This is a genomic window from Rhodococcus sp. DK176, from assembly GCF_038447315.2.
In the GTDB taxonomy this organism is placed as follows: Bacteria; Actinomycetota; Actinomycetes; order Mycobacteriales; family Mycobacteriaceae; genus Rhodococcus_F; species Rhodococcus_F jostii_A.
In genome coordinates this window covers 5,544,414-5,775,099 of sequence record NZ_CP118321.2, presented here as the reverse complement: position 1 = coordinate 5,775,099, position 230,686 = coordinate 5,544,414, and the positions used below count along the sequence as shown (strand labels likewise).

Below are 230,686 nucleotides of genomic sequence, written 5' to 3'. Positions count from 1 at the left end.
TCGTCGCCCAGATGCCCTTCGCGGACCTTTACGCCGAACTCTGGGGTTCGGAACACGTTTGGTACTACGCAGAAGAGGTGTTCGTCAAGGACGGCGGGGCCAGCGGCCGCGGTCCCTGGCACCAGGACACCTCGGTGATGCCGCTGGCCGGAGAACATTGGGGCAACGCCTGGATCAGCTTCCAAAGCCTTCCCAAGAAAAACTCCCTGGAGATCATTCGCGCCAGTCACCACGGAGTCAGGTACGACGGCGCCAGCTTCTCGAACGCCGACGACCCGACCGACCCAGCATTCGGCGACGGCACGCTGCCCCGCCTGCCGCACATCGACCGCGACCTCGCCCAGGATCCCAATTCTTGGGATGTCATGTCGTGGGCGGTCGAGCCCGGCGACATCGTCGCATTGCATCCCTCGTCCCTGCACGGTGGTGCGGGGGTAGATCAGGAGACCCCGACGCGACACACCCTGGTGCTCCGATTCTTCGGTGACGACGCGACTTTCCGTGTTCTGCCCGAATCGAACCCGCGCTACGCCCGCAACGGGTTCTTGTTCACGGAGGAGATGGCCAAGCTCAATGACGGTGACCCGTTCCGCTCGCCGATCTTCCGCCAGCTCCGATGACCCACCCACGAGCACACGACAACGAGAAGGCCATGAAGCGCAAAACCATCAACCTCGACACCACCCGGGCCACCTACGAGCGACTGCATTTTTCACAAGCGACCCAGGCCGAGAACCTCATCTGGGTGTCCGGGCAAGTGGGTATCGACCGTGCCACTGGAGAGATTCCCGAAGATCCGCAGGCTCAGGCGCGACTGGCATTCGAAGGAGTCAAACAGGTCCTCGAAGAAGCGGGTTCGTCTCTGGAAAACATCGTTGAGTTGATGACCTTCCACACCGATCTGCAAGGTGATGGCCCGGGCTTCGGCGCAGTGAAGGATCAGTACATCGGCGAGCCGTACCCGTCGTGGACCGGAGTCGGCGTCACTCAGCTCGCGCGGCCGGAGTTCGTCGTCGAGATTCGCGTCGTCGCGGTCGCGGGGGACTGAACCGCCGACCGCCTCAGCCGACAAGCGCAACTATGTCATCGCAATTCGTGCTGTAGCCGCTCCCGGCAGCAGCACGAATTGGCCGAAATGCAAGGAACCCATGAAAACTCTCACATCGCCCATGCAGTACTACCCGAGCACGGGCTGGGTCGACCGTCCCACGCATCTCGAGGCGCCCCTTCAGGGCGAGCACTACTGTGACATCGCCGTAGTCGGCGGCGGCGTGGGCGGCATGCTCACGGCGCTGCGCCTGGCCGAGAACGGCCGCGACGTCACCCTGCTCGAATCCGACCTCTGTGGTTGGGGCGCGAGCGCACGCAATGCGGGCTACCTATCGAGCACCGTGGGAAGCGACCCGCACATCCTCGCGAAATACTACGCGGGTCGATTCCATGGCTTGGTCCGCTTCGCCGACTCGGCGGTTCACTTCACCGAAGACCTGATAGACCACCATTCGATCGACTGCGACTACGAGCAAACCGGCATTCTCGCTTCTGCCGTGACACCGTCCCAGCTCGAGGCGGTGAAAGCCGGCGCCCAGATACTCATCGACGCTGGCATCGACTCGGAGATCGTCGACGGCCGTGACATGGGCGTTCCGGATGCCTTCCTGGGCGGCATCTACACACGCATCGGTGGGATCATGAACCCGGGCAAATTCGCTCTCGGTCTCCGCGATGCCGTCCTGGCCTCGGCTATCACAACATTCGAGCAGAGTCGGGTCCTCGACGTCAAAGACACGGGTGGCTCGGTCACACTCGACACGTCCAGTGGGCGTGTCCACGCCAACCAGGTGGTGCTGACGAACAACGCTCACGCGAAAGAACTGTCGATCACACCCCGATGGCTCTCCACCCCCGTGCAGGTAACCGCCATCGAGACCGAGCAGGTGGCACCAAACCTTCTCGATGCGGCCGGCTGGACGAGCCGCACCCCGATGGTGACCAGGCACATCGTGATGGAAAGCTACCGAACGACACCGCGCGGCACGATTGTCATCACCACCCGCAAACTCCAGATGCCGCGTGGAAAGATCACCGATCGCCAGCCCGACCAGGCGATCGTCGCCGATCTGATCCGGGCATTCCGCACACGCTTTCCCGCATTGCACGATGTTCAGCCAGCGAAGGCGTGGGCCGGATGGATCGGCATGACGCCGTCGGTCTTGCCGGTGGCCGGATATGCGTCTCCTCGCGTCATCTACAACAGCGCGTGCAACGGCCACGGTCTGGCTCAAGCACCATATCTCGGAAGTCTCGTCGCCGATTACATCTGCGGCAAAGGCATGCACGATCACCTGAAGGCCGTGTGGCGGGCAAAGCCGAAGTTCGCGCCCGGACTCGTCAATCCGCAGACACTCAAGCTGGCATGGCTCGCGGACCGGCTCACCGACCGTCGCGGCTGAGCCCTCTCATCCAGAACCGAGCCCGCTCGACACCGGCCGAGCAATCCGGTTCGCCCAGGCTCGCGGGCCCAGTTCAGATACCGGTGACAGCGCGGGCTGGACCCGAAGATCGTCGAACCGCAGACCCGCGGGCTTCTGGTCCCGGGTGGTGGTCGGCGTACCCACGCCCGCACTGCGGGGCAAGGTCAGCCCTGCAGTGACGACGTCGAGGTGTGGGTACGTTCCGCCACAAAAGACCGGGGCCGGATCGCCGTAGACGTCTGCGCGCTCGCCCGGCGGCGAGAATCTCTGCGACGACGGACGTCTCAATGCCGCTGCGGTCATTGTGAGCCAGACATCGTCACTCCTCCGAGAGGCCTTCGAGGCCCAACCTGCTCGACCCCATTACCGCGGCCGCATCACCCACCGGCATCGCACTGCGCAGCGCGCGCGATCGTGCGCGCTGACCGACGCACGCCGCTGATCAGGGCCCATCCCTGTCGACACCGCGAGCGAGGTCCCGGTGTGAACCGATCACCGCATCACCCAGGCCACGCGTGCGTGGACCACCGACCGACCTTGCAGCCGACTAGCGCCGCGCGCCCGGGACCGGGGCAATCAAGGCGACGGCGGCGTCGACAAGTTCCCGAACCCGGTCCGGGGTGAACCTCTCTGGTTCGAGGGGGAACAGCAACGCCCAGCCGTCGGCCATGGCGCTCAGTTGGTCGGCGAGCAGGTCCGCGGAAATGTCGTCGCGAACGGTGCCCCTCACCTGCCCGGCCGCGAGGATCGAGGTGTACACCTCACGGAACCGCCCGTAGCGCCGCTTATAGACCGCGGCGAGGGCCGGGTCGTGCCGCGCATGGGCGAGTAGTTCGGACATCACGGGCCAGAACTCGGGGTCACTGGTGGTCAGCCGCAGCCAGCGTTCGAAGAGCGCCTCGATAGCGGTTTCCGCTTGAACACCCTCGAGCATCGCGTCGTAGCGGTCGAACCGGCTCTCGACCAACGCGAGGACCAGTTCCTCCTTGTTGGCGAAGTAGTACGTAACTGCCCCGGTTGTGTATCCCGCCCGTTGGGCCACCTTGCGCAACGACGCGTTGGCGTAGCCCTCCTGCGCGATCGCCGACGTCGCTGCCTTCAGCAACTCCGCACGCTTCGCCTCGGGGTCGCCCGGCGGGCGACCCCGACGCACCGCCACCTCGGCCTCGCCGCCACTCGTTTGTCGGGTCTGCTTCTTCAGCACTCTCTGATTGTGTCACAGATTTTACAGAACGACCGTTGTGCAAAGTGTCGCTGCTCGTTACAGTGACCTGTGCCACCTCCGGCAGAAGCCACCCAGACAAGGAAGGACCAATGATGGATGAGTCAGTGCGCCAGGCATTCCGGAACGACGGAGCCGTCCTCATCGAGGACTGCCTCGACGAAACGCAGTTGGCGCAGTGCCATGAAGCGTTCATGTGGGCCGTCGACAATCCCGGCCCACACGTCTTCCGTCCCCTGGACGGGACCGAACTGCGGACCCACATCGACAATGCCAACCCCCTCGCGAAGGAGCGACTCGACGAGCTGGTGTCGTCGCTGCCGTTCGGGAATCTGTTCGCCGACCTGTGGGGCTCGGAACACGTCTGGTACTTCGCCGAGGAGATCTTCCTCAAACAGGGCGGGACGAGTGGACGCGGGCCGTGGCATCAGGACACCGCCAACCTGCCGTGGGCCGGCCGACACTGGGGCAACGCGTGGATCTCCTTTCAGTCTCTCCCCAAGCAGAATTCGCTCGAGATCGTCCGCGGCTCCCACCGCGGCATCCAGTACGACGGGGCCAGCTTCTTGAATCCCGACGATCCGACCGAACCGCTCTACGGTGACGGCACCTACCCTCGTCTGCCGGACATCGAAGCCGAACGCGCGGTCGACCCCGACGCCTATGACGTGATCTCCTGGGCCATCGACCCCGGTGATGTCCTTGTCCTGCATCCTCGCTCACTGCATGGCGGCGCCCCCGTCGATGCAGCCACCCCGGACCGCCACACTCTGGTGCTGCGCTTCTTCGGCGACGACGCCACCTTCCGCCCGCTCCCGGACGCGAACCCGAACTACGCCCGCAACGGAGTCCTCTTCGCCGACGAGATGGCGAAACTGAACGAGGGTGAGCCCTTCCGCTCCCCCATCTTCCGTCAGCTCCTCTGACCCGGCCTGCAAGAAGGCAGACCCGCTCACGAAACGCCAACTGATCAACCCGCCCACACCGAGGCGACATACGACCGACTGCACTTCTCCCAGGCCATCCGGGTCCGCGACCAGATATGGATGTCAGGGCAGTGGGGCTCGACCCCCACACCCGAGAACCCGCCGACGGCATGAAGGCCAGGCCCGAAACGCGTTCGAAGGCGTCAAGACCGTTCTCGAAGCGGCGGGAGCAAGCCGGACGACATCGTCGAGCTGACGACGTTCCACACCGACCTCCCGGATCGCAATCTCTCGTGGACCGCGGTCGGAGTCACCCAGCTGGCACACACTGTTGGTCGAGGTCCGCGTCCTCGCGGCCGCAGGAGCAGCGACGCCTGACCACATCCTCGCCGCGGCCGCACCGCTTACACAACGAGTGAGGATTCGCACCGCCGACGGGTTCGAGGCATCGCGTACCTCACCACATGAGTTGTTCCGCATATTGAACGCGCCTGAGGTTTCCGCCTCCACGGACGGGCGCTGCCTGCCCGTCGATCAGGTCGAAGACCACGAGCGTCCGGCTCGGTGATCGGTTCACCACTGTCGCCGACACGAAAGCACGGGCTGCTCGTCGCCTCGTGTCGGCGCCAGACGTCCCGTGCACTCCTCTGAAAGGTCTCTTCGATGCCCAACCTGCTCGACCCCATTGCCCGTCACGCGGCCGTATCACCCACCGGCATCGCACTGCGCACCGCGACCGCACCCTGGACATATGCGGGCCTGCGCGACGCGAGCCTGCGGTACGCGGGGGCCCTGTGTCACGCCGGTGTCGGTGCCGGCGATCGGATCCTCCTTGCTGCGCCGTCCGTTCCCGAGTTCGTCCTGGCCTACATGGGAATTCAGGCGCTCGGCGCAGTCGCAGTCACGGTCAACACAATGTGCACTACCGAGGAGATCGAGTACTACCTCACGGATTCGGGTGCGCGCCTGGCCATCGGTTGGCACGGTCTCGGCCCAGCGGTCGCTAAGGCCGCCGCGGAAGTCGGAGTTCCGTTCTGGCACCTTAAATCGGGTGCCCCCACCGATGCCGCCCCCATCGATGGCGTCGTCGCCCGCGCGAGCGACGACACGGCTGCGATCCTCTACACCTCCGGAACCACCGGAAGGCCGAAGGGCGCCCAGCTCACCGTGGGGAACCTGCTGTCCGCGGGTGAAATCGCCGCCACCATCTGCCGGAGCACCGCGGCCGATCGCACCGGTACCGGTTTGCCGCTGTTCCACGTGTTCGGTCAGGCATCGGTGATGATGGCCAGCTTCACCGGCGGCGGCTCGCTGTCCCTGCTCAGCCCGTTCACCCCGGACAGCATGCTCGACATGCTTCGGCGTGACGACCTCACGATCCTGGTCGGGGTGCCGACGATGTGGAACGCGATGTTGCACGTCGCCGGCGACGCTGAGGCAGACTTCTCACACCTGCGGGTCGCGGTGTCCGGTGGCGCGTCACTGCCCGGCGAGATCGCCCGGGTCTTCGAATCCCGTTTCGATTGCAGCATCCTCGAGGGATACGGCCTGACCGAGACCACCGCGCTCGGCGCGTTCAACGATGTGGACCGCGGCGGCAAGATTGGTTCCGTTGGCGCCGCGGTGCCACGCCTCGAAGTCGAGGTCCGCGATTCCGGTGGACATCCCTGCCCGGACGGGGTCGTCGGCGAGGTGTTCATCAGGGGCGCCACGGTGATGAAGGGCTACTGGAACCGTCCTGACGCCACCGCCGCGGTCCTCGACCCTGGCGGCTGGTTCCGCACCGGCGACCTCGGTGAGTTCGACGCCGACCACGACCTGCGGATCGTGGACCGGCTCAAGGACCTGATCATCCGGGGCGGTTACAACGTCTACCCCGGCGAGGTCGAGGAGGTCCTCTACCAGCACCCCGACATCGTCGAGGCTGCGATCATCGGAGTGCCCGACGACCACTACGGCGAGGAGGTCGCCGCAGTGGTCGTCCGTCACCCCGACTCGGACCTCACCGAAGAACAGGTCACCTCCTGGTGCCGGAACAGTCTGTCCGCGTACAAGATTCCTCGAATCGTCCGTTTCGTGGACCAGCTCCCGAAAGGTTCGACCGGAAAGATCCTCAAGCGCGACATCGACCGCACCGACCTGCAGAAGACGTCCGCGTAACCCGTCACGGCGGGTTTGCCCGGGCGGAGGTTACCGATGGCGCCGAAGGATACCTCTCCCCGTGGAGGCGTAGCCCTCACCGCTCAGCACGTTTCACCGAACGTGGCGTGGCCTCGAACTCGTCACCGATGACACCGGCCGGCGCTGGCCTGGGCATGCCCGGACGGGCGATGAACAACGGGCAACCGCGCAGGCCGGAAGGGCAGACACTCCGGCAGGGTTGAGGCGACAGGACCAGCTATGTTCACGACCTGATTGCCGAAACACCCTGCCATGCAGATTATTCCGTTCTCGTCCCTTGGCACACTTGTGGTGCAAGTGGTGGAGTGCCACCACAGTCCTTTCATTCATACAACTGACACCCGTGGGGGTTTCTCGTGATCAAAACGTTCGACGTTGCAGTAATCGGTGCCGGTTTTGCCGGTGTGACCGCGGCCCGCGATCTCAGCCTCGCGGGCCACTCCGTGGTACTACTCGAGGCGCGCGACAGGATCGGTGGCCGAACCTTCCTCGGTGACGCATTCGGCCGGTCGGTGGAGTTCGGCGGCACGTATGTGCACTGGACTCAGGCGCATGTGTGGCACGAGCTCAAGCGCTACGGTCTCGGCCTGGCCACACCCCTGGAGCTGGAGAAGATCTACTGGCTCGCCGGCGGAGTCGTGCACTCGGGAACCCCGGCCGAGTACGCCGGCATAGCCCGTCCGCTGACTGCCCGGTGCCTGGCGGATTCGCGGGAGTGGTTTCCGCAGCCGAGCAATATTTCCGCCGCGGAAACCGGTGTGATCGAGAAGCAGACGCTGGCGGACCGGATCGACTCGTTGAACCTACCCACCCACGACCGAGACGTTCTCGGGGGCGCGATGGCGTCGCTGGTCCACTCCGAGAGCGAGCAAGGCATTGCGCAGTTCCTGTTGTGGGCCTCGATCAATTGCGGCCACTGGGACACGTTCAAGGAAACGGCCGGCCATTGGCCGATCGTCGGCGGGACCAAACGGCTGCTCGACGCGATCAACGGTGAGTCGACGGCCGAGCTGCGCCTGTCCACACCGGTAACGGCGATCGAAGACGACGGGCGCGGGACCGTGCTGACCACCCGTGCGGGCGAGACCCTACGCGCGCGGTACGTCGTCGCCGCGGTTCCGCTCAACACACTCGGCGATGTGACTATCACCCCTGCCCTCGCAGAGCCGGTCCGCACGATGGTCGAAGAGAAGCACCCGATGAAGACCGTGAAGATCTGGGCTCGGGTCCGGGGTGAGATCGAAGCCTTCGCCGCGATGGCCCCCGCCGGAAAGCATCCGATCAACACCGCCAGGGTGGAATACCGCCACGACGGTGACACGCTGGTTGTGTGCTTCTGCTCCGACGCCTCGGCGATCGACGGCAAGAATCGCGAAGCGGTGCAACGCGCGCTCCGGCTGTTCGTTCCCGACATCGAGGTGGTCGATACCGCCTGCCACGACTGGGTGACCGACGAGTTCTCGCAGGGCGCGTGGGTTCATCACCGCCCGGGAAACCTCACGCAGTCGGTGCCGCGGATGCGGGAGCCGCACGGCCGCATCCACTTCGCCGGCGGTGACATCGCCGAGATCGGTATCGGTGGCATCGACGGCGCCATCGAGACCGGTACCACGGCGGCTCGCGAGATCGCCCGAGCACTGACCGACGGACGCCGCTGATCAGGGCCCATCCCTGTCGACACCGGGAACGGGACCCGGCCTTCAGCCGGTGTCGACCGATCACCGCACCACCCAAGGCCCCGCGTGCGTGGACTACACGCCTGGCCAGCGGCCGACCTGCGCCGCCCGCCAGAACCCGGGCATCACCGGCAGAGTCGACGAGCGCCTTGACCCGGCTTGGGGGTGAAACCTCCAGTCAGTGGAATAGCAGCGGCGCAGCCACCGCCCTGACACTGGAATCGCTCGGCGAGCTGATCTGCGGGAATCTCGTCCCGGAGGGGTGCCCCGCTGCATCGTCAACGCGCACCCGGGAGGCCCGTCCATCGGCCCGACCCACGGCTGCGAGTTGCCCCTAAACATTGACAGAACAACTGTTGTGCAAATACGTGCCCGGGGCTACAGTGATCCACGTCACCTCAACCTGGATGCTTCGCTCGAGTCGATCGGGATACGACGCATTCCCAGCTTCGAGGCGCGCATATGCCACTCCCCCTTCTCCTCGCCCGCAAGGACGAAATGCTGTCGCATGAAAGGCAGAACAATGGATTTGTTGGATACCGCGGACAACACTGTCCGAATGAGGAAGTCGGCGGACATCCCTGCCCGGCTCGACCGCCTCCCGGTCATGGCGCCGCACATCGTCTGGATTTCGATCCTGGCCGTCAATCTGGCGCTGGAGTACTACGACAACGCACTGTTCGCCTACACGATGCCGGCAATCGCGGACAGCACCGGCCTGAGCCTGGGACAGCTCGGAACGGTCAGCAGCGCCTTCTTCGTCGGGATGGTGGCGGGCGCACTGGCCGGCGGGTGGCTGTCCGATCGGTTCGGTCGGCGGCAGGTCCTCGTGTGGTCGACGCTCCTCTATTCACTGGGGGCGCTCGCCACCGCATTCGCACCGAACTTCGAGGCGATGATCCTCGCCCGCTTCGTCACCGGCGTCGGTGTGCAGGCAGCGACGTCGGTCCTTCTGGTGTACGTCGCCGAAATGTTCCCGAGCAAGACACGCGGCCGGTTCGTATCGATTCTGACCATGGGATTCGTGGTCGTCGCCCCGCTCGTCGCGCTGCTCGCTCTGGTCACGATCCCGGGCGGCGGGCCCGACACGTGGCGGCACCTGTTCATCATCGGCAGTGTCGGATTGCTGATCGCACCCCTGGTCCGACTGGTCCTGCCGGAATCGGTCCGCTGGCACATCTCCCGCGGCCAGTTCGACAAGGCTGAACAGATCGTCGAAAAGCTCGAGGCCCGCGCGCTGCGCCGCGGACCGCTCAGTGACCCGCCGGTGATCACCGGCACCGACACCGAGCAGCAGTCGCTCCGCCAGGTCCTCGGGAACCGGCGGGTGCTGCGCGTCATCACCGTCGTATCCCTGGGCTATTTCGGTGCCACCCTGGGCTACTACCTGTTCGGCAACTGGGCTCTGTACGCAATCGTCAACGGCCTCGGCTACTCCGAAACCCACGCATACGAGGTCCAGCTGATCTGGAACGTCGTCTATTGCGTCACCCCCCTCATTGCCCTCGTGGTCATGGACAAGGTGGAACGCAAGACCCTCATCCTCATCACGTCCCTCGTCAGTGCGGTTCCGTTCGTGTTGCTGGGCGTCTCGACCAGCAGCCCGGTCGTGATGGCGGCGGGCGGCGCCGTCGCCATCACGACTGGGCTCGTGCTCACCGTGTTCTACGCCTACATCCCGGAAGCGATCCCCACCGGCGCCCGCGGCCTGGGCAGCGGGATCATCATCGGCGTCGGACGGTTCGGCGGCGCCGTCTCGGGCGTTCTGGGCGCGGCACTCTACGGCGGGTGGGGCCTCGGCGGTGTGATGATCACCGCCGCGGCCTGCTACATCGCGTTCTCCCTCATCATCGTCATGTTCGGACCTCGGACCACCAACCGTTCACTCGAAGGTGTTGCCGCCGAGGAGCTCAGCACGAACACGTAGCGCCGCAGGACCGCGGTGGAGCACAGCCAGTGTCTCCGCCGCGACGGCGTTTCGACATCGCCGCAACTTCCTGATCATGCCACCGCCGGGAGTTCAAACACCACTGATATACCCTCTCCGGCAACGACATCGGTGGCATGTGAGGGGCCGGCAACGTTATCGCGGCCACCAAGCCCTCCCATGGCCGCCGATTACGCCGGCAAGCGGGACACCGTTTCGGTCTGTCAGAACCCCGAATGCTGTTCAGGCGCCGAGGACCGGGCCGAGGCATCCTCTTACACGACAACCTTCGTTCGGGCGCGGGTCTGCCATGACAAGCCGGCGTCGCGCCCAACGCCCCAATGGTGTGTTGCACCGGGCGGTAGGTGTACGCGGCACCGAATCAACGCTAGTACGGACGTCAGAGTCCGAGGAGTCGGTGTAGGACGCTCGCACTCGGACGACTGCGGTGGCCACACCTCTCACGCGCGCAAACCGGTTTCTCCCGGACCCGTGGGTGTGCCCGGTCGCGTTGAGGAAAGGGGCCGCCCCACATGCCCACCGGCAGAGGCCCGTATGCGCGGACGCCACAGTTCTTCGAGTCGCTCTGCGAAGCGACTCGGTGTCATCCCGAATTCGACGAGAATGTCGGCAGCGCGTGGACCGCCGAACGGTGCCCACCGTCGTGCGAATTCCAAAATTTCCCGGTCGTGCGGGTTCATCTGATCGTGCTCCATTTGTCTGGGATGCGTGCGCTCATCGGGACCGGGATCCCGCTACTCACGGAAAAGGTGGGGCCGCCCCGATTGATGAGGCGTCACGGCTTCGAGCATGAACACTCCTTGAAGGGTTCTCAGCGCATGCTGGGTGATTGAATTGATTTACGGGCAGCACAGTTTGTACTCATGGTTGAGTGCTCGCCACCTCGAGGAGCGATTTCTCCTCCTCGGTCAGAGCCCGGCTCTGAGAGAGATCCGTGTTCCACGCGACGATCACGCTCACCGCCTCCAGCACCACGGTTCCGGTGGGAGTGGTGACCTGCTCATGAAGCCGAATGCTGGACGTTCCAACGTGGTCGACCACGAACGAGCAGAGCAACTTTCGGTCATCGAGGACGGCAGGCGAGCGAAAGTCCAACTCGAGTCGGGCGACGACGTAGGACCAGTCGTTCGGCAGTTCCCCCAAGCTGTCGAGCCAGCGACCACGGCCCTGGTCGGCGATCGTGACGAGCGCCATGTGCGAGACATGTCGGTACGCATCGATGTCCGTCCATCGGAGCTCGACCTCCACCACACCTTGCGCCATATATCTCATCTGTCGTTCTCCTCGTCTGAACCGTGGGCCACCTGGGTCGATCGGCGAGCCGTGACGGACGCGATGACCGCCGCAGGCATCGACAACTCCTCCAGAGTGTTGATTGCTACGCACTCGCCCGTTCGCTCGTGGTGAATCCTGTGTCGTTTCCGCCGAACTCACAGACGGATCACTGTAAACACAAGCCAACGTTTAACACAACAGCTGTGATGCAAATTGCATTGGGCGGTGCGCTAGAGCATCGGATAACGGCCGGTCTGACGATTTCCAGTGGTTAGCATTCGCGCCCAGGCCACGCAGGTCGCCGAGAGCGCCAACCTGGTCGGCAGGTTTCTGTGACTGCGCCTCGACCGGCCCGGTCTGTTCAGTAGCGGAAAGACCCAAGGCTATTCCCGCTGCAACCCTCTCGTATGCCTCACGACGACCGTTCCATCAGTCCGGAATCCGGCGGGCGCGGATTGTGCTGTCTTGCGGATCATTCTTCTTGTCACAGCTGCCTCCTCGTCGAACGATTTGTTCACTACTGTCGGCCAAGGCTTGCCAGGACCGTCTTGGCCGCGCGCTCGCCCGAGGTGGCGGCGTCGGCAAGCGTCGGCAGATCGCCTTGGTAGTCACCGGCGAAATAGACCGTGTCGAGCGGATTATGCAGCGTCGGAAGCGAGTTCCGGCGCCCGGGTGCCCAGAAGGGCACGACACGGCGGTGGCGGCGGATGATGCTGGTGCCCAGTTTTCCTGCGAGCTCAGGGAACACCGTGAGCAAGTCCTCGGAAAAGCGCGCGACGATCTCTTCGTCGGACAGGTCGAACAGTTTGTCGGCCTGTGCGCCTCCGGCGAAACAGGCGACGGCGCCGCCTGGTTTGCGGTCATCACCGCGGCGCTGTGCTGCGGCATGGTTGAACATCGCCTGGAACGACAGCTGCGGGGTCGACACTGCGATGAAGTCGTCCCAGCGCTGCTCTCCGGTTTCTTCGGTGAAGAATCCGACGATCACGTACCGGCCGTAGGTGATGTCGTTCAACGCGTTCCAGTGCTGCTGCGGCAGATCCGGAAGGATCCGCTTGGCGATGTCGGCGGGGGCGGTCACGACCGCGCGCTGGGCGTGCAGGCGTGCCGGACGGTCACCGTCGAGGTAGTCGACGACCACGCCGCCACCGTCGCGCCGTACCGATTGCACCGGCGAGTTCAGCCGAACCCGGCTACCGAGATCCTCGGTCAACACGTCGGTCAAGGTTTGATTGCCGCCGACCGGCAGGGAGAAGTTCGGAACCTTGGCCGGGTCGGACAGTGCCAGGCCCACCGAGGTGACGAACTGAGTGGCGGCGGTTTCCTCGACCTCGCATCCCATCCACTGGGCCGACCACGCGCGCACGATCGCGGTGGCCAGTTCCGATCGCACTCCCTCGAGCAGGTAGGACGCGAGCTTGGTGTCGAGCTTGGCGCGAACCCGTCGCGCGGTCCGGCTCTTCGACTGCAGGAACGGGGTGACAGCGAGGATGCGCGCACCGACGATGGCCATGCCGATCCGGTCCATGACTGTCATCCGCGACCCGAACATCAGCTCCACGGGGTTGGAGGTGTCGACCAATCCGCCGTTCAAATACAGCCCGACACCCTTGCCCGCGAGCGAACCCATCTCGATGTTGTGCCGCTCGAGTGCATCGAAGAGCGGGCCGGTGCCCTCGGTGAATTGCGTGCCGACGTTGATCCAGTAGTCGCCCTGGCGAACGCTGTCGACGCGTCCACCTGTGCGATCGGTGGATTCGAGCACCACAACGTCGGCGTCGGGTAGCAGCGTTGTCGCTGCCATCAACCCCGACATTCCGGCGCCGATGACGACCACCTCGGTGGTCTCCTCAGCTGGTACGTAGGTTTCCTGTGCCTCGGGCATTGTCATTGCTGTTCCTCATTTTCGTTCAGGGATCATGGAAACGGGCGAATCGCTGCGTCAGAAGCCGGCCTCGTCGAGGTCCATCACAGTCAGATCCGTGGCCGAGACCACTGCCAGTTCGGCGGTGACACGAGGCAGCACAGAGTTGGCGAAGAACGAGGCCACTGCAACCTTGCCGATGTAAAAGGCGCTGTCGCTTCCGGCATCGAGTGCGGTGAGCGCGGTTTCGGCGGCGACGATGAGGCGCCATGCCACCAGCAGGTCGCCCATGAGAAGCAGGAACCGGACGGCGTTCAGGCCGATGTAGTACAGCTCCCGCGGCTCTTTCACAGCGTTCAGCAGATGGGTGGTGAGCCTGCCGACAACCTCCTGAACATCCTCGAGTGCGTAGGAGAGCAATATCTTCTCGTTCTTCAGCCGCCCCCCGCCGGTATCGGACTGGGCGGTGACGCGGACTTGCCCGAGCAGGTGTGTCAGGGCCACGCCGTTGTCGCGGGCGATCTTGCGGAAGAAGAAGTCCTGGGCCTGGATCGCGGTGGTGCCCTCGTAGAGTGAGTCAATTTTGGCGTCGCGGATGTACTGCTCGACGGGATAATCCTGCAGGAAGCCGGAACCACCGAAGGTTTGCAGGGATTCGGTGAGGTACTGGTAGGCGCGTTCGGAGCCGACGCCTTTGACGATGGGCAACAGCAGGTCGTTGACGCGGGCGGCGACATCGGCGTCGGCGCCGGAGATGTGCCGGGCGACGACGGGATCCTGGTGACCGGCGGTGTAGAGGTAGATCGATCGCAGCCCTTCGGCGTATGCCTTTTGCATCATCAGCGAACGGCGCACATCGGCGTGGTGGATGATGCTCACCTTCGGTGCCGTCTTGTCCGAGGCCCGGGCCGCATCGTTGCCCTGGACTCTGGTCTTCGCGTAGTCGAGCGCGTTGAGATAGCCGGTGGACAGTGTCGCGATGGCCTTGGTGCCGACCATCATCCGGGCCTCTTCGATGATCTTGAACATCTGGGCGATGCCGCTGTGGACGTCACCGACCAGGTACCCGACGGCGGGGATGCCGTGCCCACCGAAGGTCAGTTCGCAGGTGGCCGAGGCCTTCAGTCCCATTTTGTGCTCGACGTTGGTGACGAAGACGCCGTTGCGTTCGCCGGGTTCACAGGTGTCGTGGTCGAAGTGGAATTTGGGGACGATGAACAGGCTCAGCCCCTTGGTGCCGGAGACGGCACCGCGAGGGCGGGCCAGCACCAGATGCATGATGTTCTCGAAAAGGTCGTCGGAGTCGGCGGAGGTGATGAAGCGCTTGACGCCTTCGAGATGCCAAGAGCCGTCGGCCTGTTCGATCGCCGTGGTGCGGCCTGCCCCGACATCGGAACCGGCGTCCGGCTCGGTCAGGACCATGGTCGCGCCCCAGTTGCGCTCGACCGCCTGCGCCGCCCATCGTCGCTGCTGTTCGGTGCCGATGTCGACGAGGACGTTCGCCATCAACGGTCCGCTCAGATACATGTAGGCGGCCGGTTGCGCACCGAGAACCTGTTCGCTGATCGCCCAGTTCAGCATCGACGGTGCGGGCACCCCGCCGACCACCTCGCTCTTGGCGATCCGCCACCACTGAGCGTCCTGCCACGCCCGCACCGCTCGCTTGAACGGCTCCGGGATTCGCACCGAGTGCGATTCGGTGTCGAAGACCGGCGGGTTGCGATCGGTGTCGGCATACGGCTCCGCTACCGGACCCCCGGCCAGCCGCGCTGCTTCGGCCAGCATCGTCCGCACGGTGTCGCCGTCCAGGTCGCCGAACGCCCCGGAATCGAGCACGGCGTCCAGGCCGTAGACCTCGAACAGGTTGAACTCGAGATCGCGGACGTTGCTCTTGTAATGGCCCATCGGACCCTCACCTCTCGATCGGGCCCGCCGCGGTCGGGCGGGCGGAATGGTTCCGATGTAGTCCCGTGCACGGCGATATCGCCGTGCGGCATGGGCCGCAGGGGTTTGCTTTGTGCCACGCAGTCATCGGTGACGTATCGGACGGCCGTCGGCATCGGGAGCCCGACGGCTTGCGGGTGACGCCTTGTGGAAAATCTGCACGCGAACAGTTATGCGTGATAAATTAACTATCATGACAGTAAATCAAGTTGGGCGTCCCAGCAAGGCCACAGAACGGATTCCCGAAATACTCGAAGCCACGTTCGCTGTCGTCGTGCGCGAGGGCCTGGCCGGTGTCACCTTTTCGAAGGTCGCCGAAGTGGCAGGGCTGCAGCGCACGCTGGTGTTGCACTACTTCGGGTCTCGCGACGAGTTGATCGGCGCCTTCATCGACCACGTCGTCGGTGCGATGGGCACCGCGATCGTGCATCGCCATGACGATCTGCCGCTGCCCCAGCGGGTGGCGGCGGCCTACGCTCCCGGCGCGTACCGCACCCGCGACGACATGGTGGTATGGGCCGAACTGGTGGCGTTGAGCGCTCGTGACCAGGCGGTGCGCGAGCGGCTGCACAAGCTGTGGACCGGGCGATGGCTGCCCGATCTGGAGGCAGTCCTGGCCGACCGCCATCCTGCCGTGTCCGCCGAGGATGTCTCGGCCACGGCCTACGCGCTGGCGTGCCTGTTCGAAGCGCACTGGGCGCTGGACATCCAGGGTGTCGTCGACGAGCGCAGACAGCAGCACATCGAACGCGCGGCCGAAATCATCCTCGGCAGTCTCGAGGTGCGCAGCGGATCCGACCCCGATCCTACGGGGTGATCAGAAGTCGCGAACACACCCGAATCATCGCTGTGACAGCGGGGTTCGGTATCGCTGTGTAGATGGAGAAACGTATGCGGCCTGTCGACTGCCTTCTCGACCGTCCTGACCGAGCTGGATAAGTGGTGCGTCGTGTGGCGCTACAGTGCGACAGTGGACTCACGATGGCCGCCACCGAGCCGACGCATCGCCGAACTGATGCGCGACATCGCCGAGCGCCTGCTGGCCTCGACGAGCGCGGCAGTCGACGCGGTGCTGGCCGCTGCCCACCAGGGCGCCGAGTACCGCGCGCTGGTGGAGGACCCGCAGCTCGCGGCGGCCGACCGGCAGATGAGCAAGGCTTACTTCAGGCACTGGATGTCGGCCACCCTGCAGAACCCTGGGGCGCGAGTCGAGCCATGCGTCGACCCGGAAGTCCTGCAGTTCGCCCGCGACCTGGTGCGACGCGGCCTGGACATGCACGACCTCGGTTCGTGGCGGGGTGCCCAGCACGTCGGGTGGGACCTGTGGGTCGACGCCTGCTTCGCGGCGACCGCCGACGTCGAGGAGCTCCGCGACCTGATGAAGGTGTCCGAGCGGTCGATGGTGACCTTCATCGACGATTCGATCGCAGCGCTCGACGACTACGTCGAACAGGAACGCGCGGACCTCGCGCGGGGCGCCAACGCCGAGCGGCACTCCACCGTCCAGCTCTTGCTCGAAGGTGCCCCGATCGGCCGGGCGCTGGCCGAATCGCGTCTCGGGTACGCGCTGACGGGCAGCCACGTCGCCGCGATCATCTGGAGCGACTCCGCAGACGAGGCCACGGGTCTCGACGCGGCCGCCGAGGCGACGATGAGGATATGCGCGGCCCCGCGCCGGTTCACCCTGAACGCGAGCACAACCGCGCTGTGGGTGTGGGTCCCGGCGGACACGGTCCCGCCTGCCGAGACGGCGGAGGACACCCTGGCGGCCTACCCGGGGATCCATGTCGCGTTCGGACGTTGCGGCCGGGATCTCGACGGATTTCGCCGTAGCCACCTGGACGCCGCCGCCGCGCAGCGATTACTGACGCGGATAGGCTCGGCGCGCCCCGTCGTCCGGTACCAGGACGTGGCGTTGGTGTCGGTGCTCACGGCCGACATGGCGCAAGCCGATCAGTTCGTCACCGACACCCTGGGCGACCTCGCGACCGCCGACCCGGTGCTGCGGCAGACGGTGCTGACCTACGTCCGGGAACGGTTCAACGGCTCCGCCGCCGCGGAGCGAATGTTCACCCACCGCAACACGATCGAGCGACGACTTGCCCGCGCCGATCAGCTGCTGCCCGTGCCGCTCACCGACAACGCCGCCAGCGTGGTCGCCGCGCTCATGCTCGTGCAGTTGCGCGACTGACGGGCGGTGCCCGCCGCGGCTTTGTGAGCGCCGCTGTCGGGCACTCGCCGACCCGGGTCGGCGGCAGGCGCCGCTGCCCGAGTTCGCTCGATCGGACGAGACCGCTCACCCGATGGTGATGATTTTCGTCTGGGCTGCGAAGCCGAGGTCACCTAGTCCGGCATCGACAGCCGCGGTCAGATTCTCGATCGTGGCGGCGAACACCCGGGGGTTCAGCCCGGTTTCCTTTCATGACGTCGATGGCCCCGTCCAAGCCTTGGGCGTAGGTGGCGATGGTTGCTTGATCTGTGGTGAAATCGCCGCTGGCAATGGCGGTTACGACCCTCGCCGTCTCACTCTGGACGGACGCGAAGGCGGCAGGCGTCAAGGCGTCGAGGAGGGCCTGATCAACTCCCTGCCCGAGCATGTAGGTCGATGCCTCCACATAGGCGCTGACCGCCGGGACCAGGAACATACCGACAAGTCCTACGTTCAGAACGCTTGCGATTTTGACGTCTCGGGACACCCAGACGGACACCGGGGTCAGCAAGGTCAGGCTCTCGCCGTGCTCGGCCCAGGCCGTTTCGGATCCGGAATAGAGGATCGCCGCCCCCTCGGTGCCGATCTCTTCGGGATACCCGAGGATCGACCCGTCCAAGTACTCGGCGCCGCGTTCGCCGGCCCAGAGCCCGAAGGATTCGACTTCCGAGGGAGCGCCGGTGCCCACATTGACGAGCGTGGTGCCGGTCAAATCCGGCACGGGTTCGAGGGCCGCGAGGGCGGCGTCGTAGGTGGCGAAGCACGCCAGGACAAGCGGTGCGGCAGCGATGGCGTCGCCGATTTCCCGCATGGGCGCAATCGCGTTGTCGGCCAGTGCGGCTGCCCGGTGGTGCGTGCGGTTCCAGACGGCGACGGTCTTGCCACCGCCGGCGAGCGCCCGCGCGAGCGCCGACCCCATCAGGCCACAGCCGAGCACTGTGACGTCATGCGAGGTGGTCTTGTCCATCTCTTCTCCCTCTCGTCGATGGCGGATGCTCTTCTCCCCCGCTTCGATGGGGGATGCCTCGACAGCACGTTGTCCGCCGCAGGCATCCCCCGTCCCCCGACTACATCGGCAGATCAGGCGAGTCGACGCCGACGACCCGATCTCCGCAGAACACCCGCACCGATTCCGCCGGACCGTGCCCGCCGATGCCGGACGCGCCCCAGAAACTTTGGGCGGAGTCGTCGCCGAGATCGGCGAGCTTCGCGCCGTTGACCCGCACCTCGCCGGACGTGACCCGGGCACCGATCGTTATCGCGCGGTCGGTGTCACCGCCGAACACATAGGCGTCCAGGCCCGACGGGTGCGCGTTGGCGGCGCGCAGCGCGTCCTCGTCGGAATCCACGCCGTGCACGGAGACGACCGGCCCGAACAGCTCGGCCGTCGTGCGGTCCGGGTCGGACCCGGTGGCTACCGTCGGCGACAGGAAGAAGCCCGCCAGGCCCGGCAGCTCCCCGGGCTGATCGATCTCGGCGCCGAGCCCGCGTAGGCTCTCGATCCGCTCGATCAGGTTCCGGAAGTGCGGCTCGTTGGAGATCGGGCCGATGTCGGATTCTTCGTCGAGCGAGTGCCCGATCCGTAGCCGCGCGAGGCGCTCACCGAGGGCCTCGCGCAGCGGCTGCACCAGCCGGTGCGGTGCCAGGACCTTGCCCGGCCCCTCGCACCACTGGCCGTTGAGGGTCGTCATGCCGGCGAGGATCCCGTCGGCGGTCACGTCGAGGTCGGCGTCATTGAGCACGAGCACGGGGTTGTTGCCGCCGAGCTCGAGCTGCAGAACCTTGAAGTCCTCGGCCGCGGCGCGGGCGATGGCCCGACCGGCGCCCGGGCCGCCGGTGAAGGACACCACCTTGACCCGGCGGTCGCCCGTGAGCGTGGCGCCGATGCCGCCCGTGCCGTGGACGAGCTGCAAGGCGCCCTCGGGCAGGCCGGCGTCGACGAAGCACTCGACGATCACCTGCGCGCTGGCGGGAGCGTGCTCGGACGGCTTGAGCAGCACCGGGCACCCCGACGCCACCGCGCTGGCCATCTTCGCCGCCGGGATGAAGCTCGGGCCGTTCCACGGCGTCAGGATCGCCGCGGGCCCCCAGGGCACCCGGTGCAGCCGGACGTCTCGCCCGCCCGCGGCGAGCGCGGTGACACGAGCGATCCCGCGGGCCTCGGCGGCGGCCCCGCGGATTCGGGCCGGGAGAAACGCGGCGAGTTTGCGGGTGGCGGTGATCGTCGTGCCGCTGGTGATCGCGTCGGTGCGTGCGATGTCCTCGAGCCGCTCCTCGACGTTGGCCGCGGCCCGTTCGAGCACCTCGGCCCGCTCGAGCCGGAACTCGTCATCGGCCCAGTTGAGCGCTTCGTAGGCACGCTGGGCGTGCTGCAGCGCGCGCTCCAGGTCGGCGGACGATGTGGTCACCATGCGGTGGACCGGCTCGCCCGTGTTCGGGTCGACGTTCCATCCGTCGAGCGTCTGGCAGGACACCCACTCACCGGCGATGTAGCTCACCGGCTGCGCGAGTGACGTTGTCGGCGTCGTGGTCTTCATCGGGCCTCCGCGGTGGGGTTGTCGGAACAGATCGGCATGGCGACGACGATGCGGGTCACCTCGCCGGACTTCATCGCCTCGAAGCCCTCGTTGATCTGGCCGAAGTCGATGACCTCGGTGACCATCTCGTCGAGCAGCAACCGGCCGTGCTGGTACAGCCGGGCGAACTGGGCGATGTCCTCGCGCGCTTGCCCCGACCCCATGTACGAGCCGATCAGGCGCTTCTCGCTGAAGAAGAAGTCGGACGCGGGCAGGGTCAGCTCAGTGCCCTCGGCAGCGATGCCGACGAGGCAGGCCGTGCCGGTGGGGCGCACCACGTCAAGGGCCGCTGCCGCGGTGCGGGCGGATCCGACGGCCTCGAAGGCGTAGTCGACGCCGTCGCCCAGCAGCGCGACCACCGCGGCGGCAAGGTCGTCGGTGGCGCCGCTCAGGGTGTGGGTCGCACCGTAGCCGCGGGCGGCACGCAGCCGCTGCTCGTCGAGGTCGATCGCGACGATCGCGGACGCGCCCGCGAGCCGCGCACCCTGGATGATGGCCGAGCCGACGCCACCGCAACCGATCACGGCCACCGTGGAGCCCGGCCGCACCCGCGCCCCGCGGAACACCGCGCCGACACCGGTGACGACGCAGCACGACAGCAGGCAGCCGACCCGGGTGGACACGCCGTCGGGCAGCCTCACGGCCGCGTTCGCGCGCAGCAGCATGTGCTCGGAGAACGCGCCCAGGTCGCCGAGCCGGGCGACCGGTGTCCCGTCGGGCAGGGAGTACGCGGGCCTCGGACGGCGCCGGATCTCGTCGAGCCGCTGGCACTGGGTCGAACGGGCCGCGTTGCAGTTCGCGCACTCGCCGCACGCCGGGGTCAGCGCGCCGGTGACATGATCGCCCGGACGCAGGTCCGTGATGGCCGAGCCGACGGATTCGACGATGCCCGCCACCTCGTGCCCGACTACCACCGGCAGCTCGGTGGCGACGGTGCCGGTGATGTAGTGCAGGTCGCTGTGACACAGCCCGACGTGGGTGACGGCGATCCGCACCTCGTGCGGCTCGGGATCGTCGACGTTGATGTCGGTCAGGTGCAGGGGTCCGCCCACCTTCGTGAGCACGGCCGCGCGGGTGGTGATCATCGGTTCTCTCCGGTCGAGGTGGCGGGCTTCTTGGCGCTCCAGAAACCCTCGATCCCCGCGGTGAACGCGCCGCTGTTCCACGATGCGTCGGCCGCGGCGTCCTCCAGCACGAAGGCACGCTCGATCTCCTCGGACGAGGGCCGCAGCAGCGCCAGGTGCAGGGCGGTGTTGTTGCCGCCCTCCGGCGTCCAGGTGCGGACGAGGTCGATCGCGCGGTCCAGCAGGTCGTCCGGCTCGACGATCTGATCGAGCAGACCGATCCGCAGCGCTTCCTCGGCGCCGATGCGCTCGGAGCCCAGTACCATCCGCATCGCGTGATTGCCCACGATCCGGGTGAGGAGCACGCTCGACGCGTTGGAGATCGTGAGGCCGCGGGCGTTCTCCGGCTGGAAGTACTCGGTCCGCGGGGTGCCGAGGCGCGCGTCGCAGCACAGCGTGATCTCCGAGGCGCCGCCCACCGCGATCCCGTTGATCGCCGCGACCACGGGCACCTTGGTCTCGATCACCGCGCGGGTGACGTCGTGGAAGGTCTCGAAGGTCTCGCGCATCTCGGCGAACGTGGTCGGCGGCGCGCCGAGGTCCTCGCCCGCGCTGAACGCGCGGCCCGTGCCCGTGATCACGATTCCCCGTGCGCGCTCGCCGGTGCCGTATTCGCGGATGAGCGCGGCGAGGCGCAGGCGCATCTCGACGGTCAGCGCGTTGAGCTTCGCCGGGCGCCGCAGCGTGATCACGGCGGTATCGCGGATCATCTCGACGAGCACGTGTTCGGCCGCCAGGTCCGACGGCGATGCGTCCGGCGATGCGGAGGCGCCCGAGGTGGTCCGGTCGCGCAGGTCGAAGGTGGTGCCGGGAGCTTCGGCCGCCCTGGCCTCGAGCGCGGGCTTCGACACCCGCTCCGACGGGGTTCGGGGGAAGGCTGCGACGAATTCGACATAGCGCGGCACTTTGAACCGCGCGAGCCGCTCCGCGACCCGGGCGATGATCGCCTCGGCCGTCGCCCGGTCGCCGGTGCCGCCCGCCGCGAGTTGGACGAAGGCCTTGACCTCCTCGCCGAGCACCTCGTCGGGCTCGGCCACGACCGCGGCCGCGACGACGCGGTCGTCGGTTTCGAGCGCTGCCTCCACCTCGGCGCTTGCCACGTTCTCGCCGCCGCGCCGCACCATGTCCTTGATGCGGCCGACCAGGCGGATCTCGCCCCGCTCGTCGGCGACGGCGAGGTCGCCGGTGTGCAACCATCCGTCCCGGAGTGTCCGCGAGGTCTCCTCGGGCCGGTTCCAGTAGCCGAGCATCATCGGCGCGCCGGACACGGTCAGCTCGCCCGGGGTACCCGCGGGGACCTCGGCGCCGTCGGTGTCCACGATCCTGACGCGCTTGGTCGGCATGGGCCGTCCGATGCTGCCGCTGCCGACGGCCGCGACGTCGTCGAGTGGGCTGATCAGGTCGATCCCGCTCTCGGTCATGCCGAAGAGCTCTCGCCAAGGCGCGCCCCAGCGGTCCTCGAGCTGGGCGTGCAGCGCTGCGGGGATCGCCGAGCAGAACACCGCGCGCAGATGGTTGTCCCGGTCGTCGGCGGCGGGCGGCTGCTTGAACAGCAGCGTGGGCATCGATCCGAGGACGTAGCAGAAGGTCACCCGGTGGCGCCGCACGTCGGCCATGAACCCCGACGCGGAGAACCGCGGCAGCACCACCAGCGGCGCGCCCGCGGTCAGGGCGAGCACCGTGTTCCACTGCGGATCCATGTACGAGAAGGGCTGTGCCGTGAGCAGCACGTCGTCGCCGGCGAGGCCGGCCGCCCCGGCGCAGCCCCACGCGATGCGGGTCCAGTAGTCGTGGGTCAGCATGCACGCCTTCGGGAATCCGGTGGTGCCCGAGGTGTATTGCAGGTTGGCCAGCGTGTCCGGGGTGATCGCGACATCGGGGGCGGTGGCCGGGAAACTCGCCTCGGCCGCGTCGGCCACGTCGAGGATGCGGATGCCCGCGAGCGCGGCGTCTCGGGAGACCACCTCACGTACCAGCGGGAGGTGCTCGGCGTCGGTGACGATGACCCGCGCGCCGGAGTCGCGCAGCACGAACGCCAGATCGGCCGCGCGGTAGGCCGAGTTGACGGGCACGACGACAGCGCCGGCCTTGAGCACCGCGAACCAGGTGAGCGGCCACTGCGCGACGTTGGGCAGCATGATCGCGACGCGGTCGCCCGGTGCCACGCCGTCGGCCTCGATCAGGCGGTGTGCCAGCCGAGACGACGATACGTCGGCCTGCGCGTAGGTCCACGAAGCGTCGCCGAAGCGCAGCAGCTCGGCGCCGGGGGTGCGAGCGGCGCCGTCTGACAGCAGGCCGGTGACCGTGCGCACCCGGGGCGTCGCCCCCATCTGGTCGTGGGTGACGGCGGGGCGCCGCGGTGTTTCGTCCCTGGTCGTTGTCGCGGTTGTCGTGTCAGTGGACATACTCGATCTCCTGCCGTTTTCTCGATTCATCGACGATCCAGGCCATGGCCGGGTCGTCGCGTTCCATCCACTCGGGGTGCCACTGCACACCGAGGATCGGCGCGCCGGGCACCTCCACCGCCTCCGCGACCCCGTCGGGCGTGCGGCCCGTGACGACAAGGCCCGTGCCGCACCGATCGACGGCCTGGTGGTGCCACGAGTTGGTGACGACGCTGTCGCCGAAGATCCGCGCGGCCGTGGAGCCGGGTTCGAAGCTCACGCGGTGCTCGGCGTCGCCGTCGGTGGGCGCGGCCAATGGCGACAAGTGCGGCACCGGGCCGGGCGGCAGGTCCGCGATGAGCGTTCCACCCAGTGCGACGTTGAGCAGCTGCATTCCCCGGCACACCCCGAGCACGGGCAGGCCGCGGTCGATGGCGGCGCGGGCCAGGGTGAACTCGTATTCGTCGCGTTCGGGGTCGTGCGCGTGGGGATCGAGCCGTGGGTCGACGTCGCGGACAACGGAGGTGTCGCCGCCCCACCGGGCCGGGTGCACGTCCTGCCCGCCGGTGATCACCACGCCGGACAACCACTCGCAGGCGTCGAGCGGATCGGCGTCGTAGGGCAGGTGCACGGGCACGCCGCCCGCTTTCGCGACGCGGGTGGCGAAGGCGGCCACGAACGCGTCGACGCACGCCGTGGCGTAGCGGTCGTCCGTTCCGGCGATCAGACTCAGCTGGACGCGGCGGCCGGTGATCCCGACCAGTGGCTTGCCCGTCATGGGAACTCGAAGTAGCGACGGGACTCCCACGCGGAGAGTTCGGTGTGCGGGTCGCCGCCCTTGGTGTGGAATTCCATCCATTCCCACCGGCGCGAGGCCACCCAGAAGTCGACGAACTCGTCACCCAGGTACTCGCGGAGCACCTCGTCGCCGTCCAGCGCCGCGATGGCCTTGGTGATCGAGTCCGGGACCCGCTCGACCCCGGTGTCGTCGGGCAGGCACCACGCCATGTCGTCGACCTGCGGCGGGGCCTGCATCCTCCGTTCGATGCCTGCCACAACCCCGGCCAGCACACCGGCCAGGGCGTAGTACGGGTTGACGTCCGAGCCCGGCAGCCGGTATTCGAGCCGCGAGTACTTGGGGTGCCCGACGATGGCCCGCACCGCCGCGGTCTTGTTGTTGACGCCCCAGGAGATGGTCGTCGGTGGGCCGCTGATGTCGACGAGGCGCCGGTACGAGGTGATCTGTGGCAGCGACAGCAGGGTGTTTCCCGCCATCGTTGCCAGCAGCCCACCGACGGCCTGCAGCATCACCTCGGACGGCCCGTCGGGTGCGAAGAACTGGTTCTCACCGTCCCGGTGCAGCGAGAGGTTGATATGCGCGCCCTGCCCGAAGCCTGCGGTCGGCTTGGCCATGAACGTCACCGTCCGGTCCTGCTCGAACGCGACTTCCCGCATCACCTGCTTGGTGCGCACCCAGGAATCGCCGAGCGCCACCGGATCGGTGGGTGCGAGATTCAGCTCGGTCTGGCCTGCGGCCGCCTCGTCGGTCCACGCCTCCCAGGTGATGCCGAGCTCGTCGAGCCGGTCGGTGACGGCCTCCATGTAGTCGACCCAGTCCTTCGACCTCGCCAGGTGGTATGTGGCACCGGTGTCCCCGCCGAGCGGGGTGAGATCGCGGTAACCGCAGGCCCGCGCCTGCTGGACGGACTCCTCGAACAGCGTCGTTTCGATCTCCACCGCGACCGTGGCGGTGTAGCCGAGCGTCCGCAGGCGCTCGACCAGCCTGCGCACCATATTCCGCGGACAGATCGGTACCGGCCGCCCGTCCCGGAGCCAGTAGTCACCGATGACGGCGCCGAGGCCGGGCTTCCACTCCACCAGCGTGTCCATGTCGGGGATCATCGAGATGTCGTAGAGGTTGCCGCGCCAGTCCGGAAAGGCGTCGCCGAACACGAACTCGTCGCCCAGGTCGATCGCGAACAGGATGTCGGCGAAGGCGAAGCCCGCCTCCTTGCCGGACGCGAACTTCGCCGGCGTGATGGTCTTTCCCAGGAAGCTCCCGTCGTGACCGGTGGCCTCCAGGCGTATCGCCTTCGTCGGTACTTTCCACGCGGAGCTGATGGACTCCGACCGGGTGAGCTCAGACATCGAAACGAACCTTCCACGAGGCGGCCGTCATGACCGACACCTGCGAGAGCGTCCCTTGGACCCGCAGGCCGGAGTCCAGGGAGGTGAGGAGATAGTCGGCGCCCGTGAACACCCCTGCGAGCGCGTCGGGCGTGCCGACCATGCGGTAGGTCGTCGGGCCCGAGCCGAACCGGGCCTCCTGGGGGCCGTCCGGCCCCTGTGCGACCGCGACGAGGACGTCGGGGATGCCGCGGATGCCGCGGGTCACCTCCCAGAAGCGTTCGGCGGCCTCCTGCCACGAGGGCAGTGGGTGCTGTAGGGCGCGCAGTACCCCCTCCGCCAGTTCCCCATCACCGTCGGGGTCCTTGGTGAGCGCGAAACGGGCTTCGAGGTCGACGACCAGCGTCGCGTCGGCCGGCGCGAAGACGCCGCCGGTCACGATGACGGCGCCGTCGCACAGCGTGACGACGGCGGCCTGCGGGGTGTTGTGCGAGCGGACGGCGACCGTGCCGATGCCGCGATCGAACACCTCGGGCAGATGGCCGAGCCGGACCGCGTCGCGCAGGGTCCGGCCGAGCAGCCGGACGATGGGAGTGGCGTCGTCGTCGATCTCGATCCGGGCCGGCGCGCGCTGCGCCGCCGGGCCCGGCGCGATCGTCGGGGTTTCGGTCATTGTCATACCTTTCTTCGGTGGCGGGTGCGGTGCTGTCGGGGCTGCGGGCGCGGCCGTCATTCGAGGGCGGAGTAGGTCTGCGGCCGACGCCGGCGCAGGAGCGGCGCCCATGCGAGGCCGCAGGCGAACGCCCCGGCGATGATTGCGAGGAAGACGTAAGCCCCGGTGCGCGACCCGATCAGGAGCTCGAAGTTGCCGATGACGAGCACGAGGATCGCCCCGAGTGCGGCGAGCGACAGGACGGGGGCGACGGTGCCCGCCCACGCCGTAGCCGTGCCGGCCTTGCGGAAGTGCACGACGATCGCCGCGGAGGTCAGGGCCAGCAGCACGATCAGCCCGAGGGTTCCGGCGCCGCCGAACCAGGCGTAGATCTCGACGACGGGGTCGAGCCCGGCGATCGCCGTGGCCGCGAGCAGCGTGCCGATCACCCCGGAGGTCAGCAGCGAGGCCACGTGCGGCGACCGGTGCGTGGGGTGTGCCGAGCCGAGCGAGACCGGCAGAGCACCCTGGCGGCCGAGGGCGAACAGGTAGCGGGCCACCACGTTGTGGGCGGTGAGCACGCAGGCGAAGAAGCTGGTGACGAGCAGAACCTGCATGACATCGTGGGCGGCCTGCGACAGGTAGCGGGTGGCGAGCCCGGGTGCGAGTCCTTCGGGGTCGTCGGCAGCGAGGTCGACGGCACGCGCGACACCGAGACCGTTGATCATGGCCCAGGACGAGAAGGCGTAGATCAGCGCGATCAGGACGACCGCGATGTAGGTGGCCTTCGGGATCGTGCGGTCGGGGTCCTTGGCCTCGGACCGGAAGACGGCGGTGGTCTCGAAACCGACGAAGCCGAAGACGGCGAACATGATCCCGGTGCCTGCGGCGCCGGTGGTGAACGCGTCCCAGGTCAGCGGCTGCGCCGACAGGCCGTTGTCGCCGCCGCGCAGCACGATGGCGAGGTCGACGAGTGCGACGATCGCGACCTCCGCGATGAGCAACGCTCCGAGCACCCGCGCGCTGACCTCGACGTTGCGGTAGCCCAGGTACCCGATGGCCGCGAGCCCGGCGGCCGCGAGGCACCACCACGGCACCGACACGCCGGAGAAGGTCACGAGCACATTGCGCGCGGCAGCCCCGAGGTAGGCCGAGACGGCGACGATGAGCAGCGCATAGGTGACCAGGGCGAGCGCTGCGGCGCCCAGCCCGGCACCGGTGCCGAGGCCGCGCTGGACGTAGGAGTAGAAGGCGCCCGCGTTGCGTACTTCGGGAGTCATCGCCGAGTACCCGACGGTGAACAGCACGAGCACGATTCCGACGAGCACGAAGTCGACCGGTGTTCCGATGCCGTTCCCCGAGCCGAGCATCAACGGGATGAGCCCGGCGAACACCGTCAGGGGCGCGGCCATCGCCACCACCATGAAGACGATCTGCGGGACGCCGAGTGTCCGGTCCAGGCCGACCGGGACCTCCTGGGCTCGGTCTTCGCGCTGACTCATGGCAATCACTCCATTCTGTGCCGCTCTCCGCGACCTGAATCACCGGCATCTACCGACCGGCTGGTATGCAATCCAGGCAGCGAAAGACAGCCACCTGCGAATTCTGTGAAACGGAAACGAATGATCGTTGGGCGCGGTGACGGACGCCGACGCCTGGATCGGTCAGCGGGGTCGGTGTGTACGCCCGCGAGGGGCCCTGGTTGCCGACGGGCGAGATCCGCGCCCTCGCGCCGGGGAGCCGGGTCACACCGAGATCGTCGGCCTGCGCGAAGGCGCGTCGACCTCGCCCGGATTCCTCGGGATCGACCTTGCGGCGGCGCGCACACGTCCCGACCATCGCGAGGCCTCGACGGACGATGATCGGATAGTCGACTTCACGGCAATCCCGCCCGGCGACTGCGAACCGTGACAACCCCGCAGTTCAGCGCCTCCTGGGCGGCGCGCTCTCCCGCGCGGACCGCACCGTCGAGGTAGCCCTGGTTGATCGTCGCGGTCTCGGTGCCTGCCCAGTGGATCCGCCCGACCGGCCGGCGATCCGCATCGGTGCACTCGATCAGTGAGCCCGGAGGGCGCGAACCGACGCAGCCGCTGATCCACCGCTCATGCGTCCAATCCTTCTCGAGGTATGCGGTAGGGCTTGCCGCCTGCGCCCCGAACAGCACGGTCAGATCGTCGAGGAAGGCGGAGCGCCGCGCCGCGGGGTCGTCGAGGATCGCGTCCGTGCCGAGGAAGGTCAGCAGGATCCCGACGCCGGCGTCCGGCGGTGAGTTGTCGACGACGTATTTGGCCACCGGCAGGTCCGAGACCGCTTGGCCGCTCAGTCCCTCCTCCCGCCAGAACGGGCGGTCGTAGACGGCGAAGAGTTTGCTCTCCGCGCCGCTGTTCCAGCGACGTTGCAGCATCACACGGCGGGTGGGCAGGTCGGGCGTGACGCGGATCCGGGCGGCGTCCGCCGGGGACATCGCCACGATCACCCGGTTCGCGCGGACATCGACCCGCGCCGACCGGACCAGGACTCCGTCGGCGTCGTGCGCGATCTCGGCGACGGGTGAGTCGAGCACCACGGCGCCCCCGAGATCCTCGGCCAGGCGCTCCGCGATCCGGACCGTGCCACCGACTACCCGCGACTCCTGCGCCCCGTCGGTGATGTTGAGGGCGTGGTCGATTCCGCCGGAGCCCCGGATCCGCGCCAGCTGCACCAGCAGCGACGTGGCGTGCGGGTCCTCGGCGTTGGTCACCGAGAACCCGACCGTGAACATCGCCTTGGCCTCCGCGGTCGCCGCGTTCGCGTCGAGCCAGTGTCCGAAGGTCGTGGCGTCCCAGGAGGCGGCGCGGCGGGCGGTCCACGGGGCCTCGACCGGTACGGTTCTCGCCATCCGCTCCAGCCGCAGCTGCAACTGGGCGAAGTCGGCGAGCGCGAGCGGACTCAGCGGCGGGATGAGGCCCTCATACCGCTTCGAGCGGCCTCGCCGGTGGTAGATCGACTTGCCGTCGATGTGGGTCTTGAAAGTTTCCAGTCCCAGCTCGTCCAGCAGCGAGAGGACACGGTCCTGGCCCGGTCCGACCCATTGGCCACCGCCTTCGGTGATCACGCCGTCGGCGACGTCGAGGTTCATCGTGCGGCCGCCGACCCGGTCACCGGCCTCGATCACCACGACCGGCCGCCCGGCCTGTGCCAGCCGCCGCGCCGCGGTCAACCCGGAGACCCCGGCACCGATGACGACGACATCCGTGGTGCTCAGCTCGGACATACTGATGCCCTTTCGAGGTGTCCGACGACGTGGTCGGCGACGAGCAGCGCGAGCGCGTCGGGCAGGTGGTGCCCCATTCCAGGAATCACCACGTGCCGCGCATGCGGAATCGCGGCCGCGGTGGCGGCGCCCCCGGACGGCGCGACGATGGGGTCGCGATCGCCGTTGATCACCAGGGTGGGAGCCGTGATGCGGGCGATCTCCGCCGTTCGGTCGCCCGCGGCCTGGATGGCCTGGACCTGCCGGGCGGTCCCTGCCGCACCATCGCCGGCCGTGCGGTCCCACGTCTGCACGGCGTGGGCCGCTTCTTCGACCTCGTCGATCGGGAACCCGGTGCCCGCGAGATGTGCTGTCATGCGAAGGTGCGCACGCACGGCCTGCACCCGGTTCCGCGGCGGCGGAGCGGCGAGCAGCGCGATGGTCGACGCGGCCGCCTGCCCGACCTTCGGATCGCCCGTGGTGGAGTACAACGAGGTCAGCGACCTGGTGAGTGCGGGGTAGCGCGCCGCGACGGTCTGCGCGATCATCCCGCCCATCGAGCGTCCGATGAGGTGCGCCGGTCCCCGACCGAGGTGCTCGATGAGTTGCGCGGCATCGGCCGCCATGTCGGCCAGCGTGTACGCGTCCGGACGGGGCCGGGCGAGCAGTTGCCGTAGCGTGCTCGGCGGCGGGGTGATCGCGTAGGTCGAGCGGCCGCAGTCCCGGTTGTCCATCCGGATCACCTGGAAAGCGGTCGCGACGAGCGCGGAGACGAACCGCTCGGACCACATCGTCAAGTCCTCGCCGAGGCCGGCGAGGAGCAGGACCGGCGGGTCGTCGGGGTCGCCGTCGATTCGGTAGCAGACACGCGTGCCGCCCGCAAGGGTGACGAGGCGGTCCTGGGCGTCGTCACGCACGGATCGTCTCCCTTCCGGTCGAGCGTGCACTGTCGTCGGTGGTGGAGCTGAACCGCAGCGCGTCGTCGAGCAGGGGGCCGCGGAGCAGCTTGGCGTCCTGCGGGTACGACATCGACATCTGCCACATGCCGGTGCCCTGCTTCGGGGTGCTCTCTCGGGCCCGTTGCGCATAGCCCGCGCTGAGGTCCATGACCGGGCGCGTCTCCATGCCGGGATCGGCCTCGACGACGACGCGGTCGTAGCCGAAGGCGTCCATGTGCTTGACCAGGTTGCAGAAGTAGCGGCACAGGATGCCGACCTTCAGCGTCCACGACGAGGTCGTGTAGCCGATGGCGATGGCCAGGTTGGGGATCCCCGAGAGCAGGGTGCCGCGGTAGACGACGGAGTCGGCGAGGTTCACCGGCACGCCGTCGACCGCCAGGTCGATGCCGCCGAGCAGGCGCACGTTGAGGCCGGTCGCGGTGATGATCACGTCGGCGTCGAGGTGCTCGCCCGATTCGAGCTGGATCCCCGACTCGGTGAAACGCGAGATCCGGTCGGTGACGATCGAGGCGCCGCCGTCGCGCAGTGCGGCGAAGAAGTCGCCGTCGGGCGACAGACACAGGCGCTGATCCCATGGGTCGTAGGGCGGGTTGAAGTGGGTGTCCACGTCATAGTCCGCGGGCAGCAACTTCTTGTTGATGCGCCGGATCAGCGCGCGACCCAGGCGGGGGAATGTGCGTAGCGACTTGACCACGCCCCGATCGATCCAGATGTTGTTGAACCGGGTGATCGCGTAGCCGCGTCGTTCGCCGAAGAGCCGGTTGAACAGGAGCGCGAGGGAATCGACCTTCGGCCAGGGCATCACGTAGGTGGGGGTGCGCTGGAGCATGGTCACATGGGCGGCGGCGCGCGCACCGGTCAGCATCGACGGGATCAGCGTCACCGCGGTCGCGCCGCTGCCGATCACGATGACCTTCTTGCCCGCGTAGTCGTAGCCCTCGGGCCAGTGCTGCGGGTGGATGATGTCGCCGGCGAAGTCCTCGCGACCCTCGAAGTGCGGGGTGTAGCCCTCGTCGTAGCGGTAGTACCCGGTGCCCGCGAAGATCCAGTTGGCGGTGATGGTCTTGTCGCCGTCGGCGGTGTGCACGTCGATCGTCCAGCGCGCGTCGGCGCTCGACCATTCCGCGCGCTGCACGCTGTGCCCGAGGCGGATGAGCCCGCCCAGGTTGTTCTCCTCGACCGTCTCACACAGGTAGTTCAGGATCTTGGGGCCTTCCGCGATGGCGGCGCGGTCCTTCCAGGGCTTGAACTCGTAGCCGAAGGTATGCAGGTCGGAATCGGATCGGATGCCGGGGTACTTGAACAGATCCCAGGTGCCGCCGATATTGTCGCGCCCTTCGAGCACGACGACGCGTTTGCCGGGAAACGCCTCGACGATGTAGCGCGCGGCGCCGATGCCGGAGATGCCGGCACCGATGATGACGATGTCGAATTCTTCGGGTCGTTGCTTCGATGCGTTCATCGTGGGGCCTCTCGGTGGTGGTCACGTCGGTGTGTGATTCCACGGTGACCGCCACGGCGGCCCGCGCTCTACGCCGCGGTGCCCCGTCCTTCACCGTGACATGGTGCACAGTGCACTGTCCGCGCCTGTGAGATGCCGATCACACGGCGTCGTGGTGCAGTGTGTTGCGGCTGGCGCTACACGTGGTTGCACGTCGGCGTAGCGGGCGTCCTCATGGGCGCGCCACTGTGGAAGCCGACACACGAGATCACGGTCACTCCCAAGGAGGCGCTGCCATGCGCGACATTCTTTTCGCCGCGGCGGACATCTGGATGATCGCCGTCGGACTCATCTGCGGCGTTAAATTCATTCGGGGCCATCACAACTATTTGATCGGTCTCGAATGGATCATCATGGGCATATCGGGGACGAATTTCCTGATCTACGGGGTGACCCAGGCCGGCACCGATTCCCCGATGTACCACATCGCCTTCTTCCTGGACGCGTTCTCGCGCTCGATCGGGTTCACGCTGATCCTTGTCCTCGGGTTGCTGGTCGTCACGCACAGGTACAAGCCCACGCTCGGCGTCGAGGTGGGCGCGTTCGCCCTGGCCGCGGTCCTCGGGTTCTTCCTGTCCGAGTTCGCCGAGGAGATCGGCACGCCGGGCAAGGTGTTCTTCGTGATCACTGCGCTCGCGACCTCCGGCTTCCTGTGCTACTTCGCGTGGCGCCTCTGGGAGCTCGGCGAGCTCGCCCACGCCGGGTGGGTAGTCGGCGCCACCGCGCTGAACGTGGTGGTCGCCTCGATCTACGACTTCTGGCGAATTCCCGGCGACGACGCCAACCACACCCTCTTCTACACCCTCGCGCTGTTCACCTGGGGCCTGGCGATGCTCGTCATCTACCGGGCGTATACGGCCTTCGCTGCCCACAACAAGCGGGTCGACGCACACCTCGATCCGACCGCCGCCTCCCCCGTCCGAGGAGCTGACATCGCATGAGTTCCACCGCGAACACGACCTACACCACCTTCACCGGGTGGGTCGGTCCTCCCACCGACATCCGACCACCGCTGACGGAGAACTTCACCTGCTCCGTCGCGGTCATCGGCGGCGGGCTTGCCGGCATGGCGACCGCATTGCGCCTCGCAGAGCGCGGCGTTGACGCCGTACTGCTGGAGTCGGACTTCTGCGGGCACGGTGCGGGCTCACGCAATGCCGGCCAACTCGCGAGCGCGCCCGGAGGTGACATTCAGCTGCTGAATCTGCTCTACCGCAGGCGCATGCCGGCGATCATCCGCCTCACCGAGAACGCCGCCGGCCACGTCGAGAGCATGATCGAGAAGCTCGGCATCGATTGCGACTACGAAGCCGTCGGCAACGTCTTCGCGGCCGTCTCGCGCGGGCAGCTAGGACGCACACGCCGCATCGCGAAGATCCTCCGCCGTGCCGGGGCCCACGTCGAGGAGGGCACGGCACGCGAACTGGGCATCCCGCCCGGCTTCCTCTGCGGCATGCGCGAAATCAAGGGCGGAATCATGAACCCCGGCAAGCTCCTGCGCGGCCTTCGCAGCGCGGTGCTCGCCTCGACCGTGCAGGTCTTCGAACAATCAAAGGTCGTCGACATCGTTCGCGGCAACGACGGCGTCACTGTCGAGACGCCCCGCGGCGTGATCCTGGCGCAGAAAGTGGTGCTGGCCACGAACGCCTATGCGGGCGAGTGGGACATCACGCCGAAACGCCTGTCGTCACCGATGTGGGTGACCGAGGTCGAAACCGAGCCGATCTCCCCGCAGCGTCTCGCCGCGCTCGGTTGGACCAGCCGATCCGGGCTCATCACCCAGCACAACATCATGGAGAACTACCGACTCACCGCACGCAACACCATCGTGTTCGGCGTCCGCCAAATCGAACGTGGCGCAGGCTATCCGCTGCCCGAACGCCATCCCGACCCGGCGGTGGTCGCCGACCTCGCGAAGGCGTTCGCACGACGCTTCCCGCCGCTGGCGGACGTCGCGATCGACCGCGCCTGGGGCGGCTGGATCGGGATCACCTCGACCTGGCTACCGGTGGCCGGCACGGTCGGCGACGACGTCTACTACTCCCTGGCCTGCAACGGCCACGGACTCGCCCAGGCCACCTACGTCGGGACCCTCATCGCCGATCGGATCGCCACCGGCATCACCCCGGACGATCTGCGCACCGTCTGGGTCGACGAACCGAAATTCGGCCACGCGGTCCCGATAATCATGGGGAGGCTCGGACTGCGCTTGGCATGGACCGCAGACAGGTTCAACGACATGATCAACGGCAGCAAGCGACACGCATGCAAGGGATTTGCCACTGCCTCACGTGGCTTTACCGCCCCCGTCTAGAGCGTTCCCCTCTTCGACGAAACCCTCGAACACCTATTGCCTGGTAGTGGTCGGCATCGCCCGAAACCGTTCACTTGGAGTGCGGGAACGTGGCCGCAGCAAGCGGAATCCGGTGTGATTGGAGGCCCTTCTTACGTGTGATTACCAGTCAGTCAGTTCATGGAGTTACCCAGGCCGCATCAAGACTCGCCATAGATGAACACCCCTCCATCCACCCATCACCCAATTCATCCATCCGCCCATCTCGACCCGACGAGATACGGCCCGTGCCCGTTAGACGACTTCCTGGACGGACCTCGATGGCCGGTTCGCGACGGTGTTCGCTGCGGTTCCACTGGACGACTACGGATTCGGTTCCGACTGCCGCCAATCGCGTCCGACGAATCGGACCCCGCCCGCTTCGCGTTGCTGCAACGCAACGTCCTCGACCGGCGCCACTGGAGCAGCCGTGAGGAACTACGGTTGGCGATCGTCGAGTGGATCGAGAAGACCTACCACCGGCGGCGCCGGCAACGCGGTCTCGGTCGACTGACACCCGTCGAATATGAGACGCTCCATCACACCGCACACGCGGCCTGAAACTGCACACCCGTGTGTCAACCAGGGCGGGGGCAGTCCCTTCCCATGGATCGGGTACCTTGAGTGCCTCGAGGAGGGTGATGTTGTCGGCGGTCAGGGTCGGTCCATCGATGGGCGCGGGAAGGCCGGCGGCTGTGCTGGCGACGACGAGCCGTCCGCGGGCGTAGCTCAGTGCGGACGGATCCGTGCCGGCGCCGATATACTTCTCGTCGGCCCACCTCCGCATCCGCGACCGAAGACGACCAGCCGCGGTCCCCCTCACCGAGATTGGCATCGGCAGTGGTCGAAGCACTCCGCGAGTCACTCGCCAGCGGCGCCTTCCGGCCGGGGCAGCGCATCGCAGAAAAGCCTCTCGCCACCCGGCTCGGTGGCTCCCGCGGGCCGATCAGGGACGCCTTGAACATTGTCGCCGAGGACGGCCTGATCGAACTCGAGCCGCACCGTGGCGCGTATGTGCCCCTCCCGACTCGGCGCGACGAGGCCCAGGATCCCGACGAGGTGACGCGGCTCTGGCGCCGCAAATCGACAACGCCGTGACCTACATGGTCGAACAACTCGGCCATCTCGACGTCAATGCATCTCGCCGAACTCCGGAATCGAGTCACTGGAAGTAGGACGCATAGTCGCTGAAAGAAACCTGGCCGGTGGGGCTCGAGTGTATTGCGTCGGCGACCGGCGACGGGATGGGAGCCCAGTGGGCAGGCATCGCCGCCGCCAGGGAAGGATTCAATATGTAGAGCAGGGCAAAGTTCACTATCCAGAGCGGCGGCGCCATCGACATGCCCACCTCCGAACTCACACCCCCCTTGGTGTTCGTCACCAGTTGAGCTGCGCCCGAAATCTGTTGCGCTGCGAAGCCGTAGACCGCTTGCACCGTGTACGCCGACCGGTAGAGCGCTATCAAGGTTCCTGTCGCATCGTTGTTCCTCAACCAGGTGCCCACGAAACCGCCGGGCGCGATCAACGAGTTCACCTGCCTTGTCGGGGCGTCCGCGTTGGCCGGACTCTCCAGCAGTCCGCTGGTGTTCACGTAGAGCCCGTAGCTGGCCAGAACCGACGGTGTGGGGTGGCCATCGACGTCGGAATACAGGGGACGGCCGTTCGTGTTGGTGAGGATCTGGGCGCATGCATCGATCACCTCGGCGGCTTCGCGGCTGCCGCCGACTCCGCCGCCGCTGAGGAGGTCTCGATACTGCTGTTCGGATAACGCGTCAGCCCTGGTGAGCCCCACCTGGCCGGCAATCTCGTCCGCCGCTTGCTGACCGAGTGGCTGGTTGAGCTGCCCAGGGTTGGTCACCTGCGTCGGAGCCAGACTCTCGTAGCCGGGTGCCCCAGCGAAGGGGATCGCGAACCCGGTGTCGACGGTGTCGGCCGCTGCTGGGTCTGCGCCGGCTGTCTGGGTCGCTGTCAGGGAGAGAATGCACACTCCCACCAATGCCAGTACCGAGATGGTCCTGCGAGGGGAGGTTGCTCCGCGTCGATGGCCCGGACCCGCTAACCCTGTGCCGCGCATACGTCAACCTCCCGGAACACCATCGGGCGAGCCCACACCAGCTTGCGTTCCAGTCAAGCGCCGCGATCGATGCCGTGTCAATCCCTCCCGACTACGAGTCCTTCACCTCGGTCTCGATGACCCCGAGTGCCGCCATCAAGGGCGGCGATCACGTCAGAAATCCTGTCCCTGACGAGCTATCGATGAACCTCGACCACGTCGTTGTTTCGCATCCCCCGATCGAACCATTGCAATCGGCTGCAACGTTTATTGCGCACGTCATATCTCCCTACATTCATGACCCGGGTTACACGAGGCACGAACCGTTCCGACGCCGCGGCGCGATCGGAGGGGGCCTACGTAGCCGGCGACAACGAAGAAACCAAGGGAGTGCAATGGCGCTGAACAAGAACTCGCTACTGAGCGCGTATCGGAAGATGTCCGAGATCCGAGCGTTCGAAGACCGCCTACACGAAGAGAACGCCACCGGCGACATCCCCGGCTTCATTCACCTGTACTCCGGTCAGGAAGCCATTGCCGTCGGCGTGTGCGAGAACCTGCAGGACACCGACTACATCGGATCCACGCACCGCGGCCACGGGCACTGCATCGCCAAGGGGTGCGACCTCCACGGGATGATGGCGGAGATCTTCGGCAAGGACGACGGCCTCTGCCACGGCAAGGGCGGTTCCATGCACATCGCCGACCTGTCCGTGGGCATGCTGGGCGCGAACGCCATCGTCGGCGGGGCACCCTCCCTGGCCATCGGCGCGGCGCTCAGCGCGAAGACACTGCGAAACGGCGGCGTCGCGGCGTCGTTCACCGGCGACGGCGGTTCCAACCAGGGCACCGTCTTCGAGGCCATGAACATGGCTGTCGTGCTCGACCTTCCCATCATCTTCGTCACCGAGAACAACGGATTCGGTGAGGCCACCGGACGGGACTACGCCGTCGGCGCGCCCAGCATCGCCTCCCGCGCGGCATCCTTCGGCATGCCCGCCGTCACCGTCGACGGGACCGATTTCTTCGCCGTGTACGAGGCGACCCGGGAGGCCGTCGAGCGTGCCCGGATGGGAGGCGGACCCACGTCGATCGAGGCGATCGCGTACCGCTGGCACGGACACTTCGAAGGTGACGCGCAGCTGTACCGCACCGCGGATCAGGTCGCGGAACTGCGCAAGACGAAAGACCCGCTGCTGAACTTCCGCAATCACCCGGACAGCAGGAAGGTGTCCGCGAAGGAACTCGACGCGATCGATTCCGACGCACGAGCCCGCGTGGACGACGCCGTCGCGAAGGCCCGGAAAGCCGAGTATCCGCCGTTGGCAAACCTTCTGACCGACGTCTACGTGTCGTACTGAGAGTGAGAACAGAAATGACAACGTCGAAGACGACGTACCGCGAAGCAATCAAGGCCGCGCTCGCCCAGGAGATGGAACGCGATGCGACGGTGGTGCAGATCGGTGAGGATCTGCGCGGTGGTCAGGCGGGGACCAACCCGGAACTCGAGTCCGGGAAGCTCGAGGCGTTCGGTGGTGTGCTAGGTGTGACCAAGGGTTTGTGGACCGAATTCGGTTCCGACCGGGTCATCGACACCCCGATCACCGAGTCCGCGATCATCGGCATGGCGGCAGGCGCCGCGTTGACCGGGCTGCGCCCGGTCGCCGAACTGATGTTCATGGACTTCTTCGGCGTCTGCTACGACGCCCTCTACAACCAGGCCGCGAAGTTCCGCTACATGTTCGGTGGGAAGGCCCGCACGCCACTCGTGGTGCGCGGCATGATCGGCGCCGGATTCTCGGCGGCGGCGCAGCATTCGCAGTCTCCGTACAACGTGTTCGCCGCGGTCCCCGGCCTCAAGGTGGTCGCCCCGTCCAACGCGTACGACGCCAAAGGCCTTCTCATCCAATCCATTCGCGATGACGACCCGGTGGTGTTCTGCGAGCACAAGACGCTGTATGACCTCAAGGGCGAAGTGCCCGACGAGCCGTACACCATCCCGTTCGGCGTAGCCAACTACACCCGGGAGGGCACGGACGTCACCATCATCGCGCTCTCGGCCATGGTGAATGCCGCCAACACGGCCGCCGACAAACTTGCCACGGACGGCATCTCCGTCGAAGTGGTCGACCCGCGGACCGTCTCACCCCTCGACGAGGAGGGCATCCTCGAATCCGTCGCGTCCACCGGGCGGGTGGTGATCGTCGACGAGTCCGCGGCACGATGCGGATTCGGCCACGACGTCACAGCGCTGATCGCCACCAAGGCGTTCGGTTCGCTGAAGGCACCGATCGAACTGGTCACCCCACCGCATACCCCGGTGCCGTTCTCCCCCGTGCTCGAACAGGCATGGCTTCCCAACGCGGCGCGCATCGAGGCCGCAGTACGCAAGGTGGTGACGGCCTGACCATGAGTGACATCAAACTGATCGAAGTTCCCAAATGGGGCCTGTCCATGGACGAGGGCACCGTCACCGAGTGGTTGATCGACGAAGGAACTCCCTTCTCGAAGGGTGATCTGATCTGCGAGATCGAGACCAGCAAGATCACCAACGAGTTGGAGGCGCCGTTCGACGGAGCGCTGCGGCGCATCGTCGCCAAGCCCGGTGCCACGTTGCCGGTGGGTGCGGTCCTGGCCGTGTCGGCCGACGCGGCCGTCTCCGATGCCGAGATCGAGGAATTCCTGACCGACATCGGGGCGGATCACGTCTCCACATCCGAGCCCGAGCGGTCACCGGGTGGACAACCCACCCCCGCGGAACCGCGCGTGACACCCACCCCGTCAGCGCCGGCGGCACAGGAGTCGGTGAGGACTCCCGGCACCACCACCGTCCCGGATTCGCTACGGGGACAGACGAATGGTGACGTGTTCGCGACACCGCACTCCCGCCGATTGGCGTGCGAGTTGTCGATCGACCTGGGCCGTGTGACCGGGACCAGCCGCGAGGGCCGGATCTCCGTCGCGGACGTCCACGAGGCGATTCGCTCGGCGGGTGGAACCGTCGCGGAAGCCCCGTCTCCGACCCGATCGGGTGTGCCCGGACGCTCGTCGGAGGACGACGGCGGTGTCGACGCGACACCGGTGGCGCGTCGACTGGCGAAATCCCTCGGCATCAATCTGCACGATTGCCGGGCCACCGGTTCGCGGGGACGCGTCTGCGAGGCGGACGTCCGGGAAGCCGAACGGACATTCCGGCTGCTTCCCGATCCGGCGGCGGCGTCCGCCGGCGCAGCGGACGCCCCGCAGCACACGGCACCCCAGTTCGAGACGATCCCGTTCAATTCGATGCGCAAGGCGATCGGTCAGCGTCTGCAGGAATCGAAGCGCAACGCTCCGCACTTCCGCCTCACCGTGGACCTCGAAATCGACAATCTCCTCGCACTGCGCACGGAGATCAACGCGACCGTGCCCTCGGTCAAGCTGTCGGTCAACGACTTCGTCGTCAAGGCGTGCGCGGCGGCGCTACGCAAGGTCCCCGACGTCAACGTCCAATTCGACGAAGCGGCCCAGTCGGTGCTGAGATTCTCCGCCGCCGACATCTCGGTGGCCGTCGCCTTACCGTCGGGACTGATCACGCCCATCGTTCGCGGAGCCGAGAGCAAGAGCCTCGCCGAGATCTCCCACGAGGTCCACACATTGGTGACGAAAGCCAAGACCGGCAAGCTGACCCCCGAGGAGTTCCAGGGCGGCACGTTCACCATCTCGAACCTCGGCATGTTCGGTGTGCGCGAATTCGACGCGATCATCAACCCACCGCAGGGCGCGATCCTCGCCGTCGGTGCGGGGCAGCAACGGCCGGTCGTCGTGGACGGCCGGGTGGAAGCCCGCACCGTGCTGACCGTGACACTCTCGTGCGACCACCGGGTGATCGACGGCGCCCTCGGCGCGACGTTCCTGCAGGAACTGCGGCGCTTCGTCGAGTCACCCGCGTTGATGCTGGTCTAGGGAGTATTGATGACTGACAAATACGACGTCCTGGTGATCGGAAGCGGCCCCGGTGGCTACGTCGCCGCCATCCGTGCCGCGCAGCACGGACTCCGCACCGCGGTGATCGAACGGGACCGGCTGGGCGGTATCTGCCTCAACTGGGGGTGCATTCCCACCAAGGCGCTGCTGCACGGCGCCGATGTCGCCCACACACTGGCCAATCTGCGTCCCCTCGGATTCTCCACCAGCGGTGTGGAGTTCGACATGGCACAACTGGTCGAATTCAGCCGTGGGGTGTCGGGCCGATTGTCCGACGGCATCGGATATCTGATGAAGAAGAACGGTATCGACGTGATCACCGGAACCGCACGCCTGACCGGAAAGGGCGTGGTGGGGGTTCGGGAGGGCGGCCCGGACCCGGCGTCGCCCCTCGCGGAGTACCGGGCCGACCACATCATCCTGGCCACGGGTGCGCGCCCGCGGTCGGTGCCCGGGGTGACACCGGACGGCGACCGGGTCTGGACCTACTTCGACGCACTGGTTCCCCCGAAACTTCCGAAGTCGTTGCTGGTCATCGGCTCCGGCGCCATCGGCGTCGAGTTCGCCAGCCTTTACCACGATCTGGGCAGCGAGGTCACGCTCGTCGAGCTGGCACCGCAGATCATGCCCGTCGAGGACGCCGCGGTGGCCGGTCACGTGCGCCGGCAGTTCGAGAAGCGCGGGATCGCCATCCACACCGGCGCCTCGGTATCCGAGCTCGCGGTCGGCGCGGACTCCGTAACCGTGACAGTGAGATCGGCGGACGGGACCCTCGGACAGCACGTCGTGGACCGGGTCCTGGTCGCCGCCGGCATCCAGGGCAACGTCGAGAATCTCGGAGTCGAGGACGTCGGCGTCGACGTCGACCACGGCTTCGTCACCACCGACCAGTGGTGCCGCACCACCGCATTCGGGATCTACGCCATCGGCGACGTCGCCGGCGCCCCGTGCCTCGCCCACAAGGCCAGCCACGAAGGCGTGCTGTGTGTCGACAAGCTGGCGGGCACCCCGCACGTGACCCCGCTGGACAAGGACTATGTGCCCGGATGCACGTACGCCCGGCCTCAGGTTGCCAGCCTCGGCCTCACCGAGGACCAGGCGCGGGCGACCGGTCGTTCCCTGCAGATCGGGCAGTTCGATCTGCAGGCCTCCGGCAAGGCACTCGCCATCGGTGAAGCCGACGGGTTCGTCAAGACCATCTTCGACGCCGACAGCGGCGAGTTGCTGGGCGCCCACATGGTCGGTCCCGACGTCACCGAGCAGATCCAGGGTTTCGGCATCGCCCGATCTCTGGAGGCCACCGGTGACGATCTGGCGGAAGTGATATTCGCGCACCCGACGCTGTCCGAGGCCATGCACGAATCGGTCCTGTCGGCGCTGGGTCGCCCGATCAACATGTAGCAACCCCCGCCGAACCGTGGTCGCCCTCCGGCACCGCGGTCCGGCGGAACCACCCCCAGGAATCGACACGTGACTGCCACACCAGGAACATCGTCCGCCGCCGCGCAGGCGCCGCGCGGCCGTAAGCTGCTTCGACTGGAGATCCGGAATGCGGAGACTCCGATCGGACGCAAACCGAACTGGATCAAGACGAGACCGAAGATGGGCCCGGAATACTCCGAGCTCGAGAGCCTCGTCAAGCGCGAGGGTTTGCACACCGTCTGCGAAGAAGCCGGCTGCCCCAACATCTACGAATGCTGGGAAGACCGCGAGGCGACCTTCCTCATCGGCGGGCAGCAATGCACCCGCCGCTGCGACTTCTGCCAGATCGACACCGGCAAACCCGACGACCTCGACCGCGACGAACCCCGCCGCGTCGCCGAATCCGTCCAGGCGATGGGACTGCGCTACTCCACCATCACCGGCGTCGCCCGCGACGACCTCCCCGACGGCGGCGCCTGGCTCTACGCCGAAACCGTCCGCCTGATCCACCAGCTCAATCCCGGCACCGGCGTCGAACTGCTCATCCCCGACTTCAACGCCAAGCCCGATCAGCTCGCCGAGGTGTTCTCCACCCGCCCCGAGGTGCTCGCCCACAACGTCGAAACCGTCCCTCGCATCTTCAAGCGGATCCGGCCCGCGTTCCGCTACCAGCGCAGCCTCGAAGTGATCACCGCCGCCCGCGAAGACAACCTCGTCACCAAGTCCAACCTCATCCTCGGGATGGGCGAGACCCCCGACGAGGTCACCCAGGCGTTGCACGACCTGCACGACGCCGGCTGCGACATCATCACCATCACCCAGTACCTGCGCCCCTCCCCCCGCCACCACCCCGTCGAGCGGTGGGTCAAGCCCGAAGAGTTCGTCGAGCACTCCAAGACCGCCGAGGAAATCGGATTCGCCGGCGTCATGGCCGGACCCCTCGTCCGCTCCTCCTACCGCGCCGGCCGCCTCTACGCGCAGGCGATGGCCCACCACGGCCGCGCGCTCGCGGACTCCCTCACTCATCTCGCAGCCGTCCGAACCGACAGGAGTGTCAGCCCGTGATCAACGATTCCGTCATCGAAGACGCACAGGTCATCGAATTCGCCCGTCGCTGGCTGCCGTACGGCGGTGGCACCACCGGTGATCTCCTCGTCGAATTCGGCATGACGCCCGCGTGCTACGTGGCCCGGCTCCGCAAGATCCTCGCCGGACCGGCCGGTGCGTGCCTCGACCCGCAACTGCGCGCCGACCTGGGCAGGTTCGTCGCCGTGCGATCGGCGAGGAATTAGACACCGGGAAGGTTGGTCACCCGACGACGTGCACGTCGACACCGTCCGCGAACCGATACGGATGGGTGGACAGAACAGGGCCGAGGCTCTTCCGGAGACGGGAGATCTCGGCGCGGACGGCCACCACGTGGTCGCGGTCACCGAACAGCACCGCACTCATTGACGCGGCATCGATTCCAGCGGAACCCGTTTCGGCCAGCACTCGCAGGATCTGCGCGTGGCGGGGTGAGAGCGCTCGCGTCCAGCTCGTGTCGCCTCGCACCGTTGCTCGCGGGTTGTCACCGAGATCGAGTTCCACTGCGATGGTCGTCGGTCTGCCTCCGCGTCGCACCAGCCAGCCGTCACCGAGCGGTTCCGGCATGCACGCCCCCAACCCGGGCACGAGCAGGGGCGTGCCGGGACGCGGGGACGCCAACCGGTCGGGAAGGGCCAACCCGCGTGCGTCGGCGACCCAGCCGTGCCGGTCCACCACGACGGCAGGCCCGGCGATCGCCCCGAGCATCGGTGCGGCATGACCGCGGAGCTTCTCGAGAGTGATCGTGTGCTCCTGCCACAGTGTGGCCTCGGCCAACCGGACCGCAGTCTGTACCAGTGCCACGGTCGTCGGATGAACCGACATCGCCGAGCCACTGATGTCGACGACGCCGAGCACCTCACCGCTACGTGGATCGTGCACCGGAGACCCCGTGCACGACCACCCGCAGTGCGACCGCGCGTAGTGCTCTGCCGAGAACAGCTGCACGGGAGCATCTTCCACCAGCGCTGTTCCGATGGAGTTCGTGCCCACTGCCCCCTCGGACCACCGGGCGCCCTCCATGAACCCCAGTGCGTCGGCGGCCTTTCGCACGCCGCGTGTCCCTTCGCGCCACAGCACAACCCCGTCGGCGTCCGCGATCACCACGATGAAATTCGCGTCTTCGGCTACCTGGGTCAACGTGTTGCGAAGCTCGGGGAGGACCGACCGCAGGGCAGTGCGCGTCCGCCGGGCTTCGACCTCGGCGTAGTCGGCCAGCACCACGTCCTCGCACCGGTCGGGGCTCACGCCGTCCGCTTGCAGCCGGGACCACGACCGGCCGACGACGTCGCGCGGTTGCGCGGGCGGTTGCCGTCCCGAGAGCACGGCATCGTGCACTTGACTCAATAACCGCGCGTGCCGGGGTAGATCCACCCCCGAGCCGACAGCAGGAAGGCGGTGCCGAACCGAACCGGGAGTACTCACCCGGCCGAGCCTACCGGGGATGTGAGTGCTCGACCAGCGTCAGGTTCCGACCATTTCCGTTGGAGGCGAACGCAATCGACGGTCTACTCGACCACACTGCAACCGAGTGCAACCCTTGCACACCCGCCGTCGAGGATGCTTGGCTCACCCGTGAGGACCATCACACTCGACAGGAGTCAAGGATGAGCATCAAGGGCAAAGTCGCTCTGGTCACCGGCGCGGGGCAGGGCATCGGACGCGCGATCGCATTGCGACTGGCGTCGGACGGCGCCGACATCTCGCTCGTCGACGTCAACGGCGACCGGGCCGATGCGGTGGCCGACGAGGTCCGGGCGGTAGGCGCGAACGCGATCTCTCTGGTCGCCGACGTGACGGACCGCGATCAGGTGCAGTCTGCTGTCGACCGGACCGAGCGCGAACTGGGCGGCTTCGACATCATCGTCAACAACGCGGGAATCGCCCAGGTCAACCCGATCGCCGACGTGACACCGGAGGAGGTCTCACGCATCCTCGCCGTGAACGTCGAAGGCGTGCTGTGGGGTATCCAGGTCGGGGCAGCCAAGTTCCGGGAGCGGGGACACGGCGGGAAGATCATCAACGCCTCGTCGATCGCCGGCCACGAGGGATTCCCGATGCTCGGCGTGTACTCGGCGACCAAGTTCGCGGTCCGCGGACTCACCCAGGCCGCGGCGAAGGAGTATGCGTCGGACGGCATCACCGTCAACGCCTACTGCCCCGGCGTCGTCGGCACCGACATGTGGGTCACCATCGACGAACGCTTCGCGGCCCTCACCGGTGCACCGAAGGGTGCCACGTTCGAGAAGTTCGTCGGCGGCATCGCCCTCGGTCGCGCGCAGACGCCCGAGGACGTCGCCGCGTACGTGTCGTATCTCGCCGGACCGGATTCCGACTACATGACCGGGCAATCGGGACTGATCGACGGCGGCCTGGTGTACCGATAGGCACCACCCGCAGCGGGGTTTCACGCCCGGATCCACGGGTAGACGGACGTAGGGTGATGCGACAGCGCGTCCGGGGACGAAAGGGGCAGCCGTGGACGTCGACGACCTGGTCGAGCGCACCGCTCGGTTGCGGTTCGATCTGCAAGCACTCGAAAACCGCATCAAGGAATTGACCGACGCGTTCGACCTCCTCGACAGCACGACCGAGGGTGCGTCGCGGGAACAGGTGATCGACAGCCTCAGCGACGCCCGGCTCGACCTGAGCACCGCGGACAGACATCTCGAGACCGCGGTGCGTAACGCCGAGAAACTGTCGACCGACTGAACCCCGCGTCGGACGATGACGGACTCGTCAGGTCGCCGATCCCCTCGCACCCCAGACGACCCGATCCCACCAACTGCTGAGCGGACTGGGGTCCGGCCACCGGATGGGCTCGTCCTCACGCAGTTCCGTTACTCGACGTTGCGCACGCTGATTCGATGATCCGCCTTCTTCTCGACGCACAGCACTGCACCTCCCGAATTCCTGCGCGCCCGTCACGGCGGCGGGCGCGGCCCACTGTGCAAACCGAAATTTAGCACCGCCGGGCCAGAACGACCACCGTTTCGCGACCGTTAACCACCGGGTAGCGAAGAATCTGATTCCCGCGTGCAGAAGGCGCACCACCACCCACTCTGGCACTCGCGGTAGTCAAGTGCTAAATTTCTCGTGCACAGTGATGAGCGTCTACCGAGGTGGTAGGCCTATCGACTGATCATGGGAGGTGTATTGCTGTGCTGCGTCTCGATCCCGTCACCGACATCCACTCAATGACCCGATCTTTGCTGGATGCCGTTCCAGAGCCCTCGCCGTTCGCGATCCACGCACCGATCCGCGTCAGCACGCAACCGAGGACCTGAAGACCATGACCGCCACGACCCAATCCCGCCCCGATCCCGGCAGTTCGCCCGCACGATTCTCCCGGCTCACCAGACCACAGCACCTGCAGGGCGAACACTGGAGCGACATCTCGGTCATGCTGGGAGCACTATCGATAGTGATGTTCTGGATGTTCGGATTCGGCATCGTTCTCGGCGTCTGCGCCATCGCTGCCGGCATCGCCGCCAACCGGCACCCTGCCGTCGAAGGAAGCGAGCCCAAGTCTCTGGAAGCACTGCTGGGCATTCTCACCGGCGCGTTCGGAATCGCCGCCGGCACAGTCTTTCTCACCGCGGCGCTCCCACACCTCTGACATACGCCACAATCCGGCCCGACACCCGGTGAGTATCCACTCGCGGGTGCCGGGCCAGATGACGGTTTGATCGGCCTAGGCCGATCAAACCGTGATCAGTCGAGGTCGAACCGGTCGAGGTTCATCACCTTGTTCCAGGCAGAAACGAAGTCCTGCACGAACTTCTGCTGCGCGTCGTCGGCGGCATACACCTCGGCGAGAGCGCGCAATTGCGAGTTCGAACCGAACACGAGATCGACGGCGGTGGCGGTCCACTTGGCGGCACCCGTCACACGGTCGGTGCCCTCGTAGACGTTCTCGGCCGAGGACGCACCCTTCCACTCCGTACCCATGTCGAGGAGGTTGACGAAGAAGTCGTTGGTCAACGCCTCGGGCCGGTCGGTGAAGACGCCGTGCTTCGTCTGGCCGAAGTTGGCGTTCAGTGCACGCAGGCCGCCGACGAGAACCGTCATTTCCGGAGCGGTCAGGTTCAACATGTAGGCCCGGTCGACCAGAAGTGCCTCGGCAGGCAACTTCTCCCCCGCCCGGAGGTAGTTGCGGAACCCGTCGGCCTTCGGCTCGAGTACGGCGAACGACTCCACATCGGTCTGCTCCTGTGTGGCGTCGGTACGACCCGGCGTGAAGGGGACCGTGATGTCGTGACCGGCGTTCTTCGCCGCCTTCTCGACAGCCGCAGCACCCGCCAGAACGATCACGTCCGCGAGTGAGACCTTCACTCCGCCGGACTGCGACGAGTTGAAGTCCTGCTGAATCTGTTCGAGGGTCTGCAGGATCGTGGACAGCTCGGCGGGGCTGTTGATCTCCCAATCCTTCTGCGGCGCAAGCCGGATCCGCGCCCCGTTGGCGCCGCCGCGCATGTCGGTGCTGCGGTGGGTGGCTGCCGACGCCCAGGCGGTGGACACCAGCTGCGGGATGGACAGGCCCGAGTCGAGGATCTTGCCCTTGAGCGCGGCGATCTCGCTGTCACCGATCAGCTGGTGATCGACCGCAGGGACCGGGTCCTGCCACAGCTGCGCCTCGGGAACCCACGGGCCGAGGTAGCGCGTGACGGGTCCCATGTCGCGGTGCAGCAGCTTGTACCAGGCCTTGGCGAACTCCTCGGCGAATTCCTCCGGGTGGTCGAGCCAACGCCGGGTGATCTTCTCGTAGGCCGGGTCGATGCGCAGCGAGAGGTCCGTGGTCAGCATCGTGGGAGCACGCCCCGCCGACGAATCGAACGGGTCGGGAATCGTGCCCGCGCCTGCGCCGTCCTTCGCGGTCCACTGCCAGGCACCGGCGGGACTCTTGGTCAGCTCCCACTCGTAGCCGTACAGGACCTCCAGGAAGCTGTTGTCCCACTTCGTCGGTGTGGGGGTCCACACGACCTCGAGACCACTGGTGATCGCATCCTTGCCCACGCCGGTGCCGTAGGCACTCTTCCAGCCGAGGCCCTGCTGCTCGATCGGGGCGCCCTCCGGTTCCGGACCGACCAGGTCGGCGTCGCCTGCGCCGTGCGTCTTGCCGAAGGTGTGGCCGCCTGCGATCAGCGCAGCGGTCTCCACGTCGTTCATCGCCATGCGGCTGAACGTCTCCCGGATGTCGCGGGCGGCTGCCAGCGGATCCGGCTGGCCATTGGGCCCCTCCGGGTTCACGTAGATGAGGCCCATCTGCACGGCCCCGAGCGGACCCGAGAGTTCCCGATCGCCGCTGTAGCGCTCGTCGCCCAGCCAGGTGTCCTCGGGACCCCAGTACATTTCCTCGGGCTCCCAGATGTCCTCGCGGCCGAATCCGAACCCGAAGGTCTTGAACCCCATCGACTCCAGGGCGCAGTTCCCGGCGAAGACGAGGAGGTCCGCCCACGAGATCTGCTTGCCGTACTTCTGCTTCACCGGCCAGAGCAGCCGGCGGGCCTTGTCGAGGTTCGCGTTGTCGGGCCAGCTGTTGAGGGGGGCGAACCGCTGAGCGCCCTGACCGCCGCCGCCGCGACCGTCCGCGATGCGGTAGGTGCCCGCGGCGTGCCAGCTCATCCGGATGAAGAGGCCGCCGTAGTGGCCGTAGTCGGCGGGCCACCAGTCCTGCGAGGTCGTCATCAGATCGATGACGTCGCGTTTGAGTGCCTCGACGTCGAGCTTGGCGAACTCCTCGGCGTAGTCGAAGTCCTCACCCATCGGGTTCGACTTGGATGTGTGGGCGTGCAACACCGACAGCTCCGGCTGGTTCGGCCACCAGTCGCGGTTGTTCCTCGGGCGGTTCGCCGCCGGAGTGGGAGACGGGATTACGGGGTTTTCACTTTCACTGGTGCTCTGAGTGTTTCCCTCATGAGCGACCGGGCAGCTATCGGACACAACATTCCTTCCGGGAGAGACCAAACTGGGCTGTGGTCATGGGTTCGATCGAGAAGTCTGTGAAGTCGAGCAGTCGGGGCACAGACCCCAATAGATGACCTCGGCCTCCTCGACGAGGAAACCGTTGTCGTCGGACGCGGTCAGGCACGGCGCCTCGCCGACGGCACAGTCGACGTCCGCAATGGCCCCACACGACCGGCAGATGACGTGGTGGTGATTGTCTCCGACCCGCGACTCGTAACGAGCAACGGAGCCGGGCGGCTGAATCCGCCGCACCAATCCCACAGCGGTCACTGCGTGCAGCACGTCGTACACGGCCTGCCGGGACACCCCTTCCAGAACGGTGCGCACCGCTCCGAAAATCGTCTCCGTATCGGCATGTGGACGCGCGTGCACGGCCTCCAACACCGCGACCCGCGGGCGGGTCACGCGAAGCTCAGCCCTGCGCAGCAGCGCTGCGTAATCCGGCATCGACGGCACCCACCCACTATGACTTACTTTTCTGGACTCAGCCAAGACTTTGCGGAAACTATTTGCCGTGACTTCGACTCACGCACACCTGGCCCGTTGGCTGACCGCGGCTCCGACAAACTTCAGGGAAGCTCGAAGGTGACGACGACCGAGGGCACCGAATCCGGCGAAGACAGTCCGATCGTGCCGCCCGACGGCACGAGGGAGAGTCCGCCACCTCCGCCGCCCGGCGGCTCGTTCGCCTCGCCGGTGCCACCGATCCGTCCCCCGGCGGCGCCTCCGCCGCCCGGCGGCTCGTTCGCCTCGCCGGTGCCACCGATCCGTCCCCCGGCGGCGCCTCCGCCGCCGCCGTACCCATCCGGCCCCACCTCCGCCCCCGGCGCCGATCCCGTCGCCGACGGCCCCGGGAGCGTCGCACCGGAACTTCCTGCGCTGCCGCCGTATCCGGGACCACCGGCAAGGCTGGCCGGGCTCGACCCGTCGGATCCGAACACGGGCTGTCCGCCGCCGTGCCCGTTCTCGCCGACCCGGACGTACACCGTCGATCCCGGAACGAGCCAGGCGTCACCACGGGCTACCGCTCCCCGGCCGCCGGGAGCGACCGTGCGGCAACAGCTGTCACCGCCTCGGCCGCCGACCGCCTCGATGTGCACCTTCCAGACGCCGTCCGGAATCCTCAGCGGTACACCGTGGACACCTCCGGAAGGAGACACTTCGCCGGTGTTGTCGGTGTACGCGCAGGTGACCGCCTTCTGGGACTGGACGCACTGCGACGGCAACTCCGCCACTGCCACTCCCGAACCCGGGAAGACCGCCAGCCCGCCCGCGGTGGAACCCACCGCCGCGGCCATACCGAGAAGCCGTACCTTCGACACCGACCCCCTACGCTCACCCTCCCCGGTCGCGCACCGGCCCGGTGAACGGGTCCCACGCTTCGACTGTAACCGCGCCAACGATGCCGGGATGAAAAGCCCTCCGTCGGAACCTAATCCGGGCGGGCGTCGCCCGGGGAGACGATGCCGTGATCGAAGGCGTACACGATGGCGGCCGCGCGGTCGCGGAGATCGAGCTTGAGGAAGATGTGCCCGACGTGACTCTTCACGGTCACGCCCGAGATACCCAGCTCACGCCCGATCTCACTGTTGCTGTGCCCACGCCCGATGAGGGCGAGCACATCGAGTTCTCGCGCGGTCAGCTCGGTGAGGTGGTTCCGGCCCCCGTCGGACGACGGCGCGACGGTGCGGTACGTGGCGAGAACGCGTCCGGTCACTGCGGGGTCGAGGCAGGCGCCGCCCTCGGCGACGGTGCGGACGGCGCGAATCAGGTCCTCGGCAGGCGAATCCTCGAGGATGAAACCCGCCGCACCCGCGCGGAGCGACCCGGACAGCAGTTCGTCATCGTCGAACGTGGTGAGCACCAGCACCGGCGGTGGCTGCGCTCCCGACCGGAGATCGCGGGTCGCGCGGATGCCGTCGACCTTCTTCATCCGAAGGTCCATGAGCACGACGTCCGGAGTGTGCTCCGCCACCGCGCCCGGCACCTCCGCGCCGTCGGCGCATTCGCCGACGATCACGAAGCCGTCCTTGCGCCGCAGGATCCGGCGCAGCCCCGACCGCACGAGTTCCTGGTCGTCGACCAGCAGCACCCTGATCTCCGGGCCCGTCACGACAGTCCCGGGAGGTGGCGGAGGATCGCCGGCCGGCAGGAATCTCGGGGCAATGGGACCGCGGCGTGCACCGACCATCCTCTGCCGTCCGGGCCGGCGCGGAGTGTGCCACCGAGCAGCGCGGCGCGCTCGCGCATGCCCCGCAGACCGGAGCCGAGCGAGCCGTTCGGTGGGGTCACCTGACCTCGGGTCGGGTTGCGGATTTCCAGGGTGATGCGTTCCGGCTCGATCGTGAGTCGCACGTCGGCACTGGCGCCGGGTGCATGTTTGGCGACGTTGGCCAGCGACTCCTGCGTGATGCGGAAGATCCCGAGACCGACCGTGCCGGTCACGGCGGAGAGGTCGCCCTGCATGTCGAAGGCCACCGGTAGACCCGCACGGCGGAAGTCGTCGATCAGATCGGGAAGGTCGGCGACGCCCGGCTCGGGACGGGTGCCCGACGGACCTGCGTCGAGCAACCCGACGGTGCGCCGAATGTCGGCCATCGCCTGCCGCCCGAGTCGCTCGGCGTCAGAGAGCGCGTCCACCGCGTCGTCGACGTCGCGGTCCTGCTCGAGCGCGCGACGGGCCGCGGTCAGATGCAGCAACGTGATGCTCAGCGAGTGGGCGATGACGTCGTGAACCTCGCGGGCGATTCGCTGGCGCTCACGTGTGGCGGCCTGCTCGGATTGAATCGCCTTCGAGGCCCGCTCCTGGTGAAGGAGGCGCAACTGTGTGAGCATCAGGTAACCGAAGGCCCAGCCCAGCACGACTCCCGCGAGAGCGTAAGGCGCACCGTCGAGTCGGCCCGTCAGTGCAAACGCAGACAGGACTGCCATCGCGGCAGCCAAGGTGGCGAGGCTGACGGCCAGTGATGCCGTTGCCGCGACCTCGGCGGTCAGGATCACCAGGATGAGCGGAGCGAAGTCGAAGGCCGTGTCGGGCTGCTGCAGAAGCAACAGTGCGGCCGCCGCGACGACGACGACGGCCAGGAACGGACGCGGAAGCACCACCCCCGGCCTGATCATGTCTCCCGCAACGGGGGTCACCGCGGCGACCAGACCACACAGCAGAACCCACCCCGGCGGCACGAAGCCGTCGCGTTGCGCGACAGCCGCACCGGCGATGACCACGACGGCGATGTGCGCGAACACCGGCACAGCGAGCGGGTAGTCGTACTCACTCTCCGCCACGCGTCGACGAAAAAATGCCGTCACCTGCACACGACCAGCGTAGGCGAAGACCCACCCGCACCGCGTCCTCTCCGGAGCGGAGACCCCCTCCGCCCACGGTAGGAGACGAGAACGCGACCGTGGCACGGCGAAACCGCTACCGCGGATCCGTAGCGTTGCCGCCATCAACGAAACTACGGAGGTGGCCGAGATGTCGTGGAACGATTTCCGTGCACGCCGGGCGGTACTGGAAGTGATCCTGGCGCGGGCGCACGCCGACCCCGCACAGGCGTTGCGGTTCGACGAAGTGCCCGGCGCGATCGAGCTTTTCGGCTCCGCCGACAACATCCTGCTCGCACTTCAGCACCGGTGGAGCAATCACCTCGCGGCCCGCCTCGACCAGGCGGTCGAGGACGGCACCCCCCTGAATGCGACGTGGAAAGCGCTGGCCGCCGAGCAACCGGCATTGCGCGCGCTCCTCGACACCGCGGCCGCCTCCTCCCTGCCGTTGCGCGGGTCCCAGCGCGCGGAGCAGCGGATGATCGAGGCCCACCACACCGGACGACTGTCCGGCCACGGGATCGAGCAGCGACCGATCGGCGCGCGAACGCCGACGATGACCCCCGTGTGAAGAACGGACGGACGGCTAGGGGTGCGCGAATGCCGCCTCGAACGCGTCGAGCGCGTCGTCCGGATCGTTCTTCGCCCACCCTTCGAGTCCCACGACGCCGGTGTAGCCGATGTCGCGGAGGGCCGCGGCGACAGCCGGGTAGTGGATTTCGCCGGTTCCGGGTTCGCAGCGTCCGGGGACGTCGGCGACCTGGATCTCCCCGATGTAGGGCAGCGCCTTTCGGATGAGTTCGATGAGGTTTCCCTCACCGATCTGGGCGTGATAGAGATCGAGATTCATGCGTAGGTGCGGGCTGTCGACCGCCCGGACGAGTGCGAGGGTGTCGGCCGCGGTCGCGAACGGGGTACCGGGATGATCGACGGCGAGGTTGAGGTTCTCGAGCGTGAACACCCGTCCCGCCTGTTCGCCGAGTTCGGCGACCTTCCGCAGAGTGTCGGCGGCGGTGAGCCACATTGCGGGCGTGACCGTTTCGACCGGCCGGACGGGCAGTCCCCGGTGGTCGAGTCCGGTTCCGTGCAGGTTCAACCGCGGGCAGTCGAGCCGTTTCGCGACGTCGAGGGACTGCTGCGCCGTGGTGAGCAGCGCCTCGATGCCGTCGGGTTCGGTGAGGTTGCCCTCCAGATAGCCCGTCATCGAGGAGAATTCGGCGCCGACGGCGGCGAGAGCGTCGATGTCCTTGGTGGACCAGTCCCAGATCTCGACCTGGAGTCCGCGTTCGGCGATGCGGTGCACGCGGTCCAGGAACGGCAGGTCGAGGTAGAGCATTTCGGCGCTGGCGGCGAGCGTGTACGTGGCCATCGGTGTCACCCGTCCAGGTCGACGGCGGAGCCGGTCTCGACGCTGCGGATGGCGGCGAGTGCGATCGACAGCGCGGTGCGGGCGTCCTGGCCTGTGACGACGGCCGGTGTGTGAGTGCGGATCGCGTCGACGAAGGCGGTCAGTTCCCCCAGGTACGCGGAGTGCAGGAGGTCGGTGTCGCGGCGCGCGGTGTCGGCGTGCATCCCGTCGGGCCCGTAGTACGTCATGTCGGTGCTGAGCCCGCTGCCTGCGGTGATCATGCCGCCGGAGCCGAACACCTCGGCGCGCACGTCGTATCCGTACAGCGCACTGAAGCTCGCCTCCGCCGTGGCGATGGCGCCGTTGTCGAACTGGACCGTCACCACTGCGGTGTCGAGGTGGCCCGCGCCCTTGGCGTCCGGTCGCACCAGGGCGTCGGCCACGGCATGCGCCCGCACCGGGCGGGCATCCGGATTGAGGAAGCAGAGGGTGTCGAAGTCGTGAATGAGCGTTTCGAGGAAGATCGTCCATTGCGGAACGCGTGCCGGATCGGCGGTGTACGGCCCGGGATCGCGGGTCAGCGAACGCAGCAACTGCGGGGCCCCGACTTTCTGCGCGTCGATCGCGGCGCGGGCGGCGGCGAATCCGGGAGCGAATCGGCGATTGAAGCCGACCTGCAGGACGATGCCCGCATCGGCGGCCGCCGCTATGGCTCGGTCGGCGTCGGCGAGGGTCACCGCCATCGGCTTCTCGACGAACACGTGCTTGCCGGCGGCCGCGGCCGCGACGACCAGGTCCGTATGACTCCGCGCGGGGGCGGTGATCAGCACCGCATCGACCTCGTCGCTGGTGAGTACGTCGTCGACGGTCGTGGTGGCGAGTGACGCTCCCAACGTGGTGGCGAGACGCTGCGCGGACTCGCCGACCGGGTCGCTGACTGCGACGAGCGACGCCCCGGGGACCAGGCGGGCCACGATCTCCGCGTGATTCGAGCCGATGCGTCCGGCACCGATCAACGCGATGCGTACCGGGTGGGAAGCGGGCGCCGTCGAGTGGACGGTTGCGGCTTCGGTGAGTGACATGGGTGCGCTCCAGTGCAGTGAAAGGGTGGAGGTCGAGGCGAACTAGTACGTTCTAGTTCTAGACCGTAGAACTCGTGCGATCATTGGTCAAGAGCAGCCTCGAGCGCAGCAGCGCGGGGCCCGGAAGACAGGAGCCGTGCACGTGGTCGAACCGGTGGCGGGATCGACCGGCGGCGCCCGCCCGACGATGGGCGACGTAGCGCGAGCAGCAGGAGTCTCCACAGCGCTCGTCTCGATCGTGATGCGCGGCGTTCCCGGGGCCAGCGAGGCCACCCGCAGGCGCGTGCTCGACATCGCCGACGAGATGGGCTACGTCCCCGACCGTCGCGCACAGAAACTGCGCCAGGCCAGTTCCCGGTTGCTCGGAGTCGTGTTCGAACTGCAGCAGCCGTTCCACGGCGATCTCGTCGAACAGATCTACGCGGCGGCCACCCGCCGGGGCTATGACGTGATGCTCAGCGCGGTCGCCCCGAGTCGCGCCGAGAAGGTCGCCGTCCAGGCGCTCATGCGGGAGCGCTGCGAGGCCGCGATCCTCCTCGGCACCCGGTTCGACACCGATGAGCTCGGCGCGCTGGCCGACCGCGTGCCCGCCCTCGTCGTGGCGCGCGCGAGCGGCTTGCCCGGAGTCGGTGCCGTGCGAGGCGACGACGTCGCCGGCATCACCCTGGCCGTCGACCACCTCACCGAACTCGGGCACCGGAACATCGCGCACATCGACGGCGCCGACGCTCCCGGCGGTGCGGACCGGCGGGCCGGATTCCTGGCCGCGATGGACCGGCACGGACTGTCGGCTTCGGCAACGGTCGTGACGGGCGGTACGACGGAAACCGAAGGCGCAGAAGGCATGAACGCACTTCTGGAGATGCCCACTCCCCCGACAGCCGTCGTCGCCTTCAACGACCGGTGCGCCACCGGCGTGCTCGACCTATTGGTCCGCCGTGGCCGGGACGTGCCCGCGGACATCTCCGTCGTGGGCTACGACGACTCCCGCCTGGCGAGGATTCCGCACGTGCAGATGACGACGATCTCCCAGGACGCGACGCACATGGCCGAGGCCGCCGTCGACGGAGCGCTGGCTCAGATCGCCGGCGACGAGGCCGTCGACCTCGTGCTCGCGCCGCACCTCGTCCGCCGCGCGACCACCGGCCCTGTCGCACACCGCGACTAGATTCGCTGTCCGCTACCAGTCCGACGACCAGACACCGAGTTCGTTGCCACTCGGATCGGTGAAGTGGAAGCGGCGCCCGCCGGGAAAGTCGTACGGGCCGTTGACGACGGTGCCACCCGCCGCCCGCACCGCATCCACCGACGCGTCGAGATCCACCGAGTACAGCAGCACCAGCGGTCCGCCCGCCGGCTTCCGTTCCGGCACCTGCAGCAGGCCGCCGACTTCCTCACCGTCCGCACCGACGATGCCCGCGTACTGCGGGCCGTAGGAGTTGAACTCCCAGCCGAATGCCGAGCGGTAGAACGCTTCCGCGTCCGCGAGGTCCGTGACCGACAACTCCACGTAGTTCAGTCGATGATGATCTGCGCCAGAAGGTGACATGCCGGAACTCTAGCCGGAATCGGCTCCTCGATCAGGAGTTCGTTCGGCGAGAAGCATGTTCACGAAACCGCGGGTGCTCGCCGTCTGGGGTCGGCCGGCGACCTGAACGAGGGAGATGGTGCGTTCGACCGTCGGCTGCAGGGGTATGTGGACGAGTCCGGCGAACGAGATCATGGGAAGCACGAGTTCGGGTACCGCGGTGACGCCGAGCCCGGCCGCCGCCAATCCCGCTACCGCGCCGATGTTCTGCGCCTGCATGACGGGTCCGAGTTCGATGCGTGCGTCCTCGACGGCCCGGCGGACGGGCGCCGCGATGCTGCTCTCGGGTCCGAACGCGATGAACGGCTGCCCGGCGAGATCCGACCACCGCAGTACCGGCCGATCGGCGAACGGATGTGTCGGCGCGACAGCGCAATAGAAGGAGTCGCTCGTCAGGACGTCCTGTTGCAGTCCGGGCAGAATGCCCGACGTGGTGACCAGGGCGAGGTCGACCGTGCCCGAGTACACGGCGTCGAGAACCTCCTGACGTAGTCCGTCCCGGATCTGGAGGCGCACGTCGGGGTGCTGCTCGCGGAAGCTCACCACATAGGGGGGAAGGAACGTGGCCGCGAGCGAGGGCAGGCATGCCACGGTCACGATTCCGCGATCACCGGTGACGAAGCGTTCGATCTGCGTGAGTCCGTCGTCGAAATCGTGGAGCATCCGCCGGGCGTGCTCGATGATCTCGTGCCCGTGCGTGGTCAACTCGACACGGCGAGTGGTGCGTTCGAACAGCGTGACGTCGAGTCTGCGCTCGGCCTCGGCGACCGAGCGGCTCAGCGAGGACTGAGACACGTCGAGTCCGTGGGCCGCGGCGGTGAAGCTCGCGTAGTCGGCGATCGCGACGATGCTCCTCAGGTGCGAGATCCCGAGATTGATGCTCATGCGCATCAGTATGGCCGGTATTCATGCGTTGGGCTGGCGTACCCGCCGCCCGAGCTGCATCACCTCATTCATGAGTTGAACTCATGAATCAATCAACCATTGATATTTGACGCGCAAATGTGAGGCGCGCGACACTGAGACTCCATTTCGAAGGAGGTCACATGGTTGCCGCGCTCGGGTTCGCCACGATCGCTTGTTTCCTGGCGCTGGCGTTCAGCCGCCGGGTCTCGGTGCTCGTCGCACTGATCCTCGTTCCCGTCACGTTCGCGATCGTGGGCGGATGGGCACCCGACCTCGGGGAGATGGTGGGCGACGGTCTGCTGAAGGTCGCGCCCGTCGCCATCATGATCGCCTTCGCGGTCCTGTATTTCAGCCTGATGGTCGACGTGGGACTGTTCGACCCGGCGATCCGCCGGATCGTCCGGTGGGCAGGTGGCAATCCCACCAAGATCGCCGTCGGAACCGCGGTACTGACCCTGCTCGTCGCGCTCGACGGCGACGGAACCTCGACCTTCCTGATCACCATCTCGGCGTTGCTGCCCATCTACCAGAAACTCGGGATGCGCCCGGTCGTCCTCACCGGTATCGTCTGCCTGGCCGCGGGACTGATGAACATGATTCCGTGGGGCGGCCCGACCGTCCGCGCCATGGCCGCGCTCGACCTGACCAGCGCCGACATCTTCACGCCGGTCCTGCCCGCGATGGGCGCCGGGATCCTGTGGGTCCTGTTCGCCGCCTACATGATCGGTCGCACCGAACGTAAGCGGCTCGGCGTGACCGAACTGGTGTCTCCCGGCGGCGGTGGTCCCGGCACGCCGCACGTCTCCGACGCGCCGGTGCGCACCGGACGCCAACGGGTGGTGATGGCGTTCAATACCGTGCTCACGCTCGTCCTGATCGTGATCCTGCTGTTCCAGCTCGTGCCGCTGGAGGTGGCATTCGCCATCGCATTCGCACTTGCGCTCGCCGTCAACCGCCCGAAGTGGGACGACCAGCAGGCCCTGTTCGCGAAGCACGGCGGCAACGTCACCATGGTGGTGGCGATGATCCTCGCGGCAGGCGTGCTTACCGGAATCCTCAACGGCACCGGGATGATCACCGCGATGGCGCAGACCTTCGTCTCCTGGATCCCGCAGTCCGCCGGCTCTCTGATCCCCGTCATCACCGCCGTCACGTCGATGCCGCTCAGTCTGGTCTTCACCCCGGACGCCTACTACTTCGGCGTCGTCCCGGTGCTCGCGGAAACCACGGCATCGTTCGGAGGCGACCCCGCGGAGATCGGCCGCGCCGCCATCCTCGGCCAGATGACCACCGGATTCCCGCTCAGCCCGCTGACCGCCGCGACGTTCATCCTGATCGGACTGAGCAAGGTGGACCTCGGCAAGCACCAGCGGTTCATCTTCGGCTGGGCCTTCGGGACCACCATCGTGATGACCGTCGTGGCGCTGCTCACCGGTGCCCTCTCGTTGTAATCGTCCGCGACATCACCGCAGCCGGCCCACCCCACCACCCGTCGAACAAGCATAGGACTTCGAGCCCGTGACACCATCGAGCACCCGCGACAGAGCCTCGCGGAGCGTGCGACTCGGCGCCGGATCCGGGTTCTCCGGGGATCGCATCGACCCCGCCGAGAAACTCGCCCGGCACGCCGACCTCGACTACCTGATCTTCGAATGCCTCGGCGAACGCACCGTCGCCGCCGGAAACGCGCGCCGCCTCGAGAACCCGGACGAAGGATACGATCCGCTCCTCGCCGCACGCATGCGCGCGGTTCTCCCGCACACGCTCGCGTCCGGGACCACGGTGATCACAAATGCCGGTGCCGCGAACCCTCTCGCCGCTGCCGAACTGGTCTCCGGCATCGCGTCCCGGTCCGCCGACCGGCAGGTGCGCATCGCTGCGATCACGGGCGACGCGGTGCTCGAGCAGGTGCTGCGCCACGACCCCGTCGTGTGGGAAACCGGGAAACGCCTGGCGGAGCACGACGAGGAACTCGTCTCCGCGAACGCGTACATCGGGGCGGAGGCCGTGATCCCCGCGCTCGAACTGGACGCCGACGTCGTCGTCACCGGGCGTCTGGCCGACCCTTCCCTCTACGTCGCCCCGCTCGCCCACCATTTCGGATGGGACCTGGCCGATCACGAAACCGTCGGCGCCGCAACCGCGATCGGGCACTTGCTCGAGTGCGCCGGACAACTCACGGGCGGGTACTACGCGGATCCCGTCACCAAACCGGTGAAGGGCATGGCCGATCTCGGCTTCCCGTTCGCCGACGTCCTCGCCGACGGATCGGCGACATTCGGCAAACTCGACGGGTCTGGCGGCATACTCACCGAACGAACCTGCGCCGAGCAACTCCTGTACGAGGTGGGTGATCCCACCGCCTATCTCACGCCGGACGTCACCGCGGACTTCGGGAACGTGTCGTTCACCAGCGTCGGACCCGACCGGGTCGCCATCACCGGTGCGACGGGGCGCCCCCGGCCGCAGCAGCTGAAGGTCACCCTCGGCTTCCGCGGCGGCTGGCTCGGTGAGGGGCAGATCAGCTACGCGGGCCCGCGTGCCTACCCCCGCGCCCGGCTCGCCGCGGACATCGTCGCCGAACGGCTCGTGGACGTGCACGGTTTTGCCGAGGCCGCCGTCTCCGTCGAATACATCGGCGCCGGTGCGGCTTTCCGCGGCCTCGACACGGACACCGATGCCCGCGAGGTTCGACTGCGAGTGACCGCCCGCGCACGTACCCGCGAGGAAGCCGACCTCGTCGGCTGGGAAGTGGAAAGTCTGTACACCAACGGACCGGCCGGCGGCGGCGGTGCCCGGCGCTCGGCGACCGAGGTACTCGCGATCCGCTCGTGCACCCTCCCCCGCGACCTCGCATCCACCCGGGTGCATCTCACGGAGGTGACGAAATGACCACGCCCGCAACGGTTCAGAAGATCGACACCCTCGCCGACGTCCGTGCCGGCGACAAGGGGGACACGCTCATCCTCGCCGTGCTGGCCCGGGACGACGCCGCCTACCGTCATCTCGCCCGGAGACTGACCGAGGACGTCGTCGCCGCCCACTACGCTGGACTGATCACCGGCCCGGCCCGGCGCACCTGCCAGCCGAACCTGATGGCGATGGTGTTCGAGTTGCCGGGCGTCCTCGGCGGCGGCGTCACGGGTTCACCCGCACTCGACGGCCACGGCAAGACGCTGGGCTATCACCTGCTGAGCCTCGAAATCTGACGGGTTACGCGGGATTCCGGTCCCGAGACGCCGACAGGGTGGCGGCGAGCGCCTGACGGTCGAGCTTGCCGCGCGGCGTGCGTGGCAAGCTGTCGACCGCGAGCACCTGAACCGGCATGCTCGGGCTGGGCAACGTGGCGCGCAGATGCCGCCAGATCTCGCCGGAACTCGGCCCGTCGCCGTCCATCACGATCGCGGCGGCTGGTGCCTCGCCCATCCGGCTGTCGGGCACTCCGATGCACGCGGCCTCCGAGATCCCGGGGAGTGCGGTCAACGCCGCCTCGATGGCCGCGGGTTCCACATTGAGTCCCGCCCGGATCACCGTGTCGCTGTCGCGACCGAACAACTGCAGGCTGTTGCCCGCCACCCGCCCTCGGTCCCCCACCGTCATCCACCCGTCGGCGGGGCCGTTCACCACGCCGTCCTCGGTGAGGTAGCCGTCGAACAGCATGTCGCTGCGCACGTGAACGAGGCCCTCGCGAATCTCTGCGTCGACGCCGTCGAACAGTTCGCCTGCCGCATGCTCGTCGGCGGCGCCGACACCCCGGTCGAAGGACACGAAGCTCAGTTCGGATGCGCCGTAGAAGTGCACGAGCGACGCATTCGGCAGCACCTCCTGCAACGCCTCACGCCCGGTGCGCGGCCAACGGGCCGCCGACGACAGCACCTCACGGACGCTGCCGACCGGACCGATCCCCGACCGCACCACGTCCCAGGCGATGGTGGGTACCGAGTACAGATGTGTGGCCGCGTCGCGCAGCGAGTGCGTGACCGGTCGCAGATCCACCGTCGCACCGCGAGTGAGCCCGTGCAGCGCGCCGTACAGGAAATGGGTGTGGTCGAGAACTCCGGGCACCGCCACGCGGTCGCCGCTGCCGATGTCGAACGTCGCGTCCGAGCGGTCGAGGGTCGTGGCCCACGATCGCTGATTGCGCACGAACAGCTTCGGCTCACCGGTGGTGCCGGACGTGATGCCGACCAGCAGTTCGGTGCCGGGACGCGCCCGGTCCGCGACGCCGTCGGATTCGAGGCTGTCCGCCGTCTCGACGGTCCCGTCGAATCCCAGTCTCCGTAGCCTGGTGTGCTGGTGTGACGCGGCCACCACGGCGCCGGGTTTCGCGAGCTCGAGCACCCGCGTCAGTTGCGCGGGCAGGAGATGCCGATGCAGCAGCACGACGCTGACTCCCGCGTGCATCGCCGCCGTCACCACGACCAGCGACCCGACATCCGACGTCGGCAGCACGGCGACCCGGTTCATGCCGTCGAGCCCGGCGGCGGTGCGTGTGACCCGCGACCAGAACCGGCCGTAGTCGACGGTCTCGCGCGTGGACACGACCGCTGTCGTCTCCGGGTTCTCGGCGGCCCGTCGAGCGACACGCTCGGCGAGCAGCTCAGTCATCGTCCACTCCCCGTGCGACGAGGGCGTCGCCCATCGCATCCGCGGTCCGGAGGGCGCGGACCAGAACCGGTGTGGCCAGCGCCGTCATCGACCATTGCAACCCGCGCGCCTTCCGCGCCTGCGCCACCTCCTGCACGATTCCCGTCAACAGCGGGATACACCGGATCGCCAACGCGAGCAGGAGTCCGATCCGGTCCGGGTCGACCCCGAACCTCCGCAACGGCCCGAGTGCGCGCGACACCGTGTCGAGCATGTCGGTGACCCTGGTGGTGAGCGTGACCAACGCGGCGAGCGCCACCGAGATCAGCAGCACCCCGCACACGACGACCGCCCGCGCGGGCGAGGTGATCAGCACCTGGAACACGGCGATGATCAACAACATCCACACCACCGGACGCAACTGCGCCACGGCGACCCGCCACGGAATGCCAGCCACCGCGAACAGCAGGCCCACCACCAGGATGACGAGACCGACCTCGAGCGGGGTACGCACGAACACGGTGGCGGTGACGATCGACGCGATCAACAGCAACAGTTTCAGCCCGGCGGGCATCCTGTGCAGGAGCGAGTCGCCCGGGCGGTACAGGCCGATCATTCGACCAACTGCCGGTACGCGGGGACGGCGTCGTCCGGGCTGCCGTCGAATGCGACGAGACCGTCGTCGATGACGATGACCCTTTCGAAACTCTCCAGCAGCGCCAGTTGGTGGGTCACGACGATCACCTGCTGGTCCATCGAATCGAGTGCTTCGGCGACGACGCGGGCGTTCCGCAGATCCAGCAGTGTGGTCGGCTCGTCGGCGATGATCACCTCGGGCCTGCGGATGAGGACGGCACCGATGGCGAGCAACTGCTTCTGGCCACCGGACAGCAGGTGCGCGGGGTGATCGGCGTGCTGGTCGAGCCGGAACCGCACCAGGATCTCCTCGACGCGGGCGGCGATCTCCGGCTTGCTCAGACCGGACCGGCGCAGCGAGAACGCCAGGTCCTCGGACACCGTGGGCATGACGATCTGGGTGTCGGGATCGGTGAACACGAACCCGACCTTGCGGCGCACCTGGGCGCCCTTTTTGGCGGCGTCGACACCGTCGACCGTGACGGTGCCGGAGGTGGGCTTCAGCAACCCGTTGATCATGCGCGCCAGGGTCGACTTGCCGGAACCGTTGGATCCGATGATGCCGACGCGACGCTCGGAGAATCGCAGGTCGACGCCGCGGAGCACCGGGCGGTCCCCGAAGGCATGCGTCACCGAATCGAAGACGATCTCACTCACGACACGCGCTCCACGAGCATCGCGATGCCCTGTCCGCCGCCGATGGCGCAGGCCGCGAGCCCGAGCGCGGGTCCGTCCTCGCGCAGCATCTGACTTGCCAAGCGCACCAGCAAGATCGCTCCCGACGCTCCCCATGGGTGTCCCATGGCGATGGCGCCGCCCTGCGGGCAGATCACGGATTCGTCCAGGCCGAGTTCGTCCGACACCGCCAGGACCACCGACGCGAAGGCCTCGGTGATCTCGACGACGCCCAGATCCGCCACGTCGTATCCGGTTCTCTTCAGGAGTTTGCGGATCGCGGGGACCGGTCCGAGACCGGGCAGCGCCGGGTCCGATCCCGCGACGGCGGAACCGAGGATTCGCAACGCAGGCAGTCCGGCGGACAGCGACTCCGTCGTCACCGCCAGCACGGCGGCGCCGTCCGAGATGCCGCAGGAGTTCCCCGCCGTAGCCGTTCCGCCGGCACCGAAACTGGGGCGCAGCCGCGCGAGCCTGGCCTCGGTCATGCCTGCGCGAATGCGCTGGTCCCGCGCGATGTCACCGATCGGCACGATTTCCGACGAGAAGTCGGCGGCCGCCGCGAGCGTGTGCGACCGCGCCGCGTACGCGTCCTGCCGCTCACGGCTGATACCGCGTACCCGCGCGAGTTCGTCCGCGGCCGCTCCCATGTCGGGGTCGGGGAAGCCGTGCGGCGCAAAGGGAGCGCGGGTGTAGCGCACCGGATCGGCGCCCGACACCGGCGGCCAGAACCGCCACGGCGCCGTGCTCGCCGATTCGACGCCACCGGCCAGAATCAGCTCGTCGGCACCGCTGCGCACGCGGAGCGCGGCCTGCATCACCGCGTCGAGGCCGGAACCGCACTGCCGGTCGACGGTGACACCGGGAACTTCCACGCCCATCCCCGCCTGCAGGGCCGCGACCCGCGCGGGATCACCGCCCGGCCCGAGGCAGTTGCCGAGGACGACGTCGTCGACCTCGGCGTCGAGGCCCGACTCCCGCAGCGACGTCAGGACATCGCACAACACCGGGGCGGCCAGATCGGTGGTGGTCAGATCGGCGAACCCGTGCCCGGCATTGCCGATCGGCGTCCGGCGCGGCGCCACCAGAACAGGGACAGAGCTCATGCCAGCCAGTCTCTCACTCGGCCGCGGGCGACCTTGCCACTGGCGGTCCGCGGCATCGACTCGATCGGCACCCAGCGGCGGGGCAGGGCTTCCTTCGTCAGCATCCGGCGTGCGCGCGAACGGACGTCACCGATCTCCGCGGCGCCGTCGAGCTCCACCACGGCGGTGACGGTCTCGCCGAGCACCGAATGCGGCGACCCGACCACGGCGGCCGCGGCGATACCATCGACCGTCTCGAGGATGCGCTCGACGTCCTCGGCAACCACCGTGGTGCCGCCGACGTTGATCGCGGATTCGCCCCGGCCGCGCACCGTCAGCTCGCCATCATTTCCGAGTTCGGCCAGGTCACCGACGCCGAACCACTCCGGGACTCCGATCACGCTGTACGGCGACCGGACGTACAGCAGACCGTCGCGGATGTCGGCGTCGACGCCGTCCAGCAGCCGGAGCGGTTCGGGCACCCGGCGTGCCGCGACGAGGGAGAGTTCCGCGGCGCCGTAATACTCGACGATCTCGATGCCCTCCGCCACCGCGCGGGCGCCGTCGTCCAGGGCGGTCCCGGCGACGATCGCCGTGCGCAGCTTCGGGGCCTTCCCCACGACCTCACGGAGAACGGCGGGAACGGCGTGCACGACTGTCGCCCGGGACGGGTCGTCGGTGACGCACGCGCCGCGCCACAATGCGTGCACGGCGCCGAACAGATGCATCGTGGCGTGCAACGGGCCGGTGATCAGCACGTGGTCGGTCGCGTCGATGCCTGTGATCGCGGTGAAGGCGGGGAAGCTGTCGAACCAGGAGGCCGCGGTGCGCGCGAGCGGACGCGGGCTGCCGGTGGAGCCGGACGTCGCGACCAGCAGAAACGCGGACGGTGGAATCACCGTGCGGTCCGGGCGCGCGTCGGGGTTCTCGACGATCACCGCCGTCCCCCGCCGCGCCGCCGCGCACACGCAGATCAGGGCGTCCGGGACCGGCAACGTCGACGCGTCGTAGGCTGACGCACCCGAGCCGTGCTCGAGGATCCATCGGTCGATGGCACGGTCGAGTTCGGCGTACGTGTAGGTGCGGTCTTCGAAATCGAGAGCAGGCTGATCGCCGGAGCCGCCGAGTTCGGAACTCACGTACGGATCAGGCCGGGGTACGCGCGATGCACGCTCTTGGCGACCACGGTCGCGACGACGACCTTCAGCAGGTCGCCGGGGATGAAGGCGAGGTTGGTGGTGATGGCGGCGCCGACGCCCAGATCGGTGCGGAGCAGGAGTCCAACGGTGCCGAAGACGTAGATGACGACGATCCCGCCGAGGGCGTTGATCAGGAGACCGAGAACGATCGGGTACTTCGGCAGGATCCGAGCGGTGAGGAGGCCGATGACCAGCGTCGCGGGAATCCAGCCGATGAGGTACCCGGCGCTCGGGCCTGCGAGCGCGGTCAGTCCGGTCCGGCCACCGGACAGCAGGGGCAGGCCGATGAGGGTCAGTGCGATGAACACCGCGACGGCGGCTGTGCCCTTGCGAGCGCCCAGCACCGCGCCGGCGAGGATGACGCCGAGCGTCTGCAGTGTGATCGGCACTCCGCTGAAGCCGACCGTGATGGCGCCGGGCAGTCCCAGCGCCGCGATCAGCGCGGCGAACACCGCGATCTGCGCCATGTCCCGCGCTGAAATACCGAGCCTCGACACCCGAGCACTCTCGACACCTGCCATGACGACTCCTCTTGCTGCAAACTTGAACGACGTTCAAGGTATCAGGTCGGCGCGGACAACGGTGCGGCAGACTCCGTGACGTCGCCCTGGTCGGGCGTCGTGCGCGCCCCGGCCCGCGCCGCTCCGATTCCCGCCGCGACCACGAAGCAGATACCGGCGACGGCAGCGTGGTCCGGAATCTGGTGCAACACCACGAGCCCGATGATCAACGCGAGCGCCGGTTCCAGACTCATCAGCGTCCCGAACGCCGCGGTGTTCAGCCGGCGCAGGGCGAGCATCTCCAGCGTGAACGGCACGACCGGGAGCAGTATCGCCAAACCCAGCCCGATGATCAACAGGTCCGGCGTCATCTTTCCGAGCATCGACGGCCCGCCCACCGCAGTCGCGACCAATCCGGCGACCGGCATGGACACCGCGAGCCCGTTGAGACCGGCCACCTCGTCGCCCACGCGCTGGGTGAGCACGATGTAGAGGGCCCAGCACGCGGCCGCGCCCAGCGCGAACAGGATTCCGACCGGGTCGACGCCGCCGGCCCAGGGTTGCGTCAGCAGCAGCACCCCCACGGCCGCCAGCGCCGGCCACTTCAGGCGACCTCGTCCGTGCAGAACAGCGACGCCGAGGGGCCCGAGGAACTCCAGCGCGCTGGCTGTTCCCAGGGGGATCCGGTCCACTGCGGCCATGAACAGCAGGGTGACCGCCGCCGTGACCACTCCGAGCAGAACACACGCGCCGAGGGACGAACGCGTGAACGCCTTCGGCCGAGGCCGCACGATCACGGCCAGCAATACCCCCGCCCACGCCAGGCGCAACCAGGCGGCGCCCTCGGCGCCGACGCGCTCGGACACGCCCACGGAGATGGCGAGTCCGCTCTGTACGCACAGCATCGAGGTCAGCGCCATCGTCGCGCCGACGTGGGTCGAGTTCCTGGTCATGCCTGCATTGAATGACACCTCGACCGTTCACGTCCACGTGACTTTCATGGACAAACCGTTCGGATATCGCGAACAATTGGGGAGTGGATACCCGCCGCCTGCATCTCCTGCTCGAGCTCTCCCGCCTCGGCTCCATGCGCGAGGTCGCCGAGACACACCGGCTGACCACCTCGACCGTCTCCCAGCAGATCGCCGCACTGGCGAAGGAGACGGGTGCGCAGCTCGTCGAACCGACCGGCCGCCGGGTGCGGCTCACTCCGGCCGGTCGCCGGCTGGCCGACCACGCCGTCACCATCCTCGCGGCCGTCGACGCCGCCCGGCTCGACCTCGACCCCCACGCCGAGCCGGTCGGCACCCTGCGCGTCGGGGGTTTCGCGACCGGCATCCGGGTGTCGCTGCTCCCGGTCGTCGCCGAACTGGCCCGCACCCACACGCAGGTGGACGTGGTGATCAGCGAGTACGAGCCGGTCGAGGCGTTCGCGTTGCTCGCCGACGACGAACTCGATCTCGCACTGACCTACGACTACAACCTGGCACCGGCATCCCCGGGCACCGCGCTCGAGGCCGTCCCGTTGTGGTCGACTCCCTGGGGACTCGGCGTCCCCGCGCCCGCCGGCGACGAACCCGCAGACGTCGCCGCCTACGCCGGTTCACCATGGATCGTGAACTCCCGCAACACCGCCGACGAGGACGCCGTCCGCACCCTCGCCTCGCTCGCGGGATTCACACCGCAGATCGCCCACCAGATCGACAGCCTCGACCTCGTCGAGGACCTCGTCGCCGCCGGCTACGGGGTGGGTCTGCTGCCCGCCGACCGTCCCACGCGCAAGGAAGTCACGGTCCGCCCGCTCACCAACCCGAAGGTGGTGCTGACGGCCTACGCCGTCACCCGCCGCGGGAGGTCGACCTGGCCGCCGCTGCGGCTGGTCCTCGACCGCCTGGCCGCCGTCACCGGTGTCTAGCGGGAGGCTACGGCGGAAGCCGCGTCCTTCAGGGTGCGGGCCGCGACCTGCAGTCCCTCGAGCTGTCCCAGTTCGACGTCCTCGTGTTCGATGTTGACCGCCATGTCGGGGTCGACCCGCTGCAGCGCAGCGAGGAAACGGGACCAGAAGTCGACGTCGTGTCCGCGGCCGACGGCGACGAAGTCCCACGCCGAGTCCTCGGGCCACTTGTTGACGACGTGCTTGCCACCGAGTCCGGTGGGGTTCTGGTCGGCCGGGATGCGGGTGAACCGGTCGTCGAGAACACCGTAGATCTTGCAGTTCTCGTTGATCCGGGTGTCCTTCGCCGCGGCGTGGAAGACGAGGTCGCCGAGCCAGTCGACCGCGGCGACCGGATCGATGCCCTGCCAGAACAGGTGCGACGGGTCCATCTCGGCGCCGACGTTCGTCGCACCGGTCTTCTCGACCAGACGCTTCAGGGTCGGCGGGTTGAACACCAGGTTCTGCGGGTGCATCTCGATCGCGACCTTCACGCCGTTCTCACGGGCGAGCGCGTCGATCTCCTTCCAGAACGGCACCGCGACGTGATCCCACTGGTAGTCGAGGGAGTCGAGATAGCCGCTGTCCCACGTGTTCACGTGCCATGCCGGCCACTGGCCGCCGGCGTGCGCGGCAGGCAGGCCGGACATCGTGACCACCCGGTCCACACCGAGCAGGCCGGCGACCTTGATGGCGTTGCGCAGGTCCTCGGCGTCCTCGGGGCCCACCTCGGGATCCGCGTGCAGCGGGTTGCCGTTGCAGTTCAACCCGGCGATGGAGACGCCGGTCTCGTCGAAGACCTTCAGGTACTCCTGCGGTGACACCTCACCGGAGAGGAGTTCCTTGACGGGCAGGTGCGGGGTGGGCAGGAAGCCGCCCGCGTTGATCTCCGCGCCTTCGAGTCCGAGGGACGCGATGGTCTCCAGCGCCTCGCGCAGGCTGCGGTCGTGCAGGACGGCGGTGTACACACCGAGTTTCATGAGGGTTCCTTGCGTGGTGGGAAGCAGTGGGGGTTCAGGGGTTTTGCGGTTCAGCCGATCTTGACTGCTGCTCCGTCGGCGCGGGCGGACTCCGCGACGGCGGTGACGATCTGCATGCCGCGCAGGGCGTGGGCGAAGGACGGCAGCGGGCCGAGGACGTCGATGCCGGCGATCTGGTCGAGGAACGCACGGGCCTGGTAGGCGAAGAACTCCGCCTTGCCGTGGCCGACGCCGCCGGCATCCATCGGCAGGCCGCCCTGGATGTACGGGTGCTGCGGTCCGATGATCACCCGACGCTGACCGTTCACGGTGCGGTCGAGGCCCTCGCTGGACACCGAGAATTCCGCTGCGCGAGCCAGGTCGAACGCCGCGGAGCCGGACGTCCCGAACAGCTCGAAACCGAGCCCGTCCGGAAGCTGGTGCGCGACACGGGAAGCGGAGAACGTTCCGACCGCGCCGTTCTGGAAGCGCGCCGTCAACGTCGCGAGGTCCTCGTTCTCGACGGGTGCCATCTCACCGGTGGTCTCGGCCTTGGTGTGGCCGTAGGTGACTCCGGCAGGCACGGGACGCTCCGTGATCACCGTGGCGAAGGTCGCGCCACTGATCTCGACGATCGGACCGCACACGAATTCGGCCATGTCGAGCAGGTGGCTGCCGACGTCCGCCAGCGCACCGGTTCCGGGACCGCCGCGGTACCGCCAGGTGATCGGCGAGGCGGGGTCGAGGCCGTAGTCGCACCAGTAGTGCCCGTTGAAGTGGATGATGTCGCCGAGGCGGCCCGTCGCGAGTTCGTCGCGGATCGCCTGGATGGCCGGCGACCGGCGGTAGGTGTACCCGACCGTCGCGATCGTGTCGGCGTCCGCGGCGGCCGCGACCATGGCCTCGGCGTCCGCGATGGACCCGGCCAGGGGCTTCTCGCACAGCACGTGCTTCCCCGCAGCGAGGAGGCCTTCGACGATCTCCCGATGCAGCTGGTTGGCGACGACGACGCTGACGGCGTCGATGTCCGGCGATTCGGCGATGGCCTGCCAGCTGTACTCGGCCCGCTCGTACCCGTACCGCTTCGCGGTGTCGTCGGCGACGGCCTGGTTGGTGTCGGCAATCGCGACCAGACGCACGTCGGGGCGGTCGGTTCCGAACAGCGTCGACGCCATGCGATATCCGGCGGCGTGCGCTCGTCCGGCCATGCCGCCGCCGATGACGGCGACACCGATCGAGTTGGAAGTCATGAGTGGAAGCCTTTCGGTGTGATGTTGACCCGGCGGGAGTGCCCGTCGGCTACCCGCAGACACCCGCACGAGAGTGAAGACGCCCTCCGGCTAGTTCGGTCTATTTGACCGGTCTAGTACGACTACTATGAGCTGAGTCACGACACCCTGTCAAGCCCCGGCCCGGCGGGCCGGCAAGCAAGCCGCACCCCTTGACGAACGCCCCTTCCCCGCGCACTCTGAATGAACTTTCACTGAGCATTGATTCAGTGAATGACAGTTCAGGAGGAAGCGTGGAGGCCATCGCCGCAGGCGGAGGTGTGGCCGGGACCGCGACTGCAATCGCATTGCGCCGCATCGGTTCCGACGTCACCCTCTACGAAACACACTCCGATCCGGCAGGACAGGTGGGCTCATTTCTGAGTCTGGCATCCAACGGACTGCGGGCGCTGGAGGCGCTCGGTTGCCTGGACCAGGTGCAGCAGGCCGGTTTCGCGGTGCCCACTCAGCGAATGTGGTCCGGTACGGGCAGGCTGCTCGCGGAAGTTCCGCGCGGACGGCTGTCGGGGGATCCGCTGTTCAGCACGACGCTGATGCGCGGTTCCCTGGTCGAGGTGCTGCGGAAGTGCGCAACGCAGGCCGGTGTTCGGATCGTCACGGGCCGTCGACTGGTAGGCGCCGAGCCCGCGGGCGACGGTGTCCGCGCGCAGTTCGCCGACGGCGTCCCGGACGAGACCGGCACGTTCAACATGGTCTTCGCGCGCAGCGGCGCCTTTCTCCACATCCCGGCTCCGGACGGAACCGTGTGGTGGTCCGCGCAGGTTGCCGATCCCCGGCCACCGAAACCGACAGATGTCGGCGACGACCGGTGGCTCGACCGACTCGCCGAGCTGTACCGGTTCGAGCCGCAGCCGCTCGAGATCATCAGGGCGACCGCGCAATTGCACCGTCCGACGCTCATGCACACGCTGGCCGAAGTCCCCATCTGGCACGATGACCGCGTCGTCCTCGTCGGCGACGCCGCCCACCCGGTCGGCGCGGGGCAGGGCAGGGCGCCTCCATGGCCATCGAAGACGCCGTGGTCCTGGCCCGGGCACTCGCCGAGGCAGACTCGACCGGGGAAGGGCTCGCCGAGTACGACCGGCTCCGGCGCGCCCGCATCGGGAAGATGGCCAAGGCGGCCCGCACCAACCGCGACGCCAAGACCAGCGGCCCGCTCGCGCGCCGGCTCCGCGACCTCGTCATGCCGATCGCCTTCGGGCACTTCTACGAACGGGCCACCACCTGGCTCTACACCCACGATCTGGGCACACTGCCCGCGCAGGCGGAGCAACCCCGGCCCGCCGAACACTGACGACCGTCGCAGGTCAGGACACGCCCGACCGGGATCCGTCCACCGGCACGGGCGCGGGCGCGGTGGTACGACGCGGGACGAGCCGCGGCCGGAGGACGGTCGCCACCGATTCGGTCCTCCCCCGGTCCAGCCGCTGGATGACCGCATCCACCGCGGTGGCGGCCTGCTCCCGCGGTTGCTGATTGACCGACGTCAGATCGATGTGTGCCAGCTGGGCGAGCACGCTGTCGTCGTATCCGGAGACCGAGACGTCTTCGGGGATCCGCACACCCCGGCTGCGCAGTTCGCCGATCAGCCCGATGGCGCTGCGGTCGTTGGCCGCGATCACCGCGGTGGGAAGCTGCGACCGCCCGAGCAGAGTGCCCGCGGCGGCCGTTCCGGCGCTGTCGGTGAAATCGCCCTCGACGACGTCGATATCGAGTCCGTGACGACGCATGGCACGGGTGTACCCCGACCTCCGGTCGGCTGCAATCGTGCCCGTGCCCCCGCTGAGGTGCGTGATCCGGCGATGTCCCAGCTCCACGAGATGGTCGACGACGGTGCCGATCCCCTTGCCGTCCGCCGTCCGCACGACGTCGACCGCGCTGTCACCGACGCGGCGGCCGACCACGACCACCGGTACCCGTTCCCCGAGCGTGTCGAGCACGTCGGCGCCGAGTTCGGTGCCGAGCAGGATCAGGGCTTCGCAGCGGAAATCGAGCAGCGTTTCGACGACTTTCGGTTCGGCGTGCGTGGGAGTCAGGGCGCCGAGCACCACCTCGTACCCGTGCTCGTCGGCGGCGGCGACGATGTACTCGACCATCTCGGCGTGGAAGCTGTTGCGAATATCCGCCATCACACCCACGAGGTGGGTCCGCCGGAGCGACATCAGGGCGGCCGTACGGTTCGGTCGGTACCCGAGCTCGTCCGCGACGTCGAGGACCCGCTTCCGTGTCTCCGCACTCGGTCCGGGAACGCGACGAAACACCATGGAGACCAATGCCTTCGACACGCCCACGCGGTCGGCGATGTCCTGCATGGTGACGGCCTGCCGGGGCATCGGAACGGAGCCGCCGCTCCGGGCGTCGTCGTCGTTTCGCATGTGCAGACCCTTTCGCTCGCCGAGCACGAGGCACACCCAGAGTAACCGACATAGACCGAAATACTAGACCGGGCTACCTACCCGACCGCAGCTAGCCGAACAGTCCGGGCAGCACGACGAGAACCACCGAGCCCTGCACGAAGCGGCGCAGCGGATCGCCGGCGCTGCCGACTGATCGGTCGGCAACAGGGATCGATCAGGTCCTGGCGCAACCATCCAAGCGTCTTGGCGCAAACGTCCAATTTCGAGGGCCGGCGCGGGACCACTATTGATATGTCACGCCCGGACGTGTCCGGGGTCACACAATCGACGGAGGATCTGATCCCAATGGCAATCGACTTCGACCTGAGTCCAGACCAGGCGGCCCTGCAGAAGGCGGCGCGAGCCTTCGCCGACGAGCGGCTCAGTCTCGTTGAAGGCGTCATCGCCCCGCTTCCGACGCCCGAGGCGCGCTTCGCGGCGATCAAACCGTTCTATCAGGACATGGTGCATGCCGGATTCCTCAAAGCGTTGCTGCCGGTCGAGTACGGCGGCACGGCTATGCCGTCGCTCGATTTCGCCTTGGCGGCAGAAGAACTCACCCGCGCCGACATCAATGTTCCCAGTGCGCTGCTCGGCACCGGATTGGGGCTGCAGCCCATCATCCACTTCGGAACCGCGGATCAGAAGTCCAGGTTCCTGCCGCCCTTCGCCGGCAGTGAACCGTTACTCGCGGCGTGGGCGTTCACCGAGACCGCCGGCGGCGCGAACTTCGACAATGCGGATGCCTCGGCAGGTGTGCAAACCTTCGCGCGCTTGGACGGCGACGAATGGGTGATCAACGGGGACAAGCACTTCACCACCAATGGTTCGGGTTGGGACGGCAACGGTGCTGCGCTGATCAGCGTTCTCTGCCGTACGGATCCGACACTTCCCTTGAACGAGTCGATGGCCGTGATCGTCGTACCCGGGGACACGCCCGGCGTCGCTGTCGAGTCCTATATCGACACCATGGGGCACCGTGCCACGGCATCACCTCGCATCACCTTCACCGACGTGCGCGTGCCGGCCGGAAACATCATCGGAAAGCCCGGTGACGGCATGGAGATCGTCCGGAAGACGTTCAACTGGACCTCGTCGATCATCGGGGCTGCGTGTGTCGGCCGGATGCGGGCGGCATTCGACTACGCCTTCACCTTCGCGAAGAGCGACAGGCGTTCGGGCCCGGTCCCGATCATCGACTACCAAAACGTCGGGTACATGCTGGTCGACATCAAGACCCGCATCGAGGCCGCTCGATACTTCACGTGGAAAGCATGCGATCTCTACGACAAGACGGGCGGCGCGGACGAAGAGCTCGGCCACATGGTCAAGATCTACGCGTCCGAACTTGCGGTACAGGTGGTGTACGACACGATGCGCGTGGTGGGAGTGAACTCCTACGGAGACCAGACACCAATCGCCGGAATCATGGAAGACGTCCTGTGCTTCCCGCTCTACGACGGGGGCAACATGGGCGTTCGGCGCCGGCAGCTCCATGCCCTGATGAAGCGGTCGGACTACGATCCGATGCTGTCCGCCGCCGGAATCGTGGCAGGTTGACCTCGTACGACCGGTCGGCCAACCGACGCCCTGCTCGTGACGCGAAATTCCGTGGGCGTGCAACCGAGACAGCTCTGAAACGTGCGGGTGAGGTGGGAGCTGTCGTAGAAGCCCCACCGCGCAGCGATCTCACTCACGGTCACCGAGTCGGGCGCCACCGCCAGGTCCTGCATCGCCCCCTGCAGGCGTTCGTCCCGAACACACTCCGCGAACGTGGCGCCGACCGCCTGGAACAGGCGGTGCAGCGTTCGCACCGAGACGGCGGCTTCGCGCGCGGCGGCCGCCGCGGTTACCCGGCCCAGAGGGACTGCTGAGCGAATGTAATGGCGGACAATCTGGCGGAGCGCCGCGTCACGACCTTCGGTGCGGGTTCCTCCGGCCGGGGGCTCCGTTACTGCGGCGAGAACATCCGTGAAAGAACGCTCGAGCGTTCTCACCGTGGTCTGGTCGAAGGCGGGGCGTTCCCGCCAGAGGGAAGACATCATTGCCCCGACGACGTTTCCCGGTCCGCTCGTCGTGTCGATGGCGCGCGCCGTCGCTCCGACGCCCCGCACGTTCTCGCTCCACTGATCCCGAGGAATGCGAAATGACAACACCCGCCAACTGGCCGCGTCGTCCGGCTCCCGGAACTCGAGGGTGTACGGGCGCGTCGTGTCGAACACGGCATAGCTGCCCGGATGGACGATGCAACGGCGTCCATCCTGCTCTCCGTGACACGTTCCCTCCAACTGCAGATTCACGAACAAGGCGTCCAGGGGTGCGCGGCGAACTTCCCTGGGACCGTGGGTCAGTAGCTGTGTGCACGAGGAGATCTCGGCGCAGTTGGTCTCGACCAGTGCCTCCGAGCGCACCCACCCAGGAATACCGTCCGGGGTCGCGCTACGCGCAGTCTGGGCACGCCCACGCTGAGGTGCCAGTGGAGTGAAGGCTTCACACACGACATCACCCCAGTAACTCGCCTGATCGCGAGTGCTCAGACCTGAGGTGGACCAATACGGCATGACACCTCCCGGTTTCTGGGCAGGGTCACCGGTGCCGGGTACTCGGAACCGGTGCCTGTTGCACTCCAAATTCTGCGCGTTCCGACGGGGTTGTCAAGAAACTGTCCGGTTTCCACACAGATGACCTTCGGCGCGGGAGACTAGCGTCGTCCACGAGCCGGCGAATGACGAACTGCACTGTGGTTCCCGGCAATTGACGATCTTCCGCGCGGAGAGAGAGCCGCGCCACCGTTCGAGACCACAGTTCACATCCCTGCCCACCATCGGCCGACAGGCCAAATACACCATCGAGGAGCACACCATGACAACGACATCACCCGCACCGTCACCCGAGGTCTCCCGCTTCCTGACGAGTCCCGTTCTCCATCTGATCGACGGCCGGAATGTTCCGTCCGCCTCCGGCGAAGTCTTCGCAACAGTCAATCCATGCAATGGTGAAGCCTTGGCGCAGGTGGCGTTCGGCGGCGACGAGGACGTCAACCGGGCGGTGTCGGCTGCTCGCAGAGCACTCGACGGACCGTGGGGACGCATGACTCCGGCACAGCGAAGCAAGATTCTCTGGCGGGTCGGCGATCTACTGGAGGAACGGGTCGAGGAATTCGCGCTCGTCGAAGCGCTCGACAACGGAAAGCCGCTGACCTACGCACGTCTGGTCGATGTCCCCCTGTCCGCCGACTGGTTCCGCTACATGGCGGGGTGGCCCACGAAACTGGAGGGCAGCACAATTCCGGTCACCTCCACCGCAGCGCCGGGCGATTACCTGGCGTACACCGTGCGCGAGCCGGTGGGCGTCGTCGCCGCGATCGTCGCCTGGAACTTCCCGCTGCTGCTCGCAGCCTGGAAGCTGAGCCCCGCACTCGCCGCGGGCAACACCATCATCCTCAAGCCGGCGGAACAGACCCCGCTCAGCGCGGCGCTGCTCGGCGACGTGCTCCGCGAGGCCGGTATCCCCGACGGCGTGGTGAACATCGTGCAAGGCGACGGCGAGAACGTCGGCGCCGCACTCAGCGCTCATCCCGGCGTCGACAAGGTCTCGTTCACGGGGTCGACCGAGGTGGGACGGCACATCGTCGGTGCCGCACGCGGAAACCTGAAGAAGGTGACCCTCGAACTCGGCGGCAAATCCCCCAACATCGTCTTCGACGACGCCGACATCGACGCCGCCATCGAGGGTGCGGCAATGGCCATCTTCTTCAATCAGGGTGAGGCCTGCGAGGCCGGGTCACGGCTGTTCATTCAGTCCACGGTGTACGACCAGGTCGTCGAAGGGGTCGCCAAGATCGCGTCCACGTTGAAGGTCGGCGACAGCCTCGACCCGGACACGCAGATGGGTCCCGTCGTGTCGGAGAAGCAACTCGACACCGTTCTCGGATACCTGGACAGCGGCAGGGCCGAAGGTGCCACCGCCGTGACCGGTGGGGGCCGGAAGGGGGACATCGGCTACTTCGTCGAGCCGACAGTGCTCGTCGACACCACACCGAACATGCGGGTGGTGAAGGAAGAGATCTTCGGACCCGTCGTCACCGCGATACCGTTCGACGACATCGACGACATCGTCCGGACTGCCAACGACACCGACTATGGTCTCGCCGCGGGCATTTGGACCTCGGATGTGTCGAAGGCCCACAACGTCGCGGCGCGCATCAAGGCTGGGACGGTGTGGATCAACAGCTACCACGTGCTCGACCCGGCCCTGCCGTTCGGTGGTTACAAGCAGTCCGGTTGGGGACGTGAGCACGGTGCGGCGGTCCTCGACGCATACACCGAGACGAAGACCGTGATCCTCAAGAAGGGATGAGCTAGGGACTTACCCGACCGCCAGGGCAGAGTGTGGGCATGGATTCACGGGAGAGCGGCGACTCGCTGGGGATACTCGCCGATGCGATGGTCGGCGAATTGACGGTCGACTCGGCCGCAGTGCGCGATGCGCTCGACCGGGTCGCTACCGGTCCGGCCGACAGGGCGGCGTTCGCGGAGAAGGTGCGCCGGCACCAGGTCGAGCTGACCCGTTTGCGGCGACGGGAACGCGAACTCGGGGTGCTGTTCTCGAGTGCCCGCGAACTCGCCGAACTCCGTGACATCGACGCCCTCCTCGGGCGGTTGGTAAGCCGCGCCCACGAGATGATGGGCACCGACGTCACCTACCTGTCCGAGTTCGATCCGGCGACCCGGGAGCTGAACGTCTGACGAAGAGCTACGACGTCTCGCTGAACATCAGCTACTTCCTCGGCATCGCGGTCGGCCCGCTCATCGCGGACCTATTCCTCGTACTGGGTGCGTCGGGACGCAAGGACATGGCCCGCAAGGAACCGGCGACGGTGTGGCTCGCCCCGGAGATCAAGGGGTGGAAGGGATACTTCCCGAACCCGTTCCGGATGCTCGACGGCAGGCAGACCGCACAGGTCGCGGCGACCGCGACCGTCTCGAGCGCCACATTCGTGTTCAGCCCGGTCGCGATGACCGTGCTCATGGGCGAGGTCGTCGGTTCACGGGTCAAGCAGGGCTACCACCGGTTGACGTCGGTGATCGCCGCGCGCAACGGAACCACCGAATCGACCTACATCGCCGAAGCGCTCATCCCGCTCATCGCGTTCGGTCTGCCGCTGAGCCCGGTCGCGGCAGGCCCGGCCGCTCCCCTGTTCAACGCGCCGCCGGTCTTCACCACCGACGACGGCACCGGGCAGATCCGCAACCTGTCCACGGCACTGACGAACTGGGAGTTTCTGCTCTACGGTCTCGGTGCGGTGGTGATCGCCGCGATCATCGCGTACCCGTTTGCGATGAACTTCGCTCACCGCGCGGCGACGCTCATCGTCCGGTACGTCAGCCACGAGGCGACCATCGCCACGGTCACGGGCCTGGTCGTCGTCATCAGCGTTTGGGAGGGCGGCATCCTCGGCCTCGCCGTCACCCTCACTGTCGGACTCGTCGGCGGTCTGCTGTCGCGAGCGTTCAAGATCCACGCAGGCGTCCTGTTCATGGGGTACTACGTGGCAGTCCTCAGCGTCCCCGCCATCCTCGCGCTCTGACCGCGGCGACTACGCGGTGACCAGGTCGATGGCGACGGCCGCTCCCTGCGGATCGACGACCGCGTCGAGGATGGTCTTCTGCGTCTGGGTCAGGTGCTCGGTGCAGGCCGCGGCAGCCGCCGGTCCGTCGCCGGCGAGGATCGCACGGCACATCGACAGGTGCTCCGCCAACGAGACGTCGAGACGGTCCGGGCGAGAGTGGGCGATGTTGCGCAGCCTCTCGGTGTGCGGCCGGAGTTCGGCGATCGATCGGGCTAGTTGCGCGTTCCGGGTGTGCGCGATCACGGCCTGGTCGTACGTTTCCGTGAGTTCGTAGAAACGATCTCGCCGGGACTCGGACGGGTCTTCCTCGGAGATCGCCCCTAGTGCGTCCGCTACCTGTTCGAACTGCTGCCGGGCCGTGGCGTCTCGGGCGACGGCCTCGGCGACCATGCGCGCGGCGGCCGCCTCGAGCAGGATGCGTAGCTCGAACAGGTCCCGAACGCTCTTGATCGAGATGGGAGCGACCCGTGCGCCCTGCCGGTCGATGAGCGAGACCAGCCCCTCCCCCTCGAGCCGAAGGAAGGCCTGGCGAACCGGGGTGCGAGACGCCGAGAACCGCGCGCCCACGTCGATGGCACTCAGCGACTGGCCCGGGGACAGGGAACCGTTCAGGATGTCCTGCTTGAGCTGCTCGTATACCTGTTCGCTCTTGCTGCCACCCGTCATGCATACATCCTAACGTTCGCAGTGACATCCGTTAAGGTATACATTGATGCACACCATAGAGCAGGGACAGCATCCCGGAGTAGGCGCCCCCCGTGAACGACGTGCAATCCCCCGAACGATCCGTGCCCACGCGCGCGGCCGCACTGCGTCGGCACGGACTCCGATGGGCCGCACTGATCGCACTGTCGGTCGGCGGCTGGGTGCTCGGCGAAAGCGTCGGTCTGACGGCGGCCGGTCTCTTCTCCGCCCTGATCGTCGCGGCGACCCTGGCCGTCACCGGATGGGGGCCGGCCCGAGTGCCGCGCCCGCTGGGAAAGCTTGCGCAGGGAGTGCTGGCGAGCGCGGTCGGGCTGATGGTGCACCGGGACACGATCGCCGGACTGGGCTCGATGTGGATGCCGGTGGTCTCGATCGCGGCCGCGACTCTCGCGCTCAGCGTGGCGGCCGGGGCCCTGCTCGCGCTGCACCGCGACGTGGACGCGGTGACCGGTTCCCTCGCCATGACTGCGGGCGGCGCCACCGGACTCGTCGCGATGGCCCGCGAACTCGGCGGCGACGACCGGGTCGTCGCAGTGGTGCAGTACCTGAGGGTGGCGCTCGTCGTCGTGTCGATGCCGATGATCGTCACGTTCGGCTTCCGCGTCGATACCGGTGCGGAAACCGTGACAGGCACCGAGGGCGGTGGGTCCGAATGGTATGTGGCCCTGCCGTTCCTGGCATTGTTCATCGTGGGCGGCACCGCCGTGGCATCACTCGTGCGACTACCCGCTCCCGCGACGTTGGGTCCGCTGGCGGTGAGCGCCGGGTTCGAACTCGGCGGCTGGAGCGACGCGGTCGCGGTCCCGCCGATGCTGATGACCGGCGCGTTGATTCTCATCGGCTGGCAGGCCGGGCTCGCGTTCGACCGGGCGAGCCTGCGGGCGATCGGACGAATCCTGCCGTACGCGGCGCTGCTCACGCTGCTGGTCGGGGCGGCCTGCGCCGGCCTGGGCGTCCTACTCTCCCACCTCACCGGTGTGAGCCTGCTCGAGGCCTATCTCGCCACGACGCCCGGTGGCCTGGCGGCGGTGCTGGCCGTATCGGCATCCACCGCCTCCAACGTCACGTTCGTCGCGGCCGCTCAGGTGTTGCGCCTGGTCATCATGCTCGTCACCACCCCGATCATGGCGAAGGCATTTGCCCACTTCAGTTCTCGGCGTCGACGAGCATAGTTCGGGAATCCTCTCCGGACAGGACGGTCCGGTCTATGTCCGGGCCGTCTCGACCGGAGAGGAGTCCCGTACACCCCGAGTGTCGTTGCAGTGTCTCCGAACTCGGGGTCCACCGGGACGCGGGTTCCTCGAATGTCGGCGCATGGCATCTACCTCCGTTCTCACGAGCAGCTAGCGAGCTGCACGATGGGTGGGTGTCGGGTCGGGTCGGGTCGGTCAGCCGTAGACCCTCGAGATGAAGGCGTCGAGGTTGACGCGGACCCGCTCGATCCTCTCCTCGGGCTCGAGATCCTCGCGGTACTGCCTGCCCAGCGCGGGCGACTTCTTCCGGCGCGCGTAGAGCGAGCAGGCGAGATCGGCGCACATGTAGGTGCCGGTCGAGTTGCCCCGGCGTCCGGATTCACCCGACTTGCGCGCAGTCATCAGCGAGACGCCGCCATTGGCGTGCGTGGTCATGCAGACGGTGCACATTTGCGCGCGGCGATAACCGCCCGTTTCGTAGCGCAGCGCGACGCCGACCAGACCGTCGTCCCGTGGCACGACGACATAGCAGCGGCCCGGAAACGACGGGTCACTCCAGCCGAGGAAGTCGAGATCGTCCCAGGGCCGATCGTCCAAGTCACGAGGGATGGGCAGACGCTTGGCGTCGCCTTTGGAGCAATTGATGAACGACGACCTGATGTCGCGTTCGGTGACGGGTTCCATGACGAGATGAACTCCTTCTCTCGACGGGTTGACAAAGCCACGTGACAATACGGACCGCAGTGAGGTCGGGCAACGGATTTTCGGAACGATCCCAGGCTGTAGCGAGTGCGGCGGGTGTCGCCGCGGCTACCGGTAGTCAGGTGCACATCCCGGCCACGGAGGACGTGAACCGCCGACTACGACGACAACGGGACGGGCGGTCGGAATCGGTGAGAGTATAGGGCTGTGAGCGCACAGGCAGAGTATGAGGAGAGACGTCGCCCGACCCCGGAAACTCCTTTGGGCTACCTCGAGCAGCTACCCGCCCTCGTCCTGCTCGAACGCCTTCCGGTTCCCGTCCTGGCGGTCGAGAACGACGGCACCGTCGTCCACGCGAACAGTGCTTTCGAGGAGATGCTGGGTCATCCCGTTGCGTCACTGCGCGGACGTCCGGTGTCCGAATTCCTCGACCTGGACGACGCACCGGCGGGTGCCGACGCGGTCGAACACCTCCGCGAGTCCGCCACCACACCCGTCGACCTCGCACATCAGGACGGATCCCGAGTGCGCGCACTCGTCAGCCGGCCCATCCTCCGTCGTCAGGACGATCCGGTGACCCTCGTCTGCTTCCACGACGTCACCGAACAACTGTGGAACGGCGGCCGGGCGCCCGGCTTCTGACCCCGCCCCACAGACGCACGGACAGTGGCCGGATTCTCACGACCATCCTGGCAACGAACGAATTGCCTGGGATTCCGGCGAAACCGTCTGCAAACAGCGCGGGAAGGATCGGGTGCGGGTTAGGTTGACTGCATGGCGACCGGCAAGAGCAAGGCTCCCGCTGTCGAACTGGAGGTCGGCGATCGGACCGTGCGGATCTCGCACCCGGAACGCGTCTACTTCCCCGCCACCGGTGCCACGAAGCTCGACCTCGCGAACTACTACCTGAGCGTCGGCGACGGGATCGTCCGCGCCCTGCGCGAACGCCCCTGCATGATGCACCGCTTTCCCGACGGCCTGAGCGGGGAGAAGGTGCACCAGAAGCGGTTGCCGCACGGTGCACCGGACTGGGTCCAGACGGTGCGGGTGACGTTTCCGCGGTACAACCGTCACGCCGACGAACTGTGCGTGACGCACCCGGCGGACGTGATCTGGGCGGTGCAGATGTCCACGGTCGAGTTCCATCCGTGGAACTCGCGCCGCGCGGACGTCGAACGCCCCGACGAGTGGCGGATCGATCTCGATCCGATGCCCGAGTGCGGGTTCGACACGGTGCGGCGCGTGGCCGGGGTGGTGCACGAGGTGCTCGACGAACTGGGTGCGACGGGCTGGCCGAAGACGTCCGGCGGAAGCGGCATGCACGTCTACGTCCGGATCCGGCCCGACTGGGGTTTCGGCGACGTCCGGCGGGCCGCGCTGGCCTTCGCCCGCGAAGTGGAGCGCCGGGCTCCGCAGGACGTCACCACCACCTGGTGGCGCAAGGACCGGGACCCGCGCAAGCTGTTCGTCGACTACAACCAGAACGCCCGCGATCACACCATCGCCAGCGCGTACTCGGTGCGGGGTGTGCCCGACGCGACCGTGTCCACACCGGTGACGTGGGAGGAGATCGACGACGTGAACCCGCACGAGTTCACGATCGCCACCGTCCCCGACCGCTTCGCGAAACTCGGTGACCTGCATGCCGGAATCGACGACGCCGTGTTCTCGCTCGAGCCGCTGCTCGAGTGGGCCGACCGCGACGAGGCCGAAGGCGAGTCGGATCCCGGTGGCGCGGAGGACTGATCGCGGACGACTGACCGAGGTCGTCCCCATGACGCGACACGCGCCCCGACCGTGCGGCCGAGGCGCGTGTCTCGCATGCCGAACTCTTCCCTACCGTGGCGGCGGGGGCGGTGGCGGCGGAGGCGGTGGTGGGTTGGGATTGCAGAGTTGGCAGCCGTCGACCGGCGGCTTGGGAACCGGTGCGTGACAGTCGTTCTGACATGGTCTGGCGCCGGCGATTTCGGCCGTCCCCACCAGTGAGATCGAGAGGGCTGCGAGGACCGCCCCGATGGCCGCCACGATCCTGGCGGAAGTTCTGGAAGTCGACATGTGGGTTTCCTCCTGTGAGCTGAAGAACGGTGTGCACCGTCCATAGAGCTTCGGCGAAACACACGACGGCGGCCAGGCACCCTGGGGGTGGAAATCGCGCCCCCGCTATCCCATCCGGCTGATCACGTCCAGCACGTCGCGGAGCGCGGACACGGAGTGCGCGGGGAGGAAGGCATCGCAGAAGGGCAGCGCGGCCGCCATCGATCCGGCGAGCGGCTGGAAGTCGGGATCACCGGCGCGGGGATTGAGCCACACCAGTCGATGGGCGCGGCGACGGACCCGGGTGAGGGCATGCGCCAGGCGCGTCGGGTCGTCGCTGTCCCAGCCGTCGGACGCGATGACCACGACTGCCCCGCGCAGCGCGTTGCCGTGCGGGGACGCGAGCAGTTCGCTCACGCTGCCTGCGATGTGGGTGCCACCGAATCTGTCGACCACCTTGTCGTTCGCCTTGCGGACCGCGGTCTCGGCGCTGCGGTGCGCGAGCACGGGCGTGAGCCTCGTCAGCGACGTGGAGAAGGCGAACACCTCCGGCCTGCCCTCGGTCTGTCGTTGCACCGCCGCCCGCATCAGATGGAGATAGATCGCGGCGTATGGCTGCATCGACCGGCTCACGTCGCACAGCATCACGATGCGCCGCGGACGGTTCCGCGGACGGCTCCGCGCGAGGACCACCGGCTCCCAGCCCGTGGCCCTCGACCGGTTCATGGTGGCCCGCAGGTCGATACGCCGGCCGCGGCGATGCACTTCGCGACGTCGGGTGCGGCGGGACGGCCACGCGGCGGTGGCCTGCTCCAGCCAGGCCCCGAGGAGCCTGAGGTCGCCGGCGTCGAATCGGGCGAAGGGTTCGTCCGCGCGAACCACGAGCCTGCTGGGCAGGGTGTCCGGCACGGCGGTGAGCACGTCGTGAATGTCGTCCTCGCCGCTGTCGTCGCCGCCGGTCATCATCGGTCGTGTCATCCACGGCACGCCGTCGACGTCCTGCGCGTCACCGGGCCGGTCGCGGCCGTCTCGGACACCGGCGAGGGCCGTCTCCCGTCCCGCAGCGGCTCGCCGCGCATGCGGATCCACAGACAGCAGGGCGTCCTCGAAGACCGCGGAGAAGACGGCGTCGAACGGCGCGAGGTCGTCGACGCGGTTGACGAGTGTCAGACGCGCCGACCAGTACAGCCGCGACCGCGAACTCGGCGGCGACAGATGAAGTGCCTGCACGAACACCGCGGGGCCGCTCGCGGAGACGACGACGCCACGGGAACGCAACCGGGCGACGAGTGCCACCGCGAACGCCGCGAGATCGACGCCCCGCAGGACGCCCGACGCGGTCATCGCCTGCGGCGGCCCACCACGAGGACGACCACGATCCCGGCGAGGATGGCAGCGAGGATCGGGGCATACCGTTTCCACGCACCCGCGCCGGACAACGCCAGCAGGTCCAGCGGCGCCGGTTCGGCGGCAGGCCGGGCCACGGACAGCGTCGTGGTGCCGGTGGACTCCGGCGCCGCCGCGGGCTGTTCAGCGGGTCCCCCGGCGAGCTTCGCTTCCAGCGATTCAGCGAACTGCCCCATGAGTTTCTCCGACACCTGCTGGATCATCCCGCTGCCGAACTGCGCGAGTTTGCCGACGATCTTCATGTCGGTATCCACGGTGACGCGGGTGCGGTCGCCGACCTCGTGCAACTGGGCGGTGATCGTCGCGGACGCGTTGCCGGACCCGCGCGAGTCCCTCCCGCGGGCATCGATCACGGCGCGGTGCTCCTTCGGGTCACGCTCGACGAAGGCGGCCTTGCCTTTGAACTCACTGGTCACCGGGCCGACCTTGACCTTCACCTTCCCCAGGTAATCGTCACCCTCCCGCCCTGTCATCTGAGCTCCGGGGAGCAGGGGAGCAACCTCCTCGAGGTCGCTGAGCACCTCCCACGCCTGCTCGATCGGGGCGCTGACGGTGAACTCGTTGGCGATCTTCATGGCAGTTGCCTCTCATCCGGTGGCCAGGCCGTGCGCGTAGTCGGCGAATGCGTCCTGAACTATTGTGCGGTCGTCCGGGGTCTTCGCGAGGGCACTCAGGCTCTGGATCGCGTCGTCGCGCACCAGATCGGCCACTCCCAGCGCCGCGAGTGCGGACACCCAGTCGATCGTCTCGGCGATTCCGGGCGGCTTGTCGAGATCGAGTTCGCGCGCCCTGCCGACGAAGCAGGTGGCGTGCTCGATGAGGGGCGACGCCGCCGCGGGCACCGTGCGGCGCACGATGGCGGCCGCCCGTGCCGGCTCCGGATAGTCGATCCAGTGGTAGAGGCATCGTCTGCGGAGCGCGTCGTGGAGATCGCGACTCCGGTTGGACGTCAGCACGACGACGGGGTGCTGTTCGGCCGTGAACGTTCCCAGTTCCGGAACGGTGACCGATGCCTCCCCCAGGAATTCGAGGAGGAGTGCCTCGAACTCGTCGTCGGCTCGGTCTATTTCGTCGATCAGCAGTACGGGCGGGGTCGGTCCCCGATATCTCACGCAATGGAGGATCGGACGTTCCAGCAGGAACTCCTCGGTGAACAGGTCGTCCTCGGTGAGGCCGTCGCCCCGCGATTCGGCCAGCCGGATGGTGAGCAACTGCCGCTGGTAGTTCCAGTCGTAGAGGGCTTCGTTCGCGGTGAGGCCTTCGTAGCACTGCAACCGGATCAGCGGGGCGCCGAGGACGGTCGCGAGAGCCTTCGCCGCGGTGGTCTTGCCGACTCCGGGTTCGCCTTCGAGCAGGAGCGGCCGGCGCAGAGCAGCCGCGAGATACAGGGCCGACGCGGTTCCGAAGTCCAGGAGGTAGTCCTCGGCGTCGAAGCGCCGGACCACGTCCGCCACGTCCTCGAATGCCGCCGTCATACCGCTCCCGTCTCCTGCGCGAACGATGCCCGGCAACCCGGCCCGCAGAACCAGAAGTCGTCGCCGCCGCGCCGTAGGTGGGCAGTGTCCGGCCCGACGACGACGTGCATCCCGCACACGGGATCGATCACCTCCGTCACCACCACCGACGGAGTCGAATCATCCTCGGGCGCGCGAAGTCCCGCGGTCCGCAGTTCCTGCACCAACTCGGCCGCGATCGACACCGCGATCTCCGCCGCCGTCCGCGCGCCGATGTCGAGACCGACCGGGGTGTGCACGCGCGCCCGCTCGGGCTCGGTCAGCCCCAGGGTGTCGAGGATGGCCCCACCGCGTGTTCGGCTGGCGACGAGCCCGACATATCCGACCCCGGCGTCGAGCGCCGCACGGATGACCTCCGCTTCGGGTCCGCCGTGGCCGGCGAGCACCACCGCCGTCGTGCCGGAGAACTGCCCGATTCCGGCGTCGTCGTGCTCGACGGTGAATCCCAGCAGTTCCGCTATGCCCCCCAACGCCTGCGCGATCGGTGTGGTGCCGAAGATCCGCACCAACGGCGGTGGCAACTGCGGCTCCAGGAAGATCTCCATGGCACCGCCGGACAGGCACGGATTCACCACGACGGACGCGCCCGGAGCCTCGGGGAACTGCACGGCCCCGTCGGGAAGGACCCGCAACAGCACGCTCTCGTTGGTTGCCAGCGCACCCAGGGCGGCCATGCGTACCGAATTCTGCGCACACTGACCGCCGACGAACCCCTCGATCGTCCCGTCCTGCAGGAGGATCGCCTCGTCGCCGGTGTGACTGGACGTGGGCGGCTGCGCCCGCACCACGGTCGCACGGACGAACGGCCTGCGGTCGCGCGTCAGTTGCGCCGCACGCTCTTTCAGATCCATCAAGCCTCCTCGCAGCCGACGGGCGACATTCAGATCGGGGGTGTCGCGCGGCCCTGCATGGCCTCCCACACCCGGGACGGGGTGAGCGGCATGTCGGCGTGCCGGATACCGAACGGGGCGAGCGCATCCACGACCGCGTTCACCACGGCCGGGGGCGATCCGACCGTCGCGGACTCGCCGACGCCCTTCGCGCCGATCGGGTGATGCGGCGACGGGGTCACGGTGAAACCGGTCTCGAGCTTCGGGACCTCGAGTGCGGTGGGGATCAGGTAGTCCATCAGTGATCCGCCGAGGCAGTTGCCGTCCTCGTCGAACTCGATGATCTCCATGAGCGCCATACCGATGCCGTCGACGATGCCGCCGTGGACCTGCCCCTCGATGATCATCGGATTGATGCGCGTGCCGCAGTCGTCGACGGCGAGGAACCGCCGCACCTTCACCACCGCGGTGCCGGGATCGACGTCGACGACGCAGAAGTACGCGCCGTAGGGGTACGTCAGATTCTCGGGGTTGTAACAGATCTGCGCGTCGAGTCCGCCCTCGATTCCCTCCGGCAGATCGCCGGCGCCGTGCGCCCGCATCGCGATGTCCTGGATGGTCACCTTCGCCGAGGGATCGCCCTTCACATGGAATTCGCCCTTTTCCCATTCCAGATCCGCGACCGAGGCCTCGAGCATGCCCGAGGCGATGATCTTCGCTTTGTCCCGGACCTTGCGGGCCACGAGCGCCGCGGCCGCCCCCGACACCGGTGTCGACCGGCTGCCGTACGTGCCGAGCCCGAACGGCGTGTTGTCGGTGTCGCCGTGCACGACGTCGATGTCGTCCGGTGGGATCCCCAGTTCCTCCGCCACGATCTGCGCGAACGTCGTCTCGTGACCCTGCCCCTGGGTCTGCACCGACAACCGCACGACGGCCTTGCCCGTCGGGTGGACGCGCAGTTCGCAGCCGTCGGCCATGCCGAGGCCCAGGATGTCCATGTCCTTCCGGGGTCCGGCACCGACGGCTTCGGTGAAGAACGACATGCCGATTCCCATCAGCTCGCCGCGTTCGCGGCGTTCCTTCTGCTCCTCGCGCAACTGCTGGTAGCCGATCATGTCCATGGCCTTGCGCATGGTGGTCTCGTAGTCGCCCGAGTCGTACACCCACCCGGTCTTGCTGGTGTACGGGAACTGTTCCGGCCTCAGCAGATTCTTCAGCCGCAGTTCCGCCGGATCCATCTTCAGGTCGAACGCCAGGCAGTCGACGAGCCGCTCGACCAGATACACGGCCTCGGTGATGCGGAACGAGCAGGCGTACGCCACCCCGCCGGGCGCCTTGTTCGTGTAGACCGCCGTCATCGCGCAGTGCGCGGCCTCGATGTCGTAGCTGCCGGTGAAGACGCCGAAGAAACCGGCCGGATACTTCACCGGGGCCGCAGTGCCGTTGAACGCACCGTGGTCGGCCAGCACCTTCGTGCGGATCGCGAGCATCTTGCCCTCTGCGGTGGCCGCGATCTCGCCGACCATGATGTAGTCGCGGGCGAAGCCCGTGCTCATCAGGTTCTCGCTGCGATCCTCCATCCATTTCACCGGTTTGCCCGTCACGAGCGACGCCACGATGGCACACACGTATCCCGGGTAGATCGGGACCTTGTTGCCGAATCCCCCGCCGATGTCCGGGGACACCACCCGGATCTTGTGCTCCGGGATCCCCGAGACCAGGGCGTAGACCGTCCGGTGCGCGTGCGGTGCCTGGGACGTGGTGTACAGGGTGAGCTTGCCGGACACCTTGTCGACGTCGGCGATCGCACCGCACGTCTCCATCGGCGCCGGATGCACCCTGGGGTAGACGATCTCCTGCTTCACCACCACGTCCGCCTTCGCGAACACGGCCTCGGTCGCGGCGGCATCGCCTGTCTCCCAGTCGAAGCAGTGATTGTCCGTCTTGCCCTCGAGGTCGTCGCGGATCACCGGCGCATCGGGCGAGAGCGCGGCGCGCGCGTCGACCACGGGATCGAGCATGTCGTATTCGACGTCGATCAGTTCCAGCGCGTCCCGGGCCGAATAACGGTCCTCTGCGATGACGAACGCCACCTCCTGGCCCTGGAAACGCACCTTGTCGGTGGCCAGCACGGCCTGCACGTCGTTGGACAGCGTCGGCATCCAAGCGAGGTTCTTCGCGGCGAGGTCGGCGCCCGTCACCACTGCCGTCACCTTCGGGTGTTCCTGTGCCGCAGTGGTATCGATGTTCACGATCCGCGCGTGCGCGACCGGCGACCGCAGGATCGCCAGGTGCAGCATGCCGGGGAGGGTGATGTCGTCGACGTAATTTCCGAGCCCCCGGATGAAGCGGGGATCCTCCTTGCGCAGCATGCGACCGTGGCCGCAGGGCTTCTTGTCGTTGTCGACGATATCCGCGCCGCCAGACGGAGGGCGGGATTCGACGGTGGTCATGATGCACTTCCAGTCGTCGCGTGTTCCTCGACTGTCATCGGTGCGCCCTCGGCGCCCCGCGTCTTGTCCTCCTGCACGTCCGCGTCGAAGTCGCCTGCCGGTTCCGGCTCGGCGGCCTCGCCCGCCCGATGGTCGGCCGCCCACTGGATCGAGCGCACGATCGTGGTGTACCCGGTGCAGCGGCAGATCTGCCCGGAGATCGCCTCCCGGATGGTGGCCTCGTCGGGGCTCTCCTCCCGGTCGAGCAGTGCCCGCGCCGTCATCATCATGCCGGGGGTGCAGAACCCGCACTGCAGTCCGTGGCACTGCATGAAGCCCTGCTGGACGGGATCGAGTTCGCCGTCGTGTTCGAGGCCCTCGACCGTGCGGACGTCGTGCCCGCCCGCCATCGCGGCGAGCATCGTGCACGACTTCACCGGATCGCCGTCGACGGTGACGACGCACGTGCCGCAGTTGCTGGTGTCGCAGCCCCAGTGGGTCCCGGTCAGGCCGAGCTGGTCGCGGAGGAAATGGACCAGCAGCATGCGCGGTTCCACCTCGGCGCTCACTGCTTCACCGTTGACGGTCATGTTCACCTGCATGGCTATGCCTCTTTTCCGGTCGGCTCGTGCTCCACGTCGCTACGGAGCACCCGGTCGACCGCTGTACGGAGTGTGCGGATCGTGAGTTCGGATGCGAGATGGCGTTTGTAGTCGACGGTGCCGCGGGCGTCGGCGACAGGTTCGCAGGCCTGCGCGGCCATCCGCCCGGCCTGGGCGAACGCCTCCTCGGACGGGGGACGCCCGGTCAGGTAGTCGGCGACGTCCGAAAGTCCGGACGGATCCGGGTTGACTGCCGTGAGGCCGACCGCGGCCCGGGCGATCTCGCCGCCCTCCACCGTGACGGCCGCTCCGGCCGCGGTGACCGCCCAATCCCCGGTCCGCCGTTCGACCTTGGCGTACGCGCTGGAGCTGTGGCCGTGGACGGGTATCACTATCTCGATGAGCATCTCGTTGTGTGCGAGCGCCGTCTCGTACGGCCCGACGAGGAACTCGGACATGGGGATCTCGCGGCGTCCACCGGGCCCGCGCACCACGCAGGTGGCGTCGAGAACAGAGCAGACAGTGGTGAGGTCCTCGGCCGGATCCGCCTGGCACAGCGATCCGCCGATGGTCCCGCGGTTGCGGACCACCGGGTCGGCGATCACCTTCTCCGCGTCGCGGAAGAGGGGGAACGCCACCGCGAGCTCGTCCGATTCGAGCAGCCGGCGGTGCCGTGTCATCGCACCGATCCGCAGCCTCGACCGCTCGGTCGTGATGTAGCCGAGTTCGCCCTCGAGATCGTTGATGTCGATGAGGTACTCGGGATTGGCGAGGCGAAGTTTCATCATGGGGAGCAGGCTGTGGCCGCCTGCGACGAGGCGGGCTTCGTCGCCCAGCCGGTCGAGCAGGGCGATGGCGTCCTCGACGCCCGTTGCACGCTCGTATTCGAAGGATCCTGGTACTTGCATTGTGACCTACCTCACAAACGTGGATCCTTTCAGCCTGCGCAAGAACCGGTGGTCCGTCAACCCCGGGTGAACCGCCCTAGTCGACGAAGGAATCGACGGGTTCCTCGTGGTGAATCCGGCCGCTCGACTCCGCCAGCGGGCGCCCCGTGCCACCCCACCGACGGGCGATGATCTCGGCGGCGATGGACACCGCAGTCTCCTCGGGTGTCCGGGCGCCGATGTCCAGACCGATAGGGCTCGACAGCCGGTCGAGTTCGGTGTCGGTCAGACCGGCCTCACGTAGGCGTTCACGCCGGTCCAGGTCCGTTCTGCGTGAGCCCATGGCGCCGATGAACGCGACGTCCGGGAGGCGCAGCGCCGTTTCGAGGAGAGGGACGTCGAACTTGGGGTCGTGGGTGAGTACGCAAATCACAGTCCGGCCGTCGATGGCCTGGGACTCGGCCTGCGCAGCGAGATACCGGTGCGGCCAGTCCACCACCACCTCGTCGGCCGTCGGGAACCGCGCGTGGGTCGCGAACACCGGACGGGCGTCGCAGACCGTCACCCGATATCCCATGAAGGCGCCCTGCCGGGCCACCGCGGCGGCGAAGTCGATGGCCCCGAACACGAGCATGCGCGGCCTCGGCGCGTAACTGGCGACGAACACCTCCATGCCCTCGCCGCGACGCTGGCCGTCGGTGCCGTACGTCAGGACGGTGCTGCCGCCCGCCGCGAGGAGGCCCCGGGCGTCGTCGGTGACCGCGGAATCGGCCCGGTCCGAGCCGAGCGAACCGCTCACGCTCTCGGGCCGGACGACCAGCCGGCGCCCCACCCGAGCCGCATCGGGATGCGCCACGACGGTCGCGACCGCGACCGGCAGGTGATTGTCGATGTCCCGGGTGATCTCGCCGAGCTCCGGAAAATTGTCCCGCGACACGGGCTCGACGAAGATGTCGATGATTCCACCGCAGGTGAGACCCACCTCGAACGCGTTCTCGTCGCTGATCCCGTACCGCTGCAGCACTGGCGTACCGGATGCCGTGACCTCGGATGCGAGTTCGTAGACCGCCCCCTCGACGCACCCGCCGGACACCGAACCGGACGCGCTGCCGTCGGGCGCCACGACCATCGACGCCCCCGGCGGTCGCGGCGCGGAGCGGAACGTGCGGACCACCGTCCCGACACCCGCTGTTCCGCCCGCGGTCCACACCGCCATCAGGTCCGCCAGCACGTCGCGCATCAGCACCCTTCCCGCTCGAGTCCGACGTGTGATACACGCTCAGCAACAAGCTTATTCCGCCGAGGCGAGTTTGGCCCGGGAGATCGGAACCTCGACTTCGACCGGCGCTAGCGGGAACGGGGGCGTGCCCACCCCGGCGATCCGGAAGTGGCCCCACGGGTCGCGCTCGGCGAGCGCCGCGGGCACTTCCGGACCGTCCCCGATGGTGAGGAACAACGGGGTGCGGTTGCGCCCTTTCGCCGCGTCGACGCCGTCGCCGACGACGCGGCCGTACCAGTGGTAGAGGCCGTCCAGCGGTTCGATGTGGCCGTTCAGGAAGACCTCGACGGCCACGGTCAGGTCGCCGGACGTGAGCACGCCGGGCCCGCGGTACTCCGTGTCGTCCTCGCGCTCGGCGAGCGAACTCAGCTCGAAGTGCCGGTCGTCCGGGGTGCGCATGCGCCGCCAGTAGGATGCGCTCGACCCGGGCCACGCCGCCCGATTGTGGCCGGTGGAATCGAGGTACCAGCTGTCGCAACCACCCGAATTCCACACCGAGCCCGCGAGTTTGCGGTGGACCACCCGGTTGAATTCGCGCTGCGCGCCCGCGCGCACCTCGATCCGGGTCGCGTCGCGCTTCTTCATCAGCGCCAGGCATCGGGTGATGTAGTGCGCCTGGGCCTCGATGACGAAGACGATCGACTGGTTGCCGCCACCGGAATTCGGACCCATCATGAGGAAGAAGTTCGGGAACCCCGCGACCGCGACACCGAGGTACGCCTCCATGCCGTCGCGCCAGGCCCGCTGGATCGTCAGGCCGCGGCGGCCCACGATGTGCTCGTTCTCGAATCGGTCGCCGACCGCGAATCCCGTGCCGTAGACGATGACGTCCGCCTCGTGCATCGTTCCGTCGTCAGTCCGGATCCCACGTTCGGTGACCTCCGAGATGCCCGACGTGACCAGATCGACGTTGCCGCGTTGCAGGGCCGGGTAGAAATTGCTGGACACCAGAATCCGCTTGCAGCCGATGATGTAGTCGGGGGTCAGCGTGGCACGCAATTCGGGATCACGCACCTGCCTGCGCAGCAGACCCCGGGCGGCCGACTCCAGCACCGTCATCAGTCGTGGGTGCAGGAAACCGGCGATCAGCGATTCGTGGCTCCAGTAGATCGCACCGCGGTAAGCCTTCTGGACTCCGGGAACAGCCTTGAACACCGCCTTCTCACCGGCGGTGATCGGACGGTCCAGCTTCGGCAGTATCCAGTGCGGCGTCCGCTGGAAGACGTCGACGTGCGCGGCCGTCTTCGCGACCTCCGGAACGAACTGCACGGCACTCGCTCCCGTGCCGACGACCGCTACCCGCTTACCGGTCAGATCGACCGAGTGATCCCACTCGGCGGAATGGAATGCCACACCCGAGAACGACTTCCGGCCGGGAAGATCCGGAACGCTGGGTTTGTGCAGCGGTCCCGGACCGGCGACCACGATGCGGGGGTGATAGACCGAACCCGACCGGGTCTCCACCCGCCACCGGTCGGTGGTCTCGTCGAACTCGTAGGAGATCACCTCGGCGCCGAACCGGATGTGTGGAGCCAGATCGTAGTCGCGGACCACCCGTTCGATGTAGTCGAGAATCTCGGGCTGCCGCGCGTACATCCGGGTCCATTTCCGGTTGGGCGCGAAGGAGAACGAATACATCAGCGACATCACGTCGCAACCACATCCGGGATACGTGTTCTCCCGCCACGTTCCGCCCACCCGGTCGGCCTTCTCGAGAACGACGACGTTCTCCTCGCCCGCCTCCTTCAGCTTGATCGCCATGCACAGTCCGGCGAATCCGGTGCCGACGACGAGGACGTCCGGTTCGGTGGTCCCGGTTGTCACAGGAATCCCCCGCGCCGCCACAGCGCGCGGGACGTCGGTCGCATCAGGCCGTTCTCCTCGAGAAACGCTGCCAGCGACTCGAACCCGCGTCGTTGATTCTCGCGAAAGTGAGGATTTGTCAACGCCTGTCGACGTGCCTCCTTCGGATCCAGCCCGGCCCGCTCGTACATGGCCGGGTTGGTGAACAGCCGCTGGAACAGCGGGCCGCCGATCCCCTGCACCGTTGCGACCCACAGCCGGTCGATCCGGTGGCCTTCCGCGACGCGGCGACGCACCCCCTCGCGCGCGAATCGGATGTGCCGGGACTCCTCGGTGACGTGGATCCGCATCAGCCGGGAAATCATCGGCTGCAATTGCGGGTCCTCGAGGACGCGCCGCTGCGTGGCGTCGAAGATCTCCTCGCCGATCAGCGCGGCCACCCAGAGCATGGTTCCGCGAAATGTCTTGGGCAGCACGTTGACCACGACTGCCTGATACCACCGGAGCTGGAAGGGCTTGGCGCCCATCTGCTCGATGGCGCGCCCGAACATCGTCATGTGCCTGCACTCGTCGCCCATCTCGGTGAGCATGTACCGGGTGTGCAGCGAGCTCGGATCGTTGTGCAGCAGCGCGCGCAGGAGCGCCTGGTTGAGGATGTTCTCGAACCAGATTCCGACGCTGAGGATGTTCGCCGATTCCTGCCGGGACAACTCGATGCGCTGTGCCTCGCTCATCCGGTCCCACATCTCGGTTCCCCACAGAGACAGGACCTGCGGCGGCAGGAAGTACTTGCCGTCCTCGAGGGGCGCGTCCCAGTCGATATCGACCACGGGGGCGTACGAACGCTTGACGGAGCCTGCGAGGAGCCGCCCGGCGACTTCCTCCCGATCGATCGTGTGTGAACGCTGAGACATCGCTGATCCCTTCGTCGAGCGCGATTCCATCTCGTTGCCGTTTATAGGTAAAACGTAAACCCGGGTGTGACGCAGGTCAATGGTTATCTGTGACTCGAGTTCACATTTGTGGCTTCTGTTTGCGCCCACCCCACCCGAACAGCACAATCAGGGCCGTGAGGACGCAGCCGACGACACCGACACCCGGCGAACTCCGGGAACGGATCCTCGACGCGGCCGAGGAATGCCTGATCGAACTCGGTTACAGCACCCGGCTTCACGCGGTCATCGCCGAGCGAGCGGGACTGTCCCGGCCCACGCTCTACAAACACGTCGGCGATCAGTCCGCCATTCTCGAGGCCCTCTTCCAGCGGGAGATCTCAAGGTTCTTCGTCGTGCTCGACCCGGTGCTGCGGGGACGGCAGAGCCAACTCCAGGTGCGATTCGTCGACGCCGTCGTGTTCGCCGTCCAGTACGCACGCGGACACCGGTTGCTGCAGAAGGGTTTGCGCGACGACCCCGCCGTGGTGCTCCCCTGGTTCACGGTCGAGGCGAAGCCGATGATCGAACTCGGGGCGCAACTGCTCACTCCCCACTTCGAGCGCCTGTTCTCTCCCGACCAACTGTCGGGCGTGAGCCCCACCGCCATCTCCGAGTGGGCGTTCCGCATCATCGGCTCGCTCATCATCACTGAGGGGATCGTGGACACGTCCGACGAGCGGGCTCTGCGCGAGTTCGTCCGGTCCCTGCTGACGATCGCGTTCATGCCACAACCGGACGTTCATATTCCTTGACGCGTATATACGCGTAGGCGCATACTCGGGGTCATGGCACCGGACGTGTTCACCGTGGTCGCCGAACCACAGCGGCGCAGGATCCTCGAACGGCTGCGGGCCGGTCACGCCAGCGTCGGCGAACTCGTCGACCAACTCGCCCTGCCCCAGCCGACCGTGTCCAAGCACCTGCGGGTGCTGCGACAGGCCGGATTCGTCACCTGCCGCACCGCGGCCCAGCAGCGCATCTACAGCCTGCACCGCGAACCGTTCGACGAGTTCGACGCGTGGCTGCAGCCCTACCGCCGGCTGTGGGCGAATCACCTCGATGCGCTCGGGCGGCACCTCGAATCGAAGGAGACCCCGTCATGACCGAATCAGACGCACGACGCGACTACCGCCCCGGCCCACTGCGGCACGTCGAGGCACGACCCGACGGCACCCGATGGGCTCTGACCTTCGTTCGCGACTTCACCCACTCGCCGGCGGCGCTGTGGACCGCGCTCACGGATCCCGGCGAACTTCCGCAGTGGGCGCCGTACACCGCGGACCGGAACCTCGGAACGGTCGGTCCCGCAACCCTGATCATGGTCGACGGGCAGGACCGCACCGAACTCGACGGCACCGTGACTCGGGCCGAATCACCTCACGTCCTCGAACACGCGTGGGGCGACGACGTCCTGCTCTGGACGATCGAGGAAACCGATGCGGGCACCCGACTGACCTTGCGCCACACGGTCGACGACCAGCGAACCGCGGCGATGACGGCCGCCGGGTGGCACATGTGCCTGGACGTCGCCGACAGCCTGCTCGAACGCAATCCGATCGGACCGATTGTCGGCGCCGAGGCGATGAACTACGGCTGGCGCGAACTCAACGAGCAGTACTCCGAACGCCTCGGCGTCGAACCGATCGATCCGACGCTGCGGTGAAATCGGTGACGGGCGTCCGCCGCTCCCCGTACCGTTGACGCATGGGACTGCAATGGGAAGCCGTGGTGGTCAACGCTCTCGATCCGACAGCCCTGGGAGGCTGGTGGGCCGAGGCCCTTGGCTGGGGCTCCGTGACCGACTCCGACGGCGACGTCCACATCCGGCCCCTGGCCGACAGTCACCCGGAGATCCTGTTCGTGGCGGTTCCGGACCGGAAGCAGACCCCGAACCGGCTGCATCTCGACTTCCGGCCCGACGATCAGCAGGCCGAGGTCGCGCGGCTTCTCGGGCTCGGCGCCCGGCACGCGGATGTCGGTCAGGGCGAGCAGAGTTGGGTGGTGCTCGCCGATCCCGAGGGCAACGAGTTCTGCGTCCTGTCCGGCAGGCGCTGACGCCGACCGCTGATCACGCCACCCTGGCCCGCAGGGTCCGCAGCGCCTCGTGCTGCACGACGAGGACCCGGCCCACCGGGAGCCCGAGCACGCCCGCGGTGTCGTGCACGGACAGCCCGTCTATGACCCGAAACAGGACGATCTCCCGGGCGGTGACGTCGAGATGGTGCAGCAGCCCGGCCACTTCCGCCGGAATGTCCGAGCTTCCGGCCGTGCCGCCGTGCGCATCCGAAACGGTCTGGCTCACGACGCGATACACCTCGCGGACCGGATGATCACTGCGCGCGAGAGCCGGTAGTTCCCGCACCACCGCGAGTAACGCTTCGTGCGCCACCTCGTCCGCCGGCCGCGTGACCTGCATGGAATCCCCCACGCGGGTGCGGCAATAGCGCACCACCTGCGGCCACAACGTCGTCATCCCCCGCTCGACGGCCTTGCGATCCCCCGCCGCGCCAGCCGTCGCTGCCGAATGTAATTCCTCGTCAAGCACACTCATGTGACCCTCGATCCCCCGACCTCGCCGTCTCCGGTCACCCGTCACGGCGCTTCCGTACTCATCTTCCGGCACACCAGGGGTCAACACATCCGGGAGGTTCCGTTCATGCTGAGTGTTGTTTAGTGCATTCTGCATGAGTGTCCGGGTTACCCCGGTCACGTTCACCACTCAGTGGTGTTCCCGCAGCAATACCGTCAGCCCACCGAGCGGCGGGTCTTATGGTTGGTTTCTGTCGGGCGTCTTTTACGTCTCGTCCGCAACTCGCCGAAGACGCACCACCGTCAACCGCTGCGAGGGCAGCGAGGTTGAGAGCAGCATTGTGATCACGATCAGCGCGGAATCCGCACGCATCGCAGGTGAACACCCGAACCTTCAGGGGTAGTTTGGCTTTCACTACCTGACAGTTCGACCAGGTCTTACTCGACGGATACCAACGGTCCGCCACCTGCAGACCGGTGCCAGCCCACTCGCACTTATAGGTCAGTTGTCGCCGGATCTCGGCGAACGCCGCATCCTGCAGAGCCCGGTTCAACCCCCGCTTGTAGGCGCCACCGGAACGGGTCATTCCCGCGACGTTGAGGTCTTCGACGACGACGGTATCGAAGTCCCGCACCAGTCGGGTGGTGAGTTTGTGCAGGTGATCGCGGCGACTGTTCGCGATGCGGATGCGCACCGCCCGGATCTGTTCCTGGGTGCGCAGCCAGCGCCGGGAGGGTTGTTGACCGGTGCGACGATCCGGGCCGACACGGCGGGGACGCACGGCGCCCGAGGCTACGAAGTTGTTTCGCATGCTTGCGTGCGTGCGTCGGATTCTCGATCATCTCCCCGTTCGAGAGGACTGCGAGGTGTTTGACCCCCACATCGACTCCGACCACCACACCGCAATCGCCGACCGCGGCGGAGGTACCGGTGGTGGCGGGTGACAGTGCCCGCGCGGGGAGAGCGATTTCGACCGAGAACGACACCTGCCACCGGCCCCGACGAAACGAGAGGGTCGCCGACCGAATCCGCGCCGTCCCGGCGATCGTCTTTCGTGCCAATTTGCGGGTCGATTCGGCAGACCGGACCACGCCGATCCGTGGTAGTTGGATGTGGCGTCGATCCCCGCTGTCGGTGACCAACCCGAAACTGCCGGTGGTGAACCGGCACGACAGCACCGCCCGTTTGCCCTTGAAGCGGGGGAATCCCATCGGACCTCTGCGTTTTCCGGATCGGGCGTCGGACCAGTTCGATAGGGCGGCCGCGCAGTTCGCGAGTCCGGAACTGTAGGCCTCTTTCGAGTTCTCCGGCCACCACACCTGCCCGGTGTCGGTGTTGACGGCGACGTCGTCTTTCACGGTGTTCCAGTGTTTGCGCAGGCCGTACGCCGACCAGGACACCGGCGGCGTCAACTCCGCGTCAGGGATCTCGTAAGACCGTTCCGCAGTCCGTTGGTCGAGGTTCGCCTTGACCTGCGACAGTGCCCAGTTGTAGGCGAAGCGCTGCGCCCCACAGTGCGACCGCAACACCGACGCCTGCTCCGGGGTCGGCTCGAGGACAAAAACGTAGGCACGGATCACCGTCCGAGAAGAGTCCGCAGCCTGGTCGAGCGCCGCGCCCGGAGCCGGTGCCGTGACGTGGTCACCGGGATCGGCGAGCACAGCTGTGGGCGTCACGACAGATCCGCCGCAGCGGTCACCGCAGCTGCGGCACTCCGGCGTGAACCACGCCGCCCGCATCGGCGGGCACACAGCGAGGCCTTCACCTCGGTCATATCGCGCACCAGATCATCACCACCCGTCGTCGGTCAACACAAGCACGGTACGACAGGGCACCGACAACACAGCCTCGATGAGGCCGAACCCGAACCTGGCGAGTGGGTCCCGATGCCGACGACACACTCGGATCAGCCACTTGCCTGCGAAATGTAGTGGTCGGAACCGATCTCGGTGACCGTCCTCGACACACCCAGACCTCGCCTTCCATATTCGGTCACCACACCCCCGCCTGGCGTTCCAGATCGGCCTACTGACAGGACGACACCCGGCAACACGCACCACCGCACCCACCGCCGGGTTCCGACCGCCGGAACCCCCACCACAATCGTCTCCGAGAGCAAACGGTGAGCCTGGACCGGCAGTGCCGCCGCGTGGAACCACACCAACGGGGTCCGATACTGCACACCGGTCGCCCAACCCCGCAACATCACTGCACCAAACAACACGAAACGACATCAAACATTCAGAACACGCAGACTGTACGCAACCCCCTACATGTCCGGCTTCCTCCGCAGGTTCTTGGTCTGGCCGCGTTGCTTCTTGGCGTCGAGTCTTCGTCGGTGCGAACCCTTGGTCGCCTTGGTCGGACGCCGGGTGCGGGTTTCGGCGAGGACCGCCGCGCGCAACAACGCCGCCATCCGGGCCCGCGCCGCGCGCCGATTGCGCAGCTGCGAACGGGTTTCGGACGCCGTCACGGTGACCACCCCGTCAATGAGCCTGTGTCCCAGCTGAACCTGCATGCGTTCAAGCTGGGACCGCGACAGCGTCGACAACGTCCACAGGTTCACCCGCAACTCCACCCGCGAGTCCGTGGTGTTGACGCCCTGACCGCCGGGACCGCCGGCGCGGGAGAACCGCCACTGCAACTCGGCGGCCGGAACGACGAGCGACCGCGTGATCTCGAGGTCGTCGGTGACCTCGCCGCCGGGAAACACCGGAGGAACTTCGCTCACACTCCCAGCGCCCGAGCCAGCACCGGCCAGGAATCGTGCAGGTCGTCCTGCCAATATCCCCACGAGTGTGTGCCCGAGTCACGGAAACTCGCGGTTGCAGGTACTCCCAGTTCCCCCAGGCGATCCGTAAATCGATGGGTGCAGTAGTTGGTCACCGCTTCGATGGGACCACCCGCGTAGATCTGACGCGCGAGCGTCGCGACGTTCCCGTCGATCCCGGGGCCGTCCAGGGTCTCGTGGCGCCCCGGCAGACCGTTGCCGCTGGAGAGGAACAGCTCCGTTCCGCGCAGTTCGGCGGCGTGAACGTAGGGATCGTTCGCCGCCCACGCCGGATCGTCCGCCTCGCCGTACATGTTGGCCGGGTTGCCGTAGCCGTAGTTGTCCATGGTGATCTTGATGAGGAGCTGACCGAGCGGATCACTGGTCAGAGCGCAACCGCTGTAGGCGGCCACACCGCGGAACAGGCCGGGAGCGGCGATCGCCAACTGCAGAGCGGCAGTACCCACCCGTGACATGCCGGCGAGCGCGTTGACTCCGTTGGTGCCGAGGGCTGCGTCGACGACCGGCGGAAGTTCCTGAGTCATAAAGGTCTTCCACTTGTTCACCCCCATCACCGGGTCGGGGCTCTTCCAGTCCGTCCAATACGCGTTCTCGCCGCCGGAAGGGCTCACGACGTTCACGTTCTGGTCGGCCAGGAACTCTTCGACATCGGTCTTCTCCCGACGGACCTGACCGTCGAGGAAGTACAGCGTCGGCCTCGGCACGCTCGTGTCGGCGGGGCGCTGCACGTACACCGGAACGACCCGCTGCATCGACGCCGAGAAGACGTGCAACGTCAGGTGTCTCGAATCGATCACGGTGACGTGATCGAGCGTCGACCCATTCGGCGCCACCGCGGAACCGAGCGCCTGACCGGTGTCGACGATCGGATCGGCGGCCGCCGCGACGGTGCCGCCGAGGCAGAGACAGACCACGGTCACGGCCGTCACGGCCGCTGTTCGCAATTTCCCCCGAAAGATCTGTCGTGTCACGACCGACTACCGCCCTCCACCCGCACGAATTCCGGTCCCGGGCATGCTAACAGTTCCCGCGATACCGAGTAACGGAAGAGCCTTTCCGCGCGATGAACATTCGACCCCCCACGTTCATTGAAGGACCGGCATGACGTTTCCCCTGCCCTCATCATCTGCCACTCGTCAGAAGTGGCCCTGGATCACCGGCGGGATCGTCGTAGTCGTGGCCGCGGTCTCGTTCCTCAGCCCTGGACAGGACGACCAATCGGCCCAGGCCACAGCGGTATCCGCGTCCGTGGCACCCTCGGTCGCCGATCCGACGACCGTGCGTGTCGCGTCGAGTTCGTCGACACCGGTGCCGTCTGTGCTCGACCTCTCGCCGGTCGAACCCGCCGCGGCCGGCGGGGCGGACGCGACCGCCGCGTTGCAGCTACTCGCCGGCCTCGAGGTCAAGGGACGCGCACCGAAGACCGGTTACGACCGGGATCTCTTCGGCCAGGCGTGGACCGACGACGTCACGGTCGAGGGCGGTCACAACGGGTGCGACACGCGGAACGACATCCTCCGGCGCGACCTCGAACAGATCGTGTTCAGGCCGGGGACCCGCGACTGCGCGGTACAGACCGGAACGCTGCTCGACCCGTACACGGGCAACACCATCTCCTTCGTTCGCGGTGCGGACACGTCGAATGCCGTGCAGATCGATCACGTCGTCGCGCTGTCCGACGCCTGGCAGAAGGGGGCGCAGCAGCTCGACACCGCGACCAGGGCGAACTTCGCGAACGATCCGCGGAACCTGAAAGCCGTCGACGGCCCCACCAACCAGCAGAAGTCGGACGGAGACGCCGCAACCTGGCTGCCCCCGAACAAGAGCTACCGGTGCACCTACGTGGCCGATCAGGTGGAGGTGAAGGCCGCGTACGGGCTGTGGGTGACTCAGGCCGAGCACGATGCGATCGCCCGGATTCTCCGGGACTGCGGGGCGGCGGCGCCCGCAGTCGCGCCCGCTCCGACTACCAGTACGGTCCCGGAAGCAGCACCTGCGCCCGTTCCGGCACCCGCGCCCGCGCCCGCACCCGTCCCGTTCGTTGACACGGCACCGCCGAGCGACGTCTACTACAAGAACTGTTCGGCGGCCAAGGCGGCCGGTGCCGCGCCGGTCCACATCGGCGCGCCGGGCTACGGCACCCACCTCGATCGCGACGGCGACGGCGTCGGCTGTGAGAGCTGATCCGGGCCTGGTGCGACACGCGCCGCCGTCACCAGTTAACCTGAACTGCCTGCAGGGACGTCGGGTACCTGTAGCGCTTTCGTACATGTCAGAAAGATGAGATCGGCATGACCACTGCACCCGACGCACTCGGGCACCCCCCACATACGGACGAGCCGGCAGTCGCCCGCACGTATCCGAAGCCGGCGTTGTCGGCGCGCGAAATCGAGGTTCTCCGCCACTGGTTGCGCGGCGACTCCAAGCTCGCCGTCGCCGCCGACCTCCACATCGCCCTCGGAACGGTCAACACACACCTGACCCGTATCCGCGAGAAGTACGCGCTGGTCGGGCGTGATGCGTCCACCAAGACGGCGCTGCTGGTGCGGGCCCTTCAAGACGGGATCATCACGATCGCCGAACTCTGACATGTCTACGCCCTGCGCAGGGCGTCCCGGTCGATCTCGGCCACCGACGTCAGGCCACTGAGCCCCATCGTGAGGTCGAACTCGGCGATCACGTTGGCGGTGGCGTCCCGCGCACCCGCCTGACCTGCGAGGGCCAGGCCGTACAGGTGGGGCCTGCCGAGCGTCACCGCGTCCGCACCGAGGGCGAGGGCCTTGAAGACGTCTGCTCCCGTGCGGATTCCGCTGTCGAGGAGCAGCGTCAGCCTGCCGGCGACGACGGGCGCGATGTCCACGAGCGCGTCCAGCGACGACACGCTGCCGTCCACCTGCCGCCCACCGTGATTCGACACCACGATGCCGTCCACCCCGGCGTCGAGCGCGCGCCTGGCGTCGTCCGGGTGCAGCACGCCCTTGAGGAGGATCGGCAGCGACGTCCTGCTGCGGAGGGTCTCGATATCGGCCCAGCTCAGCGACGGCCGGGAGTAGATGTCGAGGAACGTCTCCACGGCGGCCCGCGGTTCCGGCGACCGCAGGTTGTCGAGGAAGCGACCCGGGAAGCGCCGGGTCATCGACACCAGTGACCGGATCGCGCCGAGTGTCACCTCGACGTCCGCCTTGCCTGCGGCGGCCTTGATCCGCTCGTGGACGATCCGGCGGAACACCGGATCGGACGTGTACTGCGCGATCCCCTGCCCCTGCGCGAAGGGCAGCGAGCCGAGATTGAGGTCTTCCGGGCGCCAGCCGAGCATGGTCGTGTCGAGGGTGACGACGACGGCGTCCGCACGAATGTTCTCGGCGCGCTGGAGCAGGCTGTCGACGAGATCGTCGTCGGTGCTCCAGTACAGCTGGAACCACCGGGGTGCGTCGCCCATCGCCGCCGCACTCTCCTCCATCGGTGCGCAGCCCTGGTTGGAGAAGATGTACGGCACACCCAGTTCGGCGGCCGCGGCGGCGATCGCCACATCCGCCTCGGGGCTGGCCAGTTCGGCCGCGCCCACCGGGGCGAGCAGCACCGGGGCCGGAATCCTGCGCCCGAACAACTCGACCCCGATGTCGCGCTTCGAGACGTCGCGCAACACCCGGGGAACGATCTGCCACTTGTCGAACGCATCGCGGTTGGCCTGCATCGTGCGACCCAGCCCCGCGCCGCCGTGGACGTACGCCCACCCCTTCGCGCTCATCTTCCTTTTCGCGCGCCGCTCCAGCGTGTCGAAGTCGGTGGGAACGGAGGGTGTGCGACCGAGGACGCCGTCGCGATAGATCAGATTCTGGCGGGCCCGGCCCGGGCTGTCCTGGTTCTCGCTCGCAGACATGCGCCGAGTCTTCCACAGGCCGGCGCGAACCGACGGCAGGTCGTCGGGACGCGTAGGTTTGTGACCGGCACCACACCGACCCCAGACATCCTAGGAGACCGAGATGCCCGACCGCCCGTCCCTCACCGGCGCTCCCTGCTGGATCGATCTCACCAGTTCCGACCCACGACAGGTCATTCCGTTCTACACCGGGCTGTTCGGGTGGAGGTCCGACACCAACGAGGATCCGCAGTACGGCGGCTACTCCATCTTCAGCATGAACGGCAAACCCATTGCGGGCCTTGGCCCCCAACAGCAGGGCAACCCGTACGGCAACGTGTGGACCACGTATATCGCCTCCGAGGACGCGGAGGCCACCGCGGCGAAGGCCGCCGAGGCGGGCGGCCAGGTGATGATGCCCGCAATGGTCGTGGGCGACCAGGGCACGATGGCGATCCTCGGCGATCCGGCCGGCGCCGTCATCGGCGTGTGGCAGGCCGATCAGCACGGCGGCTTCGGTCTCGTGGACGAGCCCGGCGCGCCCGTCTGGCACGAAACGCTGTCGCGGAACTACGCGGCGGCGCTCCCGTTCTACGCGGACGTCTTCGGCTGGACCTTCCGGACCCTTGGCGACACAGACGAATTCCGGTACTCGCAGGCGAACCTCGGCGACCGCACCGTGGCCGGAGTCATGGACGCCGACTCGTTCCTGCCCGAAGGCGTCCCCTCGTTCTGGCAGTTCTACATCGGCGTCGAGGACACGGATGCCGCGGTCGCGAAGGTGACCGAACTGGGCGGCACCGTCCGGCGCGCCCCAGAGGACACCCCGTTCGGGCGGCTCGCGTCCGTCGCCGACCCGCTCGGCGCCACCTTCCAGATCACGACGCTGCAGTCCTGACCCGGTGACGGTGGCGCGCAGAACGCGCCACCGTCACACCGGGCCGAACGGCGCCTGCGCCTCCTTGGCGTCCCAGATGTCGAGGAGTGAGCGGAGAATCTCCTCCGACATGCCCAGGCCCCCGAGATGGCTTTCCCCGTGCATCGTGTGGAACTCGGCGTCGGGAAGAAGCGACACCATGTGCTGCCCGTGCCGGAGCGGAATGATGTGGTCGCAGTCGCCGTGCCACCACCGCACCGGGGTCTTCACCGCATTCACCCGGAATCCCCAGTCCCGCGCAAACAGCACGAGGTCGGCGAACGGTGCACTGAGCTGCTTACGGCCGCCGTTGAGCAGATCGTCGAGGAACATCGCCTTGAACTCCGGCCGCGCGAGCAGACGGCGGTCACCCTCCGGCGACAGCCGCCCGTACAGGTCGATGATCGGCGACGCGAACGGCCTCGCCAGCCTGATCACGGAACTCGCCGCCAACCCGACGGGGACACCGCCCGCGGACAGCACCGGAGCCGCCAGGACGGCGAGATCCATCAGCCCACTGCGGATCGCGTCGGGACCCTTCGTCGGCGCGACACCCCCCAGGATGCCGGTCGCGACCACGCGGTCGGGCATCGCGTACGCCGCGGCCAGCGTGTAGGGGCCGCCACCGGACAGGCCGACCACGGCCATCTGGTCGACGCCCAGTGTGTCGGCGACCGTGCGCAGGTCTTCGGCGAAGTCGATCACGGCGCCGTAGCGGTGCGGCGTCGACGACCCGACCCCCGGCCGGTCGATCCCGATCAGCCGGACGTGCTCGCGTTCGGCGAACGCCCGGGCCTCCATCGGTACCTGACGCCGCGCACCGGGTGTGCCGTGCAGCCAGAACACCGCCCTGCCCTGTGCCGAACCGAACTCCGCGAAGCCGAGCCGACGCCCCTCGCCTACCGCGACCGTGCCCTCCAACTGCGGGCGTGCGATATCCACCATGCCCACAGCTTCGCACGTGACACCCGTCACGTTTCCGCCCGGGACCCGCTCAGCGGTGTGCGGTGGACGTGAACTGGTAGGTCGCGGCATCGACGATCTGCTCGGGAGACACCTCGATCTCGCCGTTCAGCCACGCCGTCATGAGCTCCGCGAGCCCACCCACGAACAGCAGCGCGGTGATCTCGTCCTGCGGCGACGACCACGCCCTGTCGCCGTAGAGTTCCTTCGATTCCTCCGCGACCAGCAGGGCGAACGCCCGTAACAACTCACGCCGTCGCGTCCGTAGCGGTTCGGCAGCCGCCGATTCGATGATCGACACCCGACCTTTTCGCGGGTCCGCCGTCAGGATGTCGACGAACGTCGCGATCGCCGCCCGCGCCCGCACCTCGGGGTCGCCGGTCACGGTCTGGAGGGTGCCCCTCGCCGCCTCCGCGATCTCCGCGGCAATGCCCTCGATCACCTGCACCAGCAGGTCGTCCCGGTCGCGGAAGCTCTCGTAGAAATAGCGTTCCGTCAGCTTCGCCTCGGCGCAGATCGCGGTCATGGTCGCCTTCTCGCCGCCGACGGTGCCGAACACCTGCAGTCCCGCCTCGAGCAGTCGCGCGCGGCGCTCCGCGGCGCGTTGCTCCGAACTTCGACCGCGGTACTGGCGCGCCGGTGAACTCATGACTCGATGTTGACAGACCCGCCGGTGTGACGCACACTACAGGCATCTGACAGCGTGTCCTGTCACATATGCCACCAGGAGGGCCGATGCCCAAAGTTCTCGCTGCTCCCCCACCGCAAAGCACCCTGCAACCCATCTCGGGCAATGCCGGATTCCCCGTCATCGGACACTCACTGGACTACTTCCGCGACCCGATGGGACTGCTACAGAGTCGCTGGGATCGCTACGGCCCCGTGTCGTGGCTGAGCATGGCAGGCAAACGGTGGGTCACCGTGCTCGGACCGGACGGCTGCCAGACGGTGCTGCAGAACAAGGACCGGGCCTTCGTCAACAGCGACGGGTGGAGCGTGCTGATCGGGCCGTTCTTCCACCGCGGGCTGATGCTCCTCGACGGCGACGAACACCTCGCCCACCGGCGAATCATGCAGCAGGCCTTCACCCGCGACCGGCTGTCGCGCTACACCGAGGCACTCCATCCGGCTGTCGAGAAGGGCCTCGACGCCTGGCAGCCCACCGCGGGCTTCGCCGCGTACCCGGCGCTGAAGGAGCTGACACTCGATCTCGCCACGAGCATCTTCATGGGCGGCGCCGAGGGGTCGACGCCCCGGGAGATGGCCGAGATCAACAGGGCCTTCATCGACTGTGTGCAGGCCGCCACGTCGGTGATCCGGTATCCCCTGCCCGGAACGCGATGGAAGCGTGGCATCGACGGGCGCGCACGACTCGAGGAGTTCTTCCGCCGCTACCTGCCCGCGCGTCGCGCGGGCGCCGGCGAAGACCTTTTCTCCGCGCTGTGCCACATCGAATCCGAAGAGGGGCAACGGTTCAGCGACGACGACGTCGTCAACCACATGATCTTCCTGCTGATGGCGGCGCACGACACGTCCACCATCACGCTGTCGACGATGATGCAGTACCTCGGTCAGCACCCCGACTGGCAGGAGCGGTGCAGACGGCAGTCGGCGGCACTGGGCACGTCCACCCCGACCTACGATCAACTCGACGAACTGACCGACCTCGACCTCGTGATGAAGGAATGCCTGCGCCTCGTGCCGCCGGTCCCGGTGGTCGCCCGCCGCGCGGTCGAGGACACGGAGGTGCTCGGCCACTACATCCCCCGGGGCACGTACATGTCGGTGGTCGTGCACTTCACCCATCACATGCCCGAGTACTGGCCCGATCCGGAGAGGTTCGACCCCGAACGGTTCGCACCCGAACGCCGCGAGGACAAGGTTCACCGGTTCGCGTGGGAGCCGTTCGGCGGCGGCGTGCACAAATGCCTGGGGATGCACTTCGCGGGCGCCGAGATCAAGACGGTCATGCACCACCTGCTGCGGCGATTCCACTGGCATGTGAGCCCCGGCTACGTCGCTCCGCTCAATTACACGTCTCTGCCGTTTCCGTCCGACGGCCAGCCCGTGGACCTGTACCACCGCGTCGGCGGAGCTGACACCCCGTAGTGCAGCCGGAGCCGACACCCCGTAGTGCAGGCCGGAGCCGACAACCCGTAGTGCAGGCCGAGCCGATACACCATAGTGGAAGTCATGACCGTTACGGCGCCCCCGCTCGACGTGTATTCGCAGCCCACGCTGTCTGCGCTGATGCCGTCCGTTCTCGCCGCACTGGGCGTTGCCGGCGAACCCAATCGGCTGCACCTGCCGGACAGCAGGCACACCGTGGTGTTCCTGATCGACGGCCTCGGCTGGACGCTGCTGCGTCGTCACCGCGAACACGCCCCGTTTCTCGACAGCCTGACGGGACGGCCGATCCGGGCCGGCTTCCCCACCACGACCGCCACCAGCATCGCGTCGTTCGGCACGGGGTTGCCGGCCGGCAGTCACGGCATCACCGGCTACCAGTCATACGTTCGTGAGGTTCGCGGCACGCTCAACTGGTTGTCGTGGCGCGCGGGTCACAAGGGCGACGAACTGACCCGGCTGGTGCCGGAGGTCGTCCAGCCCGCACCGACCGTGTTCGAACGCGCCGCGGCAGCAGGTATCAGGTGCACGACGGTGGTTCCCGCGAAATTTGACGGGTCCGGGCTCACCCGCGCCGTCCTCCGCGGCGGCACGTTCGCAGGAATACACGCGTACGGTGACCTGATCGCGCACGTCGTCACCGCGGCCCGGGCAGGCGACCGCACCCTCACCTACTGCTACCTCAGCGAAATCGACACGCTCGGGCACATTTACGGACCGGGATCCGAATCCTGGCTGCACCAGGTCACCCTCGTCGACCGGCTCGTCGAGAAGCTCGCCGCGGGACTCGCGGCGGCACAACCCGACACCCACCTGTACGTCACCGCCGACCACGGCATGGTCACCGTCGACGACGCCGACAAGATCGACTTCGACGCCACTCCCGCCCTGTCGGACGACGTGGTGGCGCTCGCCGGCGAACCGCGGTGCAGGCACGTCCACACCCGCGCCGGAGCCGGGCACGACGTCGCCGACCGGTGGAGGAGCGAACTGGGACACCGCATGTGGATCGGCACGAGGGACCAGGCCGTCACCGCGGGACTGTTCGGACCGGCTGTGCGGTCCGAGGTGCAGGGCCGCATCGGGGACGTCGTCGCCATCGCCCAGGGCGGCGTCGCGGTGGTCCGGCGCAAGGCGGAGTCGAGGCTGTCCGCCCTCCCCGGGCAGCACGGCGCACTCAGCGACGACGAGTTGCTGATTCCTCTGCTGCAGGGCGCCACCACGTAAACCCGCGTCGATCACCGGTCCGCGCGGCCACTCCTGATAGAAATGACGAACAGCGTTGATTTCAGGAGAGATTCATGCCCCGCTCTGCGGTACCGAACACCGACTCCATCATCACGACCATCCGCACGAAGTGGCCCTGGATCCTCGCCGGGCTGTTCGTCGTCGTGCTCGTCACGATGCTCACCCCCGACCCCGACGACACCCTTGCCGCCGGAACCGGACCGGTTGCACCCTCGGAAGTCACTGACACACAACAGATACAGACGGCGTTCACTCAGCTGTCCACCCTCGAGGTGAAGGGCCGGGCACCCAAAACGGGATACGACCGGGAACTGTTCGGCGCCAGCTGGACCGACAACGTGTCGGTCGAACTCGGACGCAACGGCTGCGACACCCGCAACGACATCCTGCGACGCGACCTCGTCGACATCACCTCACGGGACCGCACCCGCAACTGCGTGGTGCAGTCGGGCACGTTGCGGGATCTCTACACGGGCACCATCATTGCGTTCACCAGGGGCACGAAGACGTCGGATGCCGTGCAGATCGATCACGTGGTGGCGCTGTCGGACGCGTGGCAGAAGGGCGCTCAGCTCCTCGACGCGCAGACGCGGGCGGACCTCGCGAACGATCCCCGCAATCTGCAGGCGGTGGACGGACCCACCAATCAGCGCAAGAGCGATGCCGACGCGTCGACATGGCTGCCCCCGCTGGCGGCGTACCGCTGCACCTACGTGGCGCGTCAGGTGGAAGTGAAAGTGGCGTACCGGCTCTGGGTGACCCCGCCCGAGCGCGATGCGATGGCCGCGGTGCTCACCGGTTGTGGAGCCCGGTGATCACGCGCCGGGCGGGGTGAGCCGGTTCTCGGAGCCCGTGTCGACCGACGGGGCCGGCGCACCGGAATCCCAGTCGACGGAGTTGTTGGACCCGGTGAGTTCGAGGGAGTCGAGCGACACGGCGCGCACGAAATTGTCGTTGCCACTCACCGTCATCGAACCGGAGTCGTCCACGGTCACGGAGTTCCCGCTGCCGCTGACCGAGATCCGCCCCGCCTGCTTGCCGAGCACGGTGACGGCGTTGCCCTGCACGTCGATCGACTCGAGGACGTCGATGGTGGCACTGTTGCTGCGCCCCGAGATCGTGAGCGTTCCGGTCTGCCCGCCGACGACGTTGGTGTCCTGACCGTTCACGACGACCGCGTTCGACGTCGCGACGTTCGCGGAGACGCCGTTGGCCTCGATGGTGACGGTGCCGCACTCGCCGTCGAGGACGACCACGGCACCGTCCCTGTCGACGATCACGTCGCGGCCCGCGCAGTCACCGCCCGAGTTCAGTTCCACCGCAGAGCCGGACACCGTCGAGGTGCTGCCGCCGCCGGTGCTCCCGCCGCCGCAGCCCGCGAGGGCCACGGCGCCGGATATCAGCACCGCGACGGCGACCGACTGCCGGGTGACGCTCATCGACCCCTGCTTTCCTGTCCCCTACGGGGCCGGGTCAGTCCTTCGCGAGTACCGGCATCGTCACGACCTGGGCCGCGTAGGACAGCCCGGCGCCGAAGGCGAGCAGCAGGGCGGTGTCGCCGGGCTTGGTGGCGCCCGATTGCAGCATCTCCTCCATGGCGAGCGGCACCGACGCGGCCGACGTGTTGCCGCTCTCGGCGATGTCGTCGGACACGGGCACGTTCTCGGGGAGCTTCATGCTGCGGGCGATCACCTCGGTGATCCGCGAGTTGGCCTGGTGCGGGACGAACGCGTCGAGATCGTCGACCGACATGCCGGCCTTCTCGATCGCCCGCAGGGCCACCTTGCCCATCTCGAAGGCGGCCCAGCGGAACACCGCGGTACCGGCCATCTTGATATACGGGCGCGTGGCACCCGGCGTCGTGATGTATTCGTACCAATCCAGGTCCTGCACGATGGCGTCGGCTTGGGCGCCGTCCGAACCCCACTCCACCGGACCGATGCCCGCGACGTCGCTCTTGCCCACGACCACGGCGCCGGCGCCGTCACCGAAGATGAACCGCGTCGCGCGGTCGGTGGGATCGGTGGTGATGCTCATCTTCTCGACACCCACGACGAGGGCGTAGTCGACGGATCCTCCGCGAACCAGATCCGACGCCACGGTCAGCGCGGTGCAGAAGCCCGCGCAGCCACCGCCGAGATCGAATGCTCCGGGCCCGTTGGTGCCCAGGGCGTCGGCCACCACCGCCGCGGCGGGCGGGGTCAGCAGGAGGTACGTCGACGTGGCGACAATGACGCAGCCGATCTGCTCGGGATCGATCCCGCTCGCTTCGATCGCCTTACGCCCGGCTTCGATGGACATCGTGACGACGTTCTCGTCCTCCGCCGCGAACCGCCGGTTGCGGATTCCCGAGCGCGACTGGATCCACTCGTCGTTCGAGTCGATCAGTTCACAGATCTCGTCGTTGGTGACGACCCGTTCGGGCCGGTACACGCCGAGCCCGAGAAGGGCGGACTGCCGACCTCCAGCCACGGTGGCAATCTGCTTTCCCATCGATCGATCTCCTCATCAGGTCCCGCGTGGTTACGCGCAGTGTGGACTTGTCGCCAGCACACGTTACGTCGGCGACCGCCCAGCGGGTAGCACCGGTTCCTGTTACTTGTCGGTAACATCGGTTCGGTGGAGGCGCCGATGAAACGAACACGGCGGTCAAACCGACACTTTCGTAAGGACAGACTTGTTAGACTTCTGGCGATTTCCAGCAGTTGATCACCGGTAGGGGGAGTGGTCTCTTCGGGCCACGCAGTGCCGCCTGCTGCTAGAGATGGAGTGTCCTTCGTGAAGCGAACCAGAGCTCTTGCAGCAGCGTCGCTCATCGGCGCGGCCGTGACGTTGATCGCATTCGCCGGCCCGGCCGCCGCGAATCCCAACGCCATAAATCCGATCCCCGGACTCAACGGCACCAACGGGATTCCGCACCTCACCGGACGCACCCAGGCGGTCGCACAGCAGACCGGCATGCTCAGCCCGAACCGCACCCAGGACGCCAACGTCCTCGGCACCGACCTCGGCATCATGTGGGACAACGGCCAGGGCCAGGTCCTCACGGCCTTCGGCGACTCCGCCGGCCTCGGACTGCCCAACCTGCTGTCGGGCAGCCTGTGGGCCTGGCGCAGCAGCACACTGTTCCGCAGCTCGGACGGCATCCTCGCCGACGGGATGAACTTCGACAGCTCCCCGCGTGACATCTTCGGCCAGTCCAAGGAGCTCGTCCCGAGCCCGAAGATTCCGTTCGTCGAGATCAGCCGCATCCCCACCGCCGGCGTCGCCGTCGGCAACACCCAGGTTCTGAGCATGATGTCGGTGAAGAACTGGGGACCGGCGGGAACGTGGGACACCAACTACTCCGGTCTCGTCTACTCACAGGACAACGGCGAGAACTGGACCGTCGCCCCCGAGACGCAGCGCCCGAACGTCGGCGGCAACGCCAACTTCCAGATGAGTGCCTTCGTCAAGGCCGACGGCTTCGTCTACCAGTACGGAACACCCGCCGGCCGCGGCGGGCTCGTCCACATCGCACGGGTTCCGGAACCCCAGATCATGGACCTCGGCGCGTACGAATACTTCGACGGCGCCAAGTGGATCAAGGGCAACCCCGACGTCGCCAAGCCGATCATGCCGGGCGGAGTCGGCGAACTGTCCGTCGCGTACAACGAGTACCTCGGCCAATACCTCATGCTGACCACAGACCAGTACAACTCCGTGGTCATGCGCCGCTCACCGTCGGTCACCGGACCGTGGGGCCCACCGGAGGTGCTCGTCGACACCCGGGAGCTGCCCAGCGCGTACGGCGCCTACATCCACCCGTGGTCGTCGGGACGGGACCTCTACTTCCTCACGACGGTGCACAACAACTACAACGTGCTCCTCATGCGGACCACACTCACGCCGTAGCCCGCGTACTAGCGTCGGGGCATGGATGCAGCTGCCTGGGACGAACGGTATTCACAGAGCGACTTGGTGTGGGGCGCGCCACCCAACGCCGTCGTGGTCGAGCGGGTCACCTCGCTCCCCCGCGGCCGCGCACTCGACCTCGCATGCGGCGAGGGCCGCAACGCGCACTGGCTCGCCACCCGCGGCTGGGAGGTGACGGGGCTCGACTACTCGGCCGTGGCCGTCGACAAGGCCCGCCGGGTGGCCGCCGAGGCGCCCCGCTCGGTCCGCGAACGGCTCGACTACCGCGTCGCCGACGTCACCGATTCGGACCTCGGCGGCGAGTACGACCTCGTGCTCATGATCTACCTCCATCTCGCCGCCGAGGAGCGTCTGCAGGTTGTGAACCGCGCCATATCTGCGCTGAAACCTGATGGAATCCTCATGATTTTGGGGCATGACACCGTTAACTTGTCGCAGGGAGTCGGGGGTCCCCAGGACCCCGAAATCCTGTACACGCCAGATGATTTGGTTGACTCGTTCGACGGGCGGCTCTCCGTCGACGTCGCCGAACGGCGCTTCCGCGAGACGGACGCCGGAACGGCGATCGACGCGCTCGTCGTCGCGCACCGCCCGAGTCTTGGCAGTCAGGTAAATCGGGCGTAATATCGCTGATGTTACCGACGAGTAATAACTTGGGCGGTACTAACGGATAGACCGCACCATCTCACTGGGAGAGACAGAAGACATGGGCCATTACAAGAGCAACGTCCGCGACCTGGAGTTCAACCTCTTCGAGGTACTCGGTCTCGAGCAGCCGCTGAGTGAAGGCGTGTGGGGCGATCTCGACGCCGACACCGTCCGCAACATGCTCAGCGAAGTTGCCCGCCTCGCCGAGGGACCGCTGGGCGAGTCCTTCGCCGACGCCGACCGCAACCCTCCGGTCTTCGACCCCGAGAACCACACCGTCACCCTGCCGGAATCGTTCAAGAAGTCGTTCCGCGCACTGTGGGACGCCGAGTGGTACCGCATGGGACTCTCCGAGGAGATCGGCGGCGTACCCGTCCCCCGGTCCGTCGTGTGGGCCATCAGTGAGCTGATCCTCGGCGCCCAGCCGGCCGCGCACATGTACCAGGCCGGACCCGCGTTCGCGGACGTGCTGTTCCACAACGGCACCGAAGAGCAGAAGAAGTGGGCCGCCACCTGCGTCGAGCGCGGCTGGGGTGCCACCATGGTCCTCACCGAACCCGACGCCGGTTCCGACGTCGGCGCAAGCCGCACCAAGGCCATCAAGCAGGACGACGGCTCCTGGCACATCGAGGGCGTCAAGCGGTTCATCACGTCCGCCGACTCCGACGACCTGTTCGAAAACATCTTCCACCTGGTCCTGGCCCGCCCCGAGGGCGCAGGCCCCGGCACCAAGGGACTGTCGCTGTTCTTCGTCCCGAAAACGCACTTCAACTTCGAGACCAACGAATTGGGCGAGCGCAACGGCGTCTTCGTCACCAACGTCGAGCACAAGATGGGCCTGAAGGTCTCCGCCACGTGTGAGGTCACCTTCGGCGGCCACGGCATTCCCGCCCAGGGCTGGCTCGTCGGCGAGGTCCACAACGGCATCGCGCAGATGTTCGACGTCATCGAGCACGCCCGGATGATGGTCGGCACCAAGGCCATCGCCACCCTCTCCACCGGCTACCTCAACGCCCTCGACTACGCGAAGGAACGCGTCCAGGGCGCAGACCTCACGCAGATGACGGACAAGGCCGCGCCGCGCGTCACCATCACGCACCACCCCGACGTCCGTCGCGCCCTCGCCATGCAGAAGGCGTACGCGGAGGGCCTGCGCGCCGTGTACCTGTACACCGCGGCGCACCAGGACGAGGCCACCGCCAAGCTGGTGTCCGGTGCCGACAAGGACCTCGCGTTCCGCGTCAACGACCTGCTGCTCCCCATCGTCAAGGGTGTCGGCTCCGAGCGGGCGTACCAGTACCTGACGGACAGCCTGCAGACCTTCGGTGGCTCCGGCTTCCTGCAGGACTACCCGATCGAGCAGTACATCCGCGACGCCAAGATCGACTCGCTGTACGAGGGCACCACCGCCATCCAGGCGCAGGACTTCTTCTTCCGCAAGATCGCCCGCGACCGCGGTGTGGCACTCGCCCACGTCGCAGGCGAGGTCAAGAAGTTCATCGACAGCGAGGCAGGCAACGGTCGCCTCAAGGCCGAGCGGGCCCTGCTCGCTACCGCCCTCGAGGACGTCCAGACCATGGCCGCCACCCTCACCGGGTACCTCATGGGTGCGCAGGAGCAGCCGTCCGAGCTGTACAAGGTCGGCCTCGGTTCCGTCCGGTTCCTGATGTCCGTCGGCGACCTGCTCATCGGCTGGCAGCTCCTCCGCCAGTCCGAGATCGCGATCAAGGCCCTCGACGAGGGTGCCTCCGACAAGGACAAGTCGTTCTACGAGGGCAAGGTCGCCATCGCGTCCTTCTTCGCGAAGAACGTGCTGCCGGAACTGACCGCCACCCGCAGCATCGTCGCCAACATCGACAACGACATCATGGAGCTCGACGAAGCAGCGTTCTGATCGGCTTCACACGGCCCGGCGGCCGGGGTACCTCCCCGGCCGCCGGGCTTTTTCGTGTCCCGACCACGTGGACTCCGGCACTCTTTCTTCGTGGACGCACCCCTTTTCGGCCCCCACAGGTAGTGCGGGAGCCGAGAAAGAGTGCGGGAGTTGTCCACAAGCCTCGGTCCATCCAGAGCCGGGTCCTTCGGACCGGATTCTTCAGGTGGCTCCGGCCAGAATCGTTCCCATGGAACATGACCCGGGCGCGATGCTGCGACGCCAGGAGGCGTTGAACCGCGGCTACAGCGACGACGAGATCCGACGCCTGTACACGCGCGGCGAATGGCAGCGCATCGGCCGCGGCGCATATCTCTCCGCGTCGATGTACTCGGCGCTCGGCGAGGAGGAACGTCATCGCTTCCTCATCGACTCGACAGTTCACGCCGTGTCGGACGACGCGGTGCTCAGCCACCAATCCGCGGCCGTCGTGTACGGGCTGCCGTTGTGGAAGACGCCCCTCGACCGCGTGCACGTCACCAGAAACCGACGCGGAGGTGGCCGGATCAAGCGGCGGACCACGGTGCACTGCGCGCCCATCGGAGAGCACGTGGCAGTGGTGGACGGGCACTCGCTGACCCTCCCGGCGCGGACCGTGATCGACCTCGCGAGAACTCTGCCGTTCGAGCAGGCCGTCGTGTTGGGTGACGCGGCCGTCCGGAGGTTCGGCATCAGCCGAGCAGACCTGGACGCCGAACTCGCCCGTGCTGCGCGTCGTCACGGCGTCGATGCGGCGCGAAGGGTCTCCGCTTCGTGAGCGGGCGCAGCGAAAGCGTCGGTGAATCTCGAAGCCGGGTCATGTTGTCGAGTGCGGGGCTGCCCGCCCCGTCCCAGCAAGGCGAGGTGTTCGAACCCGGCGGGCGCCGAATCGGGCGCGTCGATTTCCACTTCGACGGCATCGTGCTCGGAGAAACCGACGGACGCGTCAAGTACGGACGGCTGCTGAAACCCGGGCAATCCCCCGGCGACGCTGTCTTCGCCGAGAAGCAACGTGAGGACGTGCTGCGCGACCTCGGATTCCAGGTGGTGCGGTGGACCTGGGACGACCTCGGGTCGCCGGGGCTGGTGGCAGAGCGTGTCCGTCGCGCGTTCGCCCGTGCCGGGTCGCCACGAGGCTGGGTGACGCAGGCGCCCCCTCCCGTCCGCCGAGCGGCTTACGGTGCGGTCGCTATAGCCGCACCCTTTCTCGGTTCACGCTGTACTTCTCGGGCTCGAAAAGCGGTGCGCGAACCGAGAAGTAGTGCGGCTACTCGCCGTCGTTCGGATTCGGCTTCGGGGTGGTCGGTTTCGGGCTTTCCGACGGGGCCGGCGAGGCGGCGGGGGTGCGCTCGTCGGGTTTGGGTGCAGGGGCGGGTGCCTCGCACTTGACGATCGGGACGGGGTCGTACCGGACGGTCCTGGTGTCCCGGGAGATTTCCTGGCCGGTGGCGTGATCGGAGATCACCCGGGTGTCGCTGGCGGTGAATCCCGGTGCGCCGCTGGAGGCGATGCAGTGATCGCCGGCGGGCAGGGTGACCGTGTCGGGCTCCGTCGGCTTGGTCCGGTTGCCGGTGATCGACTCGACGTCGACCGTCTTGGTTCCCCAGAACCTGATGGTCAGATCCGAGGCGCCGCCGATGGCCTGGATCATCACACCCGTCTGGCCGGTGTTGCGGAACTGCAGGTCGATGGCGCCTTCGAAGACGGTGGCCTCGCGCGCCTCGGGGTAGCGCGAGATGTAGTACGAGTGCTCGGTGTGCGCGACGTCCTCCATGCCGGCGAAGTACGCGGCGTTGTAGAGCGTCGTCGCCACCTGGCTCACACCGCCACCGACCGCGGTGTCCGGGCGACCGTTGTTGATGATGCCCGACTCCACATACCCCTGGGCCGTGCCGCGCGGGCCGGTGTACCCGTTGAGGGAGAACGTGTCGCCCGGCTTGACGAGCGCCCCGTTGATCTCGCTGGCGGCGAGCCGGATGTTGGTACCCGACGCCGCAGAGAAGCCGCCGGTCGTGAACTCGCCGATCACTTCCTTCACGCCGAGCGCCTGCGCGGCCTCCGTGGTGAGGGCGGGCGGGACAGGTCCGTACACCGCGGCGGTGGTGTGAGAACCGTTGCCGCGCAACAACTCGGGCAGCGTTTCCAACGTCTTGGGCCACTGCACCAGGTCGCCGACGACCGCGGGGACGACGGTGGGCGATCCGCCGTCGAGCGTGATCGTCGCGTCCTTCGGTGCGATCTCCGTCGAGACGAGTTGCGGCGCCAGGATGCCGATCGCCGCCTCGATGTTGTAGGTGGGCTTCAGCCCGCCGTTGCCGTCCGGTTCGAAGCCGACGATGGCACCGATCTGCTGACGCGCCGCGGTCGCGACCTTGCCGTCACGACCGGTCACCACCAGATCGGCGGAGGCAGCGGGCACCGCAACCTCGGCGAGCGCCCGCTGGACGCCTTCCTTCGTCACTGTCACGGGCACGACGTCGACGGGCAGTTCCACCGTCCGGCCGAACGCCCATTCCTCGGTCAACGCCGCCTCGGCGCCCTCCCCGTTCAGGTTCTGCCCGGTCGACGGGTCCACCGGCACCGGGGTCGGGCCCTCGAACACGACGGTCCCCTCACGGGACGCGCGATCGGTCTCGGTGCGGAGACCGTCGACGGCGGAGGCCAGTGCGGCCTCGTTGCGGGTCGACACCACACCGATCTCGTCGGTGGTGAAGAACGACGTGAGCCTCGTAAACGGGTTGAGTGGCTGCGAATCGGCCCGGTCGAGGGTGGCCTCCCAGTCGACACCGAGCCCGGCGGCCGACGGAACGAGTTGCGTCGACACGTCGCCGGCCGTCACCGTCAGCGGCTGATCGGCGCGCGGGCCGACCTGCGCCTGCAGAATGGCCTCAGCCTCCTCGCGAGACGAACCGCCCACGTCGACGCCTGCCACGGTCACCCCGCGCGGGACTTTTCCGGAGGACACCGCGAGGTCCGCGGCGTAGGCGATGCCGATCAGAGCGATCACACCACCGGTGACCGCGGCGATCTTCACCCAGGGAGCACGCGCAGGTTTGGTCGGTTCCGCGGACGGCTCGGCGGGCGCCGACGGTTCCGGCGCCGGCTGCGGCGGGATCTGCGCCGCGGCGGCCGGAGCCACCACGGTCGGCTCGTCCGCCGGTGTGGTGTACGCCTGCGTCGGCCCGGGAACGGGACCCGGCGGAATGGCGGGGATCACCTGCGTGACGTCCTCGTTCGCCGGGGGCTCCACCCACAACGGCGCGTCGGGAGCCTGCTCCTCGGAGCGTTCCCCGAGGTCACCGAGGTTCAGCTGCGTCGTCGGGGCGTCGTCGGCGTTCGGCTGTTCCGCCGGAGCGTCGGGAGCCGGAGCCTCGTCGGAAGCCGGAGCGTTCTCGGGAGCCGCAGCCTCGCCGGGAGCCGGGACCTCGTCCGGTTCCGGGGCGGGCGGGTCGGCCACGTTCTCGGGTTCGACGCTCTCGGCCGTCGCGGAAGGGTCCGGCGTCGACCGTTCGGGTGCCTTGCTCCCCTTGTCGCCGTCTTCGTCGTTCACCGTGGCCCTCTCACCGAGTTGTCCTTCGTGCGGGCCTCAGCTTGCCGTCGGTGCTCGTTGCATTTCAAGCGCGATCCGATCCGAGCGAGGCCCGGTCGAGACCCCCACGTCAGCGTACCGGCCGCCGGAAATGCAAGAGCCCCGCGCTGCTGCCAGGTCGGGGGTCAGGCAGCAACACGGGGCTGACAGGGATATCGCCAGCTAATCTCCAGCGTTACACCTGTCGGAAAAGATTTCGGGGATCCGGCCACCCCTCGTTGCCGGATCCCCGCTCGCACTGCGTGCACGCTGGCCTTTCCGGTCTCCCAGCTACCGGAAAGGCCAGTCGGATCACGCCTCTATGATTGCCGTCACACCCTGGCCGCCGGCGGCGCAAATCGAGATCAGGCCGCGGCCCGAGCCCTTCTCCGCCAGCATCTTGGCGAGCGACGCGACGATGCGTCCGCCGGTCGCGGCGAACGGGTGGCCCGCCGCCAGCGAGGACCCGTTGACGTTCAGCTTGCTGCGGTCGATGGACCCCAGTGCGCCGTCGAGGCCAAGGCGTTCCTTGCAGTACTCGTCCGATTCGAACGCCTGCAGCGTCGCCAGCACGACGGACGCGAACGCCTCGTGGATCTCGTAGAAGTCGAAATCCTGCAGGGTGAGGCCGTTGCGGGCCAGCAGGCGCGGGATGGCGTACGTCGGCGCCATCAGGAGCCCGTCCTTGCCGTGGATGTAGTCGACGGCCGCGGTCTCGGAGTCGACGAGATGCGCGAGCACCGGAAGCTTGCGCTCGGCGGCCCATTCGTCGGTGGACAGCAGGACCGCGGACGCGCCGTCGGTGAGTGGGGTGGAGTTGCCCGCCGTCATCGTGGCGTCGCCCGCCTTCACCCCGAAGACCGGCTTCAGCTTGGCCAGCTTCTCGGCGCTGGAGTCGGGCCGCAGGTTGTCGTCGCGGGTGAGCCCGAGGAACGGCGTCACCAGGTCGTCGAAGAATCCGCGGTCGTAGGCGGCGGCCATGTTCTGGTGGCTGGCGGCGGCCAGTGCGTCTTGATCCTCGCGGCGGACGCCGAATTCCTTGGCGGTGATGGCGGCGTGCTCGCCCATGGACAGCCCGGTGCGGGGCTCGCCGTTGCGGGGGATCTCGATGCCGAGCATGGACGGGCGGACGTTGCCGAGCAGTTTGATGCGGTCGCCGGTGCTCTTCGCGCGGTTCAGGGACAGCAGGAACTCGCGGAGTTCGTCGTTGACGCCGATCGGCGCGTCCGACGTGGTGTCGACACCGCCACCGACACCGGCCTCGATGCGGCCGGCCGCGATCGCGTCCCCGACGGCGACGATCGACTGCAGTCCGGTGCCGCAGGCCTGCTGCAGGTCGAAGGCCGGGGTGTACGGGCTGAGGGCGCTGCCCAGGACGCATTCGCGCATCAGGTTGAAGTCGCGGCTGTGCTTGAGCACGGCGCCGCCCGCGACGAGGCCCAGCTTTTCGCCCTGGAGGTTGAAGCGGCTCACGAGGCCGTCGAGGGTCGCGGTGAACATGTCCTGGTTGGACGCCTGCGCGTACTTCCGGTCCGAGCGGGCGAACGGAATGCGGTTTCCGCCGACGATCGCGACGGGACGCTGCTGCTTTCCGCCTGGCTTCGGCGCCGCTGCGGAGTTCGAATTGGTGCGAGCTTTGCTGGTCACTGACGTCTCCAAGGATCTGGTGCGATTACCTGTTGGCTACTATTCTTACTCAGGAGTAAGTTACTTGTCGACACCGCACTTCACTCGGTGCTCGGTGACTGACCGCCAAACGACGACAGAAGGTAGGACCGTGGCAGCCAGCAAGGGAGCTCCCGACCTCTATTCCCAGTTCCTCTCATCCGCACCCGGCGCGTTCATCGCCGCGAAAGCGGGACTGCCGCGACCCGAGAACCTGCGGCGATACAAGCACGGCGAACCGCCGCTCGCCGGCCCGGTCCTGATCGGCGGCAAGGGCCGTCTCGTCGAGCCGTTGCGCGAACTGCTGTCCGACTACCCCGCCGCGGGATCGGGTGACGACACGTACGGCGCTTTGGTGTTCGACGCCACCGGCATCGGTTCGGTCACCGAGCTCGAGCAGCTGTTCGAGTTCTTCCAGCCGGTCATCCGCAACCTCGCGCCGTCCGCGCGCGTCGTCGTCATCGGCACCACCCCCGAGGAGACGTCCGGCGTCGACGAGCACATCGCCCAGCGCGCGCTCGAGGGTTTCACCCGCAGCGTCGGCAAGGAGGTCAAGCGCGGCGCCACGGCTCAGCTCGTCTACGTCTCGCCGAAGGCATCCGCAGGAGTGTCGGGCCTCGAATCCACGCTGCGGTTCCTGCTGTCGGCCAAGTCCGCGTTCGTCAGCGGCCAGGTCATCCGGGTCGGCGCCGAGGATTCCGTCGCACCCGCCGACTGGGACAAGCCGCTCGACGGGAAGGTCGCCATCGTCACCGGTGCGGCCCGCGGCATCGGCGCGACCATCGCCGAGGTCCTCTCCCGCGACGGCGCGCACGTCATCTGCGCCGACATTCCGGCCGCCGGTGAGGCGTTGTCGGAGACCGCCAACAAGGTCGGCGGCACGTCCCTCGCCCTGGACGTGACCGCGGACGACGCTGCCGACAAGCTCGCCGAGTTCGTCCTCGAACGGCACGGCGGCGCGGACATCATCGTCCACAACGCCGGCATCACCCGCGACAAGACCCTCGCCAACATGGACGAGGGCCGCTGGAACATGGTGATCGGCGTCAACCTTCTTGCGCCGCAGCGCATCACCGACGTCCTCGTCGCCAAGGGTGCACTGAAGGAAGGCGGTCGCGTCATCGACGTCTCCTCCATCGCCGGCATCGCGGGCAACCGGGGTCAGACCAACTACGGCACCTCCAAGGCCGGTGTCATCGGACTCGTGCAGGCTTCCGCGCCGGTGCTCGCGGCGAAGAAGATCACGATCAACGCCGTCGCACCGGGCTTCATCGAGACGGCGATGACCGCGGCGATCCCCTTCGCCACCCGCGAGGCCGGACGTCGTATGAGCTCCCTGCTGCAGGGCGGCGAGACCGTCGACGTCGCCGAGACCGTCGCCTACTTCGCGAGCCCCGCGTCCAACGCCGTCACCGGACAGATCGTCCGCGTCTGCGGCCAGAGCCTGCTGGGGGCGTGATGTCCGGCAAGGTCGTGCAACTCACGGAGAAGCCGGGCACGCTCGACATCTACACCCGTGCCGTGCGCAGCGCGCTGCCGGTCATCGGCGCGAGCGGGCACAGTGCCCCGGACACGACGCTGGTCTTGAACGGGGTGGGCGTCGACCCCGACAACCTGGCGGCGTACGACCGGGTGACCGGACTGCGATTCGGCGACCACCTGCCGCTGACGTACCCGTTCACGCTGGTGTTCCCGGTCGTGATGAAGCTGATGGTGTCCGACGGTTTCCCCTTCCCCGCCATCGGTTCGGTGCACGCGGAGAACGTCATCGAACAGTTCCGTCCCATTTCGGTGATCGAGCCCCTGGATGTGTCGGTGCACGCGGAGAATCTGCGTGAGCACCGCAAGGGGCTTCTGATCGACGTGATCAGCGAGATCCGGGTCGGACGCGAACTGGTATGGAAGCAGACGTCGACGTTCCTGCGTCAGCAGAAGACGTCGCTGTCCGGTCGGCCCGGCCCCGAACCGAAGGCCGAGGAGGAGCCGCCGCGCCCGCTGCGAACGCTGCGGGTCGATCAGAAGACGATCGGCAAGTACGCCGCGGTGTCCGGTGACCGGAACCCGATTCACGTGTCGACGTTGGGCGCCAAGGCTTTCGGATTCCCGAAGACCATCGCGCACGGCATGTGGAGTGCGGCCGCCGTCCTCGGCTCGGTGGAGGGCCGGATCCCGGACGCCGTCACGTACAGCGTGCGCTTCGGCAAACCGATCCTGCTGCCGTCCACGCTGAACGTGTACGCCGATCAGACCGGCGACGGCTGGGATCTGTCGATCAAGCACCCGAAGAAGGGGTACCCGCACCTCACCGCGACACTGCGCTGACGCGGACGAACGGAACGCTCGTTCGATCTGATCGAACGAGCGTCCCGTTCACTCCGGCTTTTTCTTGCCCGCGAGGCCACGCCACGCCAGGGATTCCAGTAGATCGGCGGCGGCGTCGACCTCGATCTCGCCGCCGGCGACGCGGTCGGCCACCGCCTCACCCGCACCGACGAGGGCGATGGCGATCAGTTCGAAATCCTGTCCAGGCTCGGGATCCTTGGTGCTGGACTCGAGCAGGTGCGCGGTCAGCTCGATCAGCCGGTCGCGGCTCGACTGCACCGACCCCACGAACGCCTGCTGCCCCATCGCCTGGCGATACAGCACCATCCACGACTTGCGGTGCTTGCCCACGAACCCGAGAAACCCCTCGAGGGCCCGGCGCAGCTGTTCGCGCGGGCTCAACCCCGGATCGCCCGCCGGAGCGAGCGCCTCGACGAAGCGCAGGCCCTCGCGTTGGATGCACGCCGCGAACAGTTCGTCCTTGGAACCGTAGTAGAGGTACAGCATCGGCTTCGAGATTTCCGCCTTGGCCGCGATCGCGTCCATGGACGTTTCGTGAAAACCTCTGTCGGAGAAGACGTCGACAGCAGCGTCGAGCATCTGCTGCTCGCGCACTGCGCGCGGCAGTCGCTTGGTGCCGCCGGCCATTCGCCCTCCATCATCGTCGAACCCGCTATCTTACTCTACGGTAATAAAGCGGGCCCGACCGGCGGACGAGAAGAATACCAGCACCCGGTCGCGGACCGCGCACTAGCAGGCGAGGACGCCCTTGGCCCGCGCGACGGTCAGGACCGCCTCGTCGACACGCTGCTGCGGCAGCTTGCCCGAGGCCACAACGCTTTCGAGGTGATCGAGCACCCGCGGGACGTCGTCGGTGGTGAGCCACAGGGCGACATCGACACCGGATTCCAGCGCGGTCTCGACGGCGACGGTGATGTCGTACCGATCGGTGATCGCCTGCATGCCGCTGAGGTCGTCGGTGAAGATCGGTCCGGTGAACGGCGGCGCCCCGTATCCGGTGCCGCCGCGCAGCAGCGCCACCGCGTCGGGACTGATGCTGGCGGGAACCCCGGGCGCGGTCAGACCCGGCACCTCGAGGTGACCGAGCATGACGCCGACTCCCGTGGACACCAGGTTCCGGAACGGGACGAGGTCCTTCGTCTGCAACTGGTCGAGAGGCGGGGTGGTGACGGCCCCGGTGTGCGAGTCGCCGGACGCCGATCCATGGCCGGGGAAGTGCTTGATGACGGGCAGGATTCCCGCGTCCCGCATTCCGCGCGCGTACGCGTCCGCGTAGCGGGTGACGACGGCGGGATCGTCGGAGTAGGAGCGGTCGCCGATCACGCTGTCGTCGGGCTGACTGCTCACGTCCACGTCGGGGGCGAAGTTCACGGTGACACCGAGGTCCTTCAGTCCACGACCGCGCTCGAGCGCCATCTGGTACGTCTGCTCCTCCGTCATCGTGGCTGCGGTCTGCCGGGCGGACGGATCGGCTCCGAGCAGGTTCTCGACGCGCGACACGCGCCCACCCTCCTCGTCGATCGTCACCATCAGCGGCAGCGACGACGCCGACGCCACCTGGGGAATCTCACGGTTCGCGAGCATGGCCTCGTCGGTCCAGCTTCCGACGAAGATGCCGCCGATCTGCTCGTCACGGACCACCTGAGCCGCATCCGCGGTGCCGGTCACTCCCACGTTCAGCAGCTGAGCGAGCTTGCGCCGCAACGGCAAAGACTGCAGGAACTCCGTCTCGCACGACGCCGGCGCGGCTGCGGGCGCTGCGGTGCCGGTATGCGACGCCGGCTCGACGGAGGACGGCGACGGTGTCGTCGACGACGACTCCGCGACCGTCTCGCCACCACCCGACGAACATCCGGCGACGAGGCCGGTACAGGCAGCGAGCGCGAGTGCATACTTGATCCGCATGGGCTCGACGGTAGCCCAGTTCGCCGTCGGCGCCCCCGCGGCAGGTCCCGAATCGACGACCGCTGCCGCCCGTCTTGGTAATCTGGACACAGAGGAAGCCCGTACTCAGGAGGTCGTAGTGCCCGGTGGTTTGATGTTGATCGCCTACGACGGATCCGACAACGCCAAGCGTGCGGTGGAGTGCGCAGGTCGATTCCTCGCCTCCAATCGCGCTGTGCTGGTGACGGTGTGGGAGCCGATGGTCCGTCAGGCCGCGCGCATGTCGGGCCTGTCCGGTGTGATGCAACCCGAGTGGGTGCCCGACGAGGAGACCGAGGACGTCGCGTTCTCCGACGCCAAGGTCACCAACGAAGAGGGCGTCCAACTCGCCGAGGCCGCCGGACTTGCCACCGAGGGTCGCTGCATCGAATGCACCAGCACGATCTGGACGGCCATCGTCGAGACGTCCGACGAACTCGCGGTCGACATCATCGTCACCGGCACCCGCGGCACCACAGGCCTGCGGTCACTGCTGCAGAGCAGCGTCGCCGACCACGTGTTGCGCCACAGTCACCGCCCGGTGCTGATCGTGCCTCCCGGGAAGTAGTCCGGGCTCCCGACTACTGTCGGGTGACCATGGACGGCTTCCTTCTCTCCCGCGCCGACCGGACGTTGCGTACGTCCGGTGCGCGGCACGGGTACGACACCGCGGCAGCCGCTGTCGCGGCCCTCTCGAACGGTGACACCGAACTGATCGTCGGAGCGCTGCCGTTCGATCCCCAGCGTCCTGCCGCGCTGACCGCCCCGGAATCGTGGGAATTCACGGACGGCCCGTGGCGGCCCGGTGCCGTTCCCGACCTCCCGTCCGTACGCCTCACGCGGGAAATTCCCGACCCCACCGAGCACGTGGCCCGGGTGCGGTCCCTCGTCGACCGACTGCGCGAGGGCGCGCTCGGCAAGGTCGTCGCAGCCCGCAGCGTCACCCTCCGTGCCGACACCCCCATCTCCGCAGAAGCGTTGGCCGCGAGAATGATTCACCAGAATCCCACTGCCAACGGGTTCGCCGTCGACCTCTCCGCGGCCGGCGAGGGGTTCCGCAGCCACAGCCACGTCGGCGCCAGCCCCGAGGTGCTGCTCAGCCGACGCGGGCGACGCGTCACCTGCCGTCCCCTCGCCGGAACAGCCCCGCGGCGCGCCGATCCGGAGGCCGACGAGAAGGAAGGTCGCGGACTCCTGGAGTCCACGAAGAATCTGGCCGAGCACGCGTTCGTCACGGCCTGGATCAGAGACGTCCTGGCGCCGCTCTGCACCGAGTTGACCGTCCCGGACTCCCCGGTTCTGACGAGCACCCACGAGGTGTGGCATCTCGCGACCCCCATCGAAGGCGTGCTGCGCGACGCGTCGACCAGCGCTTTGAGCCTGGCCACCCGGTTGCACCCGACCCCCGCGGTGTGTGGCACCCCCACCGACCTCGCCCTCGCGACCATCCGGGACGTCGAGGAGGATCGGCGGTTCTACGGCGGCGCCGTCGGGTGGTGCGACGGCGACGGCGACGGCGACTGGGTGGTGGCCATCCGCTGCGCCGAGATCGCCGCGGACGGACTCGAGGCACTGGCGACGGCGGGCGGGGGCATCGTCGCCGAGTCCGACCCTGAGTCCGAACTCGACGAGACGACCACCAAACTGCGCACGCTGCTCCGGGCGCTCGGCGTGCAGCAGGGCCCGTGATCTGCAGAAACGGCGGCCCACGAGCACCAATCGGCAGTTCGGCGGCCCGCGGGTGATACCTTGACCCGAGCAATTCGTACGCGGGAGTAGCCGTGTGCGTCGATGGCACGACGGTGGGAGATGTCTGATGGGGAAGTTCCTTGTGCCCGGTGTGGTCAGCGCCGTGGTCGGTGTCGCTCTCGGCACCGTGGCGACGCTCGGCATCACCGCAGCCGCACAGGACAACACGCGTCCCGAGATCGACCGCAGCGGCAACGCGGATTCCTCGCTCCTGAACCAGGTTGAGTACGGCAGCCGCTGAGAGCGCCGGCTCAACAAGTTCCCGCACTTCCCCCGAGTCGGCGGCCATGTCGTCCATGGCGCCCTCGGCGGAGCCTCTGTCACGGCGGTGGCTGTTCGGCGCCTCTGTCGTAGCGTTTCTTCTCGCGTTTCTCCAAACCCCCGGTCGGCTCGCCGCTGACACCAAGTACGACCTGTCCCAGAATCCGATCGGATTCCTGGAACGGGCCGCGCATCAGTGGAGCAGCCAGGCCCCCATGGGTCAGGTGCAGAACCAGGCCTACGGCTACTTCTTTCCGCACGGCGCGTTCTTCGCGCTCGGCGACGTCCTGAGTGTCCCGCCGTGGATCACCCAGCGGATCTGGTGGGCCCTGCTGCTCGTCGCCGGATTCTGGGGCATCGTCCGTCTCGCCGAGGCGCTCGGCGTCGGCAGCCGCTCGTCCCGGATCATCGCGGGTGTCGCGTTCGCGTTCTCCCCCCGTGTCCTCACGACCCTCGGTTCGATCTCGTCGGAAACCCTCCCGATGATGCTGGCGCCGTGGGTCCTTCTTCCCGTAGTCGGCGCCCTCTCCCAGGTGAGTGACAAAGCGTCCCGGAACACACGGTGGCACTCACCTGCACGGCTGGCGGCCCAGTCGGCGCTCGCCGTCGCGTTGATGGGTGCCGTCAACGCCGTCGCGACCGTCGCCGCGTGCCTCGTCGCAGGTCTGTGGTGGATCGCGCACCGGCCCAACCGTCGGTGGTGGGTGTTCACCGCGTGGTGGTTCCCGTTCCTGGCGCTGGCCACGCTGTGGTGGATCGTGCCGCTGCTGCTGCTCGGCAAGGTGAGCCCACCGTTCCTCGACTACATCGAGTCGTCCGGGGTGACCACGCAGTGGACGTCCCTCGCCGAGATCCTCCGCGGCACCGACAGCTGGACGCCGTTCGTCTCCCCCGAGCGCATCGCAGGCGCGGTCCTCGTCACCCAGCCCGCCGCGGTCGCGGCGACCGGCCTGATCGCCGCCGCCGGGCTCGCCGGACTGTGCATGCGGTCGATGCCGGCCCGCGGCCGCCTCACCCTGATCCTGTTCGTCGGTGTCGCCGGACTTGCGGCCGGATACATCGGCGAACTGGGCTCCCCCTTCGCCGAGCAGGTGCGACTGTTCCTCGACTCCACCGGGGCGCCCCTCCGGAACGTCCACAAACTCGAGCCGCTCGTCCGACTGCCCCTCGTGCTCGGGCTGGCGCACCTGCTGGCGAAGGTGCCGCTGCCCGGGTCCGTGCCGGTCGCGCGGTGGCGCAGCGCGTTCGCGCACCCCGAGCGCGAACCGATGGTCGCGGTGACGAGCCTGGTGCTGGTCGCCCTCACCCTGGCGACGTCGCTGGCGTGGACGGGCAAGCTCGCACCGCGGGGCACATATTCCGAGGTCCCCGACTACTGGCAGCAGGCCGCCTCGTGGCTGGAGGACAACGCCGGCGGCACGAGCCCCGACGGTTCCGACGCGGAGCGGGCGCTCGTGGTGCCCGGCGCACCGTTCGGCAGCCAGCTCTGGGGTCTCACCCGCGACGAACCGATGCAGGCGCTGGCGTCCACGCCGTGGGCGTCCCGCGACGCCGTCCCGCTCACCCCGCCCGGCACCATCCGCGCCATGGACTCGATCCAGCGGCTCATCACGGACGGCCGTCCCTCGGACGGCATGGCGCAGACCCTGCTCGGCCAGGGCATCCACTACCTCGTCCTCCGCAACGACCTCGACCCCGAGACGTCGCGATCGACGCGCCCACTGCTCGCGCACCAGGCCGTCACCGGCTCGCCCGGATTCACGCAGGTCGCGGAGTTCGGCGAGGACATCGGTCCCGGCGACGTCGAAGGCCTGGTGATCGACAGCGACCTACGGCCCCGGTATCCGGCGATCGAGATCTTCGAGGTGTCGATGCCGGACGGTTCGCCGACGACGAGCGGGCCGTACACCGCGAACCTCGACGGCATCCCCCGCGTGCAGGGCGGGCCCGAATCGCTGCAACGCCTGCGGGAGAATGGCGCACTGCCCGGAGCCGGACCGGTGCTGCTGGCCGCGGACGCGACGCGCGCCGGACTGCCGGTCGACGACGTCACCGTCACGGACACGCCCCGGAACCGGGAAACCGACTACGGCCAGGTCGACAATCACAGTTCGGCACTGCGCACCCCGGACGACGCCCGCCGCACGTTCAATCTCGTCCCCGACTATCCGGTGGCGGACACCCCGCTGGTGGAGGGGCAGTGGGAGGGCGCGACGCTGAGCGTGTCGAGTGCGGCGTCCGACGCCACGCAACTCGGCGGCAGCTCCCCCGCCAGCAGCGCCGCCGCGACCGTCGACGGCGACCCGGCGACGGGCTGGTTCAGCAACGGCATCGAGCGGGCGCTGGGCCAGTGGCTCCAGATCGACTTCGACACCCCACTCACGAGTTCTCTGCTGCACATCACGACCAGCCCGGCCGCGATCGGCGCCCCCGTCCGCTGGATGGAGGTGTCGACCCCCAACGGCAGCACGGCCGTGAAGGTGGACGCCCCGGGCAAACCGATCGCCGTGTCCGTTCCCGGCGGTGTCACCCCGTGGGTGCGGATCACCGCGACCCGGACCGAGAACGGTTCCGCGGGAACACAGTTCGGCATCAGCGAGGTGTCGGTCGAGGACTTCTCCCAGCGTGACGCCCCGGTCACCGTGCCGATCCGGTACCGGACCGTGTTGCCTCCCACCCCCGAGGGCGCGTCCGTCTCGGGCTGGGATCTCAGCCAGGAACTCCCCGGCCGCAACTCGTGCGCCGAGTCCCCGGACCGCGTGCGGTGCAGTAACGCCTTCGTCCTGCCGCCCGAGGAGGTCGGCACGTTCGAGAGAACGTTGTCGGTGCCCGAACCCACCGCGGTCACACCGCAGCTCATGCTGCGGGCACGGCACGGCGCACCACTGGAAGAGCTTCTCACCCAGAAGGATTCACCGTCCGCCCACGGGACCAGCAACATCACCGACCTTCGCGGGTCGGCGTTCGCCGCCACCGACAACGATCCGCGCACCAGCTGGTCGGCGAAGCAGGACACCACCACCGGCAAGGGCGCGAAACCGACCCTCACGATCGACCTTCCCGAACCCACGCTGGTCACCGGCCTGCAACTGACGCCCAGCGCGGGCGCCGTGCCCGCCGCCCCCGACCGGGTCGCCGTCGACCTCGGGAACGGACCGCAGGTGCGCGACGTCGAGGACGACGGGACCGTGAGGGTCGAACCCCGGGTGACCGACCGGATCGTGCTCAGCCTCGTGTCCTGGAAGAGCACCCTCGATCAGAACGCGCTGGGTTTCGCCCAACTGCAGCCGACGGGCCTCGCCGAGGTCGGGGTGCTGGGCGAGGACGGCGTCCTGCTGCCCGGTTCGGGTCCGGCCGACGACGCCGGCGCCCGCCCGGTGACGGTGCCCTGCGAGGAGGGGCCGGTCGTGACGATCGGCGGGCAGCCGGTGCGGACGAGCGTCACGGCAACCGTCGGGCAAGTGCTCTCCGGCGGCCCGGTTCCCGCGACCGTCTGTGACACCCCCGGCCCCGTTCCGCTGGGAGCCGGCTCCCAGGACGTGACTGTCGACCCGGGGTCGGCGTTCTTCGTCGACAGTCTCCGCCTCGACGCCGGACCGCAGGCCCAGACCGTTCCGACCGAGCAGGTGTCGACCACCGCATGGACGGAGAACCACCGAGAACTCACGGTGCCCCGCTCGGACGCCGAACGCATCGTCGTCGTCCCCGAGAGCACCAACGTCGGCTGGGTGGCCACCGCACCGGACGGCAGCGAACTGACACCGATCGTCGTGGACGGCTGGCAGCAGGGGTGGATCCTGCCCGCGGGAACCGAGGGGACGGTGACCCTGGACTTCCCCACCGACCACTGGTACCGCCTGGGGATCTTCGGCGGTCTGCTGCTGCTGATTCCGCTGATCGCCGCCGCAGTGTGGCCGCGCCGTGCACGCGAGCGCGATCCCGGCCCGGCACCCCGGACCTGGGGCAGCGCTACGGTCGGGTGGCTGGGAATCCTCGCTGCCGCCACCGTGATCGGTGGTCCCGTCGGCGCGGCGACGACGGTAGTGGTGACGCTGCTGGCCGTGACCCTCGTCCGCCTACGCGGAGCCGCCACCACCGCGCGTGTGCTGGTGGGGGTCGCCGGAGCGTCGACGATGCTGGGCATGGCGATGCTCTCCACCGCCCCGTGGCGGGCACCCGGCGGATACGTGGGGCACTCGTTCCTCGTTCAGTTCCCGCTGCTGCTGGCGCTCGTCGCCACCGGGCTGGCCGTGCTGCCACTCGGACGGTCGGCGCTCCTGGCGCGCGCCTCCCAGCGCTTGACGGCGCGGCGGGCGGGTTCCTCCACCAACGCGTAGCTGGCCGACGCGACCGCGACGCTCATCACGGTCGTCAGGAACAGGATGTAGACGAAGTGGCCGGTGAACGGAACGAGCCCGAACACCGGAAAGACGATCGACAGCACCGCGAGGTGCCAGATGAAGATGCCGTACGACCATCGGCCCACGGCGAGAGCGAGCGGACTCGCGAGGTAGCGGTGGGTGGACGTGTCGGACAGCACCAGCGGGGCCATCAGCGCGAAGCTGATGACGGCGCCGAGCGCCATCTTGACGGCGTACTGCCACGGTTCGGGACGCACCAGCCCCTCTGGGCCGGCGAGGTCGGTCGCGGTGAGCGCGAATGCCACTGCGGCGACGAGAAACATCCGGACGCGATGATGCGCCCAGCGGTGCATCCGGCCGGGCGGACTCACCGCCAGCTCGGCGAGCAACATCCCCGCCCCGAACCAGGGCAGGTACCCCGGCAGCCAGTTGTCGTGATGAATGCCACCCGGCGTCGACACCGGCACGAATGCCCACGTCAGACTCACCGCGATCAACGCGAGAATCGCCGGAACCCGCAGCCGCGCAGCCGGACCCCGCAACCGGACCAGCGCGAACGCCAGCAGCGGAAGCACCAGGTAGAAGGCCACCTCCACCGACAGACTCCACATCTGGGTCAAACCGTCGGTGAGCGTGAGGGGCACGAACACCTGCACGAGACCGAGATTCGCCCACCACGTGCGGTAACTCGCGTTCGCGGTGGGCAGGAACGTCAACACCACCGCCACGGCGACCCAGTACGCGGGCAGGATGCGCGTCGCCCGCGAGATCCAGTACCGGACGATTCCCTGGGCGGGGCCCATCCCCCGCGCCGCCCCGGCATGGCTGCGCCACAACAGAAATCCGGACAGGGCGAAGAAGACCGCCACCGCCAGATCGAATCGTCCCCAGATGCGCCCGAGAACGGGCACGTGCGTCGCACCGGTCTGGAACGCGACGTGTGTCACGAGCACCCCCAGCGCCGCGAGACCGCGCATTCCCTCGAGTGCGGGAATGAAACTGCGCGGCGGTGCGGTCGTGCTCATGGTGGTGGCCGAGGTGCTCATCACCAACAGTGTGCCTGGTCCGGGGGCTGTGACGGAAAACTCCGTTCGAGTCACTTCGCTGGCGAACGGCCGATGCGTTTACTATCCGATGGGGCAAATGCGCATTCGAGACTGTTAGTGTTTTGCCTCACGTGGTGTCGATGTGGGCTCCATGCGATCCGTGCAGCCGTGCTGCCGGTGGGGGAATCTCAATCGACAGAATTGGGTTAGGAGAGAAAGCATGGCGGAGCGCTCAGGGCCGAGCCGGATACTTGCTTGCATTCTGGTGGGCCTCGGTGCCTTCCTCTTGGCCGTCGCCATTCTCATTCCCACCTACACGGTGGGCAAATTGGAGAAGACGCCCTTGGACCTCGAAGTGACCACGATCGCCGAAGGTTCCGGCAGCGTGCTCAACTCGCAGGCTCTTCTCGCAGGCAAGGCCGAAGTCAACACGAACGTTCCACTGGTGTCACAGCGCTACGTCACCACCGAAGACCCCGCGGACGCGGACGTCGTCACTCTCCAGGCGGGGCAGACGCTGCGGCGCACCGACAAGCAGGGCGACACCGGACTGCTGTCCGCGATCGTCGACCGCAACACCGTCGACCGCAAGACGTCGATGCCGACCAACGATCCGGTGGGCACCATCCAGACGCAGCCCAACCAGCCTGCCGAGGAAGTTCCGCGCGACGGACTGCAGTACAAGTTCCCGTTCAACTCGGAGAAGCAGAGCTACCCCTACTTCGACCTGAGCGCGCGCGCCACCCAGGACATCAACTTCGTCGAGGAGACGGAGATCAACGGCCTGAAGGTGTACCACTACAACCAGACGATCGATCCGGTCGACCTGTCGAAGGTGGTCAGCTCGCCCACCAACAAGCTGACGCTGCCCGCCGAGGCGTGGGGCGTCCCCGGTGGCACCCTCCCCGTCACGATGACCCGCTGGTACACCAACGTGCGTGACCTGTGGGTCGAGCCCGAGACCGGTGTCGTCGTCAAGGGCCAGGAGCAGCTGCACCAGTACTACGCCCGCAACAAGGACAAGCCGGAGATCGACGTCCTGAAGGTGGAACTGCCGTTCAACGAGCAGACCATCGAATACCAGGTCCAGCAGGCCAAGGACGGCATGGACAAGATCAGCACGTTCGGTCGCACCGTGCCGATCATCGCCGGCATCCTCGGCGTCATCGCCCTGATCGCAGGACTCGTCCTGGGTCTGCGCGGCGGCAAGGGCAGGCAGCCCGCGCACACCGCCGGCGACGACTACCCGCCGAGCGACGGTGGCCGCCACGTCGACCTGGACAAGTCGGAGGCTCCCACCGAGCAGCACGACTGGACCACGGACAAGACGGAAGAGATTCCCGTGCAAGATCCGCGCAGGTACGACGAGCGCTAGAGCTGTAGAGCCGGACGCCACGTAGTCCGGTGCGAAGGGGACCTCGGTAGTGCACCGAGGTCCCCTTCGTCGTTCCCAGGGGGCGGCCCGTGCGGTGTCGCCCGATGTCACATCGGGCGCGGGGCATCACGCCGCGCGCTGCGCACGGCGAGGACGCTGGCAACCAGTGCGGTGCTCGACGCGACCGTCACGGCGACGGCGATGAACTGGCCGATCGTGGACGCGAGGGTCAGCATGCCGGTCATCTCGACGGCGAGGCCGATCCAGGCGATCACGGCGAGGTGCGTCCGCTCCCCCGCGATGGCGGACAGCAGGGCACCCTGCAGGACGGCCAGGCAGGCACCGTGGAGCGCGAACAGCCACAGCAGCGACTGGACGGGCTGGTACGCGTCGCCGACGAGGAGCGGAACGAGGGGGGCGGCCACCGCGACGCCCGCGACGAGTACCGCACCGAGTCCGACGAGGACGGCGAGCGCCGATCGGATCGCCTGGGCGGAGTGCGCGGGATTCGCCATCCGCGGATAGAGCACCACCCCGACTGCCTGCGGCAGCCAGAACGCGGCCTTGGTGGCGACGGCGCCCAGCGCGTACAGGCCGGCGTCGTCGTTGCTGAGCACGATCCGGGCGATCACCAGATCCATCGACGACAACGCGATCAGCGCCAATTGCACCTGCGACGCCTTCAGTACGGCCGCGACACCGATCCGGGTGCTCGACTCCCCGGTGATCGCGGAATCGGCGAACAGGCGCGCACACAGGGCCACCAGCCCCGTGCCGACCGCACTGGCGGCGAGGGCGAGCCCCGGCCCGGCGCCGACGGCCAGCACCACGACCGCGGGAACGACCTTCGCGACACCGGCTGCCGCGAGGACGACGCTGAGCGGACCGAACCGTGCCGCGCCCTGCAGCAGTCCCTGTTCGGTGGCGAGCAGGACCAGGACGGGTGCCGTGATGAGCGCCGAGAACGTGGCGAGCATGCCGGTGTCGAGGGCCCACGACACGAGGGGTGCGAGCAGCATCGCCGCGACCGCGACGATCACCGCGCAGCGGTACCCCAGCAGGCGGACCGCGCGGGCTCCCTTGCCCCGGACCACCTCGCGGGCGACGACGGTCTGCAGCGCGAGGGCGGGGACGGCGAGGACGAGTTGAGCCGCGAGCAGGCTCGCGAACTCCCCGTAGCCGGCCGGGCCGAGCCAGCGGCTCGCCGGCAGATGCAGCAGGTAGGACGCGATGTTCGCGATCATCGAGCCCGCCGTCACCATCGTCACGCCGGCGACCGCCGAGCTGGTGAGGGTCTGGCGTGGCATGCGCCCCATGATGCACTACGTGCCGTGCGAGCCGGGTCGATGCACCACGTATCGTGACGGCCCATGACCGCCCGGCGCCGAGCACCGTTCGTCGCGCCGGTCTACAGCCTCCTTCTGGCATTGCTGATCCTCGGGCCGCTGCTCGGTCCGGGCTATCTGCTGTTGCGGGACGCGGTCAGCACTCCCCGCTCGTACCTCACCGACTCGGCGCTCGGCCTCACGGACGCCGCCGCGCGGGCCGTGCCGCAGGACGCTCTGCTCGCGACGCTGAGCGTCGTGGTCGACGGCGGCGTGGTGGTGAAGGCGATTCTGCTGCTGGCGCTGTGGGCGGCGGGCTGGGGCGCGGCGCGGATGGTCCGCACCGTGCTGCCGACGGCGGGGCTCGGACCGCAGCTGGTGGCCGCGACGGTGACGGTGTGGAACCCGTACGTCGCCGAGCGACTGCTGCAGGGCCACTGGAGCCTGCTGACCGGGTACGCGGCGCTGCCGTGGACGGTGTGCGCGGCGGTCACGATTCGACGGGGTCACCGCCGGGGATGGTTCGCCCTGGTGGCCTGCCTCGCCGCGGCCGGTCTGACACCCACCGGGGCGTTGCTCGCCGCGGTGACGGCGGTGGCCGTCCTCGCGCTCCCGGGCGGACGATCGGCCGCGTGGCTCCGGGTGACGGGCGCGCTGGGCTCGTTCGTCGTCGCGAGTGCGCCGTGGCTGGCGGCCACGGCACTGGCCGGCGGCGGCGGGGACGGCTCCGATCCCGCGGGGGTCGCGGCGTTCGCGGCGCGGGCCGAGCCGGGGCTGGCGACGCTGGGCAGTCTCGCCGGACTCGGCGGCGTGTGGAACGAGACCGCCGTCCCGGACACCCGGACCACACCGTTCGCTCTCGTCGGAACGCTTCTGTTGCTCGGGGTCGTCCTGTGCGGACTCCCGGCGCTGTGGCGGCGGCGACGGCATCCCGTGGTGGCCGCACTGTCGGCGCTCGCGCTGGTGGCGGTGCTGCTGCCCACACTCGGCGCGACCGCGTGGGGACTCGACGCCGGCCGCTGGCTGGTGCAGAACGTCCCCGGCGCGGGATTGCTCCGGGACGCGCAGAAGTGGGTGGCGCTCGCGGCGCCGATGTATGCGCTCGCCGCCGCGGTCGCGGTGCTGCGACGCCCCGGCACGTGGTCCGTCTCGGCCGTCCTGGTCGTGCTGCTCGCCCTCCCCGACCTCGCGTGGGGCGTCGGGGGCGCGCTGCGCCCGGTCCACTATCCGCCGTCGTGGCAGCAGGTCGCCGCCGAGATGGAGCACGAGTCGGACAACGGGGACGTCGCCGTGCTGCCCACCGGCATGTTCCGCAAGTTCTCCTACAGCGGTGCCGCTCCCGTCTTGGACCCCGCCCCGAGGATGCTGCCGGACGACGTGCTGCAGACGGGCGAACTGGTGGTGGCGGGTGGCACGGTGGAAGGCGAGGGGTCCCGGGCGCAGCAGGTGGAACGGGTGCTGCTCACCGGCGGTTCCGCCGCCGAACTCGCGTCGCTGGGCGTCCGGTGGGTCCTGGTCGAGCGCGACACGCCCGGGCCGCGCGGCGAATCCGCGACCACCCTGGCCGGTCTGGAGCGACAGTTCTCGGACGGGCATCTGGAGCTGTATCGCGTCGGCGGCGACGTCGCGCGGCACGAGGCGTCCGACCGGGTGCGTGCGACGGTGGTCGCGGCCCACGTGCTGTGGGCGCTGCTGCTGGCCGGCGGTCTACTCGGCGCGTGCGTGCTCGAGGCCCGGACGCGCCAGCGCCGGCGACACCAGCCCTGACGTCCGCAGGCCCGCGGCCGTGGCCGCCAGCACCTCGTGGACGCCGTTACCGGTGTGCTTCCAGGAGAACTCACCCGCGCGAACCCGCGCCTTCTCCCCGAGAACCATGCGCGTCTCGGGGTCGAGCAGGAGGGCGTTGACGGCCGCGGTCAGTTCGCCGACGTCGGCCGTCGCCGCTTCCGCATTGCCGACCAGCACACCGGTCACGCCGTCGACGATCGAATCCGTCAGCCCCTTGGAACTGCGGTAACCGATGGTCGGGACCCCGTGCTGGGCGGCCTCGATGACGGCCAGACCCCAGCCCTCCTTGCGGGACGGCATGACATGCACCCAGGACTGCGACAGCAACTGGTGTTTACGGGTTTCGTCGACGTGCCCGTGGAACGTGACGGCGTCGCCGATGCCCAGTTCGTGCGCGCGGTCCCGGAGATTCTGCTCCCACCAGCCGCCACCGATGACGTCGAGGTGCACATCGGAGATAGTCGGACGCAACGACGCCACGGCCTCGAGGGCGTCCTCGATCTGCTTGTGCGGCACCAGCCGGGACAGGACGCACACGCTGGGGTGCGCGGTCCGGGTGTCGGCGCCGCCGATGTCCACGCCGGCAGGAATGTCGTCGGCGCCGTTGCGTACCACCGCGATCCGTTCGCGCTCGACGCCGAGTTCGACGAGTTCGTCGGCGGACGGCAGCGACACGGTGAGGTACTGGTCGTCCCGGTGGGTGCGCGGCGACAACCGTGATTCCACCCACCAGCCGATCTTGCCCATCAACCGGCCCGCCACGGGCCACTGCTCGCGATGACAGTGATGCACGAGAAGCGTCACGGGTGCACCGGCGACGACGCGGGAGAAGAACGGGATGCCGTTCTGGGTGTCGATGACGGCGTCGGGCCGAATGCCGCGCAGCGGTCCGAACCCGAGCCGGCCCGCGGCGATCGCGGCGAGGGCGCGAGGGTAGACGCTGTACCGCCCGCCCGCCCGGCTGATCTCGATGCCGTCGACGGTCTCCTTCTTGGGGGCGCCGCGGTAACCGGCGGTGCGGAGGGTGACCTTGATTCCCCGCGCCGCGAGCTGGGCGCCGACCTCCTCGAGGTACCGCTCACTGCCGCCACCCTGCGGGTGACCGGTGTCGCGCCAGCAGAGCAGCAGAACCTCTCGCACGTTCATATACTCCTGTGGTCGGTGCGGTACATGTGGTCTCGGGGCGGGCGTTCCGCGCTGTAGTCCCCGAACACCCTATCGGTCGTGTTCGACCGGATGTTGCAGCCACCGCGAACGGATTGCGGCCCCGGCGGCTGCACTCGCTAAGGTTCAGTCTCGTGACGACGCCTCCCGTGACCCGGCGATTCGGTCGACGGGCAACCCTGAAGCGGTCGTTCGGCCTGCTCAGCGACTTCCGGCACGAACAGACCGCACCCGACCTGTTCTACGGAGCCCTCGCCCGCGACTCCGTCGAACTGATCGGCGACCTGTACGGCGGCCTCACCGAATCGGATCTCACCGGGACGACGGTCCTGGACGTCGGCGGCGGGCCCGGTTACTTCGCGGACGTGTTCCAGCAGGCCGGCGCCCGGTACATCCCGGTCGAGCCGGATCCGTCCGAGATGCATGCCGCGGGCCTCGCCGTGGGCGGCGCGGTGCGCGGGTCGGGGTTGGCGCTGCCGTTCCGGACGTCGTCGGTGGACGTCTGCTTCTCCTCCAACGTCGCCGAGCACGTCGGTGAACCGTGGGCAATGGCGGACGAGATGGTCCGGGTGACGAAACCCGGCGGCCTGATCGTGCTGTCGTACACGTTGTGGTGGGGCCCGTTCGGCGGCCACGAAACCGGGCCGTGGCATGCACTGGGCGGCGAGTACGCGGCCCGTCGCTACCTGCGCAAGAACGGCCGCGAACCCAAGAACCGCTACGGCGTCTCCCTGTTCAAAGTGGGTGCGGCCGACGGGCTTCGGTGGGCCCGGCGCGCCCCCGACGCGGACTTCCTGGCGGCCTTCCCCCGGTACCATCCGCGCTGGGCGTGGTGGATGGTGCGCGTCCCCGGACTGCGGGAGTTCCTGGTGAGCAACCTCGTTCTCGTGATGCGGAAGCGCTGACCGTGGTCGCGCTGGCTCTCGACATCGGCGGCACCAAGATCGCCGCCGGGATCGTCGACGCGGACGGCACGGTGCCGCATCCGGCGACCACCCCCACGCCGGCGACCGGAGTCGCGGACGCGTGCGCCGCGCTGCTGCGGGAGGTTGCGGGAGCAGCGACGATCACGTCGGTCGGCATCGCCTGCGCCGGACCGGTCGACACGGTCGCCGGCACCGCGTCACCCATCAACATCGACGAGTGGTCGGGCGGCTTCGGCCTGGTCGGCTTGGTGCAGGAACTTTTTCCCGGCGTCCCCGCGAGGCTGGCGATGGACGGCGCCGCCGCCGCTCTCGGCGAGCATCACCGCGGTGCCGGGCGCGGCGTCCCCGACCTGCTGAGTCTGGTGGTGTCCACCGGCATCGGCGGCGGAGTGGTCCTCGGCGGCCGCATCGCCACCGGCCGGACCGGCAACGCCGGACACATCGGTCACCTGGTGGTCCCCGGCGGAACCGAGCCGTGCACGTGCGGCGGGGTGGGGTGCCTGGAGACGGTGGCGAGCGGACCCTCGTCCGTGCGCTGGGCCCGATCGCGGGGATGGCGCGGCACGACGGGCGTCGAATTGGCGAGGGCCGCCGCGGACGGGAACGACGTCGCCGTGGCCGCCCTCGACCGCGCGGGGACCGCACTGGGGCAGGCCATCGCGTCCGCGGCAGCCCTCCTCGACGTCGACCTCGCGGTGATCGGTGGCGGATTCGCGCAGGCCGGGCCCGCGTTGTGGGACCCGATGCGCAGGGCCGCCGCCCGCCACGCCCGGTTGTCGTTCGTCGCGGATCTGCGGGTGGTCCCGGCGGAACTCGGCGCCTCCGGAACCCTCGTCGGGGCGGGAGTCCTGGCCGTCGACGAGGGCTGACGCAGCGGGATCTCCTCACCTGTTCCGAAATTCTGTAACGTGTTCTAGTGTTCAGGGTCACACCACGTTCAGGAGAGGAGGTGACCGTGAGCACGAGCACTGCCCGATCCGCCGACGACTCCGATCACTCGTCCGAAGTCGCTCGGCCCACTGACTCCCGCCGCGATCCGGAGGTGCTGCGAGAGGCACTGCAACGCTGGCTCGCCGCCCAATTGCCCCGCGACGCCGCACCCGAGGTCACGCACGTCCATCTCCCCGACGCCAACGGCATGTCGAGCGAGACGATCCTGTTCGACGCCACCTGGTCCGGCGAGGTTCATCCGCTGGTCGCGCGGGTCGCGCCTGCCGACACGACGATGCCCGTCTTCCCGGAGTACGACCTCGACGGACAGTTCCAGGTCATGGCACAGGTCCGCGAGCACTCCGCCGTCCCGGTCCCGGTCGTCTACTGGTCCGAATCCGATCCCGGTCCGCTGGGCGCCCCGTTCTTCGTCATGGCCCGCGTCTCCGGGCAGGTCCCGCCGGACGTGATGCCCTACAACTTCGGGTCGTGGGTAACGGAGGCGACCGAGGAGCAGCGCGCCCTGCTGCAGCACAGTGCGGTGAATGTGCTTGCGCAACTGCACGACATCGACCGGCCCTGGGAGCGGTTCGCGTTCCTGCAACTGCCCGGCTCCGGCCCCACCGTCACCGAGGCGCTCGCCGCGCACATCCGGCAACAACGCGACTACTACGAGTGGACGACGCTGTCAGGCCCCCGGTCCCCGCTGATCGAACGCGGCTTCGCATGGATGGAGGACAACCTCCCGGACGACCCTTCCCCCGCCGTCTTCTGCTGGGGCGACGCCCGCATCGGCAACATGATGTTCGAGGACTTCCGGCCCGTGGCCGTACTCGACTGGGAGATGGCCACACTCGGGCCCCGCGAACTCGACCTGGGCTGGATGACGTATCTGCACCGATTCTTCGAGGACATCGCCGCGTCAGCCGGACTCGACGGGATGCCGGACTTCCTGCGCCTCGACGACCTCGCCGCCCTGTACGAGGAGCTGACGGGTCACACGCCCCGCGATCTCGAGTACTACACCGCCTACGCGGCGCTGCGGCAGGCCACCATCATGCTGCGGATCCAGGAGCGCGCCATCCACTTCGGGCAGGCCGTCGCTCCGGAGGACCCGGACGACATGATCATGCACCGCGCGTCGCTCGAGGCAATGCTCGACGGCACGTACTGGGAGAAGATCCGATGACCGCCGACTACGCGGGAAACCCGCTCTCCCCGATGGACGACTACCCCATCCATCAGGTGGCCGAACCCATCCGGCGTGTCGCCACGTCCGATCGCAACTTCTACGACCGCTACTACTTCAACTGCTATCCCTCGGCCGAGTCCGACCTCTTCCTCATCATCGGTCTCGGGCAGTACCCCAATCTCGGCGTGACGGACGCGTTCGCGGTGCTCCGCCGCGGCGACGACCACATCGTCGTCCGCGGGTCGGCCGCGCTGGGTCACGACCGCGCCGTCAGCACCGTCGGGCCGTTCCGCGTCGAGGTCCTCGAGGGTCTGCAACGCTTGCGGGTGGTGCTCGAGCCCGGCGACTACGACCTGTCCTTCGACCTCACCTTCGACGGCGCGATCCCCGCGACGCTGGAGCCCCGCCACTTCCGCAGGCAACTCGAGCGCGTCACGTTCGACACGAGTCGCTTCGTCCAGACCGGCTCCTGGGCAGGCGAACTCACGATCGACGGGCAGAGCCGCCCCGTCACCCCCGACACCTGGCGCGGCAACCGCGACCGGTCGTGGGGAGTGCGCCCGGTCGGCGAGTCCGAGCCGCCCGGGCGACGCGCGGTCGACGGGATCCAGAACTTCTTCTGGATCTACTCGGTGATGCAGTTCGACGACTATTCCGTCTCGGTCGTCCTGCAGGAGGACGAACTCGGCAGGCGCATTGTCGAGGAAGCCGTCCGCATCTGGCCGGACGCCGACCGCGAACCCGAATGGCTGGGCCGACCCGAACACGAGCTGAAGTTCGAACCGGGGACGCGAGACGTCACGTCGGCGTCGCTGAGTTTCCACCGCCCGACCGGCGAGGTCGTCACCGTCACCTGCGACCTCCTGGTACCCAACTACATCGGTATCGGCACGGGGTACGGCCTCGAAGCCGATTGGCGTCACGGCATGTGGCAGGGCGAACTCGTGGTGCAGGGACTGCGCAAACGAGCGTCCGAGATCGAACCGGGACTCCGGATGTTCTGCCCCGTCGACAATCTCACCCGCTTCCGACTCGAGGACGGCGGCGGGACCGTCGTCGGGACAGGGCTGTTCGAGGTCGCGGCGATCGGCCCACACGCACGATACGGATTCGACAGTTTCACCGACACCGCCTCCTGACCGGGGGGACGACACGAGGAATGGACTCATGACCGACTACGACAAGCTGTACATCGGCGGCAAGTGGGTGGCCCCGGCCACCGATCAGGTGCTCGAAGTGTTCTCCCCGGCAACCGAGGAACGCGTCGGCAGCTGTCCCGTCGCGTCGCCGGCCGACATCGACGACGCCGTCGCCACGGCCAGGCGCGCATTCGACGAAGGCCCGTGGCCGCAGACCACTCCTGCCGAGCGCGGCGAGATCCTCGCGAAGGCGGCGAAACTCATCGAGGAGCGCGGCGACGCCCTCAACGCGCTGATCTCGTCCGAGATGGGTCAGCCGCCCGCGATGGTCGGGATGATGCAGCAGACACCGTCGCTCGCGACCCTCAACTTCTACGCCGGTCTCGCGAACGAGTTCGAGTGGGAGCAGACCCGCACCGGCGCGTTCGGACAGACCAAGGTGCTGCGGGAGCCCGTCGGCGTCGTGGCCGCGGTCCTCGCCTGGAACGTGCCACTGTTCCTCGCCGTCAACAAGCTGTCCCCGGCGCTGCTCGCGGGCTGCACCGTCCTGCTCAAGCCGGCACCCGAATCCCCGCTCTCCACACACCTTCTCGCCGAGATCTTCGCCGAGGCGGGGGTCCCCGAGGGTGTCATCTCCGTCCTGCCCGGCGGCGCCGAGACCGGCGAATACCTGGTGTCGCATCCCGGCATCGACAAGATCACGTTCACCGGCAGCAGTCCCGTCGGCCGCAAGATCGGCGCCATCGCCGCACAGAACCTCAAGCGCTGTTCCCTCGAACTGGGCGGCAAGTCGGCGGCCATCATCCTCGAGGACGCCGACCTCGCGGCCACGATGCCGATGCTGGTGATGTCCGGGCTCATGAACACCGGGCAGGCATGCGTCGCGCAGACCCGGATCCTCGCCCCGCGCTCCCGTTACGACGAGGTGCTGGACGCCCTGGTGGCGGGTGCCGGATTCATGACCGTCGGAGATCCGTCCGACCCCGCCGCGCAACTCGGACCCCTGATCTCCGAGAAGCAGCGCGACCGCGTCGAGGGCTACATCGCCAAGGGCAAGGAACAGGGCGCCCGCGTGGTGCTCGGCGGCGGCCGTCCGGAAGGCCTCGACAAGGGCTGGTACGTCGAGCCGACGATCTTCGCGGACGTCGACAACTCGATGACGATCGCCCGCGAGGAGATCTTCGGACCCGTCCTGTCCGTGATCCCCTACGACTCCGAGGACGAGGCGATCAAGATCGCCAACGACTCCGACTACGGACTCGCCGGCTCGGTGTACACCACCGACATCGATCACGGTCTCGCCGTCGCGAAGCAGATCCGCACCGGCACCTACGCCATCAATTGGTACGCATTCGACCCCGGCTCACCGTTCGGCGGCTACAAGGCCTCCGGCATCGGTCGTGAGAACGGACCGGAAGGGCTCGAAGCGTTCTGCGAGACCAAGTCCGTCCTCATGCCGCCCGGCTACACGGGGTAGGCGGCTTCGCCGCCCGTGAGTGGTTGACGAGTCCAGGGACTCCTCGACCACTCACGGGCGCGCAGCGCCTAACTGCCGAACTGGACCCCGCCCAGCGGACCGCCGACGAGGACGATCTGCGGCAGCGTGGTCTGGGGGTTGGCGACCGTGGTCAGCGACAGGCATTCGGCGATGACCGCGTATGCGCCGTCCGGAAGTTCCGGTGTGGTGAACGTCTTGACCGCGTTGCCTGCGGCGTTCGCGACGACGCGCTCGATCGGGTTGGTGGCCCATGCGACGAATCCCGGTTCGAGGACGACGGTGGGATCGGCGAGTACGGCGGGCAACTTGGTGGCGTCGAATGCCACGGCACCGCAGGACTGGGCGTCCAGCAGATTCAACACGTTGGGGTTGGTGACGGTGATGTCGAGGGTGTTTCCGTCGACCGCGGTCACCACGGTGGGAGGCTGGACTTCCGTCGCTGCGGAAGCGGTCGCCGGCATGGTCATGGCTACGGTGGCGGCGGCTGCGGCAGCGAGTGCGGCACCTCCGGCGAGTCGTTTCATGCCCCTACTGGTCCCTGTCTGCATCTGCAATCCTTTCGTCGGGTGCAAGCTTCGAGAATCGAGGCTTTACAAACCGAATGGTATGCGTTTACTGCAGACTTCTCCCCTGAAACGACGAATGTCACAGTGGTTCAGTCGGACTGAACCACTGTGACATTCGGTCACCGGGGAGGGACTAGCTCAGGCGCTGCTTCAGGGCCTCGAACTCGTCACGGATGCCGGAGGGAACCTTCTCGCCGAGGAACTCGAACCATTCCTCGATGAGCGGCAGCTCCTGCTTCCACTCGTCGACGTCGACCTTCAGCGCCTCGTCGACGTCGTCGGCGTCCACGTCCAGGCCGCCGAGCTCCAGATCGGCTGCGGTCGGAACGAATCCGATCGGGGTGGACTCGGCGCCGGCCTTGTGCTCGATACGGTCGACGATCCACTTCAGCACGCGGGAGTTCTCACCGAAACCGGGCCACAGGAAACGGCCGTCGTCGCCGCGACGGAACCAGTTGACGTAGAAGATCTTCGGCAGCTTCTCGGAATCCGCGTGCTTGCCGAGGTTGATCCAGTGGTTCAGGTAGTCGCCGGCGTTGTAGCCGATGAACGGGATCATGGCCATCGGGTCGCGGCGGACGGTGCCCACGGCACCCTCGGCGGCAGCGGTCTGCTCGGACGACAGCGTCGCACCGAGGAACGTGCCGTGCTGCCAGTCGAAGGACTCGCTGACCAGCGGAACCGTGGTCTTACGGCGTCCACCGAACAGGATCGCGGAGATCGGAACACCCTGCGGGTCGTCCCACTCCGGCGCGAGGATCGGGCACTGCGACATCGGGGTGCAGTAGCGCGAGTTGGGGTGCGCGGCCTTCTCCCCCGACTCGGGCGTCCACTCGTTGCCCTTCCAGTCGGTGAGGTGCTGCGGGTCGCCCTCGAGACCCTCCCACCAGACGTCGCCGTCGTCGGTCTGCGCGACGTTCGTGTACAGCGAGTTGCCGGCCTCGAGCGTCTTCATCGCGTTCGGGTTCGACCCGTAGTTCGTGCCCGGCGCGACGCCGAAGAAGCCGTACTCCGGGTTGACGGCGTACAGGCGGCCGTCCTCACCGAAGCGCATCCACGCGATGTCGTCGCCGAGGGTCTCGGCGCGCCATCCGGGGATGGTCGGCTGGATCATCGCAAGGTTGGTCTTGCCGCAGGCGCTCGGGAACGCGGCCGCGATGTAGTACGGCTTGTCCTCCGGGGAGATCAGCTTGAGGATCAGCATGTGCTCGGCCAGCCAGCCCTCGTCGTGGGCCATGGCCGACGCGATGCGCAGCGAGTAGCACTTCTTACCGAGCAGCGCGTTTCCGCCGTAGCCGGACCCGTAGCTCCAGATCTCGCGATCCTCGGGGAAGTGGGTGATGTACTTGGTGTCGTTGCACGGCCACGGGACGTCGGCCTGGCCCTCTTCGAGAGGTGCGCCGACCGAGTGCAGCGCCTTCACGAACGGCTTGTCGGTGCCGAGCTTCTCCATCGCGGCGGTACCCATGCGCGTCATGATGCGCATCGACACGACGACGTACTCGGAGTCGGTGATCTCGACACCCAGCTTCGGGTCGTCGGCACCGAGGGGACCCATGCAGAACGGCACCACGTACATGGTGCGTCCGCGCATGCTGCCGCGGTAGAGGTCGGTCATGAGCGACCGCATCTCGGTCGGGTCCATCCAGTTGTTGGTGGGCCCGGCGTCGATCTCCTCACGCGAGCAGATGTAGGTGCGGGACTCGACGCGTGCGACGTCCGACGGATCGGAGTTGCCGACGAACGAATTCGGCTTCTTCTCGTCGTTGAGTCGCGTGAACGTACCGGCCTCGACGAGCTGCTCGGTCAGTCGATCCCATTCGGCGTCCGAGCCGTCGGCGAAGACGACGCGGTCGGGCTGAGTGAGTTCGGCAACCTCTCGAACCCAGGCGAGCAGCTCACTGTGCTCCGTGGGGGGCGTGCCGTCAGTTCCGTTCAGACCGGGAATGGTCGCTGAGGTCATCAAACTCTCCTGGGGTGAGCCGGAACCGGACCATCTGCCGTCCGCTGAGAGAACCTCGCAGCGAGTGCCAGACGGTCCGATTTCCCCTCTCGGCGGGGTCCAGCCAGGCCGTCCATGCCACATGGAAGACGCGGGCGCCGGGTGTCCTATCCCTAGAGGTTAACGCCGCGAGTCCCATCTCGGGGAATCGGGTGCGGTTGGAATGGTCACAGAAACGATTCAGTAGAGCTACCAGCGGCCTTTCCCGCGTCTGCAGTGCGGATTCGGAGGTGTTCAGCCGTTACCGAGAGTCCCGCCATCGGTCTGCTGCCAGTGCACGACGCCGTCGCCGTCGCGGCGAAACTCCCACGACGCATAGGCACCGTCCTCGTGGATCATCGTCAGATGGTCTGCGTCGCCGTCCGAGTCGAGGTCGGAGGCGATGACGACGGCGTCGCCCGCGTCGAAGGTCTGGGTGTCGAGGACGCCGTCTCCGTCGATGTCGTGGGTCGGATCGGTGAGCGCGACCGCCCCGGAATCGTGACCGAACGTGTCCGGATCGAGGTCCGGCACGTCCGGGACCAGAAAACTCTCAGTCGTCGCCACCGCGGTCTCCCTTCGCATTTCGGACCAGTTTCCCGCACAAATCAAGACATATCAAGATAATTCAACACGATTCCACACGAAAGCGGGCGAACCTCGGTCAGGCATCTATGTATTCAGACGTTCGCTGCGGCGATTCGGTTCCCCCGGCTGCCTGCGGACCTCCTGCAGACCCCGGTCGACCGCCCCGAGGTCGCGTTCGCAGGACGACAGCTGCCCGTTGCGTCTCGCGGCCAGGCGACGGAGTTCGCCGTCGATCTGCGCGACCCGTTCGTCCACGTCCCGGGCGCACACCCGGCTCTCGGCGATGATCGCCTCGCCCACCTGAGCCTCGGCCGCCAGCAGCCGGCCGAGGACGAACTGCTCCCACTGGGACCGCGCGTGCACCAACGCGTCGGTGGCCCACTGCCGCATGTGGGCGCGTTCGGCGACGTGCCCGCGTGCCTTCGTCAGCCACCACGCCGCCACGGCTCCCAGCGCGAGGGTGAGCGGGATGGTTGCGATGTCGAGCGCAGGCACCATCGACAGCGGCGAGACCACCAGCCTCCCCAGACCGAGCCCGGCGGACGCACCGATCAGGATCGTCATCCGGTCCTCGAGTCCGCGGTGTCGCGGTTCTGGCCCGTCCGGCGCAACCGGCTCCGGTAGCGGAATGGCGGCCCCGGAAGCGGACACGGTGACGCCGACCCGCGACCGCAGGTCGTCGAGGCGCGCGGTCACCGCGGCATCGACCGCACCACTTCTCTCGCGCACCATCTCGGCGAGCCGGTCGGGGTAACCCTCGAGCGTCCCGCGGCCGGCGCGGTCGATCTCGGCGCGTGCGGTCGTGCCGGCCGCGCGACACTGGGCGGCCACCTCGTGCATCAACTCGACCTTCGCGAGCTGGACCTGACCGCGGAGCTGCGCGACCCGTTCGGTGCGCCTGCCGTCCCGCAGCGTCAGCGCGCGAACCCGCTCGGCGCGCAGTTCCGCGCCCGGCTCGGTCTCTCGCACGGACCGGGCGGTGGCCACGATCATGCGCCGGGTCTGCTCGAGCACGGCCTCGGTGGCGGAGCGCGGGTCGGGGCCCTGGGCGCGGGCGGCACGCAGGAGCGCCGCGAGCAGCGCCTCGGCCCCGGAGCCACCCGCCGCCACCGGGTGGATCTCCGCGTCGGCGAATCGCGTCGAGTGCCGGGCGAGCAGGGCCCGGTTGCGTTCGCTCACACCCGCCCAGTTCCGGTGGACATCGGTCTTGGTGAGCGCGAAGACCACGGGACGGGCCGGTCGCGCGACGACGTCGAGGACGGACAGCTCCTCCCGTCCGAGTGGTCCCGCAGCATCGAACACCATCAGGATCACGCGGGCGTCGATCGGGTCCTCCACGAACGCGAGCCCGGACGCGTCGAGTGCGCGGAGCCCGCCGACGAGCGTGGTCTTCCCTGCGTGCCGCGGCCCCGCCACGAAGACACCGCGCTGCGGGGCTCCACCGGACGTCAGGCGGGCGACGCCGTCCGGATTCCATCGCGTCACCACGTCGACGGTCTCGGCGGGTAGATCCGACAGCCGTTGCGTCGTCACGTTCCGGGGCTGCCGCTCAGCTGCTGCCAGACGCGAACGTAGTGACGCCGGACGTCGACGACCGCCCGGCGGCGGCGGGCCGTCGGCTGCCGGGCGAGTTGCGCGCGCCACCAGTCCGCGCACCGGGCCGCGTCCGCGGCGCTGCGCGGTGGCTCCGGCGCCTCCGCGGCGAAGTCGGCGAGATGAAGCCGGGCCGCGGCGGCGGCGAGCGCGACGGCGTGGTCGCCGGCGAGATACCGCTCCAGCACGTCGCGGGACGCGGGGCTGCGCGCCGCGTGCGACCGCAGCGCGTTCAGCAGGGTCTCGCCGCGGCGCGCCCGGGTGCGTGCGATCCGGTCGGTGACGGCGGCCGACACCGCATCGATTCCGGACTCCGCTGACGTTCCTGCGAGCGTTCCGATGAGGGGCAGAGCCGGGAGGCCGCCTTCGTCCGAGCACTCGGCGGCACGCGTGGTCGCCGTCGCCCAGGCGTCGGCTGCCGCGCGCGACGCGCCCAACGTGTCGGATTTGTTGAGGACGAACAGAGCCTGCGCCGGATCCAGTGTCCGCACGGCGTCCCGGTCGGCGTCGCGCACCGACTCGACGAGGACGTAGACCACGACGTCGCCGTCCAGCGCGGGGTCGGGTGCGCCGGGCACGTCGACGGCGTCCGCTTCCTCCACGACGGCGTCGGCGATCCCGTTCACGGTCAGTGCCGCGGCGACGGTCGACCTGCCCACACCCGCTCGACCCGCGGTCTGGACCCGGATCGGCGCCCGAAACGCGGCCACGGCGTCGCGCACACGGTCGCCGGAATCCCCGTCCAGTGCCGCCATTCGTTCGGCGAGATCCGCCAGTTCCCTGCCCCCGGCATCAGCAGTGCCCACGACGCAGTCACCCCCCTTCGTCCCGCGCCGATTCTGTCAGACCCACCCCGAATCGGCGTGGGCAACCGTGCAGGCTGGGCACCGGATTATCGAAAAAGTCTCAAGGTGAACTTCAGACCCGTATGCCAGAAACGCCCCTCATGCGTGACAATGGTCCGGTGAACCACGCTGATCAGGATGCACCCGCCGTCCCCGAGGAGGGGCAGACGAAGGACTCGAAGGGGTCCCGTCTCCACCCGAGGGTGACAAGTTTCCGCTCGCGCAGGGGCGCTCTGACCGTTGCGCAGCAGGAGTCGTGGGACCGGCAATGGCCCCGGATCGGCGCGGACGTCTCGGACCATCGCCTGGATGCGCCGTCGTGGTTCGGCCGTGACGCCCCTCTCATCCTCGAGATCGGCTCGGGAACGGGCACCGCCACCGCGGCGATGGCGAAGGCCGAACCCCACGTGAACCTCATGGCCGTCGAGGTCTACCGGCCCGGGCTCGCACAGTTGCTTCAACAGATCGAACGGGACGAGATCCCGAACATCCGGGTCCTGCGCGGCGACGCCATGGATGTCCTGGAGAACATGATCGAACCGGAATCGCTCACCGGAGTCCGTGTCTTCTTCCCGGACCCGTGGCCGAAGGCCCGCCATCACAAGCGGCGCCTGCTGCAGTCCCCCACTTTCGCCCTGATCGCGAGTCGGCTGAAGGCCGGCGGTGTGTTGCATGTCGCAACAGATCATGCCGAGTACGCCGAGGCCATCGCCGAGGCGGGCAACGCGGAACCCCTCCTGACCTCCCTCGACTGGGAATCGCCGATGACGCACGAGCGTCCGGTGACGAAGTTCGAGGACAAGGCCCACCAGGTCGGCAGTGCGATCACCGAGTTGATTTGGGGGAAGATCAGGTCATGAGCGTCAGCGAGCAGTACTCCGACATAGCCGGTGCGGCCCCGGCAGGCACCGCGGTGTCGTCAGGATCTCCCGTGGTGGGTGCACGTGACGGACGCCACCAGAAGCGGGTCCTTCTCGTCTGGGACGCACCCAACCTCGACATGGGTCTAGGCGCCATCCTCGGCGGCCGGCCCACGGCGGCCTACCGGCCACGATTCGACGCACTCGGCCGCTGGCTGCTCTCCCGGACCGCGGAACTGTCCGCGTCCGGCACCGACACACTCGAACCCGAGGCGACGGTCTTCACCAACATCGCGGCTGGCAGCGCCGATGTCGTGAGACCGTGGGTCGAAGCCTTGCGTAATGTGGGCTTCGCGGTGTTCGCCAAGCCGAAGATCGATGAGGACAGCGACGTCGATTCCGACATGCTGGACCACATCGCCCTTCGTCACGGCGAGGGGCTGGCCGGTGTCATGGTCGCCTCCGCCGACGGTCAAGCGTTTCGCGAACCGTTGGAGGACATCGCCGCGACCGGCATTCCGGTCCAGATACTCGGGTTCCGCGAGCACGCCAGCTGGGCGGTCGCGTCCGACCTTCTGGACTTCGTCGATCTCGAGGACATCCCCGGCGTGTTCCGGGAGCCACTCCCTCGGGTCAGCCTCGACACACTGCCCGACGAGGGTGCCTGGTTGCAGCCGTTCCGACCGCTTTCCGCCCTGCTCGTCGGGCGGAAGAGTGCTGCCGAGTAGGAGTTGATCAGTGTTCGCGAGCTGGGGAAGCGTCGTCTACCGGGCCCGATTCACCGTCATCGGCATCATGGTTGCCTTGTTGCTCGGTTCGGCCGCGTACGGCCTGGGCCTCGAGAAGCATCTCAGCCAGAGCGGCTGGGACGATCCGGGCTCGGAGTCGGTCGCCGCGGCGAAGCTGGCTGACGGCACCTTCGGTCGCGACACCAACAGCGACGTCGTGGCGCTCTACACGGCGCCCGAGGGCAAGACGATCGAAGACCCCGACTTCCAGGCGAAGGTCGTCGAGAACCTCGAGCGGCTGGCCGCGGAACACCCGGACAAGATCCTCAAGATCAACGGCGGTTACTTCAAGGTCGGCAGCGCACCACAGTTGGCGTCCGCCGCGGACGCCGACAAGCAGCACGCGATCGAGAGCATCGCGATCGTCGGTGACAACGACACCGAGGTCACGGCCAATTTCCGCGACGTCAAGGACGAGTTCTACATCGACGGCGTCGACGTGCAGCTCGCCGGACTCCAGCCCGTGTCGGGTGCGCTCAACGACACGATGGCCAAGGACATCAGGCGAATGGAGATCCTCGCGATCCCGGCCGTCGGCATCCTGCTGTTCTTCGTGTTCGGCGGTGTCGTCGCGGCGGCGCTGCCACTGATCATCGGCGGCCTGACCGTGGTCGGGGCCAACGGCGTCGTCCGGCTGATCACCAACTTCACCGAGGTCAACTCGTTCGTCGCGCCCGTGGTCTCCCTCGTGGGGCTCGGTCTGGCCATCGACTACGGGTTGTTCATCGTCAGCCGGTTCCGAGAAGAAATGGCGGAGGGGTACGACACCCGCTCCGCCGTCCGCCGAACGGTGATGACCTCGGGTCGCACCGTGGTCTTCTCGGCGACGATGATCGTCGCCAGCCTCGGCGGTCTGCTGCTGTTCCCGCAGGGCTTCCTGAAGTCCGTCGCCTACGGCGCCATCGCGACGGTCGGCCTGGCGGCGCTGACGTCGATCACGATCCTGCCCGCGATCCTCGGCATCCTCGGCAAGCGCATCGACGCCCTCAGCCTCGACCGTTTCCGTCAGACCAAGAACACCGAAGAGATCGAGGCGAGCATCTGGGGCCGGCTCACCCGCTGGGTGATGCGTAACCCGCTCAAGGTCACCATCCCGATCGTCGTGGGTCTGCTCCTGCTGATCGTGCCGCTGACGGGCATCAAGTTCGGTGGCATCAACGAGACCTATCTTCCCCCGGACAGCTCGACCCGCGCCGCGCAGGAACAGTTCGACGAGATCTTCCCGAACCTGCGCACCGAACCGGTCAAGCTGGTCGTGTCCGACGCCGACAACAAAGCGCTCGGCCAGATCATCAAGGAGGCCAGTGGTGCGCCGGGGCTGATCGAGCGCTTCACCCCGGAGGGCGCGGCCAAGGACGGTGTGGTCGTCCTCAAGGCCGGTCTCGTCGACCGCAACGAGTCCAAGCCGACCATCGACTATCTGCGCGCCATGGACAATCCGGACGGCGTGCAGGTACTGGTGGGCGGTACCCCGGCGATCGAGCAGGACAGTATCGCCGCGTTGCTCGACCACCTGCCCACGATGGTGATCTCCGTCCTCGTCCTGACGACGCTGCTGATGTTCCTGACGTTCGGCTCGCTGGTGCTGCCGATCAAGGCGGCGTTGATGAGCGCGCTGGGCCTCGGGTCCACGCTCGGCATCCTGACGTGGATCTTCATCGACGGTCACGGTTCGGAGTGGTTGAACTTCACCCCCGGCCCGATCATGTCGCCGGTGCTGGTGCTGATCATCGCGATCGTCTACGGCCTGTCCACCGACTACGAGGTTTTCCTGCTCTCGCGGATGGTCGAGGCGCGGGCGCAGGGGGCGAGTACGACGGAGTCGATCCGCATCGGCACGGCGCACACGGGCCGCATCATCACCGCGGCCGCGCTCATCCTCATCGTCGTCACCGGTGCGTTCGGGTTCTCGGAACTCGTGATGATGAAGTACATCTCCTACGGCATGATCGCCGCGCTCATCATCGACGCGACCCTCATCCGTATGTTCCTCGTCCCCGCCACGATGAAACTCCTCGGCGACGACTGCTGGTGGGCGCCGGCGTGGATGAAGCGAATCCAGGAGAAGACGGGTCTCGGTGAGCCCATCCTCGACAACGAGCTGATGCCCACCGACGTCCCGGAGCTCACCCCGATCGGTGCCGTCCCGCCGCAGCGCAAGCTCGCGGCGCCGCCCGCACCCCGCAAACCGGAACCGCTCACCGAGCCGATCCCGTTGGTCACCGCGCGGGCGCTGGCCGCGAAGATGTCCGAGGACGACGCGAAGGCGCGCCGGGCGCAGAACGAGGCCCGCCGGTCGGCGACCGGCCGTCCCGCTCGGGCACCGGAGGAGATCGAGGAGACCCCGACCGCGGAACCGCAGACCACCGTGCTGCCGCAGCCTGCTCCGCCGCGCCCGGCCCCGACGCCGTCGCGGCCCGTACCGCAGTCGCGGCCCGCACCGCAGTCGCGTCCTGTTCCGCGGCCCCGTCCGGCGGCCCCCGCCCCGGGTCCGGCCACCGAGTCGCGTCCGATCGAGAGTTGGCTCGCGGACCTCCGGTCCACGTCGGCCGCCGAACCGCGGCCGATCTCCTCGCCCGCCGAACCGCGACCCAGTGCGTCGGCGCCGTCACTGCCGACCCGCTCGCCGCGCTCGGTGCCCGCGCCGTACGGGCAGGAGACCCCCCAGTCGTCTCCTGCCCGCCCGGTGCCGCCGATTCCGTCGAGGCGTCGCGCCGCCGAGCCTTCGGAACCCGTGAACGGCGGCAGGCGCGGCAACGGCACGCCCGCGAACGGCACCCCGCCCAACGGCGCCCCTGCCAACGGAACGCCTGCCAACGGCTCGCGCCGCCGCAGCGTCGAGGAACCGCCCGTCGATCCGGACGACGCCTCGAGCGGCAGGCACCGCGCGGACGACGGCAACGCCGTCAGCGTCAGCGAACTCATCGCTCGGCAGAACCGGCGCTGACGGAGCCGTTCGGCGTTCCCCGTCCGGCCTCCCGCTCCGCGAATTCACGCGCGTAGCGGGTGCCGGCGAGGAGCAACAGCAGGCCGACCACGAGGAACGCGAGGACGCGGAACAGGCCGTCGAGGGTGGCCAGGTCGAACAGGAACAGTTTGGCCAGCGCCGCGGCGGTCAATCCCAGTCCGACCCCGAGTGCCGTGTGCGCGTAGTCGCGGCGGGCCAGTCCGAACACCAGGGCCGCCGTCGCCGCCGCCATCCACGCGATGGTCGCGGCGCAGTGTCCGGCGATGAATCCTGCCGACGTCCCGGTGAGCGCCGTGCCCGCGGACACCGTCGCAGCGGTGACGGCGTACAGGATCACCAGCCCGGCGAGCACCCACCACGGCTGGGCGGTGGTGGCGCTCAACAGTTTCAGCGTGTGCGCGTACCAGACGAACAGGAACACTGTTCCCGCCAGCACCAGCGAGGACAGCACCGTGGTCACCCCGAGCGAGTCGAGCGCGCTGTACTCGTCGACGAGGACCAACGGGGGCACGGTGATCACGAAGGCGAACCCGCCGACGACGGTGAAGACCGCACCGACGGCATACGCGATCCGCGAGTCCGCCTGCCCGCCGAGGGTGAGGAACAGTGCCGCCACCCCGAGCAGGACGAGTGGCGCGAGGTCTTCGCTCGATCCGATGAGGCAGGCCTCGAGCAGGGCGAGGGTACCCACGCCCGCGAGCGCGATCCGTGCGTGTCGCGGCAACGACCGCGCCGCCGCGAACGCGGCGAACATCGCGGCGGCCAGGACCAACGCGATGAGCGTGGACCCGAGCCGGTCGAAGAGGTGGCCGATCACCAGCGTCGGGACGGCCGTCGTGACGATCATCGCGGTCGCGGTGACGTCACGAGAATTGCTGCGCAACAGGATGATCGACGAGACGAGCCCGAACAGGGCGACCAGAGCGGCGGACGCGAGCAGCCAGAACCTCTCCGGCCGGTCGGACAGTCCGGAACTCGCGATCGCGATCAGCAAGGCGATCACCACCGGGCACGTCCGCGCGATCGCCAGGTACAGCCAGTCGCGACCGAGTTGCGCGGGGAAGCTGGCGACCTGGATGACGAACAGGAATCCGATGAGGGTGAGCGTGATGCCGTCGGTGAGGACGGGTGCGAGCACGGCGGCGCCGGTCACCACGAGCAGCGCGAGGGGCTGCGAACCCCACCGCACCGCGAGTGCGACACCGGCTCCCGCGATCCCGAGTGCCACGACCATCGCGAGCACCGGCAGCAACCAGTGGTAGACGACCGCGACGGCCACGACGTCGAGGTAGGCGCCGGCGATACCCGTTGCCGCGAGCGCAATCGCGCCGACCCGGCCGCCGGGCCGCCCGAAGACACGGGCACCGGTGTAGACGAGACCGGCCGAGAACAACCCGCCCGCCACGACGCGCAGTTCCGGACCGAAGAATCCGGCCTGCGCCGCCAGCACCAGCAGCATCACGACTCCGATCAGGGTGACGGCCACACCCGCGACGGCCAGCACGCGGCTGATCACCCCGTCGCGCTGCCACCAGGGTTCGCGAGCCACCCGGGGCGGTGGCGGCGGAGCGGGGCGGTACGGGACGGCCGGTGCGGCCGGTGCGGGCGGCGGGGGCGGCTGGGCGACCGGGGGTCGGTACATCGGCTGCGGCGCCGGCTGGGGTTGGGGTTGGGGCCTCTGGATGGTTGCGAGCTGAGCCTGCAGGACCGCGAGGTTCTCACCCACGTGACGCATCTGCTGCCCGAGCGCCGAGAAGTCACCGGAAAGCTGCGCGACCAGCCGCGGGTCGATCGAAGGAGTACCAGGTGTGGACATGGATCAATCGTCCTGCGGCGACGGCCCCCACACATGAGTAGGCCTACTCGAGAGGCCTGCGTCGCGCTACCCGAACATTCGGCGAATCGAGGTGCCGAAAGGGTGTTTGGCGGTCACGTTCCCGAACCTGACCTTGCCCCGGACGACGACGTGCAGCGGGCCGATGGGAGGGCCGGTCCGCACCTTGTTGGTCGCGGAACCGCCAACCGTTTCGACGCCGTTGAGGTCGACCGTCGCCTCTTCGGGCACGACCAGCGAGATCGTGCTCGCGTAGTCGTCGATGGTCACGTGCACCACCTGCGTAGCCATGACGGCCCGCGTGAAGTCGAGCGTCACCGTCGACAGCCGGGTGTTCACCTCGAGGGCGGGAGGAACGCTCCACGAGCCGGTGCGGCTGACCGACGACATCCGGCCCCGGATGACGTCGCCCGGCGGCGGCGCGGGCGACCGGTGCGCGACCGGCGGAACCGGCGGCGCCGGGCGAGACACGTACGGCTGGTCGGGGTACGGCGGCGGCGTGAACTCCGAGATCAGCTGGATTCCCGGCAGATCCACCAGGACGACGTTCAGCTCCGCCCGCGTCTTCGCGGCGAGTGCCGTGTCCATCCGTTCGGTGAACTCACCGAGCGAGAGCATCCCCTGGCCCACCGCCCGCTGCAACAATTCGCCGACGTGTTCGCGCTCCGCATCCGATACGCGTAGGTCCCGTGCCTCCATACCGACCAGGCTAGCGCCCGTGAGTACTTCTTAACCGCCCGCGGTTAACAAGTACTCACGGCTACTCGAGGCCCTGCTCGATGGCATACCTGGTCAGCTCGACGCGGTTTGCCAGCTGCAGCTTGCGGAGGGTCGCCTGGACGTGGTTCTCGACGGTGCGGTGACTGAGCGACAGTTTGGTCGCGATCTGCTTGGCGCTGAGCCCTTTCGCGACGAACCGCAGGACCTCGGTCTCCCGTTCCGTGAGTCGGGGGACGGCAAGACCCTGCCCGTCGGCGGGCGCACTCGACATCCGGCGGTACTCCCCCAGCACGAGTCCGGCGAGCCCCGGTGTGAACACCGCCTGCCCGGCCGCGGTGGCCCGCACCGCGTCCAGCAGTTCCACCACGGACGCGCTCTTCACGAGGTACCCGGACGCGCCGGCCTTGACTGCGTCGAGGACGTCGTCACGCTCGGACGACGCCGACAGCACCAGCACCCGGCTGTCCGGCGACACCTGGAGAACGGCGGCGGTGGCCGCGGCACCGTTTCCGTCGGGCAATTGCATGTCCATGAGCACGACGGCGGGTCGGGTCGCCGCCGCCCGACGTCCCGCGGTGGCAACGCCGTCGGCCGTGGCGACCACGGTGAATCCGGCGCCTTCGAGGTCGCGGGCCACGGCGTCCCGCCACATCGGGTGGTCGTCGACGACCATCACGGTGATCTGCTCGTCGGTCTCCGTGTCACCCATGCGTTTCGTCTCCCTTCGGCACGCGGATCTCCCATTCGGTGCCCTGACCGGGTTCGGTGTCGAGTTCGGCGGTGCCGCCGAGCGCACCGACGCGGCCCAGAATGGATTTCGATACTCCCATGCGACCCTCGGCCTCCGCTTCGGCCAACCGTCCCGGGGCGATTCCGCTGCCGTCGTCGCGGACGCTGACGATCACCTCGTCGCCCAGATCCTCGAGCAGCACGTACGCCCGGGCACCGGTCCCCGCGTGCAGTGCGACGTTGGACAGTGCGGTGTCGACGATTGCGACGAGTTCCGTTGCCCGGCCACGCTCGATCGTCACCGGATCCGCCGGCGTCGACACGGACACAGTGGTGCTCGCCCGCGTGCCCAGCAGCAGTCGCACATCGATCACGCTTCCACCCAGATCCGACGCCACACCCGCCCCCTGCTCGGAGATGAGCATGCGCAGGGCCACCTCCTGCTCGCCGGCGAGATCCGCGAGCTCGGCTGCGGGTCCCCCGATCTCGTTGCCGCGGCGACGGACGAGCGCGAGCACCTGCAGGACGCCGTCGTGCACCTCACGGGCGAGTCGTTCACGTTCCTCGGTGGCGGCGGCCAACCGCACGGCCTGCTCCAGCTGGGCCTGCGCACGCCTCGCGGTGGTGGTGGCGAGCCCGAGCGCCAGACCCACCGACACCAGGACCGGTGCCGTCGCGTCCCGCCACAGATCGAGGTTGACTTGGTCGCGCACCACCGCGCTCACCGTCGCCATCAGCACACCGGACGCCATCCCGAGCCACGGACCGCCGAACACGGCGGCGGAGATCACCGCGTTGGTGACCCACAGCGTCGTCGGCAGCGTCTGATGGTGGCTGTACCAATCGTGATCGGAGACAAGGCGAGTCGATGCCATGAGCGCGATGACGATCAGCTGGTCGGCGATCACCACCTGGTAGCGCGGGACCTTCCCGTGGGACAGCAGGACGGCCGAGAGTCCCGACCACACCGCCATCAGGGCGACGAGGAACCAGCTCAGCCGCTGATGGGTGTAGTACTGCACGGACACGATCTGGTAGCTGATCGCGTACACCAGCGTGACGAGGCGGAACGCCTGCGCCGCCCGCCACAGCGGTGCGTCCGGCTGGGTGTCGAGCTCGGTCGTCGCTCGTGGGCGGTAGTGGAGGCGGGTGCGGTGCTCATTCCGGTCGGTCATGGGTCTGCGCTGTGTCATCGAGATGCGGGTCGGCGGGGTGTGGCGGGTGCGGGCCGTCGGCCTCCGCCGGGTAGAGCGGGACTGCCGGATCGTCGACCTCGAGCGCGTCGTAGGTGGCGTCGGGATCCGTGGACAGGAGCGAGCGCACCGCCGTGTTCAGCAGTGCGACGATCGGCACCGCCAGGAGGCCGCCGACGATCCCGGCGAGGACGATGCCGGTGGTGATGGCGAGCACCACTGCGAGCGGGTGCAGCCGGACCGCGCGCCCCAGCAGCAGCGGTTGCAGCACGTGTGCCTCGAGTTGCATCACCCCGATGATGATGCCGAGCACGATCAGCGCGGTGAGGAATCCTTTGGTGACGAGGGCGACGAGCACCGCGAGGAATCCGGTGAGGAACGCACCGACGATCGGGATGAACGCGCCGATGAACACGAGCGACGCCAGCGGCAGGGCGAGCGGTACCCCCAGGATCGCGAGGCCCGCGCCGATTCCGACGGCGTCCGCGGCGGCCACCGCCACCGTGGCCCGGACGTATCCGATCAGCGAGCCGAACCCTTGGCTCCCCGCCAGCCGGACCCGCCGTCGTGACGTGGTGGGGACGAGTCGGGTGACGAACTCCCAGATCTGAGACCCGCCGTAGAGGAAGAAGATGAGCGTGAACAACGTCAGCAGGGCACCGGTGAAGATCTCGCCGACGACCGTGGCGGTGGTCAGTGCCCCACTCGTCAGTTGCTGGCGGTTGTCCTGGATGGATTTCACCACCGAGTCGCCGGCCTGCCGGATCTGATCCTCGCTGAAGTGCAACGGGCCGTCGGTGAGCCACCCCTGGATCTGTGTGACGCTCGCCTCGAACTGCTCGGTGAGGCCGGGGAGACCTTCGATGAACTGCTCGACGACGAACGTCATGATCCCGGCGACGATGCCGATCGAACCGATGAGGACGACCACGACGGCAGCCGACCGCGGCACGCCCTTGGCCTGCAGCCAGTCGACGAGCGGCACCAGCAGCGCCGACGAGAGCAGCGCCAGACCCACCGGGATGAGAACGGTGTCGAGCCTGGTCACGATGTAGCCGAGGGTCAGCAGACCCGCGAAGATGACCAGGAGCCGCCACGTCCATTCGGCCGCCACCCGCACCACCGGGTGCACGGACGCCGAGGGATGGCCCCCGCCCTGTGTTACCGCGGCAGTGTCCGAGCGTTGCTCGTTCGCGTTCACGTGCGGAGCGTATCGAGGTTCGGACAGTGCCGGGCGATTCGCGTGGGAAACACGCGCGCGGGGAACGCATATGCGCCCTTTAGGGGACGTGTCCTACGCCACCCGGTACACCCCCCGCTAAATTGAACGGCGTGCGGAAATCCTATAGAGCGATCGCGGCGACGGTCCGCAGCAGATGGCCGCTCTATATGGTTTCGATGCTCCTCGCCAATTTCATCGGCGCCATCCTCGTCTTCGCGTTCGTGCGGTACGGCGTGCCGATCCCCGAATCGCAGGAAATCATCGCCGACCGGGTCCGCAATGTCGCGATCTTCGGTGGCTACCTCGCATTCGCCGCCGTGGTGAGTCTCACGGCCGCCGCGATGATGCTGAGGTCGGTCGTCCGCTGGCAGTTGCGTGGGGGTCCGCCGACGCGCAGCGAGCAGATGTCGGCGCTGCACGCACCGCTGCGGCAGGCGATCGTGCACCTGGTGCTGTGGATCCTCGGCGGCATCATCTTCGTGCTGCTCACCATCACCGAGATGCCGGAACTCGCCGTCGCCGTGATCGTCACCGTCTGCATGGCCGCAACCACGACGTTCGGCTTCACATACATGCTCGGCGAACGCATCCTGCGTCCCGTGGCCGCCCGCGCGCTCAGCGAGGGCGAGTTCGACCGGACCATGGCGCCCGGCGTCGGCACCCGGATGGCCATGACCTGGGGGCTCGGAACGCTGATGCCCGTCATCGGCATCATCCTGCTGTGCGTGACGCAGATAACCACCGACCTAGTGTTCTCCCCGAACGCGCTCGCGTGGGCGATCATGCTGCTGTCGATCATCGCGATCGCGCAGGCCTTCGCGCTGTCGATGCTGACGGCCAGCCAGATCTCCGACCCGATCAAGCAGCTGCGGCGGGCCATCGAACGCGTCCAGCGCGGTGCCACCGACGTCCGCGTCGAGGTGTTCGACGGCAGCGAGATCGGGCGACTGCAGGTCGGGTTCAACCGCATGATGCGCGAATCGGACGAACGGCGACTGCTGCGCGAACTGTTCGGCCAGCACGTCGGCGAGGACGTCGCGCGGCGGGCACTGCAGTTCGGTACCGAACTCGGCGGCGAGACGAGGTTCGTCGCGGTGCTGTTCGTCGACATGGTCGGCTCCACCGGCGCCGCCGCGGAGCGTCCCCCCGGCGAGGTCGTGAACCTGCTCAACGAGTTCTTCCGCGTCGTCGTCGACGTGATCGACCGGCACCACGGCTTCGTCAACAAGTTCATGGGTGACGCGGCTCTCGCGATCTTCGGCGCCCCGCTCGACCGCCCCGACGCACCGACGGCGGCGCTGGCGGCAGCCCGGGAGCTGCGGTTCGCGTTGAACGAGATCACCGGCCTCGACGTCGGCATCGGCGTCTCCGCAGGCCTCGCCGTCGCCGGCAACATCGGCGCCGCCGAACGCTTCGAGTACACGGTGATCGGCGACCCCGTCAACGAGGCGTCGCGGCTCACCGAACTCGCCAAACTCCACCCCAGCCGCGTGCTGGCCTCGACGAGTGCCCTGTATTTCGCGGACGACGACGAACAGGCGCACTGGGAACTCGGCGAACAAGTCCAGTTGCGGGGGCGGCGCCGCAACACCCATCTGGCTTGGCCGGAGGACTATCCGGAGTAATCCGCTAACCGTTGGTTACGCTGGCCAGGTGGCCCAGCCTCGATCCGACCCGCCCACTGCCGAGCCTCCTCGGCAGCGAAGTCGATACTGGTGGATCAAATGGCTACTCGGCGCCGGCCTCCTGGCCCTGCTGACCGTCGAGGGCATCTACCTGTGGCCCACGCTCAGCGACTCGTGGAAAGCACTCACCGAGATCCACTGGGGGTGGGTCGCGGCATGTATCGCAGCCCAGGCCGTCTCCCTGAGCGGGTACGGCGCAGTCCAGCAGCGCCTGCTCCAGGCGGGCGGTGTCGTCGTCAGTCAGCTGAAGTCGGTGTCGGTGATCTACGCGAGCACCGCGATGGCCGTGAGCCTGCCGGCCGGTCAGGTGTTCTCCACCGCCTTCACCTACAAGCAGACCCGCAAATGGGGTGCCACCCCCATCGTCGCGTCCTGGCAGCTGGCGATCTCCGGAGTGATCGCCGCGGGCAGCCTCGCGCTGCTCGGCGCCGCAGGCGCGTTCGCGGTGGGCACCAAGGTGAGTCCGGTCACGCTGGCGCTGTCGCTGGTGGCCGCGTTCGCCCTGTTCTACGGGCTGCGCTACATCTCACGTAATCCCGACTCGATCGAGTCGATCGGGCACTGGGTGCTGACCCGCTACAACAAGTTCCGCAAGAATCCCCCCGAGACCGGCGTCGAGCGGTGGAAGGAAATCCTGAGCCAGCTCGATTCGGTCGAGCTGAGCCGCAAGGATTCCGTCATCACGTTCGGGTGGTCGGCGGTGCACCGGCTCGCCGACGTCGCCTGCCTCGGTTTCGCGTGCTGGGCGGTGGGCGCGGAACCGTCGTTCGCGGGTCTGCTCATCGCGTTCGCCGCGGCCAAGGCCGTGGGCAGCATTCCACTGGCCCCGGGCGGGCTGGGGTTCGTCGACGGCACCCTGATCGCGACGCTGACGGCGGCGGGAGCTACCGCGTCGCAGGCCCTCGCGGCCGTGTTCGTCTACCGCGTCGTGAGCTACATCCTCGTCGCGCTCGTCGGCTGGGTGGTCTTCTTCATCCTGTTCCGGCACAACCAGCACGAGGACCTGGAGATGGACCTCGAGTTCGAGCGCCGGGAGCAGTCCTCACCGACCACCAAGCGCACGCCGCACACCGGGGACCCCGAGCCCGACTCCCAGCCGTGAGTACTTGTTAACCGCCGGCGGTTAACAAGTACTCACGGGTGGCGAAGCCGCATGAGGTGGTCGGTACTGACCCGGACGGCCTCCTCGGCGTCGCCGTCGGCGACCGCCTCGACCAGCAGTCGGTGGGCGTCCGCGTCGGGCTCGTTGTCCGCGCTCAGGTCCAGCGCCGCCGTCAGGTCGAGCATCGCTTCCCGCAGCCGCGGGACGAATGTCTCGTACAACTCGGTCAGCACCGGGTTGTGTGCGGCGACCACGACCGCGCGATGCAGCGCGATGTCTGCGTCGACGAACGCGGCAGCACTGGCCCCGGACGCCGCGGACCGCGCGTCCAGCGCCCGACGGAGCGCCGCGACATCGGACTCGTCGCGCCGGGACGCCGCCAGCCGGGCCGCCTCGATCTCGACGGTGTGGCGCACCTCGACGACGTGCCGGATCTCCTCGGTCCGGAGCACCCGGTCCCAGTCCTGCCGCGGCGACGACCTGCGGAGGAACACGCCGGCCCCCTGCCGTGACTCGACCATGCCGAGGCCCGCGAGCATCCGGACGGCCTCACGGACGGTCGACCGCCCGACGCCCAGCTCGGCCGCCAGCGTGGTCTCCCCGGGGAGCTTGGCACCGACCTCCCACTCTCCGCTCGCGATCCGCGCGCGCAGCAGGTCCGCCGCCTGGTCCGTCAGCAGGTGGCGTCGTATCGACGAGGTCACGCAAAACTCCTCAGGTTGTCTGATGAGTGATTTTCTCCTAGTCTAGCGCCGTGGCGTTCCGTGGACTTCTCCTCCGCTGCCGCGGCGGGGTCTGAAGGCCGGCACCCTGCCGCGGGGTTTCGCCGCGTCGGTCGTCTCGTGCATCCCATTTCCCAGGAGAAGACCGTCATGACCGGCACCGTCCCCACATGGAACAACCAGCAACCCTCGCCGATGCCCTCCGATCGCTACCGCGCGATCTGGGACCGCGTTCCCGTCCCCGACCTCGACCGCACCTGGCCGGCGCAACGCACTGCCACCGCCCCGCTGTGGGTGCCCGTCGATCTGCGCGACGGCAACCAGGCCCTCGCCGAGCCGATGGATCCGGAGCGCAAACGCAGATTCTTCGAACTGCTGATCTCGATCGGCTACAAGGAGATCGAGGTCGGATACCCGTCAGCGAGCCAGACCGACTTCGACTTCGTCCGCGACCTCGTGCGTCTGGACCTGGTGCCCGAGGACGTGACGATCGTCGTCTTCACCGCGGCCCGCGACGATCTGATCGCCAGGACGTACGAGTCGGTCGAGGGACTGCCGAACGTCGTGGTGCACATGTACACGGCGACGGCGCCGACGTGGCGCTCCGTCGTTCTCGGCAGGGATCGGAAAGCGCTGCACCGGTTGATCTTCGATGCAGCGCAGGAGGTGGCACGCGGCGCCGGTGACCATCCGGGCCGACGCTTCGAGTTCTCACCCGAGGTGTTCAACCTGACCGAACCGGACTTCGTGCTCGACGTGTGCAACAGCCTGACCCGGCTGTGGGACGCGAGCCCCGACCGTCCGGTGATCCACAATCTGCCCGCCACGGTGGAGGTCTCGACACCCAACGTGTATGCCGACCAGATCGAATACATGCACCGGCATCTGGAGCGGAGGGATTCGGTCATCCTGTCGGTGCACCCGCACAACGACCGCGGCACCGGGGTCGCCTGCGCCGAACTGGCGGTGCTGGCGGGTGCGCAGCGGGTCGAGGGCTGCCTGTTCGGCAACGGTGAGAGGACCGGCAACGTCGATCTGGTGACGCTGGCCCTGAATCTGCACGCGCAGGGCGTCGACCCGATGATCGACCTCTCGGACATCGACACCGTGCGGCGAACCGTGGAGTACTGCAACAGGATTCCCGTCCACGAGCGGCACCCCTACGGCGGCGACCTCGTGTACACGGCGTTCTCCGGCACCCATCAGGATGCTATCAAGAAGGGATTCGCGGAGCATCGGGCGTCCGCGGCGGCAGCCGGGCTGGATGCGGAAACCGCACCGTGGGCTGTGCCGTACTTGCCGATCGACCCGGCGGACGTGGGACGCGATTACCAGGCCGTCATCCGCATCAACAGCCAATCCGGCAAGGGCGGCATCGCGCACCTGCTGCAGAGCGAATACGGCGTCACACTGCCGCGGCGGCTCCAGATCGACTTCGCCGCGAAGGTGCAGGAGGCGGCGGACTCGTCGGGGCTCGAGATCACCGCCGAGGAACTGTGGACGCTGTTCTGCGCCGAGTACGGGTACCGGGGCGGCCTCGGCCGGTGGTCCGTCGAGCACGGCCCGGACGGCGACCGGCTGTTCGTCGTGTTCGACGTCGACGGCGTGGAAGTGTCTCGCTGGCCGTGGGTTGGGGAGCGGAGGAGTGTCGGGCGAGGCGGTCGCCACCGGCCCTGTCGAGGCGATGACCCACGTCCTCGCGTCGAAGGGCAAGGACGTCGACGTCCTCTCCCTCACCCAGCACTCGCAGAGGTCGGGCCGCGACAGCGCGGCGATCACGTTGGCGGAGTGCCGCGTCGGGGATCGGACGGTGTGGGGCATGGGCTCACATCAGTCGGTGACGGCCTCCGCGATCCGGGCGGTGTACCGAGCCGTGAGTACTTGTTAACCTCCCGCGGTTAACAAGTACTCACGGGCGGCGAAGCCGCAGAGCCTCCGCGACCACGTCCGGGCGATCCTCGGGCATCAACGTGTAGCTGTCCTCGACCTCCTGCAGTTCGGCGTGCGGGTACAGCTCGGCCAGGCGCCGGCCGTGGTCGCGGGGCATCACCTTGTCCTCGACGGCCCACAGCACGAGGACCGGACGGTCGAAGCTCCGGTTCGCTTCCGCCCACTCCCGCAGCGTCGACTTCGGCGGCACCGAGGTCGTGTACTTGCGCAGATCTCGTCGCACCAGGCGGTCGGTGGTCGCGGGCCGGAACCACCCGTCCATCACCGACTTCGGTACGGGCCGCTTGCTCATCCAGCCCCAACCAGCGGGCGCCCGGCGCATCGCCCGGAATCGCAGCGCGTGCATGGTCAACGCCAGACCACCGGGGATCGCCACCGCGAGACCGATTGCGCGACCGGGAATTCCGGGCGGATAATTGTCGAACGCCTCACACGGGGTGAGGACGAGAGCCCCGATGCGGCTCGAGTCGCCGAGGGCGATCAGCACCTGCGCGCCACCCCAGTCGTTCTGCACGAGTGTGACGTCCGCGAGGTCGAGCCGTTCGAGGAATTCGCCGATGAGCAGTCCGAGTCCGCGTAGCGAGAGGTCGGCGTCCTCGCGCATCGGAATGCGGTGCGCGCCGAGCGGGAGGTTCGGGACGATGCAGCGGAAGTCCGGGGCGAGTTGCTCCACCACGTGTCGCCACACGGTGCCGTCGATGGTCAGCCCGGAGATGAACACGAGGACGGGGCCGTCGCCCCCGGTGTCCCGGTACTCGACGGTGCCCGCGGACAGCTCGATCTGTTTCATGGCGCTCACTCCATTTGATAGATCGTTCTACTGAGAATCACGTTACGATGAGATACGCACCCAGCGCAACGGTCGGAGGGCAGGAAAGTGAACGACACGAAGGCCCGGATCCTCGGCACCAGCAGCGACCTCTTCCGCCGCAACGGCTACACCGGGACCGGCCTCAAGCAGGTCGCCACGGAGGCCCGCGCACCGTTCGGGTCGATCTACCACTTCTTCCCCGGCGGCAAACAGCAACTCGGCGAGGAGGTCATCCGCTCGTCGGGCGAGGAGTACGCCCGGCTGGTCTTCTCCATCCTCGACGCGCATCCCGACATCCTCGAAGGGATCGAGGTGGGGTTCCGGCTGGCGGGCGAGACCCTGGTGGCCACCGACTACGCGGACGCCTGCCCCATCGCCACGGTCGCGCTCGAGGTCGCGAGCACCAACGAGGTGCTTCGCGTGGCCACGGCGGACGTGTTCACGAGCTGGATCGAGTCGGGGAGCGCCCTGCTGCGCGAGCGCGGATTCGACGAGGCCGATGCGAGGCGCCTGATCCTGGGATTCGTCACCAGCCTGGAGGGGGCATTCGTCCTCGCGCGTGCACTGCGCAGCACCGAACCACTCGATGCCGCCGGCGCCACGGTCCTTGCCGCGGCACGCGCCTGCCTGCCTCCCCCCACGTGAGTGAGAAAGCGACCCAGCCACACCGCGCCACTCACCTGCGTCGTGTGACAGGCATCACATTCGGGTTGCGGAAGAAATTCTCCGGGTTCATAGTTAAAGCTACAAGAACTTGAACATTCAACTATTTGAGTCGACGCTCCGAGGAGTTCACATGACCACCGCCACCGCCACCCTGCCCAACCTCACCGCCGGAACCTGGGCCATCGACACCGTCCACTCCACCGTCGGCTTCTCCGTCCGCCACCTGATGGTCAGCAAGGTCCGCGGCACCTTCAACGACTTCACCGGCGCGATCACCATCGCCGAGGACGGCACCGCCGCCGTCACCGCCGAAATCCAGGTCGCGTCCATCGACACCAAGAACACCGACCGCGACGCCCACATCAAGTCCGCCGACTTCTTCGACGCCGAGCAGTACCCCACCGCCACCTTCACCTCCACCGCCGTCCGCGCCAAGGGCGACGACTACGTGGTCGAGGGCGAATTCACCCTCCACGGCGTCACCCGCCCCGTCGAGCTCGCCCTCGAGTTCAACGGCGTCAACCCCGGCATGGGCAACGGACCGGTCGCCGGCTTCGAAGCCACCACCGTCCTCAACCGCAAGGACTTCGGCATCACCATCGACATGCCCCTCGAAGGCGGCGGAGCCGTCGTCGGCGACAAGATCACCATCACCCTCGAGATCGAGGCCGGCCTGCAGGCCTGACCCCACCCGCACCACACGCCCCGTCATCCACCCGGACGACGGGGCGCGGTCGTGCGACGGGCATACCTGGCGGCGAACAGCACTGCCCACCCGATCGCGCCGATGAGCGCGAAGCTGATCAGCCGGTACAGCATCACGGCGGCAGTCGCCTCGTCCGCGCCCAGCCCGCCGGCGACGAACGCCACGATCAGGGCGCCGTCGACGACGCCGATCCCGCCGGGAATCAGCGGGATGCTCGACGCGGCCATGCCCGCGACGTAGGCCGTCATCGCGAGGCCGATCCCGACGTCGGTGACGCCCACCGCGCGGCACGCGGCGATCAGGCACAGCAGGTCGCCGATCCAGTTCAGTCCCGCGAACACACCGCCCAGCACCCAGTCCCGCGGGCGGGGCCGGACGAGGGACAGTTGCTCGACGAGGGCGCGGACACGTTCGACGCCCGAGGCCGCGGGTCTCCGCAGGAACGCGTTGGCCCAGCCGAGCACCCGCTCCCCCGCATGCGCGAGCAGTTCCGGTCGACGCAGCAGTTCCCGGATCGCGAAGGCGAGGCCGACGACTCCCAGGATCTCGCCGCCGACGGTGAGCGGATCGGCATGCGCCCGGACGCCGACGTTCGCCCCGAGAATTCCGAGGGCCCCGAGCGCGAGCGAACTGATGATCCCCGACGCGAGCATCGTCCAGGCGACCAGCGGCGTGCTCGCGCCCCACGTGCGCAGTCTCCTGAACGTGAATCCGGCAGACACGAGATGTCCGGCCGGGAGCGTGACGGACAGCGCGTTGGACGCGAAAGTCAGTGCGATCGAACGATGGAGTGCCACCCGGAGACCACCCGCCGCGAGCAGTTGCCGCTGCAGTCGCGCGAACGTCGTCATCGACGCGATCTCGGCGATCACCGCCAGCACGAGCCACCGCCACCGCGGGTGCAGCAACGTGCCCGACGCTCGCGCGATGTACGGACTCAACACCAGAACCTCGACGGCCAGTGCACCGGCCGCGGCGAGCGCCAACGCCGTCCTGGGTATCGAGCGCCCGCGCCACACGTCAGTGACGTTCATGGGACGCGACGCCGGTCCGCGACCGGGGTAGGTCGAGGACCCCGGCCTCGATCTCCGCGAACGCCGAATCCAGCAACGCGAGGAACCGCTGCGCGTCGTCGCCGGGCTGCCACTGCAGATACGCCGTGCGCAGGACGGCGAACGCCGTGTTGACGAGCAGCGCACTGCAGAGCGAGTCGACCTGATCCGGTCCGACCCGGGCGTCGACCCACTCCTGGACGAACTGCTGGAATCGCTCGCCGGCGGCCTTCGTCGACTGCGCGAGGTGGGGCGCCGCATCCAGTATCCGCCGTTGCACCGTGAGGGTGGCGGCGTTGTGGGCGATGTTCGCGCGGATGATCTCACGGACCGACACCCACATCGGTTCGCCGTCGGGACGCTCGTCAGCCAGCTTCTGCCACCGCTCACGGTCACCCGGTCCGGGGTCGAAGAGCAGCGCTTCCTTGGACTCGAAGTAATTGAACAGCGTGCTCTTGGACACGCGCGCCGCGGCGGCGATCTCTTCGACGCTGACGTCGTCGTAACCGCGGGTGTCCACCAGGTCGAGGGCGCACGCATGCAACGTCCGCCACGTCTCGTGCTTCTTCGCGACGCGCAGACCTGATCCGCTCTCCGCAGCCATGAATCGACCCTAACCCCAACTTGGACCAAGTACAATTTTCTCCCCGGTCCACTGTTGGTATGAGTCCACCTCTCGTCGGCAATGCGGCCCCTCTAGGCTGGCCGTGTGAAGAAGTACCTCCCCGCGCTCGCCCTGGACGTCGTCCTCGTGATCGTGTTCTGTGCCATCGGCCGCCGCAGCCACGACGAAGCCAATGCCCTGACAGGTCTGGCCACCACGGCGTGGCCGTTCCTGACCGGACTCGCGGTCGGCTGGCTCGCCACCGTCGCGCTCTACCGCGACAAGTTCGACGCGTTCCTGATCGTCCCGACAGGCATCGCGGTGTGGCTGTCGACGCTCGTGGTGGGCATGCTCTTGCGCGTCGTCAGCGGCCAGGGAACGGCGTTCAGTTTCGTCCTCGTGGCGGGCACGGTGCTCGCCGTGTTCCTCCTCGGCTGGCGTGCCGTCGCGAAGATCGTGACGAGGTCGCGCGCCACCACCCGATAGCGGCGAATCCGCCCCGACGGCACACGAACACCCGCTCGAGGTGAGACAGTTTTCCCATGAGTGACACCATCGATCCGGCCCGGGACGAGAAGCGGTCCGACCGCGGCTTCTTCGGCCAGCCGTCCGCCCTCGCGAACCTGTTCGGCGTCGAGATGTGGGAGCGATTCTCCTTCTACGGGATGCAAGGCATCCTGATCTACTACCTTTACTATTCGGCCGCCGACGGTGGCCTCGGAATCGCCGAATCGTCCGCGACCAGTATCGTCGGCGCCTACGGCGGCACGGTGTATCTGTCCACCATTCTCGGAGCCTGGATCGCCGACCGGCTCCTGGGCTCCGAACGGACCCTGTTCTACAGCGCCATCCTCGTCATGCTCGGCCACATCGCCCTCGCCGTGTTCCCGGGACTGTGGGGTGTGGGAATCGGCCTGGTCTGCGTCGCATTCGGTAGTGGCGGGCTCAAGGCCAACGCCACATCCCTCGTCGGGGATCTCTACGACGAAAACGACGAGCGCCGGGACGCCGGATTCTCCATCTTCTACATGGGGATCAATCTCGGCGCCCTCGTCGGCCCGCTGCTGACGGGCTGGGCGCAGGACTCCATCGGCTTCCACGCCGGCTTCGCGCTCGCCGCAATCGGCATGGCGCTCGGACTGATCCAGTACACACTCGGCCGCAAGCACCTCCGCGGCATCGGTGCGGAACCGCCCAATCCCCTCCCCCGCGCCCAGCGACCCAAGTGGATCGCGATCGGCGCCGCCGCGGTCGTGGTCATTGCGGCCCTGTCCCTGACCGGGGTGATCACCGCGGCCAACATGTCGGACATCGTGGTCGGCCTCACCATCGTCGCGGCGATCGGCTACTTCGCGATCATGTTGTCGAGCCGCCGCATCACGGCCGTCGAGCGCAGCCGCGTCTACGCGTTCATCCCGATGTTCATCGCCAGCGCGGTGTTCTGGTCGCTGTTCCAGCAGCAGTTCACCACCGTCGCGGTGTACTCCGACAAGCGACTCGACCGCAACCTGTTCGGCTGGGACTTCCCGCCGTCGTGGGTGCAGTCCATCAACCCGGTCTTCATCATCATTTTCGCGGGCGTCTTCGCAGCCGCGTGGACGAAGCTCGGACCTCGACAGCCGTCGTCGCCGATCAAGTTCGCGGCGGGCACCGTCATCATGGGTATCGCGTTCCTGGCGTTCATCCCGATGTCGGGTGGCGGCGCGAACAGTGCACCGCTGCTGGGTCTGGCCGGAATCCTGTTGCTGTTCACGTTCGCCGAACTGCTGCTGTCCCCGGTCGGGCTGTCGCTGTCGACCAAACTGGCGCCCGAGGCCTTCCACACCCAGATGGTGGCGTTGTTCTTCCTGTCCGTCGCCCTGGGCACCGCCATGGCGGGCACACTGGCCGGCTACTACGACGAGAACAACGAAGTCCCGTACTTCACCGCGGTCGGGCTGGGCTCGATCGCCGTCGGTGTGCTCCTCGCCATCGGCTCACCGTGGATCCGGCGTCTGATGAAGGGCGTGCACTGACGATGCACTGAGCGTCGTCTCAGCGCACCCACAACCACACGGCCAACCCGAATCCCGCGATCGCGATGACGACGCGGAGGACGGACGGTGGTATCCGCCTGACGACGGGCGGCCCGCACCAGCCACCGGCCAGGGCGCCGACCGCCATCGCGGCGGCGGCGCCCCAGTGGACGGGACCGAAGACCGCGAACCCGATCGCCGCCACCAGGTTCGCGACGCCCAGGAGGAAGCTCTTCAGGATGGTCGCGCGCCAGATCTTCTCCGAGGTGAGGATCAAGGCGATCGCCAGGAAGATCACGCCGGCGCCGGCACCGAAGTACCCGCCGTAGATGGCGACGACGAACAGCGACACCGAGTACGCGCGTGGCATGTCCCGCTCGCCCGCCAGCGCGCGGAGCCGGGGTTGCAGCAGCAGCGCCAGCGCGGCGAACGCCACCATGAACGGGACGATCGCCTCGAACGACCCCGCCGGAGCCACCAGCAGGATTCCCGCGCCGACCAGGCCGCCCGCGGCCGAGTACAGCGCCCAGCGCCACAGCTTGGGGCCGGTGTCGGCGACCTCCCGCGTCGAGTTGGACAAGGCGCCGACGCCGACCGCCACCATCGCGACCGTGTTGGTGACGTTCGCGGTCACCGGCGGCAGACCGACCGCGAGGAGTGCGGGATACGACACGATGGACGCCAGGCCGGTGACGAAGCCGACCAGTCCCGCGAAGAACCCCGCTACGACGAGAAGACCGATATCAAGCAGGGGCACAAGGTAGAAACTTACCCTTGCTCACTTACTCCCTCAGCGTGGACGGCCCCGCCCTCCAGTTCGCCGGCTTCGCCATCTCCGTGTCCTCAGTTCGCCGGCTTCGCCATCTCACGGAAGAGCATGTCGGTCATCTTCACCGCGCGGTCGCCACCGTCGGCGTCGGCGACGAAGACCGCGAAGGCCAGGTCGCCGCGTGAGCCGTAGAACCAGCGGTCGTCGCCGCTCGCACCGTTCATGCCCATGAGGTCCGGGTAGCCGTTGAGGAACGACGCCCCGCCCCGCACCACGTTGTCACGCATCATGCCGCGGAGTTGATCGTTGACGTTCGCCGGAAGCGGCTGAGCGGCCACATCGGTGGTGCCCGGCTGTCCCTGGACGATCATCGGGGCGGGCGCGCTGCCCCGCGCGATCGATGCAGCCAGCATGGCCATCCCGAACGGCGTCACGGCGGGCAGGTCGCTGTCCTTACGGTTCATCACCTGGTTCATGCCCGACTGGTCGGCGGTGAAGACGGCGGTCTGATGGTCGAGGCCCGGGATCTTGTAGTTCATGCCGAGCCCGAGCTGATTGCCTGCCTTCTCGATGTCCTCGATCGACAGCGACGACGGGTCGACGCCCTTCTGCAGTCCGGCGGCCTTCTTCACCAGGTCGAGGTTCGACCCGGCGGGATACAGGCCCTGGAACGCGATCGGCCCCTGCTCCATCGCCTGATTGTTCTGCGCGGCGGCCAGCACCGCGCCGGAGGACGGCTGGATCGCGACGATCGTCGCGGGGGTGCCGACACTGACCACGGCTTCCTCGGCTGCCAGCTGCAGGCGGGAGTCCATGGTCGCGACGATGTCCGGTCCGGGCGGGCCCTGGAACCCTGCCTGCGGGATGAGCGTGCCGTCGGGGTCCACGAGATGGACGGCCCAGCCGGCCGTGGCGTCCCGGTTGGCCTGCCACACCTTGCGCAGCGGATCCAGCAGCGGCGTCGTGATGCGCCGATCCGCCGTGATGAGTTTCGGCGTCTTGATGGTGATGACGCCGGGGATCGCGAGATCCTGCTCGAGGTACTCCCAATCCTGGTCGCGCAGCAACACGGCGGTGACCTGCTGGCCGGGCTTCTCGGCCATCTCCGCCATCATCGTGTCGGACGTCACGAGGGGTGCCACCGGCTCGAGGACCTCCGCGAGACGCCGGGTGGTCGCGACGGGATCGGGCATCGTGGCGGGATCGAGGGTGACAGAGTTGATGGTCTGCTCGTTCATGAGCAACGCACCGAACGCGTCGAAGACCCGCGGCGGAGCGGCGTCCGTCCGGTCGTAGCGGACGATACGCCCGTTGCCCAGATCGGGCGCGAGGATCGACGGATCCCAGGAGATGCGCCAGCCGACGGACAGGTTCCGCACACCACCCTGAACCTGGTAGGTCCAATCTTTGCCCTCACCGAAATGCCAAGCGGCACCGACGGTGAAGAAGCCGGAGTCCGAGCCGAGATCCATGAACTGGGTCAGGTCGAACTTGGCGTCCTCGGGTTTGAGCCCGTCGAACATCTGCTGAATCGCCGTCTCCGCGGCGTTGGGATAAGAGGTCTGCGCTGCAGCAGCGGCGGCGTCGCCCTCGTTCAGCGCATTGACGAAGTCGTCGACGACCGACTCAGCGGTCGCCTCCTCTTTCGAGAGCACACACGACGCCAGAATCACCGCCAGAACGACAGCCGACGTCAGGGCGATCACGTATCTGTTGCGGCGGCCAAGCGATCGTCCATTCCCCATGTCCACCATCTTGCTTTCAGTCACATGCGTAACAAGCACCATTTGCCTACGAAGGAGTTACGGTTGAGCCACAACTTATCCCCGAACAGCAACGCGCGAACGGGTTTATCGAAGAAAACGCCCCGCAGCCTGCACAGCAGGGGCCGAACTGTCACCTGTTGCTATAAATACGGCAAATGCTAGGTCGTCCTTGATTCCGACGAACCAGCCGTGCGCGGGTCCATTTCCCGACTCGGCCGTCCCCGTTTTGCCGAGCAGTCCCGGAATGTCCTGCAGCGCAGTAGCGGTACCGCCCGTCACAGTTTCACGCATCATCGTCCGGAGGTCGGAGGTGACGTTCGCAGGCACGGTGGGCGCCGTCTTGTCGGCTGTACCCGGTTGGCCTTGCACGATCATAGGCGACGGCGTCGAACCGTTCGCGATGGAGGCGGCCACCATGGCCATCCCGAACGGCGTCGCGGTCACCTGCCCCTGCCCGATCCCGGACTCGACGCGGGCCGCCGGACTGTCGGCGACGGGCACGTTGCCGGTCACGGTCGTCAGCCCGGGCGTCACGTAGTCGACGCCGAGCCCGAACTGCAGCGCGGCCTGCTGCAGGGCGTCGGGCGGCAAGCCGACCGCCAGCCGTCCCATGGTGGTGTTGCACGACCGCGCGAAGGCGGTGTGCAGCGGGACCGCGCCCAGGTCGAATTCGTCGTCGTTGGGGATCTGCCTGCCTTCGATGTTCTCGGTGCCGGGGCAGGGCAGGACGGTGTCCGGCGTGGCGGCACCGGCCTGCAGTGCCGCGGACGTCGTCACCGTCTTGAACGTGGATCCCGGCGGGTAGAGGCCGGTCAGCGCGATCGGCCCGAGTGCGTCGGCCGGCGCGTTCTGCGCGACCGCCAGCACCTCCCCGGTGGAGGGTCGCAGGGCGACGATCGCGGCCTGCTGCGGCACGTCGGCGAGCGCCCGCTCGGCAGCCATCTGCATCGGGAGGTCGAGGGTCGTCGCGATGTCGGGGGCGTCGGGTCCCTGCTCGCCGGCGATGCTCTTCGCCGCGCCGTCCTGGCCGACCAGCTGCACCGCCCAGCCGGCGGAGGCGTCCTGTCCCTCCTGCCACAGGTCGCCGAGGCCCGCCAGGGTGGGTGAGGCCAGCGCCTTGTCGGTGCTGAGCAGTCTGGTCTGCGGGGCCAGTGTCACTCCGGCGAGTTGCCGCAACTGCGGTTCGATGGGCGCCAGGTCCTCGGCGCGCAGCGAGATGGCCGTGACCGGCTGACCTTGGGCACCGGCCAGATCCTGCTGGAGCGAGGCGGCGGTGATCGTCGGGGCGATGGGCGAGAGCAACGCGGCCACCGCCGCGGTGTCCGCACCTGGTTCGAGGTTGACGAGCGTCACGACTTGTTGCTCGAGGATCGGCGCCCCACCCGCGGCGAGGACTTTCGGCGGCGCCCCGGTCGTGGTGGTGTACCGGACGGTGGTGTCGTCGGTGAGGCCGGGTGCGAGGACGGCCGGGTCCCAAACGATCTTCCAGTCGTCGCCTTCCTTGGTGGCGTTGCCGGTGGTGCTGTACTTCCACTCCTGCCCCGGGGCGAACGGCCACGACACGTCCATCGTGAACGTGCCGCCGTTGTCACCCGACTCCTGCACGTCGGTGCGGGTGAACGTTCCGTCCTTGTTTCCGAGCCCGTCGTACATCGCCGTGATCGCGGCGGTTGCGGCGGCCGGATCGGTGGTGAGTTCGGCGGCGGCCTGCACGTCGTCGCTGTTGAGGGCGTCGGCGAACTGCTGCGAGACGGTGTCGGGCTGGTCCGGCCCGAAGAGTCCGCAGGCGGAGAGCACGGACGCGAGGACGGCGATTCCGGCCGCTGCCTTCCGGGTGGGGGTGGGACGGATGGGGCTGTGACGAACGGTTGAGGTGCGCACGAGCTCGATCATGCCTGACGTGGTGGCGCGCTTCGAATAATCGGTGTAATTATGTAATCAGTGCTGCATCACAGTGATCGCGGCACCAGGGTCCCCAGGAGGACGCCATGAGGAACACACAAGGTCCGGGCCCCCGCCGCTTCGGCCGGCCCGGTGGATGGCAGCAGGCGGATGTCCCCGATGCGAGCGACGCGGCCGAATGGTTCACCGGCCGTCTTCCCGACGACTGGTTCACCGGCCCCGCGACCGTAGAGGTCGACCGCGAGGAGATCGTCGTGGTCGGCGAATTGCCGCCCGTCGAGTCCGCCGACTCCGGTTCGGAGGCCGCGATCGACGGACGCATCTCCCGGTTCCGCGAAACGACCCGGGGCGATCGGATGCGCATCGCCGACGAGGCCGAGAGGCGTTACGGGCGCAAGGTCGCGTGGGGCGTCAGCCTCGACGGCCACAAGACGCTGTTCACTCACCTCGCCGTGCCGGTGATGACCCGGCTCCGCCAGCCCGAACGCAAGGTTCTCGACACGCTCGTCGACGCCGGCGTGGCGCGGTCGCGGTCGGACGCGCTGATGTGGACGGTGCGCCTGGCCGGCCAGCACAGCGAACAGTGGCTCGCCGAGCTCCGCGAAGCCATGGCGAAGGTGGACGAACTCAGGGCCGACGGGCCCCAGATCTAATTCGATTGCGCGGGCATCGGCGGCGTCCTATCGTGAACGTCACCGATGCGCACCGGGCGCGTCAGACAGAGAGGAACGGTCCATTGCTCCTGACGAGGTAGTCACGCGAGTCTTCATCCGCACACACCTCGGGAGTACCCCATGGCCCAGTCATATCTGTCCCTGTCCGACCTCACGTTCACCTGGCCCGACGGCGAGCCGGTCTTCGACGGCCTCGACGCCGTCTTCGGCCCCGGACGCACCGGGGTGGTCGGTCTCAACGGTTCCGGTAAATCCACACTGCTCCGGCTGATCGCCGGGCGCCTGCACCCCGACCGCGGGTCGGTGACGGCGCAGGGCGAGGTGGCGTACCTGCCGCAGGACATCACGCTCGATCCCACGCTGAAGGTCGACCGGATCCTGGGCATCGCCGACCTCCGGGCGGCGTTGCACCGCATCGAGTCCGGCGACGGCACACCCGACGATTTCGATGCCGCGACCGGCCGTTGGGACATCGAGGAGCGGGCGGTCTCGACCCTGCACCGGCTCGGTCTCGAACGCGTGCTCGGCAGCACGTCCGACCTCGATCGCACCGTCGGCACCCTGTCCGGCGGTGAGACGGTGTTGCTCGGCCTCACCGCGCAACTGTTGAAGGAACCGGAGGTGCTGCTGCTCGACGAGCCCACCAACAACCTCGACAGCGCGTCCCGCAGCAAGCTCTACGAGGTGGTGCAACAGTTTCCGGGCACCCTGCTGGTGGTCAGCCACGACCGCGATCTGCTCGATCTCATGAATTCCGTCGCGGAGCTGCGTGGTGGTGAGATCCGCATGTTCGGCGGGAACTTCAGCGCCTACCAGGAGATCGTCGAGGCGGAGCAGGAGGCCGCGCGGTCGGCGGTGCGCGATGCCCGCAGCGATGTGCAGAAGCAGAAGCGGGAACTCGTCGACGCCCGCATCAAGATCGACCGTCGTAAGCGGTACGGGCAGAAGATGTTCGAGAACAAGCGTGAACCGAAGATCGTGATGGGGCTGCGGAAGCGTCAGGCGCAGGAATCCGCGGGAAAGCTGCGGAACAACCACATCGCGAAGGTCGACGAAGCGCGGGAGTCGTTGACGGAAGCGGAAAGTGCCCTGCGGGACGACCGGGAGGTGCGCATCGACCTCCCGGCCACGCAGGTGCACTCGGGCCAGGAGGTGGTCTCCGTCCGGGACGTGAGCCTGCTCAGCGGACAGGAGGTGTCGCTGGACGTCGTGGGCCCCGAGCGGATCGCCCTCGTCGGACGCAACGGTGTCGGCAAGACGACCCTCCTCGACGCCGTCGTGGCCGCGGGACCGCGGGTTCCGTTCAAGGCGCTGCCGCAGCGACTCGACGTGTTCGACGAATCGCTCACGGTCGCCGAGAACGTGGCCGCGGCGGCGCCTCACGCGTCGCAGGAACAGATCCGTGCCCAGCTGGCCCGGTTCCTGTTCCGGGGCAATGATTCCGACGTGCTCGCATCGGCATTGTCGGGTGGCGAACGGTTGCGGGCCGCGCTCGCGACCATCCTGCTGGCCGAACCCGCCCCGCGGCTGCTGCTGATGGACGAGCCGACGAACAACCTCGACCTGCCGAGCCTCGCCCACCTCACGCAGGCGCTCCGCAGCTACCGCGGCGCGTTGATCGTGGTCAGCCACGACCGGCAGTTCCTCCACGACATCGGCGTCACCCGGTGGCTGGAACTGACCGACGAGGCCCTTCGGACCCGTGCGGCGCCTACAAGGTGATCGCGTCGAGGCGGGTCTTGATGAAGTCCGCCGACGTGACGGGCCCGAGCCCGGCGACGGTTCCGATCGGCGGCTCGAGAGGTGTCACCTGCGCGTCGTGGTTGAGTTCGTAGAAGTAGATGAGCGACACCAGGTCTTCTTCGGGGGCGTCGGCCTGCGGCGGCAGCACGCGGTGCCGGCCCGACGGCCAGCGCTTGCCGCTCCAGTACTCGAGGAGGTCGCCGATGTTGACGGTGAGAGCGTCGGCGTCGTAGGGCGCGTCCGCCCAGCCGCCTTCGTCGGTGTACACCTGGAGTCCGCCTGCGCCGGGTTCCCGGTCCAGGACGGTGACGGTGCCGAAATCGGTGTGCGGCCCGATACGGAACTGGCCCGGTTCCGGCTCCCCCACCGAGGACATCGGCGGGTAGTGGTTGATGTTGCACGTCCACGTCGGGCGGTCCGCGAGTCCGTCGAAGGGGTTGGCGGGCAGTGCGAGTGCCGCCGAGAACAGGGCGAGGAGGTCGTCGGAGAGCCGGCGCATCGCCTCGGTGTAGGTGGTGAGGAGGGCGCGCAGGTCCGCCACTTCGGTGGGCCACACGTTGGGCTTGAACCACACGTCGTCGACGACGGGATCCCCGGTACGCGTCTCGGCCCCGATGGCGAACGTCTCCTTGAGGTCCGGAGGCGTCTCGGTGCCCTCGGCATAGCCGTTGGCCTCCATCCCGGGCCCGATCCAGCCGCGCTCGCCCACGATCGCCGAGTACCGCGCCTTCACCTCTTCCGGGAGTGCGAAGAACCGGCGCGCCGCGGCCCGTACGTCCGCGGCCAGTTCGCGGGTGACTCCGTGGCCGCGGACGAGGAGGAACCCGGCGCGCTGCAGTCCCTCGTCGACGTCCCTGGCGACGGCCGCAGCGGAGGGCCCGCCCGCCCGCCAGAGGGCGATGTCGACGGTGGCGATCGGGGTCATTCGGCTACTCCAATGTCTTCGTTCCAGAGTTCGGGCTGGTTCTCGATGAATTCGGTCATGAGGTCGATGCAGTGCTGATCGCGCAGGACGGTCACGTCCACGCCGTTCTCACGGAGCCATTCGTGACCGCCGGTGAACGTGACGCTCTCCCCCACGACGATCGCACCGATGTTGAACTGCCGGACCAGACCGCTGCAGTACCAGCACGGCGACAGGGTCGTCACCATGATCGTCGAGCGGTAGTCGCGCTGGCGCCCGGCAGCCCGGAACGCGTCCGTCTCACCGTGGACGGACGGATCGGCGTGCTGGACCCGTCGGTTGCGGCCGCTGCCCAGCAGGGATCCGTCGCCGGCGAAGAGTGCGGCCCCGATGGGTATCCCGCCCTCGCGTTTGCCGAGTTCGGCTTCGGCGATCGCCACGGTCAGCAGTTCCTCGGGGTCGAGGGCCATCCGCGCAGAGTTCACAGAGATCGACATGCCTCTACCTTCCGTCTCGGACGCCGCGACCACAACGGACACACTGTGGTAACGAACGGGCCTTAACCTGTACAGACTGTCCGCCTCCCGAGGAGGGTTCGACGATGTCGTTGACCGTGCGCGAGTTGCTCCGGAACCAGTTCGTCAGCGCGAACCCGCAGGTTCTGGCCGGGAAGTCGCAGCTCGGCCGCGCGGTGCGCTGGGTGCATTCCAGTGAGATCTACGAGATAAGCCCGCTGCTGTCCGGCGACGAGTTGCTGCTGACCACCGGGCTGGGGTTGTCCGGTGTGGATCCCGGGACGCGCAGGCACTATCTCCGCGAGGTCGGGGAACGCAATGTCGCGGGTGTGGCGATCGAGCTGGGCCGGACGTTCGACGTCGTTCCTGGTGACATGATCGAAGAGGCGGCCGCCCTGGACCTACCGCTCATCGCGCTCCGGACGGTGGTCCCGTTCATCGAACTCTGCCAGAACGCCAACACCGAGATCATCTCCCGCGAGGTGTCGGCCCTGCGGACCCAGAACGAACTGTCCCGTGTGCTGGAAGCGGAGTTGATGGCAGGCAACGGGGTGGCCCGCTTGCTCGAGCGCATCAGCGAGGCGAGCGGCTGCCCGCTGATCGTCACCAGCGGCAGCGGGGCACTGGTCGCGGCGCACGGCGTCGACGACGACCGCGCGGCCTGGGCGGCGGCCGACGCCGGAACCGTCACGGCCACCATCCATTCACGCGACGGCGCGTGGGGGACGTTGACGGCCGGCCCCGGTTCCACGATGAATTCTTCCGTGTTGCGTGCGCTGCTCGAACGATCGACGGCGTCGCTGGGGTTGGCACTGACCTACTCCGGCAGCCTCGCGGGACGTCCCCAGCGCGCCGCGGCCGCGTTGGTGTCGGACCTGCTGGACCGCAGCGACGTTCGGCAGATCGACCTCACGGTGCGAGCCGCCGCGGCGGGGTTCCATCCTGCACCGGGCAACCGGGTGGTCGCGGTCGCCATCGATTCCCCGGGTTCGCGCATCGCGACCCGGTTGCTGGATTCGGCCGCCAAACTGCTCGGGCAGCCGTGCCTGCGTGCGGAGGTGCACGCGAGCACGTTCGGCCTGATCGCGGTCCCCGCGCCCGTGGTCGACCCGGTGGGGACCGCCGTCGACTGCTTTCAGGAATCGTTGGCGTCCAACATCACCGACGGGGTGACGGTGGTGGTCGGCGATCCGTGCGACTTCGCTCCCGGGGACGTCGGCGCCGCGCTGCACACCGCCCGCTCGGGACTGCGCCTCGCGATGTCTGCCCGGCGGTCGTGGTTGGCGGGGCGGGTGGTGACGACGACACGGGAACTCGCCCCCGAACTCGCGCTCGACCGGTTACCTCCCGACGTCCGGGAGCGGATGGTCGCGACAACCATTGCGCCGTTGGTGGAGTGGGATCGAACCCATTCGAGCGACCTGGTCCGCACCCTGGAGGTGCACCTTCGGCACGGGTGCAGCGCCACCAGTTCGGCGTCGGCGCTGCATCTCGGCCGGCAATCGATGTACCAGCGCCTCGAGCGTATCCGGGCGTTGCTCGGATACGACCCGGGTTCGCCGTCGATGTACGGTTCGCTGCTACTTGCCCTGTGCGCCAATAGGTTGGCCGCGTGAGATCCTGGCACCGTTGATCGCGAAGTAGAGCGCACCGGCCAGCACGAAGCCGACGAAGAACGTGATGTCGCCGAGTTCGGGTACAGCCCGCACCACGTAGCCGACGAACTTCTCCTGGTTGGAAAACAACAGGACGGATCCGACGAGGGCGATCACGAACGCGGTCAGACCACCCCAGTTGCTGTACCCGCGGTCGTACAGAAGGTTGTCGATCCGCTGCCCGCGGCGCAGGTACTGGTCGGCGAACATGATCCCCAGCCACGGTCCGATCCAGTAGGCGACGATGAGCAGGAAGGCCTCGTAGCTCGCGGCGGCGTCGGCGAGCGCCCACCACGCCACGAGGAATCCGACGACTCCGAACATCAGGGTGACCATCGCCCGCTGAGTCTTCAGCGGCAACTTCAGTCCGATGGTCACGAAGGCCATCGACCCGGAATACACGTTGAGGGCGTTGGCGGCGACCGCCCCGAGCGCGATGGCGAGCAGCGTCAGGTTCGCCAGTGCCGAGGGAAGATTCGCGGTGAACGCGTCGGTCGGGTTGTCGGAGGACGGTGCGCCGATCGTCACGGAGGCGGCACCGACCACCGACAGTGCGACGCACGAGACGAACAGTCCGGCCGAGGCGAACAGCCCGGTGCGGACCCTCGACACGGTGGCCGGCAGATACCGCGTGTAGTCGGCGGCGTATGGCGTCCACCCGGCGGCATAGCCGAACGCCGTTCCAACGGTGAGGAGGAACCCGCCCATTCCGCCGACACCACCCTCGACCGCCGGCGCGCCCGGGTTCGACTTCGCGAGTACCACCACTGCGGTGATCGCGAAGATCACGGCCAGCACGGGGAACGCGTAACGCTCGAACGCCTGGACCAGGTTGTGCCCGAAGAACGCGAACACGGTCTGGATGACGACGATCACGAGCAGGGACGGCAGGGGCGCCAGACCGGTCAGCGTGTTGAGCGCGAACGCGCCGCTGACACTGTTGGTGGCGAACCAGCCGACGCCGCACATGATCGACATGAACGCCGCCGGAAGGGCGTTGCCCCGATAGCCGAAGCCGAGGCGTCCGAGCACCATCTGCGGAACGCCGTGCAAGGGACCTCGCGCGGACAGAACGTAGTGCGCTGCCGCCCCGAGTCCTGTTCCGAGGATGAGCCCGAGCGTCGCCTGCCAGAACGTCATCCCGAACACCGACACGGACAGGACCCCGATGAAGATCGTGGCGAACTCGAGGTTCGGCGACATCCACGTCCAGAAGAGTTGGCGTGGAGTTCCGTGGCGGACCTCGTGCGGAATGAATTCGTTTCCGCCCGGTTCGACGGCCAGGACGCGGTCGCCGTACTCGCGTTCGGCAGGCGTCGCCTCGCTGCTGGTGCCCTCGGTAATTGCCATAGAAGCACTGTGTTCGCCCAGGCCTGCAGCGACAACCGACAATGTGTCCGTCAAACGGGCTCCCGAAGCGGACAGATCGACGAGGCGGTAGTCGGCCCGGGCCTTGCGTTGGAGTGCACTCCAGGTCGTACGGTTCAGTCATGGCCACCCAGTTGGAGCAGTCGCCCGGAACGTTCGCGAGTATCTCGGAGGTCGCGGCGATCACGGGTCTCACGCAGGACACCCTGCGCTGGTACGAGCGTGAGGGGATGATCCCGACGATCGCGCGGGGTTCGGACCGTCGCCGCCGCTACAGCGAGCGGGACGTGCGGCTGATCGAACTGCTGGTGAAGCTGCGGACGACGGGCATGCCGACCAGTGACATGCAGCGTTTCGCGGTGCTGCTGGCCGGGGGCGCCGAGACCCATGAGCGGCGGTTGGCGCTGCTGCTCGCGCATCGCGAACGCATCCTCGCCCAGCAGGCGAGGCTCGACGACGCCCTGGCCACCCTCGACACCAAGGTCGATCACTACCGGGCCCTCATCGCAGGGACCGACGAGGACCCTGCCCGACAACGACGAGGAGAAGCATGACCGACATCGGTACGACAACCCTGGGCGACTCGCTCACCGTCTCCGACATGGGTTTCGGAGGAATGGCTCTCACACCCGTCTACGGCGGGGTGGAACCGGGGAAGGCGCTCGCGACACTGCATCACGCGGTAAATCTCGGAGTGAGTTTCCTCGACACCGCCGACGTGTACGGGGCCGGCGACAACGAGCGGTTGATCGCGCAGTTGCTGAGGGACCGGCGCGAGGAAGTCACGCTGGCAACCAAGTTCGGGATTGTGGGGGATCCGAGGAAGCGGAGCGAGGGCGGCGCCTCGACCCGCGGCGACCGTGCCTACGTCCACGAGTCGGTGGACGCCAGCCTGCGCCGACTCGGCATCGACACGATCGACCTCTACTACCTGCACCGCCCCGACCCGTCGGTTCCGATCGAGGACACCGTCGGTGCGATGGCCGAACTGGTGGCGGCGGGCAAGGTGCGACATCTCGGACTGTCGGAGGTGACGGCCGGGGAGCTGGCGTCCGCGCACGCGGTGCATCCCATCACGGCAGTCCAGTCGGAATGGAGCATCTGGAGCCGCGACGTCGAGGCGCGGATCGTGCCGGCGGCGGCCGCACTGGGTGTCGGGTTCGTCCCCTACTCGCCACTCGGCCGGGGGTTCCTCACCGGGACCGTCACCGGCGTCGACACCTTGGCGCCCAACGACTTCCGACGGACTCTCCCCCGGTTCGCGGCGGGCACGCTGCAGCGGAACCTCAGCGTGGTGGATGCGGTGAATTCGGTCGCAGGCGACCTGGGTGCCAGGCCCGCACAGGTTGCGCTGGCGTGGCTCTACGCGCAAGGCCGCGCGTTCGGACTTCCGGTCGTACCCATCCCCGGAACCCGCAGTGCGGAACGAGTGACGGAGAACGCCGGCGCTCTCGATATCGAACTCGATGCGGAGCAGTTGGCGGTACTGAACTCGGCCGGGGAACACGTGGAGGGTGCGCGTTCGGAGGATCTGCAGTGGGTGTCGGAGGGCCGCGACTTCTGAGTGATGCAGACTGGGCGGGTGCAGCATGCTACGAATCCCGTCGACGGTGTCCGGATCGCGTACAAGACCGTCGGGGACGGCGAGCCCCTCGTTCTCATCCACGGCACGGCGCTCTCGCACGCGATCTGGCGTGGATTCGGCTACGTCGCCGCGCTGCGTGACCGGTACCGGCTGATCCTGGTCGATCTGCGGGGCCACGGGTGCAGCGACAAGCCGCACGACGAGAGCGCGTACGCCATGGATCTGGTCAGCGGCGACGTTCTGGCGGTCCTCGATCACCTGGATCTTCCGAGCGCGCACGTGCTGGGGTATTCGCTCGGCGGCCGGGTCGCGCTGGCCTTGGCGGTCGGGGCGCCCGAACGGTTGGAGAGCCTGATCGTCGGCGGCGGCAGCAGCCGCCCGCAGGCCGGCGCGTTCGACCGCCTGTTCTTCCCGGGCTGCATCGACGTCCTCGAACGGGACGGCATGGATGCGTTCCTGGCGCAGTGGAATGCCCGGCGCTCGTGGCCGATCGACGCGGGCACCCGGGCGGCGTTCATGGCGAACGACGCGCAGGCGCTCGCCGCGTACATGCGGCGTTCCGGTGTGGAGCCGGGAGTGGACGACGACGTCCTGCGCGGGATCGCCGTCCCCACCCTGCTGTTCGTCGGTTCGAACGACGCCGAGCGGATCGGCGACACCCAGCGGGTGGCGGCGCTGATTCCCGGTGCGTCGCTGACGATCCTGCCCGGTTTCGACCACTCGACGGCGGTGGCCGCGAGCCCCGAGGTGCTCGCGGCCGTCGAGCCGTTCCTCGCCTCGGTGTGACCGCTACATCCATTCGACCAGTTGGATGATCACCCCGTTGGGGTCACTCATCTGGAAGTAGCGTTCGCCCCAGGGCTCGGTTTCGATGGGCGTCACGATCGGGACGCCCTCCGCCTGCAGTCGCTCGTATTCGGCGTCGATACCGTCGACGACGAGCGCGATCAGCAACCCCTGGCCGGCGTCACCGGCGATCCGCGCAGGCTTGAAGGTTTCCAGTCCGGTCTTCAGGAAGACGAGGTTGAAGCCCACGTCCGCACGCTTCAGTGACACGAAGCCCTCGGCGGCCATCTCCTCGACGAAGCCCAGGTGGGACTTGGCGAACTCGGCCGACGCACTGGGGTCTGCGACGTTCAGCGACAGTGCGCTCGCGGTGACCTTCATGGTGGTGTCCTTTCGTTGACGACACCCCACTAACGTACGCCGTACGACATTAGTTCCCGGGCGCCCGCATCACATCGCGAGCAGGCCCTTCGCGATGTGCGTCACCTGGATCTCGTTGCTGCCTGCGTAGATCATCAGCGACTTCGCGTCGCGCGCGAGTTGCTCGACCCGGTACTCGGCCATGTACCCATTGCCGCCGAACAACTGCACCGCCTCCATCGCCACCTCCGTAGCCGCCCGCGAGGAGTAGAGCTTCATCGCCGACGCCTCCGCGAGGCTCACCTGATCGCCCGCCGCGGTGCGTTCGATGGCGTTGAAGACCATGTTCTGCACGTTGATGCGGGCGATTTCCATCTCGGCGAGCTTGAGCTGGATGAGCTGGAACTGGGCGATCTCCTTGCCCCACAACTTGCGGGACTTGGCGTAGTCGATGCACAGCCGGTGACACTCGTTGATGATCCCGAGCGACAGCGACGCGATGCCGATCCGTTCGGCCGCGAAGCTCTCCTTCGCGCTGGACTTGCCGTCGGACTTTCCGCCGTCCTCCGTCTCGCCGAGCAGACGGTCGCGGGTGAGGCGCACGTTGTCGAAGAACAGTTCTCCGGTGGGCGAGGAGTTCATGCCCATCTTCTTGAACGGCGCACCCTGAGTGAGCCCCTCCATGCCCGCGTCGAGGACGAAGGCGAGAACCTTCCGGTCGCGGCGGTCGACGGACGAGTCTCCCTCGTCGAGCTTCGCGTAGACGATGATGACGTCGGCGTAGGGACCGTTGGTGATGAACGTCTTCTGCCCGTTGAGGATGTAGTCGTCACCGTCGCGGCGCACGTACGACTTCATGCCGCCGAACGCGTCCGAGCCGGAGTCGGGCTCGGTGATGGCCCACGCTCCGACCTTCTCGAACGTGACCAGGCCGGGCAGCCACCGCTCCTTCTGCGCCAGCGTCCCGCGACTGCGGATGGTGCCCGCCGCCAGCCCGAGGCTCACCCCGAGCGAGGCGACGAGCCCGAGGCTGACGCCGGCCAACTCGGCGTTCATGATCACGCCCATGCTGCCCGCACCGCCGAGCCCGCCGGACTTCTCTTCCTTCGCGCCGGACGCGGCCCCACTGCGTTCGCGGTCCAGCGACTTCGTCAGCGCATCACGGGCCATCTCGTCCAGACCGAAGGTGGCGAAGAGTTTGCGGATGATGTCGAACGGAGGCAGCTCACCGGTCTCCAACTTGTCGACGTGCGGTCGAATTTCCTTGTCGATGAAACCGCGGATCGCGTCGCGGAACATCAGGTCGGTATCTGACCACTCATACATGCCGGGCACTCCAGTCACTGAGAGAAAGGGTTGCCGCAAATATAGAACACGTTCCTATTCTTGGACAGGTGTGCCGGTCAGAACGAGCCGCCGTCCGTTTCACCGATCCCGAGCCACGTCGACCTCAGCCGGTCGAGGGTGCCGTCCGCGGCCAGGGTGCCCTGCGCCGACTCGATACGGTCGCGCAGCGCGTCATCACCCGTGCGTACGGCGACAGCGATCTCCTCGCGGGAGATTCCTCGTTCGACCACCTCCACGTGCGGGCGGTCCCGGACGAGCCAGGTGAGGACAGGCGCGAGCTTCATCACGGCATCGCACCCGCCCGAGGACAGATCGTCGAGAGCCTGCCCGATCCGGTCGTACGCGTACACCCGGATCGCGCCCGCGCGGCCCTCCGCAACCAGTCCCTCCACGATCGGCTGACTCGTGTTGCCGTGCTGGACACCGACGGTGAGACCGCCCAGGTCGTCCACCCCGCGCACTCCCGGATGCCGCGACGTGTCGACGGCGAGGGACTGACCCGACACGAGGTACGGAGCGCAGAAATCCGCGCGCGCCCTCCGCTGCGGCGTCACAGTGGTTCCCGAGGCGATGCAGTCGAATTCACCGTCCGCCAGCGCATCGAAGATGCCGTTGAAGTCGGTGCCCCGGTACGGGACGAGCAACCATTCGAGGCCGAGCACCTGCGCGACGGCCCGCGTGAACTCGACATCGAAACCCGCCGGAGCCCCGCCGTCCCGGAACTCGAACGGCGGGTCGGGCAACGCCGAACCCACCCGCAGTATGTGCGCTGCCGCCGTCATCCCATCCCTCTCCGCCGCGACGAGTGCCTACGAGCCGATCAGCCCCAACCGCTGTGCCAGCCACGGCAGTTCCTTCTCCAGTCCGGCAGACCACACCGCGAAGCTGTGCCCGCCCGGCACTTCCACGTACTGCACGTCCATGCCCGCGTTCTTCGCGGCCTGATAGACCTTCTGGGCCCCCGGCTTGTAGGCGTCGTCGTCGCTGCCGATCACGAAGACCCCGGCCGAATCCGGGTACTGCTTCGACGCCATCAGATCGAGTGGGTTGACCCGCTTGAACGCCGCCTCGTCACCGCCGAATCCGTCGTCGAGGGTGCGCTGGTGGTCGCCGAGCGTGGGTTCTTCCTGACCCGAGATGTCGAGGAACGTCGGGTACACGTCGGGATAGTTGGTGGCCATCTGCAGCGAACACGTGCCGCCGTAGGAGAGGCCGCCGATGGCCCACGCCTTGGGGTCCGGATTCACCTGCAGGTTCGACTTCACCCAGGACGGAACGTCCTTCGCCAGATACGTGGCCACGTTGCCCAGCTTCGAATCGACACACAGAGGGTTCGCGATCTGCGAGCCGGTGCCGTCCGCCACCACCACGATCGGGGCCAGTCCCCCGTGTTTCGCGGCGAATTCGTTCATCGTGGTGGCGAGCTTGCCTCCGGCGAACCAGTCCTCCGGCGAACCGGGCTGACCGGCCAGCATCACGAGCACCGGCAGCAGGGGGCGCGGGTTGGCGAAGTAGGCGGGCGGGAGGTAGATCTCGGCATCGCGGGCGGCGAACCCCGACGCCGTTCCGGGGATGCCCGCCGTCAGGACCCGTCCCTCGCTCGGCATTCCGGGCGGGGCGGTCCACGACGCGTCGAGAGGCGTTCCCGTCACCACGTTCTCGGCGGTGCTGCCGAGGTCGTTCATCTGAACCCGGTCGAACGGCTCCGCCCCGAATGCCGTGCCCACCGTGGGGTAGGCGTCGAACACCAGGTTGATCTGCGTCGCGGACGCGAGAAGCACGGCGAGTACCGCGAGAACCGACACGACGGCGGCTTTCACCGTCCGGCCGGCGCGAATCCTCGGCACGAACAGGACGATCGCGAAGAGCCCCAGTCCGATCCACACGTAGATGGGGATCTCGATGGGGTCGGGGAACGGCCGGAGAACCTTCTCGACCATCACGTAGAGGACGACGGTGACGACCACCGACACGGCCAGGCAGATCGGAATCGCCTTCCTGCGGTACCACGGGGTGCGGGCGGCGAGCAGCCACACGCCGCCGAGCACACCGATCACCGTGAGGATCCAGGGCAGAGGCCCTGAGATCACGCTGAGGTCGCTGAGCCATTCCACGTCACGAAGCCTAGAGCGCGAACCCGCGCTGCGTCGGCGACTCGGAGCGACCGGTAAAATTGCCGGGGTGACATTCATCAAGGTGTGCGGTCTGCGAGACGAGACCTCCGTCGATCTGGCCGTGCGCCTCGGCGTCGACGCCGTGGGTTTCGTGTTCGCCGACAGCGTCCGCCGGATTTCCCCCGCGGACGCCGCGCCGCTGGTCCGCCGGGTCACCGGTCACACGGTCGCGGTGGGTGTGTTCAAGGGGAGTCCCGTGTCGGAGGTGATCGAGGTCGCCGCCGCGGCGGGTCTCGGAACCGTCCAGGTGCACGACCTGACGTCCGCCGACGACGTCGCCCGGTTGCGGGAGGCGGGGCTCGGCGTGATCCGTGCCGTGGTCGCCGGTGACACGTCGGGCGATTTCGGCGCCGACCGCATCCTCGTCGACGGGGCGACCGCCGGGGCGGGCGTGCCCTGGGACTGGGCGAACCAGAGCCGTCCCGACGGCGAGTGGATCCTCGCCGGCGGACTTCATCCGGGCAACGTGCGGGCCGCCGTCGACGCGACCGGCGCGTGGGGCGTCGACGTGTCGAGCGGCGTCGAATCGTCGCGTGGAGTGAAGGATGCGGCGCTGATCGAGCAGTTCGTCGCCGCCGTCCGGTCCGGCGACTGAGTCAGCCCGGCATCCCGGCCACGGAATCTTCGACGTCCCACGACGCGAGCACCGTCCGGATGCCCACGACGAGCGCGAGCGGCTGGTCGATCATCACGTGGTGTCCGGCGTCGGGGATTTCGACGACCACCGCGGTGGGCCCGAATCGACGGCGCATGTCGTCCATCATGGCCTCGGTGACGATGCCGTTCTCGGCACGGAAGTAGGCGATGCGGCAGCGTGGGTCGGATCCGCCGAGGTGGTTGCTGCTGTGGCGCGCGAAGAACGTGGAATCGAACTTCCACGACCAGCCGCCGTCCACCTCCTCCATCGAGTTCTCGGCGACGTGACGCAGGACCGCGGGCACCGCGGTGTGCTGCGGCGGGACGAACCGGAACCGCTCGAGCGCCTCGGCCCTGGACGGGTAGACCTTCTTCGGACCGAAGGCACGCTGCTTGCGCGCTTCCTCCTCCTCCGGTGTGCGGGCGAGGACGGGCGAATCGATCAGCTGGACACCGGCCAGATCCTCGCCGAACAGCTGCGCTGCCACGTAGGACACCATGCCGCCCATGCTGTGCCCGACGAACACCGGCGCCCCCGAGATGCCCGCCGGCTTCGCCACCGCCAGGGCTTCCTCCGCCCACTGCTCCAGGCCGTACTCCGCGCGCCGGTCGCTGTCGCCGTGCCCGGTTAGGTCGAGTGCGACGACGCGACGGCCCGTGGCCAGCATGGGTGCCACATGGTCCCACCACCGACTGTGGGCGGCGCCGCCGTGCACGAGCACGATTCCGGGTGAGCCCGACGGCCCCCACGCACGGTAGTGGACCTGCGCCCCTGCGACGTCGACTCGGCCGGTGTCGACCGGCGACGCCAACGCCGTGGTGAACCAGTGGGGCGCGTCCGTCTGCACGTTGCTCATTCACCGAACATACCGACGACGCGCGGCCGTCCTCGACCGCCCTACAGAAGGTCGAGCATGGCCGTGACCGCGCGTTCGACCACCGGGAACTTGTCCGGGGCCAGGTCGTGGCGGGCCCCCTCGAGTTCGACGAGCGTCGTCGGTGCGGGGATCAGTTCGAGTGCCGACCGCATTTCGCCGGTGGTCGCGAACGGGTCCTTCGAACCGTGCACCACCACGGACGGGGTGCGGAGACCGGGCAGGTGCTCGGTCCGGAGCTTCTCCGGCTTGGCCGGTGGATGCAGCGGGTACGACAGCAACAACAGGGCGTCGACGAGACCCGGTCGCTCCGAAGCGAGCATGGACGCCTGCCGCCCGCCGTACGAGTGCCCGCCTGCCCACACCGGCGCCGACACCAGCTCCCGCATCACGGCCACCGCGGCCGCGATGCCGTCCCGATCCTCCGCCGCCTTCGACGGATGCGGAGGACCCGACGCGCGGCGCTGACGGAACGGGAGATCGAACCGCAGGACGACGACGCCCCGCTCCACGAACCCGTCGGTCACGGCACGCAACAGCTTTGTGTCGCAGTCACTTCCCGCTCCATGCGTCAGAACCAGCCCCGCCACCCCGTCACCCGTGGGGCGGTGGAGATGTCCGCGCACGCCGTCACGTTCCAGCAACTCGCTCATGCGGTTCACGGTAGTGGAATGTCGAGCTACTCCGGGGTGAGCAACTCCGCGAGTTCCTCGCACAGCTGGTTCGCGAGGTCGTTGGCGCGTGGCACGACGCCCATGCTCCAGTACCCGTGCAGCATGCCCGGCGAGATCCGGAGTCGCACCGGCACGCCGGCGGCCTCCAGCGCAGCGGCGTACGCGGGGGCGTGATCTCGGAGCGGATCGCATTCGGCCCCGCACACGATGGCGGGTGCCACCCCCGTCAGATCGCCCTCGATCGGCGAGACGCGGGGGTCCGACGACAGTCTGCGGTCTTCGAGGTAGCCGGCCCCCATGTCCTCGTTTGCCGGCATCCTGAGGAAATACCCGTCGGCGAGTTCGTCCATCTACGGGTAACGCTTCGCGAAATGCACCGGCACGTACAGCAGCAGTTGTGCCCGCAGCGGAAGTTGCGCGTCGCGGGCCGCCAAGGCCATCGACGCCGCGAGATTGGCGCCCGCGCTGTCTCCGGCGACGGCAACTCGGGACGCGTCACCGCCCAGCTGATCGATGGTGTCGTGGATCCAGTGGAGCGATGCCAGGCAGTCGTCGTAGCCGGCCGGGAACGGGTGTTCCGGCGCCAGCCGGTAGTCGACGGCGACGACGACGGAGCCGGTTCGAGCGCAGACGCGTCGAGCGTGTGACTCGTGCGAATCGAGGCCGCCCATCACCCAGCCACCGCCGTGCAGGTACAGGACGGTCGGCTGAGTCGACTCCTCCGTGTCCGGCCGGTAGATGCGGGCGGGGATGCCGCCGGCAGGACCCGGGACGGTGACGTTCTCGACTTCTCGTACCTCGAGCAGTTCGGGCTCGAAGTAGAGGGCACGCATCTCGTCGATGCGCTTGCGGGCGCCTTCGATCGTCGTCTGGGGACCTGCGGCGGCGTCCCAGTCGTTCAACTTGTCCAGTAGTACGGCCATGTCGGGGTCGAGCGTCATGATTCTCCTCGTGATGGGGAACCGCACCGAGGCGGTTCGGGGAACGATTACTTCTTGCCCAGGTCGGTGATCGCGACGCTGCCCGTCTCCGGGGCGGTCACCGCCGAGAGGCCGGCCACCAGCAGGCAGACGGAGCCGAACGCGGCCACCGGTATCCACCCGTGCGTGCCGGTTCCGAGCAGCGCATAGCCGATGCTCGGGGCGAAGCCCGCGAAGGCGAACCCGATCTGCGTCGAGATGGCGATGCCGGAGAACCGCACTCGGGTATCGAACATTTCCGCGAAGAAGGTCGGACCGACACCGCTGACACCGGATGCGGCGGCACCGAAGAAGGCCGACACCGCGAAGATCAAGGGAACGGAACCGATGCTCATCGCCTCGAAGTAGAAGAAGAACGCGGCGATGGCGCCGACGATTCCGGCGAGATACACGGGCCGGCGGCCGATCCGGTCTCCCAGCATCGCCCAGAGGGGAATGGCGAACAGCTGCATGATGTTTGCGATGACGCCCGCCCACAGCAGGGTCTGCCGTTCGAGCCCGGCCTCACCGGTACCGTAGGCGAGCGCGAAGACCGTCATGATCGTGCCCGACACGGCGAAGAGCGAGCACGCGATCACCCGGAGCATCTGCAGCCGATAGTTCGTGAACAGTTCGACGACGGGTATCTCGACCAACTCGTTGTCGCGTTCCGCCTCCCGGAACACCGGTGTCTCCTCCATCGTCCGGCGGACGAACAGCGCGACGATCGTCAGGATTCCGCTGACGAGGAACGGGATTCGCCATCCCCACGTCATCAGCATGTCCTCGGGCAGCGCGGCGACGGGGATGAACGCCAGGGTCGCGATGAGCTGGCCCGCCTGGGTGCCGCTCATCGTGAAGCTGGTGTAGAACGCCCTCGAACCCTCCGGGGAATGCTCGAGGGTCAGCGAATTGGCGCCACTCTGCTCGCCCGCTGCCGACGCACCCTGCATGAGGCGAAGAACCACCAGCAGGATCGGCGCCGCGATTCCGATGCTCGCGAAGCCCGGCAGGCATCCGATGAGGAACGTCGAGACGCCCATCAGGACCAGCGTGAAGACGAGCACACGCTTGCGCCCGACGCGGTCGCCGTAGTGTCCGAGCGCGACGGCCCCGATCGGGCGTGTATCCGACGCCGAATGTCGCCAGTGCCGCCAACGTGCCGGTCGCCGGACTCTCCGACGGAAAGAAGACCGTCGGGAAGATCAGGGCGGCCGCCGACCCGTAGATGAAGAAGTCGTAGTACTCGACGAGCTGCCGAGGAAACTCGCGAAAGCCGCCTTGCGCGGCTGACGCGCGGGCACACTCGCCGGGGTACCGACAGGCTGCTGCGCGTCCGGGTGCGCAGCAGAACCAGCTCGTACGCTCATGGGAGGCCTTTCGGACCGGAGTGGAGGTGATGACGTGCCGCGGATCACACCACCGCTGCGCCGACGACTCTGCCAAACCCCTTCATCACAGTCCAAGATCAACTTGGCATACTTTCGATAAGCTCTACTTATCGATCCCGTGGATCGTCGGCATGAGCTCCTCCGCGAGCGCGAGGACGGTCTCGAGCAACGGTGTCAGGGGCCTGTCCGCCCACGCCAGTGCCCCGCGAATTCGGTGGCGACCGCCGTCCGTGGGCACGACGACGGCGTCGGCTGCTCCGGCGCGATGAGAACTCACCGGGATGAGTGACACCCCCACGCCGGCCGCGACCAGTGCGGTCAGTGTCGATCCATCCGACGTTTCCTGCGCGATCTCCGGCGTGAACCCCGCGTCGTGACATGCGGCCAGCACGTCCAGACGGAGTGTGGATCCCGACGACGCGGGGTTGGTGACGAACGGATCGTCGCGCAGTTCGGACAGCGAGATCTCCGAGCGTTTCGCCAGTCGGTGGTCGGCATGGAGCAGCGCCCCCAGTGGCTCGATCGAGATCACTCTCGTCCGAATCTCGGGATGCGACAGAGCCGCCGAGACGAAACCGAGATCGAGCTTGCCGGAATAGATGTCGTCGAGGATCAGCCCACTCGGTCTCGCCCCGTCGAGAACCAGCTCGAGCTTCGGATACCTCTTGCGCACGGTGCGGGCGAACAGGGGCAGCTTCGACTGGCCGTAGGCACCGCTGAATCCGACCCGAACACGCCCCTCCTCCGCAGGATTGCCCGCCGACGCCGACTGCTCGGCCCAGGCAACGGCTTTGAGCGCGGCCCGGCAGGGTTCGAGAAACTGCTCGCCAGCGGCGGTCAGCCGAATCGGTCGCGTACCGCGGTCGAACAGCTTCACTCCGAGATGCCTCTCCAGCTGCTGGATCTGCTGGCTGACCGCGGGCTGGGCTATACGTAACGACTCGGCGGCCCGGCCGTAGTTCGACACCTCGGCTACGGCGAGGAACGCGCGCATCCAGCGGATCTCCATGCCCGCACCCTATGTCGTGTCGAAATACGACGGTTGATTGCGATTGGCTCTCGGTCTGTTTGCCGGGTTTCAGCGCGGGGTACTTTAACAACACAACCGCTGGGAGTAACCAATGGACACCATGACTGTCATCTGGATCATCGTCGCGATCGTCGTCGTTCTCGCCCTGATCGCGCTGGCCGTTGCGGCATCGCGCAAGCGGAACCAGCGCCACCGTCAGCAGGCCGACAGCATCCGCGCAAACGCGCAGGAGCAGACGTCCGTCGTCGAGAAGCGCGAGGCGATCGCGGAGGAAACTGCAGCCAACGCCAGAAGGGCTCAAGCAGAGGCCGAGGCCAAGGCGGCAGAGGCCAAGAGACTGCAGGTCGATGCGCAGACGCACAAGAACACGGCGACCACGTCCCGTGACGACCTGAAGCACGAGTGGCAGCGCGCCGACGAGCTCGATCCCGACGTGAAGAAGACGGACACTGCGACGAACGACGCCAGGGCCACCGATGCTCGAACCACGGGCGCGGGGCCCACGAACACTCGGGCCACCGACGCTCGAACCACGGGCGCAGGGCCTGCCAACGGTCGCCCCAACGGCACGGACTCCACGAATACTCATGGAGCACACGCGAAGCCGACCGACACGTCGTCGACATAGCGTTCGAGTACGACATGTGCACCGGCTCGGCGCCGGTGCCCACACGGGAGGTCGGAAATGCGTATCGGACGGCTCGTGACGCTCATCGTGATCATCTGGCTGATCATCGGCGCCGTTGCCGTGTGGCAGCGCGGTTACTTCAAGGACACGGCGGCCGATTGCGCCAGCGCCGGAACGATCGCGGTCACGGTGATCGCCGGCCCACTCAACTACGCGGGTGTGAACCCGAAGATCGATTGTGAAGTGCCGCAACCGAGTCAGTAGTTCCAGACCGTCAACCGAAAGAGGGAAGACCGTGATCGTTCTCGGGATCATCCTGCTCGTCATCGGCCTCGTCGCGGGGATTTCCATCCTCACGACGATCGGAATCATCCTTCTCGTCATCGGCCTCGTGCTACTCGTGCTGGGCACGACGGGCCGCGCGGTCGGCGGGCGGAAGTACTGGTATTGACGCCCGGCGACCATCCGCCAGACGTAATCAATCATTGACATTATCAATGATTGATAGATAGGTTTCTTTCGAGTATGCATGCGTGCGCCGCACGCGTGCGGTCGAAAGGAACCTCACATGTCTTCGGTTGCACTGGAACGGACCATCTTCGACGCCGATCACGATGCGTTCCGGGAAACGGTGCGCCGGTTCGCCGAACGTGACGTGGCCCCGCATCTTCGTGACTGGGCCGAGGCGGGACAGGTGGACCGGGACCTCTACCGTCAGGCCGGCAAGCTCGGGCTCCTCGGGATCAATGTCGAGGAACGTTTCGCCGGCGGCGGCATCGACGACTTCCGTTTCAACGCCATCGTCATCGAGGAGCTCTGCCGCGTCGGGGCCCCCGCCGTGGTGATGGGCCTGGCGGGCATCAACGACCTCGTGACGCCGTACCTCGTCTCGCTGGCGAACGAGGAGCAGAAGCATCGGTTCCTGACCCCCTTGTGCACCGGCGAGAAGATCGGCGCCATCGCCATGACCGAGCCGGGGGCGGGTAGCGACCTGGCCGCGATCTCCACGACCGCCCTCCCCGACGGCGACGACCTGGTCCTCAACGGCACCAAGATCTTCATCAGCAACGGAATGCTCGCCGACTTCGTGATCGTCGTGGCCAAGACGGATCCGGCGGCGGGCAAGAAGGGCGTGAGCCTGCTGGTGGTCGAAGACGGGATGGCCGGCTTCACCCGCAACGGACCGTTGCACAAGATCGGCCTGACCGCACAGGACACCGCCGAGCTGGTGTTCGACGACGTCCGCGTCCCCCGCGAGAACGTCCTGGGCGAGCCGAACGACGGCTTCGGCTACCTGCGCCACAATCTGCCCCAGGAACGCCTCAGCGTGGCCGTCACGTCCATGGCGTCGATGCGACGCACGTTCGACCAGGCTTTGACGTACAGCTGCGACCGCACAGCGTTCGGCCGGCGGGTGGCCGACTTCCAGGCCAACCGCTTCTACCTCGCGGAACTCGCCACCGAGATCGAGATCGCGCAGTGCTTCACGGACCGCTGCATCCTCGACGCCGCCAACGGCACGCTCGACGAGGTGACCGCGGCGATGGCCAAATGGTGGATCACCGAGCTGCAGCAACGGGTCGTCCAGCGCGCGGTTCAACTGCACGGCGGGTACGGATACATGCGCGAGTACGACGTCGCCCAGGACTATCTCGACTGCCGCGGCGGGCCGATCTACGCGGGGACCACCGAGATCATGAAGGAAATCATCGGGCGCAAGCTCACGCGTGCCTGACGGGTGCAGTTACCACAGAAGCGTTGGCGATCTCTTCCATTGACAAGTTCAATGATTAATGTTTAATTGTGATCCGCGCTACACGCGCGCTCCGCTCTGTTGTCCCACGCTTCGGCCAAGGAGTATCGATGACGGTCACCGCCACCGCCGACACCATGTCGGCCACCCAACGCAAGAAGGAAGTTCGCAGGGTGATCCTGTCGAGCTACCTGGGCAGCACCATCGAGTTCTACGACTTCCTGCTCTACGCCACCGCAGCGTCCCTCGTCTTCGGCCCGGTGTTCTTCGCCGATCTGGACCCCCTGGCCGCGAGCATCGCGTCGATGGGAACGTTCGCCGCCGGCTACGTCGCGCGCCCCCTGGGCGGAATCGTCTTCGGTCACTTCGGGGACACCGTCGGCCGCAAGGCCATGCTGCTGATCTCGATGACCGTCATGGGCATCGCCTCGTTCGCGATCGGGCTCATTCCCCCGCCGGAGATGATCGGCTCCTGGGCCGCGGTGATCCTCGTCCTCCTCCGCGTCTGCCAGGGACTCGCCGTCGGCGGCGAATGGGGTGGCGCAGCGCTGATGTCGCTCGAGCACGCCGAATCCGGCAAGCGCGGTTTCGCCGCGGCGTTCACCAACGCGGGCGCCCCCACCGGCGCACTGCTCGGCACGCTCGCGCTGGCGGCCGTGTCACTTCTCCCGGACGAGCAGTTCCTGACCTGGGGCTGGCGCATCCCGTTCCTGATCTCGGCGTTCATGCTGGCCCTCGGCCTGTTCATCCGGTCCAAGGTGTCGGAGAGCCCGCTGTTCACGGCGGCGCTGAAGGAATCCGCGAAGAAGGAAACCACCCCGCCCATCGTCACCATCCTGAAGCGGCCCCGCGCGGTCGTCGTGGCGTCGATGAGCTGCATCGCGAGCTTCGGAATGCAAACCGCGTTCACCACGTTCGCCATCACCTACGCCGTGTCGAGCGGCGCCGCGCGGTCCGACGCGCTACTGGCGTTCTCCTTCTGCCAGTTCTGCGCGATCTTCCTGGTCCTCGGATCGGCGCGACTGTCCGACCAGATCGGCCGCCGCCCGGTCATGCTCGCGGGACTCGGCGCGATGATCCTCAGCGTCTACCCCCTCTTCCTGCTGCTGAGCACGGGACAGTTCCTGTTCATCGCGCTCGCCTTCGTCGGCTACACCATCTGCCACTCGGCCACCTACGGTCCGATGGCCGCGTTCATCTCCGAGCAGTTCGGCACCCGGGCGCGCTACACCGGTGCGTCGCTCGGATATCAGCTGGCCACCCTCATCGGTGCGGGATTCACCCCCGTCATCCTGGCGTCGCTGTTCGCGTCGTCCGGTAAATCGATCCTCCCGGTCGGGCTGTTCATCATCGCACTGTGCGTGGTCAGCGCCGTCTTCCTCGTCGCGACGAAGGAGAGCAAGGACAACGACCTGACCGCCGACACTCCGTCGGCCTGACACACCACCCCGCCACAAGCTCGAGAGTAGTTTCGAAGAGAACGAGGAGTCACCATGGACAACGAAGGCATCGGCTCGTGGCTCGAGCGCCGCATCACCATGACGCCGAAGAACGAGGCGCTCGTCTTCGACGGACGGGCCGTCACGTACGAGGAGATGGCCCTGCGGACACGCCGACTCGCCCACGGCCTGCGCGCCCTCGGCGTCGAGAAGGGTGACTGCGTCGGCTTCTTCGGGTTCAACGACCCGGCAGCGCTCGAGGTGATGTTCGCGGCCGGGCTGCTCGGCGCCACGTATCTCCCGCTCAATGCACGCCTCACCGCCGAGGAAGCGCGCTTCGTGCTCGGCGATTCACGCTGCACCACAGTGATCTTCGGCGATCAGCAGGCCGACGTCGCGCAGGAGCTGGCGCAGTCGGACACCCCGGTCACCACCTGGATCGGCCTGGGCGACTCGTGGTCCACCCACACGTACGAGGGCGTGCGCGCCGGGCAGCCGGACACCCGCATCGACGAACAGGTCGGCCTCGACGACCTGTCCGTACTGATGTACTCGTCGGGCACCACCGGCGCACCGAAAGGCGTCATGCTCAGCCACGGCAACATGCTGTGGAACGCACTGAACCAGCTTCTCGCCCAGGACATTACGTCGAAGGAACGCACTCTGTCGGTGGCGCCGCTGTTCCACATCGGCGGGATCGGCGGTGCCGTCACACCCACGCTGCTCAACGGCGGCACCGTGGTGCTGCTGCGCAAGTTCGATGCCGGCGTCGTCCTCGACACGATCGAGAAGGAACGCATCACCACGTTCTTCGCCGTCCCCACGATGATCCAGGAACTCTGGCACCACCCCCGGTTCGCGGACGCCGACCTGTCCAGCCTGCGGGCCATCTGCGTCGCCGGGGCTCCCCTGCCCGAAGCGCTCATCTCCCCGTGGCAGGACCGGGACGTCGCGATCACGCAGGCGTACGGCCTGACGGAGACCGCGCCGTCGGTGACCATGCTGTCGAGTGCGGACGTGCGCACCAAGATCGGTTCCGCCGGTAAGCGGACGTTCTTCACCGACGTCGACGTCGTACGCCCGGACGGGTCGAGCGCCGAACCGAACGAGATCGGCGAGATCGTCGCCAAGGGCCCGAACGTGATGCTCGGCTACCTGAATCAGCCCGAGGCGACCGCCCGCACCATCGTCGACGGCTGGCTGCACACCGGCGACGCCGGCTACTTCGACGACGAAGGCTTCCTCTTCATCTGCGACCGCTACAAGGACATGTACATCTCGGGCGGCGAGAACGTCTACCCCGCCGAGGTCGAGGCTGCGCTGCTGAAACTGGACGGCATCCGGGAGGCGGCGGTCATCGGCGTCCCCCACGAGAAGTGGGGTGAGACCGGCATGGCCTTCGTCGTCGCCGCCGACGGCACGACACTCGACGAGGAGACGGTCCGCGCCCGGCTGCGAGAAAAGCTCGCGGGGTTCAAGATTCCCACATTCATCCAGATCGCGGAGGCACTCCCCCGCACCGCCACCGGTAAGATCCGCAAACCCGACCTGCGCAAGCTTGCCGCTTCGCAGCCTGTGAGTACTTCTTGACCGCGGGCGGTTAACAAGTACTCACGAGCGCGTCAGCGCACCAGGTTCAGGGCACGCGACCACAACTGCTCGACGACGCCCATCTCGACTGGGTCCGCCGGCAGCGCGCCGACGTTCCGTTGATGACCAGCGTGTGCACCGGTTCCCTGGTCTACGCAAAAGCCGGCCTGCTGAAAGGCAGACCGGCTACGACGCATGCCGCTTCGCGACCCGTGAGTACTTGTTAACCGCGGACGGTTAATAAGTACTCACGGGCGCGTCAGCGCACCACGGACAGCGACACGCGGCTGGGGTGACGCGGCCCCGTGTGCACGGTCTGGTGGGCGACCACGGATTCCGATGATTCGTAGGCGGATTCGCCGGTGTTGAGGTTGCGGTCCCAGCGGGGATGATTGCTGGACGTCACGTGGACCCGGATCCGCTCGCCCGGCTGGAACGTGACGGCCGTGGACCACAGGTCGATCGCGTACTCGTACACCTCCCCGGGCACGAGCAGGCTCGGTTCGGTGGACGTGTACGTCCCGGGGGTCCGGTAGGAGTCGCGGTAGCGGGCCCGCACCATGCCGTCGGTGAGCGTGATCGACGTGCCGTCCGCGGTCACCCGGCACAGTCGCACGACGAAATCGGTGTCGACCGCGCTGGACGACGCGAACAGCGTCGCGGACACCCGGCCGATCACCGTCAACGGCTCGGTGAGTGCCCCACCGGTGAAGACGAGAACGTCGTCGCGGGATTCGACGCGGCTCTGTTCCAGTGCGCCGGGCGCGAACGTTCCCGGCATCATCGTCGCCCCACCGACCGTCGGCACCGGATCCGCCGGGTCGTAGTCGTAGTCGACGCGCCCGTCGGTGTCCTCCGCGTCCGCGACGAGGGTTCCGCCTGGAGCGAGGAAGAGTTCGGCCGTCCGCGCGGGTTCCGGGAAGCGGTCGTACGTCCGCCACCGGTTCTCCCCCATCACGAAGATCCGGACGCGGGGCATGGTGGGTTCCTCGTCGCGGAGCACCGACGCGTACCACTGCGCGTGGACCGACGACAGGTCCTGACCCGAATCGAGCACCGCCTGATTCGCGGGACTTCCGAACACGACCGACCCACCGAGCCCGGAGAAGTTGGTGTGACTCCACGGGCCCACGATCAGGTACGGCGCGGGGGCCGCCCCGGAATCACTGTGCGCCAGTTGGCCGAAGTACTGGCCGAGGGTGCTGTTCACGAAGATGTCGTACCACCCGCCGATGTGCAGTGAGGGGAGGTCGACGGCCCGGTCGCTCGCGCTGTCCCACAGGTCGCGGGTGGGGTGATCGATCGGGAATCCGAGCGATTCGACGATCGGTGACGCGAAGAACGCCGGGGCGTCGGCGGCCATGTCGCGGACGGGGAGGGTGTCGAGGAACGTGTCCTCCGACATCGCCCGATCGATCCGGGCCCACGCTGCCCATTCGCGTTCGGCGCGGACGGGATCGGTGCGGGACAGTTTCGCGATCTCGGCCGGTCCGGCCGAGTGGTGCCCCCACCCGAGCCGGGCACCGAATTCCATCGCGCCGCCGCGCACGAGTCCACCGGACCGCGCATTGCCGCCTGCGGAGATGCCCGGGGCGATACCACGCAGGGCCGGCGGCTTCTCCTGGGCTGCACGCCACTGGGTTTCGGCGAAGTACGACCGCCCCCACATGCCCACGGCGCCGGTCGAGTACGGCAGTTCGGCGGCCCACTGAACCGTGTCGTAACCGTCCGGACCTTCGTTTTCGGACGGCACGAACTCGCCGTCCGAGCCAAACCTGCCGCGGACGTCCTGCATGATCACGACGAATCCGGCGGCTGCGACGGTGGTGGGGTTGAGGTAGCCCGAGTTCACGGACAGGTCGCGGCCGTACGGAGTGCGGGTGAGCAGTACTGGGAAACGTCCGGATCCGTTCGGGCGGTATACGGTCGAGCGCAGAACCACCCCGTCCCGCATCGTCGCCTCGATGTCGTTCTCGATCAGTACATCGTGTTTCACAGGTTCGGTCACTTTCGACGGGAGTTCGGTCATTTGCCGAGGTCGGTGGTGCTGGTCCGGTAGGTTTCGCGGACTGTGAGCGTGGTGAGTGCGCTGACCAGGCAGCAGCACGCGGTGAACACGGCCACCGGGATCCAGCCGTTCGGTCCGGGCCGGACGAGCGCCGCGGCGATGGTGGGGGCGAATCCGGTGGCCACCAGCGCCAGCTGCCCGGAGATCGCCATGCCCGAATAACGGATGCGCGTCTCGAACATCTCGGCGTACAGCGCGGGACCGACGGCGTTGACGAGCGAGTAGCCGGCCACCATCACGACGCACGCCGTGATCAGGATCAGGGCTGTCGAACGCTGGCTGACCGCCCAGAAGAATCCGGAGATGGCGACGGCGCAGACGAGGTTGCCGGTGATGAAGATCGGCTTGCGTCCGATCCGGTCGGCGAGAATCCCCGCGGCGGGCTGGGCCACGAGCGCGAGTGCGGCGGTGAGCACGGTAGCGCCGACCATGACGGTCCGGGACACACCGGCCTCGTGGGTGCCCCACGAGAGGGCGAAGGCACTGAAGATGGTGGAGACCACCGCGAACAGTCCGCACCCGACGACCCGCAGCACGCTCGGCCAGTGGTCGCGGAAGATCACCTTCGCCGGCATCTCCTTCGGCTCGTCGGTCGACACGGCCTCCTCGAACACCTCGCTCTCGGGCAGCATCCGGCGGATCACGAGCCCGGCGAGTGCGACGAAGATGCTGAGCAGGAACGGGATACGCCATCCCCAGCTGAGGAAGGCGTCCTCGCGCAGTCCGGAGAACACGAGGACGACCAGCGACGCCAGCAGCATTCCTGCGGCGGCGCCGGTGTTCACCCAGCTGGCCGCGAGCGCCCGGCGGTGGGCGGGTGCGTGTTCGAGCGCCAGGGACGCGGCTCCCGCCGACTCGCCTGCCGCCGACGCGCCCTGAACGGCCCGGAGCAGCACCAGCAGGATCGGCGCTGCGACGCCGATCGCCCCGTATGTCGGCAGGCAGCCGATGAGCGACGTGGCCACACCCATCATCACGAGCGTGACCACCAGCATCCGCTTACGCCCGAGCGTGTCTCCGAAGTGCCCGAAGACGAGGGCTGCGAGAGGTCGGACGACGTAACCGATCCCGATGGTCGCCATCGACACGATGGTCCCCCAGAACGAGCCGAGGTCCGGGAAGAACAGGGTGTTGAACGCGAGCGCGGAGAAGGAGGCGTAGATGAAGAAGTCGTAGTACTCGAGTGTGCTGCCCACGAATGAGGCCAGGGCTGCCCGGCGCGCGTGGGGCGACCGGACGCGGGTGTCGGCGCGTACGACGCGGCCGTCGAATGTGGAAGTCATGTGGTTCCTACCTGAATATGAAGGGCATCCGGGAGTTCGGAGAGGCCTCGAGGCGGGTGCGGCACCGGGGATCGGAGTTGTCCAGGTCACATCCGCTGCCACCGAGGGAGACTCTGCCAAAGAAACCGATCACCGTCCAAGAGCAGTATCGGTAGTGATTGATAAGCGATCGTTATTGCTCGTCGGCGAGGGTGTCCGGCGACGGCAGCACCTCGGCGGCGAGGTCGAGAACCGTCTGCACGACGGGCGATACGGGACGGTCCGACCAGGCCAGCGCGGCCCGGACTTCGTATCGGCCGGCATCGAGGGGAACGAGCACCACCCGATTGGGATACGTCTGGACGTCACCCGGCACGAGCGCCACACCGACCCCCGCCGCGACGAGGGCGGTCAGCACGATGCCGTCGGTGGTCTCCTGCACGATGTTCGGCGTGAACCCGGCGTCCCGGCACGCGGCGAGCAGATCGCGGCGGAGAGTGGATCCGGTGGCGGCGGGATTCGCGACGAACGTTTCGTCGCGCAGTTCCGCGAGGTCGATCGACTTCCGTTCGGCGAGTGGGTGATCGCTCGGGAGCAGCGCACTGAGGTACTCCACCGAGATCTGCCGCGTGAGCACATGGGGGTGGGACACCGCGTCCGAGACGATGCCGAGGTCGAGTTGTCCCTCCCAGACTTCGTCGAGGATCTGCCCGCTGACCGTCGCCCCCTCGAGGACGAGATCGATCAGGGGGTACCGGCGGCGCACCGACCGTGCCAGAGAGGACAATTCGGTCTGCCCGTAGGCGCCGCTGAAACCGACCCGGACGCGACCCTCGACCGCCGGATCCGCGATCACCGCGGCATCGACGGCGCGAACGATTCCGGCGAGCGCGTCCTTGCACGGCTGCAGGAAGCGCTCCCCCGCCGCGGTGAGCCGGACCGATCGCGTGGTGCGATCGAACAGTTTCACACCGAGGCGCTTCTCGAGTTGCTGCACCTGCTGGCTCACGGCCGGTTGCGCGATGTGCAGCACCTCGGCCGCCCGGCCGTAGTTGAGTTCTTCGGCGACCGCGACGAACGATTTCATCCAGCGGATTTCCACGGCCGGTCAGTCCACCACGAACACCGTGAGTCGCACCTCGCCGGGGAGGCGTTCGCCGGTGCCGACGAGGATCCGCGAGCGCAGCCACGACCACCGGCCCTCGGCGGCGGTGAGCCGTGGGGTGCAGCGGAAGTAGACGCGCTCAGGCGGGACGGCCTCGCCGTCGACCAGACGGGCGATGTCTTCGGCGGTACCCGAGCGCAGCCCGAAGTTGGTGACGTAGATGCGGTCGCCGTCGTCGGTCTCGATGACGTACTTGGCCTCGAGCTCGGTGAGCGTGGACGAGCTGAGCAGCTGGAAGTCCGCCCCGACCGGCAGCACGGTGCCCCGCAGCTCGGGGCCCTCGACCCGGCCACCGACGATGGGGATGATGCGCCGTGTGCCTTCGGGCGTGGACCCGATCTCCACCGGCTCGGCCACCTCCACGACGAAGGTGGCGAGGAACGACATGCCGGGCGGTGCCGGGGTGAGGAGCTCGGTCATCGCGCGCGCTACTCCACGAAGGTGGGAAAGGCGATGCTCTGCAACGTGTCCCGCATCTGATTCACGACCGTGTCGGGGATGCCCTCGAAGTAGCGTCCGTGCGCGGCGTCGACGCGCGCCTTCGCGTCGTCGCGGAGCCGGCGCCCTTCCTCGGTGGCGGCGATCAGTTTGTTGCGGCGATCCGAGGGGTCGAGGGTGCGCACGACGAGTCCGCGTTCCTCGAGTTCGTCGACCAGACCCACGATCTGACTGGGGTCGAGACCCATGGTGGCGGCCACACCGCGCTGGTTGACGCCCTCGGCCTGCTCACAGGCGAGGACCAGGACCGAGTAGGAGCGCACCCGCAGACCCGTGGGTACGAGGGCTTTGTTCACCGCGCCCAGCACCATTCCGCCGACGCGCGAGAGCAGGAACCCGATGTCGTCTGATAACGCCTGCGACTCTGCCATGCGACGACCCCCTTCTGATGATTGTCGGTAGAGTAGCAGATCTTAATCATTGACATTCTCAATCATCAATGATTACGTGTGATTCAGCGAACACGACCTTAGGAGAATCACGACATGGATCTCAGCAACAAAGTCGCCGTAGTCACCGGCAGCGGACAGGGCCTCGGACTTTCCTACGCCAAGGACCTGGTGCGCCACGGCGCCGCGGTCGTGATCAACGACGTCAACCAGGCCACCGCCGACGCCGCCGTCGCCGAGATCACCGGCGCGGGCGGCCGGGCAGTCGCCGTCGTCGCCCCGGTCGGCAGCACCGAAACCGCCCAGAAGCTGGTCGCCGGCGCGGTCGACGCGTTCGGACGCCTAGACGTCATGGTCACCAACGCAGGCATCCTCCGCGACAAGGTGCTGTGGAAGATGACCGACGACGACTTCGACGCCGTGATCACTGTGCACCTGCGCGGCACCTTCACCTGCGTCCGCGAAGCCGTCCTGAAGTTCCGCGAACAGGGCGACGGTGGTCGCATCATCTGCATCGGGTCCCCCGCCGGCCAGCGCGGCAACTTCGGGCAGACCAACTACTCGGGCGCCAAGTCCGGCATCGTCGGCATGGTCCGCACGTGGGCGATGGAACTGCAGCGCGCGGGCATCACCGCCAACGCCGTCTGCCCCGTCGCAGCGACGGCGATGACCGAGACCGTCCCGTTCCTCGCCCCCTACATCGAGGGCATGAAGAACGGCGAGCCGCTGCCCGACATCATCCGCCGCGAGGTGGGCCTGGGCACCCCCGAGGACGCCGCAGGCATCATCTCGTTCCTCGCGTCCGACGCGGCCGCCGAGATCACCGGACAGGCGTTCGCCGTCGGTGGCGACCGCCTCGCGTTGTGGTCGCACCCCGACCTGACCGCGGTCGAGTACCACGACGGTGGCTGGTCGGCCGACGACATCGCGGCCCAGTGGGCCGGCACGTTCGGCGACGCCGTCCAGTCCGTCGGCGAGGAATTCCCCGAGGAGCTGATGGCGAAGTGAGCCGCTACGAGTACGGCATCGACTTCGACAAGATCGACGCCATCGACATCCACACCCACGTCGAAATCGACGGCTGCGGGCACCGGTCCCTCGACGACGAACTGATGGCCGCCTCGGAGAAGTACTTCAAGTCCGGCGAGGAACGCACCCCGTCCATCGACGCGATCGCCGACCACTACCGTGCCCGCAACATGGCCGCGGTCGTGTTCACCGTCGACGCGGCCTCGGCCAGCGGACACCCCACCAACTCGGTCGAGGAGATCGCCGAGGGCGCGGCCCGCCACAACGACGTCCTGATCCCCTTCGGATCCGTCGACCCCTGGCAGGGCAAGGCGGCCGTGCGGCGCGTCCACCGGCTCGTCGACGACTACGGCGTGAAGGGGTTCAAGTTCCACCCCAGCATGCAGGGATTCGAACCGAACGACCGGCAGTTCTACCCGCTCTACGAGGCCATCACCGAGGCCGGGGTCCCCGCCCTGTTCCATACCGGTCAGACCGGGATCGGCGCCGGGCTGCCCGGCGGCCACGGCATCAAACTGCGCTACTCCGACCCGATGCTGCTCGACGACGTCGCCGCCGACTTCCCCGACCTCACCGTGATCATGGCGCACCCGTCGGTGCCGTGGGTCGACTCGCAGATCTCCATCGCCACCCACAAGGCCAACGTCTTCATCGACCTGTCCGGGTGGTCGCCGAAGTACTTCCCGCCGCAGCTGGTCAAGGCCGCCAACAGCATGCTCCGCGGCAAGGTGCTGTTCGGCTCCGACTTCCCCGTCATCCAGGTCGACCGCTGGATGAAGGACTTCGCGAACCTCGACATCAAACCCGAGGTCGCGCCCCTGATCTTCAAGCAGAACGCGCTGCGCGTTCTCGGCATCAAGCACTGACCCTGCCCCACCGAACCACCAGGAGACTCATCGTGACCACCGCAACCACCACCCGGGTCGCCACCCTCGCCGACCTCGCGGCACTCGAGGGCCGGCCGCTGGGCACCAGCTCGTGGATCGACATCCCCCAGCAGCGGATCAACACGTTCGCCGACGCCACCGACGACCACCAGTGGATCCACGTCGACCCCGAGCGCGCCAAGGCGGAGAGCCCGTTCGGCGGGCCCATCGCCCACGGCTACCTGACGTTGTCGCTGATCATCCCCATGTGGGACGAGATCCTGACCGTCGACAGCGTCACCATGGCCGTCAATTACGGTCTCAACAAGGTCCGATTCACCAACCCCGTGCCCGCCGAGGGACGCGTCCGCCTGAACGCGACGCTGCAGTCCGTCGAGGAGCTGCCCAAGGGCGGCGTCCAGGTGACCGTCGCCGGGCAGATCGAACTCGAGGGCAGCGAGCGTCCCGCGGTCGTCGTCGAGGCCGTGTACCGCTTCTTCGAGTGACCCACCTGTGAGTACTTGTTAACCGCCCGCGGTTAACAAGTACTCACAGGCGCCGAAGGCGCATGCCTACTCGGGGGCCTGGTCGTCGGGCTCGACCTGTTCCGCCTGCTTCCGCTCGGACGCATTGCCCGCGATTCCCTTCGCCTCACGCTCGGCCACCAGCCGGTCTTCCATGTCGTCGACGAGGTCTGCGATCCGCTGGTGCTCGGGGAGGTGCTGATCGTGTCGATCCGAATTCGCCTTCATCACGCTCCTTCCGCTGTGTGCGACGTGCCGCAAATCCTGCGACTTCCGGACGCACAATTCGAACTGTACGCCGCGGGCCCGCCGAAGCGGGCATTCACGGCGGCACGAACTGGACGCCCGTCTTTCACGCGGTTCGCACCGTCGATGAAAGCTGTTGCCGAACACCGCCTTACGGGCGCCAGGTACGCCAATGTCGCACTGCGCAACCTCATTTCACCTTCGACGCGGGTCCTCCACCGCTGCCGGCAGGCGATGAATTCGATGCACAATCGACACCGTCTTGCGAGTACCTGCAGTCGGCACCTCGTACTCTGGACCGGGTACCACCCGAAGGAGGACCGATATGCCAGCAGTCACCACACCTCATGTCTATGTTCATCGTGCCGGCGATCGGCTGAAAACCAAGATTTCCTGGTTGGATTCGAAGCACTCGTTCTCCTTCGGCCAGCACTACGACCCCGACAACACACACCACGGGCTGCTCCTCGTGAACAACGACGACACCGTGCTCCCCGGTCAGGGATTCGACACGCATCCGCACAAGGACATGGAGATCGTCACGTGGGTGCTGCGCGGCTCGCTCGTGCATCAGGATTCGATCGGCCACTCCGGCATCATCTATCCCGGCCTTGCGCAACGCATGAGCGCAGGCAAGGGCATCATGCATTCCGAGAAGAACGACAGCTGGCGCCTCGAGGGTGAGCAGCATCACGAGCCGGTGCATTTCGTCCAGATGTGGGTGGTACCCGACGAAGCCGGCCTCACTCCGAGCTACGAACAACTCGAGATCGAGGACGAGATCCTCAAGGGCGGGCTGGTGCCCGTTGCGTCCGGAATGCCGGAATACAAGGACAATTCGGCGATCCGGATCAACAACAAGCACGCGGCCCTGCATGTCGCGCGACTCTTTCCCGGCGCATCGGTGACGCTTCCCGAAGCGCCGTTCCTCCACGTGTTCGTCGCCCGGGGCACCGCGGAGATGGAGGGTGTCGGCACCCTGTACGAGGGGGACGCCGTCCGTTTGAGCGCCTCCGGTGGCCAGCAGGTCACCTCGCACTCCGGCGCCGAGGTCCTCGTCTGGGAGATGCACGCCCGCCTCGGCGGGTGAGTTCCCAGCAAGTTCACAGCTGGACGGCACGCTGCGCGCAGGTTCGTGCGCCACGATCGGGTCACAGCCCGATCATGGAGAGGTACGCACAGTGAACAAGGACGTGGAGAAGAGCCGTCTGCGCATCAGCCGCCGCCGCGCGCTGGCGGTCGGAGGAACGGTGAGCCTGGGTGGGCTCATCGCCGCCTGCACCGGGAACGGGAGCAGCAGCACGTCGGCGTCGGCCACGTCGACCGCAGCCGCATCCAGTGCCGCGACGACCAGCGCCGACACGGTGAGCGCCCTGCTCGACCAGGCCCCGCAGTGCGTCATGGCCGTCGAGGAGACGCAGGGACCGTACTGGTTCGACGTCGACTCGATCCGCAGCGACATCCGCGAGGACCGGCCGGGCACGAAGCTGCAGCTCGCACTGCGGGTGCAGGACCTGACGAACTGTTCCGCGGACGGCTCCGCCGCGGTGGTGAGCAATGCCGTCGTGGAGATTTGGCACTGCGACGCGGGTGGTGTGTACTCGGGCTTCGAGTCGGGTTCGAGGGCCGCGGACCTCAGCGGCAACGGCGCCCCCGCAGGCGCGCCTCCGGTGGGCGGACCCGGTGGCGGCGGCCAGCCCCCGGCCGGTGGTCCCGGTGGTCCCGGAGCGGGTGGTCCCGGTGGGGACATGTCCGGCGGTTCGGGTGAGACGTCCGACGGGTCCTACAGCGTCGGCGACAGCGAGGCCGCCACCACGGACGACGGAACCTACCTGCGCGGCGCCCAGACCACGGACGCGAACGGCATCGCCCAGTTCACCACCATCTTCCCCGGGTGGTACACCGGCCGGACCACGCACATCCACCTGAAGGTGCACATCGACAAGAAGACGGTGCTCACCACCCAGCTGTTCTTCGACGAGGCCCTGCTCGACGAGGTGTACGCGACCGCACCGTATTCCGACCACACCGGACGCGAGAACAACGTGAACAACTCCACCGACAGCATCTACGACGCCGCAGGCCTGCTGACCGTCGCCGAGCAGTCGGACGGCTACCTCGCGGCGATCAACCTCGGCATCGACGTCTGATCGATCCCCGGACCTTTGTTTCGCCCTGAGCGCAGTGGTGGACCTCCCGGCCCGGAACGGTGTAAGGATGGAACGCATGACCACGGCTCAGCGCTCCGGCATCGACCTCACTCACCTCGACAACGACACCCGCGCCCAGGACGACCTCTTCGTCCACGTGAACGGCAAGTGGATCGACGACTACGAGATTCCCGCGGACCGGGCGATCGACGGCGCGTTCCGCACGCTGTACGACAAGGCCGAGGTCGACGTCCAGACCATCATCGAGGAGGCGGCGGACTCCGGCGCGGCGCCGGGGACCGACGCGCAGCGCATCGGTGACCTGTACGGCAGCTTCATGGACGCGGACGTCGTCGAGGCCGCGGGGCTCGCACCGATCGCGGGCGAGCTCGCCGACGTGGCCTCGGCCGCCGACCTCTCCGCGCTCGCCGCCGTCATCGGCCGCCAGCAACGCACGGGGGTCGGCGGAGCCGTCGGCCACTATGTCGACACGGACGCCAAGAATTCCGAGCGTTACCTCGTCCACTTCAGCCAGTCGGGCATCGGCCTGCCCGACGAGTCGTACTACCGCCAGGACGACCACGCGGAGATCCGCGCGGCGTACGTGAAGCACATCGCGAAGATGTTCGCCCTCGCAGGCGTCGACTACGACGCGCAGCGCGTGTTCGACCTGGAAACCAAGATCGCGGCCGGTCATTGGGACGTCGTGAAGCGTCGCGACGCCGAGCTGAGCTACAACCTGCTCACCCTCGACCAGCTCCCCGCCGGGTTGGACTGGTCGTCGTGGATCGGCGCGCTCGGCGGCACGTCCGAGCAGTTCGCCGAGATCGTGGTCCGCCAGCCCGATTTCCTTACCACGCTGACCGAGCTGTGGACGTCCGAGGACATCGACGACTGGAAGGCGTGGGCGACGTGGAACGTCATCCGCTCCCGCGCCCCGTACCTCACGCAGGCCCTGGTCGACGAGAACTTCGCGTTCTACGGGAAGACCCTGACCGGCGCCGAGGAGATCCGTGAGCGCTGGAAGCGCGGCGTGTCCCTGGTGCAGGATCTGCTGGGCGAGGCCGTCGGCAAGCTCTACGTCGAACGCCACTTCCCGGCCGACGCGAAGGCCCGCATGCAGGAACTCGTCGCCAACCTGCAGGAGGCGTACCGGCGCAACATCTCCGACCTGGACTGGATGAGCCCCGAGACGCGGCAGGCGGCGCTGCGCAAGCTGGAGAAGTTCACACCCAAGATCGGGTACCCCGACAAGTGGCGCGACTACTCGGCCGTCACCATCTCCCGCGACGACCTGGTCGGCAACTACCGCAGCGGCTACGCGGCGGAGTACGACCGCGACCTCGCGAAGCTCGGCGGCCCCGTCGACCGCGACGAGTGGTTCATGACGCCGCAGACGGTCAACGCCTACTACAACCCGGGCATGAACGAAATCGTCTTTCCCGCAGCCATTCTGCAGCCTCCGTTCTTCGACGCCGCCGCAGACGACGCCGCCAACTACGGCGGAATCGGTGCCGTCATCGGTCACGAGATCGGCCACGGCTTCGACGATCAGGGCGCCAAGTACGACGGCGACGGCAACATGGTCGACTGGTGGACCGACGACGACCGGACCGAGTTCGGCAAGCGCACGAAGGCGTTGATCGAGCAGTACAACGAGTTCGAGCCGAAGGCGCTGCCCGGCCACAATGTGAACGGCGAGTTCACCATCGGTGAGAACATCGGCGACCTCGGTGGCCTGTCCATCGCCATCGCGGCGTACCGGATCGCCACGGAAGGGTCCGAGCCCGAGGTTCTCGACGGCCTCACCGGTATCCAGCGGGTGTTCTTCGGCTGGGCGCAGGTGTGGCGCACCAAGGCCCGGGACGCCGAGGCGCTCCGCAGGCTCGCCGTCGATCCGCACTCGCCGCCGGAGTTCCGCTGCAACGGCGTGGTTCGCAACCTCGACACGTTCCACGACGCGTTCGACGTCAAGCCCGGTGACGCGCTTTACCTCGATCCGGAGGAGCGCGTCAAGATCTGGTAGCGACTACCGCAGACGGTTCCCCGTCGCCGCGGAGAAGAAGTACACCGCACCGGGCTTCGGCTGCAGGTGCACCCTCTCCCCCGCGGCGACAGTGCGGGTGCGGTCCACCCGCACCACCACCTTCCCGGACGTCCCGGACGCGTACACGAAGGACTCCGCCCCGAGTTCCTCGAGCAGGTCGGCGTCGACCGTGTACGAGTCCTTACGCCACGACCCCACCAGCGTCCACGACTCCGGGCGCACCCCCACGATCACGGAGCTGTCCCCGATAGCCGAGTGCGGCACGGGAATTCGCAGGCCGCCCAGTTCGGCGACGCCGTCGCGGATCCGGGTGTCCATGAGGTTCATCCCGGGCGAGCCGATGAAACCGGCGACGAACGTGTTGACCGGGTCGTCGTAGAGATCGCGGGGCCGGGCGACCTGCTGGAGGCACCCACCCTGCATGACCGCCACCCGGTCGCCCATCGTCATGGCCTCCACCTGGTCGTGGGTGACGTACACGGTGGTCGTGCCGAGCCGGCGCTGCAGACCCGCGATCTGCGAGCGGGTACTCACCCGCAGCGTGGCGTCGAGGTTGCTCAGCGGTTCGTCCATGCAGAACACCTTGGGGTGCCGCACGATGGCCCGGCCCATCGCGACCCGTTGACGTTGCCCGCCGGACAGTTTCACCGGTTTACGATCCAGCAGCGGCTCGAGTTCGAGCATCCGCGCCGCTTCCAGCACCCGCGCGGTGCGTTCCACCTTCCCGACGCCGGCGTTGCGGAGCGCGAAACCCATGTTGTCCGCGACGGTCATGTTCGGGTACAGCGCGTAACTCTGGAACACCATGGCCACGTCCCGCGCCCTGGGCGGCAACGCGGTGACGTCGGCGCCGCCGATCTCGATGCGGCCCGCCTCGACGGCTTCGAGGCCGGCCAGCATCCGCAGACTGGTCGACTTACCGCACCCGGACGGACCCACGAGGACGAGGAACTCGCCGTCCGCGATGTCGAGGTCCAGCCGATCGACCGCGGGTCGATCGGCTCCCGAATAGCGGTGGGTGACACCTGCGAACTGCACGTGGGCCATGGATATTCCTTCTCCTCCTACTGGGGCAGCTTGGGTGTGATCTGTCGGTCGATGATCTGCTGGAGTTGTGTCCCGACACCGGCGAACGTCGCCGCCACGTCCGCGTTCTGCAGCGCGATCTGCTCGAGTCCGGTGCCGATGATCTGGTCACCGCCGGGCACGAACACCCGGGCGTAGTCCTGCGACCGGGTCTTCGCGAGCTGGTCGACGGCGGTGCGCGCGTTGGGGTTCGCGTCGAGGTACGCCTTCATGCTCGGGTCCTCGACAGCGGACTTGCGGACGGGCATGTACCCGACGTTCTGGGAGAAGTACGCGGTGTTCTCGCCGTTGGTCACGAAGTCGATGAACCTCAGCGCGTTCTTCTTCCGCTCGTCGGAGATCCGCGCCGGAATCGCGAGGCCCGCGCCACCGGTCGGGCAGCCCGGCGCGCCCGACGCGGGGAGGAAGGCGGTGCCGAAGTCGAACGCGGCGGACTTGGTGATCCCCGACAGGTCGCCGGTCGAGGCGATGGTCGACGCGAGGATGCCCGCACCGAACTCGTTGGCGATGTCGCTCGACACGGCCGCGTACTTCTTCGTGTGGATCATGTCCTTCAGGAACGTTCCCGCGGCGAGTGTCTTCTCGTCGCCGAACTTCAGGTCCCACTGGTCCGAGTACGCCCCGCCGAATGTCCAGACCGGCCCCTCGAACGTCCAGCCGAGGTAGTTCTTGGCGTCGCCCCAGCCGTGGGCCAGCTTGCCGCCGCCCATCACCCGCTGCAGTTCGGGACCCCACTCGTCGAACTCCTGCCAGGTGGCGGGCCCGCGGTCGGGCAGGCCGGCCTGCGCCCACACCTGCTTGTTGTAGTAGAACAGCGGCGTCGACCGCGCGTACGGAAGGGCGTAGTGCCTGCCCTCGAACAGGTAGTCGGCGAGCAGCGAGTCGACGTAATCGGAGGAGTCGACACCGACCTCGCCGAACAGTCCGTCGAGCGGCTCGATGGCCCCGGTCAGGGCGTAGTTGAACCACCAGACGTCCGACAGGACCACGACGTCGGGCAGTTCGCCGCCCGACAGGGCCGCGTTGAACTTCTGCGACACCTCCTCGTAGTTCTTTCCGCCGTCGACGAGGTTCACGGTGAGGTCGGGGTATTTCGCCTGGAACCGGTTGATCAGTTCCCGTTCGACCTCCTGCGACTTGCCGGGGTGGTTGGACCAGAACGTGATGGTGTTCGCGCCGGACGTCGCCGACGAGCCCGACCCCGACCCGGCGCACGCCGTCAGCGCGGCGCCGGCGGCCACCGCGCCCGCCAGCCCGAGGAATCCCCGACGGTTCATCCGATTCATGTCTCTCCTCGTTCTCCGCTATCCCTTGACCGCACCCGATGTGAGGCCCTTGATCATGTGCCGTTGCAGCACAAGGAAAACCACGAGAATCGGCAGCATCGTGAGTACCGTTCCCGCCATGACCGGGCCCCAGTTGGTGAGCCCGTCGTTGTTCTGGAGTTGGGTCAACCCGACCGGCAGGGGCGCGACGGACGCGTCGTCGGCCATCAGGAACGGCCACAGGTATTCGTTCCACTCGGTGACGACGGTGATGATCGCGAACGCCACCATGGTGGGCCCCGACACCGGCAGGATCACCCGCCACAGCAGCCGGAAGTGGCCTGCGCCGTCCATCCGGGCGGCCTCGACGATCTCGGTGGGTATCGACAGGAAGTGGTTGCGCATCAGGAACGTTCCGAACGCGACCCCGGCGAGCGGAACGATGATGCCGTGAAAGCTGTTCCGCCAGCCCCATTCGGCGACGAGTGCGTAGTTGGAGATGACCGTGATCTGGTTGGGCACCATCAAGGCGGCGATGATGCCGAGGAATACGACGTTCTTGCCCGGGAACCGCAGGAACACCAGCCCGTAGGCACTGAACACGCCGAGTGCGAACTTCACGACGGCCAGCACCCCGGTGATGATCACGGAGTTGCGCAGGAACGTCCAGAACGGCACCGACGTGGTGGCCTCCGAGTAGTTCTCGGGATGGAAGGTGCCGGGCCACCAGGTGACCGGCAGGGTGTAGACGTCCGGGCGATCCTTGAAGGACGTCATCACGATCCAGTACAGCGGCAGGGCAACCATGACCAGCACCGCCACCATCGCGGCGTATCCCAGGGCCGTCACGAGCACCTCCCGGCGGCGATGGTCACGGGCCGGGTCTGCCGTCACCGGCACCTCCGTGCTGCGCTGTTCGCGCAGGGTGTCCGCGGTCACCGGACCTCACCGCGATCCATGATCCGCACCTGGTAGACAGTGATCCCGAGCAGGACGAGGAACATGATCGTGGCCACGGTGGCGCCGTAGCCGGCACGGAAATTGCGGAACGACTCGTTGTAGACCTGGTAGACCATCGTGGTGGTTCCGGTACCGAGCGGACCGCCCCGGGTCATCACGTTGATGATGTCGAACACCTGAAGGGAGCCCAGCATCACCGTGATCGAGAGGAAGTAGGTGGTCGGACGCAACTGCGGCAGGATGACCCGGCGGAACGTCGTCCACCTGCCCGCCCCGTCGATCTCCGCGGCCTCGGTCAGCTCACGCCGCGTGCCCTGCAGTGCCGCAAGGTAGATCACGAACGTGTAGCCGAGGTTCTTCCACAGGTAGGTAACCGTCACCATGAACAGCGCCCAGTGCGGGTCCTGATAGAAGTCGGGGACGGAGTCGACCCCGGCACGGTGCAGCAGATCCTGGATCAACCCGAAACGGGGATCGAACACGAACTGGAACGCCACCCCGATCGCGGCGCCCGAGATGACGAACGGCGCGAAGATCGCCGAGCGGACGAGGTTGCGGCCGTGCAGGTTACGGTCCAGCAGCACGGCGAGCGCGAGACCGGCGATCATCGATCCCACCACGGTCGCGACGGTGAACACGACGGTGTTCCCGACGATCTGCCAGGTGTCGGTCCGGCTCCACCACTCGCGGTAGTTGTCCCATCCGACGAACGTGGCGACGGGGTCGGCGATGTTCCAGTCGAAGAACGACAGCCGGATGTTGTCGACCAGGGGCCGGTAGGTGAACAGCACGAGCAGAACCAGATTGGGACCCACCAGCGCCGCGAACAACGCGTAGTCCCGCCATGGACGCCCGAGCAGTCCCTGCTTTCCCGGCGACGGCAGGGAACGTTGCGGACTCGATCTCACTGCGGCAGTCTGACGACCGATGACGAATAGCCGGTGAATTGCCGTAGCCCGCACATTGAACTGTGCGGGCTACGGGAAGAACGCGGTGGGAATCGGGGTCAGCGGTTCCAGTCGCCGAGTCCGTCGGAGCCGTTCAACACGCCGCCCGCGGTGTTCTGCACGACCACGGCGTCACCCTTCTTCGAGTTCTCGTAGAACCACTTGGCGTCCTCGGTGCTCACGTTGAGGCAGCCGTGGCTGACGTTGGTGTTGCCCTGGGCGTCCACCGACCACGGTGCGGCGTGGACGAAGATGCCGCTGTACGACATGCGGGTGGCGTACTCGACGTACGTGCGGTACCCCTCGGCCGAGTCGACCGGGACACCGTACGTGGACGAGTCCATGTACATGTCGCGGAACTTGTCGCCGATGATGTACGTGCCGTTCGGCGTCTCGTGATCGGTCTTACCCATCGAGGTCGGCATGGTCTTGACCACTTCGCCGTTCCGGGTGACGGTGATCTGCTTGGTGTTGTCGTCCGCGGTCGCCACCAGCGCGTCGCCGATGGTGAAAGTGGAGTGCGAATCGCCGGCATCCACGGTGACCTCGGTGTTCGCGGGCCAGAACTCGGTGGGCTTCCAGCGCACCTGGCTGTCGTTGATCCAGTAGAAACCACCCTCGACGGGCTGGCTGGTGGTGACCTTGATTGCCCGCTCGGCGGCGGCGCGGTCGCCGATCGCCTCGTTGAAGCGGATGATCACCGGCTGCGCGACACCCACGACCTCGCCCGCGCCCGGGTTGAGGGACGGAGCCGAGAAGTTCGCAGGCGCGGGTGCCGGCTCGGGAAGCGGCAGCTGCGGCGCGCCGGGCAGCCCGGGAAGGGTGGGAAGACTCGGAATCTCCGGTCCACCGGGAAAGAGCGGTGCGGCCTGTGCGGCCCCGACCAGCGCAGTTCCGGAGACGACGGCCCCGGTCAGTGCGACGGCGACGCGCGAAGACCAGTGCTTGTTCCTGGAAAATCCGATTCCTGACTTGCCCATATGACCACTCTCGTTCGACGACGTGTGCAACGCGCGTCCCCGACGGACCTATCAATCGCGCACTGCCATTAACACACATCATCCGGCCACGAGCAATTTGCCCGCAATCGTTGCCGCTCCGCGGCCTGCGAGGCGGTGGTGTCACCGAGCGGTCAAGAAGTCCTCACGATCAGGTCTCGGCGCGGGCGGCGGCGAGCATGCTTTCGATGGTGATCAGTTTGGTGCGCGTCCGACCGGCCGCCCTGCCCCCGGCGCGTTCGGTCTTGTCGATCCGCTGCCAGCCCTGGTAGTCGACGGCGTCGGGTGCACGCTCGGCGATCAGCCGGTCGAGGGCCTCGCGTTCGGCGGGCGCGTCGAGCCGCCCGGCGCAGAAGTCGTCGATCAGCATCCTGACCGTCTCCGCGGAGCAATACTTGTTGGTGCCGATCACGCCCGTCGGCCCGCGTTTGATCCAGCCCGCCACGTACACGCCGGGCACGGGAGCGCCGGTCTCCGGATCGATCACCCGGCCGTTCTCGTTGGGGATGACGCCGCGCCGGTCGTCGAAGGGGATCCCGGCCACGGGTTGGCCGCGATAGCCGATCGAGCGCAGCACCAGGCCGGTGTCCAGCGTCGAGGTGACGTCGGAGGGTTTGGCGCTGAGCCTGCCGGATGCGTCCGTGACCAACTCGTTCTTCGCGATGCGAACCGATTCGACGGTGTCGGTGCCGAGAATCTCCACGGGTGACGTCAGGAAACGCAGCACGATCCGCTTCTTCGCCGGATCGGCGGTGCGCCGGGCGAATTCCTCGACCTGTCTCACCTTGTGGCGCTGCGACGGCTCGGCCTCGTCGCCGTCGATGAACGCGCGGCTCGCCGGGTCGAGCACCGCTTCGTCCGGGTCGACCACGATGTCCACGTTCGGCATGCGCCCGAGCGCCAGGAGTTCGGGGTTGGTGTAGGCGGCCTGGGCGGGGCCCCGGCGGCCGAGAACGACGACCTCTCGGATGTTGCTCGCCCGCAGGGCCTCGAGAGCGTGCTCCGCGAGATCCGTCTTCGCCAGGATCTCCGGATCGGTGACGAGGATGCGGGCCACGTCGAGTGCCACGTTGCCGTTGCCGACGATGACGGCCCGCTCTCCCGACAGGTCGAACGTGCGGTCGGCGTAGTCGGGATGACCGTTGTACCAGGCCACGAACTCGGTGGCGGCGTGGCTGCCGACCAGATCCTCGCCGGGAATGCCCAGCGTGCGGTCGCCTGCCGCACCGACCGCGTAGATGACGGCGTGGTGGTGCGCGAGCAATTCCTCATGACTGACGTCCCGGCCCACTTCCACGTTGAAGTGGCAGTGCACCGTGCGTTTGCCGACGACGGAGCGGAACTGGTCCGTGACGCCCTTGGTGCCCGGATGGTCCGGCGCGACACCGGCGCGCACCAGTCCGTACGGGGTGGGCAGGCGGTCGAAGATGTCGACCTCGACGCGCGGCTTCGCGGTGAGTTCCATCGCGGCGTAGCAGGCGGCCGGACCCGACCCCACGACCGCGACGTGGAGTGTGCCGAGGGCCGCATCGATCTGGGGCAGCTTGAGCGGCTCGGGCCAGTCGGGGCCGATGGGGTGCTTGGTGTAGTACTGCGCGTTGATGTCCAGGTACGGCTCGTCGACCTCGTCGAGGTCGTTCTCCGCGTAGATGGCCTCCACCGGGCACTCCTCGACGCAGGCCCCGCAGTCGATGCAGGTGTCCGGGTCGATGTACAGCATTTCCGTGGTGGCAAACGGCTTCTCGTCCGGTGTGGGATGGATGCAGTTGACCGGACAGACGTCGACGCACGAGGCGTCGTTGCAGCACGGCTGCGTGATCACATAAGCCACGGTTCTCCCCTACCTGAGTACGCGCAGTCCGACGTCGAGATGTGACACCAGACTATAACGTGTTCCAATTTTGCGCGAGAACCGTGCGCGGTGTCAGACCGCGTCGCCAGGCTCCACACGGAATCCGACCTTCACCGTGACCTGGTAGTGCGCGACGGCGCCGTTCTCGACGTGACCCCGGGTCTCGACGACTTCGAACCACTCGACGTTGCGCACGGTCTCGTTGGTCCGCGCGATGGCGTTCTCGATGGCCGCATCGGTGCTGTCGCTCGACGAACCGACGACCTCGACAACTCGGTACACGTGATCACTCATCGGGATTCCTTTCGTGGTTACTTGCCGTTCCGGACGATCGCCTGCGCCTCGACACCGAGCCGGGCCAGACGAAGATCGCCGAGAGCCGTGAGGGAACTCCCGAGGCGGTTGGTGACGAAGCCCAGGGACAATCCGCTGTCGAGGTCCGCGTAGGCACCGGACCCGCCGACGCCGTAGTGCCCGATCGCGTTCCGCGGTTGTTCCCGGGACGCGAGGATCGGCCGGTGATAGCCGAGGGACCACTGCGGCCGGATACCGAGGACGTAGTCGCGGTCGTGGGTCTGTACCTGCGACATCTGCGCGATGGTGGCCTTGCGCAGGAACCGGTTGCCGTCCAGCCTGCCCCCGTTGGCGATAGCGCCGTACATGCGCGCGAGCGCCCGCGCGCTGAACACGCCGTTCCAGCCGGGCATCACCGCGTCGTGCACCGCGGGGTTCCGCACCAGAACGTCGAACCCCTGGGGCATCGCCGCCTCGGCGAGGCCCCGGGTGGGGCCGACGAGCGAGAGCACGTTCGACGTGAGCTCCCAGTTGAGGCCGGCCGGGTTGATGTGCGGAAACAGCTTCGCGATCCGTGGACGGTGCTGTCCGGGAACCTGATACCAGAAGTCGTCTACGCCGAGCGGGCCCGCGATTTCGTCCTGAACGGCCTGAACGAACGGCTTCCCGGTGACGCGTGCGATCAGCTCGGCCACCAGCCACCCGTAGGTGACGGCGTGATACCCGGGACCGCGCAGCCTGCGCGGATCCGCGGGGGTGGCCGCGAGGGCCTGGACGACGGCGTCGTAGTCGAGGAGATCGAGCGGGCTCCGCATCAGGCCCCGGACCTTGTGCAGTCCGGCCCGGTGGGTGAGGAGTTCGCGGACCGTGATGTCGTCCTTGCCTGCCGCGCCGAACTCGGGCCAGTAGCGTGCGACGGGCGCGTCGTAGTCGATCAGCCTGCGCTCGGCGAGGCGGTGGACGACCGTGCTGGCCACACCCTTTCCCGTCGAGAACGAGAGGGCGACGGTGTCGCGGTCCCATCGGCGGTCGCGGTCAGCCCAGCCCGCCCAGATGTCGAGGACTTTCTCACCCCGGAAGTACGCGGTGAGCGCCCCGCCGCCGTGCTGTGGTTGCCGGTACATCGCGAAGAATCGGTCGGCGAGCGGCAGGAACCGCGGATCGACGTGCAGCTCCGTCCGTGGCACGGACGCGGGCCGGGGAACTCGAACGCTGGTCGTCATCGACCACCTCCGATCTCGCTGCCGCATCTCCTACGGCAGTTGCGTCAGCCCATTGTGACTACCGTCACCATACGACGCGGACCGGGGTGCCGTTCAGGGAAGCCGCCACACTGTTATGCCGTCGCTCAGACACGCTTGACCTGCAAGGAAATTGATCGCGAGCGACGGTCCACCGGCGCACACCACGCCCTTGGCCGGATCCGCGACGAGCGCCTGCCCTCCCGGACCGCTCAGCACCAGCGCGGGACCGGCACTGTCGACCGTTCCGATGGCGACGCTCTGGGGCCCGACCGCCACCGCGGCGACTGCGCCGCGACGTGCCTCGGCGGCACCGACACCGCCGCCCAGGCCGGCGCCGAGCGCCGCTCCCGCGTGGGCTGCGTCGGCGAACCCGACACCGTCCGTGCCGAACGCCGCCGAATTGCTGCTCGTATCGGCGTTGGCCCCGCACGCGGTGCGGTCGACGACCGTGGTGTCACCCCGGCCCGGTGGGGACACACAGGAGAGGGAGACGGCCGACGCGGTGGCCGGCGCGATCATCAGGGCCCCGAGTGCCGTCGCGACGACACCGAGGACGAGTCCGGCAGTACCGACTGTCGTACGTTCCATGGCGACCTCACATTGTTCCCGACCCACCCGACCGTCCCGAGCCTACGTGAGCGCCGGCTATTTGCGGTCTCGGTCCCGACTCGGTTGTACCCGCTTGGGTTCCCCCGGCATTTTCGGGTAATTGGGTGGGTACGGCAGATCTCCGAGACCGTTCGCGGCGTCCCGTTCGGCCATCTCCAGCAGCACGTCGAGCGATTGCGCCACGTCACCCATGGTCCCCATGGGATCGCCGCGCTTCGCGAGCAGCGCGGGCACGGTCGCGATGGTGAAGTCGTCGGGGTCGACGTCCACCAGTTCCTCCCAGGTGACGGGCGTCGACACGGTCGCGATCGGCGTCTTGCGGGCCGAGTAGGCGGACGCGATGGTCTTGTCCCTGGCGTTCTGGTTGAAGTCGAGGAAGATGCGTTCGCCGCGTTCCTCCTTCCACCAGGACGTGGTGGCCCGGTCGCCGCTGCGCCGCTCGATCTCCCGGGCGAGGGCGATGCCCGCGCGCCGCACCTCGATGAAATCCCAGCGCGGTTCGATGCGGAGATACACGTGCAGCCCGCGGCCGCCCGACGTCTTGGGGTAGCCGACGAGACCGAGTTCGTCGAGCAGCGGCCGGAGCACGTCCAGCGCGACCGCCCGGGCGTCGTCGAATCCGGTTCCCGGCTGCGGGTCCAGGTCGATGCGCAGTTCGTCGGGGTGATCGACGTCGGGGCACCGGACCGCCCACGGATGGAACGTGATGTTGCCGAGGTTCGCCGCCCACACGATGTTCGCGGCACTGCGCACGCGGAGCACATCCGCCTTGCGGCCGGACGGGAACGTGACCTCGCACGACTCCACGTGGTCGGGGCGCTTCGCGGGAACCCGCTTCTGGTAGATCTCCTCGCCCTCGATCCCGTCCGGGAACCGTTGCAGATGCGTCGGCCGATCGAACAGGGCGGTCAGCAGCGCACCGTCGAGTGCCACGGTCCGGTAGTACTCCACCAGGTGCCGTTTCGTGCCGCCCTCGGCACCGAGTTTCGGGTAGTAGATCTTGTCGGGGTTCGACAGCCGCACGGCGACGCCGTCGACGTCGAGTTCTTCGGCAGGACTCGCCATCTAGGAACCTCCGGCCAGGACGTCGGCAAGGTCGTATCGCACCGGGACCTCCAATTGTTGGAACGTGCACTCGTCGGGCGTCCGGTCCGGGCGCCAGCGCAGGAACCGCGCGGCGTGCCGGAACCGGGCACCCTCCATCTGGTCGTACGCCACCTCGACGACGCGTTCGGGGCGCAGCGGCACCCAGGTTCGGTCGTTGCCCGACTGCCACCGCGTCGGCGCGCCGTCCGCGACCACGTCGTCGCCGACGCGCAGCTCGTCGAGTTCGGCGAGCAGTTCGATCCGCCGCGCGGCCGTGAACGCCGACGCACCGCCGACCATCGCCATCTGGTCGCCGTCGTACAGTCCGAGCAGCATCGACCCGATCCCCGGCTGACTCTTGTGCGGCCGGTATCCGATGACGACGCAGTCGGCGGTGCGGGCGTGCTTCACCTTCACCATTTCCCGCTTGTTGGGCAGGTACGGGCCCACCAGCTTCTTCGCCACCACCCCGTCGAGGCCGGCACCCTCGAACGCCTCGAACCACTCGGTGGCCATCGCACTGGATTCGGTGGCGGCGGTGACGTGGCAGCTGGGTCCGCCGCCGATGGTGTCGACGAGCTGCGCGCGGCGTACGGAGAAGTCCTCCCGGCTGAGGTCGCGGTCGCCCAGGGCGAGCAGATCGAACGCGACGAACTGCGCCGGGGTCTTCTCGGACAGCATCGTCACCCGGCTCTCGGCCGGATGAATGCGCTCCGACAACGACTCCCAGTCGAGCCGGGTGCGGCCGTCGATGTTGCGCGGGACGACGAGTTCGCCGTCCACCACGCACCGCTGCGGCAGTTCGTCCTTCACTGCCCGGACGAGTTCGGGAAAGTACCTCGCCAGATCCTTTCCGCCGCGGGACCCGAGCACCACCTCGTCGCCGTCGCGGAAGACGAGGGTGCGGAAACCGTCCCATTTCGGTTCGTAGGACCAGGCGAGGCCGGACTCCGGTTGCGCCGGAACGGACGACGCAGCCTTCGCGAGCATCGGCTGTAACGGAGGCATCACGGGGAGATCCACCCGTCCATACTGTCACCACGATTGGCAAATCGGACAGCGATGTAATCAAATTATGCGCGACACGGCAATCGCGGTGGACACGATCGGGGTGGCAACGGTCATCTCGGAGGAACGGGTGGCGGACGGTCACCTGACGGAGGGGTCAGACATGACAGGGTTAGTTCGGCGGGTGTGTACCGCAGTCGTCGCGTTGTCGGCGACGGCAGTTCTGGTGGCCGGGTGCGGTTCGGACACGACGCCTACCGCGGTGCCGGAGTCGGGTGCCTCCGCGGCCACCACGTCCAGCGAATCGACCACCGTGATCGACGGGCAGGAAGGCGAGGACGCCGGCGGCGACGTCGACTTCGAGGTCGCGATCGGTGAGTGCGTGAAGCTCGGCGGCACCGTCTCCGACGCCGAGATCGACAAGGCGGTGTGCGGCAGCGCCGATTCGAACTACAAGGTGATCGCCAAGGCCGCGAAGAACAGCCAGTGCATCAGCGACGCCGACTCGTACTACTACGAAACCCTCGGCGGCATCGAGCAGGGCGCGATCTGCCTCGACGTGGACTGGGTTATCGGCGGGTGCATGGACGTCGGCGGCGAAGATCCCGCGCGCATCGACTGCGGCGACACGACGGCCGTCGACGGTGTGAAGGTGACGGAGATCGTGCAGGGCGCCACGTCCGTGGACTCGTGCAGCACGTCGTCCAACGGATACGAATACCCCGAGCGCAAGTTCGTCGTCTGCGTCGACGAACTCTGACAGCAGGCGCCGGCCGGCTGCGGACACTGCCCGCAGCCGGCCTCGCTCACAACCAGCCGCGGCGTTTGAAGATCGTGTACAGCCCGGCACAGGTGAGCATCATCAGCGACAGGGCGAACGGATACCCACCGACCCAGTGCAGTTCGGGCATGTGGTCGAAGTTCATGCCGTAGACCGTCCCGATCAGGGTGGGCGCGAACAGGATCGCCGCCCAAGCCGACACCTTCTTGATCTCCTCGTTCTGCGCGTAGCTGGCCTGGGTCAGGTTGCGCATCTCCTCGTTCTGCTCCTGCGACACCAGGGTGGCGTTGACGGTGAGGATGTTCCCGAGCAGCTGACGGAAGCCGTCGGCCCGCTCCACGACAACCGTCGCGTGGTCGGTGACGTCGCGCAGGTACCGCTGCAGTTCCTCGTCGGTGTTGTACTTCTCGAATCCCGCCGACAACCCGCGCAGCATCCCGAGCAGCGGCCTTGTGGCCCTCTGGAATTCGATGACCTCGCGGGTGAGTTCGTAGATGCGCCGCGAGACACCCGGCGCTCCGCTGAACACCTCGGTCTCGATCTCGTCGATGTCGTTCTGCAATCCGGCGACGACGGGCGCGTACCCGTCGACCACGGCGTCGAGGATCGCGTAGAGGACGGCTTCGGGTCCGAGCCGGAGCAGGTCCGGGTTGCTCTCCATCCGCCGGCGGACCGCCGACAGGTCGGGGGATTCGCTGTGCCGGACCGTGAGCACGAACGTCGGACCGCAGAAGACGTGCAGCTCACCGAATTCGACGCGCTCGGTCTCGTCGCAGTAGCGCGCGGCGCGCAGGACCACGAACAGCGTCTTGCCGTAACGCTCCAGCTTGGGCCGCTGGTGGGCGACGATCGCGTCCTCGACGGCCAACTCGTGCAGGTCGAATTGCTTTGCTGCCGCATACAACTGGGCGTCGTTCGGCCGGTACATCCCGATCCACGCCATCGACGACGCGTCCGGCAGGCTCGCGAGGGCCTCGGACAGGGTGGCCGGGGTGGCCGTCTTCCGGCCGTCGCGGTAGACGGCGCTGTTGACCACCGTTTCCTCGGCAGGCGTCGGTTCGACGGGCCGGCGGGTCACCGCGTGACCGGCGTCGGCGTCGGACAGACCGGCGGAACGGCTGGGGAGAAGGGAACGGATCGGGCGCAGCTGAGGCATGACACGGGGCTTTCGAGGGAAAGTGGGCAGCGCGGAACAGCGCTGAGGAACACGGACCGTGAAACCGCGCACCTACCGGTGGAACGGTTTCAGTTGGTACTCGGAGGTTGGCTTCTCATCGGACGCCACACCTCCTTGCTCTCTCGAAATGGCAGTTCACGACCTCGGCGAACTGCAGACCGGAGGACACGATACCCCCGGCGACCGGCCACGACAACCTGGGATCCCCGCCGTGTCGGTCCCGGATCCGGCGCCAGACGCGGCCGATACTGGGCGGGCAACGAATCACCACCGAGAGGCCCCCATGACCAGCTGGTCGGACAGACCGATCTGCGCGTTCGACCTGGAGACGACGGGGCCCGACCCCACCGACGCCCGCATCGTCTCCGCGTGCATCGCCGTCGTCGACGCTCACCACTTCGAGTCGCGAACGTGGCTGCTCGACCCGGAGGTTCCCATCCCGCAGGGCGCCTCGGACGTGCACGGAATCTCCACGGAGTACGCCCGGGCCCACGGGCAGGACTACGCCACCGGGTACGGGGAGATCCGCGAGGCTCTGGACGACGCATGGACCCGCGACCATGCCGTCGTCGCGTTCAACGCCTCCTACGACCTGACCGTCATGCACACCGAGGGCCTGCGCCTCGGGCTGGCCGAACTCGTCACCGGCATCGTGGTCGACCCGTACGTCATCGACCGCGAGATGGACCGGTACCGGAAGGGCAGGCGCACACTGGGCGCGGTGTGCGAGCACTACGGCATCGCCCTCGAGGACGCCCACGAGGCCGAGGCCGACGCGATCGCCGCCGCACACCTCGCCCGGACGCTCGCGCAGGAGTACCCGAATCTGCGGGCCCTCGACATCATGACGCATCAGGCCGGCTGGCACGCAGAACGGCAACGCGACTTCGCCGACTACCTCGTCCGGCAGGGCAGGGACGCATCGGACGTCAACGGCGAGTGGCCGATTCGCGGTCTCGCAGAGTTCCGCATCGCCTGATCCGAGTCACGGCCGTTCGGAGAGCGTGCGCGAGAGGACCGGCCCGATGACGGCGAGGGACTGCGGCTCGATCATCTCGTTGTGCCCGCAGTCCACGGGCTGCTCGTCGATCCGACCGGTCACGAGCGGCCGCCACTCGTCCGCCGACCGGGCCCGGGTCGTGCCGTTCCCGTCGCGCGTGGCGGGGAAGATGAGCAGGTCGCCGTCGTACACCCGGGGCACGAAGTGGTGGGCGAGCCACCTCGAACTCTCGTACCCGGCGGCGATGCGTTCGAGGTCGTGCCCCCGCACTCCGGTCTCGGTCCCGAACGATTCGTCGATCAACCGCGCGGCGTGCTCGTAGGTCATCTCACCGTCCCCCTCGGCCTGGAGTCCCAACCCGCGCAGGAGGTCCCGGATCTCCAGCCGGTCGGCCGGCGGGTCCTCGCCGCCCACGGGGTAGCTGTCCATGACGGCAAGCGTCGCGACCTCTTCGCCGGCTGCCTGCAGTTCGACGGCCATGGCGTGCGCGATGACCCCGCCGAGTGACCAGCCGAGCAGGTCGTACGGGCCCGTGGGCTGGATGGCCTGCATCTCCTCGATGTAGCGGTGGGCCAGTTGCTCGATCGTCCGGTAGTCGCCGTCATCGCTGATCGTGGGCAGCTGCAGTCCGTACGCCGGCCGGTCGGGAGGGAGATACCGCACCAGCCCGGCGTACCCCCAGGACAGGCCGATGCCCGGATGCACGCAGAACAACGGTCGCCCGCTTCCCTGCGCACGCAACGGAATCACCACGGCGAGTGCCTCTTCCATGCCGGCGCTCCGATGCGGCAGGTCGAGGCGGCGCGCGATCCCCGCCGGTGTCGGGTCGAGGAACATCCACTGCAGCGGAACCCTCCGGTCCAGCGCAGCCTGCAGCGCGCCGACGATCCTGGTGGCGAGGAGCGAATTTCCACCGAGATCGAAGAAGCTGTCCGCGGTACCCACCCGGTCCACCCCGAGAACCTCCGTGAAGGCGTCCACGACGATGCGCTCGTTCTCCGTGGCCGGCGCCCGGAACGCCGCACCGGTCGAACCGAACTCCGGGGCTGGCAACGCCTTCCGGTCGAGCTTGCCCACCGGGGTCATCGGAATCCGATCGAGTACGACCACCGCGGACGGCACCATGTGGGCGGGCAGTCGCTCGGACGCGTAGGTGCGCAGTCCCGCGGGCTGCACCTCCTGCCCGTCCTGAGCCCGCACGTACGACGCGAGCACGGTGTCACCGGAAGGGCCGATGTGACCGATGGTCGCGGCGAACGCAACCGCCGGGTGACGGGTGAGCACGGCGTCGATCTCCCCGAGTTCGATACGGAATCCACGGACCTTGACCTGGAAGTCGCTGCGCCCGATGTACTCGAGTGCGCTCGCCGACTCACGCCAGCGCACCACGTCACCGGTCCGGTACATCCGGCACCCCGGTTCCCCGAAGTTGCAGGCCACGAATCGTTCCGAGGTGAGCGCCGCCCGGTTGTGGTACCCGCGTGCCATACCCGGTCCGGCGATGTACAACTCGCCGGGCACACCGACCGGGACCGGCTGCAGCCGCTCGTCGAGGACCAGGAAAGCGAATCCCCGGGCGGGTGCCCCGATGTTCACGCTCTCGCCGGGACGCATCGGGTCGCTGACGCTCGCCTGGATCGTGGTCTCCGTGGGCCCGTACCCGCTGTGCAGGCTCCGACCCGGAGCCCACCTCGCCACCACCTCCGGCGGGCACGCCTCGCCCACCAGATCCAGGACCCGGAGCGAATCGAGTCCGTCGTTGTCGAGGGCCGCCAGTGCGGTCGGCGTGATGGTCGCATGAGTCACCTGCTCGCGACGGAACAGATCCGCCAGTTCGCTGCCCCCGACGATGGCAGGCGGCACGATCACGACGCGCGCCGACGCACTGAACGCCATCATCAGCTCGAACACCGAGGCGTCGAAACTCGGGGACGCCAGCTGCGACACCCGGGACTCGTGCGTGACCTGGAACCGTTGGTGCGTCTCCGCGGTGAAATCGGCCATGCCCCGGTGGGTGACGGTCACGCCCTTCGGCCTGCCGGTCGACCCCGACGTGTAGATGAGATAGGCCGGGTGAGCGAGGTGCAACGGATTCGTCCGATCCGCGTCGGTGATCGGTGCCGACGACACGGCCGACGCCTGCGTGGCGAAGTCCTCGTCGTCGAGGATCAGCCACGGAACGGTGTCGGGCAGGGTGCTCCGGCGACTTCTCACGGTGAGGCCGAGCGCAGCCCGGCAGTCGATGAGCATGTAGTCGATGCGGTCGCGCGGGTAGGTGGGGTCGACGGGCACGAACGCCGCGCCTGCCTTGGTGATCGACCAGATCGAGACCACCGACTCGATCGACCGGGGCATTCCGACTGCCACGAACGTCTCCGGTCCCACCCCGCGTCCGCGGAGGACCCGGGCCACCCGGTTGGACCACTCGTCGAGTTGGCGGTAGGTGACCCGCCGGTCCTCGAAGGACAGGGCCACCGAGTCCGGGTCGAGTGCTGCGGCGGCCGTCAGCAGATCGGGCCACAGCTCGGGGCGCACCTGCGGCTCGCCGCGGGCAGGCACCATCGCCCGCAACTCCACCTCGTCGAGGAGGGGGAGGTCGCCGATCGGCCGGTCCGGATTCGCGGTGACGGCGTCGAGGATGCGCACGAAGCGGTCGGCGAAGCCGCGGACCGTGTCGGAGTCGAAGAGATCGGTGGCGAAGTCGACGGCGCCGTTCATCCCGGCCGGCGCACCGTTCGCGTCGAACTCCTCCGCCAGGAGGAATTCGAGATCCACCTTGACCACGGCGAGGCCGGGATCGATTCCGCGGACTTCCAGCCCCGGCAGTGTCAGGACCGGTCGCTCGTTGTTCTGGAATTCCAGCGAGACCTGGACGAGCGGCGCATACGCCGTCGATCGGGTCGGGCCCACCGCGTCCACCACCCGCTCGAACGGAACGTCGGCATGGGCGAAGGCTTCGAGATCGACGTCGCGACAGTGCGCGGCCAGGGCGGTGAACGACTCGGCCGCATCCACCTGCGTGCGCAGGGCGAGCGTGCCCACGAACATGCCCACCAGGTCATCGAGTGCGGGGTCTCCCCGGCCGGCGATCGGGGTGCCGACGGCGACGTCCGGGGTTCCCCCGAGACGGCTGAGCAACACCGCCAGTGCGGCGTGCACGGTCATGAATTCGGTGGAGCCGAGACGTCGCGACAGTTCGCCGATGCGACGGTGCAGGTCGCTGTCGACGGCGAAGTGGATGCGCGCGCCGCGGAAGGACTGCTGGGACGGCCGATCCCGATCCGTGGGGAGTTCCAGGAGGTCGGGGGCGCCTGCGAGTGTGGTCGTCCAGTAGTCGAGTTGCCGCGAGATCAGCGATCGGGGGTCGTCGTCCGAACCCAGCGACTCCCGTTGCCACAGGGCGTAATCGGCGTACTGCACCGGCAGGGGCGGCCAGTCGGGTGCGCCGCCGCCGACGCGGGCGCCGTACGCGGTCATCACGTCGCGCACCAGCGGGACCATCGAGAACCCGTCCGCCGAGATGTGATGCACCACCACGGCGAGTACGTGCTCGGTGTCGCTCAGCGAATACAGTCCGGCCCGCAGCGGGATCCGCACGGTGACGTCGAAACCCGCCGAGACCAGCCGGGTCAGCTCCTCTCGCAGGCCGTGCTCGTCCGCGACGGGGACGGGGGTCAGAGTGGGCACGGCACCCTCGGCGGGCAGGATCTGCTGAACCGGCCAGTCCCCGCGGACCGGGAACATCGTGCGCAGCGACTCGTGCCGGGCGACGACGTCGGTGAGTGCCGAGTTCAGCGCTCCCACATCGAGGGCCCCGCTCAGTGACACCACGATCGGGATGTTGTAGGCAGCCGAGGTGGTGTCGAGCTGGTTGACGAACCACATCCGCTGCTGCGCGTACGACAGCGGAATGTCGTCGGGCCGGCTGCGGGCCGCGAGCACCGGATGTCCGGACGGCCCGGCGCCGGCGTGCTCGATCCGTGCCGCCAGCGCGGCGACCGTGGGCGCCTCGAACAGATCCCGCACCCCACAGTCGGTGCCGAGCAGCGCGCGCAGCCGTGCCATCACCCGGGTAGCGCTCAGGGAGTTGCCGCCGATGTCGAAGAAACCGGCGTCGGCGCCGACGCGCGCCAGTCCGAGTACCTCTGCGAAGACGACGGCCACCGCGTCCTCGATCGGACCGACCGGCACCCGGTCGTGCCCTGTCCCGGAGAGCAGGTCGGGTTCGGGCAGTGCCGCGCGGTCCAGCTTGCCGACGGCGGTCAGCGGGATGCGCTCCAGCACCGTGATGGAGGTGGGCACCATGTGGGACGGCAGGCGGTCCGCCAAGTGCCGGGTGAGTACGACCGGGTCGAGGGAGCGCCCCGACGCCGGAACGACGTACGACACCAGCAGGGTGTCTCCCGCGGGTCCGCGGTGCGCGAGAGTGGCGGCGAATCCGACGTCCGGCTCCGACATGAGGGTGGAGTCGATCTCGCCGAGTTCGATGCGGAAGCCGCGCACCTTCACCTGGAAGTCGGTGCGGCCCACGTACTCGATGCTGCGGTCTGCCGTCCACCGCACGATGTCGCCGGTGCGGTACATCCTCTCGCCGGGGCGGACGGGGTGGGCGACGAACCGTTCGGCGGTGAGTGCCGGTCGGCGGTGGTAGCCGCGGGCCAGGCCGGCGCCGGCGAGATACAACTCGC

At 67.9% G+C, this 230,686-nt stretch carries 203 protein-coding genes and 8 pseudogenes (2 of these 211 only partly in view); 96 read left to right on the top strand and 115 right to left on the bottom strand.

From position 1 onward, the window contains the following. The 3 genes from PSR88_RS27030 to PSR88_RS27020 all read left to right on the top strand — a co-directional run. On the top strand, nt 1-620 hold the 3' portion of the coding sequence (locus tag PSR88_RS27030; protein WP_237724145.1) for a phytanoyl-CoA dioxygenase family protein. 253 nt of this gene lie to the left of the window's left edge; 620 of the gene's 873 nt are visible here — the last part of the coding sequence; its start codon lies off the left edge, out of view; its stop codon occupies nt 618-620. Nucleotides 621-652: 32 nt separating this feature from the next. Continuing rightward, complete coding sequence (locus tag PSR88_RS27025) at nt 653-1,048, top strand: RidA family protein (protein ID WP_016883700.1); 396 nt, start codon at nt 653-655, stop codon at nt 1,046-1,048. A 100-nt stretch (nt 1,049-1,148) separates the two neighbouring features. Next, entirely contained in the window at nt 1,149-2,453 is a 1,305-nt protein-coding gene (locus tag PSR88_RS27020; RefSeq protein ID WP_157180184.1) for an NAD(P)/FAD-dependent oxidoreductase, read from the top strand. 568 nt (nt 2,454-3,021) lie between these two features. On the opposite strand, the gene PSR88_RS27015 is transcribed toward PSR88_RS27020, so the two are convergent. Further along, the gene (locus PSR88_RS27015) at nt 3,022-3,678 is read right to left on the bottom strand and encodes a TetR/AcrR family transcriptional regulator (protein WP_016883702.1); all 657 of its coding nucleotides are present in this window, start codon (nt 3,676-3,678) and stop codon (nt 3,022-3,024) included. Nucleotides 3,679-3,788: 110 nt separating this feature from the next. On the opposite strand from PSR88_RS27015, the gene PSR88_RS27010 reads away from it, so the two are divergent. The 4 genes from PSR88_RS27010 (at nt 3,789) to PSR88_RS26995 (ending at nt 10,406) form a co-directional block, all read left to right on the top strand. Continuing rightward, entirely contained in the window at nt 3,789-4,622 is an 834-nt protein-coding gene (locus tag PSR88_RS27010; RefSeq protein WP_016883703.1) for a phytanoyl-CoA dioxygenase family protein, read from the top strand. Between the two features lie 663 nt (nt 4,623-5,285). Next, nucleotides 5,286-6,782, top strand: a complete 1,497-nt coding sequence (locus PSR88_RS27005) for an AMP-binding protein (RefSeq protein WP_016883704.1) — start codon at nt 5,286-5,288, stop codon at nt 6,780-6,782. A gap of 377 nt (nt 6,783-7,159) precedes the next feature. Then, nucleotides 7,160-8,461: a flavin monoamine oxidase family protein gene (locus PSR88_RS27000; protein ID WP_016883705.1), complete on the top strand. Its 1,302-nt coding sequence runs from the start codon at nt 7,160-7,162 to the stop codon at nt 8,459-8,461. Nucleotides 8,462-8,987: 526 nt separating this feature from the next. Further along, nucleotides 8,988-10,406, top strand: coding sequence for an MFS transporter (locus PSR88_RS26995; protein ID WP_342338547.1), 1,419 nt, complete (start codon nt 8,988-8,990; stop codon nt 10,404-10,406). Nucleotides 10,407-10,867: 461 nt separating this feature from the next. Here the strand turns inward: PSR88_RS26995 and PSR88_RS26990 are convergent, their stop codons facing one another. From PSR88_RS26990 to PSR88_RS26975, 4 genes are all read right to left on the bottom strand, one after another. Further along, nucleotides 10,868-11,107 (bottom strand): DUF3263 domain-containing protein, encoded by a 240-nt coding sequence (locus tag PSR88_RS26990; protein ID WP_237724146.1) that lies wholly within the window; start codon nt 11,105-11,107, stop codon nt 10,868-10,870. Nucleotides 11,108-11,288: 181 nt separating this feature from the next. Beyond that, nucleotides 11,289-11,699, bottom strand: a complete 411-nt coding sequence (locus tag PSR88_RS26985) for an acyl-CoA thioesterase (protein WP_237724147.1) — start codon at nt 11,697-11,699, stop codon at nt 11,289-11,291. A gap of 520 nt (nt 11,700-12,219) precedes the next feature. Beyond that, nucleotides 12,220-13,587, bottom strand: coding sequence for an NAD(P)/FAD-dependent oxidoreductase (locus tag PSR88_RS26980; protein WP_016883710.1), 1,368 nt, complete (start codon nt 13,585-13,587; stop codon nt 12,220-12,222). A gap of 57 nt (nt 13,588-13,644) precedes the next feature. Next, nucleotides 13,645-15,471: an acyl-CoA dehydrogenase gene (locus tag PSR88_RS26975; RefSeq protein WP_016883711.1), complete on the bottom strand. Its 1,827-nt coding sequence runs from the start codon at nt 15,469-15,471 to the stop codon at nt 13,645-13,647. Between the two features lie 211 nt (nt 15,472-15,682). On the opposite strand from PSR88_RS26975, the gene PSR88_RS26970 reads away from it, so the two are divergent. Next, nucleotides 15,683-16,327 (top strand): TetR family transcriptional regulator, encoded by a 645-nt coding sequence (locus PSR88_RS26970; protein ID WP_192815087.1) that lies wholly within the window; start codon nt 15,683-15,685, stop codon nt 16,325-16,327. 153 nt (nt 16,328-16,480) lie between these two features. Further along, nucleotides 16,481-17,701, top strand: coding sequence for a helix-turn-helix domain-containing protein (locus tag PSR88_RS26965; protein ID WP_029539553.1), 1,221 nt, complete (start codon nt 16,481-16,483; stop codon nt 17,699-17,701). A 148-nt stretch (nt 17,702-17,849) separates the two neighbouring features. Here PSR88_RS26965 and PSR88_RS26960 read toward each other — a convergent pair whose 3' ends face one another. The 11 genes from PSR88_RS26960 to PSR88_RS26910 form a co-directional block, all read right to left on the bottom strand. Further along, on the bottom strand, nt 17,850-18,686 hold the full coding sequence (locus PSR88_RS26960) for an NAD(P)-binding domain-containing protein (protein ID WP_029539554.1): 837 nt from the start codon (nt 18,684-18,686) through the stop codon (nt 17,850-17,852). A 100-nt stretch (nt 18,687-18,786) separates the two neighbouring features. Further along, nucleotides 18,787-20,256: an aldehyde dehydrogenase family protein gene (locus tag PSR88_RS26955; protein WP_016883714.1), complete on the bottom strand. Its 1,470-nt coding sequence runs from the start codon at nt 20,254-20,256 to the stop codon at nt 18,787-18,789. Next, nucleotides 20,253-21,380 (bottom strand): Zn-dependent alcohol dehydrogenase, encoded by a 1,128-nt coding sequence (locus PSR88_RS26950; protein ID WP_016883717.1) that lies wholly within the window; start codon nt 21,378-21,380, stop codon nt 20,253-20,255. The genes PSR88_RS26955 and PSR88_RS26950 overlap by 4 nt, the downstream gene beginning before the upstream one ends. Next, complete coding sequence (locus PSR88_RS26945; RefSeq protein WP_016883718.1) at nt 21,377-23,749, bottom strand: AMP-binding protein; 2,373 nt, start codon at nt 23,747-23,749, stop codon at nt 21,377-21,379. Before PSR88_RS26945 ends, PSR88_RS26950 begins: the two co-directional genes overlap by 4 nt. Nucleotides 23,750-23,813: 64 nt before the next feature. Beyond that, the gene (locus tag PSR88_RS26940) at nt 23,814-24,581 is read right to left on the bottom strand and encodes a gamma-glutamyl-gamma-aminobutyrate hydrolase family protein (RefSeq protein ID WP_016883719.1); all 768 of its coding nucleotides are present in this window, start codon (nt 24,579-24,581) and stop codon (nt 23,814-23,816) included. Further along, on the bottom strand, nt 24,578-25,951 hold the full coding sequence (locus PSR88_RS26935) for a glutamine synthetase family protein (RefSeq protein WP_016883720.1): 1,374 nt from the start codon (nt 25,949-25,951) through the stop codon (nt 24,578-24,580). Before PSR88_RS26935 ends, PSR88_RS26940 begins: the two co-directional genes overlap by 4 nt. Next, nucleotides 25,944-26,603: a hypothetical protein gene (locus tag PSR88_RS26930; RefSeq protein ID WP_016883721.1), complete on the bottom strand. Its 660-nt coding sequence runs from the start codon at nt 26,601-26,603 to the stop codon at nt 25,944-25,946. The genes PSR88_RS26935 and PSR88_RS26930 overlap by 8 nt, the downstream gene beginning before the upstream one ends. Nucleotides 26,604-26,659: 56 nt before the next feature. Then, nucleotides 26,660-28,084, bottom strand: a complete 1,425-nt coding sequence (locus tag PSR88_RS26925) for an APC family permease (RefSeq protein WP_016883722.1) — start codon at nt 28,082-28,084, stop codon at nt 26,660-26,662. Between the two features lie 374 nt (nt 28,085-28,458). After that, on the bottom strand, nt 28,459-29,835 hold the full coding sequence (locus tag PSR88_RS26920; RefSeq protein WP_016883724.1) for a flavin monoamine oxidase family protein: 1,377 nt from the start codon (nt 29,833-29,835) through the stop codon (nt 28,459-28,461). Further along, a complete protein-coding gene (locus PSR88_RS26915) occupies nt 29,823-30,731 on the bottom strand; it encodes an alpha/beta fold hydrolase (RefSeq protein ID WP_016883725.1) in 909 nt (302 codons plus the stop codon). The genes PSR88_RS26920 and PSR88_RS26915 overlap by 13 nt, the downstream gene beginning before the upstream one ends. Then, nucleotides 30,724-32,235, bottom strand: a complete 1,512-nt coding sequence (locus tag PSR88_RS26910; protein WP_016883726.1) for a flavin-containing monooxygenase — start codon at nt 32,233-32,235, stop codon at nt 30,724-30,726. The genes PSR88_RS26915 and PSR88_RS26910 overlap by 8 nt, the downstream gene beginning before the upstream one ends. Nucleotides 32,236-32,510: 275 nt before the next feature. Between PSR88_RS26910 and PSR88_RS26905 the strand changes: the two genes are divergently transcribed. The 4 genes and pseudogenes from PSR88_RS26905 to PSR88_RS26890 all read left to right on the top strand — a co-directional run bounded on the left by PSR88_RS26905 (nt 32,511) and on the right by PSR88_RS26890 (nt 35,704). After that, nucleotides 32,511-33,215, top strand: a complete 705-nt coding sequence (locus PSR88_RS26905) for a hypothetical protein (RefSeq protein ID WP_016883727.1) — start codon at nt 32,511-32,513, stop codon at nt 33,213-33,215. Next, on the top strand, nt 33,212-34,588 hold the full coding sequence (locus PSR88_RS26900; protein WP_016883728.1) for an NAD(P)/FAD-dependent oxidoreductase: 1,377 nt from the start codon (nt 33,212-33,214) through the stop codon (nt 34,586-34,588). Before PSR88_RS26905 ends, PSR88_RS26900 begins: the two co-directional genes overlap by 4 nt. 399 nt (nt 34,589-34,987) lie before the next feature. Further along, nucleotides 34,988-35,167: pseudogene (locus PSR88_RS26895) on the top strand (IS3 family transposase); the annotation flags it as partial. 279 nt (nt 35,168-35,446) lie between these two features. Beyond that, nucleotides 35,447-35,704, top strand: a complete 258-nt coding sequence (locus PSR88_RS26890; RefSeq protein ID WP_016883730.1) for a GntR family transcriptional regulator — start codon at nt 35,447-35,449, stop codon at nt 35,702-35,704. Nucleotides 35,705-35,768: 64 nt separating this feature from the next. On the opposite strand, the gene PSR88_RS26885 is transcribed toward PSR88_RS26890, so the two are convergent. Beyond that, on the bottom strand, nt 35,769-36,680 hold the full coding sequence (locus PSR88_RS26885) for a hypothetical protein (RefSeq protein WP_029539556.1): 912 nt from the start codon (nt 36,678-36,680) through the stop codon (nt 35,769-35,771). Nucleotides 36,681-37,054: 374 nt separating this feature from the next. Between PSR88_RS26885 and PSR88_RS26880 the strand changes: the two genes are divergently transcribed. The 6 genes from PSR88_RS26880 (at nt 37,055) to PSR88_RS26855 (ending at nt 43,339) form a co-directional block, all read left to right on the top strand. Next, nucleotides 37,055-38,020, top strand: coding sequence for a thiamine pyrophosphate-dependent dehydrogenase E1 component subunit alpha (locus tag PSR88_RS26880; protein ID WP_016883732.1), 966 nt, complete (start codon nt 37,055-37,057; stop codon nt 38,018-38,020). Nucleotides 38,021-38,034: 14 nt separating this feature from the next. Further along, entirely contained in the window at nt 38,035-39,066 is a 1,032-nt protein-coding gene (locus tag PSR88_RS26875; RefSeq protein WP_016883733.1) for an alpha-ketoacid dehydrogenase subunit beta, read from the top strand. Between the two features lie 2 nt (nt 39,067-39,068). Continuing rightward, complete coding sequence (locus PSR88_RS26870; RefSeq protein WP_016883734.1) at nt 39,069-40,604, top strand: 2-oxo acid dehydrogenase subunit E2; 1,536 nt, start codon at nt 39,069-39,071, stop codon at nt 40,602-40,604. 9 nt (nt 40,605-40,613) lie between these two features. Then, nucleotides 40,614-42,026: a dihydrolipoyl dehydrogenase gene (gene lpdA, locus PSR88_RS26865; protein ID WP_016883735.1), complete on the top strand. Its 1,413-nt coding sequence runs from the start codon at nt 40,614-40,616 to the stop codon at nt 42,024-42,026. A 69-nt stretch (nt 42,027-42,095) separates the two neighbouring features. Next, nucleotides 42,096-43,112 (top strand): lipoyl synthase, encoded by a 1,017-nt coding sequence (lipA, locus tag PSR88_RS26860; RefSeq protein ID WP_342338544.1) that lies wholly within the window; start codon nt 42,096-42,098, stop codon nt 43,110-43,112. Then, entirely contained in the window at nt 43,109-43,339 is a 231-nt protein-coding gene (locus tag PSR88_RS26855) for a DUF3263 domain-containing protein (protein ID WP_016883737.1), read from the top strand. Before lipA ends, PSR88_RS26855 begins: the two co-directional genes overlap by 4 nt. Before the next feature lie 16 nt (nt 43,340-43,355). On the opposite strand, the gene PSR88_RS26850 is transcribed toward PSR88_RS26855, so the two are convergent. After that, complete coding sequence (locus tag PSR88_RS26850; RefSeq protein ID WP_029539559.1) at nt 43,356-44,471, bottom strand: GAF domain-containing protein; 1,116 nt, start codon at nt 44,469-44,471, stop codon at nt 43,356-43,358. 269 nt (nt 44,472-44,740) lie between these two features. On the opposite strand from PSR88_RS26850, the gene PSR88_RS26845 reads away from it, so the two are divergent. The 3 genes from PSR88_RS26845 to PSR88_RS26835 all read left to right on the top strand — a co-directional run bounded on the left by PSR88_RS26845 (nt 44,741) and on the right by PSR88_RS26835 (nt 46,752). Beyond that, nucleotides 44,741-45,520 (top strand): acetoin reductase, encoded by a 780-nt coding sequence (locus tag PSR88_RS26845; RefSeq protein WP_016883739.1) that lies wholly within the window; start codon nt 44,741-44,743, stop codon nt 45,518-45,520. A gap of 91 nt (nt 45,521-45,611) precedes the next feature. After that, complete coding sequence (locus tag PSR88_RS26840; RefSeq protein WP_009478313.1) at nt 45,612-45,845, top strand: hypothetical protein; 234 nt, start codon at nt 45,612-45,614, stop codon at nt 45,843-45,845. 580 nt (nt 45,846-46,425) lie between these two features. Then, a complete protein-coding gene (locus PSR88_RS26835; RefSeq protein ID WP_009478310.1) occupies nt 46,426-46,752 on the top strand; it encodes a hypothetical protein in 327 nt (108 codons plus the stop codon). Between the two features lie 95 nt (nt 46,753-46,847). Here PSR88_RS26835 and katG read toward each other — a convergent pair whose 3' ends face one another. The 5 genes from katG to PSR88_RS26810 all read right to left on the bottom strand — a co-directional run bounded on the left by katG (nt 46,848) and on the right by PSR88_RS26810 (nt 52,550). Continuing rightward, nucleotides 46,848-49,076 carry a catalase/peroxidase HPI gene (gene katG, locus PSR88_RS26830; RefSeq protein ID WP_016883740.1) on the bottom strand — a complete coding sequence of 743 codons (2,229 nt, stop codon included), beginning with the start codon at nt 49,074-49,076 and terminating at the stop codon, nt 46,848-46,850. Between the two features lie 36 nt (nt 49,077-49,112). Continuing rightward, entirely contained in the window at nt 49,113-49,556 is a 444-nt protein-coding gene (locus PSR88_RS26825) for a Fur family transcriptional regulator (RefSeq protein WP_016883741.1), read from the bottom strand. Nucleotides 49,557-49,669: 113 nt separating this feature from the next. Continuing rightward, the gene (locus PSR88_RS26820; protein ID WP_342338541.1) at nt 49,670-50,422 is read right to left on the bottom strand and encodes a hypothetical protein; all 753 of its coding nucleotides are present in this window, start codon (nt 50,420-50,422) and stop codon (nt 49,670-49,672) included. Between the two features lie 110 nt (nt 50,423-50,532). Next, nucleotides 50,533-51,192: a response regulator gene (locus tag PSR88_RS26815; RefSeq protein WP_020476837.1), complete on the bottom strand. Its 660-nt coding sequence runs from the start codon at nt 51,190-51,192 to the stop codon at nt 50,533-50,535. Nucleotides 51,193-51,209: 17 nt separating this feature from the next. Continuing rightward, the gene (locus PSR88_RS26810) at nt 51,210-52,550 is read right to left on the bottom strand and encodes a histidine kinase (protein WP_029539561.1); all 1,341 of its coding nucleotides are present in this window, start codon (nt 52,548-52,550) and stop codon (nt 51,210-51,212) included. Between the two features lie 16 nt (nt 52,551-52,566). On the opposite strand from PSR88_RS26810, the gene PSR88_RS26805 reads away from it, so the two are divergent. Continuing rightward, nucleotides 52,567-52,995, top strand: coding sequence for a hypothetical protein (locus tag PSR88_RS26805; RefSeq protein WP_016883744.1), 429 nt, complete (start codon nt 52,567-52,569; stop codon nt 52,993-52,995). 15 nt (nt 52,996-53,010) lie between these two features. Here the strand turns inward: PSR88_RS26805 and PSR88_RS26800 are convergent, their stop codons facing one another. Both PSR88_RS26800 and PSR88_RS26795 read right to left on the bottom strand, forming a co-directional pair. Further along, nucleotides 53,011-53,793 carry a TIM barrel protein gene (locus PSR88_RS26800; RefSeq protein WP_029539562.1) on the bottom strand — a complete coding sequence of 261 codons (783 nt, stop codon included), beginning with the start codon at nt 53,791-53,793 and terminating at the stop codon, nt 53,011-53,013. A 5-nt stretch (nt 53,794-53,798) separates the two neighbouring features. After that, nucleotides 53,799-54,854 carry a Gfo/Idh/MocA family oxidoreductase gene (locus tag PSR88_RS26795; RefSeq protein ID WP_016883746.1) on the bottom strand — a complete coding sequence of 352 codons (1,056 nt, stop codon included), beginning with the start codon at nt 54,852-54,854 and terminating at the stop codon, nt 53,799-53,801. A gap of 142 nt (nt 54,855-54,996) precedes the next feature. Between PSR88_RS26795 and PSR88_RS26790 the strand changes: the two genes are divergently transcribed. Then, nucleotides 54,997-56,022, top strand: coding sequence for a LacI family DNA-binding transcriptional regulator (locus tag PSR88_RS26790; protein ID WP_029539563.1), 1,026 nt, complete (start codon nt 54,997-54,999; stop codon nt 56,020-56,022). A gap of 12 nt (nt 56,023-56,034) precedes the next feature. Here the strand turns inward: PSR88_RS26790 and PSR88_RS26785 are convergent, their stop codons facing one another. Together PSR88_RS26785 and PSR88_RS26780 are read right to left on the bottom strand one after the other, a co-directional pair. Further along, entirely contained in the window at nt 56,035-56,403 is a 369-nt protein-coding gene (locus PSR88_RS26785; RefSeq protein WP_016883748.1) for a VOC family protein, read from the bottom strand. A gap of 9 nt (nt 56,404-56,412) precedes the next feature. Next, entirely contained in the window at nt 56,413-57,333 is a 921-nt protein-coding gene (locus tag PSR88_RS26780; protein ID WP_016883749.1) for a LysR substrate-binding domain-containing protein, read from the bottom strand. Between the two features lie 155 nt (nt 57,334-57,488). On the opposite strand from PSR88_RS26780, the gene PSR88_RS26775 reads away from it, so the two are divergent. From PSR88_RS26775 to PSR88_RS26765, 3 genes are all read left to right on the top strand, one after another. Next, entirely contained in the window at nt 57,489-58,799 is a 1,311-nt protein-coding gene (locus PSR88_RS26775; protein WP_016883750.1) for a CitMHS family transporter, read from the top strand. Nucleotides 58,800-58,866: 67 nt separating this feature from the next. Next, on the top strand, nt 58,867-60,240 hold the full coding sequence (locus PSR88_RS26770) for an acyclic terpene utilization AtuA family protein (RefSeq protein WP_016883751.1): 1,374 nt from the start codon (nt 58,867-58,869) through the stop codon (nt 60,238-60,240). Continuing rightward, on the top strand, nt 60,237-60,557 hold the full coding sequence (locus tag PSR88_RS26765; RefSeq protein WP_011597460.1) for a hypothetical protein: 321 nt from the start codon (nt 60,237-60,239) through the stop codon (nt 60,555-60,557). The genes PSR88_RS26770 and PSR88_RS26765 overlap by 4 nt, the downstream gene beginning before the upstream one ends. A gap of 4 nt (nt 60,558-60,561) precedes the next feature. Here the strand turns inward: PSR88_RS26765 and PSR88_RS26760 are convergent, their stop codons facing one another. From PSR88_RS26760 to PSR88_RS26730, 7 genes are read right to left on the bottom strand one after another with little or no spacing between them, the layout of a single operon-like run. Then, a complete protein-coding gene (locus PSR88_RS26760) occupies nt 60,562-61,956 on the bottom strand; it encodes an AMP-binding protein (RefSeq protein WP_016883752.1) in 1,395 nt (464 codons plus the stop codon). After that, nucleotides 61,949-62,551, bottom strand: coding sequence for an energy-coupling factor transporter transmembrane component T family protein (locus PSR88_RS26755; protein WP_011597458.1), 603 nt, complete (start codon nt 62,549-62,551; stop codon nt 61,949-61,951). The genes PSR88_RS26760 and PSR88_RS26755 overlap by 8 nt, the downstream gene beginning before the upstream one ends. Further along, nucleotides 62,548-63,228 carry an energy-coupling factor ABC transporter ATP-binding protein gene (locus PSR88_RS26750; RefSeq protein WP_009478291.1) on the bottom strand — a complete coding sequence of 227 codons (681 nt, stop codon included), beginning with the start codon at nt 63,226-63,228 and terminating at the stop codon, nt 62,548-62,550. Before PSR88_RS26750 ends, PSR88_RS26755 begins: the two co-directional genes overlap by 4 nt. Further along, entirely contained in the window at nt 63,225-64,352 is a 1,128-nt protein-coding gene (locus PSR88_RS26745) for a thiolase family protein (protein ID WP_011597457.1), read from the bottom strand. The genes PSR88_RS26750 and PSR88_RS26745 overlap by 4 nt, the downstream gene beginning before the upstream one ends. Next, entirely contained in the window at nt 64,349-65,470 is a 1,122-nt protein-coding gene (locus PSR88_RS26740) for a class I adenylate-forming enzyme family protein (protein WP_011597456.1), read from the bottom strand. Before PSR88_RS26740 ends, PSR88_RS26745 begins: the two co-directional genes overlap by 4 nt. Then, nucleotides 65,467-66,051 (bottom strand): biotin transporter BioY, encoded by a 585-nt coding sequence (locus PSR88_RS26735; protein WP_016883753.1) that lies wholly within the window; start codon nt 66,049-66,051, stop codon nt 65,467-65,469. The genes PSR88_RS26740 and PSR88_RS26735 overlap by 4 nt, the downstream gene beginning before the upstream one ends. Nucleotides 66,052-66,092: 41 nt before the next feature. Then, nucleotides 66,093-66,983 (bottom strand): EamA family transporter, encoded by an 891-nt coding sequence (locus tag PSR88_RS26730; RefSeq protein ID WP_029539564.1) that lies wholly within the window; start codon nt 66,981-66,983, stop codon nt 66,093-66,095. 83 nt (nt 66,984-67,066) lie between these two features. On the opposite strand from PSR88_RS26730, the gene PSR88_RS26725 reads away from it, so the two are divergent. Beyond that, entirely contained in the window at nt 67,067-67,945 is an 879-nt protein-coding gene (locus PSR88_RS26725; protein WP_009478286.1) for a LysR family transcriptional regulator, read from the top strand. On the opposite strand, the gene PSR88_RS26720 is transcribed toward PSR88_RS26725, so the two are convergent. Beyond that, nucleotides 67,942-68,943 carry a sugar phosphate isomerase/epimerase family protein gene (locus PSR88_RS26720; RefSeq protein WP_016883755.1) on the bottom strand — a complete coding sequence of 334 codons (1,002 nt, stop codon included), beginning with the start codon at nt 68,941-68,943 and terminating at the stop codon, nt 67,942-67,944. The genes PSR88_RS26725 and PSR88_RS26720 overlap by 4 nt on opposite strands. Before the next feature lie 50 nt (nt 68,944-68,993). After that, nucleotides 68,994-70,172: a Gfo/Idh/MocA family protein gene (locus PSR88_RS26715; RefSeq protein WP_016883756.1), complete on the bottom strand. Its 1,179-nt coding sequence runs from the start codon at nt 70,170-70,172 to the stop codon at nt 68,994-68,996. Nucleotides 70,173-70,420: 248 nt separating this feature from the next. Here PSR88_RS26715 and PSR88_RS26710 point away from each other — a divergent pair. Continuing rightward, nucleotides 70,421-70,837: pseudogene (locus PSR88_RS26710) on the top strand (NAD(P)-binding protein); the annotation flags it as partial. A 374-nt stretch (nt 70,838-71,211) separates the two neighbouring features. Beyond that, nucleotides 71,212-71,505 (top strand): hypothetical protein, encoded by a 294-nt coding sequence (locus tag PSR88_RS26705; protein WP_237724152.1) that lies wholly within the window; start codon nt 71,212-71,214, stop codon nt 71,503-71,505. Between the two features lie 13 nt (nt 71,506-71,518). On the opposite strand, the gene PSR88_RS26700 is transcribed toward PSR88_RS26705, so the two are convergent. Beyond that, on the bottom strand, nt 71,519-72,586 hold the full coding sequence (locus tag PSR88_RS26700; protein WP_083853126.1) for a LacI family DNA-binding transcriptional regulator: 1,068 nt from the start codon (nt 72,584-72,586) through the stop codon (nt 71,519-71,521). A 327-nt stretch (nt 72,587-72,913) separates the two neighbouring features. On the opposite strand from PSR88_RS26700, the gene PSR88_RS26695 reads away from it, so the two are divergent. Continuing rightward, nucleotides 72,914-74,167: an acyl-CoA dehydrogenase family protein gene (locus tag PSR88_RS26695; RefSeq protein WP_009478280.1), complete on the top strand. Its 1,254-nt coding sequence runs from the start codon at nt 72,914-72,916 to the stop codon at nt 74,165-74,167. Here the strand turns inward: PSR88_RS26695 and PSR88_RS26690 are convergent. Further along, nucleotides 74,125-75,018, bottom strand: a complete 894-nt coding sequence (locus tag PSR88_RS26690) for a helix-turn-helix domain-containing protein (RefSeq protein ID WP_016883760.1) — start codon at nt 75,016-75,018, stop codon at nt 74,125-74,127. The two genes, PSR88_RS26695 and PSR88_RS26690, sit on opposite strands and share 43 nt — an antisense overlap. 451 nt (nt 75,019-75,469) lie before the next feature. Between PSR88_RS26690 and PSR88_RS26685 the strand changes: the two genes are divergently transcribed. The 3 genes from PSR88_RS26685 (at nt 75,470) to PSR88_RS26675 (ending at nt 78,197) form a co-directional block, all read left to right on the top strand. Next, the gene (locus tag PSR88_RS26685; protein ID WP_029539565.1) at nt 75,470-76,966 is read left to right on the top strand and encodes an aldehyde dehydrogenase family protein; all 1,497 of its coding nucleotides are present in this window, start codon (nt 75,470-75,472) and stop codon (nt 76,964-76,966) included. Nucleotides 76,967-77,004: 38 nt separating this feature from the next. After that, nucleotides 77,005-77,355 carry a hypothetical protein gene (locus tag PSR88_RS26680; RefSeq protein ID WP_016883762.1) on the top strand — a complete coding sequence of 117 codons (351 nt, stop codon included), beginning with the start codon at nt 77,005-77,007 and terminating at the stop codon, nt 77,353-77,355. A 107-nt stretch (nt 77,356-77,462) separates the two neighbouring features. Beyond that, on the top strand, nt 77,463-78,197 hold the full coding sequence (locus PSR88_RS26675) for a tripartite tricarboxylate transporter permease (RefSeq protein WP_016883763.1): 735 nt from the start codon (nt 77,463-77,465) through the stop codon (nt 78,195-78,197). Nucleotides 78,198-78,206: 9 nt separating this feature from the next. Here the strand turns inward: PSR88_RS26675 and PSR88_RS26670 are convergent, their stop codons facing one another. Then, nucleotides 78,207-78,905: a GntR family transcriptional regulator gene (locus PSR88_RS26670; RefSeq protein ID WP_016883764.1), complete on the bottom strand. Its 699-nt coding sequence runs from the start codon at nt 78,903-78,905 to the stop codon at nt 78,207-78,209. Nucleotides 78,906-78,997: 92 nt separating this feature from the next. Here PSR88_RS26670 and PSR88_RS26665 point away from each other — a divergent pair, with 92 nt between their 5' ends. Further along, on the top strand, nt 78,998-80,116 hold the full coding sequence (locus tag PSR88_RS26665) for an AbrB family transcriptional regulator (RefSeq protein ID WP_016883765.1): 1,119 nt from the start codon (nt 78,998-79,000) through the stop codon (nt 80,114-80,116). Between the two features lie 216 nt (nt 80,117-80,332). On the opposite strand, the gene PSR88_RS26660 is transcribed toward PSR88_RS26665, so the two are convergent. After that, on the bottom strand, nt 80,333-80,821 hold the full coding sequence (locus PSR88_RS26660; RefSeq protein WP_016883766.1) for an FBP domain-containing protein: 489 nt from the start codon (nt 80,819-80,821) through the stop codon (nt 80,333-80,335). Between the two features lie 225 nt (nt 80,822-81,046). Between PSR88_RS26660 and PSR88_RS26655 the strand changes: the two genes are divergently transcribed. Further along, nucleotides 81,047-81,481, top strand: coding sequence for a PAS domain-containing protein (locus tag PSR88_RS26655; protein ID WP_016883767.1), 435 nt, complete (start codon nt 81,047-81,049; stop codon nt 81,479-81,481). A 132-nt stretch (nt 81,482-81,613) separates the two neighbouring features. Further along, the gene (ligD, locus tag PSR88_RS26650) at nt 81,614-82,585 is read left to right on the top strand and encodes a non-homologous end-joining DNA ligase (RefSeq protein WP_011597437.1); all 972 of its coding nucleotides are present in this window, start codon (nt 81,614-81,616) and stop codon (nt 82,583-82,585) included. A 414-nt stretch (nt 82,586-82,999) separates the two neighbouring features. On the opposite strand, the gene PSR88_RS26645 is transcribed toward ligD, so the two are convergent. From PSR88_RS26645 to PSR88_RS26600, 10 genes are all read right to left on the bottom strand, one after another. Next, a complete protein-coding gene (locus PSR88_RS26645; RefSeq protein ID WP_016883768.1) occupies nt 83,000-84,217 on the bottom strand; it encodes a vWA domain-containing protein in 1,218 nt (405 codons plus the stop codon). Then, nucleotides 84,214-84,855, bottom strand: coding sequence for an SRPBCC family protein (locus PSR88_RS26640; RefSeq protein ID WP_009478268.1), 642 nt, complete (start codon nt 84,853-84,855; stop codon nt 84,214-84,216). The genes PSR88_RS26645 and PSR88_RS26640 overlap by 4 nt, the downstream gene beginning before the upstream one ends. 12 nt (nt 84,856-84,867) lie before the next feature. After that, a complete protein-coding gene (locus PSR88_RS26635; RefSeq protein ID WP_009478267.1) occupies nt 84,868-85,755 on the bottom strand; it encodes an AAA family ATPase in 888 nt (295 codons plus the stop codon). Continuing rightward, a complete protein-coding gene (locus PSR88_RS26630; protein WP_016883769.1) occupies nt 85,752-86,645 on the bottom strand; it encodes an XdhC family protein in 894 nt (297 codons plus the stop codon). Before PSR88_RS26630 ends, PSR88_RS26635 begins: the two co-directional genes overlap by 4 nt. A gap of 29 nt (nt 86,646-86,674) precedes the next feature. Continuing rightward, the gene (locus PSR88_RS26625; protein ID WP_011597435.1) at nt 86,675-89,077 is read right to left on the bottom strand and encodes an aerobic carbon-monoxide dehydrogenase large subunit; all 2,403 of its coding nucleotides are present in this window, start codon (nt 89,075-89,077) and stop codon (nt 86,675-86,677) included. Further along, the gene (locus PSR88_RS26620; RefSeq protein WP_011597434.1) at nt 89,074-89,658 is read right to left on the bottom strand and encodes a (2Fe-2S)-binding protein; all 585 of its coding nucleotides are present in this window, start codon (nt 89,656-89,658) and stop codon (nt 89,074-89,076) included. The genes PSR88_RS26625 and PSR88_RS26620 overlap by 4 nt, the downstream gene beginning before the upstream one ends. A 2-nt stretch (nt 89,659-89,660) precedes the next feature. After that, a complete protein-coding gene (locus tag PSR88_RS26615; protein WP_011597433.1) occupies nt 89,661-90,566 on the bottom strand; it encodes an FAD binding domain-containing protein in 906 nt (301 codons plus the stop codon). Nucleotides 90,567-90,642: 76 nt separating this feature from the next. Further along, on the bottom strand, nt 90,643-91,785 hold the full coding sequence (locus tag PSR88_RS26610) for an XdhC family protein (protein WP_011597432.1): 1,143 nt from the start codon (nt 91,783-91,785) through the stop codon (nt 90,643-90,645). A 51-nt stretch (nt 91,786-91,836) separates the two neighbouring features. Further along, complete coding sequence (locus tag PSR88_RS26605) at nt 91,837-93,648, bottom strand: DUF4873 domain-containing protein (protein WP_020476838.1); 1,812 nt, start codon at nt 93,646-93,648, stop codon at nt 91,837-91,839. Continuing rightward, nucleotides 93,645-94,571 (bottom strand): AurF N-oxygenase family protein, encoded by a 927-nt coding sequence (locus tag PSR88_RS26600; protein ID WP_016883772.1) that lies wholly within the window; start codon nt 94,569-94,571, stop codon nt 93,645-93,647. Before PSR88_RS26600 ends, PSR88_RS26605 begins: the two co-directional genes overlap by 4 nt. A 125-nt stretch (nt 94,572-94,696) precedes the next feature. Between PSR88_RS26600 and PSR88_RS26595 the strand changes: the two genes are divergently transcribed. Genes PSR88_RS26595 through PSR88_RS26580 form a run of 4 tightly spaced genes read left to right on the top strand, consistent with a single transcriptional unit; the run spans nt 94,697 to nt 96,617 of the window. Then, nucleotides 94,697-95,314 (top strand): TetR/AcrR family transcriptional regulator, encoded by a 618-nt coding sequence (locus tag PSR88_RS26595; RefSeq protein ID WP_009478259.1) that lies wholly within the window; start codon nt 94,697-94,699, stop codon nt 95,312-95,314. 33 nt (nt 95,315-95,347) lie between these two features. Beyond that, the gene (locus PSR88_RS26590) at nt 95,348-95,665 is read left to right on the top strand and encodes an ArsR/SmtB family transcription factor (RefSeq protein ID WP_011597428.1); all 318 of its coding nucleotides are present in this window, start codon (nt 95,348-95,350) and stop codon (nt 95,663-95,665) included. Beyond that, on the top strand, nt 95,662-96,225 hold the full coding sequence (locus tag PSR88_RS26585) for an SRPBCC family protein (RefSeq protein ID WP_009478257.1): 564 nt from the start codon (nt 95,662-95,664) through the stop codon (nt 96,223-96,225). Before PSR88_RS26590 ends, PSR88_RS26585 begins: the two co-directional genes overlap by 4 nt. 41 nt (nt 96,226-96,266) lie before the next feature. Next, entirely contained in the window at nt 96,267-96,617 is a 351-nt protein-coding gene (locus tag PSR88_RS26580) for a VOC family protein (RefSeq protein ID WP_016883774.1), read from the top strand. 13 nt (nt 96,618-96,630) lie between these two features. On the opposite strand, the gene PSR88_RS26575 is transcribed toward PSR88_RS26580, so the two are convergent. The 5 genes and pseudogenes from PSR88_RS26575 to PSR88_RS26555 all read right to left on the bottom strand — a co-directional run bounded on the left by PSR88_RS26575 (nt 96,631) and on the right by PSR88_RS26555 (nt 100,812). After that, nucleotides 96,631-97,113 carry a sigma factor-like helix-turn-helix DNA-binding protein gene (locus tag PSR88_RS26575; RefSeq protein WP_016883775.1) on the bottom strand — a complete coding sequence of 161 codons (483 nt, stop codon included), beginning with the start codon at nt 97,111-97,113 and terminating at the stop codon, nt 96,631-96,633. Between the two features lie 103 nt (nt 97,114-97,216). After that, nucleotides 97,217-97,903, bottom strand: a complete 687-nt coding sequence (locus PSR88_RS26570) for an RNA-guided endonuclease InsQ/TnpB family protein (protein ID WP_272943404.1) — start codon at nt 97,901-97,903, stop codon at nt 97,217-97,219. 28 nt (nt 97,904-97,931) lie between these two features. Next, nucleotides 97,932-98,831, bottom strand: a pseudogene (locus PSR88_RS26565) (helix-turn-helix domain-containing protein); the annotation flags it as partial. A 530-nt stretch (nt 98,832-99,361) separates the two neighbouring features. After that, nucleotides 99,362-99,823, bottom strand: a complete 462-nt coding sequence (gene arfB / locus PSR88_RS26560; protein WP_016883776.1) for an alternative ribosome rescue aminoacyl-tRNA hydrolase ArfB — start codon at nt 99,821-99,823, stop codon at nt 99,362-99,364. Further along, nucleotides 99,820-100,812: an alpha/beta hydrolase gene (locus tag PSR88_RS26555; RefSeq protein ID WP_016883777.1), complete on the bottom strand. Its 993-nt coding sequence runs from the start codon at nt 100,810-100,812 to the stop codon at nt 99,820-99,822. Before PSR88_RS26555 ends, arfB begins: the two co-directional genes overlap by 4 nt. Before the next feature lie 172 nt (nt 100,813-100,984). Here PSR88_RS26555 and PSR88_RS26550 point away from each other — a divergent pair, with 172 nt between their 5' ends. Next, nucleotides 100,985-102,067, top strand: coding sequence for a DUF1524 domain-containing protein (locus PSR88_RS26550; protein ID WP_016883778.1), 1,083 nt, complete (start codon nt 100,985-100,987; stop codon nt 102,065-102,067). Nucleotides 102,068-102,174: 107 nt separating this feature from the next. Next, nucleotides 102,175-102,471 (top strand): response regulator transcription factor, encoded by a 297-nt coding sequence (locus PSR88_RS26545; protein WP_005574983.1) that lies wholly within the window; start codon nt 102,175-102,177, stop codon nt 102,469-102,471. Nucleotides 102,472-102,476: 5 nt separating this feature from the next. On the opposite strand, the gene PSR88_RS26540 is transcribed toward PSR88_RS26545, so the two are convergent. Next, nucleotides 102,477-103,763, bottom strand: a complete 1,287-nt coding sequence (locus tag PSR88_RS26540; protein ID WP_009478246.1) for a lactate 2-monooxygenase — start codon at nt 103,761-103,763, stop codon at nt 102,477-102,479. A gap of 103 nt (nt 103,764-103,866) precedes the next feature. Between PSR88_RS26540 and PSR88_RS26535 the strand changes: the two genes are divergently transcribed. Beyond that, on the top strand, nt 103,867-104,640 hold the full coding sequence (locus tag PSR88_RS26535) for a VOC family protein (RefSeq protein ID WP_009478245.1): 774 nt from the start codon (nt 103,867-103,869) through the stop codon (nt 104,638-104,640). 33 nt (nt 104,641-104,673) lie between these two features. On the opposite strand, the gene PSR88_RS26530 is transcribed toward PSR88_RS26535, so the two are convergent. Next, nucleotides 104,674-105,603, bottom strand: a complete 930-nt coding sequence (locus tag PSR88_RS26530) for an alpha/beta fold hydrolase (protein WP_011597417.1) — start codon at nt 105,601-105,603, stop codon at nt 104,674-104,676. Nucleotides 105,604-105,652: 49 nt separating this feature from the next. Beyond that, entirely contained in the window at nt 105,653-106,270 is a 618-nt protein-coding gene (locus PSR88_RS26525) for a TetR/AcrR family transcriptional regulator (RefSeq protein WP_016883779.1), read from the bottom strand. Nucleotides 106,271-106,356: 86 nt separating this feature from the next. Between PSR88_RS26525 and PSR88_RS26520 the strand changes: the two genes are divergently transcribed. From PSR88_RS26520 to PSR88_RS26510, 3 genes are all read left to right on the top strand, one after another. Next, nucleotides 106,357-107,730, top strand: coding sequence for a cytochrome P450 (locus PSR88_RS26520; RefSeq protein WP_009478242.1), 1,374 nt, complete (start codon nt 106,357-106,359; stop codon nt 107,728-107,730). A gap of 84 nt (nt 107,731-107,814) precedes the next feature. After that, nucleotides 107,815-108,975, top strand: coding sequence for an alkaline phosphatase family protein (locus PSR88_RS26515; protein ID WP_011597415.1), 1,161 nt, complete (start codon nt 107,815-107,817; stop codon nt 108,973-108,975). 74 nt (nt 108,976-109,049) lie between these two features. Continuing rightward, entirely contained in the window at nt 109,050-109,811 is a 762-nt protein-coding gene (locus PSR88_RS26510) for an HNH endonuclease family protein (protein WP_016883781.1), read from the top strand. On the opposite strand, the gene PSR88_RS26505 is transcribed toward PSR88_RS26510, so the two are convergent. Then, entirely contained in the window at nt 109,812-110,435 is a 624-nt protein-coding gene (locus tag PSR88_RS26505; protein WP_011597414.1) for a DUF3060 domain-containing protein, read from the bottom strand. It lies immediately after the preceding gene. 34 nt (nt 110,436-110,469) lie between these two features. Further along, a complete protein-coding gene (locus PSR88_RS26500) occupies nt 110,470-111,489 on the bottom strand; it encodes a beta-ketoacyl-ACP synthase III (protein ID WP_009478238.1) in 1,020 nt (339 codons plus the stop codon). Between the two features lie 285 nt (nt 111,490-111,774). On the opposite strand from PSR88_RS26500, the gene PSR88_RS26495 reads away from it, so the two are divergent. The 4 genes from PSR88_RS26495 (at nt 111,775) to PSR88_RS26480 (ending at nt 116,249) form a co-directional block, all read left to right on the top strand. Next, nucleotides 111,775-112,890: a DUF4185 domain-containing protein gene (locus PSR88_RS26495; protein ID WP_009478237.1), complete on the top strand. Its 1,116-nt coding sequence runs from the start codon at nt 111,775-111,777 to the stop codon at nt 112,888-112,890. 21 nt (nt 112,891-112,911) lie between these two features. Continuing rightward, entirely contained in the window at nt 112,912-113,535 is a 624-nt protein-coding gene (locus PSR88_RS26490; RefSeq protein ID WP_011597413.1) for a class I SAM-dependent methyltransferase, read from the top strand. 82 nt (nt 113,536-113,617) lie between these two features. Continuing rightward, on the top strand, nt 113,618-115,453 hold the full coding sequence (locus PSR88_RS26485) for an acyl-CoA dehydrogenase (RefSeq protein ID WP_011597412.1): 1,836 nt from the start codon (nt 113,618-113,620) through the stop codon (nt 115,451-115,453). A 229-nt stretch (nt 115,454-115,682) separates the two neighbouring features. Beyond that, nucleotides 115,683-116,249: a hypothetical protein gene (locus PSR88_RS26480; protein ID WP_237724153.1), complete on the top strand. Its 567-nt coding sequence runs from the start codon at nt 115,683-115,685 to the stop codon at nt 116,247-116,249. 489 nt (nt 116,250-116,738) lie between these two features. Here PSR88_RS26480 and PSR88_RS26475 read toward each other — a convergent pair whose 3' ends face one another. Together PSR88_RS26475 and PSR88_RS26470 are read right to left on the bottom strand one after the other, a co-directional pair. Next, nucleotides 116,739-119,021 carry a VanW family protein gene (locus tag PSR88_RS26475; protein WP_016883783.1) on the bottom strand — a complete coding sequence of 761 codons (2,283 nt, stop codon included), beginning with the start codon at nt 119,019-119,021 and terminating at the stop codon, nt 116,739-116,741. 330 nt (nt 119,022-119,351) lie between these two features. Then, the gene (locus PSR88_RS26470) at nt 119,352-120,686 is read right to left on the bottom strand and encodes an acetyl-CoA C-acetyltransferase (RefSeq protein WP_011597409.1); all 1,335 of its coding nucleotides are present in this window, start codon (nt 120,684-120,686) and stop codon (nt 119,352-119,354) included. A 130-nt stretch (nt 120,687-120,816) separates the two neighbouring features. Between PSR88_RS26470 and PSR88_RS26465 the strand changes: the two genes are divergently transcribed. Both PSR88_RS26465 and PSR88_RS26460 read left to right on the top strand, forming a co-directional pair. Beyond that, on the top strand, nt 120,817-122,163 hold the full coding sequence (locus tag PSR88_RS26465) for a 3-oxoacyl-ACP reductase (RefSeq protein WP_009478228.1): 1,347 nt from the start codon (nt 120,817-120,819) through the stop codon (nt 122,161-122,163). Continuing rightward, a complete protein-coding gene (locus PSR88_RS26460; RefSeq protein WP_016883784.1) occupies nt 122,163-123,026 on the top strand; it encodes a MaoC/PaaZ C-terminal domain-containing protein in 864 nt (287 codons plus the stop codon). Before PSR88_RS26465 ends, PSR88_RS26460 begins: the two co-directional genes overlap by 1 nt. A gap of 48 nt (nt 123,027-123,074) precedes the next feature. Here PSR88_RS26460 and PSR88_RS26455 read toward each other — a convergent pair whose 3' ends face one another. Beyond that, the gene (locus tag PSR88_RS26455; protein ID WP_005243713.1) at nt 123,075-123,674 is read right to left on the bottom strand and encodes a TetR/AcrR family transcriptional regulator; all 600 of its coding nucleotides are present in this window, start codon (nt 123,672-123,674) and stop codon (nt 123,075-123,077) included. A gap of 102 nt (nt 123,675-123,776) precedes the next feature. Further along, complete coding sequence (locus PSR88_RS26450; protein WP_016883785.1) at nt 123,777-124,952, bottom strand: glycoside hydrolase family 3 N-terminal domain-containing protein; 1,176 nt, start codon at nt 124,950-124,952, stop codon at nt 123,777-123,779. A gap of 118 nt (nt 124,953-125,070) precedes the next feature. Between PSR88_RS26450 and PSR88_RS26445 the strand changes: the two genes are divergently transcribed. From PSR88_RS26445 to PSR88_RS26430, 4 genes are all read left to right on the top strand, one after another. Continuing rightward, nucleotides 125,071-125,538: a universal stress protein gene (locus PSR88_RS26445; RefSeq protein WP_005243718.1), complete on the top strand. Its 468-nt coding sequence runs from the start codon at nt 125,071-125,073 to the stop codon at nt 125,536-125,538. A 29-nt stretch (nt 125,539-125,567) separates the two neighbouring features. Continuing rightward, on the top strand, nt 125,568-126,659 hold the full coding sequence (locus tag PSR88_RS26440; RefSeq protein WP_029539567.1) for an isochorismate synthase MenF: 1,092 nt from the start codon (nt 125,568-125,570) through the stop codon (nt 126,657-126,659). Between the two features lie 127 nt (nt 126,660-126,786). Next, nucleotides 126,787-126,960 (top strand): DUF2613 domain-containing protein, encoded by a 174-nt coding sequence (locus tag PSR88_RS26435; protein ID WP_005258546.1) that lies wholly within the window; start codon nt 126,787-126,789, stop codon nt 126,958-126,960. Nucleotides 126,961-127,006: 46 nt separating this feature from the next. Beyond that, complete coding sequence (locus tag PSR88_RS26430) at nt 127,007-131,317, top strand: alpha-(1->3)-arabinofuranosyltransferase family protein (protein WP_016883787.1); 4,311 nt, start codon at nt 127,007-127,009, stop codon at nt 131,315-131,317. 23 nt (nt 131,318-131,340) lie between these two features. On the opposite strand, the pseudogene PSR88_RS26425 reads toward PSR88_RS26430, so the two are convergent. Further along, nucleotides 131,341-132,366: pseudogene (locus PSR88_RS26425) on the bottom strand (acyltransferase family protein); the annotation flags it as partial. 241 nt (nt 132,367-132,607) lie between these two features. On the opposite strand from PSR88_RS26425, the gene PSR88_RS26420 reads away from it, so the two are divergent. Further along, the gene (locus tag PSR88_RS26420) at nt 132,608-133,762 is read left to right on the top strand and encodes a DUF3068 domain-containing protein (protein ID WP_011597403.1); all 1,155 of its coding nucleotides are present in this window, start codon (nt 132,608-132,610) and stop codon (nt 133,760-133,762) included. Nucleotides 133,763-133,869: 107 nt separating this feature from the next. Here PSR88_RS26420 and PSR88_RS26415 read toward each other — a convergent pair whose 3' ends face one another. Then, nucleotides 133,870-135,069 (bottom strand): polysaccharide biosynthesis protein, encoded by a 1,200-nt coding sequence (locus PSR88_RS26415; protein WP_029539568.1) that lies wholly within the window; start codon nt 135,067-135,069, stop codon nt 133,870-133,872. Nucleotides 135,070-135,132: 63 nt separating this feature from the next. Here PSR88_RS26415 and PSR88_RS26410 point away from each other — a divergent pair, with 63 nt between their 5' ends. Then, on the top strand, nt 135,133-136,854 hold the full coding sequence (locus PSR88_RS26410) for a hypothetical protein (RefSeq protein ID WP_016883792.1): 1,722 nt from the start codon (nt 135,133-135,135) through the stop codon (nt 136,852-136,854). Here the strand turns inward: PSR88_RS26410 and PSR88_RS26405 are convergent. Further along, a complete protein-coding gene (locus PSR88_RS26405; protein ID WP_011597400.1) occupies nt 136,795-138,015 on the bottom strand; it encodes a glycosyltransferase family 4 protein in 1,221 nt (406 codons plus the stop codon). The genes PSR88_RS26410 and PSR88_RS26405 overlap by 60 nt on opposite strands. A gap of 173 nt (nt 138,016-138,188) precedes the next feature. Between PSR88_RS26405 and PSR88_RS26400 the strand changes: the two genes are divergently transcribed. The 5 genes from PSR88_RS26400 to PSR88_RS26380 all read left to right on the top strand — a co-directional run bounded on the left by PSR88_RS26400 (nt 138,189) and on the right by PSR88_RS26380 (nt 143,703). Next, nucleotides 138,189-138,944 (top strand): class I SAM-dependent methyltransferase, encoded by a 756-nt coding sequence (locus PSR88_RS26400; RefSeq protein WP_029539569.1) that lies wholly within the window; start codon nt 138,189-138,191, stop codon nt 138,942-138,944. Between the two features lie 2 nt (nt 138,945-138,946). Beyond that, a complete protein-coding gene (locus tag PSR88_RS26395; RefSeq protein WP_016883795.1) occupies nt 138,947-139,834 on the top strand; it encodes an ROK family protein in 888 nt (295 codons plus the stop codon). A gap of 80 nt (nt 139,835-139,914) precedes the next feature. Then, on the top strand, nt 139,915-141,084 hold the full coding sequence (locus PSR88_RS26390) for a phosphotransferase family protein (protein ID WP_016883796.1): 1,170 nt from the start codon (nt 139,915-139,917) through the stop codon (nt 141,082-141,084). Next, nucleotides 141,081-142,226, top strand: coding sequence for a hypothetical protein (locus PSR88_RS26385; RefSeq protein WP_011597397.1), 1,146 nt, complete (start codon nt 141,081-141,083; stop codon nt 142,224-142,226). Before PSR88_RS26390 ends, PSR88_RS26385 begins: the two co-directional genes overlap by 4 nt. Before the next feature lie 28 nt (nt 142,227-142,254). Beyond that, nucleotides 142,255-143,703: an aldehyde dehydrogenase gene (locus PSR88_RS26380; RefSeq protein ID WP_011597396.1), complete on the top strand. Its 1,449-nt coding sequence runs from the start codon at nt 142,255-142,257 to the stop codon at nt 143,701-143,703. Between the two features lie 68 nt (nt 143,704-143,771). Here PSR88_RS26380 and PSR88_RS26375 read toward each other — a convergent pair whose 3' ends face one another. From PSR88_RS26375 to PSR88_RS26355, 5 genes are all read right to left on the bottom strand, one after another. Continuing rightward, the gene (locus PSR88_RS26375) at nt 143,772-144,272 is read right to left on the bottom strand and encodes a hypothetical protein (protein ID WP_011597395.1); all 501 of its coding nucleotides are present in this window, start codon (nt 144,270-144,272) and stop codon (nt 143,772-143,774) included. A gap of 151 nt (nt 144,273-144,423) precedes the next feature. Beyond that, complete coding sequence (locus PSR88_RS26370) at nt 144,424-146,253, bottom strand: phosphoenolpyruvate carboxykinase (GTP) (RefSeq protein ID WP_009478209.1); 1,830 nt, start codon at nt 146,251-146,253, stop codon at nt 144,424-144,426. Between the two features lie 273 nt (nt 146,254-146,526). Next, nucleotides 146,527-146,838 carry a DUF6802 family protein gene (locus PSR88_RS26365; RefSeq protein ID WP_029539571.1) on the bottom strand — a complete coding sequence of 104 codons (312 nt, stop codon included), beginning with the start codon at nt 146,836-146,838 and terminating at the stop codon, nt 146,527-146,529. 105 nt (nt 146,839-146,943) lie between these two features. Next, the gene (locus tag PSR88_RS26360; protein WP_016883798.1) at nt 146,944-148,392 is read right to left on the bottom strand and encodes a hypothetical protein; all 1,449 of its coding nucleotides are present in this window, start codon (nt 148,390-148,392) and stop codon (nt 146,944-146,946) included. Beyond that, on the bottom strand, nt 148,389-149,258 hold the full coding sequence (locus PSR88_RS26355; protein WP_016883799.1) for a hypothetical protein: 870 nt from the start codon (nt 149,256-149,258) through the stop codon (nt 148,389-148,391). The genes PSR88_RS26360 and PSR88_RS26355 overlap by 4 nt, the downstream gene beginning before the upstream one ends. A 122-nt stretch (nt 149,259-149,380) precedes the next feature. Between PSR88_RS26355 and trmB the strand changes: the two genes are divergently transcribed. The 3 genes from trmB to PSR88_RS26340 are packed head-to-tail and all read left to right on the top strand — an operon-like array spanning nt 149,381 to nt 153,892. Then, nucleotides 149,381-150,157, top strand: coding sequence for a tRNA (guanosine(46)-N7)-methyltransferase TrmB (trmB, locus tag PSR88_RS26350; protein ID WP_011597391.1), 777 nt, complete (start codon nt 149,381-149,383; stop codon nt 150,155-150,157). Next, a complete protein-coding gene (locus PSR88_RS26345; protein WP_009478204.1) occupies nt 150,154-150,885 on the top strand; it encodes an NYN domain-containing protein in 732 nt (243 codons plus the stop codon). Before trmB ends, PSR88_RS26345 begins: the two co-directional genes overlap by 4 nt. A 10-nt stretch (nt 150,886-150,895) precedes the next feature. After that, nucleotides 150,896-153,892, top strand: a complete 2,997-nt coding sequence (locus PSR88_RS26340; protein ID WP_016883800.1) for an MMPL family transporter — start codon at nt 150,896-150,898, stop codon at nt 153,890-153,892. Here the strand turns inward: PSR88_RS26340 and PSR88_RS26335 are convergent. The 5 genes from PSR88_RS26335 to PSR88_RS26315 form a co-directional block, all read right to left on the bottom strand. Then, nucleotides 153,867-155,729 (bottom strand): DUF2339 domain-containing protein, encoded by a 1,863-nt coding sequence (locus PSR88_RS26335; protein WP_016883801.1) that lies wholly within the window; start codon nt 155,727-155,729, stop codon nt 153,867-153,869. The two genes, PSR88_RS26340 and PSR88_RS26335, sit on opposite strands and share 26 nt — an antisense overlap. 66 nt (nt 155,730-155,795) lie before the next feature. Beyond that, entirely contained in the window at nt 155,796-156,446 is a 651-nt protein-coding gene (locus tag PSR88_RS26330; RefSeq protein WP_016883802.1) for a DUF1707 domain-containing protein, read from the bottom strand. A 61-nt stretch (nt 156,447-156,507) separates the two neighbouring features. Continuing rightward, on the bottom strand, nt 156,508-157,176 hold the full coding sequence (locus PSR88_RS26325; RefSeq protein WP_016883803.1) for a response regulator: 669 nt from the start codon (nt 157,174-157,176) through the stop codon (nt 156,508-156,510). Next, nucleotides 157,169-158,371 carry a MacS family sensor histidine kinase gene (gene macS, locus PSR88_RS26320; RefSeq protein ID WP_016883804.1) on the bottom strand — a complete coding sequence of 401 codons (1,203 nt, stop codon included), beginning with the start codon at nt 158,369-158,371 and terminating at the stop codon, nt 157,169-157,171. The genes PSR88_RS26325 and macS overlap by 8 nt, the downstream gene beginning before the upstream one ends. Further along, complete coding sequence (locus PSR88_RS26315; RefSeq protein ID WP_016883805.1) at nt 158,355-159,590, bottom strand: AI-2E family transporter; 1,236 nt, start codon at nt 159,588-159,590, stop codon at nt 158,355-158,357. Before PSR88_RS26315 ends, macS begins: the two co-directional genes overlap by 17 nt. Nucleotides 159,591-159,778: 188 nt before the next feature. Between PSR88_RS26315 and PSR88_RS26310 the strand changes: the two genes are divergently transcribed. Together PSR88_RS26310 and PSR88_RS26305 are read left to right on the top strand one after the other, a co-directional pair. Beyond that, nucleotides 159,779-161,236, top strand: a complete 1,458-nt coding sequence (locus PSR88_RS26310) for an adenylate/guanylate cyclase domain-containing protein (protein WP_005258596.1) — start codon at nt 159,779-159,781, stop codon at nt 161,234-161,236. Between the two features lie 28 nt (nt 161,237-161,264). Beyond that, complete coding sequence (locus tag PSR88_RS26305; protein WP_009478197.1) at nt 161,265-162,398, top strand: YbhN family protein; 1,134 nt, start codon at nt 161,265-161,267, stop codon at nt 162,396-162,398. A 32-nt stretch (nt 162,399-162,430) separates the two neighbouring features. On the opposite strand, the gene PSR88_RS26300 is transcribed toward PSR88_RS26305, so the two are convergent. Beyond that, on the bottom strand, nt 162,431-163,102 hold the full coding sequence (locus PSR88_RS26300) for a FadR/GntR family transcriptional regulator (protein WP_016883806.1): 672 nt from the start codon (nt 163,100-163,102) through the stop codon (nt 162,431-162,433). A 168-nt stretch (nt 163,103-163,270) separates the two neighbouring features. On the opposite strand from PSR88_RS26300, the pseudogene PSR88_RS26295 reads away from it, so the two are divergent. Further along, nucleotides 163,271-165,008 (top strand): annotated as a pseudogene (locus tag PSR88_RS26295) (2-isopropylmalate synthase). 21 nt (nt 165,009-165,029) lie between these two features. On the opposite strand, the gene PSR88_RS26290 reads toward PSR88_RS26295, so the two are convergent. After that, nucleotides 165,030-165,860: an alpha/beta fold hydrolase gene (locus tag PSR88_RS26290; RefSeq protein ID WP_009478194.1), complete on the bottom strand. Its 831-nt coding sequence runs from the start codon at nt 165,858-165,860 to the stop codon at nt 165,030-165,032. Nucleotides 165,861-165,947: 87 nt separating this feature from the next. Here PSR88_RS26290 and PSR88_RS26285 point away from each other — a divergent pair, with 87 nt between their 5' ends. Further along, on the top strand, nt 165,948-166,526 hold the full coding sequence (locus PSR88_RS26285; protein ID WP_011597383.1) for a TetR/AcrR family transcriptional regulator: 579 nt from the start codon (nt 165,948-165,950) through the stop codon (nt 166,524-166,526). Nucleotides 166,527-166,677: 151 nt separating this feature from the next. Then, entirely contained in the window at nt 166,678-167,232 is a 555-nt protein-coding gene (locus PSR88_RS26280; protein WP_016883807.1) for a YceI family protein, read from the top strand. A 23-nt stretch (nt 167,233-167,255) separates the two neighbouring features. Here PSR88_RS26280 and PSR88_RS26275 read toward each other — a convergent pair whose 3' ends face one another. After that, a complete protein-coding gene (locus tag PSR88_RS26275) occupies nt 167,256-168,287 on the bottom strand; it encodes a YbhN family protein (RefSeq protein ID WP_237724154.1) in 1,032 nt (343 codons plus the stop codon). Continuing rightward, nucleotides 168,274-168,909, bottom strand: coding sequence for a TetR/AcrR family transcriptional regulator (locus PSR88_RS26270; RefSeq protein ID WP_009478191.1), 636 nt, complete (start codon nt 168,907-168,909; stop codon nt 168,274-168,276). Before PSR88_RS26270 ends, PSR88_RS26275 begins: the two co-directional genes overlap by 14 nt. 105 nt (nt 168,910-169,014) lie before the next feature. Between PSR88_RS26270 and PSR88_RS26265 the strand changes: the two genes are divergently transcribed. Then, nucleotides 169,015-169,395: a DUF3054 domain-containing protein gene (locus PSR88_RS26265; protein WP_009478190.1), complete on the top strand. Its 381-nt coding sequence runs from the start codon at nt 169,015-169,017 to the stop codon at nt 169,393-169,395. A 56-nt stretch (nt 169,396-169,451) separates the two neighbouring features. Beyond that, nucleotides 169,452-170,924 (top strand): peptide MFS transporter, encoded by a 1,473-nt coding sequence (locus PSR88_RS26260; protein WP_009478189.1) that lies wholly within the window; start codon nt 169,452-169,454, stop codon nt 170,922-170,924. Between the two features lie 19 nt (nt 170,925-170,943). On the opposite strand, the gene PSR88_RS26255 is transcribed toward PSR88_RS26260, so the two are convergent. From PSR88_RS26255 to PSR88_RS26245, 3 genes are all read right to left on the bottom strand, one after another. Then, the gene (locus PSR88_RS26255; RefSeq protein WP_011597381.1) at nt 170,944-171,681 is read right to left on the bottom strand and encodes a sulfite exporter TauE/SafE family protein; all 738 of its coding nucleotides are present in this window, start codon (nt 171,679-171,681) and stop codon (nt 170,944-170,946) included. Between the two features lie 86 nt (nt 171,682-171,767). Beyond that, nucleotides 171,768-173,447 (bottom strand): NTF2-like N-terminal transpeptidase domain-containing protein, encoded by a 1,680-nt coding sequence (locus PSR88_RS26250; protein ID WP_009478187.1) that lies wholly within the window; start codon nt 173,445-173,447, stop codon nt 171,768-171,770. 96 nt (nt 173,448-173,543) lie between these two features. Further along, nucleotides 173,544-175,352, bottom strand: a complete 1,809-nt coding sequence (locus PSR88_RS26245; protein WP_016883809.1) for a penicillin-binding transpeptidase domain-containing protein — start codon at nt 175,350-175,352, stop codon at nt 173,544-173,546. A 95-nt stretch (nt 175,353-175,447) separates the two neighbouring features. On the opposite strand from PSR88_RS26245, the gene PSR88_RS26240 reads away from it, so the two are divergent. Both PSR88_RS26240 and PSR88_RS26235 read left to right on the top strand, forming a co-directional pair. Further along, entirely contained in the window at nt 175,448-176,014 is a 567-nt protein-coding gene (locus PSR88_RS26240; protein WP_009478185.1) for a hypothetical protein, read from the top strand. Nucleotides 176,015-176,155: 141 nt separating this feature from the next. Next, the gene (locus PSR88_RS26235) at nt 176,156-177,757 is read left to right on the top strand and encodes an ABC-F family ATP-binding cassette domain-containing protein (protein ID WP_016883810.1); all 1,602 of its coding nucleotides are present in this window, start codon (nt 176,156-176,158) and stop codon (nt 177,755-177,757) included. Here PSR88_RS26235 and PSR88_RS26230 read toward each other — a convergent pair. Together PSR88_RS26230 and PSR88_RS26225 are read right to left on the bottom strand one after the other, a co-directional pair. Continuing rightward, complete coding sequence (locus tag PSR88_RS26230) at nt 177,747-178,703, bottom strand: isopenicillin N synthase family dioxygenase (protein ID WP_009478183.1); 957 nt, start codon at nt 178,701-178,703, stop codon at nt 177,747-177,749. The genes PSR88_RS26235 and PSR88_RS26230 overlap by 11 nt on opposite strands. Further along, nucleotides 178,700-179,179: a nucleoside deaminase gene (locus PSR88_RS26225; protein WP_016883811.1), complete on the bottom strand. Its 480-nt coding sequence runs from the start codon at nt 179,177-179,179 to the stop codon at nt 178,700-178,702. Before PSR88_RS26225 ends, PSR88_RS26230 begins: the two co-directional genes overlap by 4 nt. Nucleotides 179,180-179,283: 104 nt before the next feature. Between PSR88_RS26225 and PSR88_RS26220 the strand changes: the two genes are divergently transcribed. Then, the gene (locus PSR88_RS26220; protein WP_016883812.1) at nt 179,284-180,813 is read left to right on the top strand and encodes a PucR family transcriptional regulator; all 1,530 of its coding nucleotides are present in this window, start codon (nt 179,284-179,286) and stop codon (nt 180,811-180,813) included. Here the strand turns inward: PSR88_RS26220 and PSR88_RS26215 are convergent. Continuing rightward, nucleotides 180,778-182,202: a purine-cytosine permease family protein gene (locus PSR88_RS26215; RefSeq protein WP_016883813.1), complete on the bottom strand. Its 1,425-nt coding sequence runs from the start codon at nt 182,200-182,202 to the stop codon at nt 180,778-180,780. The genes PSR88_RS26220 and PSR88_RS26215 overlap by 36 nt on opposite strands. Before the next feature lie 140 nt (nt 182,203-182,342). Between PSR88_RS26215 and PSR88_RS26210 the strand changes: the two genes are divergently transcribed. From PSR88_RS26210 to PSR88_RS26200, 3 genes are read left to right on the top strand one after another with little or no spacing between them, the layout of a single operon-like run. After that, on the top strand, nt 182,343-182,774 hold the full coding sequence (locus PSR88_RS26210) for a MerR family transcriptional regulator (protein ID WP_016883814.1): 432 nt from the start codon (nt 182,343-182,345) through the stop codon (nt 182,772-182,774). Next, the gene (locus PSR88_RS26205; RefSeq protein WP_016883815.1) at nt 182,771-183,784 is read left to right on the top strand and encodes an aldo/keto reductase; all 1,014 of its coding nucleotides are present in this window, start codon (nt 182,771-182,773) and stop codon (nt 183,782-183,784) included. The genes PSR88_RS26210 and PSR88_RS26205 overlap by 4 nt, the downstream gene beginning before the upstream one ends. Further along, on the top strand, nt 183,785-184,591 hold the full coding sequence (locus PSR88_RS26200; RefSeq protein ID WP_016883816.1) for an alpha/beta fold hydrolase: 807 nt from the start codon (nt 183,785-183,787) through the stop codon (nt 184,589-184,591). A gap of 3 nt (nt 184,592-184,594) precedes the next feature. On the opposite strand, the gene PSR88_RS26195 is transcribed toward PSR88_RS26200, so the two are convergent. The 4 genes from PSR88_RS26195 to PSR88_RS26180 all read right to left on the bottom strand — a co-directional run bounded on the left by PSR88_RS26195 (nt 184,595) and on the right by PSR88_RS26180 (nt 188,412). Continuing rightward, nucleotides 184,595-184,972, bottom strand: coding sequence for a VOC family protein (locus PSR88_RS26195; protein WP_009478176.1), 378 nt, complete (start codon nt 184,970-184,972; stop codon nt 184,595-184,597). 69 nt (nt 184,973-185,041) lie between these two features. Further along, a complete protein-coding gene (locus tag PSR88_RS26190) occupies nt 185,042-186,277 on the bottom strand; it encodes an acyl-CoA dehydrogenase family protein (RefSeq protein WP_009478175.1) in 1,236 nt (411 codons plus the stop codon). 77 nt (nt 186,278-186,354) lie between these two features. After that, nucleotides 186,355-187,080: an ABC transporter substrate-binding protein gene (locus PSR88_RS26185; RefSeq protein WP_016883817.1), complete on the bottom strand. Its 726-nt coding sequence runs from the start codon at nt 187,078-187,080 to the stop codon at nt 186,355-186,357. A 27-nt stretch (nt 187,081-187,107) separates the two neighbouring features. Continuing rightward, nucleotides 187,108-188,412: an alpha/beta hydrolase gene (locus PSR88_RS26180; protein WP_016883818.1), complete on the bottom strand. Its 1,305-nt coding sequence runs from the start codon at nt 188,410-188,412 to the stop codon at nt 187,108-187,110. A gap of 67 nt (nt 188,413-188,479) precedes the next feature. On the opposite strand from PSR88_RS26180, the gene PSR88_RS26175 reads away from it, so the two are divergent. Beyond that, nucleotides 188,480-189,067, top strand: coding sequence for a phosphoribosylanthranilate isomerase (locus tag PSR88_RS26175; RefSeq protein ID WP_011597370.1), 588 nt, complete (start codon nt 188,480-188,482; stop codon nt 189,065-189,067). A gap of 1 nt (nt 189,068) precedes the next feature. On the opposite strand, the gene PSR88_RS26170 is transcribed toward PSR88_RS26175, so the two are convergent. The 5 genes and pseudogenes from PSR88_RS26170 to PSR88_RS26150 form a co-directional block, all read right to left on the bottom strand. Beyond that, nucleotides 189,069-189,965 (bottom strand): alpha/beta fold hydrolase, encoded by an 897-nt coding sequence (locus PSR88_RS26170; protein WP_016883819.1) that lies wholly within the window; start codon nt 189,963-189,965, stop codon nt 189,069-189,071. A 41-nt stretch (nt 189,966-190,006) separates the two neighbouring features. Then, nucleotides 190,007-190,636 (bottom strand): alpha/beta fold hydrolase, encoded by a 630-nt coding sequence (locus PSR88_RS26165; protein WP_411755671.1) that lies wholly within the window; start codon nt 190,634-190,636, stop codon nt 190,007-190,009. 26 nt (nt 190,637-190,662) lie between these two features. Beyond that, nucleotides 190,663-191,490, bottom strand: a pseudogene (locus PSR88_RS26160) (alpha/beta hydrolase). A gap of 155 nt (nt 191,491-191,645) precedes the next feature. Next, nucleotides 191,646-192,986, bottom strand: a pseudogene (locus PSR88_RS26155) (MFS transporter). A gap of 124 nt (nt 192,987-193,110) precedes the next feature. Next, on the bottom strand, nt 193,111-194,016 hold the full coding sequence (locus PSR88_RS26150) for a LysR family transcriptional regulator (protein WP_016883821.1): 906 nt from the start codon (nt 194,014-194,016) through the stop codon (nt 193,111-193,113). A gap of 112 nt (nt 194,017-194,128) precedes the next feature. On the opposite strand from PSR88_RS26150, the gene PSR88_RS26145 reads away from it, so the two are divergent. From PSR88_RS26145 to PSR88_RS26115, 7 genes and pseudogenes are all read left to right on the top strand, one after another. After that, nucleotides 194,129-194,665 carry a hypothetical protein gene (locus tag PSR88_RS26145; RefSeq protein ID WP_016883822.1) on the top strand — a complete coding sequence of 179 codons (537 nt, stop codon included), beginning with the start codon at nt 194,129-194,131 and terminating at the stop codon, nt 194,663-194,665. 57 nt (nt 194,666-194,722) lie between these two features. Then, nucleotides 194,723-194,929: a hypothetical protein gene (locus PSR88_RS26140; protein WP_011597364.1), complete on the top strand. Its 207-nt coding sequence runs from the start codon at nt 194,723-194,725 to the stop codon at nt 194,927-194,929. Between the two features lie 31 nt (nt 194,930-194,960). Then, complete coding sequence (locus tag PSR88_RS26135) at nt 194,961-195,116, top strand: DUF6131 family protein (protein WP_007299239.1); 156 nt, start codon at nt 194,961-194,963, stop codon at nt 195,114-195,116. Between the two features lie 117 nt (nt 195,117-195,233). Further along, entirely contained in the window at nt 195,234-196,400 is a 1,167-nt protein-coding gene (gene couH, locus PSR88_RS26130) for a dihydro-p-hydroxycinnamoy-CoA dehydrogenase (protein ID WP_016883823.1), read from the top strand. A 128-nt stretch (nt 196,401-196,528) separates the two neighbouring features. Beyond that, a complete protein-coding gene (couT, locus tag PSR88_RS26125) occupies nt 196,529-197,857 on the top strand; it encodes a p-hydroxycinnamate MFS transporter (protein ID WP_016883824.1) in 1,329 nt (442 codons plus the stop codon). A 54-nt stretch (nt 197,858-197,911) separates the two neighbouring features. After that, on the top strand, nt 197,912-199,447 hold the full coding sequence (gene couL, locus PSR88_RS26120; protein ID WP_016883825.1) for a p-hydroxycinnamoyl-CoA synthetase: 1,536 nt from the start codon (nt 197,912-197,914) through the stop codon (nt 199,445-199,447). 50 nt (nt 199,448-199,497) lie between these two features. Further along, nucleotides 199,498-199,653 (top strand): annotated as a pseudogene (locus PSR88_RS26115) (DJ-1/PfpI family protein); the annotation flags it as partial. A gap of 53 nt (nt 199,654-199,706) precedes the next feature. Here PSR88_RS26115 and PSR88_RS26110 read toward each other — a convergent pair. The 5 genes from PSR88_RS26110 to couR all read right to left on the bottom strand — a co-directional run bounded on the left by PSR88_RS26110 (nt 199,707) and on the right by couR (nt 204,811). Then, on the bottom strand, nt 199,707-201,476 hold the full coding sequence (locus PSR88_RS26110) for a CocE/NonD family hydrolase (RefSeq protein ID WP_016883826.1): 1,770 nt from the start codon (nt 201,474-201,476) through the stop codon (nt 199,707-199,709). Beyond that, complete coding sequence (locus tag PSR88_RS26105) at nt 201,473-202,798, bottom strand: MFS transporter (RefSeq protein ID WP_016883827.1); 1,326 nt, start codon at nt 202,796-202,798, stop codon at nt 201,473-201,475. The genes PSR88_RS26110 and PSR88_RS26105 overlap by 4 nt, the downstream gene beginning before the upstream one ends. A gap of 172 nt (nt 202,799-202,970) precedes the next feature. Next, nucleotides 202,971-203,879: a LysR family transcriptional regulator gene (locus PSR88_RS26100; RefSeq protein WP_016883828.1), complete on the bottom strand. Its 909-nt coding sequence runs from the start codon at nt 203,877-203,879 to the stop codon at nt 202,971-202,973. Nucleotides 203,880-203,885: 6 nt separating this feature from the next. Further along, nucleotides 203,886-204,362 carry a DUF3237 domain-containing protein gene (locus tag PSR88_RS26095; RefSeq protein WP_016883829.1) on the bottom strand — a complete coding sequence of 159 codons (477 nt, stop codon included), beginning with the start codon at nt 204,360-204,362 and terminating at the stop codon, nt 203,886-203,888. Between the two features lie 8 nt (nt 204,363-204,370). Continuing rightward, the gene (gene couR / locus PSR88_RS26090; RefSeq protein ID WP_009478157.1) at nt 204,371-204,811 is read right to left on the bottom strand and encodes a MarR family transcriptional repressor CouR; all 441 of its coding nucleotides are present in this window, start codon (nt 204,809-204,811) and stop codon (nt 204,371-204,373) included. 114 nt (nt 204,812-204,925) lie between these two features. On the opposite strand from couR, the gene couN reads away from it, so the two are divergent. Genes couN through couM form a run of 3 tightly spaced genes read left to right on the top strand, consistent with a single transcriptional unit; the run spans nt 204,926 to nt 207,230 of the window. Continuing rightward, nucleotides 204,926-205,837 carry a 4-hydroxyphenyl-beta-hydroxyacyl-CoA dehydrogenase gene (gene couN / locus PSR88_RS26085; protein WP_016883830.1) on the top strand — a complete coding sequence of 304 codons (912 nt, stop codon included), beginning with the start codon at nt 204,926-204,928 and terminating at the stop codon, nt 205,835-205,837. After that, nucleotides 205,834-206,724, top strand: a complete 891-nt coding sequence (couO, locus tag PSR88_RS26080) for a 4-hydroxyphenyl-beta-ketoacyl-CoA hydrolase (protein WP_016883831.1) — start codon at nt 205,834-205,836, stop codon at nt 206,722-206,724. Before couN ends, couO begins: the two co-directional genes overlap by 4 nt. Before the next feature lie 32 nt (nt 206,725-206,756). Beyond that, nucleotides 206,757-207,230, top strand: coding sequence for a p-hydroxycinnamoyl-CoA hydratase (gene couM, locus PSR88_RS26075; protein ID WP_009478153.1), 474 nt, complete (start codon nt 206,757-206,759; stop codon nt 207,228-207,230). Between the two features lie 66 nt (nt 207,231-207,296). Here the strand turns inward: couM and PSR88_RS26070 are convergent, their stop codons facing one another. Next, on the bottom strand, nt 207,297-207,476 hold the full coding sequence (locus tag PSR88_RS26070) for a hypothetical protein (protein ID WP_005243850.1): 180 nt from the start codon (nt 207,474-207,476) through the stop codon (nt 207,297-207,299). A 343-nt stretch (nt 207,477-207,819) separates the two neighbouring features. Between PSR88_RS26070 and PSR88_RS26065 the strand changes: the two genes are divergently transcribed. The 3 genes from PSR88_RS26065 (at nt 207,820) to PSR88_RS26055 (ending at nt 211,670) form a co-directional block, all read left to right on the top strand. Next, complete coding sequence (locus PSR88_RS26065) at nt 207,820-208,584, top strand: pirin family protein (RefSeq protein ID WP_009478152.1); 765 nt, start codon at nt 207,820-207,822, stop codon at nt 208,582-208,584. A 91-nt stretch (nt 208,585-208,675) separates the two neighbouring features. Next, on the top strand, nt 208,676-209,644 hold the full coding sequence (locus PSR88_RS26060) for an intradiol ring-cleavage dioxygenase (protein ID WP_016883832.1): 969 nt from the start codon (nt 208,676-208,678) through the stop codon (nt 209,642-209,644). Nucleotides 209,645-209,720: 76 nt separating this feature from the next. Next, entirely contained in the window at nt 209,721-211,670 is a 1,950-nt protein-coding gene (locus tag PSR88_RS26055; protein WP_029539572.1) for a M13 family metallopeptidase, read from the top strand. Nucleotides 211,671-211,673: 3 nt separating this feature from the next. Here the strand turns inward: PSR88_RS26055 and PSR88_RS26050 are convergent, their stop codons facing one another. From PSR88_RS26050 to PSR88_RS26000, 11 genes are all read right to left on the bottom strand, one after another. Beyond that, nucleotides 211,674-212,738, bottom strand: a complete 1,065-nt coding sequence (locus PSR88_RS26050; RefSeq protein WP_016883834.1) for an ABC transporter ATP-binding protein — start codon at nt 212,736-212,738, stop codon at nt 211,674-211,676. Between the two features lie 17 nt (nt 212,739-212,755). Next, nucleotides 212,756-214,063 carry an ABC transporter substrate-binding protein gene (locus PSR88_RS26045; protein ID WP_016883835.1) on the bottom strand — a complete coding sequence of 436 codons (1,308 nt, stop codon included), beginning with the start codon at nt 214,061-214,063 and terminating at the stop codon, nt 212,756-212,758. Between the two features lie 18 nt (nt 214,064-214,081). Next, nucleotides 214,082-214,981 (bottom strand): carbohydrate ABC transporter permease, encoded by a 900-nt coding sequence (locus tag PSR88_RS26040; protein WP_016883836.1) that lies wholly within the window; start codon nt 214,979-214,981, stop codon nt 214,082-214,084. Then, nucleotides 214,978-215,910 (bottom strand): carbohydrate ABC transporter permease, encoded by a 933-nt coding sequence (locus tag PSR88_RS26035; RefSeq protein ID WP_016883837.1) that lies wholly within the window; start codon nt 215,908-215,910, stop codon nt 214,978-214,980. The genes PSR88_RS26040 and PSR88_RS26035 overlap by 4 nt, the downstream gene beginning before the upstream one ends. Nucleotides 215,911-216,008: 98 nt before the next feature. Beyond that, a complete protein-coding gene (locus tag PSR88_RS26030) occupies nt 216,009-216,929 on the bottom strand; it encodes an Ig-like domain-containing protein (RefSeq protein ID WP_029539573.1) in 921 nt (306 codons plus the stop codon). 169 nt (nt 216,930-217,098) lie between these two features. Further along, entirely contained in the window at nt 217,099-218,778 is a 1,680-nt protein-coding gene (locus tag PSR88_RS26025; protein ID WP_016883838.1) for an FAD-dependent oxidoreductase, read from the bottom strand. Between the two features lie 93 nt (nt 218,779-218,871). Further along, nucleotides 218,872-219,093: a dodecin gene (locus tag PSR88_RS26020; RefSeq protein ID WP_009478145.1), complete on the bottom strand. Its 222-nt coding sequence runs from the start codon at nt 219,091-219,093 to the stop codon at nt 218,872-218,874. A gap of 17 nt (nt 219,094-219,110) precedes the next feature. Further along, a complete protein-coding gene (locus PSR88_RS26015; RefSeq protein ID WP_011597345.1) occupies nt 219,111-220,316 on the bottom strand; it encodes a serine hydrolase domain-containing protein in 1,206 nt (401 codons plus the stop codon). 93 nt (nt 220,317-220,409) lie between these two features. Then, nucleotides 220,410-220,925, bottom strand: coding sequence for a DUF6764 family protein (locus PSR88_RS26010; protein WP_009478143.1), 516 nt, complete (start codon nt 220,923-220,925; stop codon nt 220,410-220,412). Nucleotides 220,926-220,982: 57 nt separating this feature from the next. Beyond that, the gene (locus tag PSR88_RS26005; RefSeq protein WP_011597344.1) at nt 220,983-222,011 is read right to left on the bottom strand and encodes a DNA polymerase domain-containing protein; all 1,029 of its coding nucleotides are present in this window, start codon (nt 222,009-222,011) and stop codon (nt 220,983-220,985) included. After that, entirely contained in the window at nt 222,012-223,055 is a 1,044-nt protein-coding gene (locus PSR88_RS26000; protein ID WP_016883839.1) for an ATP-dependent DNA ligase, read from the bottom strand. A gap of 52 nt (nt 223,056-223,107) precedes the next feature. On the opposite strand from PSR88_RS26000, the gene PSR88_RS25995 reads away from it, so the two are divergent. After that, nucleotides 223,108-223,800: a hypothetical protein gene (locus tag PSR88_RS25995; RefSeq protein WP_011597342.1), complete on the top strand. Its 693-nt coding sequence runs from the start codon at nt 223,108-223,110 to the stop codon at nt 223,798-223,800. A 46-nt stretch (nt 223,801-223,846) separates the two neighbouring features. Here the strand turns inward: PSR88_RS25995 and PSR88_RS25990 are convergent, their stop codons facing one another. Continuing rightward, complete coding sequence (locus tag PSR88_RS25990) at nt 223,847-224,977, bottom strand: magnesium and cobalt transport protein CorA (RefSeq protein ID WP_005253068.1); 1,131 nt, start codon at nt 224,975-224,977, stop codon at nt 223,847-223,849. 304 nt (nt 224,978-225,281) lie between these two features. Between PSR88_RS25990 and PSR88_RS25985 the strand changes: the two genes are divergently transcribed. Further along, complete coding sequence (locus PSR88_RS25985; protein WP_016883840.1) at nt 225,282-225,977, top strand: 3'-5' exonuclease; 696 nt, start codon at nt 225,282-225,284, stop codon at nt 225,975-225,977. A 6-nt stretch (nt 225,978-225,983) separates the two neighbouring features. On the opposite strand, the gene PSR88_RS25980 is transcribed toward PSR88_RS25985, so the two are convergent. After that, nucleotides 225,984-230,686 carry the 3' end of a non-ribosomal peptide synthase/polyketide synthase gene (locus PSR88_RS25980; protein ID WP_342338527.1) on the bottom strand. Its footprint extends 21,862 nt past the window's final position, so 4,703 of the gene's 26,565 nt are visible here — the last part of the coding sequence; its start codon lies beyond the right edge, outside the window — the gene reads right to left on this strand; the stop codon is at nt 225,984-225,986.

Excerpts from the sequence above, each read along its gene's own strand:
- PSR88_RS27025 (WP_016883700.1), top strand. The coding sequence starts at position 653 with ATGAAGCGCAAAACCATCAACCTCGACACCACCCGGGCCACCTACGAG.
- PSR88_RS27020 (WP_157180184.1), top strand. The coding sequence starts at position 1,149 with ATGAAAACTCTCACATCGCCCATGCAGTACTACCCGAGCACGGGCTGG.
- PSR88_RS27010 (WP_016883703.1), top strand. The coding sequence starts at position 3,789 with ATGATGGATGAGTCAGTGCGCCAGGCATTCCGGAACGACGGAGCCGTC.
- PSR88_RS27005 (WP_016883704.1), top strand. The coding sequence starts at position 5,286 with ATGCCCAACCTGCTCGACCCCATTGCCCGTCACGCGGCCGTATCACCC.
- PSR88_RS26995 (WP_342338547.1), top strand. The coding sequence starts at position 8,988 with ATGAAAGGCAGAACAATGGATTTGTTGGATACCGCGGACAACACTGTC.
- PSR88_RS26990 (WP_237724146.1), bottom strand. The coding sequence starts at position 11,107 with ATGAACCCGCACGACCGGGAAATTTTGGAATTCGCACGACGGTGGGCA.
- PSR88_RS26985 (WP_237724147.1), bottom strand. The coding sequence starts at position 11,699 with ATGAGATATATGGCGCAAGGTGTGGTGGAGGTCGAGCTCCGATGGACG.
- PSR88_RS26980 (WP_016883710.1), bottom strand. The coding sequence starts at position 13,587 with ATGCCCGAGGCACAGGAAACCTACGTACCAGCTGAGGAGACCACCGAG.
- PSR88_RS26975 (WP_016883711.1), bottom strand. The coding sequence starts at position 15,471 with ATGGGCCATTACAAGAGCAACGTCCGCGATCTCGAGTTCAACCTGTTC.
- PSR88_RS26970 (WP_192815087.1), top strand. The coding sequence starts at position 15,683 with ATGCGTGATAAATTAACTATCATGACAGTAAATCAAGTTGGGCGTCCC.
- PSR88_RS26960 (WP_029539554.1), bottom strand. The coding sequence starts at position 18,686 with ATGGACAAGACCACCTCGCATGACGTCACAGTGCTCGGCTGTGGCCTG.
- PSR88_RS26955 (WP_016883714.1), bottom strand. The coding sequence starts at position 20,256 with ATGAAGACCACGACGCCGACAACGTCACTCGCGCAGCCGGTGAGCTAC.
- PSR88_RS26950 (WP_016883717.1), bottom strand. The coding sequence starts at position 21,380 with ATGATCACCACCCGCGCGGCCGTGCTCACGAAGGTGGGCGGACCCCTG.
- PSR88_RS26945 (WP_016883718.1), bottom strand. The coding sequence starts at position 23,749 with ATGGGGGCGACGCCCCGGGTGCGCACGGTCACCGGCCTGCTGTCAGAC.
- PSR88_RS26940 (WP_016883719.1), bottom strand. The coding sequence starts at position 24,581 with ATGACGGGCAAGCCACTGGTCGGGATCACCGGCCGCCGCGTCCAGCTG.
- PSR88_RS26935 (WP_016883720.1), bottom strand. The coding sequence starts at position 25,951 with ATGTCTGAGCTCACCCGGTCGGAGTCCATCAGCTCCGCGTGGAAAGTA.
- PSR88_RS26930 (WP_016883721.1), bottom strand. The coding sequence starts at position 26,603 with ATGACCGAAACCCCGACGATCGCGCCGGGCCCGGCGGCGCAGCGCGCG.
- PSR88_RS26925 (WP_016883722.1), bottom strand. The coding sequence starts at position 28,084 with ATGAGTCAGCGCGAAGACCGAGCCCAGGAGGTCCCGGTCGGCCTGGAC.
- PSR88_RS26920 (WP_016883724.1), bottom strand. The coding sequence starts at position 29,835 with ATGTCCGAGCTGAGCACCACGGATGTCGTCGTCATCGGTGCCGGGGTC.
- PSR88_RS26910 (WP_016883726.1), bottom strand. The coding sequence starts at position 32,235 with ATGAACGCATCGAAGCAACGACCCGAAGAATTCGACATCGTCATCATC.
- PSR88_RS26905 (WP_016883727.1), top strand. The coding sequence starts at position 32,511 with ATGCGCGACATTCTTTTCGCCGCGGCGGACATCTGGATGATCGCCGTC.
- PSR88_RS26900 (WP_016883728.1), top strand. The coding sequence starts at position 33,212 with ATGAGTTCCACCGCGAACACGACCTACACCACCTTCACCGGGTGGGTC.
- PSR88_RS26885 (WP_029539556.1), bottom strand. The coding sequence starts at position 36,680 with ATGCGCGGCACAGGGTTAGCGGGTCCGGGCCATCGACGCGGAGCAACC.
- PSR88_RS26880 (WP_016883732.1), top strand. The coding sequence starts at position 37,055 with ATGGCGCTGAACAAGAACTCGCTACTGAGCGCGTATCGGAAGATGTCC.
- PSR88_RS26875 (WP_016883733.1), top strand. The coding sequence starts at position 38,035 with ATGACAACGTCGAAGACGACGTACCGCGAAGCAATCAAGGCCGCGCTC.
- PSR88_RS26870 (WP_016883734.1), top strand. The coding sequence starts at position 39,069 with ATGAGTGACATCAAACTGATCGAAGTTCCCAAATGGGGCCTGTCCATG.
- lpdA (WP_016883735.1), top strand. The coding sequence starts at position 40,614 with ATGACTGACAAATACGACGTCCTGGTGATCGGAAGCGGCCCCGGTGGC.
- PSR88_RS26845 (WP_016883739.1), top strand. The coding sequence starts at position 44,741 with ATGAGCATCAAGGGCAAAGTCGCTCTGGTCACCGGCGCGGGGCAGGGC.
- PSR88_RS26835 (WP_009478310.1), top strand. The coding sequence starts at position 46,426 with ATGACCGCCACGACCCAATCCCGCCCCGATCCCGGCAGTTCGCCCGCA.
- PSR88_RS26810 (WP_029539561.1), bottom strand. The coding sequence starts at position 52,550 with ATGGCGGCAACGCTACGGATCCGCGGTAGCGGTTTCGCCGTGCCACGG.
- PSR88_RS26800 (WP_029539562.1), bottom strand. The coding sequence starts at position 53,793 with ATGGCCACGTACACGCTCGCCGCCAGCGCCGAAATGCTCTACCTCGAC.
- PSR88_RS26795 (WP_016883746.1), bottom strand. The coding sequence starts at position 54,854 with ATGTCACTCACCGAAGCCGCAACCGTCCACTCGACGGCGCCCGCTTCC.
- PSR88_RS26785 (WP_016883748.1), bottom strand. The coding sequence starts at position 56,403 with ATGTCACCTTCTGGCGCAGATCATCATCGACTGAACTACGTGGAGTTG.
- PSR88_RS26780 (WP_016883749.1), bottom strand. The coding sequence starts at position 57,333 with ATGCGCATGAGCATCAATCTCGGGATCTCGCACCTGAGGAGCATCGTC.
- PSR88_RS26775 (WP_016883750.1), top strand. The coding sequence starts at position 57,489 with ATGGTTGCCGCGCTCGGGTTCGCCACGATCGCTTGTTTCCTGGCGCTG.
- PSR88_RS26765 (WP_011597460.1), top strand. The coding sequence starts at position 60,237 with ATGACCACGCCCGCAACGGTTCAGAAGATCGACACCCTCGCCGACGTC.
- PSR88_RS26760 (WP_016883752.1), bottom strand. The coding sequence starts at position 61,956 with ATGACTGAGCTGCTCGCCGAGCGTGTCGCTCGACGGGCCGCCGAGAAC.
- PSR88_RS26755 (WP_011597458.1), bottom strand. The coding sequence starts at position 62,551 with ATGATCGGCCTGTACCGCCCGGGCGACTCGCTCCTGCACAGGATGCCC.
- PSR88_RS26745 (WP_011597457.1), bottom strand. The coding sequence starts at position 64,352 with ATGAGCTCTGTCCCTGTTCTGGTGGCGCCGCGCCGGACGCCGATCGGC.
- PSR88_RS26735 (WP_016883753.1), bottom strand. The coding sequence starts at position 66,051 with ATGGCAGGTGTCGAGAGTGCTCGGGTGTCGAGGCTCGGTATTTCAGCG.
- PSR88_RS26730 (WP_029539564.1), bottom strand. The coding sequence starts at position 66,983 with ATGACCAGGAACTCGACCCACGTCGGCGCGACGATGGCGCTGACCTCG.
- PSR88_RS26720 (WP_016883755.1), bottom strand. The coding sequence starts at position 68,943 with ATGAAACTCGGTGTGTACACCGCCGTCCTGCACGACCGCAGCCTGCGC.
- PSR88_RS26715 (WP_016883756.1), bottom strand. The coding sequence starts at position 70,172 with ATGACTTCCAACTCGATCGGTGTCGCCGTCATCGGCGGCGGCATGGCC.
- PSR88_RS26705 (WP_237724152.1), top strand. The coding sequence starts at position 71,212 with ATGGCCATCGAAGACGCCGTGGTCCTGGCCCGGGCACTCGCCGAGGCA.
- PSR88_RS26700 (WP_083853126.1), bottom strand. The coding sequence starts at position 72,586 with ATGCGAAACGACGACGACGCCCGGAGCGGCGGCTCCGTTCCGATGCCC.
- PSR88_RS26695 (WP_009478280.1), top strand. The coding sequence starts at position 72,914 with ATGGCAATCGACTTCGACCTGAGTCCAGACCAGGCGGCCCTGCAGAAG.
- PSR88_RS26685 (WP_029539565.1), top strand. The coding sequence starts at position 75,470 with ATGACAACGACATCACCCGCACCGTCACCCGAGGTCTCCCGCTTCCTG.
- PSR88_RS26680 (WP_016883762.1), top strand. The coding sequence starts at position 77,005 with ATGGATTCACGGGAGAGCGGCGACTCGCTGGGGATACTCGCCGATGCG.
- PSR88_RS26675 (WP_016883763.1), top strand. The coding sequence starts at position 77,463 with ATGGCCCGCAAGGAACCGGCGACGGTGTGGCTCGCCCCGGAGATCAAG.
- PSR88_RS26670 (WP_016883764.1), bottom strand. The coding sequence starts at position 78,905 with ATGACGGGTGGCAGCAAGAGCGAACAGGTATACGAGCAGCTCAAGCAG.
- PSR88_RS26660 (WP_016883766.1), bottom strand. The coding sequence starts at position 80,821 with ATGGAACCCGTCACCGAACGCGACATCAGGTCGTCGTTCATCAATTGC.
- ligD (WP_011597437.1), top strand. The coding sequence starts at position 81,614 with ATGGCGACCGGCAAGAGCAAGGCTCCCGCTGTCGAACTGGAGGTCGGC.
- PSR88_RS26645 (WP_016883768.1), bottom strand. The coding sequence starts at position 84,217 with ATGACCGCGTCGGGCGTCCTGCGGGGCGTCGATCTCGCGGCGTTCGCG.
- PSR88_RS26640 (WP_009478268.1), bottom strand. The coding sequence starts at position 84,855 with ATGAAGATCGCCAACGAGTTCACCGTCAGCGCCCCGATCGAGCAGGCG.
- PSR88_RS26635 (WP_009478267.1), bottom strand. The coding sequence starts at position 85,755 with ATGACGGCGGCATTCGAGGACGTGGCGGACGTGGTCCGGCGCTTCGAC.
- PSR88_RS26630 (WP_016883769.1), bottom strand. The coding sequence starts at position 86,645 with ATGGATCTGAAAGAGCGTGCGGCGCAACTGACGCGCGACCGCAGGCCG.
- PSR88_RS26625 (WP_011597435.1), bottom strand. The coding sequence starts at position 89,077 with ATGACCACCGTCGAATCCCGCCCTCCGTCTGGCGGCGCGGATATCGTC.
- PSR88_RS26620 (WP_011597434.1), bottom strand. The coding sequence starts at position 89,658 with ATGCAGGTGAACATGACCGTCAACGGTGAAGCAGTGAGCGCCGAGGTG.
- PSR88_RS26615 (WP_011597433.1), bottom strand. The coding sequence starts at position 90,566 with ATGCAAGTACCAGGATCCTTCGAATACGAGCGTGCAACGGGCGTCGAG.
- PSR88_RS26610 (WP_011597432.1), bottom strand. The coding sequence starts at position 91,785 with ATGCGCGACGTGCTGGCGGACCTGATGGCGGTGTGGACCGCGGGCGGA.
- PSR88_RS26600 (WP_016883772.1), bottom strand. The coding sequence starts at position 94,571 with ATGGAATCGCGCTCGACGAAGGGATCAGCGATGTCTCAGCGTTCACAC.
- PSR88_RS26590 (WP_011597428.1), top strand. The coding sequence starts at position 95,348 with ATGGCACCGGACGTGTTCACCGTGGTCGCCGAACCACAGCGGCGCAGG.
- PSR88_RS26585 (WP_009478257.1), top strand. The coding sequence starts at position 95,662 with ATGACCGAATCAGACGCACGACGCGACTACCGCCCCGGCCCACTGCGG.
- PSR88_RS26580 (WP_016883774.1), top strand. The coding sequence starts at position 96,267 with ATGGGACTGCAATGGGAAGCCGTGGTGGTCAACGCTCTCGATCCGACA.
- PSR88_RS26575 (WP_016883775.1), bottom strand. The coding sequence starts at position 97,113 with ATGAGTGTGCTTGACGAGGAATTACATTCGGCAGCGACGGCTGGCGCG.
- PSR88_RS26570 (WP_272943404.1), bottom strand. The coding sequence starts at position 97,903 with ATGCGAAACAACTTCGTAGCCTCGGGCGCCGTGCGTCCCCGCCGTGTC.
- PSR88_RS26550 (WP_016883778.1), top strand. The coding sequence starts at position 100,985 with ATGACGTTTCCCCTGCCCTCATCATCTGCCACTCGTCAGAAGTGGCCC.
- PSR88_RS26545 (WP_005574983.1), top strand. The coding sequence starts at position 102,175 with ATGACCACTGCACCCGACGCACTCGGGCACCCCCCACATACGGACGAG.
- PSR88_RS26540 (WP_009478246.1), bottom strand. The coding sequence starts at position 103,763 with ATGTCTGCGAGCGAGAACCAGGACAGCCCGGGCCGGGCCCGCCAGAAT.
- PSR88_RS26535 (WP_009478245.1), top strand. The coding sequence starts at position 103,867 with ATGCCCGACCGCCCGTCCCTCACCGGCGCTCCCTGCTGGATCGATCTC.
- PSR88_RS26530 (WP_011597417.1), bottom strand. The coding sequence starts at position 105,603 with ATGGTGGATATCGCACGCCCGCAGTTGGAGGGCACGGTCGCGGTAGGC.
- PSR88_RS26525 (WP_016883779.1), bottom strand. The coding sequence starts at position 106,270 with ATGAGTTCACCGGCGCGCCAGTACCGCGGTCGAAGTTCGGAGCAACGC.
- PSR88_RS26520 (WP_009478242.1), top strand. The coding sequence starts at position 106,357 with ATGCCCAAAGTTCTCGCTGCTCCCCCACCGCAAAGCACCCTGCAACCC.
- PSR88_RS26515 (WP_011597415.1), top strand. The coding sequence starts at position 107,815 with ATGACCGTTACGGCGCCCCCGCTCGACGTGTATTCGCAGCCCACGCTG.
- PSR88_RS26510 (WP_016883781.1), top strand. The coding sequence starts at position 109,050 with ATGCCCCGCTCTGCGGTACCGAACACCGACTCCATCATCACGACCATC.
- PSR88_RS26505 (WP_011597414.1), bottom strand. The coding sequence starts at position 110,435 with ATGAGCGTCACCCGGCAGTCGGTCGCCGTCGCGGTGCTGATATCCGGC.
- PSR88_RS26500 (WP_009478238.1), bottom strand. The coding sequence starts at position 111,489 with ATGGGAAAGCAGATTGCCACCGTGGCTGGAGGTCGGCAGTCCGCCCTT.
- PSR88_RS26490 (WP_011597413.1), top strand. The coding sequence starts at position 112,912 with ATGGATGCAGCTGCCTGGGACGAACGGTATTCACAGAGCGACTTGGTG.
- PSR88_RS26485 (WP_011597412.1), top strand. The coding sequence starts at position 113,618 with ATGGGCCATTACAAGAGCAACGTCCGCGACCTGGAGTTCAACCTCTTC.
- PSR88_RS26480 (WP_237724153.1), top strand. The coding sequence starts at position 115,683 with ATGGAACATGACCCGGGCGCGATGCTGCGACGCCAGGAGGCGTTGAAC.
- PSR88_RS26460 (WP_016883784.1), top strand. The coding sequence starts at position 122,163 with ATGTCCGGCAAGGTCGTGCAACTCACGGAGAAGCCGGGCACGCTCGAC.
- PSR88_RS26455 (WP_005243713.1), bottom strand. The coding sequence starts at position 123,674 with ATGGCCGGCGGCACCAAGCGACTGCCGCGCGCAGTGCGCGAGCAGCAG.
- PSR88_RS26450 (WP_016883785.1), bottom strand. The coding sequence starts at position 124,952 with ATGCGGATCAAGTATGCACTCGCGCTCGCTGCCTGTACCGGCCTCGTC.
- PSR88_RS26440 (WP_029539567.1), top strand. The coding sequence starts at position 125,568 with ATGGACGGCTTCCTTCTCTCCCGCGCCGACCGGACGTTGCGTACGTCC.
- PSR88_RS26435 (WP_005258546.1), top strand. The coding sequence starts at position 126,787 with ATGGGGAAGTTCCTTGTGCCCGGTGTGGTCAGCGCCGTGGTCGGTGTC.
- PSR88_RS26430 (WP_016883787.1), top strand. The coding sequence starts at position 127,007 with ATGTCGTCCATGGCGCCCTCGGCGGAGCCTCTGTCACGGCGGTGGCTG.
- PSR88_RS26420 (WP_011597403.1), top strand. The coding sequence starts at position 132,608 with ATGGCGGAGCGCTCAGGGCCGAGCCGGATACTTGCTTGCATTCTGGTG.
- PSR88_RS26415 (WP_029539568.1), bottom strand. The coding sequence starts at position 135,069 with ATGCCACGCCAGACCCTCACCAGCTCGGCGGTCGCCGGCGTGACGATG.
- PSR88_RS26410 (WP_016883792.1), top strand. The coding sequence starts at position 135,133 with ATGACCGCCCGGCGCCGAGCACCGTTCGTCGCGCCGGTCTACAGCCTC.
- PSR88_RS26385 (WP_011597397.1), top strand. The coding sequence starts at position 141,081 with ATGACCGCCGACTACGCGGGAAACCCGCTCTCCCCGATGGACGACTAC.
- PSR88_RS26380 (WP_011597396.1), top strand. The coding sequence starts at position 142,255 with ATGACCGACTACGACAAGCTGTACATCGGCGGCAAGTGGGTGGCCCCG.
- PSR88_RS26375 (WP_011597395.1), bottom strand. The coding sequence starts at position 144,272 with ATGCAGACAGGGACCAGTAGGGGCATGAAACGACTCGCCGGAGGTGCC.
- PSR88_RS26370 (WP_009478209.1), bottom strand. The coding sequence starts at position 146,253 with ATGACCTCAGCGACCATTCCCGGTCTGAACGGAACTGACGGCACGCCC.
- trmB (WP_011597391.1), top strand. The coding sequence starts at position 149,381 with ATGCCAGAAACGCCCCTCATGCGTGACAATGGTCCGGTGAACCACGCT.
- PSR88_RS26345 (WP_009478204.1), top strand. The coding sequence starts at position 150,154 with ATGAGCGTCAGCGAGCAGTACTCCGACATAGCCGGTGCGGCCCCGGCA.
- PSR88_RS26335 (WP_016883801.1), bottom strand. The coding sequence starts at position 155,729 with ATGTCCACACCTGGTACTCCTTCGATCGACCCGCGGCTGGTCGCGCAG.
- PSR88_RS26330 (WP_016883802.1), bottom strand. The coding sequence starts at position 156,446 with ATGGAGGCACGGGACCTACGCGTATCGGATGCGGAGCGCGAACACGTC.
- PSR88_RS26325 (WP_016883803.1), bottom strand. The coding sequence starts at position 157,176 with ATGGGTGACACGGAGACCGACGAGCAGATCACCGTGATGGTCGTCGAC.
- macS (WP_016883804.1), bottom strand. The coding sequence starts at position 158,371 with ATGACCGACCGGAATGAGCACCGCACCCGCCTCCACTACCGCCCACGA.
- PSR88_RS26310 (WP_005258596.1), top strand. The coding sequence starts at position 159,779 with ATGGTTTCGATGCTCCTCGCCAATTTCATCGGCGCCATCCTCGTCTTC.
- PSR88_RS26290 (WP_009478194.1), bottom strand. The coding sequence starts at position 165,860 with ATGAAACAGATCGAGCTGTCCGCGGGCACCGTCGAGTACCGGGACACC.
- PSR88_RS26280 (WP_016883807.1), top strand. The coding sequence starts at position 166,678 with ATGACCACCGCCACCGCCACCCTGCCCAACCTCACCGCCGGAACCTGG.
- PSR88_RS26275 (WP_237724154.1), bottom strand. The coding sequence starts at position 168,287 with ATGAACGTCACTGACGTGTGGCGCGGGCGCTCGATACCCAGGACGGCG.
- PSR88_RS26270 (WP_009478191.1), bottom strand. The coding sequence starts at position 168,909 with ATGGCTGCGGAGAGCGGATCAGGTCTGCGCGTCGCGAAGAAGCACGAG.
- PSR88_RS26260 (WP_009478189.1), top strand. The coding sequence starts at position 169,452 with ATGAGTGACACCATCGATCCGGCCCGGGACGAGAAGCGGTCCGACCGC.
- PSR88_RS26250 (WP_009478187.1), bottom strand. The coding sequence starts at position 173,447 with ATGGTGGACATGGGGAATGGACGATCGCTTGGCCGCCGCAACAGATAC.
- PSR88_RS26245 (WP_016883809.1), bottom strand. The coding sequence starts at position 175,352 with ATGATCGAGCTCGTGCGCACCTCAACCGTTCGTCACAGCCCCATCCGT.
- PSR88_RS26240 (WP_009478185.1), top strand. The coding sequence starts at position 175,448 with ATGAGGAACACACAAGGTCCGGGCCCCCGCCGCTTCGGCCGGCCCGGT.
- PSR88_RS26235 (WP_016883810.1), top strand. The coding sequence starts at position 176,156 with ATGGCCCAGTCATATCTGTCCCTGTCCGACCTCACGTTCACCTGGCCC.
- PSR88_RS26230 (WP_009478183.1), bottom strand. The coding sequence starts at position 178,703 with ATGACCCCGATCGCCACCGTCGACATCGCCCTCTGGCGGGCGGGCGGG.
- PSR88_RS26225 (WP_016883811.1), bottom strand. The coding sequence starts at position 179,179 with ATGTCGATCTCTGTGAACTCTGCGCGGATGGCCCTCGACCCCGAGGAA.
- PSR88_RS26220 (WP_016883812.1), top strand. The coding sequence starts at position 179,284 with ATGTCGTTGACCGTGCGCGAGTTGCTCCGGAACCAGTTCGTCAGCGCG.
- PSR88_RS26215 (WP_016883813.1), bottom strand. The coding sequence starts at position 182,202 with ATGGCAATTACCGAGGGCACCAGCAGCGAGGCGACGCCTGCCGAACGC.
- PSR88_RS26210 (WP_016883814.1), top strand. The coding sequence starts at position 182,343 with ATGGCCACCCAGTTGGAGCAGTCGCCCGGAACGTTCGCGAGTATCTCG.
- PSR88_RS26205 (WP_016883815.1), top strand. The coding sequence starts at position 182,771 with ATGACCGACATCGGTACGACAACCCTGGGCGACTCGCTCACCGTCTCC.
- PSR88_RS26195 (WP_009478176.1), bottom strand. The coding sequence starts at position 184,972 with ATGAAGGTCACCGCGAGCGCACTGTCGCTGAACGTCGCAGACCCCAGT.
- PSR88_RS26190 (WP_009478175.1), bottom strand. The coding sequence starts at position 186,277 with ATGTATGAGTGGTCAGATACCGACCTGATGTTCCGCGACGCGATCCGC.
- PSR88_RS26185 (WP_016883817.1), bottom strand. The coding sequence starts at position 187,080 with ATGACGGCGGCAGCGCACATACTGCGGGTGGGTTCGGCGTTGCCCGAC.
- PSR88_RS26170 (WP_016883819.1), bottom strand. The coding sequence starts at position 189,965 with ATGAGCAACGTGCAGACGGACGCGCCCCACTGGTTCACCACGGCGTTG.
- PSR88_RS26165 (WP_411755671.1), bottom strand. The coding sequence starts at position 190,636 with ATGAGCGAGTTGCTGGAACGTGACGGCGTGCGCGGACATCTCCACCGC.
- PSR88_RS26150 (WP_016883821.1), bottom strand. The coding sequence starts at position 194,016 with ATGGAGATCCGCTGGATGCGCGCGTTCCTCGCCGTAGCCGAGGTGTCG.
- PSR88_RS26145 (WP_016883822.1), top strand. The coding sequence starts at position 194,129 with ATGGACACCATGACTGTCATCTGGATCATCGTCGCGATCGTCGTCGTT.
- PSR88_RS26140 (WP_011597364.1), top strand. The coding sequence starts at position 194,723 with ATGCGTATCGGACGGCTCGTGACGCTCATCGTGATCATCTGGCTGATC.
- couH (WP_016883823.1), top strand. The coding sequence starts at position 195,234 with ATGTCTTCGGTTGCACTGGAACGGACCATCTTCGACGCCGATCACGAT.
- couT (WP_016883824.1), top strand. The coding sequence starts at position 196,529 with ATGACGGTCACCGCCACCGCCGACACCATGTCGGCCACCCAACGCAAG.
- couL (WP_016883825.1), top strand. The coding sequence starts at position 197,912 with ATGGACAACGAAGGCATCGGCTCGTGGCTCGAGCGCCGCATCACCATG.
- PSR88_RS26110 (WP_016883826.1), bottom strand. The coding sequence starts at position 201,476 with ATGACCGAACTCCCGTCGAAAGTGACCGAACCTGTGAAACACGATGTA.
- PSR88_RS26105 (WP_016883827.1), bottom strand. The coding sequence starts at position 202,798 with ATGACTTCCACATTCGACGGCCGCGTCGTACGCGCCGACACCCGCGTC.
- PSR88_RS26095 (WP_016883829.1), bottom strand. The coding sequence starts at position 204,362 with ATGACCGAGCTCCTCACCCCGGCACCGCCCGGCATGTCGTTCCTCGCC.
- couR (WP_009478157.1), bottom strand. The coding sequence starts at position 204,811 with ATGGCAGAGTCGCAGGCGTTATCAGACGACATCGGGTTCCTGCTCTCG.
- couN (WP_016883830.1), top strand. The coding sequence starts at position 204,926 with ATGGATCTCAGCAACAAAGTCGCCGTAGTCACCGGCAGCGGACAGGGC.
- PSR88_RS26070 (WP_005243850.1), bottom strand. The coding sequence starts at position 207,476 with ATGAAGGCGAATTCGGATCGACACGATCAGCACCTCCCCGAGCACCAG.
- PSR88_RS26065 (WP_009478152.1), top strand. The coding sequence starts at position 207,820 with ATGCCAGCAGTCACCACACCTCATGTCTATGTTCATCGTGCCGGCGAT.
- PSR88_RS26055 (WP_029539572.1), top strand. The coding sequence starts at position 209,721 with ATGACCACGGCTCAGCGCTCCGGCATCGACCTCACTCACCTCGACAAC.
- PSR88_RS26050 (WP_016883834.1), bottom strand. The coding sequence starts at position 212,738 with ATGGCCCACGTGCAGTTCGCAGGTGTCACCCACCGCTATTCGGGAGCC.
- PSR88_RS26045 (WP_016883835.1), bottom strand. The coding sequence starts at position 214,063 with ATGAATCGGATGAACCGTCGGGGATTCCTCGGGCTGGCGGGCGCGGTG.
- PSR88_RS26030 (WP_029539573.1), bottom strand. The coding sequence starts at position 216,929 with ATGGGCAAGTCAGGAATCGGATTTTCCAGGAACAAGCACTGGTCTTCG.
- PSR88_RS26020 (WP_009478145.1), bottom strand. The coding sequence starts at position 219,093 with ATGAGTGATCACGTGTACCGAGTTGTCGAGGTCGTCGGTTCGTCGAGC.
- PSR88_RS26015 (WP_011597345.1), bottom strand. The coding sequence starts at position 220,316 with ATGACGACCAGCGTTCGAGTTCCCCGGCCCGCGTCCGTGCCACGGACG.
- PSR88_RS26010 (WP_009478143.1), bottom strand. The coding sequence starts at position 220,925 with ATGGAACGTACGACAGTCGGTACTGCCGGACTCGTCCTCGGTGTCGTC.
- PSR88_RS26005 (WP_011597344.1), bottom strand. The coding sequence starts at position 222,011 with ATGGCGAGTCCTGCCGAAGAACTCGACGTCGACGGCGTCGCCGTGCGG.
- PSR88_RS25995 (WP_011597342.1), top strand. The coding sequence starts at position 223,108 with ATGCGCGACACGGCAATCGCGGTGGACACGATCGGGGTGGCAACGGTC.
- PSR88_RS25990 (WP_005253068.1), bottom strand. The coding sequence starts at position 224,977 with ATGCCTCAGCTGCGCCCGATCCGTTCCCTTCTCCCCAGCCGTTCCGCC.
- PSR88_RS25985 (WP_016883840.1), top strand. The coding sequence starts at position 225,282 with ATGACCAGCTGGTCGGACAGACCGATCTGCGCGTTCGACCTGGAGACG.